A 221,420-nucleotide genomic window follows, 5' to 3' on the forward strand; every position below is an offset into this window, starting at 1 on the left:
CGTCAGAACCAATGGCGTATCGTCATCATTACCGGGGGTAGGTTTGGGATTGGGGTTGGGATTAGGATTGGTAATCCCGCCTTTGATGGTGAACACCGAGGCGAAAGCTTTGGGGTCCACCAGCTTCCAGGCGGCAGCAAACGCGCTGTGCTGTGTCAGCCACTGTGCCGCAGTAGCCGCGCCATTGTCGGTGGCGTAGGGAATGACGAGGTTTCCATTGGTGCCCACGATCGGCTTGAGCGCATTAAAGAACAGAGACGACAGGTTGTTCATCACGGAGAGGCCCGTGACGTTCGACGTCTGGATACCGGACTTGTGATCGGGGAAGCCCTGCACCACGTTGTTCGCGACCGTGCCGGTCTTGATGCCGTTCAATGCGATACCATTGTTGCGCGCGCCTTCGATCAGGTTATGGGTGATCGTCACGTTATTGAAGGGCAAAACACCGCTGACGTCTCGCATGAAAATACCCTGAATCTGGGTGCCGGTGCCGCGCGTGACCACATTCTGGTCAATGAGAATATTACTCGACGCCTGTGACGTGTTGGTTGTCCAGAGCTGGATCGCATCCGGATGATCGGCCGCCTGAGGATAAAAGTTCGTGAACATATTCGCACGGATGGTGAGATCGGAGTTGCCGCCGCCGCGCACTCCGTCGGTCCTCAAATCGTGGAAATAGTTATTCTCGATTTGGACCTGCTTGTTGTTCAACATGCTGATGCCGTGCCAGCCGTAAGAAAATTCGCTGTTCAGCACCTGCACGTTGCTGCTGCTGCGAATAATCATCAGCCGCGCGTTTGCAGTGGCCGCCAAACTGGCTACGCCATGCACATTGAGGTTATCGAGCATGATATTCGACGAGCCCAGCACCTGGAAGGCCAGGTCAACACTCTTGCTATTGAATAGTTCGAGATTCTGAATTTTGATGCCCTTGCTGCCCGTGATCATAAGATCGGTCAGCACGGCTTGCTTGTTGGGATCGGCGGAGGTGATCGTCACCCCGTTCTGGAAGTTCAGCCCTTTGAGGGTAACATTGCTATATGTTCCCGCTGCCAGCTTGATGACGTCCCCGTTAGCGGCTTTTGCCACTGCGCTCATCAATCCCTGGGAAGAATTAACCGTTATGATCGTCACACTTAACACTCCAGTTATGCTGAAGCCCCCCGGTCCGCTGCGCCCTGAGCAGGGCGCTGATGCAGACCATCAAGAACTGGCTTCCGCCTGAAAGCGCCGCCGTGCCCAGAGCTGCGCCAAAAAATATATGTGTGTGCCTGCCTGCCCGAATCAGTCGGATCTGCTGACTCACCCCGCTAACCCCAGAGGCCGGCCTTCCCTTAGCCAGCCCACAGATATTGCTTTGCCGAAAAACCGTTAACCATTTTCCGGTTCGCTCGCAATAAGCCGGGATTCCGTGACAAATGTGACGAAAGCGATGAACTGCCGGATTGACGCCATGAAACGAAAAAAATCGTGCAACCGTGCCAATTCGGTACGGTTTTCCTTGGGTTGAGCGTCGCAATCGTGCAGAAACAGGACAGTTGCCGAAAAATATTTTTGTGCGCTCTCCGAGAATCCATAATTGCTGTTTCTTGCCTATGCCCAGTATTGTCCAAAACAATTTCGACATATCGTTACATTTTGGAATGGCAGCCTGAGTTCCCTATCCATTGCCTAATAATGATATGGAAACTCGCGGAATTTCGATAACCGCTAGGCGATGCATCAGAGTGAGAACAGCGGTAATAAAAGGGGCCACACTGTGGTAACCCTATCCCGATAAATGTATCCATTGAGAATGAGAGATTTCTGGCAAGACTGAAGCTGATTGGAGCGGAGGATTTTGCTGATGAAGAAGTCGAAGTTGACGGGCGAGCAGATCGCCTTTGCCTTGCGTCAGGCTGAGGTTGGAACGCCTGTTGCCGAGGTGAGCCGGAAGATGGGTCTTTCGGAGGCGACCTATAACCACAGTGTCATTGGGCGTGCAAAACTCCCTGATTATGGGCTTTGAAAAATCCCTGGTTGTTGATCCTTTCTTCTCTTTCTGCCGGGGCTAGCCCCGGCAGAGAGAGAAGAGGCAAAATCAATGCCATAGCCTTCTCACGGGGAGGCGGCATCGATGGTCCGACTTGGAGAACTCATGATGATACTGGAACTGCATCGGCAAGGCGTGCCGATAATCGCGATTGCGCGCCGTACTGGGCGCGATCCCAAAACGATCCGCAAATATATCGAGCGCGGAATCGAAGCGCCGGTCTATGGCCCGCGCTCTGTAGGGCGGCCAAGCAAGCTGGCACCCTATCTCGACTATCTCCGCGAGCGTGTTGCGGCCTTTATCGATCTCACCGCCGTGCGGTTGACGCGGGAGATACGCGAGATGGGCTATGAAGGCGCCTATAACGCCGTGACGCGCTTCCTGGCCGCGATCCGCCCCGACCAGCAGCCCCGGCCGTTCGAGGTCCGCTTCGAGACACCAGCGGGCATGCAGGCGCAAGTGGACTTTGTCCGCTTCGTCCGACATACCGGTCGTAACAAAGGGAGCATAATTGGGGGCATTATTGCTTCGATATCCAAAATAGGCAGTTAAACCAGACTTCTATAATACAATTGCGGGAGACACCCTCTCCGCCACCAGCCCATTCCACAGGGGTCCGCAATAGGACCGTCGTAGCTGGTTCCTCTTGATTGCTGGCACTTACTGGACCGGCTCCGCCTCAACCATCGTTTGAACTCAGGTAAGTGCTGTCGACAATGAGGGGTTTTCGGAGGCCGGATCATGCTTTTGAAGACCGGTAACGCGGGCGCTGGTTCATGTTAGTCGCGATACTTCTCACCACAGTGTTGATCACCCGGCCCGGCATCGCGATAATCTGCAGCTTTGGCCAATGTCGCGATGCGGGGCCAATAGTTCGAACCAGCGCTCTGGGCACGAAAACAGATTGAGAAATTTTTCTGAAAGTCTAATCTGGTTTGGCGATAAGGCTGCTGACGGTTCGTCGAATGGACATCGCAGATGACGGGAATCGGCACGTGCATCAGCATGCAGTGGGCAGCGGTGAACGATCAGGTGAGGGAGTATCGACGCGTGGATGGCATCAGGGTAACTTTCCTTATCAAGATCAAACCAAGCGCGGCTGATGCTTTTTGCGATAATCTGCCGGAGATGATCAAGGAAACGGCAAAGCGACCCGGATTCGGCGATTTGCATATCGTTCGCCATTCGACTGAGCCCGGCACCATCTTGTTCATCGAGACGTGGGACAGCGAACAGTCTTATCACGACTATATCGCCTGGCGGACGAGCCGCGGCGACATGGACGGGATGAACGAAATTCTTGTCGAGCCTCCGCGTCTCGATTTCTGGCCGACGACCGTCGCCTTGGCATGACGCCGGTCAGCTCACGACCGGTTGTGTCCAGGTGTTTTACGGCGTGATCCGGCAGGCCTGCCGCACTGTGGCGGTGGCGGGCGTCTGGTGCATCATGCCGGACAGTCAGGGATGAAGCACAATGCGGCCGCTCAGCCCGCCGCCTTCCATCAGCCGGTGAGCCTCGGCCGCGTCGCTGAGAGCAAGCCGGTGTGCAACCGGCATCGTCACTTTGCCTGAAGCAACATCCTCGATGATGCGTGCCAGCCTCTCGCCATCAGCGTGATAGAACATGAATTCGGGCTCTGTCGGCAGGCCCTCTGGTGGAATGGGCAAGGTGGCCACAGTCCGAATCTTGCCGGCCCGCTGCATATGCCGCGCCGCGCGCGCGACCTCCGCACCGCCAACCGTGTCCGCAACGTGGTGAAAAGTCATTCCGGCAATCTCGTCGCCGTCTAGCGTCACGGCCGCCTCGGCACCCCATGCGCGCGCCTGCTCGAGATACTCGCGTCGGACTTCCGCAATCGTTGGCTTAGGCAGGTTGTAGATGCGCATGCAATAATCGAAATAATGTTCCTGCTCGTACTGCCAGCGTTCCTCAACAGAGAAGCGGGATCGCTTTTCCTGCGCTTCCTTGAGGTCGTGCCCGGCCGAAAAATGCTCGCCGTTCGCGGCAATCACCACGACGTTGACCGACGCGTCGGCCTGCGCAGCCTGCAGCGCGCGGTCTAGGCTTTGCAGTAGGGACTGGCTTTGCGCGTTGCGCTGTTTCGGCCGGTCAAGAATGATGCGACGGACGGATCCAATATCCTCGACAGCAATTAAATCCGTATTGGAATCCACGGCATAATACTCCCATGTCGTCCAGCAACATTAAGGGGGATAGTATAAAATGCAATAGATTTCTTATTTTTGTCGGCGAAGGGAGCTGGAGAGCCCGCGTGTCATTTTTGGCCGCTGCGTCTCGCCTTCGCCTTCTTCCCGGCCCCTGCCGTGGTCGTACCCTCTGGCGTAACTTCATCCTGTATGCCCTTCATAGTCAGGCGTTCCAGGGTGAGCTCCAGAACGGCGCTTTTCAACCTCGCATTTTCCTCCAGCAATGCCTTGTAATCCGTGTTTTCGGACCTGTCGGAGCCATTTGGCGCGGCAGCGTCTGGGCGGATGCCGGAAACGAAGATGCCGCAGAGATGTTCGGCCACCTCCGCCGGGGTTCGCCGACCGTCCGGCTTGAACCAGATCCGGGACCAGGTGATGCTCCCGAACAGCAGCATCCGGACGAGACCCGGGTCAAGGTCGCCGCGTATCTCGCCCAGCTGCTGTCCTTTGACGAGTATGTCGTGCATGCGATGCCCATATTCGCGGGCGGCTTTGAGCGTGCCCTGCCTCAGCTTTGGCGGCACCTCGTTGATGATGCGGTTGTAGGCCGGCAGGTAGGGGTCGTCAGACAGGACGACGGCGACATGCGCTGCAATGCCGATTTTCAGTTTTTCCAGCGATGGCACCCCCTCGCCGAGCGTGTCCAGTTCCTTGTAGACGCTTTCGCTGATCGTCGTCATCGATCGTTCCAGCACGGCGCTGGTGATCTCGTCGCGCGATTTGAAATGGTAATAGAGGCTGCCCGGATGTGTGCCGACGGCGGTTGCGATGTCTGTCAGCGTCGTGCCCGTATAGCCGTTTTCGGCAAAAAGTTTCGCGGCATTCCAGATGATTTTTTCCCGTTTTCTCGCGCCCTTGCGGCCTTTCGGTTCGTCCGCTTCATCTGGCATGAGATTGCCATCGTCCGCTAATGATTTGACGCGCGAGGCTTTCACCATGAAATGATTCCAAATAGGTTCTTGTTGCAACTCCTTGCGGTGGTAATCGTCAATTTGCCCTGACGCAACAATCGAACCCGTTTCCGGATGGCGGACGTTTGCGATGTCAGGGAATGATCTTGCCCGGATTGAGGATATGAGGCCGATCCGGATTTGCGCGTACTGGTTCTGACTGGCGCTGGCGATCAGGCCTTTTCATCGGGCGCCGATCTGGCCCTTATGAACAGCGACGAGAGCGCCCAGACCATTCCCGTTTGGGAGGCGCACGATTTATTCGGGCTGGGCCGCTGCCGCAAGGCGACGATTGCCGCCTTCAATGGGCTCGCCGTGGGGGGCGGCCTGGAGTTGGTGCTTTGCTGTGATATCCGGATATCGGTCGATGACGCCCGGTTCGGTCTCCCTGAGCCTGAACTCGGATTCAAGGCGGGCGTGGCATCGGTGCTGCTACCCCGGCTGATGCCGCTGGGGTAGTGATGGACATGATGCTGCGATCGTGCCGGCAGGCGAAGTCTGCGCTGCGGGCGGGACATTCGATGGTGGATAGGCTGAAGAATACAGCCGCATCTGACGGGCCTTGGCGATCCTGCAGAGCGCGCAGTCTAACTTGAAACATTCCAGGCACCAAGCTATCAGATGCTGCGGGCGCTAACTGTCCGACTGGAGACGTAATCCGACTGGAGACGTAAATGGATTCCCTGGGGGGAAGCGTCCGCATTCCCAAAACTTCCGAAGTGCTTGCCCGAAGAATTCGGCGCTGGATCATCAATGGTGAACTGCCGAAAGATTCCCGCCTTCCGCAAGAAGCCAAGTTGATGGAGCAGTTCGACGTGTCTCGTCCGACACTGCGCGAGGCGATACGGATTCTGGAATGGGAAGGCATGATCGAGGTCTCCCGCGGTGCGCGGGGCGGCGCGCGGGTTACATCCGGCTGGGGCGATCTGGTGTCCCGGGCGATGGGCATTGCGTTGCAGACGCGCCATGCAACGCTGGCGCACATCCATGAAGTGCGCAGCCTGATCGAGCCGCCGGCGGCTCGACTGGCGGCGGAGCGCAATTCTGAAGCGGCGGCCGATGCTTTGGGCGAGCTGATGCAGGAACAATGGTGGGCCTGGTCGGATGCACACGCCATCGCGGAAATCATTAGCGCCTTTCACCAGACCCTGCTTCAGCAATGTGGCAATCCCACGCTGGAGGTATTTGGCGTCGCTCTACAGGGAATCGTGGCCAAGAACATCGAGATGTCCGGGCGCGCGGACAATCGCGCCAGTCACGTCCTGCCAAAACCGAAAACGGCCTACCGGTCGCAGGAACGTCTCGTTTCGCTCATCCGGGCGGGTGACAGCGAGGGGGCCGAAAATCACTGGCGAAAACACATGGCCGCAACCCAGACATATCTGCTGGGGGGGTTCTCGGCGACCGAGGTTATCGACGTCCTCGATTGAGCAAGCTGGCGTCAGTAGATTGAGGGAGGAGCACGGCGCCATCTGTCGTGTGGCGGGCAAGGGCGAACGAAACGCCGGGTGCAAACTCAATCCGCGAACTGCTTGAGAGCAAGCCTGCCTGGCTGGTGAGCGTCGCCATGGCCAACAAAGCTGTCGGATCATCTGGGCAGTAATTACGCGGCTTCCGGGTTGCCATGCATTCCCGTCATTGAAACCATAGTGCAAGGTGATTTTTCTTCGCGGCCTCCTCGGGCGATAGCAGGACAATCGTTCCAACTGTCGAGGAGAATGCCATGCTCACCCGCCCCTTTGCCGCCGCGCTGATGCTTGCCGGTAGCCTCATTTCGCTCCAGCCAGCCTTCGCGGCACCAACACCCCAGCCTGTGGCCGCCGCCGATGGCATTGTCCGCCTCAAGAGCGCCAACAGTTTTGACGACACCGTCGTCCGGCTCAAGGCGGATGTCGCCGCGAAAGGCATCCGCTTGTTCGACCAGATCGACCAGAGCGGCCTTGGCGCGCAGGCCGATCTGAAGATTGGGCGGTCGACGCTGGTGATCTTCGGCAACCCGCCATTGGGCGTGCAGTTCCTCCAGTCCAATCCCTATGCCGGGCTGGACTGGCCGGTGCGCATGCTGGTGACGCAGGATGCCGATGGCGCGGTGTGGGTCGCGTGGTCCGAGTTCGATTTCATCGCAAAGCGGTACCGCATCGATGACAAGCCGGCGCAGTTCAAGATGGCCGGCGAAGTTGCAGCCTCCATAGCCTCTGCGGCCACGGGCAACTGATGTCACCGGCCGCCGCCTTCAGCCTGATCGTCGCCATCGCGTGCGCGGTGGTGATGGGCTTCGCCATAAACCGGGGTGCGACCTGCATGGTGTCTGCGGTTGATGAAGTGGTGCGCAAGCGCCGTTTTACTCGCTTCGTTGCCCTCGGTGAAGCGGCGCTCTGGGTCGCGGGCGGCATCGCGCTGGGGAGCATGGTCGGCCTGATGCCTGAAACCGCACCACATCCAGGCCTGTCCGCGCAAACGGTCGTTGGCGGCGCACTTCTGGGGCTTGGCGCCTATGTGAACAAGGCGTGCGTATTCGGCTCGGTCGCGCGCTTTGGGTCCGGCGAATGGCATTATGCGCTGACACCGCTCGGCTTTCTCGCCGGGTGCGTGGTGGCGTTGCCCTGGCTTGGTAACGCTGGGGTTCGCCCCAGCGCTCTGCACTATCCCAATTTTCCTCTTGCTGTCGGCATCGCGTTGACGCTGTTCGCGCTCTGGCGTGGCATCGGCGTTTTGCTCTCCGCCCGCGCGGGCATGCTGGCCCGCCACATCTGGGCGCCGCATCAGGCCACTGCCGTCATCGGCGTCACGTTCGTCATTCTGCTGTTGACCGCTGGCATGTGGACCTATCCCGAGGCACTGGCCCAGCTGGCACGAGGCATGACCATGGAGAGCAGTGCCCGGCTCACATTGTTCGTCGCGCTTCTTGCGGGCGCTGTGTGGAGCGGGGGCGGCATCCGGAGCGGCGCGGGCGGGTGGTCCGGCCGCAGGGCTATGCGCTGCGTGGCCGGCGGTGCCCTCATGGGCATGGGCAGTCTGATGATACCGGGCGGCAACGACAGCCTGATCCTGATCGGCCTTCCATTTCTTCAGCCCTATGCCTGGGCCGCGCTCGCCGCGATGGCAGGCACGATCGCGCTCTGCCTGATGGCGGAGGAGCGGGCGCAGAGGATGCTGGATTCTCTTCGACGTCCGCATTAAAAACATGCCGGTGGGGGTGCTGCCATGGAGATGCAACAGGTCCGATATTTCATCGCGGTTGCGAAAACGCTGAACTTCACCCGCGCAGCGGAGCAGTGCAACGTCACCCAGCCAGCGCTCACTCGCGCCATCAAGCAGCTTGAGGACGAACTGGGCGGCGAGTTGATCCGCCGCGAAGGCCGCCTCAGCCACCTGACCGATCTGGGCGCGCGAATGCTGCCGCTCCTTACCCAGTGTTATGAAAGCGCGATCAGCGCAAAGTCGCTCGCGGCGCAGGTGCGCAAGGGCGATGTCGCATGCCTCTCCATCGGCGTGTCGCGCACGCTGGATCTCGATCTTCTGATCGAGCCATTGGCGGAAATGCACCGCAGCTTCCCCGGCCTGCAACTCAAGCTCCGGCGCGGAACCGGCGCGCAGATCGGCGAGTGGCTCAAGAATGGGGATGTCGAAATCGCGCTGGGTGGGCAGATCGGCGAAAGCTGGGATCGGCTGGAGGCCTGGCCGATGTTCACCGAGGCTTTCAACTTCGTCGTGGCGAACGACCATGAGCTTGCGATGCGCAACGATCTGGAGCTGGACGTGGAGCTGGTGAAGGACCTGCGCTTCCTCGTCCATGCCGATGCTGATCCGGCGGAGCTGAATCGCGCGCGGCTGGATGCGGCCGGCATCAATCTGGACCTTGCGCATGAGGTGGACTCGATCCGTGATCTGGAGGCGCTGGTCGCAGCGCGGCTTGGCGTTGCGATACTTCCGGCAAGCGCGATGAAGGCACAGCGGGTCCGCCATCTGAGGTATCCGGCGCTGGATCAGCGGCGTACCGTGGCGGTGTATAGTGTCGCGGGTCGCGCGCGTTCGCGCGAGGCGAGCGCGCTGCTCAATCTGGTGCGTGCCGCCGACTGGTCAGGCCTTTCCACCCTTCCCGAGAAGATCGAGCGATTTCAGAACGTCTGACGGTTCCATCCGCCGCCGATAGTCCGGGTCGACGTGGCGCGCGACGATGGTTCCGCCCATGTCGACCACGAACACCGCCGGTACAGGCAGCAGCCACCCGGTTCCGCCCTGATAGTGCGGCACGTCCCAGCCTGCGCTTTCGATCAGCGATGCCATGAACTCATCGACCAAAATGGCGAGATTGATGGACAGCGTATAGCCACCTCCGACATCGCTGAGGAACGGAAACTTCGCGCCGGCTTCTGCCCGTAACGTTCGGGTATATTGCCGTGTCTCCTGCGTGATCGCGACGATCCTTGCTGGCGCAATCTTGTCCTGAATCTCGGCCATGCCGACCATGTTGAGGCGGCAATAGGGACACCAGTGGCCGCGATAGAAGGCGATGATGAGCGGCGCTTCGGCCAGCAGCTCGTCCATGTTCACCAGCCTGCCGTCCTGATCGGGCAGGGTGAAGGGCGGCATGCGGTCACCCACCTGCGGCGCACTGTGCCCCGCCTGAGCAGCTTCCAGCCGCCCGACAAAATCGTCGACAGCATCCGCAAACTCAGGGCTTTGTTCGCGCACCTTGTCGGCGATGGCTTTCAGCCGCGCGGCGAGGGGAGTGTCCATGTCACGCACCTGCTGAAACGTCTCTTCGAGCGCAGCTACCAGCGGATGTGTCATGCCGTTTCTCCCCGATCCCGCTCATAGCACAGCGATTTGCCGCTTCCATTGCGATTTATTCCGCCGCAAGCGGCTGATCCACCAGCTCGCCACCACATGCTTCATGCAGGATGAAGCCTTCGAGCGGATCGAAATCCCCCCGCCATGGCGCCTGGTTCAGCGTGTCCATCGTATGCCGGTATCCCGCCTGCCAGCGCTGGGCGATGCCATCGGGGCTGAAGTCGATATCCTTGGCGTGATCCTCATAATCCAGCGCGGGCGCGAGCAGACGGATGACGTGCATCCGCGTGGTGCAGCCATAGCTGGCCAGCTCGGTGAGGCGATTGTCGGCGGGATGCGCGGCTGCGAACTCCTCCGCCAGCTCGGCAATGATGTGGCGCAGCTTGTGGAGCTGCCGTTGCCGCTCGATATGCGCGGCTGCGCGCGAGCTGTATTGCAGGTCCTTCTGCCGGTTCATCACCTGCCAGATCGTCTCCGGCTCCGGTCCGTGCGGGTTCCACAGATGCACCGAGAAAACGACGCTGCTGCGGCGCTTGGGATCGTCGAACACCGTCTCCACCGGTGTGTTGGAAAGAATGCCTCCGTCCCAGAACAGGTCCTCGCCGATGCGCACCGCAGGGAAGGCCGGAGGCAACGCTCCCGAGGCGAGGATGTGCCGCACGTCGATCGCCGTGTCGCGGCTATCGAAATAGGTCATCTCGGCGGTTCGGACATTTGCCGCGCCGACGGTGAGGCGCATCGGGCCGTTGTTGATCTGATCGAAGTCGACGAGAGTCTTGAGCGTCTCGCTAAGCGGCGCGACCGAATAATATCCGGCGCCATCGCTGCCCAGCGGCGCATGGGGGCTGAAGAAGGCTGACGGGCGCGGCTGGAAGAATGCCGGTATGCCGGTGGTAATCGCCATCATGTTGCGCGCGGCGGAGGTGAACCAGTTGGGCAGTGGCACGCCCATGAACTTGTCCGTCTCCACCCGCTTCCAAAAGTCGCGCAGCCGCTCCATGCGTTCTGCATAGGGCGCACCGGCAATGATGCTCGCGTTGATGGCGCCGATCGAGGTGCCGACAACCCAGTCAGGCTCGATCCCGGCCTCGTGCAGCGCCTGATAGACGCCGACCTGATATGCCCCGAGCGCGCCGCCGCCCTGAAAAACCAGAACGATCTGGCCAAGGCGGGAAAGTTCATCCTGCAAGTTCGACATGTCTCTCTCCTGTTGTTGGGATGGCAAGGATTTTCACTGCGCCGTCCAGCCGCCATCGACTGCGATCGTCGTGCCGGTGATCGAGGCTGCGTGCGGACCGCACAGGAACGCGGCGATGCCGCACAGTTCCTCCACGGTGGTGAAGCGCTTACTCGGCTGTGCAGCGAGCAGCACATCGCTGATCACCGCCTCGCGGCTGATCCCTCGCGCTCTTGCCGTATCGTCGATCTGCTTTTCGACCAGCGGGGTCCAGACATAGCCGGGGCAGATGGCGTTGCAGGTGATGCCCAGGCGGGCCGTTTCGAGCGCGACCGTTTTGGTGAGGCCGATCAGCCCATGCTTCGCCGAGACATAGGCGCTCTTGTAGGGCGAGGCGATCAGGCCATGCACCGAGGCTAGGTTGATGATGCAGCCTGCGCCTTGCGCCTTCATATGGGGCAGGGCGGCGCGGATCGTGTGGAATGCGGCCGAGAGGTTGAGCGCGATGATCGCATCCCATCGCTCCGGCGGAAACTCCTCTACGGGACTGACATGCTGGATACCCGCATTGTTCACGAGAATGTCGATGCGGCCGTGGTTGGCGATGGTGTTTTCCACCAGCGCGGCCGCGCCTGCGGGGTCAAGCAGATTGGCGCCGTCATAGTCGACCTCTCGGCCGAAGCGGCGCAGCTCCGCGCAGGTCTGCTCGATCTCGTCCATCCGGCCGAGGCCATTGACAACAATATGCGCGCCCGCCTCCGCCAGCGCCTGGGCGATGCCAAGGCCGATCCCGCTGGTGGAACCGGTTACGAGCGCGACCTTGTTGGTCAGCGGGCGAACCGCAGCTTGCAGGCTTTGAGTATCGGATGTGGCTGATATGACGGTCATGACTGCGTTCCCTGAAAGAGCGATAAAGCTCGGTAGTGCGGCCATGATGCCCGCGCGGCAGGTGCAGCTGAAATGCCTTTAGATTCGGGTTTCCATGCGTTTCCGTTATGCGCGGCGCATCACCATGCGCTTTCGCTATGGATTTGATGCGGACATGCAATTGGGCAGGCCAGGCCCATCCCTCTAGCTTTGAACAGGTCGGAACAGCCCCCGCTGCCCGCACGGTTTCACAGCTTCAGGAAGGACCTGACATGACCCATTCTCGCAAACTTGCCGCGCTTGGCCTCGCCGCCGTCGCGGTCTTTTCTACCCCGGCATTCGCCGGTGATTGCCCCCAGGGCCAGGAAAAGGCGAACCCGCTCGCCAATGCCGCCACGATGCCGAAGGACGTGACTGATACGGTCATCGGCTCGATCGACCTCGGCAAGGAGATCGGCGTTGAAGGGCGCCAGTTGCGCACCCGCCGCCTCGTCATCCAGCCCGGCGGTATCGTGCCCATGCACAGCCACGCCGATCGTCCCGCCCTCATCTACACCGTGAGCGGCACGGTCACAGAGCATCGCAGCACCTGCGGCGTGCCGATCGTCCACAAGGCCGGCGACATCTCGCGCGAGGCAGAGGGCATTTCCCACTGGTGGCAAAACGAAGGCAAGGAGCCTGTCGTGCTGCTCTCTTCAGACGTGTTCCACGGCCAGTAATATTCGACGGTCCCACCCCGACCTGTCGACGTGGCGCTCTCCCCGGCCCCCAAGAGAGCGCCACCCCCCCCCCATCACCCACTGTAGAAGGAGAAGACCCATGAAGACCATCGTGACATCCAGCATCGGAGCCGTGCTTGCGGCATCGCTCGCCAGCGCGGCGCATGCCGGGCCAGCCAAGCCGCAGCCCAATATGGACAAGTGCTACGGCATCTCGCTCGCGGGCAAAAATGACTGCGCCGCCGGCGCGGGCACCAGCTGTGCCGGGACCAGCCACGCCAACTATCAGGGCAATGCCTGGAAATATGTGGCCAAGGGCACCTGCGAGAAGATCAAGACGCCCAAGGGCTTCGGCTCGCTGACGCCGAAGAAGGGCTGAACCATGAGCACGGGTCCGACCGCCGGAATCGCGCTCAAGGTGCAGCATTTCGAGGAGGCGCTCGCTTCCCCGGCGGCGGGCCTGTGGTTCGAGGTCCATGCCGAGAACTATATGGTCGAGGGCGGACCGCGCCTTGCGATGCTGGAGGAAATCCGGCGGGCGCGGCCGCTCTCGCTCCATGGCGTCGGCATGTCGCTAGCCAGCGACGAACTGCCCGATCCCGATCATCTTGCGGCCCTCAAGCGCCTCGTCGACCGGTTCGAGCCGTTCCTCGTTTCCGAGCATCTTGCATGGTCGCGGCTGGGCGCACGCTGCATGCCTGACCTGCTGCCCTTTCCCCGCACGGGCGAAGCGTTGCGCCATATCGTGCGCAATATCGACCATGTGCAGAGCGTGCTGGGTCGCCGGATCCTCATCGAGAATCCCTCCCACTACATGCGCCTTGCCGGGCATGACTGGGCCGAGCAGGATTTTCTGCGCGAGCTCGTGCGCCGAACGGGATGCGGCCTGCTGCTCGATCTCAACAATGTCGCGGTGAGCGCACATAATCTCGGCTTCGACGCCGCTCGCTGGCTCGAGGATTTTCCCTCTGATGCCGTTGGCGAAATCCATCTCGCAGGTTCGAGCGAGGATGTCGCGCTCGATCTGCTGATCGACAGCCATGACAGCCCGGTCGCCGCCGACGTGTGGACCTTGCATCGCGCCTTCATCCAAAGCCACGGCCCGCGCCCCACGCTGATCGAGCGTGACGCGCTGGTGCCCGATTTCCGCACGCTGATGGCCGAGCGCCTTCAGGCGGAGCGCCACATCGATGAACATATGAAGGAGATGGAACATGCCTGAACTGCGCGCTTTCCAACATCATTTCGTCACCGCGATCGACAGTGGCGCCGCGCTGCCGCTCTCGCCGCTCGCTATCTATCGCAACACGTCGCTTGCAGGAGCATGCCAGGCGCTGGCGGACAACTTCCCCGTCGTACGCGAGCTGGTGGGAGAGGCGCTGTTCGAGGCCCTGGCGGTCGATCATGCCCGTGAATGCCCGCCCACGTCGCCGGTGCTCGCTCTCTACGGCGCGGAATTCGCAATGTGGCTCGCGCGCCAGCCAATTGCTGCCGAAATCACCTATATTGCTGACGTTGCGCGGTGCGAACGCATGCATATCGAGGCGCTATTTGCTGCCGATGCCCCAGCCTTGACCATCTCCGACATAGCATTGATCGCTGGCGACCGGCTGGCTGCACTGCGCCTCAAGCCGCACCCAGCCACCCGCATCGACTGGCTGGCGACCCCCGCCATGCCGATCTGGCTCGCGCATCAGGATGATGTCACCGAAGAAATCGTCATAGAATGGGAGCCCGGCGGCGCGCTGTTCGCCCGCCCGCGCAACCACGTGCTTGCGCGTGTCCTCACCCGCCCGGCGCACCGCCTGCTTTCCGGCCTGCGCATGGGCGAGACGCTGGGCGAGGCGGCAGAAAGCGCCCGCTCGCTTTACCCCGAAACCGATATCGGCGCGGAGTTCGCGCAGCTCGTTGAAACCGGCGCGTTCGTCGCCATGCCTGAAAGGATGATCTGATGAGAGCCGTTCAAAAAACAGTGCCTGCCGGCGGACTCTATGACAGGGTAGTCGCTCTTGCCGAACGCCTGCTTCCCCCCTCGCTGCTGCTGCTCGTGGCGCGTCTTGGCATTGCCGCCATCTTCTTCCTTTCGGGTCGCACCAAGGTCGAAGGCCTGTTTACCCTGACCGACAGCACCTTTTACCTGTTCGAAACCGATTATGCGCTGCCGCTGCTGCCGCCTGTCGTTGCGGCCTATCTCGCCACAATCGCCGAGCATGTGTTTTCGATCCTGCTGGTACTCGGTCTTCTTACCCGCGCTTCGGCGGCAGCTTTGCTGGGCATGACCCTTGTGATCCAGATTTTCGTCTACCCAGACGCCTGGCCGACGCATCTGAGCTGGGCTGGCCTCATGCTGCCGCTGATTGCCTATGGCGGGGGCAGATGGTCCGTGGATAAGGCGATAGGTCTCAAATGATCGTCAAAGCAGAAGCATGGCATTCAAAAGGCACAAGCCGGGGGAGCTTATCGGCAAGCTGCGTGACACGGAGATCGTGCGGCCAACCGAGCTTGACACGCGCCCCAAAAATGGCGAAGGGACGGCATAAAATAGCGGGGTTGATCTCGCCAGGCAAATGGGCGCATGCGCTGCGGGGCCGTAGAATGGGAATGGGATCCTATGTCTGCGAGCTACCGACTTTCTTCTTGTATCGAATGGCAATTTACTGAAGCGGGCGAGCTCGATGACCGTCTGCGCGCCGCAAAAGCGGGCGGCTTCGACCTAGCCGAATTTCATTTATGGCGTGACAAGCCGATTGATGCGCTGGCGCAGGCACTGACCGAAACCGGCATGAAGCTGACCGGCGTCTGCGTCGACCCGCGCCGTTCGATCGTCGATCCCGTCGAGCGCGACGAGATGATCAACGCCGTGCGCGAAACAATCGCTGCGACGGCCAAGCTGGGTAAACCGGACCTCATCATCGCCTCAGGCTTCCGGGTGGAAGGAATGAGCGAGGAAGATCACTTCGCCAATGCCGTCGTCGCCCTGCGCGCCGCCGCCGATGATGCGGAAAAGGCGGGCGTCACCCTGCTGCTCGAGCCTCTCAACACCCGATTGTTTTCGGCCATGTACCTGGTCAGCACAAAGCTGGGCCTCGATCTAGTCGAGGCGGTGGGCAGCCCCAACCTGCGCCTGCTGTATGACGTGTGGCACAGCGCGGTGATGGGTGAGGACATGGCCGAAGTGCTTGCGGGCCGCGCACATCTCGTTGCCCATGTACAGGTCGCCGACATGGATGACCGCAACGAACCCGGTACCGGTAGCCTCGACTGGGCAAGGATCAGGCAATCGCTGGACGACCTCGGCTATTCCGGGGCAATCGGGCTGGAATACTTCCCGACCCTGCCGATGGATCAATCGCTCGCTCTGACCCGGCAAGAGCTGGGCTGCTGACAGCTCTATCGCGCGGAATGGGTAGAAGAATAGGAACTGTCATGAAAACCGAAAAGATCGCGATCAGCCTCGACCTGATCAACCGCCACAACCAGGAACCCAACCGTAACCGCTACGAAAGTCGGTATTTCTGGGAAGAGCTCTATCGGCTGATCGCCGCTGCGGGATTTTCGGCGATCGAAATCCCCTATGAGCCGGTATGGCAGTTCGGCGGCCGCAGCGGCGTGCCGATGAACCGCTACTGCGTGAACACCAAATACGGTGATGCCGCCGGATACCTTGCCCAATTGCAGGCCAGCGGGATCGACCGGGTAGCAGGGGTCACCTTCGATCCCAACCTGTTCATGCGCAACGACAGCCTCGATTTCTATTTCGGAGCAAGCGGCCACTTTGCTGGCGAGGGGCTGGACCACGCGGCGGATCTGGGTGCGGACTATTTCGCCATCAGCCCGTCCCCCTTCCATGGCCGGGTCGCGCAGTATCACCCGGATCTGACGGACAAGATGGAGACCTTCACGACGCGCACGGTCGAACTGCTTTCCGGCCTCGCTGCCAAGGCGGAAGCCCGCGGTGTGTCGCTCGTGCTGCGCAGCGAATACTGGAGCCTGTTCGGGGGTAAGCGCCTCGCCCCGTTCTACGATGCACTTCCCGCCAGCATCAAGCTTGATGTAGATACCGCGAACCTGTTCGTGAGCGGTATTTCGGCCCCGGATTTCATCGCAGCGCATTCCGGCAGGATCGGCTGCGTCCACCTCACCGACACCGATTTCGTCGATACGGGGGAAGTCTGGAAGACACCGAACCCGGAGCATCCCAGTGGCAGAGCGACACAGGTTTTCCGCGATCCGGGGTCGGGATCGGTCAACCTGGCGCAGATCGTGAGGCAGCTCGACAGTCTGGGCTATGAGGGTCCCGTCACTGCCAGTGCCCGCCAGACACGTGATCCCTTCCGCGCCGTGCTGCGTACGCGCGCTCTGCTGAACCAAATCACGAAATAGATCTGACGGAGATTCCGCGATGCCCAACATCCGCTATGCCAACATGTGCCACTGGAAGACGATCCCCTATCGGAAGATCGAGAATTTCCGGGAGTTCTACTATGAGGACAATACCAACTCGGCCTACTATTCCGATTGGGACAAGATCCTCAAATATCAGTCCGCGCTGGGCTTCGAGGGGATCGAGATCGCGCCCTGGGATCTGGCCGACATTCTGCCGCTGTTCGGCTCGCCAGAATCTTTCACGGCCTTTGCGAAGGAGCGAGGGGTGGAGGTTATCGGGATGTTCCACGGCGCCCACGCCAGCCACGATGCCGGACATTTCGACGAAGCCGTTCGCGCGGGCCGGGAGGCGGTTGACACCATCGTGCGCTTCGGTGGAACTTACATGAATACCTGCCCGACACAGAACTACTTCGGCACCGGACCGCTCAGCCGCGAGGAAGTGCAGCAGTGTGCCAAGGTGATGAACGAGATCGGCCGCTATGCCACGGACCGCGGGGTGAAGATCGGCCTGCATAACGAATTCTTCTGCGCCATCAACCTTTCGAACCACCGCGAACTGATCGAATCCACCGATCCAAAGCTGGTCCATTATTGCATCGACACAGCGCAGATCTCGATCATGGGCGAGGACCTGCTGACCTTCTACAACGATTATCACGACCGGATCAGTACGTTCCACCTGAAGGACACCGCTTCGTCGAAGCTGCCAGACAGCGTTCGCTTTTCGCAGGACCCCGAGATCACCGACGATGGCACGCGCTGGTTCTGGGAGCCGGGCATGGGCGAACTTGACCTCAAGGGCCTTTATAGCCTGCTGAAGCAGCACGGATTCAAGGGCTGGATGTCGATAGAGTATGACGGCTCTCCCGACCTGCTTGCCTCGATGGCGCTGACCCGCTATTTCCTCGATAATGAATTGCGGCCGATCTACGATTAGGCTCAGATCATGGTGTGATTCGAAGTAAGAGCCTGATTGACGCCTTTGATTGAACGCCTGCGGCGCTTCAATCAAAGGCAATCAGGCTCTATTGCTTGAGTCAGTTCACGAGCTTGCTGAACCACTTTAGCGCGTCGCCGGTCGGCGCCAGTGTGGGGCTGCATTCGATCCCGATAGGACCGGTATATCCCACAGAGTGCAGAAGGTTGAGGGCGGCCTCCCAGTCGATTTTGCCGGACCCTGGCTCTCCTCGGCCCGGCGCGTCGGCGACCTGTACATGTTCCAGCAGGTGCGCGACTGCGGGAAGCACCTCGGCTGGATCCTCGGCCTCGGTTACCGAGTGATACAGGTCATAGAGCAGGCGAACGCGCGGCGAGTTGACCATCTCGATCACCGCCACGGCGTCCTCCGTGTGGCTGAACAGCACACCGGGGTGATCGACCCGGGTGTTGACCGGCTCGAGCATGATCGTGACACCAAAGCGCTCGGCGATGGGCACGATCGAGCTGACAGCCTGCGCGACCGTGGCGAGCTGGACGGGGCGCTTCTGGTAGGGAACACCGGGACCCGAAGCGACGACGACCCGGCGGCAGCCAAGGAAAACGGCATCTTCGCAGGTTTTCTGAAAGATTGCGCGAAATTGCTCATGCGTGCTGGGGTCGACCAGCAAGGTGCGCGGATCGTTGACCATGCTGATCAGCTCCACGCCATGATTGGCAAGAGCTTGCTTTGCCGCGTCGGCATCGCGGCCTGCCATTGAGAATATCTCGACCTTGCGAAAGCCGTCTGCTGCTGCGGCAGCGATGCGGTCCTCAATCCGTTCCCCCGCTTCCTGATACATATACTCAAGATTTACGGAAAGTTCGTAGGCCATCGGTGTTCCTTTTGTCTGTGTGGCCGGTGCCGTCAGAAGCGGTTGATGAGGTTTTCGCACCATTCCTGGCGGCCGGAGCGTGCCTCGGGTTCGTGGTTGGCGGCGACGGCGTGGTCGGCAACCTGAGCCAGTGACGTGCCGTCGGCATGGATCATCCGGCCGAGCTCCCCCTGCCAGCCCGCATACCGATCGACGCGGAACCGTTCCAGCTGCCCGTCCTCGATGATGGCGGCCGCACGCAGCAGCGCACGGGCGATTGTGTCGACACCGCCGATATGGCCATGGAACAGGTCTGCCGCGTCGATCGACTGGCGGCGCACCTTGGCATCGAAATTGAAGCCGCCGTTGCCGAGACCCCCGGCGCGCAACACTTCGAGCATCGCCAGCGTCAGTTCCTCAACCGAGTTCGGAAACTGATCGGTATCCCACCCGTTCTGCGGGTCTCCGCGATTGGCATCGATCGATCCGAGAATACCGAGCGCGCGTGCCATTGCGATTTCGTGCTCGAACGTGTGGCCCGAGAGCGTGGCGTGATTCGCCTCGATGTTCACCTTGACCTCATTCTCCAGCCCGAAGCGTTTGAGGAAGGCGTAGACGGTCTGGGTGTCGAAATCATATTGATGCTTGGTCGGTTCATGCGGCTTGGGCTCGATCAGGATCGTGCCGGTAAAGCCGATGCGGTGCTTGTGATCGACGACGAGGTTCAGGAACCGGCCGAAATTCCGCTGCTCGACCCCGATCTCGGTGTTGAGGATGCTGTCATAGCCCTCGCGGCCACCCCACAGCACGTAATTTGCTCCACCCAGACGATGGGTAGCCTCCAGCGCATCGCGCACCTGGCTCGCCGCCCAGGCGAAAACTTCAGGGTCGGGGTTGGTGGCAGCGCCTGCCATGTAGCGCGGGTGCCCGAACAGGTTTGCCGTGCCCCAGAGCAACCGGCGGCCATGCTTGCCCTGCAGCTCTTCCAGATGATCGACAGCCTCGGCGAAGCTCTGGCGGAACTCGCCGATTGTCTCGGCGTCAGCCATCACGTCGACGTCATGAAAGCAGTAGAACGGCAGATCGAGTTTCTCGACGAAGGCAAGCGCCGCCTCACGCTTTTGCGCGGCGCGTACCCGATCGTTCGGCCCCGCGTGCCATGGGCGGGAAAAGGTGCCTGCGCCGAAGACGTCGCTGCCCGGCCAGCAGAAGCTGTGCCACATGCACACGGCGAACCGCAGATGATCCTCCATGCGCTTGCCCATGACGAGGCGATCCTTGTCGTACCACCGATAGGCAAGGTCGTTGGTGCTGTCCGGTCCTTCATATTTGACCGTGGCGAATGGTGCGAAATAGTCGGCAGACATTGGCTTTCCTCTCACAAAGTCTTGAGCGCGGGGTAAGCGCGGCGGTATTTCTCTCGTTTGTGGCTGAGTCGTTCCGCCAGCAGGAGATCGGGTTCGATGACATCGGTAACAGCGGGCGCGCCACATGCGTCTGACACAGCCGCACCGGTGACCGCGATCTGGGCAAGGCGCGCCGCGCCAAGCGCCGGGCCGACCTCGCCGCCGTCCAGATAAGCGAGCTTGACGCCGAGCGCGGCGGCGATGATCCGCCCCCAGTGCCTAGAGCGGGCGCCGCCGCCGATCACCGACACTTGTTCCACCCGCGTTCCAGCATTGCGAAGCGCGGCGAGGCCATCGGCCAAGGCAAAGGCCACGCCCTCCAGCATGGCAGTGGCGATACGGCCGGGATCGCTGTCCGCATCGAGACCGAGCAACGCGCCCCGCACATGCGGATCATTGTGTGGCGTGCGTTCGCCCGAAAGATAAGGCAGGAATATCTCCGGCCCTGTCCCGGGACCTGCCGTCTCAGCCAGCTTGAGAAAGGCGAGTACATCTACTCCCACCAACCGTGCCCCCCAGTCGAGGCAGGACGCGGCCGACAAATGGACGCTCATCTGATGCCACATGCCGGGGAGGCAGTGGCAGAAAGCATGAACAGCTTCCGCCGGGTTCGGGCGGAAAGCGTCGTTCGCTACGAAGATCACGCCCGATGTTCCGAGGGACAGCAGCGCATCCCCGTCCGCTATCACGCCAATACCGGCGGCCCCGGCGGCATTGTCGCCGGCTCCCGCCGCGACCGGAACACGCGCCATTCCCCAGCGGGCCGCGATGTCTGAGCGGAGGACGCCGGTCGCCTCGGTCCCTTCATAAAGCCGCGGCATGTGCGAGCGGGAAAGGCCGGTCGCGGCGAGCAGCGCATCGGACCAGTCGCGCGCGGCGACATCGAGCCACAAAGTCCCCGCGCTGTCGGACATGTCGGACGCTTTGTCGCCGGTCAGAACAAGCCGCACATAATCCTTGGGCAGGAGCACGCTGCGCACGCGGGCGAACAGGGCAGCCTCATGACGGCGTACCCAGGCGAGCTTGGGCGCGGTGAAACCAGGCATTGCGAGATTACCCGCAACCCTGTGCAGGGCAGGTTCGGCGGCTTCCAGCTCGGCACACTCGGCATAGGACCGACCGTCATTCCACAGGATAGCGGGACGCAGCACCTCATCCGCTGCGCCAAGGAGAGTGGCGCCGTGCATTTGGCCGGCAAGGCCAATGCCTTGCACTCGAGATCGCAGTTCCGCCGGGAGGGCAAGCACGGCCGCTTCGGTTGCCGCGATCCAGGCGGCGGGATCCTGCTCGGACCACAAGGGCTGCGGACGCGAGACGGAGAGCGGCGCCGTGGCCTGCGCGGCCAGTTTGCCGTCGGCAGATATGAGGATCGCCTTGACGCCAGAGGTGCCAATGTCGATTCCGAGAAACATAACAATACCTATGCGCGTGCGTCGTCGAGAATGAGTTCTGCGGCGCGTTCTGCCACAGCCATTGCCGGACCATTGGTATTGCCGGAAACCGGGGTTGGCATGATGGAGCAGTCGACCACGCGCAGGCCACCGACGCCATGAACCCGGCAACGGGCATCGGTAACCGAGTTGGTTTCATCCGTGCCCATCGCGCAGGTGCCGGTGCCATGGAGGCCGCCTTCGACCATCTTGGCAAGTTCCGAACCAATCGCTTCGTCGTCCGTCACACTTGCGCCGGGCATACGCTCTGCCCCGATAAAGGGCTTGAGCGGATCAGACGTGGCGATCGCGCGGAACAGCTTGAAGAGCTCGATAGCTTTCGCCCGGTCATAGGGGTCGGACCAGATGGCTGCATCGACAAGTGGCGGCTGGCGGAAGTCAGGCGAGGTGAGGGTGATCGACCCCCGGCTCTTTGGCCGCAGATGATAGCCCGAAAAAGTCAGTCCGGGGTTGGGGGTCAGCGGGCTGCCAGGCTTTTCCGCCATCTCGTTGACGGTGCGCATAGCGAATGGGGCGGCGGCGACCTGAAAGTCGGGCCACAGCGGATCGACACCTTTGCTCGCAACCAGACCCGTGAGTGGCATGCCGACCCGGGCAAGATGGCCGGTTCCCGTCAGGAAATATTGCAGCGCGTTGCGGTAGAGCCGCCAGCCGAAAAACTCGCGGTTGGTACCCGGATGATTGGTGAGGTCAAACGACACGCCGAACTTCTGATGATCTGCAAGCTGCTGCCCGACTGCGGCCAGTTCCTTGACCACATCGATGCCCAATACCTGCAAGGCCGCACCGGGGCCGATGCCCGAAAGCTGGAGAAGTTGCGGCGAGCCGTACACACCAGCCGAGAGGATCACTTCGTGATCGGCGCGGAAGGTTCGTTCCTCCCCATGTGCCTCACACAAGACGCCAGTCGCGCGTCCGCTTTCGATGATCACCCGCTTTACGGCGGTATGGGTGGCTATCGTAAGGTTCGGGCGCCCCCGGATCGGCATGATGAAAGCCTTGTAGCTGCTTTCCCGCACGCCCTTTCGGTCTACCGTGTACTGGCTCCGCCCGACGCCGCTGGAAAAAGGCGCGGTGATATCATCGAGCCAAGGCATTCCTTGCGTGGCAAAGCCTTGGGCAAGGGCGTCAAACACCGGAGACTGATAGGTCGACGCTGTAATTTGCAGTTCGCCGTCAGTGCCTCGGCCCGGATGTGCGCTGGGTTCGCGGTAGTTTTCGAACTTGCGATAGCAGCGCGCGATTTCGTCCCAGCTCCAGCCGACAAGGCCATGATCCGCCCAGCAGTTGAAATCCTGCGGCATTCCGGTGAGATACCATGTTCCGTTGATCGCCGAGGATCCGCCCAGTCCGCGCCCGTAGGTATGGATACCGGGACGCATGCCGGGATGCTGTTTCAACGGAAAGACCCGGAAGTAGGCTGGATTGCCCATGATCTTGACGAAGCCGCCGGCCATCTTGATGAAAGGGTGCTGATTGTCCCCGCCGTCCTCGATGAGGAGTACGCGCGTACGCGGATTTGCGCTCAGGCGATTAGCCAGAACGCAGCCTGCGGAACCGGCCCCCACGATAATGTAATCGAAGTTGCCACTCTCCACGGCTCCTGCTCTCCTGAAATAGAATTGTTGTTCGCATTTTTTGAGCACAGGGGTTGACCTTGTGTCAAGCTCAAATTAGAACTAAATTTCTAATTATGTCAATGGGAGAGTGCGATGTTGCCGGTGGAGCGGATAATTGGCGAGGAAGGTTTGACCTCGGGAGCGGGGGGCCTGCGCCTAGCCATGCGGCTGCCGTGGTACCGGTCTTTGCCATTTTCTACCGTAGAAGTCGGCGGAGTGACTATCGACGGTGAGCCAGTCGATCTTTCCGATGCGCAAGTGGAGCATGATGGCAAAAGCTGGCCGCTAGCAGAGCAGGGCGAGCAGGTCGACACATTCTGGTTCGTACGCGACAGCGCGTTCCTCTTACTGCCAGGTCGCGCCGCAGCTCCGGGGAGTGAGCACGTCGTTTCGCTGACCATCAACGTCAGTCCGCCGTATATCCCGGGCATGACCCGGTCCAACGTGCAAGTCGAAACCCTGCAAGTCGCCTGAGCGAACGAGAGAGGACTCCATCATGGTAACCACGACCGCACCTCAAATCGGTGTTACGCTCTATTCCTTTACCAACGAATGGCTCAGCCGCCAGTTCGATTTTCCCGACCTGATGCGCGAAGTGGCGCGGCGCGGGCTAGGGCCGAACATTGAAATCATCGGCTTCCAGAATTTCAAGGAATTCCCAGACGTTTCGGACGATTTCGCCGCCCGGTTCAAGGATATCGTCGCCGAGACCGGCCTTAATCCGGTATCGTGCGCGATCAATTCCGATCGCTTTCTGCGCCCCGGCCAGCAGCCGATCGACGACGCGTCGCTGGTCGAATATCACAAACGGCAGTTGCGCTCCGCCAAGAAGATGGGCTTCTCGCTGGTGCGCTATCAGTTCGCGCTACCGGTGCATCTGCTTCCCGAAGTCGCGCCCTACGCGGAAGAACTGGACATCCGCATGGGCGTCGAGGTTCATGCCCCGATGTGGGCAGGCCATCCGGCGGTTCAGGCCTATGCCGAGATGTATGACAAGCTCGATACCCCGGTGCTCGGTTGGATTCCCGACTTCGGTGGAACGGCCAGCCGCATTCCCGAATCGATGCTGGACGCGGCGCGCAGGGCAGGGGCGGCGGAGAGCCTGCTGGATCGGCTCAAGTTGGTCTGGCTCGAGCCGGGGATGAGCCATGAAAAGGCCGGCCGTCTGCGGGAATGGGCGCTGGCGCAAGGCCATGCTCCCGCGCACATCCAGGCTGCAAGCCTCGCCTTTTTCATCCTGTCCAACAATGATCCGCTAAGTTGGGCACAGCTGGTCGATCGCACCATTCACATCCATGGGAAATTCTACGGCGTGGACGAAAACCTGGTCGAAGAGGCGATCGACTATGCGGCGATCCTCCCCCTGTTCCGCGATGGCGGATTCACCGGCACGATCGTGTCGGAGTGGGAAGGCCATGCCTACGATACGCGCGATGCATTCGAGCAGGTCTCTCGCCACCAGGCGATGTGCAGGCAAATATTAGCGAGCTGATCCTGCCATGACGGCCGGGGTGCCTCAGTCTGCAGTCAGGTAAGCGAGGCACATCCGGCCCAGTTCCCGTTTCAACATCGTCCAGTCCCGGTTGCCGATGGATTCGCGGGTCGATCCCAGGCCGAGCTGGCGAGCCAGGGTTGAAAATATAACGAAATAGGCGGCGCGCGCGCGCATAGTAGGATCGTCCTGGCCGATTTCCTTGTCATAGGAAAGCATCGCCAGCGTCGATTTCGCTTCCGCTTCCAGCGCAGCCGCCTTGCCGGGCTCTGCTACCAGAGGGTCATATTCGGCGCGCACCATGGCGAGACGGAGCAGCGGCGAATATTCGCTCAATACCGTCGCATAGGCCTCCACGAACTGCGGCACGAAATCGGCCAGCGTCGGGCAGGTGGACGCGAGCTTGGCGATCATCCGGTCCTCGGCCTTCGCCATGTCCTGCATCGTCTCTGCAATGACAGCGCGTACGAGATTGTCCTTGCTCTCGAACCTCAGATAGATTGAGCCGATCGAGACGTTGCCGTGCTTGCTGACTTCGATAAGCGTGAAATCCTCGCTGCTGCGTTCGACCATCAGCGCGCGGGCTGCGGCCAGCATGCGTTGCAGCGAGGCCTTGCTGCGCCCCTGTTGGGGGATGCGGCTTACAGTTTCGACAGTAAATGGTTGAGACTTGGACTTTTTCTGGGCCTTGGGGGAAGTGGTCATACGTAAGACGTTTCTCAAACAGAAATATAGGAACTAGAATTCATCCGGATGCATATCCGTAAATGGCTGTTTCTCATATCCCTTCGCCGCATAATTTCTGGATTTTTGCCGGTTTTCCGCCCTAAAGCGCGTGCGTGTGGCGCGAAAAGACAAGTAGTATCAAGCAGGTTAACAGCCCCGCGACACCGGAAAGGATGAACGCCTGTTGCATGGTTCCAGCCAGCCCGGCGGTGTTCCCAACAATGATAGGGGAGAGCGCCTGACCGAGGAAAAAGGCGCTGGTCCAGACACCCATTCCGCGACCGCGATGTTCGAACGAAAACTTGCCTTGAGCCCAGGCGATGAGCGCGGGAACGGCCATGCCCGCGCCGGTCTGTTGCAGGATCAGCGCAAGCTGCATCTCCAAAATCGTCCTGGCCAGCCCAATGCCGATCAGCCCTGTACCGAGAAGCGCCAGGAAGGTTGCAATCTGCACCGCGTTGGAGAAGCGCGACACAATGCGGAAGACCACTGAGCCCGCCAAAATGAACATTGCGGGCAGGGCGGTCGCCTTGCTGACAGTCATCGGGTCAGTGACGCCGATTTCCTTCCAGGCGATGCTGCCGTTGACGATAAATACATAATACAGGATTGAAACGAAAAGCGTCATGCCTGCAACCACGATGGCAGCGCCTATCGGGAATGGTCCTCCTGCGGCCTGCAGGTCTGCTTTCGCCGGTTCCCTCTCGCGTTTCGGCTCGAACAGGAAGAAATACATCGCCACGAAAATCGGCACCGCGATGAGGTAGACAAGAAAACCGCCGTTCCACCGGACCGAGGCCACCGCAGCGACCAGTATGAACACCAGAGGTTGGAAAAGTGGGCCGACCAACCCCTGCAACATCAGCCAGTTGCGCCTTCCGGCGTCGTCCCAATAGTCGGCAATAAGTGTGTTCACGACAGTGAGGATCCCCGCCTCGCACACCCCCAGCAGAATGCGTGTGGCGATAATCGCGTCGAGATTTTCGAGGAAAAAGGGCGCCGTGCCAACGATTGCATAGAAAAATGTACATAAAAGCAGGAGTTTGCGCCGACCAAATCGGTCAACTGCGAGACCGGCAAAGGGTGCAAGCAGTGCAATGGCATAGCCGGGCGCCGTGACCATCGCCGGTACCTTTATTGCCGCATCAGGTTCGTCCTTGAAATGCTCGATGATGGCGGCGACGACCGGAAACATCGCGATGATCGCAAACACCGGCAGAAAGCCGGCCACGACCATGGTGAAGCCCTGCGGCTTCAGGGTCAGCGATTTATAGAAATGCAGCAGAAAGCGCATTCATCCTCTCCTGTGCGGAGGCGGTCAAAATTCGTCGGCCGCCGCCTTTATGCTTGACGATCATCTAGCTATCAAACTAGAATGAATATTACAAATCAAATTAGCAAAGAGAGGAAGTCATGCGGCGCTTGCGGATGGGCATGATCGGTGGAGGGCCGGGGGCGTTCATTGGCCCCGTACATCGGATTGCGGCCGAAATGGATGGCGAGATTGAGCTGGTTGCTGGTGTTTTCTCCAGCAATCCAGGCCGTAGCCGCCAGGCTGGAGAGGTCTATCGGATCGATCCCGAACGGGCCTATCCCGATCTCGGAACGATGGTCGCGGCAGAAAAGGCGCGGGCCGACGGCATTGATTTCGTCTCGATCGTCAGTCCGAACCACCACCATCTGCCCGCTGCCCGCGTTGCTCTTGGCGCAGGGCTGCCCGTGATCAGCGACAAGCCTGCGACTGCTACCCTGGCCGAGGCGCGGGAGCTTGCCGGTCATGTAGCCACCAGTGGGCTGAGCTATGCGCTGACTCATACCTATTCGGGCTATCCATTGGTACGCGAAGCTAGAGCTCGGGTCCTTGCAGGCGATCTGGGTGCGATCAGGAAAGTGGTAGTCGAGTATCCGCAGGGTTGGCTTGCTGGCGCGGCGGAAGGCAAACAAGCCGAATGGCGCGTCGATCCCGCTCGGTCGGGGCCGGGCGGCTGCATCGGCGATATCGGCACGCACGCTTTTCAGTTGGCCGAATTTGTCTCCGACCTTGAGGTGACTGAAGTTCTCGCGGATCTCGGCATCGTGGTGCCGGGTCGTCTGCTGGATGATGACTGCTCGGTGCTCCTGCGTTTCTCCAACGGCGCGCGCGGTGTATTGCTGGCGAGCCAGATCGAGGTCGGAGAGATGAACGGCCTGCGTATCCGGCTGTACGGCGAAAAGGGCGGGCTGCTGTGGCGGCAGGAGCAGCCCAACACCCTGACCATCCATACGCTCGATGGACGCACGGAGATCGTCCATGCGGGGGGAAGCCAGCTCGGCCCCGACGCCGCTGCGCGGACCCGCACTCCAACCGGCCATCCCGAGGGTTATCTCGAAGCCTTCGCCAACATCTATCGGGATTTCGCCGCCGTGCTGCGGGGTGAAAGCGCACCGCTGCTGCCGGGGATCGAAACCGCTCTGCGCGGGATGACCTTCATTGACACCGCCGTCCGGGCGAGCCGCGAAAATGCCGGCTGGGTCCGGCTTGCCGTCTGAGGAGAGGACATATGAAAACGATCAAGGGTCCGGGCATCTTTCTAGCCCAGTTCGCGGGCGACCAGGCGCCGTTCAACAGTCTGGAAGCCATTGCAGACTGGGTCGCCTCGCTCGGTTACAAGGGCATCCAGATCCCCTCGTGGGATGGGCGATTGTTCGATCTCGAGAAGGCCGCTACCAGTCAGACCTATTGCGAAGAAGTCATCGGAATGCTGGCCAGCAAAGGTCTGGCGATCACGGAGCTGTCCACCCATCTACAGGGCCAGCTGGTTGCCGTGCATCCGGCCTATGATTCGCAGTTCGACGCCTTCGCCCCGGCGCATGTGCATGGCAATCCGCGGGCGCGCCAGGAATGGGCCGTGAACCAGCTCAAATATGCCGCGAAAGCCAGCCGCAACCTGGGACTGACGGCACACGCAACCTTTTCAGGCGCGTTCGCGTGGCCCTATTTCTATCCCTGGCCTGCGCGGCCTGCGGGACTTGTCGAGGATGCATTCGACGAGCTCGCGCGGCGCTGGAAGCCGATATTGGATGTGTTTGACGAGAACGGAGTGGATGCCGCGTTTGAAATTCATCCCGGAGAAGACCTGCACGACGGCACGACCTTCGAGATGTTCCTCGACCGCGTGAACTATCACCCACGCGCGAACATTCTTTATGACCCCAGCCATTTTGTGTTGCAGTGTCTCGATTATCTCCAGTTCATCGACATCTATCATTCGCGTATCAAATGCTTCCACGTGAAGGATGCCGAGTTCCGGCCCAACGGTCGTTCGGGCGTCTATGGCGGCTATCAGTCATGGGTCGATCGCCCGGGTCGCTTCCGTTCGCTCGGTGACGGGCAGGTCGATTTTTCGGCAATCTTCAGCAAGATGGCCGCGAATGATTACGCTGGCTGGGCCGTGCTCGAATGGGAATGCGCGCTGAAACACCCGGAGGACGGTGCGGCGGAAGGGGCGCCCTTCATTGAGCGCCACATCATCCGCGTTACCGAGCATGCCTTCGATGATTTCGCGGCAGGCGGCGCCGATCGCGCGCTCAACGCCCGCCTGATGGGCATTGGCTGAGCGGATCGAGTAGGGGAGGGGCACCGGCAAAGCTGCGGCTCAACGCTCCTCCCATAGTTATGGTGTAAGAGAGGATATGGATCGTGGCCGAATTTATTCGCGATGCCTGGTATCTCGCGGCATGGAGCGATGAGGTCCCCCGTGAGGGCTGGTTGGCACGCCGGTTGCTCGACAGGCCGTGGTTGCTGCTGCGTGACAGTGAGGGGGTCGCCGCAATGGTCGAGGACCGCTGCCCCCATCGTTTCGTGCCGCTGAGCCGAGGCCAACGTGAGGGCGACACGATTATCTGCGGCTATCATGGGCTGGGCTTCGACTTTTCCGGGGCGTGTGTGCGCAATGCGTTCGGAAGTCCGCCCCCGGGGGCACAGATCGCCGCACCGCCAGTGATCGAACGTCACGGAGGGCTATGGTTCTGGCCTGGCGTGCGCGACAAGGCCGATCCAGCGCTGATCCCCGATTTCGACTTCATCGACCGCGCTGGCCCGGTGGGGCGTTCGGTGTACGTCATGAGCGTGAACTATGAGCTGATTGCCGATAATCTGCTGGACCTCAGCCACGCGGAGTTCCTTCATACCCAGAGCTTTGGCACCAATGGCTCGCTCTTCAGTCATGGTATGCAGACGGTCGAGACGGCGGAAGATGGCGCAGTGTGGAACAAGTGGGACATCCGGGATGCGGTGCCCCCCGGCTGGGCCGTTCCGATGCTTCCGGAAGGCGGGCGCATCGATCAATATCTGCATATCCGCTGGCATGCGCCATCCGCGCTTGCCCTCTTTATCGGGATCTCGCGGGCGGGCACGGAAGGGCACGAAATGGTGATTCCCCCGATGGCCAATCCCCACATTCTGACGCCGGAGACAGAGACGTCGACCCATTATTTCTTCACGCATGGTCCGACCGCAGAGGACGAGGCTATGGCGCGGCGGGTGTTTCTCGAGGAAGACGAGCCTATGATCGCGGCTCAGGCAGCGGCGATGCGCGGCACGGATTTCTGGGAGGAGCGGCCGTTGATCCTGCCCTCCGACCGCGCCGCGATTCTCGCGCGGCGCAGGCTGATGCAGCTGCGCAAGGCCGAAGCGGGCTGAAACGAAAAAGGGCGCCGGTGAATTCGGCGCCCCTTCATGGAAGGCTACACCGTCAGGCCGCGAGTGCGAGGTTCTTGCTGTCCTTCGTCGTCGGCACGAACGGCAGATAGGACACTCGGTTCCGCACGGCGAACTCGATCTTGTGCTCGCCCGGTGACAGGCCGTCATCCTTGAGGGCAATGATCAGCGCCTTTTCCCCGAAATTCCACCGGTCGTCATAGACGGTTTCCATCTGGTCGAGTGTATAGGTCTTGCCGCGCACCGAGAAGCGGATGTTCTCGCGCGGAATGGCGACGCCATCCACGCTGACCATGATATCCTCGATCATCGAAAGGCCAAGGCCGCGGTAATAGGGCAGGCGCCCGAGAAACGCGAAGCCGCCGTCGACTTTCTGGAGGCTGCCCTCGACGATCATTTTGTTGTCCATCATGATATTCTTCTCCTTATGCCGCGACCGGGGTGGCGAGCGTGGGCACCGTCTCTTCGCCCAGAAGCCTGGCAAGCATCACCTGCTGCCTGCGAACCTGCTCCACCGAATCCGGCTCTTCCGCGTCCTCGATCCAGCGGTTCCCTTCATATTCGGAGCAGATATAGCCCTGATAGCCACCCTGCTGCAGAACCTTGACGATCTCGTCATAGGGGATCGAAGGCTCCACATAGTCCTCATTCATGTGATAGAATTTTCCATGAATGTTGTGGATGCGGTGCATGTAATCGAGCATCCGCTTCGGCTCGAACGCCGCATTATGGCGCAGCGTCTCGGCCATCGCGATGGAAGGGCCGGTGCCTCCCATCTGCTGAACGTTGAGGATGACATATTCGGACAATACCCGGTCCTCATACGCCTTTTCGACATAGTCCGCGATGGTCTTGGGGACGCCCATCCGCATGAACTTTTCTTTCCACACGGTTGGAAAGGCGAAGACGAACATCCCCATGTCGGGCAGAAAGCCCAGTGCGTCCGAACCGAATTTTTCGAATGCCTCGGCGTGGCGGATGATCCACGGATGGTCGAAATGCAGCGGTGCGTGCACCTCTATCAGTATCTTGATGCCCTTTTCTTCTGCATAGGGCGCGGCGGCAACGAGAACCTCAGGGGCGATCGAGACCAGCGCGCGAATGTACTTCATGCCAAGGCGCGCGCCGAAGTCGATGTCTTTCCTCACGCTCGCCACCTGCTCGTCGAACGGCATTTCACGGCCCTTGTACCGCTTGTAGTCGAGCATGAAATCATGGCTAACCGGCGTGCAGCCGTATTTCTCGATGAGCCGGTGCCAGTTGTCCACGTCATCTTGCGCCACGCCGCATTCCGGCCAGCCCCAAAAGCTCTGCTCACCGATAATCTCGATGCCTTTCGCTCCAAGCTCTGCGCTGATGCGGATGCAATCCTCCAGGCTCATCTTGCCCTGGAATGTTTCGTTCTGATAGGAATAGAGGCTGACGCCCCGTTTGATTGTTCCGGCCATTACCTGCCCTTTCGCGTGTCTAGCGTTTTGTGGAGCGGGGTGGCGAGACAGGCCGGCCAGCGTTAAGCCGCCGGTTTTCAGACTCTCTCCCCTGGGGCCTTGGCCCTAATTAGAATTTATATTCATATATAAGAATGGTTTTGTCAAGCCGGATCACCACGCTTGATCTTATTTAGAACCAATATATTATTTCTATATGGAGAGGGAATCATGGCTTGAAACATCGGCGTCGTTCATCGCGCCGACCAGCGTCGGCATGACGATTGCTTGCCTGATGCCCGATCGACCGGCATGATCATCCGACGCATCATCCTCGCAATCCTGTCGCTGCCTCTGGCCTTGTTTTTTGCCTTTGTCGGCTGGCACAAGGTCTTCTCGCCGCTGGCGGAACTTGCCCGTCATCACTCGTGGACCATCTGGCTGCCAGAGTGGCTCGGTAAACTCGTTGGCTGGAGCGAAATGGCCTGTGCGTTCGCCCTGCTGCTCGGCCAGTTTCCCCGCTGGTATGCGGTGACGCGCGGGGCGGCTGTGGGCCTGATCGCCAACCAGACTGTCGCGGCTGCCTTTCACTTGACGCACGGCGAGGCCAACTCGCTGCCGCAAAACGCTGTGCTCGCTCTCATGCTGGCCATGGTGGCGCTGCTTGTCCCACCTTTCAAAGAACGCAAATAGCAGGAGGAAGCTTGATGAAATCGCACGTAAAAATCTGTCTCGCGGCAGCTTTGCTGGCCGGAGCATCCGCACCAGTAATCGCGGGCGATAAAGCGGCGCAGGGGGCGGACGTCTCTGCCTTGCGCGCGGAGGTCGCCACATTGCGTCATTCGCTGCAGCGGAGCGAGGATCGGGCTTCGGTCGAAAATCTCTTCTCGCGCTACATGTATCTGCACAACGCCTTCCGCGATACCGAGATCATCCCGCTTTGGGCGAAGAAGGGTACGCCGGGCGTCCGCTCGCAATATTCCAACCTTGGCGTCTACACGGACTGGGACAAGATCATATCCTATCACCAGGGTCGCCCTGCGCCGGCCGGCAAGCTGATATTCCACTATGTCACGACGCCCCTCATCGAGATTGCCGGTGACGGGCAGACTGCCAAGGGCCTGTGGATCGTCAACGGCCTCGAGTCGGGCCTTGTGGACCCGGAACTTGCCAAGAGCATGCCTGCGTGGATGTTTGAGAAGGAAATGGTCAACGGCAAGAAGGTCTGGATGCACAACGTCTATCTGAAATACGGCGTCGATTTCATCCGGCAGGACGGCGCGTGGAAGATATGGCACTTCCATTGTTTCGAGGTCGCTCGCGCGCCTTATGGCATGGGGTGAATCCCCTTCGCCGCCGCCGCTCAGGACGATGCATTCAACGTGGACCTCATGTATATCGGCGAGGATGGCAAGCCCGTGTTCATGCCGAAGGTCGACGGCCCGGCCAAGGTCACATCCAACATGTATCGCACGGACACGCCGCAACGGCTTGAGGCCCGGCCTCCGGAACCCTATCAGACTTTCAGCGAAACCTTCGAATACTGATTGGGGCAAGGCCGGGCCGCGCGACCGTCAACGCTTGCCGTCGTCGCGGGTGTCCTCGTGAAGCGGCAGCGTTACGGCGCCGGTGGCGGCCCATTCGGTCCCGCGCAGGATGAGGTCCTGCAAGCCGGGGAAGTGCAATGAAACCTCGTCGTGCCCAACAGTGATCGAGAAGACGCGGCCCTTGCCATAATCGGCGGTCCAGATCTGGGGGTGGTCCGCATCAATCCCCTTCATCTGCTTCAGCTTGTCCGGGCTGTAAACGGCGGGATCGTATTTGTTGCTCATGAGCTTTGGCGCATAATCCGACGCGGACTCCCGAGCGGTGGCCAACACATGGATCTTTGCGTCTTCTGCAAAGCTCATGTTCGTGTACATGTCGTCATTATAGGTCCAGATATAGTCGCGCATTCCGGCGGTGATCGGGTTGGACTTGTCGACGATATGAATCGGAAAGGAGCCCGACGGAGCGCGGCGGCTCTGGCCGGGGACCATGACCGCTCCGACCAGGCGCTTGTATTCCGGTATGTCGCGGCCCCAGGTGAACGAGGAATGATAAGCTACCAGCCCTCCGCCTTCGCGCACATATTGATAGAGTGCCGCGAAGGCCTCGGGTGACCAGATATGCTGCGTCGGATCGGAATAGTTCCAACGGCTCGAATAGTTGAGAAGCACCACGTCATAGGTTTTAAGGGTGTCGAGCGTACCGTGGTCGAAGTCCTCGGTGATACGCACGTCGAACCTCTTTGAATCGTGCATCATGGTACGCAGAGCGTTGTTCACCCCGGTCCAGTCGTGTTCATAGGAATTCTGACCGGAGATGATCAGCACCTTTAGCCGTTTCTCTTTGGGATTGACGGGGATCGCAACGCGCTGGACCGTCTCGGGCGGGCGGTAGTCGGTGGTGACGATCACCTGTGCCGCGAGTGGCGCGGCGCAAAGGGCGAGAACAGCTAAAGCGGCAGGTTTATACATGACTTTCTCCTCTGGATCGGATCAGGCGGTAACGGGAGTTCGCGCGGAGAGGTCAGCGCGGATGGTATTGCGGAGGCCGTCCACCGGCCAAAACAGAGCGACGACGGTCTGCATCGCAAGCAGCACCACTGCGCTGCCATAATAGGTCCAGCGGATTGCCTCTGTCGCGGTCTCACTGGGCGTACCGGGCGTGTAACCTGTCGCGCCCAGGATATAGGCGAAACCCGCCGTCCCGATCGCCATGCCGACCTTGGTGGCGAGGCTGACGCCGGCAGACAGCAAGCCTTCGCGGCGCACTCCGAACTTCCATTCGTGATAGTCCACCGTCTCCGCGATCATCGTGAAAGCGGCGGTGATGGTGATCGATGTCGCGAGGCAGGCGAGAATATAGATGGAGAGGAACAGCGCGCTGTTACCCTCCGCCAGCGGCAAGACGGCAAACAGCATAGCGGAGATCGCCAGCACAGCAACGCTTCCCCGGCGAATGCCCATACGCGCCAGTATCGGGGGCGCAACGAATGCGGACAACAGCAGCATGCCCGAAACGGCGGGCAGCAGGATCGAAATCATCCAGGGACGATGCAGCACCTCGATGGCGAAATAGGTCGTCGCGCTCATCATGATGCCGAAGCGGATGAAATAGATGAAGCAGAAGCCGAAGCAGACGAGCCATGCCCGGTTGCGCAGCATCTGGCCCGCCGCCGGAAGGATGGCGAAGCGCGGCGCGGACGGGTCCTGAAAGCGCTCACGGCAGTTGCGGAACAGCGCCAGCGTGGAGATCAGGCCGATCCCGGCAAACAGGATCGCCACCGCAGCAAAGCCTCGTTGCTGGTCCGTCCCGCCAAACAGGCCGACCAGCGGCATCGTTGCTGCGGTGCCGAGCACGACCGACACCGACGTTCCGATCGAGCGCATTCCGCTCAGCTTCAACCGCTCGCGCCTGTCCTGCGTCATCATCGGCATCAGCGCGGTATAGGGGATCGCCTGCAGCGACATGAGGATCCCGAGCGCCTTGAAGGTGACGAAGGCATAGGCGATTTGGGCGCCCTCACTCCATGCCGGTACGTTGAACAGCAGCACCGTTACCACCGCATAGGGCACGGCGTTGAAAAGGAACCACGGTCTTGTGCGGCCCCAGCGGCTTCGGGTGCGATCCACGAAGACGCCGACAACAACATCGATCACCGCATCGAGAAGCCGAGCGATCAGGAACACCGTGCCGACCGCAGCGGCCGGCAGGCGAACAACATCGGTATAATAATAGAGCAGGAACGCGCTGGCCATGTTGTAGGCCAGGCTGGTGCCCAGATCACCGAACCCGTAGCTCAGACGCTCCGAAAGGGACAGGCGCTCATCGGCCATGACGACTCTCCTGACAAAATGTGCACATGGGTTCAGAGACCCAGAGCTTGACGCGTTCTGGCAAGCGATTCCGCGATAGGAAGCGTCGGCCGGTATTCGAGCCCGATATCGCCGTCATAGCCCATGCGCTTGAGCGCAGAGAGCTTGGCGGGCCAGTCGATTGTCCCTGTGCCCGGTTCATTACGACCGGGAAAGTCGGCGACCTGCACGTGGCGGACCAGATGCATCCGCCCCTCAAGAACTGCTTCCATATCCTCGCCCATCACGGTCGAGTGATAGACGTCGTACAGCAGGCGCAATGCCGGGCTGCCGACGGCTTCTATCAGGTCGAGTCCCAGCGTCGTGCTGACGAGATACATGCCCGGATGATCGATGCGGTCATTGAGAGGCTCGAGTACCAGCGTCGCGCCTTCGGTCTCCGCCATCCTGGCCAGTCTGGAGAGGGCGGTGACGGCAGTATCGAAATGCTCCTGCAGGGAGATGCCTTCTCGCACGAAGCCCGACGCAATGATGATCGGCGGCTGGCCGATCCGCCCTGCTGCGGCAATGCTGTCTCGCACGGCGGCGAACAGTTCGTCGTGCTGCGCGGGATCGACAAGGCTACGCCGCGGGTCCGCGCAGAATCCGGTCAGCCGGACGCCGGTATCCGCTAGCGCAGCAGCTATCGAGGCAATATCCTTGTCGCGCCACAGATGGAACTCGGCCGCCTCGTATCCCGCCGCATGGGCCGCCCGGATACGCTCGCCGAGATCGGTATATTGATCGAAATGCCACTCAATGCAGGGTGCCAGGACCATATCGCTCTCCTCTGGCGGCCCCGTACGGTCCTTTTGGACCCGTTTGCCTGGCGGTGCTGCCCGCTACTTTATTAGAATCAATATTCTCATTGAATAATGCGTCCGTCAAGAGTGCTGTGGAGTGGCATCTCTGCTCAAGAGCCGGGCGATCTCGTCAAGCAACCAAAGCAGCCCGGCGTCGTCCGCCCGGGCACGGTGAAATTGTGCCATTTCCCGCATCGGAGGGAAGGCAAAGGGCAGCGGCGCAATGGCGATTTCAGTGCGCTGCGCCGCTAGGCGGGCGAGCCGCTCATGCATGATCGCGAGCCGTTGCGTGCCGACCAAGAGGTCGGGAACAATAGCGAATGACGGCACGATCACTTCTTCGCGACGCACGATCCCCAACGCCCGCAGCTGAGCCTCGGCAAATGTCAACCGCGTGATCTGGCCAAGCCGAACCGACACATGGCCCGCCGAAGCAAAGGAATCGGAGGTCAGAGGCTTCTGCATCAAGGGGTTGCCGCTCCAACCGACAATGACATGCTGCTCTTCGAACAACAGCCGGGCAGGGTTGCGCGGACTTATGAATTCCTGCGGAACCATAAGCAGGTCAATTTCCCCCCGATCCAGCAACTCGGACGAATTGTCGTCGGGCTGGACGATGTCGAGTTCGATCCACGGCGCGGTAAGGGCGATGGCGGCACAGAGCGGTCGCAGCACGACACTGGTCAAAAAATCCGACATCGCCAGACGGAAACGCCTGTGCGTGGTGGCGGGATCAAACTGCGCGGGTTGGCTGGCAAAAGCGTCAATTTCGGTCAGGAGCTGGGCCAGTTGAGGCTTCAGGCGCAGTGCGTACGGCGTGAGCATCAGCCGCTTGCCGCGCGCGGTAAGCAACGGATCCCCGAACCAGTCGCGCAGCCGTTTCAAAGCGGCGCTTGCCGCAGGCTGGCTGAGGTGCAGCCGGTCCGCAGCGCGGCTGACGCTGGCCTCGTCGAGCAGCGCCTCGAGAGCCACCAGCAGATTCAAGTCCAAGCCTTTGAAGCGCACTATCTATCACTCGAAATTATGGATTATCATGAAAACAAACAATTATATTAATTTCAAGCCTGATATTACAAGTGCCTGAGAAAGCTGGGCGAAAAGTCCCAGATACGGGGAGACCGCCGCCTGCGGGTGGCCGCTGAGAGGCGTTGATGAAAACTCTTGAAATATTGGTGGTTGGCGCGGGTATCGGCGGGTTATCGGCTGCGATCGCCCTGTGTCGCAAGGGGCATCATGTCACTTTGATCGAGCGCGATCCGCAGTGGTCCGTCTATGGCGTGGGCATCATTCAGCAGTCCAATGTCGTGCGGGCGATGGAGCAGCTTGGCGTGCTGGACGCATTTCTTGATGCGGCCTGCGGGTTTGATGCCGTCGAGATTTTCGCTCCCGATGGCACCAAGGTCGCAAGGATCCCGACACCCCGGCTGGTGGAAGGCAAGCCCGCCAATGTCGGCATCGGCCGGCAGGCGCTGCAGAAGGTCTTGGCCGACAAGGCTGAAGGCCTCGGCGCAAAAGTCCGGTTGGGTCTGACCGTCGAGACGCTGGATGATGACGGAACCAGAGTGACCGCCACTTTTTCAGACGGGACGAACGGTGTTTATGACGCTGTGATCGGTGCCGACGGCGTGTATTCCCAAATGCGCTCGCTCATTCTGCCCGACGCAGAGCGTCCGGAGTTCACCGGGCAGGCGGTATGGCGATACAATTTTCCTCGCGCGGAGGGGTTGGATGCCCTCCAGGTCTACAACGGACCGACCGGCGTGGGTCTGGTGCCGATGAGCCAAGACCTCATGTACATGTATGTGACCACGCCAGAACCGGGCAACCCCTGGTATCCCACGGAGGGCATCGCCGCGACGATGCGAGGCAAGCTGAAGGGCTGCGCCCCTGTGATCCGTGAATTGGGTGAAAGGATCACAGACGATGCCGCCGTGGTCTATCGCCCGCTCGAAGGAATGCTGGTGACCGGCGCATGGAGCAGGGGCCGGATCGGCCTGCTTGGTGATGCGGTCCACGCGACGACGCCACATCTCGGTCAGGGCGCCGGCATGGCGATCGAAGACGCGATCGTGCTGGCCGAGGAACTGGACCGGCACGACACTGTCGAAGCGGCGTTCAACGCCTATCGCGACCGCCGTTTCGAACGCTGCGCCTATATCGTGCGCGCCAGTCTGGCCATTTGTCACGGCCAACTCGGCATTGCCCCGCCGGTCGATAATCACAAGGCCACTGGCGAAATGTTTGCCGTGGTTTCGCAGCCAATCTGAAGGATATTGTCATGAGCCGTGTTACCGAAATCCGTTATGTGGGCTATGGCGTGGCCGACTTCGATGCGGAGAAAGCCTATTACGCTGACGTCTTCGGGCTTGAAGCGGTGCCCAGTGATGACGGTCTTGCCTGGTTCAAGGCACAGGGTAGCGACGAGCACCATGTCGTCAGGCTGCGCCCGGCGGAGAATAACCGGGTCGATGTAATCGCGCTCGCCACCGACAGCCGTAACGATGTTGATGCGCTCTGCGAGAAGGTTAAAGCCGCCGGGGCGAAGATCGTCCACGACCCGCGCGAACTGACGACACCCGGTGGGGGCTATGGGTTCCGCTTCTTTTCCCCTGACGGCATACAGATGGAAATCTCGGCCGACGTGGCCCGTTCAGGCAAGCGTGATCTGGCCAGATGGGAAGGCGTCCCCGTAAAGATCAGCCACATCGTCCTGCATTCGCCCGATCATCAGGCGCTGATCCGCTTCTTCACGGATGTCCTGGGCTTCAGGATTTCCGATTGGCTGGGTGATTTCATGTGCTTTTTGCGCTGCAATTCGGCGCATCACCGCTTTGCTATTCTTCCCGGGCCGCCCTGCCTCAATCACGTAGCATATGACATGTTGTCGGTGGACGACATGATGCGGGGTGCCCACCGGCTGAAACTGAAAGGCGTGGACATCGGCTGGGGACCCGGGCGGCATACAGCCGGCAACAATACGTTCAGCTATTTCGTAACGCCCGGCGGGTTCGTCACCGAATACACCTCGGAGCTGGAGGAAGTTGATTTCGATACGCGGGAGCCGACCGTCTATACGCCCGCGCCCATGGTCATGGACCAATGGGGCATAGGCGTGGGCGGGCCGCAAACCCTGCCGCACCCACAGCCTAACCCTGGGCTTTTCGTCACATCGGAAGCCTGAGGAATGGCGCTTTTAGAATATTTTCCGAATTATATCTGGAACCTCTCGGTTGCGATCGCGATCGAGAGCGGGGCGCAGATCGGCGAGATCGTCGATATGTGCCAGCCGATCCGCGATGCCGCCGCGAGCGGGGCCGATGCCGGCACGCCGCAGTTCATGGCGCAATGGGCGGCAATGGGCGAGAAGCTGATCGAACTTGCCGCGGAGGACGAAGCAAAGGGTAGGGACTTCAGCGCGTCCAACAAGCTCGAACGCGCGTCGCTGTATCTGATTACCGCCGAACGCATGCAAGGCCATGGGCATCCGGGCCGCGAGGCCACCTATGCGCGCGCACGGCAAGTATTTGACCGTTCCACCCTGTTGGGAAAGATCAATCGCGAGCGCGTGGAGATACCGCTCGAGACCGGCATGATGCCCGCCCTTTACACGCGCGCAGACGGGCCGGGGCCACATCCGGTCGTGGTCTATTGTAATGGTCTCGATAGCTGCAAGGAGCTGCTCTACTGGTCGCGGCTACCCGAGGCGCTGGCCCGGCGCGGAATCTCGACACTCTGTGTCGATCAGCCGGGAGCGGGCGAGGCACTGCGGCTTCAGGGACTGCCGGTCGATCCCCATTCCGAGAACTGGGCTTCAAAGGCGGTGGACTGGTTGGAAGTGCAGCCCGGTGTCGATCCCAAGCGGATCGGCATGACCGGAATCTCGCTCGGCGGCCACTTTGCTCCGCGCGCAGTTGCCTATGAGCCGCGCTTCGCCAGCGGGGCGGTATGGGGAGCCAATCACAACTGGCGCGAGGTGCAGGACAGGAGGCTCAAGCGCGAGGGGGAAAATCCGGTGCCGCATTACTGGGCGCACGTGATGTGGGCCTTCGGCGCGCGGGACATGGAAGAGTTTCTGGAAAAGTCCGGCGACATGAACCTCAACGGCCACATGGATCGAATACGGGTTCCTTTTCTGGTCACGCACGGCGCGCAGGACCGCCAGATCAACGTCAGCTATGCGGACGACCTCTACGACCAGCTCGTCAATTCTCCGCGGCGCGAGAAGGTGATCTTCACCGCGCGCGAGGGCGGAGTGGAGCATGTCGGGGCGGACAACATGGCTTTTGGCCGCGACTGCATTGCCGACTGGTTTGCGGAAACGCTCGGCGGCCGCACGAAACAGGCTTAAAAACGGAACTAGAATGATGATTCTTGACCGAAGCGGAATTGATAGATAGAATCAGGGTTCTAATTAGCTGCCCGCGAATCGAGGGGCGCAATTGTAAGGGAGGATGGATATGAGAAATCTCAACTATATTAACGTCCTGTTGGCAGGTGTTTGCGCCGTAGCATTCAATGCTCCTGCGATGGCTCAAGAGGCGTCGACAGCTGAGGCGGCTGGTGAAATGAACGAGATCATCGTCACCGCGCAAAATCGCGCGGAAAATGTTCAGGACGTCCCGATCGCGATCTCCGTCGTTACGGGTGAAAAGCTGCAGGAAAAGAACGTCACCGATTTTACATCGGTGATGCGCGTCGCGCCTTCGCTTCAGGTCACCCGAGATACCAATCTGGTAAAGGTATTTGTGCGCGGCGTGGGTTCTAGCGGGCACGGTGAAGCAAACGACCAGTCGATCGCCGTCAACATCGACGGAGAATATATCAACCGCCCGACCATCCTCAATGCCGCCACGTTCGACATTGATCGTGTGGAGGTTCTCCGGGGCCCGCAAGGTACCCTTTATGGCCGCAATTCCACTGGCGGCGCGGTCAACTTCGTCACGCGGAAGCCGGGCAAGGACTTCGGCGTCAATCTGTCGGGCACCTATGGCAATTATGACCAGATAACACTTGAAGGTGGCGTCGATGTGCCGTTTGGAGACGTCGGTGCCGTGCGCTTGTCGGGAATTTATACCGACCACGATGGATATGTGCGCCATCCCAACACCGTGCCCCCGAAACTCGGCGGGTATACGACACGTCAGGGCAATCGCAGCGGTGACGATCATCGTTGGGGCACGCGCGCCAGCCTGCGGCTCACCCCGGTGGATGATCTCACAGTCGAGGGCTCCTACGAGCACGTCGAAAGCGATCTTGTACTGGCAGGTCAGGCCTTCGTGGACCTTACACAGGCCGCAAACGGCCCCGGCGCGAACTGTCAGCTCAACGGCTGGAGCCAAGTGGGGCCATCCACGCCGGGCGTGCAGTGCGTTCCTTCGAACACCAATTTCCTGTCCAAGATAAAGCGCGGAGAATATAATCAGGTGCTGACCGGCCTGGGCAGCTACAAGCAAAGGACCGACGCAGTCCGCGGTCACCTGGCATATGATATGGACTTCGCTACCCTGTCATACACGGGTGGCTATCGCTCGACGCTTTCGAAGGGTGTAAATACGCTCAGCCCGGCCTACGCTTTCACCAATTTTGGCGAGAAGGTGAAAACGCAAAGCCACGAAATCCGCCTCAATGGTGATGCCGGCGGTATCGTTTGGCAGACCGGCGTGTTCTTCTTTAATGAGAAGCTGACCACCAATGGTGGTCTGTACATCCCCTTCATCGGCCCTCAAGGCAGCTATGTTAACTATTTCCGCCACCCCACCAAATCCAAGAACTGGTCGGTCTTCGGCCAGGTCGAGGTTCCGCTGGGCGAAACACTGACAGCGGTTGCGGGCGGGCGCTACACGGATGACAAACGCTCCGGCTCCTGGACCAATTATGCGTTCGCATTCAATTCCGGCCCAATCGAGTTGACCAATCAGGCCACGCTGCCTCTCGTCAATCTGACGTACAAGGGGCACAAGTTCAACTGGCTGGCAGGGCTGAACTACAAGCCGAATAGTGACACGCTCGTCTACGCCAAGGTCTCTACCGGCTACAAAGCTGGTGGCTTTGACGGCAGCGGCTCAACGTTCAAGCCTGAATCGAACACGGCTTACGAGATCGGCACCAAGCTGAATTTCGGAGAGACGAGCCAGCACACGTTCAATCTTTCGACCTTCTATTATGACTATAAGGACCTGCAGAACGACGTGCTGCTCAACCCCGCTGTCGGCGGGCAGACCTTCAACGCGGGCAAGGCGGAGATTTATGGCGTTGAAGCCGAAGCTGTCATCAAGCCTTCGCGCAACGATACCTTCACCGCTAGGGTCAGGACCCATTGATTATCGGGCTGCAATGTGATTCAGGCGCGCAGTAAGGAGCCTGAGAGATGCGTGATTTGTTTTGGCTGACGGACGAGCAGATGGCTCGGCTTCAGCCCTATTTTCCGAAAAGCCATGGTCGCCAGCGGGTTGATGATCGACGGGTGTTAAGCGGGATAATCTTCGTCAATCGCAATGGATTACGGTGGTGCGATGCGCCAAGGGAATATGGCCCGGCGAAGACGCTTTATAACCGCTGGAAGCGCTGGGGAGACAAGGGTGTCTTCGTCCGGATGATGGAAGGCCTAGCCGCACCGCAGGCTCCCGAACGCAAGACGGTCATGATCGATGCAACTTATCTCAAAGCCCACCGCACGGCGTCCAGCCTGGCGGTAAAAAGGGGGAAGCTGGACGCCTGATCGGGCGCACGAAGGGTGGCATGAATACCAAGCTGCATGCCGTCACCGATGCAAACGGTCGCCCAATCAGCCTCTTCATAACCGCAGGTCAGGTCAGCGATTATACAGGGGCCGCCGCCCTGCTCGACACCCTCCCCAAGGCACAGTGGCTGCTGGCTGATCGGGGTTATGATGCGGACTGGTTCCGTGATGCCTTGCGGGAAAAGGGCATCAAACCCTGCATTCCGGGCCGTAAATCCCGGAACAAAGCCGTCAAGTACGACAAGCGCAGATACAAACGCCGCAACCGCATCGAGATCATGTTCGGTCGCCTCAAGGACTGGCGGCGTATCGCAACACGCTATGACAGATGCCCAACCGTCTTTCTCTCGGCCATCGCCCTCGCTGCTACCGTCATCTTCTGGCTCTGATCAATGAGTCCTGACCCTAGCGTCAACTATCTCCATGCCCGCTACAAAAAGTTCACCGCGACCTACAATGTGTTCGATACTGCGGTGCCGAACCGTACGGGGCTGGACTTGGTCAATTTCCCGAGCGACATCGCCGACCTTGCCGGCAACCGCATTCCCCAGGCGCCAACCTGGGTGATCAGCGTTGGTTATGACCATGTCTTCGATCTGGGTACTGCGGGCACTGTCACCGCGAGTGCGAGCACGCGGTTGAAGAGCTTCTATTACACGGACCTCTTCAATTACCGTGACACGAGGCAGAGCGCGTTCACCCAATCGGACGCGAGCCTTACCTGGAAGCCGGAAAACAAGCAGTTTTCGGTTCAGGCCTATGTGCAGAATATCGAAAACTATCGTCCGCTGGTATATGCCGGTTATACCGCAGCCAATACCGATGACATTTTCAACTGGCAGTTTGGCGCTCCCCGCACATATGGTGTGCGCCTGTCTGCCAATTTCTGATGGTGATGCGGGACAGGCAGGAAGCGCCTGTCCCGCACACACGCAAAGGGTAGGGTCGCAAGTCGGACCCTGCTGCTTAAACAGACGTCATGGCCGCTAGTGCATGACAGTCGGGACAAGAACGATGGTGAAGCACGCAACCGATGGCTGGGAACGCAGGGATTTTCTCGGCGGAGCAGCGTTGCTGGCGCTTCTGATTGGCATTCCGGTTGCTGCCATAAAGCTTGACGACCTCCCTGCCGACGAAGCGCCGACCGACCGCCAACGGCTATTGATGAGCCACGTAGCCCAGCTTGTTATTCCCAGAACGGAAACGCCAGGCGCGGGGGATGTCGGTGCGGGAGATTTTGTACTGCTGGCATTGGCTCATGGGCTCTCGGGAAGCTCTGATCCGATCACGCCCGAAACCTTGCCCGGACTTTCCGGCCATCTTCGGCATGATGGTTCGCTGCGACACGCCGACTGGCTTGAGTCGGACCTCGACCGCCGCAGCAACGGCAACTTCCTGCGGAAGGGCATCGATCAGGCCAAGATCCTGGGCGGCCTCGATGCCGAAGCATATGCCGATGGAATGGACAAGCATCCCTGGCGCACGATCAAGACGCTGATCCTGACCGGATATTACACTAGCCAGGCCGGAGGTTCGCAAGAGCTGCGGTACGAGCCTGTGCCAGGGCGTTGGGAGCCGGACCTTCCGGTAACGCCTGATACGCGTGCTATATCGAACGATTGGACCGCGGTCGATTTCGGCTGAGCGGAGACGGAGCGAGACCATGGATTTTGACGCTATCGTCGTTGGCTCGGGCATTACCGGTGGCTGGGCGGCCAAGGAACTGACCGAGGCGGGCCTCAAGGTCCTGATGATCGAACGCGGGCGAGAAATACGCCATCAGCAGGATTATGACACGGAAATGAAGGCTCCGTGGGAGATGCCGTTCAGGGGCATCGGTGACACCGAGATGTACCTCAAGCAACATCCCGTGCAGATGTTGAACCGGCATTTCACCGAATACACCGAAAAGCATTTCGTCAACGATGCCGAAAATCCGTATTCCACCGCTCCGGGCACGGATTTCACCTGGTTCCGGAGTTACCAGCTTGGCGGCCGGTCTCTCACCTGGGGGCGGCAGTCCTATCGCTGGTCGGATTATGACTTCGGCGCCAATGCGCGAGACGGGCACGGAACCGACTGGCCGATCCGCTATGCCGACCTCGCGCCCTGGTATGACAAGGTGGAAGAATTTATCGGGGTGTCCGGTCAGTCGGAGGGCCTCAAGCAACTGCCCGACGGCAAGTTTCAGCCCGGTATGGCCCTGAACGCGGTTGAACAGCATGTGCGCTCGGCCATCCTCGAGCGCTGGCCCGAGCGCTGCCTTACCATTGGCCGGACGGCTAATATGACCCAGGCCAAGCCTGACGAAGGTCGTGCCGCTTGCCAGTATCGGTCGATCTGCGCGCGCGGATGCTCCTTCGGCGCTTATTTCTCGACACAGTCCAGCACACTGCCGGCGGCGAAAAAAACCGGTCGGCTTACGGTGATTACCGACGCCGTAGTCGAGGGCCTTGATTTTGACCCCGCCACCAGACGCGTCACCGCCGTGCGCTATAGCGACACGAAGACAAAGCAGACACATCGCGCCACCTCGCGCATCGTGTTCTTGAATGCCGGTGCGTTCAACTCGGTGCATGTCTTGCTCAATTCGGCCAGCGAGGCGGCGCCCAACGGGCTGGCCAACTCCAGCGGGGTGCTGGGCACGCACATCATGGACCATGCGAACACGCTGTCGGCTCTGGCGCTGATGCCGGGGTTCGAGAAGCATACCAGCTTCGGCAACCGGCCGACGGGTGTCGTCCTGGCGCGTTATCGCAACATGGACGCTTTGGACGGCGTTGGCCATTCCAGAGGATTTTCGTTCCAGGGCGGTGCGTTCCAATCCACCTGGACAGCGGGGCGGCGCGATGCGGGGATCGGCGAAGCCTACAAGGAAAAACTGCGCCATCCGGGCATGTGGCGGATGGTGCTTGTCGGTTTTGCCGACTGTCTGCCCCGGGCTACTAACCGGCTTACACTGGACCGATCGCGCCTTGACGCGAATGGCCTGCCCACGCTCAAGGTGCAGTTCGCGTTCGGTAAAGAGGAAGGCGCCGCATTGGCGCAGGCCAAGGCTGAGGCGACCGAGATGCTGACTGCTGCTGGTGGCGTCGTCATCGCGGGAGGCGACCAGCCTGGCGCTGGTGGAACTGCCATTCACGAAATGGGCGGCGCGCGTATGGGTCATGATCCCGCGACCTCGGTGCTGAACAAATGGAGCCAGGCCCATGATGTGGCGAATCTGTTCGTCACAGACGGTGCCCAGATGAGTTCGACCGCATGCCAGAACCCGTCCCTGACCTATATGGCGCTAACGGCGCGGGCCTGCGATGCCGCAGTATCGATGTTGCGCGAAAACCGTATCTGAAATGACACCTGAAGTGACATCGATGACGGCGCGGCAAAGGTCGCTGGCGCTGATCATACTGGTCATCGCGCTGGTGCTGGAGATTGTCGACCTGACAATCGTCAACACCGCGCTGCCGGCGATTCAGAGCGGGATTGGCGCTGACCCAAAGCATGTCCAGTGGATCGTGGCCGGCTATTCGCTCAGCTTTGCGCTGCTGCTCATGGCCGGAGGCAGGCTGGGCGACAGCATTGGTTACCGCCGGGTGTTCATTTGGGGCGTGGCGGGTTTCACCCTTGCCTCGGCCGCGTGCGGATTAGCCCGCAACGGCGATGAGCTTGTCGCCGCCCGCCTTCTTCAGGGAGCAACCGGCGCAATTATGGCGCCACAGGCGTTGGCGCTGCTGCAAGTCCTGTTCGACCCGCTGGAACGGGTGGCCAAGATGGCGCTGTTCGGTGTTATCGGCGGCTTGGCTGCCATCGCCGGGCCGATATTCGGGGGTTTGCTCATTGAATCCGATATCTTCGGTCTGGGTTGGCGGCTGGTCTTCCTTGTCAATCTGCCGGTGGGGATCATTGCGATCGCGGGCGCGCTGCGCTTCCTGCCGACCACGCACGCGATCCGGGGGGACGGGTTCGACATCATCGGCACCGCGCTGTTCGGCGCGGCGGTTGCGGCATTGTTATGGCCTTTGATCGGGGCGGAAGGCGGCGGCGGTGTCGGTGCGGCGAGCCTCGCCAGCCTGGTTGCGGTCATCCCGCTGTGCTGGCTCGGCTGGCGCCATGTCGTGAAGCGGGTTTCCCAAAGGCGCGTCGCGCTTTTTGATCCCTCGATCATGGCAATACCTACCTTTCGGATCGGCCTTGTGATGTCGGTTGCCTTTGCGGCAGCTAATGCCGGGTTTCTGCTTGTTTTCGCTTATGCTCTCCAGACAGAGCGGGGGCAGACACCTCTGATGACGGCCATGCTCCACATGCCGTTCGGCTTTGGTGCCATGTTCGGGATCGGGGTGCTGAGCCGCTCGTTCCTGCCGAGTTATGGGCGAACAGTACCTCTCATTGGCGCCATCACTATGGCGAGTGCAACGACACTGGTTTTGATCGCGATCGGCAGCGGTTGGTCGCTTGGTTTCGCCGCGCCAGCCATGATTTTTGCCGGCATCGGCATGGGTATGACGACCGGCTGCATCGGCCCGATCACCTTCGCTCAGATGGACCGGGATCATGCGGGGGCTGCGTCTGGCCTGCTCAAGACCTGTCAGCAGCTCGGCAGCGCGCTCGGCGTGGCGGTGTTGGGGAGCGCTTACTTCAGTTGGTCGGCATGGGTCGGGCGGGAACCCACCCTCGTTGCCGCAGCGGTCGAGGTCAGCATCCTCCTGTTCTGCGCGGTTGCGGCGACCCGCCTTCCCAAGACGATTTTTTTGCCGCAATCCACTCACCCCGTTGCTGCCTGAGGATGTGCTGATGAGTCGCCGGTTCGTTGACCTCTCAATTACTCTTTGCAACGATGTCGTGAGCGATCCGCCGTTCATGCGCCCGCACATCGACTATCAGGCGCATGGCGACACTGTGCATGAGTTGCAGCATTTCTTTCCCGGCGTAACGGCGCAGGATACACCTGACGGAGCGGGTTTCGCGGCTGCCGAGTGGGTGAAGCTCACCACGCATAATGGCACCCATCTCGATGCGCCATGGCATTATCATCCCACGATGGACGGCGGCGAACGCGCAATCACGATCGACGAAGTACCCCTCGAATGGTGCTTTCAGCCGGGAGTGAAACTCGACTTCCGGCATTTCCCTGACGGCTATGTCGTTACGGCGCAGGACGTAGAAGACGAGCTCGCGCGTATCGGCCATGAGCTGAAGCCGCTGGAGATCGTGCTCGTCAACACCGCCGCCGGTGCGGCGATGGGGGATCCGAACTTTGTGAACATCGGCTGCGGCATGGGATATGAGGCGACGATGTACCTGACTTCGCGTGGGATCCGGGTGACCGGGACCGACGCGTGGAGCTGGGACGCGCCCTTCAGCCACACGGCGCAGAAGGTGAAGGAGACGGGTGATACCTCGCTCATCTGGGAGGGGCATAAGGCGGGTCGCGACATCGGCTATTGCCACCTCGAGAAACTGCACAATCTCGAGGCACTTCCGGCGGACGGGTTCACCGTCTCCTGCTTTCCTCACAAGATAAAGGGCGCGTCGGCGGGCTGGACCCGCGCCGTCGCGATCTTTGAGGACTAGCGCGATGCGGCTGGCAACTCGCAGAAACGGCACCCCGGATGGGGAGCTGGTCCTGGTTTCATCCGACGGCAAGCGCTGCCTTCCTGGCGGACCGGATTGGATGAACCTGCTCACGGCGATCGCGTCCTGGGATGATGCACTCGGCGCCATGCGGTCGATCGCGGATCGGCTGAACGCGGGCGAGGGGGAGGCGCTCGATCAGGCCTCTTTGGGAGCGCCCATGCCGCGAAGCTGGCAATGGCTCGATGGATCTGCATTTTCCACGCATGGCGCGCTGATGCAGATAGCTTTCAACCTGCCCCCAATTGATACCGAACGACCACTTATGTATCAGGGCATGTCGGATCGCTTCTACGGCCCGAATGACGACATTCCCTTTCCGGACGCCGCGCACGGTATCGATTTCGAAGGCGAGTTTGGCGTCATTGTCGACACTGTGCCCATGGGTACCTCGGCGGCCGACGCACTGAGGTATATCCGGCTCGTCGTGCAGATCAACGACTGGTCCCTGCGCGCGATCGCCCCGATCGAGATGAAAACCGGCTTTGGCTGGGTCCAGGCCAAGCCTGCCTGCTCGATGGCGCCTTTTGCCGTCACACCTGACGAGCTGGGCGATGCATGGCGGGATGGCAGGGTCTGTCTGAATCTCGAAATCGACTGGAACGGCAGGAGGATCGGAGCGGCTAACGGTTCGGCGATGGATTTCGGCTTTCACGAACTTATCGCCCACGCAGCACTCACGCGTGATCTGGTCGCGGGAACTATCATCGGTTCGGGCACCGTTTCCAATCCCAATTATGGCGAAGTCGGCTCCAGCTGCATCTCTGAAATCCGTGCAATCGAGATGATCGAAAAGGGAGCCGCCGAGACACCATTCATGGCCTTTGGCGACACGATCCGGATGGAGGGGGTAGGGTCGGGCCGCAACGCGCCTTTCGGTGTAATCGAACAGACGGTGGTTCGGTCGTGAAAACGCAAGTCGTGATTGGCGGCGTGTGAGCTGACCTGCTCGTCGCTCCGCTTCGCGGATCGCCCTTTCCACGCCTGCCTTGCATCTACCGACGCGTTGTCATGGCGCAAAAACGACCGTCTTGTTGCCGTTGAGGAATACCCGGTCGTCGATGTGCAGCGCCACCGCCCGGGCGAGGACCCGCCGTTCAATGTCGCGTCCCCGGCAGACGAGATCCTCGGGCGAGTCGGCGTGGGTGACTGCCTCCACATTTTGGTGGATGATCGGCCCTTCGTCGAGGTCGGCGGTCACATAGTGTGCGGTCGCGCCGATCATCTTGACCCCGCGATGAAAAGCCTGGTGGTAGGGTTTGGCGCCCTTGAAACCCGGGAGGAACGAGTGATGGATGTTGATGCAACGCCCCGACAACTGGCGGGCCAGGTCGTCGGACAGGATTTGCATGTATCGGGCCAGCACGACCAGCTCGGCGCCGGAACTCGCGAGGATGGCTGATACTTGCGCTTCCTGTGCCGCCTTCGTGTCTTTTGTAATAGGGAGATGGTGAAAGGGGATGTCGCCCAGTAGCGAGATGTTGAGCGCGTCGGCTGGATGGTTGCTGACGATCGCGACCACATCCATCGGCAATTCCCCGATCCGGGTGCGATAGAGCAGGTCGCCCAGGCAATGGTCGAACTTGCTCACCATCAGCATAACCTTGCGGCGTTCTCCCGCCGGACGGACGGCCAAATCCATCGCATACGACCGCACGAGAGGCTCCATCGCATCCTTGATCGCGGCGCAGTCCGTGCCCTCGCAATCGAATTGGACCCGCTGAAAGAAGTAGCCGGAGTCGGTCGCGTTAAACTGTTGCGCCTCGCGGATATTGCCGCCCAGGCGGGCGATCTCGGCACTGACGGCGGCGACCAGGCCGGGCCGGTCGGGACACGACAGCTTGAGGACATATTGTGTGGGCATGATCCGTTTCTCTCCTAAAAATCGTTTGTGTCACATACAAAATAATATATCTGTCGCATAGTAATTATTAACAGGAGAGATTCGATCATGGCGTCCAACCTCGAACAAGTGCTGGCCAGCCAGTCCGATATCGTCGCGATGCTGCGTAATTCGCAGCTAGGGGCCTATGTTTATCCGGTGGTGGCGCCCGAGTTTTCGAATTGGCGCTCGGAACAGTGGGCTTGGCAGCATTCCGCGGTGCTGTTCGACCAGTCGCACCATATGGTGAATCTCTACCTGCGTGGCAGGGACGCGATGAAGCTCCTGTCCGATACGATGATCAACAGCCCCAAGGGGTGGGCGGTCAATCGTGCGAAGCAGTACGTCCCGACCACGCCCTACGGCCATGTCATAGGCGACGGGATCATTTTCTGGCAGGAAGAAGAGGAGTTCTGCTATGTCGGCCGCGCGCCGGCGAGCAACTGGCTGCGCTTCCAGGCGGAAAAGGGGGGCTACGACGTTGACGTCGAGCTCGATGACCGCAGCCCGATGCGTCCCATGGGCAAGCCTGTCACACGCAGCGTCTGGCGCTTTCAGATTCAGGGTCCAAACGCTTGGGATGTGATTGAGAAGCTGAACGGAGGCCCGCTCGAGAAACTCGCCTTCTTCCGCATGAGCACGATGAACATCGCCGGGCGTCAAGTGCGCACGCTGCGCCACGGCATGTCGGGCGCGCCCGGCCTCGAAATCTGGGGGCCGTACGAGGAGCAAGAGGAAATCCGCGCCGCGATCCTGGATGCGGGCAAGGAATTCGGCCTGATCGCGTGTGGCAGCCGCGCCTATCCTTCGAATACCCTCGAATCCGGCTGGATTCCGTCGCCGCTGCCCGCAATCTACACCGGCGACGAGTTGAAGGACTATCGCGAATGGCTTGGGGCTGACAGCTACGAGGCCACCGGCTCGATTGGCGGCTCGTTCGTCGGCAGCAGCATTGAGGATTACTACCTCAATCCCTGGGAGCTGGGTTACGGCCCGTTCGTGAAGTTCGACCATGATTTCATCGGCCGGGAGAGATTGGAGAAGATCGACCCCGCCAGCCAGCGCCGCAAGGTGACGCTGGCCTGGAATCCTGAGGACATGGCAAAGATTATGGCCAGCCTGTTTGATCCGGACGGCACGCAATACAAGTTTTTCGATGTTCCCCTCGCGAACTATGCCAGTTCGAACTACGATCGCGTGGTCGATGCGGGCGGCAGTACCGTGGGTCTCAGTATGTTTACTGGGTACTCATACAACGAGAAGCAGGCGCTCAGCCTTGCGACGATCGACCACGAGATCCCCGACGGCACCGAACTGCGTGTGGTCTGGGGCGAGGAGAACGGCGGCACGAAGAAGACCACTGTCGAGCCACACAAGCAGATCGAGGTCCGCGCAATCGTCTCTCCCGTGCCCTATAGCCGCGTCGCGCGCGAAACATATCAGGAAGGCTGGCGTACAGGGCGCTGAGCTGCCGAAGCGCTCATGTCGATACCTGATATCCATCCCAACTGGCATCGGCCGTTTGAGCGGATAACCGACGGTTACTCGCTTGAGATCACCGGCAAGGATGAGCGGGCGCTGCGCGATGCGGCCCCCGCAATCCCCGCCGAGACGCCGGTCGCGGTCACGTTCCTTCCGGGTGAGCCGCTGGAACTGAGAGTCGCGGCCGCAGTGGCGGTGCGCGACCTCGACCTTGAGCCGATGCCGCATTTTTCCGCCCGGCGCATCCGGTCGGAGGACGACTTTTCGGGTTACCTCAAGCGCACCGTTGCGGCAGCCGGGGTGCGCCGCGCCTTCGTGGTGGCGGGCGATCCACCCCAACCCGAAGGCCCCTACGCGGATACGTCAGCCTTGCTCGCGACCGGTGCGTTCGAGGAAGCGGGTATCACGGCGATCGGCATCGGCGGGCATCCCGAGGGGCACCCGGCGATGTCTCGCCAGCAGACCTGGGATGTGCTGCACTCCAAAATCGCCGACATCCAGGCGCGCGGCATGGCAGCGCTGATCGTGACGCAGTTCTGTTTCGATGCCGACATCGTGCTGGACTGGCTCGCAGAGACGCGCCGCCGGGGTATCGACGTGCCGGTGCGGATCGGCGTTCCGGGGCCAGCGGGCATCAAGACGCTCCTCCGCTTCGCGGCGCATTGCGGGGTTGGCGCGTCCACAACGGTGCTGCGCAAGTACGGCATCTCGCTCCGCGCACTCGTAGGGAGCGCGGGGCCGGACGAATTGGTCAGGCGGCTGGAGCAGGGCCTAGGGGCCGAACATGGCAAGGTTCGGCTGCACTTCTATCCTTTCGGCGGAGTACGCCGCACTGCGGACTGGATTGCGGATTACGCCGCCGCTCCCGCGCAGGGCTGAGAGGAGCGCGTGTGACCACCATTATCAACGTTGGCCCGGGTCGAACGGGCCGACGGCACCCGCGCGATGGTCGGCTATTGCCGTGCAGACGAAAAGGTGCCGCAGCAGCCGCCACGCCCGTGCCACGCCGGGTGGGACCGATGGCCATGGCCTGCCCAGTGGCCAACATGCTCCGGGCGTGCTTCCCAGAGATCACGGTTGAGCCGGAAATCAGGCGCGCTATGATCGCGCAATGAGCAACCGGGGGGAAGCATCGGGCGTGGGCCTCGCAGGCATAGACGACATCCTGGGATTTCACATTCGCCTCGCTCATGGCGCGGTCTACCGGCATTTCACCGAGTCATTCGCCGACCTTGGTCTGACCCAGAAGCAGGTCTCTACGCTATGGCTGATCGAAGACGGCGTGGGACTGAGCCAGGCCGATGTCGCAGCCCGCCTTCAGATGGACAGGGCCACCACGATGGGCATCATGCGACGCATGGAGAAGCGCGGCTATCTGGTGCGCGAACGGTCCGCCAAAGACGGACGGAAGGATGTTCTTGCACTGACCGATCATGGCCGAGCGGCGCTGGCGCGTGCAAAGGCGGCGGTCGAGGAGCACGAGAACTGGCTCAAGGCGCGCTTCACCGATCAGGAATTGCGCACTCTTCTTGCACTGCTCCGCCGCATTTACGACGACACTCGCATGTCCTAAAACGCTATTATTAATAGCTATATATCAGAGTATTCGGCCCCGGCCAGGCGGTGATGCCGGGCGTCGTCATCGCTTACCTCAAGCGTTGCATTGTCCGAAAAAATAACTATTGAGTATAGCAATCAGCTCTGATAGCAGGGCTGGATACCCGGTCGCCCGGAAGCAAGAGGAATTCGCGATGAGCAAGTCGTCCCAACCCGATCCACGGCCTGAGGAGGAGACCGTCCGCGTCGAGGTCGCTGACGGGATCGCGTGGGTTTACTTCAACCGCCCGGACAAGCGAAATTGCATGAGTCCTAAGCTCAATCGCCAGATGATGCGCGTGATCGAGCAGCTGGAATTTCGCGACGACGTTCAGGTCCTCGTGCTCACAGGCGAAGGAGCGGCGTGGTCGGCTGGGATGGACCTGCTGGAATATTTTCGCATGAGTGAGGAGGCGGGTCTCTCCACTGTCCGCCAATCCCAGCGCGAGGCCTACGGCTGGTGGGAGCGCCTGCGCTGGTATGAGAAGCCAACCGTGGCGATGATCAACGGCTGGTGTTTCGGTGGCGGCTACGGCCCGCTGTTCGCCTGCGACCTGGCGTTCTGCGCCGAGAGTGCGCAATTCGGCCTCAGCGAAATCAACTGGGCGATCCTGCCCGGCGGCGGCGCGAGCAAGGTTGCGGTGGAACTCCTTGGTTTCCGGGATGCGATGTACCACGCGATGATGGGCGAGCACCTGAGTGGCCCTGAGGCGGCGGCCAAGGGGCTTGTGAATGAATGTCTGCCTGACGACCAACTCCGTGCACGGGTAATCGAAGTCTGCGAGGTTCTGAAAAAGAAGGACAGCCATGCCCTGCGCGCCACCAAGTGGGCAATCCGCCGCGTACGCGAGATGACCTACGACAACGCACAGGACTACCTGATCCGCGCGCAGGAAGCGCTGAATGACTTTGGCGGCTGGAAGATGCGCAAGGAAGCGACCCGCCAGTTTCTCGACGAGAAGGCTTTCAAGCCGGGCCTTGGCGCGTTCGACAAGAGTAAGGTGAGCTGACGACCGACCCGGGAGAAAAAGCTTGAGCCGTATCGAGCGCAGCGCGATCGACCGCCTGTTGCGGCCCGCCTCGGTCGCGGTGATCGGCGCGTCAGACAAGCCGGGCGCGCTAGGGACGTCGGTTCTGAACAATCTTGACCGCAACGGTTTTGGTGGGGCGATTTATCCGGTCAATCCCAACCGCAGCGAACTCGGCGGGCGCGCGTGTTTCGCCTCTGCTGGCGATTTGCCGCACGGTGTCGATTGCGCGGTGCTGGCGGTGCCGCGTCCGTCGGTGGTCGAGACCCTGATTGCACTGGCCGCGCGCGACGTCGGCGCGACAATCATCTTTGCCGCTGGGTTTGCCGAAGACGGCGAAGCGGGCCTAGCCGACCAACGCCGGATCACCGAAATAGCAGTCGCCAGCGGCATGGTGGTCGAAGGGCCCAATTGTCTCGGGTCGGTAAATTATGTCGATCGGGTGCCCCTGACGTTCGTCGAGACCGATTGCGTGGCACCGACAGGGCCGGGGATAGCGGTCGTCTCGCAGAGCGGGGCGATGGCCGCCGTCCTCACCACGACCCTGCGCGCGCGCAATCTCGACGTGAGCTACTCCGTGTCTACCGGGAATGAGGCCGCGAGCGGCGTTGAGGACTACCTCGAGTGGCTGGTGGACGATCCGCACACCTGCGTCGTGGCCATGATCGTGGAGCAGTTCCGCCGCCCTGCCGCGTTCCTGAACGCCGTGGCGAAGCTGCGCAATGTGGGCAAGACGATCGTGCTTCTCCATCCGGGGCGCTCTGCCGCCGCCCGGCAAAGCGCGGCCACCCACACGGGTGCTCTGGCGGGCGACTATCCGCTGATGCGCGCTGTCGTCGGTCACGCCGGGGTGATCTTCGCCGAAACACTCGAGGAACTGGGCGACATCGTGGAAATCGTCCGGCGCTGCCCGCCTTTGGCTGGCAGGAGTGTCGCAGTGCTGGGCGAGTCGGGAACGTTCAAGGCCCTCACGCTTGACCTCGCGGAAGAGGTTGGCCTGTCTCTGACGCCGCTGAGCGATGCCGACAGTCCCGCCTTGCGTGAGGCGCTACCGCCCTTCGTGCCGGTCTCGAACCCGCTCGATATTACCGCGATGGGCCTGTCGCAGCCCAAGATCTATACTGACAGCATCGGCGCGCTGCTCTCGGACGACAGGGTGGGAGCTGTCCTGGCGGGTATCATCCAGACGGACGCCCAGACCTGTGCGCTGAAGTTTCCATCTATCCTGGCGGCGATTCAGGCGGGCGCACTCGTCAAACCGTTTGTCTATGCCGGGCTGGACGAGGGCGCCCCTGTGCCCGCCGAGTGGCTGGAGCGATTGCGACATGGCGGTGTTCCCTGTTTCCCGTCTGCCGATCGCGCGGTTCGTGCTCTTGCGCGCCTTGCCCGGGCATTGGGCCGCCGCCCGGGTGGCTCGATCGCAAAGAAACCCATCGCCGGGCTGGCGGACCTGTCTGGCTCGGTACCCGAGTATCGCGCCAAGGCCTTGTTGGCGGGTGCCGGGCTCTCGTTTCTGCCCTCGCGGCTGTGCCGGTCTCCGGATGAGGCGATCACTGCGGCGGAGGAGCTTGGCGGCGCGGTCGCTCTCAAGGCGCAGTCGACGCGACTGGGACACAAGAGCGATGCGGGCGGAGTGCGGCTCAATCTGACGGGGGCCGACGCTATCCGTACCGCGTGGAAAGAGATGATCGCATCGGTCCGGGCCTATGATCCTGCAGTGGAGCTAGACGGCATCCTGGTCGAAGCAATGGGCCGCAAGGGGATCGAGATGATCCTCGGCGGGCGGCGTGACCCAGAATGGGGGGCGGTCGTGATGTTGGGGTTCGGGGGCGTCGCGGCCGAAGTGTTGCGCGATGTGACGCTGGTGTTGCCGGGACAAGACCGCACCGCCATCTGCGCAGCTATCGACAGTCTCGCCCAAGCGCAACTCCTCAAAGGTTTTCGCGGCGCGCCGCCAGCCGACGTCGATGCGCTGATTGATCTGGTGGAAATTCTCGGCGCGGTGTTGGCGGGCAATCCGCGGATCGCCGAAATCGATCTCAACCCGGTGATGCTTTTGCCCGCCGGCGAGGGCGCGCAAATTCTCGATGCCCTGATTGAATTGACCGATTGACGTCGCGCCCGGGCGTCAGCTCTGCCGCCATATTGCAAGCAGGGCTGGCGCGAGGTGCTCGCGGTGCTCTGCCGGAACGCGGGCCATCAGATCCTGTTCGAACCGGGCGAGGATTGCTTCAGCCTCGCGGCAAACCTGCTTTCCCTTGTCGGTCAGGTGCAGCCCGTTCGACTTGCCGTCGATTGGCGTGCGTTCGATCAAGTCCCTGTCCTCTAGTTTGCGTATCAGGGGAACCATGTTGGCCCCGCGAATGTCGAGGATCTTGCCGATGCTGCTGCCGATGATGCCTGGCTTTTCGTCGATCAGGACGAGCGTCGAGGCGTCGACCTGTCGCAGATCGATCGCCGCGAGCCTTTCGCTCAGGTCGGCCATCGCACTGGCCGCAGCGCGTTTCAGAAGGTAGCCGGGTCGCTCGTTCAGCCGGTCGGCTGGACCGCTGCGGCTGCGTGATTTCGAATTCATGAACGATGCCAATTCCCTGACCGATTTCTCGGCACATGGAAGCCGCGCGCCGCGCCGCTGTCAACCCGTCACGCAAAATAGGTATATAACATTGCTATTGCCAATATGTTTTTTTGCGCTTAGCCTTGGTGTGAGTTGCCAAAGATGCAACAGCTAGGGGAGGTTGTATGATGATGGGTATACACACCGCGCGTCGAATCTGTTGGATGGTGTCGAGCTGCTTCGCGGCGGTTGCGTTGGCGAGCCCCGGCACCGTATCCGCGCAGGCCACAGAACCCGCTGCAGACGTCCAAAATCCCGATCTGGGCAGCGATGAGATCATCGTGACTGCGCGCCGCCGTGACGAGAGCATGCAGGAAACTCCGATCGCCGTCACTGCTTTCACGCCCGAAACCCTGGCCGACCGCTCGATTCAAACCACGCAGGATCTTGAGGCCTTTACGCCCAGTCTCCAGTTCAAGAGCGCCGGCCAGCTTTCCGGCAACAGCGCAGCGACGGTGGTATTCATCCGCGGCGTCGGCCAGCTCGATCCCACGGCGGCGGTCGATCCGGGCGTCGGCATTTACCTCGATGAAGTATATCTGGGACGTGCAGTCGGCGGAGCCATCGATTTCGGCGATATAGCAGGGGTTGAGATCCTGCGCGGTCCGCAAGGCACCTTGTTCGGTCGCAACACGATCGGCGGTGCGATCCTCGTGCGGACGCAGCAGCCTGTTCTGGGCGAGTTCAGCGGGAAGGTCCGTGGCCGTGTCGGCAGCGACAACCTCCATGAGGCGTTCGGAGTGGTCAACGTTCCGCTCGGCGATATAGTCGCCGCGCGCTTGTCGGGCGGTTTCAAAAAGCGCGACGGCTACGTCATTCGTGCGTTCGACGGGCTCGATCTCGGAAACGACAATTCATACAGCTTTGGCGGCTCGTTGAAGGTCGAGCCATCGAATGATTTCGACCTTTTCGTCCGCGGCGACTACAACAAGCGCGACGAGCACGGCGCGCCCTTCGTGTTCGCAGGGATCAACGAACAGGCGCCGGTGCCCGCCATCGTCTCGGTCGGCGCGGGGTGCCCGGGCGCGACGATCCCGTACGCCCCGCTGGCACCAGGCAATCCGCGTTTCGGTGCGCCCAACGTGCCGCTGATCAACGATGCGCGTTGCGCCAATGACCTCCAGGCACGCGGACCGTTCGTCAACGGCGGCACAGCCGCGGTGACCAGTACTTCGGAGACCTGGGGCTTGGCGGCTACGGCGCGCGCAAAGCTGAATGATTGGCTGACTTTCAAGTCGATCACATCGTATCGTTCGACCAAGTCGCGCGGCGTGCGTGATGCGGACAACACCCCGTTTACCATCCTCACCACTGATCTGACCACCGATAGCAAGCAGGTCAGCCAGGAAATGCAATTCCAGATCGACAAGGGCATTGTCCATGCCATCGTTGGCACGTTCTTCTACAACGAAAAGACGTTCGAACGCGCGACAGTCTATCTTGCCTTTCCGCCATCGCCGCCGCTGATCGGATCGATACTTGCGGGCGGGCCGGGATCGCGCGACTTGCAATTGTCGAAACTTGAAACGGATTCATTGGCGGTCTTCGGAGAGGCTTCGGTCGAGGCAGCTCCCGGCCTCGAGTTGACCGGTGGCCTACGCTACACCGTTGACGACAAAAGCTATCTCGGTAACGTGCGAAACCTGTTCCCTGGCACGCTGCCCGATCCGGATCCGATCGCTACAAAAGCGACATCGGAAGGTGGGCCGTTGTTCATATTCTACCGTCCGAACAAGCGCAAATTCACCGCACTGACCGGATCGGCCAGCGTGCGCTATGCGATCAACGACAACGTCAGCACCTATGTGTCTTATGCAAAGAGCTTCAAGTCGGGGGGCTTCAACACTCGTTACAACGCGCCGCCGCCGGGCAATCAGCCGGTGCCGTTCGACGAGGAGCAGGTGACAAGCTACGAGGTGGGTGCGAAATTCTCACTCGGGCGTGCGCGCCTGAACCTGGCGGCCTATCGCGCCAATTACGACGACATCCAGCTCATTTTCCGCCAAGGCGTTGTGCCTCTGCTGTTCAACGCGGGGAAGGCGCGGATTCAGGGTCTGGAGGCTGAGTTCGCCTATCACCCGGCCTCCGGTCTGCAGCTCGATGCTTCGGCCAGCTATCTCGACGACCGGATCAAGTCGGTTACCCTGATACCGGGGGCGACGGCAACAGTGGCGCCTGGCGAAGATCTTCCGCTGACGCCGACCTGGCAGACCAGTTTCGGCGTCGGCTACAAGCTGCCGATCGGAGAGTGGGAATTGACCCCGAGGTTTGACGGCAGCTATCAGTCATACACGCGCTTCATTACCGGCAGTGTGCCGTTGATCGAACAGTCCGGATATTTTGTGGGTAATGCATCAATCACGTTCGCCCAGGCAAAAGGCGGGTTGCGTGTCCAGGCCGGTGTCCAGAACGTCACGGACAAGCGCTACAAGATTCAGGGCAACGCCTCGCTTGCAACGCTAGGCTATGCCGAGGTAATCTACGCTCGACCACGGAACTGGTACCTGCAGATCGGATACCAGTTCTGACAGGAGAAGCATGACAGCATTTGTCCCAGACTGAAGCCCGGGTTCCGCTGTGCGGGGCCCGTGCCCATTTTTGCAGGCCAGGAAACACGCGATGGAATTCGTACGCATCAACCCGCTGACCAGTGAACCGGCCTCGACCTCGCGCGCTCTTCAGGCCAGCGACATGGCGGCCTTTGCTGCCCGTGCCGCCGCCGCTCAGATCGGATGGGGGGCTACCGGTCCGAACACGCGTCGCGCCGTGCTGACGAAGGCCGCCGCTGCGCTGGAAGCCAAGATGGCGGATTTCATCGTCGCGATGATGAACGAGATTGGCGCGACCGAGGCGTGGGCGCGTTTCAATGTGATGCTGGCGGCCGGTATGATGCGCGAAGCAGCAGCGCTGACCACGCAGATCTCGGGAGAGATCATTCCGTCCGACCAGGCGCGCATCGCGATGGCGGTGCGCGAGCCGGTGGGCGTGGTGTTGGGTATCGCGCCTTGGAACGCGCCGATCATTCTCGGCGTGCGCGCGCTCGCGGTTCCGCTCGCCTGCGGCAACGCGGTGATCCTGAAGGCCAGCGAGAGCTGCCCGCGAACGCATGAGCTGGTCGTCGAGGCCTGCCGGGAGGGCGGCGTCCCCGAAGATGTGCTGCAGATCGTCACCAACCGGCCGGAGGATGCCGCCGATGTCGTTGGGGCGCTGATTGACGCGCCGGAAGTGCGCCGTATCAACTTCACCGGATCAACTGCGGTCGGCAAGGTCATTGCCAAGCGCGCGGCAGAGCATCTTAAACCCTGCCTGCTCGAACTGGGCGGCAAGGCACCGCTGATCGTGTTGGCAGACGCTGATCTCGACGAGGCGGTCAAGGCCGCTGCCTTCGGCGCCTACATGAACCAGGGCCAGATCTGCATGTCGACCGAACGGATCATCGTGGTTGAGGAAGTGGCCGACGCCTTTGTCGATCAGCTGGCGGCCAAGGTGCGCACGCTTGCCGCTGGTGACCCGCGCGAGGGCGCCGCCCCGCTTGGTGCGGTTGTATCCCAAAACACGGTCGACCATGTCCGCTCGCTGGTGGAAGATGCGATCCGGCAAGGCGCCGAATTGCTCGTAGGCGGGGAGGCTGATCGCACCGTCATGCCCGCGCACCTCGTCGACAGGGTGGCGCCAGACATGAAGCTGTTTCGAGACGAGAGTTTCGGCCCTGTCTGCGGGATCGTCCGTGCGCGCGACACCGATCATGCGATCGAGTTGGCCAACGATTCCGACTATGGCCTGTCCGCCGCCATCTTCAGCCGCGACGTGGCGGGCGCCCTCGCGCTGGCGCGCAGGGTCCGTTCCGGCATTTGCCACATCAACGGCGCAACGGTCTCTGACGAACCGCAGATGCCTTTCGGCGGGGTGGGCGCGAGCGGCTACGGGCGGTTCGGCGGCAAGGCGGGGATCGATGCATTCACCGAATTGCGGTGGATCACGATCGCCACCGGCGCGGGGCATTTTCCGATATGATTACCGCCTGCAACGATCCGCGACTGTTGGTCGAGACAAGCCGAATGACTTGGCGGCAGTACGTCATCATCGGGTTGTGCGTGTTGCTGAACGGGCTCGACGGTTTCGATGTGCTGTCGATTAGCTTCGCCTCGCCCGGAATCGCCGCGGACTGGGGAGTCGATCGCGCGACGTTGGGCGTGATCCTTTCGATGGAACTGATCGGCATGTCGATCGGGTCGGTAATTCTCGGCCTCCTGGCGGATCGCATTGGCCGCCGCCCGATTGCGATTGGCAGCCTTTTCGTGATGGCTGGGGGAATGGCGCTCGCCGCGCAAGCAAGCGGCATCGGCGAACTCGCCGCGATCCGGTTCGCCACCGGCCTTGGCATCGGCGGTATGCTCGCTTGCGCAAACGCGATCGTCGCCGAAGCCGCCAACCGCAAAGCCAGGGCGGCAGCTGTGGCGCTCATGGCCTCCGGCTACCCGCTCGGCGCGATCATCGGCGGTACTATCGCGACTGACCTGTTGCAGCACGGAACCTGGCGTGACATTTTCACCTTCGGTGCTTGGGTAACCGTGGGCTTCCTGCCCTTCATTCTGCTCATCCTGCCAGAATCCATCAGCGTCACCGTGCGGCGGTTCGATGCGGCAGCCGCGTTGCCCCGGGTCAACCGCGCGCTCAACCGCCTGGGGCACAACGCCCTCTCGGTGATCGAGCTCGTCAAGCCGCACGAGGGGGCCGACGAGGGGGTGATGCGCGGTGCGCTGCGCCGTGTCACGCTGCTCCTCGTCTTCGCCTACTTCTTCCACATGACCACATTCTATTTCATGTTGAAGTGGATCCCGAAGATCGTCACCGACATGGGTTTCGAACCTTCGGCAGCAGGCGGTGTGCTGGTCTGGGCCAATATAGGCGGGTTCGCGGGATCGCTAGTGTTCAGCGTGCTGACTGCGCGCGCGCCGCTCCGCCCGCTGCTTCTGGCGACTTTCGCTGCCGCCTTCGCCGCTGTGTGCTGGTTCGGACTGACGGCGAGCGGGATAGAGCCGCTCTCGCGCTCTGCGGCGCTGGCGGGCTTCTTCACCAATGCGGGCGCCGTGGGCCTCTATGCGCTCATCGCGGCATCATATCCCTCGCACCTCACGGCGGGGGCGACGGGCATAGTGATCGGCTTCGGCCGGGGCGGGACAGCGCTGGGGCCGATCATCGCCGGGCTGCTGTTCGCCGGTGGGGCCGGGCTGCCGGTGACGGCCGCGGTGATGGCCTGCGGATCGCTGATCGCGCTGGCGGCGATCTTCTTTCTCCCGCGGCAGACCGTCAAGACGTGAACCGGAAGCGTGGCCGAAGGCCGTGCACTTCAGTATCAGGGGCATGATTGAAACGGAGGCCGATGGCTCATGACCGATAGGGACGACGATCATGCTGCACTCGCCGCCGCCTGCGCAAGCGGGGCCGGATTGTGCACGATCGTCGGGATAGACGGCAGCTTCTCCCGTCGGCTGGGGTCGCAGCTCGCTGTCATGCGCTCGGGCGACATCGTCGGCAGCCTCGCGGACGGATGCCTTGAGAAACAGTTGGCTGCGGATTTGGCGGGGTGCGATCGGCCGACCGTCAAGCGCTACGGCAAGGGCTCATCGAAAATCGATTTTCGCCTGCCCTGCGGCGGCGGGCTCGACATCCTGCTGGATCCGCAGCCTGACGCTGCGATGTGCCGGGCGGCAATCGAGAAGCTCGACGCGCGGGAGGAGGCCTCGCTGCCGCTCCCGATCAATGAGCGACTCCCTGTGCGGCACTATATCCCCAGATTGCGCGTGCGCGCCTTCGGCGAGGATCCGGAACTGGCGGTGCTGCAGGATCTGGCACGAGCCAGCAATATAGTGTTCGAGCGCTATGACAGGAGCGCGCTCTCGCTAGGCCGTGAGCCTGATCTGCCGCCCGCCGACCTATGGACTGCGCATATTCTCCTGTTCCACGATCACGAATGGGAAGCCTCAATCCTGCGCCAGGCGCTGGCTGGTCCGAGCTTTTACATCGGGGCGCAAGGGGGCGCGAAGGCGCGTGAAGGTCGCATCGAACGGCTTGCGAGCGATGGTGTCGGCTCTGAGGATCTGGCCCGCGTTCGTGGGCCTGTCGGGGTCATTCCTTCGTCGCGGACACCGCGCTCTCTCGCCTTGTCGATATTGAGCGAGATAGTCGGCGCGTATGAGCGGTTGCATCCGCATGCCTGAGCATGGGGTTGCGATTGCTCTTCTTGCTGCAGGGCGGGCTGAGCGCTTCGGAGGGGGCAAGCTGGACGCCCCTTGCGCAGGAAAGCCGCTCGGTGCGTGGGCGGCGCAGGCGGTAGAGGCTACGCATTGTAGCTTGCGTCTGGTCGTCGTGCCGGAAGTCTGCCCGGCCTTTGCAGAGAAGCTCGACGGATGGCGGCGTGTCGTCAATCATGAGCCACAGGAAGGTCTCGCCGCCTCTATCCGCATGGCCGCAAAAGCGGCGCAGGGGTGCTCGCGGCTTGTCATCGTGCTTGCAGATATGCCGCTTGTTGAAGCGTCCCATCTGCAGGCACTGGCGGCAACCGATGGCGTCGCCTTCACGGTCTATCCGGATGGCGGCCGAGGTGTTCCGGCTGTATTCCCCGCTCGTTGTTTCACTACGCTTGGCACGCTGATGGGCAGCGCCGCCCGGTTCGACTGGGGCGAGGAGGTAACGGTCTTGCCCCCGCCGAGGCCGGAGTCGCTGATGGATGTCGATACGGCCGAGGATCTGGCAGCGGTTCAGGCCTTGCTCGTCGGCCGTTAGAGCGATTTCCAGTCAGATGGCATCATCTGACGATTCAGAAATCGCGGTAAAACAATAGCCTAGAGCGGTTGATCTGATTCAATCAGATCGGAAGCCGCTCTAGCGCGCCGCCTGCAGTCCGAAGCTGTCGAGTGGCACAGCGTCGTTCAGGACAAGTTCTCCCCGTTCGACCCGGCCCTTGAGGTAGGCGAAGGTTTGGGCTGTCTGGTTGAAGAGGTGCTCGCCACCCTTGAGCGGGGCATAGCGGGCGGCTTCACCCCGCACAATCGGCGCAACCACATAATCATAATCGAAGGCGCAGAACATCGGGAAGGAATAGCGCTCTTCTGGAACTTGTTTCACCCGATGCCGGGTGGCGAGATAGCGGCCATTGGAGAGGATTTCCATCATATCGCCGATGTTCATGATCATCGTTCCATCCAGCAACGGCACGTCGATCCACTCACCCCGTTTGTTGATCACCTGAAGACCCGGCGCCGTCACGGCCAGCAGGGTGAAACATTCATAATCGGTGTGCGCGCCCATGCCGGGCCGATCCTCCGCGCTTGCGTTATGGGGGTAATGCATGAGGCGCAGTTGGCTTGGCGGATGGCGCAGATGTGCGTCGAAATGATGTTCCTCAAGGCCCAACGCAAGCGCGAAGGCGCGGAAGAGCTGACGACCTATCGCTGCTATATGATCATAATAGCCTGTCACATCCTTCTGAAATCCAGGCATGTCTGGCCAGATATTGGGGCCCAACAGCGGCCGGCGCCCTTGATCGGACGAGTATTCGCAGTTTATGTCGTAGGCTTCCTTGAGATCATGGGAGGTGCCGCCCAATTGTTCCTCACCCACCGGCACATAGCCGCTGTGATTCTCGGACAAGCCAATATAGCTCTTCATCTTGGCGTCGTGATCGAGCGCGAAATAGGCTTTGGCGCGCGCGAGGAGGCGGGAAAAGGGCGCGTCGTCAATCTGCGTGCCGGTGAGATAGAGAAATCCGGCTGCCATGCAGGCCCGGTTGAGACTGCGGGCGACGGCCAGCCGGTCTTCGCGGCGATCGCTGGCGAGTGGGGAGATGTCCACAACGGGTAGCACGGTCATCAGCCACTAGTAGGCGAAGCGGGTCATAACGCTAGGTCGGGAAATTTTATATTTTCCATTGATTTGGTCTATGGGGCCCCATTATACGAGGGACTTGCGAAAGACCGCCCCATGAACGACCGTGCTCCGTTGATCGACAAGAAATTCGCCAGCCGGGTCGACTGGAACCTGATGCGGACGTTCGTGGACATCGTGCGCGCGGGGGGAATCGGCGCGGCGGCGCGACAGCTCAACCGGCAGCAGCCCAGTATCAGCGCCGCGCTAAAGCGGCTTGAGGACCATGTCGGCACCACGCTGCTCCATCGCACTGCCACCGGTGTCGAGATGACCGCCGCAGGCAAGGCGATGATGGCGCTGTGCGAGGATATGCTCGAATCTGCGCGGATGGTGCCGCATCACATTGCCCAGGCAACAAAGCGGGTAGAAGGCATTGTCCGTATCCAGATTATCTCAGGCCTGTTCTCGGCGGAGTTCGACGAGGCTATCGCCAGCTTCCACCGCCGCAACCCCGCCATCCATATCGAAATTCGGGTTTCGCCATGGCGCCAGGTGCTGGATGCGCTGGAGCAGGGCGAGGTCGAGATCGGCGTCGGCTACGACAGCAGCGTGCGCGGCGGCCTGATGTATGAGCCGCTGCTGGTAGAGCGCCAGCAACTCTATTGCTCGCGCAGCAATCCCTTTTTCGGCCACCGCGTCAGTCGGCTCGGCGAGCTCAAGGATCAGGACTTCGTGCTGACCGGCGACGACGAGATCGAGCTTATCACCCATCTGCGGCGGCGCTATCGCCTGGGTACCCGGGTGAGCGGCTTGGCGGAAGATATCAACGAGGCGCGGCGGCTGATCGTCCACGGTGTCGGCATGGGCTTTCTGCCGGTGCTGGCTGCGGAAAACGAGGTCGCGAAAGGGCGGCTGTGGCCGATCCTTCATGCCGATACCGAGCCGACATATGACATCTTCCTGCTCGCGCGTGCCGAGGCCGCCCGAGATACGGCGACCCAGCTTTTTTGGGAGGAGGTCATCCGGCGCATACGCGCCCAGCGCAGGTCATAGCGCTGATCTATGCCTTTCATCATCAATTCGCCTCTCCTTTCATGACGCAGTGCAGTGCAGCATGCTGGCACTGAATGGAGCTACGTCATGGAAACGAGCCTCAAAAACCGGGTCTTCAACTATATTCCACCCGCGATGATCGCGGTTGTCCTGCTGTTCTGGGCCTATGGACCGGAGGCGCTGGTCGCAAACCCGTGGACGATGATCGTCGTCTCGCCGCTTATCGTCGTGGTCGTCTTGCTGCTTGAGCAGATCAACGAGCGACATGCCGGCTGGCGGATGAACAGGCAGGAATTCCTCGCCGACCTCTATTACAACATTCTGGGCGCGACGCTGATCGCCTGGCTGGTCAAGGCGCTGGCCGAAGACCCCCTTTTGTCGATCAAGGAGTCGCTGGGCATCACCACCCAATGGGCGGCCGGACTGCCGTGGCTGGTGCAGGTCATGCTCGTCGTGACCCTGATCGAGTTCGGCCAATACTGGATGCATCGGCTGATGCACAACGTCACGCCCTTCTGGCTGACCCACGCGCCGCACCATCACATCACCCAGCTCAACGGAAGCAAGGGATGGGTGGGCAACCCGATCGAGCTGTTCCTCATCAGCCTGAGCGTCGTTGCGCTGTTCGATCTGAAGGACACCGCAATCTTCGCGGCCTACAGCGTAACCGGGGTCATCTCGACCTTCGCCCATGCCAATGTCCGGGCCGATCCGCCGATCTGGTACTCCTACTTTTTCACCACCATCCGCCATCACAGCCTGCATCACTCGACGGATTATGAGAGCACGCGCTGCAACTATGGCAACTCTCTGATCCTGCTCGATCGCATCTTCGGCACCTATCGCGAGGGGGAGGGCGTTGTCGTGGGGCAGGATGACCGCAGGCGCCTGTCGATCTGGGAGCAGACCATGTTCCCGTTCCAGCCCCTGATCGATAGGTACAAGGCTCGAAGAGCGGGCGCTGGCTTCGCGGGTGATGACAACAACGGACCTGCGGCGACGGCATGAAAGGAATGCGCGCCGCGCGGGTTCAAACCAGCCATTGGGCTTCGCGGGGCACAAGTGCCTTTCATCCTCTGAACATCACGACGGCCTCCGCCGCAAACTCCGAGATCGCACGGCGCGCATTTTTGCGGGGTATGGCGGAGGCGAATGCGGGGCGCGTTCGCGCCGGCATCGAGCACGTGCGCCAGGCCATCGCGCTGGATCCACAGGGAGAGTATCGCGCTCAGCTTGCCAAGCTATACACCCTCGTCCGCCAGGACGGTGAAGCAGCGGCGACCCTGCGCGACGCCGAGGAGGCACCGCCTTCCGACGCGTTGAGCCGCGACACCATTGGTTGCGTCTATGCCCGCTTGGGGGATCACGAAGCGGCGCTCCCTCATTTTGCCGAGGCTGTTCGGCTGGAGCCTCGCAACACCGGGTTTCGCTATAACCTGGCAGCGACGCTCAATTTTCTCGGTCGGGCCGATGAGGCAGAAGCGGCGCTGGAAGCCTTGCTCGCGGTTGCTCCGCATCATGCACGCGCGCATTATCTGCTCGCCAGCCTGCGCAAACAGGACTCCGCGCAAAACCACATCGGCCGGCTGAAGCAGGTCTCCGCCAGGGCACAGGAACCGCGCGATCGCCTGCTGCTTGGCTATGCGCTGGCCAAGGAGCTAGAGGATATCGGAGAACCGGCCCAAGCGTTGGAAACGCTGTGTGCCGCAAATACCGAGCATCGCCGACGGCTGGATTACGACTTCTCGCGGGATGCCGCTGTGTTCGATGCCATCGAGGCGGCATGGCCGCTCGCCGCATCAACCGCGAAACCCCCTCTCGATGCTCCGATCTTCATCATCGGCATGCCGCGCACCGGCACGACGCTGGTGGACCGCATTATTTCCTCGCACCCCGAGGTCGAGAGCGCGGGCGAACTGCAGGCGATGCCGCTGGCGGTCAAAAGCGCCGCCGGGACGCGGTCTCGGGTTGTGCTCGATCCTGAAACCGTCGCTCAGGCAGCGCGCATGGACATAGGCGAAATCGGGACGGACTATATCAAGCGGGCCAGCCATCACCGGCGCGATCCCGCGCTGCGCTTCACGGACAAATTCCCCGGCAACTTCCTCTACGCCGGATTCATCGCCCATGCTTTGCCCAATGCCCGGATTGTCTGTCTGCGCCGTAATCCGATGGACACGGTGCTCAGCAATTTCCGCAATCTCTTCGCGGTCAGCTCGCGATATTATGACTATAGCTATGATCTGCTCGATATAGCCGCCTATCATGTCCGCTTTGACCGCCTGATGAGCGTCTGGCGTGAGCGGCTCCCCGGCCTGATCCTCGAGATCCGCTACGAGGATCTGGTGGCGGATCAGGAGCGCGAGACGCGGCGCCTGCTCGACCATTGCGGTCTGGCTTGGTCCGAAGGCTGCCTCGATTTCCATTCAAACAGTGCCCCCGTTTCTACCCCGAGCGCCGCGCAGGTGCGCCGGCCGATCTACCGCGACTCGGTCGCCCGATGGAAACAGCACGCGGACGTTCTGGAACCTGTGAGACGCTTTTTCGAGGAGGCCGGCATTGCCCTGGACTGATTGCTCTAAACTGTTGCGTCACCTCTTGCTGGGTGCTGCGGCCATCGGCACAGTGCTCGCTACTCCAGTATCAGCAGCGGATGGCTTGAACACGAAAATCGTCTCGTGTGGCGAGCAAAGCTGCCTGCTGGTCACAGGGCGGCGAGCCGATGCCAACGCACAGGTCGCTTTGAATGGTCGCGTCGTAACGGTCGAAGGCGATAGGAAATGGCGGGTTCGCGTGCCGGTCGATACCGTTCGCGCATGGTCCGCGCCGTTCGCGCAGGCTATCGTGGTTTCGATCGCCGGAGTGTCTCACAAGGCGAAACTACCCATCGGAATGCTCTTGGGTGATGAGCACCTTGCCATGCTGACTGTTACCGCCAAGTAATAACGGGAGACCTTCTTAGTAATAAACAGACAAATTCTGTTCCTGTATTGTTATTTTAATCTTCTGGCATTATAAGAATGGCAGTCGCCGGAGAGTGGCGCCCATTCGATATGCAGGAGATGGCAATGAAAATCGGCTTCGTGGCACTGGCCGCGCTCGCTTTCGCAACCCCCGCTTTGGCCGCTGAAGAAAATCCGTTTGCTCAGGACCAGGCAACCCTCAATCTGAAAGACCTCGATCTCGCTACCGCCGACGGGCAGCAGCGCCTTGCAATCCGTATGGATCAGGCAGCGCGCGCCGTGTGCGGTGATCAGGTTGCCAGCGTTCATCTGGCTCTGGAGGCCAAGGCGCGTGATTGCCGCGCAGCGGTCATCGCCGATGTCCGCTCGCAGATCGAAGCTCGCACCGCGATGACTTCGGGTTCGGCAAAGCTGGCCTACAACCGCTAAATATTTCGTCGAAACGAAATAAAACCGGGCCTTTTCATTGAAGGCCCGGTTTTTTATTTGTAGCTTTACTTTACGATTCTCTTTGGCTTCGGCCACCATGTGAGCGTGTGCACATCATGGGCCGATGTCCAGATGCCCTTGCCCGTATAGCGCAACGCGCCGCTGCCCTCGGCCTTGCCGACGCGTTTGCGCACCGTCATCGTCTTCGGGTCGATCACCACGAAGGTCTGATCTTCGGTAGTGCGCAGCCATACCATGCCACCGCCGGTGTCGATGTCGCCCCATTTCAGCACGTCGCCAACCTTGACCCGCCCGGATACCTCGCCCGTCGCGGGGGCGATGCGGGCAACCGTGCCGTCACCCTGTTCCTGAACCCATATCCCGCCTTCACCGGCGGCGAGAAAGCCGGGTGCGCGGCCGAGCTTCGTTGTTTTCACGACGCTGTTGGTTGCGGGGTCGATCCGCTGGATCGTCTGCCGTGGCAAGCAGACTGCCCAGACCGCGCCGTAGCCGTAGGTCAGATAGGATGTTTCCGGGTCGACGGCGATTGTGGCGGTGACCGTGTTGGTTGCCGTGTCGACCCGTGAGATCAGCCCCTTCGCATCGCTCGCGATCCAGATCGATCCCGCGCCCGCAGCAAGTTGAAGCTCCGCCTCCTTCAACTCTGCGATGCCGGTCGGAATGGAGGCGATCAGCTTGGCGGTTTTAAGGTCGATGCGGTTGAGCGTGCCGTTCTCGCAATTGTCGACCCAGAGGCTCCCGTCGGCGATCACCATGGCGCCGCAGGGTTTGGCGATGGCCACCTCCGCAAGTTTGCCTTTGCGGGACCAGCGTTCCACCCGTCCGGCATTGGTCACCCATACCGTGTCGCCGTCCACCGCCAGAAAGTCGGCAAACCCTTCGACCGGGATCACCTGCTCCTTGGGCGCCTGCGCGGCGGCGGGGAACGAGCCGCAGCATACGGCGGTGGCGATGGCAAGGGCACCAAGCTTCTGCATGACTAGTCCTTTCGGTTGATGAACGCGCGCCAGCCGCCCAGGCTGGTGATGTCCTCGGCACCGATCACCGCGCGTGGTTCGGCAACGAAGCCTTTGACGCTGCTGCCGTCCGCCAGCATCACGGTGCCGATGGCGAGCGGGGCGGGGACTTCGGCAACGAAGCTGCCGAATTCCGCAACGCCCAGTTCATAGACCTCGAGCGCAATGGCTGCGCCGTCTTCGCTGTGGACGAGCGCAGGCTTGGGCGGCACGCTGTCCGCCATCGCGTAGAGGCGGTAGGTGGGCGCCGTCTCAAAGGCGCCGACAAACTTCGCATCGCGCGAAGTAAGCTGCCAGTGCAGCGGCATGTCCTTCAGGTGAGCGCCGACAACGGCGAGTTTCACTGTCTGCATTCTGCCCTCCAGGTCGAGCGGTGGTGGGGATGGAAGATCGGCCGCCGCGAGATAGGCGTCGGCGGCATCAAGCAAGGCGCGGTCCGTGTCTGCCGGGCCGATGAGCGTGATCCCGAAGCCGGTGCCGTTGGGGCGGATGCCCGCAGGCACGGCGACAGCCGCCATGTCGAGCAGGTTCACGAAGTTGGTGTAGAAACCCAGCGCGCTGTTGAGCGCGATCGGCGCGGCCAGCATTTCACGTACGCGATAGGTTGTGCCGGCGGTGGGGAAGGCCAGAAGGTCGATAGTTTCCCATAGGGTGTCGGCCTGCCGTTTGAGTTCTGCCAACCGATAGATACCGTTGAACAGCGCGACGGCGCTTATGTCCCGGCCCGGCGCGACCACCGCGCGCACCGTGGGATCGATAGCATCCGGCGTGGTGGCAAGCAGGTCGGCCAAGGCGGCTGCGCGCTCGGCCACCCATGGGCCGCCATAGAGCAACTGCGCAGCTTCCTGTAATGGGGACAGATCGATCTCGACCACATCGGCCAATGTGCCAAGCGTCTCCAACGCGCGCTCATAGAGATGTTCCGACTCGCTGTCACCGAACCAGACCCGCTGGTCCCGGCGCGGCACGCCAATCGTCTTGCACCCGCGCGCCGCGTCCGCCAGCGGTTTGGAGAAGGGATCGGCAGCGTCGTATCCCGCGATCACACTATCGATCAGGCGTGCGTCCGCGGTGTCTTGGGTGAAGACCGATATACAGTCCAGCGTCCGGCAAGCAGGCACGAGTCCGCGATTGCTCCACCGGCCCTTGCTGGGCTTGAAGCCGATCAGGTGCTGGAATGCGGCAGGTACGCGGCCGGACCCGGCGGTATCGGTGCCAAGGGCGAAGGGCACCAGCCCCGCCGCCACCGCGACCGACGATCCAGAACTTGAGCCGCCACTTACGTAGGCGAGATTATAGGCGTTGAGAGGCGCGCCATAGGGGCTGCGCGTGCCGTTGAGGCCGGTGGCGAACTGATCGAGGTTGGTTTTGCCGACGCAGATCGCGCCTGCGGCCGTGAGGCGCTCGATGACGGTGGCGGAGCTTTGGGGCGAATAAGCGAAGGCAGGGCAGGCCGCCGTGGTGTCGAGGCCGGCCACATCGATGTTGTCCTTCGCAGCGAACGGTACTCCGGCGAGCGGCAACACTTCGCCCGCCGCCACGCGCGCATCGACCTCGCGCGCCGCAGCGAGAACTGCTTCCTTGCTGAAGCGACTGATCCACACTTGCGGCTGGATCGCGTCATAAGCGCTGATCCGGGTGAGCGCGTCATGCACAACCGCGACAGCGCTGATCTGCCTGGCATTGACGGCATCGGCGATGGCCACCGTGGTGCGGAGGTCGGGCATGCTCATGCCTCGGCCATCAGCGCAAGCATCGGCGCGCCGGGTTGCAGCGCCTGCCGCTCCTGCACATAGATCGCCGCGACGGTTCCCGCGCCCGGACTTTGCACGGCACATTCCATTTTCATGGCCTCTATGATCGCGATCGTATCGCCCGCCTTCACCGCGTCGCCCGCCGACACCAGCAGCTTCCAGACGCTCCCGCCGAAGGGGGCCTCCACAAGATTCGCGCCGTCTGGCAAATCGATCGTCGCAGCGCGCGGCGCATCGCTGTCAGTAAGGTCGGTGATCCGGTCGAATTCGCCGCTAGCCCTCCATTCCGCGCGCTCTGCTTCAAATGCGGTCTGTCGCTGGGTCTCAAACGCGGCAATGGAGTCTGCATTGTCAGCGAGGAACGCGCGATAGTCCGCCAGCCGGAATTCAGACTGCTCGATGCGGATCGATCGCCTGCCCGTTGGAAAGTCCCGCCGCCATTCAACCAGCTCTTCGGCGCTGACGGGGTAAAAGCGGATCTGATCGAAGAAGCGCAGCAGCCACGGCTTGCCTTCGATGAAGGCATCGGTCTGGCGGTGGGTATTCCACACCTGGATGGTGCGGCCGAACAGCTGATACCCGCCCGGACCCTCCATGCCATAGATGCACATATAGGCGCCGCCGATGCCCACAACATTGGGCGGGGTCCAGGTTCTCGCCGGATTGTATTTCGTGGTGACGAGCCGGTGGCGCGGATCGACCGGGGTGGCAACGGGCGCGCCGAGGTAGACGTCGCCCAGACCCAAGACGAGATAGTTGGCCTCGAAAATCAAATTCTCTACCGCCGCCGCGTCCGGCAGGCCGTTTACGCGTCGGATGAACTCGATGTTGTCCGGGCACCAGGGCGCGTCGTCCCGGACCGTCCCCATATATTTCTCGATCGTTTCGATCGTCGCCGGATCACGCCAGCTCAGCGGCAGGTGGACGATGCGCGAAGGAATCGTAAAGTCCTCAAGGTCGCCCAGCCGCTCTTCCGCCTCGATCAATGCGGCGAGGGCGGCACGCTGGTTTAGCCGCTCGCCATCGAAATGCAGCTGCAGCGAGCGGATGCCGGGCACGATGTCGACCACGCCGGGCAGGGCCAGCCGCTCAAGCTCGCACATCAGGGCATGAACCCGGATGCGCAGCTCGATGTCGAGCACTATCGGCCCATATTCGACGAGGATATTGCGGTCTCCTTGCTGCCGATACACGGTGCGAGGCCGTGCGCCTTGCGCCGCCATCTCGGCCAGGATGGGGTACAGCGCTTCGATAGGCCGCGCGGGGCTTGATGGAGAGGACACGCCGTCCCTCATGAGGAGGTTTTGCTGGCGGTCAGCCGCCGCCGCGTCGTCTATCGTCACGGGCAGGAAGCGCAGTTTGTCTCCCGGCGCAAGCTGGCCGATTTTCCAGCGGTCGGCTGCGATCACCACGAATGGGCAGACGAAGCCGCCGAGCGAGGGGCCATCAGGCCCGAGGATGATCGGCATGTCACCGGTGAAATCCACTGCGCCGATGGCGTAGGGGTTGTCGTGAATGTTGGACGGGTGCAGGCCAGCCTCGCCGCCGTCTGTCCGCGCCCATTGCGGCTTGGGGCCCACGAGGCGGACGCCGGTGCGGTTGGAATTATAATGCACCTGCCATTCGGAGGAGACGATCGCGTCGATATCTTCCGGGGTGAAAAACTCGGGTGCGCCATGCGGACCATAAAGGACGCGCAAGTTCCATTCCGTTGAGAGACGTGGCAGGGCGACCTGAGGCAGCGGAGCGGACGTTTCCTTGTCGCCCAGATGCAGCGTGTCTCCAGCCAGCAGGCGCCGCGCGGCATGGCCGCCAAACTGGCCCAGCTCGAACGTGCTGCAGCTACCGAGATAGGGCGCGATGTCCAGCCCACCCGCAAACAACAGATAACCGCGCATTCCGCCGCCAGATGCGCGGCCGAGCGTGAGCGTCTGGCCCGGCTCAATATCGATCGCCTTCCCGCGCTCGACTGGAACACCATCCACCATCGCGCCGAAGTCCGCACCCATCAGGCAGATGCGCGCTGGCGCCGTGAAGGCGAGGGTAGGGCCATTCAGCGTCATTTCCAGCCCGGCCATGCCCTCCGGATTGCCGAGCAGCCGGTTACCGAGGCGGAACGACTGGTCGTCCATCGGGCCGGATGGAGGAACGCCGACCGCCCACAAATTTTGTCGACCCGGCCAGTCCTGCACGGTCGTCGCCGTGCCTCCGCTGATCACCCTGACGCTGCGCGGATGGAATGCGATGCCATCCAGCAGTCGCGTTGACACCTCGCCGCTAACGAAGGGATCGCAGCGCACCACGTCCCGCAGCCAGCGCAGATTGGTCTCAATGCCGTCGAGCCTCGTCTGGTCGAGCGCCGCCTGCATCGTGGCGATCGCCTCGGCCCGTGTCTGCGCGTGAACGATCAGCTTGGCCAGCATCGGGTCGTACCAGATGGAGACCTCGGTTCCCCCTGTCACCCATGTCTCGGCGCGGACATCGGCGGGAAACTCCACCGTGGTCAGCATGCCTGAGGTCGGCCGGTAATCCAGCGCCGGGTCCTCTGCATAGAGGCGCACCTGCACCGAATGGCCAGCGGGGGAGGGCGGTGGTCCATCGAGGAAGGCAAAGTCACCCGCCCCGCCGCGGATCATCCATTCGACCAGGTCGATGCCCATCACCTCTTCGGTCACACCATGCTCGACCTGAAGGCGCGTGTTCATCTCGAGGAAGAAGAACTCCTCGCGCTCGGCGTCATAGAGAAACTCCACCGTCCCGGCGGAGCGATAACGGGCGGCTTGCCCCAGTCGGGTCGCGGCGGCGATTAGGTCTGCGCGAACTCTATCCGGCAGCAACGGCGCGGGTGCTTCCTCGACAACCTTCTGGTTGCGGCGCTGGAGCGAGCAGTCACGCTCGCCCAAGGCCATAACCCGGCCTGCGCCATCGCCGAAGATCTGCACTTCCACATGCCGGGCGCGGCGGATGTAGCGTTCAAGAAAAATCCCGGCGTCGCCGAAACTGCTCTGCCCTTGGCGCGCCACTGTCGCGAACCCCTCGCGCACTGCGGCCTCATCCTCGCAGACGCGCATGCCGATGCCCCCGCCGCCCGCCGTCGCCTTGAGGATCACGGGATAGCCGATTTCGCGCGCGGCGGCTGCCGCCTCCTCCTCATCGGTGAGCAATCCCGTGCCCGGCGCCAGCGGCAGGTCATGCGCAGTCGCCAGCGCGCGGGCACTATGCTTAAGGCCGAAGGTGCAGATGTTTTCGACCGTCGGGCCGATAAAGACGATTCCGGCCTGCTCGCAGGCTTGCGCGAACTCGACATTCTCGGCGAGGAAGCCATAGCCCGGATGGATTGCCCCCGCGCCGGTGGCCCTTGCGGCCTCCAATATGGCTTCGATGTTGAGATAGCTGTCCGACGCGCGCGCCGGGCCGATGCAAACGGCTTCATCGGCTTCGGACACATGGAGCGAGCCTTCGTCCGCTTCCGAATAGACCGCCACAGACCGGAGGCCCATGCGCCGCAGCGTGCGAATGATGCGCGTGGCAATGGCGCCCCGATTGGCGATGAGAACCGTGTCAAAGCTCATGCGGTGACGATCATGCGTACGGGCGTGGGGTTGAAGCCATTGCAGGGATTATTGATCTGCGGGCAGTTGGAGACGACGACGATGACGTCCATCTCGGCGCGTAGATCGACAGTGAGGCCGGGGGCTGAGATGCCGTCGACAATGCCGAGCGACCCGTCCGCCTCCACCGGCACGTTCATGAAGAAGTTGATGTTGGAAACGATGTCGCGCTTGCCGCGTCCCTCGCGCAGATTGGCCTCCAGGAAATTTTCGACGCAGGCATGCTCCGCTTTGGTGTGATGGCCATAGCGCAAGGTGTTGGACTCGCACGAGCAGGCACCGCCAATGGTGTCGTGATACTCCACCGAGGTGGCCGCTATGGTCATCATCGCTCGCCCCTCGTTGGAGCGCAGCACCGTGCCCTCGCGCAGAAACAGGTTGCCCTGCGCCGCCACAGTGTCCTGCGCGCTGTAACGCTCGGTGTCGTCCTCCGCCGCATAGAGCAGGAAATCCACCGCCTGGTTGCCTTCCAGGTCGACGATGCGCAGCGTCTGCCCTGCATGGACATGATGCAGCCACGGCGCGCGCGCAGGCACGATCTCGTCGTGGATCACGGCTCCGGCCAGACCGGAAAGATGGGGATCGACGCTCATGGTGGCCTGTTCCTTGTTACCGGCGGAAATAGTCTTCGACATTCTCGAAGGCACGCAGGCCCTCGGGCGTCGCATTGCGAATGGCATCGTCCAGCGGCGTGATCGCGCCGCGCCATGCCGTCGCGCGCAGCGGGGTCACGCTCCACTCCGCGCGCGGGTCGAGCACATGGGGGCAGTTGGCGATGACGACGATCACATCCATCTCGGCTCGGAGCATCACAGTCCGCCCCGGATTGAAGGGACCGATCTGGGGAGTGATCGCCCCGTCCTGCTCGATCGTCACGCCCTTGAACAGGGTCACGCAGGGGTGGACGTCGCGCCGCTGCAACCCATGCTTGGCCGCGCCCAGCAGGAAACGGTCCCGACCGTTGGGAAAAGGGCCACTGTTCGCGCCATTGCCATATTTGGCGGCGTTCGTGGCGGCGTTCGATGTGCCGCAAAAGCAATCATGGGTGCCGGCATTGTCCTCAAGAATGCTCATGAGCACCCGGCCCATGTCAGACAGCAACAGCTTGCCCGCGCCGAGATAGGCGTTCCACTGCACCTTCACCGTGTCGGCCACATTGAGCCGTTCGGTCGGCATCTCGGCATTGAACAGCAGGATCGAGGCGCACGCATCGCCCTTGAGATCGATCAGCCGCAGCCGCGAACCGCGCTTCAGCCGCCGCGTGGCATAGCCCCCCGCAGCAATCGTCTCCTCCCACAGCAGATCGTCAGGTGACACGCCGGTGGGCAGATCGTCCGCAACAGGGGGCAGCACCGGCATAGCCTCGACCACGGTACCCGCCATGGCGCGGGCGTGATCGCGCGCGGCGAGCGGATTGGCGAGCACTTCGGTCATGCCGCCGCCCCCTTGCCTTGCGCGTCCTGCTCGTAGAGCGGAGGCAACAGCGTGGTCGTGGTGGTGAGATGGAGTTGATGAACGCCGCGCACCCGCCGCAGCGCGTCGCACAGCTCCTTCAGCCGCAGCGCCGGACCCTGCACCAGCAGAACCTCCAGCGACTGGTCATCCTCAAGGAACACATGCTGTGAAGAGATCACCTCGCGCAGATAATCCGCCTGCGTCTGGGCAAGCTGGTGCCGCACCCGCCCTCGGTCGCCGCGATAGACCATGGTGATCGTGCCCGCGAGCATCTCGTCCGGACGGGTGAAGGCTTCATGCTCGGCGAGCGCGTGGCGGATCAGCTCGGCGATCAGTTGCGAGCGCGACGGCAGCTCGCGCTCTGACACCATCATATCGAGCTGCCGGAACAGCTCACCCGGAAGGCTGATGCTCAGCCTCGCGAGGCTGGCGATTTCGCTACCCATGTCCAATGCTCTCCTTGGTGTTCAGGTTGGCGTCGATTGCGGGAGCAAGCGTGTCCGCCAGCATCTGCTCGCCCTCAGCCCGATCCTTGTGGTTGCGCAGCGCGAGGTCGTAGATCGCGGTCGCGCCAAAGCGATGCGGCGCGTCGGGATCGTGGCGGCGCTTGTCCAGCGTCAACACCCGCGTGCCCAGCTTGAAGGCCTCGCGGATATCGTGCGTCACCATGATGATCGTCAGCGCATAGTCATTCCACAGCCGCGTGATAAGCGCGTGCATATCCGCGCGTATACCCGGGTCGAGCGCGCCGAACGGCTCGTCCAGCAGCAGGATGCGGGGGCGCTTGATCAGCGCCTGCGCGATGGCGAGCCGCTGCTGCATGCCGCCGGACATCTGGGCCGGATACAGGTGCCTTGAGTCTGCCAGGCCCACGGCGTCGAGCATGTCGGTTGCCTGCGCCATGGCTGCCTTGCGCGCGCTGCCAGTCAACCGCGCCAGCAGTGGCGCCTGCTCGCATTCAAGTCCAAACATGGTGTTGCGCAGCGCCGAGAGGTGCGGGAACACCGAATAACGCTGGAAAACGACGCCGCGATCCGGTCCGCATTCCCCGCCGAGGGGCGCACCGTCGAGCAGGATAGTACCACGCGTCGGCATTTCCTGACCCAGCACCACGCGAAGCAGGCTGCTCTTGCCTGCACCCGAAGGCCCGACGATGGAGACAAAGGACCGTTCCTCGATATCGAGGTTGACGCGCTCCAGCACGATCTTGTCGCCATATTCGACCCAGACGTTCCGGAGGCTGAGGAGTGCGCTCAATGGCTTGCTCCATGCGCCCATGGGAACGCCTGCTTGCTGAGAACTACCAGCACAGCATCCATGGCTATCGCCAGCAGGGCGATCCAGGCCACATAGGGGATGATCACATCCATGGAGAGATAGCGGCGGACGAGAAAGATGCGATAGCCAAGCCCGATGTCCGATGCGATGGCTTCTGCCGAGATCAGGAACACCCAGGCGGGACCGAGCGCCAGCCGGATTGCATGAAGCAGCCGCGGCATCGCCTGCGGCAGCGCGACGCGGATCATGATCTGCCAGGAGCTTGCGCCCAGCGTCTGTGCCTTGATGATCTGCTCGCGCGGCAGGCCGCTGACATGGGCGGTAATGTCGCGGATCATCACCGGCGCAATGCCGATCACGATGAGCGCGATCTTCGCCGTCTCGCCAAGGCCTAGCGCGATGAAGAGAATGGGCAGCAGCGCAATCGGCGGGATCACCGCTATCGTGGTCACCAGCGGACCGAATGTTGCGCGCAGGGGCGGGAGGACACCGAGTACAAGGCCGATGAGGAGGGTGGCGAGGGTTGCTATACCCAGCCCCAGACCGAGGCGCTGGAGGCTTGCCCATGTGTCTGCCCAGAAGATGATTTTCCCGGTCAGCTGATCTGTGTTGAACAGCAGGCTGGCCATCCCTTCGGCCATGCCGCCCGGCAGGGGGAGGATCTTGTCAAAGGGATTGGCCGCGTGGCGTTGCGCAGCCAGGAACAGGTAGAGCAGCACAAGGAGCACGATCGGTATGGCGCCGAACAGCGCGGCTTCCCTTCGGCGAACATGGCGGTTCACCCAGCGCATAATGTCACCTCACCTTCCAGTGGAGCGGGCCAGTGTGGATCAAAGTTTCCCGTCGGCAGCCATCTTCATGAAGCTCTCGTCGAACCTCAGCGTCACGCGCGCGGGGTCGCCGAGCGTCTTTGCTCCGGGAAAGGCCATGCCCACGGCGTCTGCCGAAGAAGCACCCTTGAACAACCCCTGGTTGAAGCTGAAATCGCGCACCAGTGTCATCGTCTTGATCAGCGCCGGGGAGGACGTCGCCGCGACCGCCGCCTTGGGATCGGTGTAAAGATAGGTTGTCGACAACTGGCTGTCGAAGCTTTCCGGCGTGGTCCCGGCGAGCTTCGCCATCGCCGCGCGCGCTTCCTTGCCTTGGGCATCTTGCCTTTGCATCAGGGCTACCGTTTCATACCATATGCCCGCCAATGCCTTGCCGAGATTGGGGTTGGCCTTCAGCGTCGCCGTATCAACGACCATGAGGTCGAGGATTTCACCCGGAATTTGCGAGGAGTTGAACACCTCCTTCGCGCCCGCCTGGCCCTTCATCACCGAGAGTTGCGGGTTCCAGGCCACCGCCGCGCGGGCATCGGGGCTACCGAAAGCGCCGACAATATCCGCGTCAGACGTGTTGATCGTCTTGATGTCGGTGGGTTTCAGGCCTGCCTTTTCGAGGCCGCGAGCGAGCAGATAGTGCGACACCGAAAGCTCGACCAGATAGACTTGACGGCCCTTGATATCGCCGAGCGTATTGGCGCCCTTGAGCAGAATCCCGTCATTGCCGTTCGAGTAATCGCCGACGATGATGGCGCTGGTGTCCTTGCCACCGGCGGCCGGGATGGTCAGCGCATCCATGTTGGTCACGGTTACGCCGTCAAACTTCCCGGCGGTGTACTGGTTGATGGATTCCACATAATCGTTCACCTGAACGACGTTGATCTTGATCCCGTATTTATCGGCCCATTTCTTTACGATCCCGGCCTGCTGGGCATAAGGCCACGGCATCCACCCGGCGTAAATCGTCCAGCCGATATTGAACTCCTTGCGGGCTTGGGCTTCGGGTTCCGGTGACTTGGAGCAGGATGCCAGCATGAGTGCCCCTGCCAGCGCTGCGATCTTTCCCGCCTTGCCAATCACCCTGATCATGATTCGGTCCCCTTTCGCAGTGCAGCATCACCTGACAGGCAACGCTTGTCCATAGAAAATATTACGATTCCAGAAGGCCGTAATAATTTTTTTGCAGGATGAGGCATTCGGCGTACGCGCAGCTCGCATGAAGCGGCCCATTTCCGCGTAGCCTCATCACATTCAACAAACCCCTGTATTACTGGATATATTCCATCGCTTGAAGAAAGAGCCGAATGATTCGCGAATCGATTCGCCGCTTGGAGGCCTGGCTCCGCCGGATGGAGGGTGTCTCAGTATTACTGCCGAAGGTTGCGACGTGAAAATTGGCCCGGATATCCGCCAATTTGTGCAGAGCAGTATGAAACACGTCGGCACTGAGCAACTGCAAAATTATTACGCTTGACGCGATCGGTAATATCCATACCGTATCGGTATTGCTTGCGAAAACAGCAACAGAACGAGGACCGGCGTGGGCACAGCCTGCGCGTTACAGGGGGTCAACATTTTGGGCTTTGGCCTGAGACCAGTTCTATCCTTTGCAATGTCGCCGGTGGCGACGGCTGGGCTCTGGAATTGCTCACTCAGCCACGCGGTTCGCGGACGAGGGGTCGGCACAGCGGGCCGAAGCAGAACGAGACACAATGGCGATGCCGCTTCTTTGCGGACAAGCCGTCCAATCAAGGCGCGGGCATAGCCACAGCGCCCATGGGAGGGATGTCACTTTAAGGCTCAACGAAAGGGGTCGGAGTGACTATGAAACTATTTCGCAACACGCTGCTGAGCGCGACCATATTGATGGGCGTTGGATCCACGCAGCTTTTCGCGCAGGAAGCGGCGCCAGCTGAAAGCGCCGATGCTGAAGACCCCAGCGTCATCGTGGTGACAGCCACTCGGCGCGCCACATCGATCCAGGATGTACCGATCAATATCACGGCGGTGGGCCAGGAGCAGATTGCCCGGCAACGCATCGACGACGTGCGTGACATTGCCGACTTCACGCCCGGCATGACCATTTCGGACACCGGGCCGGGTTCGACGGGAACGATCGTGTTGCGCGGCCTCAACGCGTCAGACGCGGATACGACCGGCAACTCCTATGACGACGCGCTCGGCGTCTATCTGGGCGAGGTCCCGCTCTATTACGATTTCAAAATGCTCGATATTGCCCGCGTTGAAACGCTGCTCGGGCCGCAGGGCACGCTTTACGGCCTTGGTACACTGGCGGGTGCTATCCGCAACATTCCGAACCGGCCGGGTCTGGACTCGTTCGGGGCCGAGGCCCATGGCCGTGCCTATGGCAAGGACCATGCCGGAAAGCTCGGCTATCAGCTCGATGGCGTCATCAACGTTCCAATAATCAGGGATCATGTGGCGTTTCGATCCGCGACCGGATATTTCTACGATCCCGGCTTCATTGACTATCCGCTGCTACTCCAGACACCCGGCGTGTCGCTGCCGCAGCCCGATGGGCCCGACTTCATAACACCGGCAGGTTATGCCGCGAACCTGCGGAAAGAAGAGGACCTCAATTTCGAAAAGACCTTCACCAGCCGCAACCAGCTGCTCGTCCAGTTCAGCGAGGATCTGAAGTTCAACTTCACCTATGCCTATCAGCAGACCAAGACCGACGGCGGCCAATACAACAGTCTCGGCGTGTTCGGCACGGGGAAATATGAGAGTGCGGGGCGCTTCATCGAACCAGTCAAGCGCCGCGCCCATCTTGGCAGCGTTGAAATCAATGCCAATCTGGCCGACATTGCCGATCTCGTCGCGACGACTGCGTACACGGATGTCAAGAACAAGACACAGTTCGACAATACCGATCTGTTGCTTGATCTCGACTATGACTATGAGGCGTTTCCGGCCTTTTCAAGCTGGAACGAGAATGAGAACACGCGCAAGCAATTCAATCAGGAGGTGCGGTTCGTGTCGCGCCACGGCGGGCCGTTCAGCTGGGTGATCGGCGGCTTCTACAACCAGCAAAAGCGCCAGCAGGATTATGTCGAACATGTGCCCAATCACCCGTGGGTGGCGTTCGGCACGCAACCCAACCCGGACGAGGTTGAATATGCCTCATTCGTCAAATCGAAGATAGTTGAGAAGGCGGTATTCGGCGAAGGCACGTTCAAGGTCACACCCAAATGGCAGGTCACCGCAGGTGCGCGCTATTTCGGATATACGTCGAACGTGGCGGGGATTTCGGTGCTGCCTCTGCTGGGGGATCCCGTGAGTCCCTATGATGTCACAGCCGCTGGCGGCAAATCGAAGAAAAGCGGCTGGGTGTGGAAGCTCAACAGCTCCTATAACTTCACGCCGGACGTGATGGTCTATGGCACCTATAGCAAAGGCTATCGTATCGGTGGACCAAACACTGTGGCGCCTTGTATCTTGCCGCTTGACCCCACCCAACAGAATGTGTGCGGTCTGCCTGATGAAATCCAATATGGTCCGGACAATACCAAGAATGCCGAACTTGGAATCCGTACCCAATTGTTCGACCGCAAGCTGACATTCAACTTCAACGTCTTCCACATCAAGTGGAACGGCATTCAAGTGGATTCAGCTACCGTCAACGGCATAGTCGGGATTACCGTGAACGGAGGCAAGGCCAAGTCCGAGGGCTTTGAGGCATCATTCCAGGCACGGCCTATCCCAAGGCTGTCGATCCAAGGAACCTATTCCTACGTCAATGCCAAGCTGACCGAGGACGTGACCGGAATCATTGCAGTCAACAGCCCGGCCGCGACCTATCCGAGCACTCCGATCCAGCTCGATGCGCTTTCGGGTGATCGGCTGCCGGGTTCGGCCAAGAACAGCGGCAGCCTTGGCGTTACGTACACAATGCCGTTCAAGGACGGTGACATCGTTGCCGACTGGACGGCCACCTATCGCGGTAATGTCGTCACCCGTCTGGGCTGGGATCGCGCCTATGGCGACAAGTTGCCCAGCTATGTGCTTCACCGCGCCTCGTTGATGTACGAGACAAAGCGCTACAGCATCGGCCTTTTCGCCAATAATATCTTCGACAATTTTGCAGTGAATTCGGTCAACCAGGACCGATCGCGCATAGGAACCAATGATGGCGTGCGGCTGCGCTACTACAAGCATTCGGTTATCAACCCGCGCACCTTTGGTATCGAGGCGCGGTTCAAATACTGATCTGAACTATGAAGCGCCGTCCTGCGGGATGGCGCTTCGCACATCCGAAGCCGGCATTGCATAGTCTGGTTCATACACATGTGGGGAGAGTGGAATGGCGACAAACCGGTCCTTCACCGGGCGGATAGCGCTTTTGAGTGCGGCTCTGCTATGGTCTTCGGGCATGGCTGAGGGTGTTGCCGTTGCCGCAGACGCCGGGAGTGGCGCCCCCTTGCCGCGCCTGTTCGCTGAAAAATGGATCGACGGGACCCAGCCCTCCGAACCCTCTACGCAGGTCCAGGCGCTCGATGCGGATACCTTCGTCATCCGCCAGTCGGTCAAGAGCAATTTCGAGGCACCGTTCCTCTACCTGTTCTTCGGGCGTGACAAGGCACTGCTGATCGATACCGGCGCGGAAGGGGGGCAGATCAGGCCCGCAATCGATGCTGTCATCTCCAATTGGGTGAAGGCGCGCGGGCGCAAAGACATCCCGCTTGTCGTCGCGCATAGCCACAGCCATGGCGATCATGTCGCAGCGGACGGCGCGTTTCGCGAGCGGGCCAACACGACCGTTGTCGGCCTCAAGCCGCAGGATGTCGCCGCGTTCTTCGGCATCGCACATTGGCCCGATCAGATCGTCCGGTTCGATCTCGGCAAGCGCCCGCTCAGCATAATCCCCACGCCGGGGCACCAGAAGGCGGCCATCATGGTCTATGATCCGCGCCTCAAGATCCTGCTCTCCGGAGACACGCTGTATCCGGGCCGCCTTTACGTGCCGGTAAACTTCATGGCGGAGGAGCGTGCGAGCATTGATCGGCTCGCCGCTTTTGCCGCCCGCCATCCCATCCGTGCGGTGCTCGGCGCGCATATCGAAATGACGCAGACGCCGGGGCGTGACTATGGGCACGAGGCCCCGACCCACCCGAATGAGCATCCGCTCGAATTGCCCGTGGAGAGCATCGCCGAGCTGCGCGCGGGTTTGAAGGCGCCGCTGGACGTTCCCGATCGGCCCCAGATCCACGATCGCTTCATCATCTTCCCGGTGGCAGCCAGAACAGAGTAGCGCGCATGCATTTTTTTCGCGACAAGGATATAACGATCTGGTTTGTGAGTTTTCCACACCATGCCATACGCAGTGGCTCTCCCGGGGAAGGGGCCTGAATGATGGATAGCGACAAGGAACTGGCGATATCGCGCCGAGGCATCCTCGCCGGAACCGCGATTTCTGCGGCGGCAGCGGCGACTTCGACCTTACCCAATTCGGCTGCTGCGGCTCGAGCTGGAGCAAATTCCGCAATGCCAATAATGCTGAAGGTAAATGGCCAGAGCCGGCCCCTGTCGCTCGACACGCGCACGACACTGCTCGATGCCCTGCGCGAACATCTTCACCTTACCGGTACCAAAAAAGGCTGCGACCATGGCCAGTGCGGGGCTTGCACGGTGCTGGTCAACGGCAGGAGGATCAATAGCTGCCTCAGCCTCGCGATCATGCACGACGGAGACGAGATTACCACGATCGAGGGGCTTGGCACGCCCGACAAGCTCCACCCGATGCAGGCGGCCTTCGTGAAGCATGATGGCTATCAGTGCGGTTATTGCACGCCGGGTCAGATCTGCTCCGCAGTAGCGGTGCTGGAAGAGATTGCGCGCGGCGTACCCAGCCATGTGCAGGAAGATCTCACAGCCGCCCCCCGCGCAACCAATCTGGAAATGCGCGAGCGGATGAGTGGCAACATCTGCCGCTGCGGAGCCTATTCCAACATAGCCGAGGCCATGGCCGAGGTGGCGGGAGTTGCGGGGTGAAGGCATTTACCTATGAACGCGCCAAGGACCCCCTCGCGGCAGCGCGCGCTGTGGCTGGCCGCCCCGGCGCAAAGTTCATCGCCGGGGGCACCAATCTTCTCGATCTGATGAAGATCGAGGTAGAGGTGCCTACTCATCTCGTCGATGTGCAGGATCTCCCGTTCGACAAGATAGAGCAGACCCCGCAGGGCGGCGTCAGGATCGGTGCGCTCGTAACCAATACTGATCTTGCGGCAGACCCACGGATACGCCGTGACTATGCCGTGCTGAGCCGCGCCATTGTGGCCGGCGCCTCGGGTCAGTTGCGCAACAAGGCATCAACTGCAGGCAACCTCCTCCAGCGCACGCGCTGCCCCTATTTTTACGATACCAACATGGCTTGCAACAAACGCAAGCCGGGGTCCGGGTGCGCCGCGATCGGTGGTTTTTCCCGGCAGCTCGGCGTTATCGGCGTGAGCAAGTCATGTATTGCCACCTTCCCGGGAGACATGCCGGTCGCACTCCGCTTGTTGGACGCTTTGGTGGAAACAGTCGACCCACAAGGCAAAACCCGCGCAATCCCGATTGCGGATTTCCATCGCTTGTGGGGCGATCATCCCGAAATGGAAACCGTGCTCGCCCCCGGCGAACTGATCACGGCGGTCACGCTGCCGGCTCCGATTGGCGGCAAGCATTATTACGAGAAGGTGCGGGATCGGGCGTCTTATGCCTTCGCGCTGGTCTCTGTCGCGGCCGTAATCCAGCCCGACGGCTCCGGTCGCGTCGCGTTCGGCGGTGTCGCGCCCAAGCCGTGGCGGGTGGAAGCCGCCGAGGCGCTGTTGCCACAGGGGGCGGCGGCTGTCACCGCAAAGGCCTTCGCAGGCGCCACGCCGAGCAAGGACAATGCGTTCAAACTCCCGCTCGCGACACGCGCGCTGGCTTCCGTCATCGCGCAATCCAAGGCATGAACCCATGAAGTTCGATACCCCAGCCCAGACCAATCCCATCGACAAAATGGTCGTTGTCGGCCGCGCAGTCGATCGGATCGATGGTCCGCTCAAGACCACGGGCACCGCGACATACGCCTATGAACATCGCGAGGCTGTAAACCCCGCTTATGGCTGGGTCATCGGATCGGCCATCGCGAAAGGCAGCTTTCGCTGGCTCAATCTGAATGAGGTCAGGGCCGCGCCCGGTGTGATAGCGGTTGTCACCGCACAGGAAGCAGGCCCTCTGGGTAAGGGCGACTTCAACACAGCCAAGCTCCTCGGCGGCCCGGATGTTGATCATTATCATCAGGCGATCGGCGTTGTCGTTGCCGAAACTCTGGAGCAGGCCAGGGCCGCAGCGGCGCTGGCACGCGTGGAATATGCGCGCGCAGAGGGGCAGTTCGATCTGGTAAAGGCATTGGACACCGCTGCTGTCGTGGGGGACAACGGCAAGCCCGCGAGCCCGGAGATCGTCGGTACCTTTGATGCAGCCTTCGCTGCCGCGCCGGTCAAGCTCGATGCCGAATACACGACACCGGATCACAGCCACGCAATGATGGAGCCGTTCGCCTCCATTGCAGTGTGGAATGGCGACGAGCTGACGGTGTGGACATCGCACCAGTTGATTGACTGGGGGCGCAGTGACCTGGCCAAGATGCTTAACATTCCGAAGGACAAGGTCCGGTTCCTGTCGCCCTATATCGGCGGTGGATTCGGAGGGAAATTGTGGGTTCGCGCCGATGCGGTACTCGCGGCGCTCGGCGCGAAGGCAGCGGGGCGCGCAGTCAAGGTGGCGCTGCCACGGCCGTTCATGATGAACAACTCCACGCATCGGCCTGCAACGCGCCAGCGCATCCGGATCGGTGCACGGCAGGACGGCACGATAACCGCGATCGGCCATGAAAGCGGATCCGGCGATTTGCCGGGCGGGAGCCCGGAGACGGCAACGGGCCAGACCAAGCTGCTCTATGCCGGTGCCAACAGGCTGACCGCGCTGAGGCTCGCAGTGCTGGACCTGCCCGAAGGCAATGCGATGCGCGCTCCCGGCGAGGCTCCCGGGATGATGGCGCTGGAAATCGCGATGGACGAGATGGCGGAAAAGCTGGGGATGGACCCGGTGGCGTTCCGCATCAAAAACGATACGCAGGTCGACCCGGCGAGGCCGGAGCGCCGCTTCTCTCAGCGGCAGCTTGTCCGCTGTTTGACGGAGGGCGCCGAGCGCTTTGTCTGGTCGCGCCGCAATCCGAAACCGGGGCAGACGCGCGATGGTCGCTGGCTGACCGGCTTAGGCGTGGCCGCCGCGTTTCGCAATCATATGAGCGGGACCAGCGCCGCGCGGGTGCATCTTGATGCCGATGGCAAGGTGGCTGTCGAAACGGACATGACCGATATCGGCACTGGCAGCTATACGATCATCGCACAGACGGCTGCGGAGATGATGGGCGTGCCTCTCGACGCTGTCACCGTCAAACTTGGCAGCTCGGAATTTCCGGTATCCGTAGGATCGGGCGGGCAGTGGGGCGCGGCCAACTCGACCGCGGGTGTTTATGCAGCCTGCGTCAGGCTGCGCGAGGCCATCGCGCAAAAGCTGGGCTTCGACCCGGCCAGCGCGCTCTTCGAGGGAGGTTTCGTTCGCAGTGGCAATCGTTCGGCCCGGCTGGGCGAGGCGGCGGCGCAAGGTCGGCTGACCGGCGAGGACAAGATCGAATATGGAACGCTGGGCAAGACATGGCAGCTGTCCACATTTGGCGCGCATTTCGTTGAGGTCGGCGTCGACGCCTACACAGGCGTCACGCGCCTCCGCCGGATGCTGGCGGTGTGTGCTGCCGGGCGGATCATCAACCCCAAGTCGGCGCGGAGCCAGGTGATCGGCGCGATGACCATGGGCGTGGGTAGCGCTCTGATGGAAGAGCTGGTGGTCGACAAGCGGTTCGGCTTCTTCGTCAACCACGATCTCGCCTCTTATGAGGTGCCGGTCCATGCCGATATCCCACATCAGGACGTGATTTTCCTCGATGAGGCAGACGACAAGGCGAATCCGATGAAGGCGAAGGGTGTCGGCGAGCTGGGCTTGTGCGGCGTTGGTGCGGCGGTTGCGAACGCGATCTACAACGCCACCGGCGTGCGCATCCGCGATTATCCCCTGACGCTCGACAAATATCTGGACAAGCTGCCGCCGCTGGTCTGAGCGGTGGCGGAGGGGAGGCCTTACACGCCCTGCAGGGTCTTTCGGAACAGCCTGCGTACCAGTCTTGCTTCCAGAATCCGGCCTATGATGTAGAGGATGGCGAACAAGCCAGCGAAGACATAGCTGGCGGTGGGCTTCAGCTTTTTATCCTCTTCCTTGGACTTGTCGTCCTTCTTCGGCTTCTCAGGGGCAGGTGCGCCGAGGAATTTGTCGATCGGGTGCTGGGGGAGGGCAGCCGGTTCCTTCTTTTCCTCTTTCGCAGCCGCGCCATTCTTCGGCTCTTCCCATTTGCTGATGAGGATCGTCACCTGCGCGAATGCCAGAAACATCAGCGGCGCAAGAAAACAGAACAGCAGCATCCGGCTCGCAAGCCGATAGTGGAGCATCATTCCGCTCTCGTCGCGCTCGATGCGCAATACGCCGTTTTCAAAGGTCGCCAGCCTGTCCTGCGCTACCGGGTCCTTTTTGTGGAAAGTCAATGCGCGGCCGTTGCGGTCGTGGCTCGTGCCCACCTGATGGAACAGCGGCTCGAGCCGGTCCAGCGCCTCATCGCCGGATTGCGCCGGGTCGATCGGCAGGCTCCCTTCAACGTGCCAGATCCGCTCGATCCACTGCCGGATTGTCACGCTTTTCTTCTCTGGTTGCGGAGGAAGGGTCGCGAGGCGATTCGGATGCGCCAGCTCGGTCATTCTGCGGGCACCAGTTCAGGCTGATCCGGTTGGCCTTTGCCGAACCGCGCTTTCATTGTCTTCCAGGCTTCGGTGAAGGGGTAGGTCATTTGCTCGCGGATCGACATGCGCCGCCCGCCCTCCATGCCCAGCAGCTCCGCCTCGCCGTCCACACAGGTGCCGAACATCCTGTCAATGAAGATGTAGGTGCCCGCATAATTGCTGCGTGTGGCCTCATAGTCCTGTGAGTGATGCAGGCTGTGGTGCTCGGTGGTGTTGAAGAGGTAGCGCCACCAGCGCGGTGTATCGAACCGGACATTGATATGCTGGTAGGTGGCGACAGCAAGGCCGATCGACCCGGCGAGCAAGGCCGCGCGGGGCAGAAAGTCGAAGAAGCCACCGATGCCGAGGCCTATCAGGAAGAGTTCCACCGGGTTGCCGACCGCGCCCTTGTTGATGTTGAGCTGGGTGATGTAATGGTGCACCGAATGGGTCAGCCACAGCGGATACCAGTTGTGCATGCCGCGATGCATCCAGTACTGCCCGAAATCGAAGATGAACGAGATCAGGAACGCCTGTACCAGCAGCGGCAGGCCGAGGAACCAGACGAGCTTGTCCCAATCGAACTGGTGCTGGATTGCATCGATCACCGCGTCACTGCCGATATATCGCTCGATGACCGCCAGAAACGTATAGCCGAGCGAGACATAGAACAGATCGACGACCAGCTCCTTCCACGTCAGCCGCCAGCTGTCATAGCGGGGGTTTACCCACTCCAAAGCCAGCAACAAAGCCTTGAAGCCGATGCCAATGCCGATTGCGGTCGATGCCGTGGCGATCGAATTGGGCGCGTAATACCAGAACGCGACCAGGGCGAACAGCATGGCGGGCTGAAACCATGTGAAGATGAACCGCTTGACGCGGCCACCCTGGACCCGCCCCACATTCTCCCACCCGATCGTTACCGGAGCGTCAGCGCCAATATTGCGCTTCCCTACACGGACTCCATCCATATCGCCCTCACGTCGTTGGCAACCCAAAAGCTGTCAGGGGCCGAAGGACGAGTCAGGTGTCGGGCGTCGGCCGCCTGGCGCATTGGCAACATTGTCAAAATGCCCCGCCATCGCCAGACGGCAATCTGCTATCTCGCTCATAGATGCTGTCTATGTGAAGCGCGTCGAGAGGGTGGAACCAAGCCGCCCAGTTGCATGTTCACCGCCCGCTCAACCCAGATCGTCATGGTCGTCGATGGCGGCCAGACGTAAAGAACGAACATCGGAAAGCGCGACCTGAACCCCGCAATATTTCAACGGAGCACGCCGCGCTTCAGCGTCAGAGGATATATTTGCTCAAATCCGTGTTGCGCGAGATGCTCGATAGCTGCGCATCCACATAGGCGCCGTCAATCGTCAGCGTCTCGCCCTTGCGGTCCTCGGCGTCGAAGCTCACATCCTCCAGCAGCTTCTCCATCACGGTCTGCAGCCTGCGCGCGCCGATATTCTCGACCTGGCTGTTCACCTCGGCGGCGATGCGCGCCACCGCGCGGATACCGCTTGTCGTCAGGTCGATCGTCACGCCCTCGGTGGCGAGCAGCGCCTTGTATTGCTCGGCAAGGCTCGCCTTGGTGTCCGAAAGGATCGCCACGAAATCTTCCTCGCTCAGTCCCTTGAGCTCAACCCGGATCGGCAGGCGTCCCTGCAACTCGGGCAGCAGGTCGCTCGGCTTTGCAACATGGAACGCGCCGGACGCGATGAACAGGATATGGTCGGTTTTCAGCGGGCCATATTTGGTCGATACGGTCGTGCCCTCGATCAGCGGCAGCAGATCACGCTGCACACCCTCGCGGCTGACCGAGCCACCGCGCACATCCGATACGGCGATCTTGTCGACCTCATCCAGGAACACAATGCCGTTCTGCTCCGCCTGAGCCAGGGCGACGCGGTTCAAATCGTCGGTGTCCAGGCGCTTGTCCTGTTCTTCCTCTACCAGCTTGTCCCATGCATCGGCCACGCGCAGCTTGCGCCGCTTCTTCGCCTGCTGGCCGAACGCCTTGCCCATCATGTCGGATAGGTTGATCATGCCGATCTGCCCGCCCATGCCGGGGATCTCCAGCGGCATGGAGGGCGCATCCGCCACCTCTATCTCGACCTCAGCGTCGTTCATCTGGCCGGATTCGACGCGGTCGCGATAGGCGAGGCGGGTGGCCTGGCTCGCTTCCTTGCCGGTGAGGGCATCCAGGAGCCGCTCCATCGCCGCCTCGGATGCCGCATGGCGCACGGATTCACGCCGCCGGTCCCGCTCCAGCCGCACCGCTTCCTCGACGAGATCGCGCACGATCTGCTCCACATCGCGGCCGACATAGCCGACCTCGGTGAACTTGGTCGCCTCTACCTTGACGAACGGCGCGTCCGCCAGCTTGGCGAGGCGGCGCGAAATCTCGGTCTTGCCGCAGCCGGTGGGGCCGATCATCAGGATGTTCTTGGGCGTCACCTCGTCGCGCAGCTCGGGGCTGAGCTGCTGCCGGCGCCAGCGGTTGCGCAGCGCGACGGCGACTGCGCGCTTGGCGTCTTTCTGGCCGATGATGTGCTCGTCGAGCGCGGCGACAATCGCCTTGGGGGTGAGGGCAGGGTTCATTGGGTATATCTCTTCGAATAAATAGATAGTGTCAGGCGGCGCTATCCAGCGCCTCCAGGGTCACGCTGTCATTGGTATAGACGCACAGCTCGGCAGCGATCTTCATCGCCTTGCGCGCCAGCGTTTCGGCGTCTTCCTCATAGTCCATCAGCGCCCGCGCGGCGGAGAGCGCGAAATTGCCGCCCGAGCCGATCGCGGCGATGCCGTCCACGGGTTCGAGCACGTCGCCATTGCCGGTCAGGATCAGCGTGACGTCCTTGTCCGCCACCGCCATCATCGCCTCAAGATTGCGAAGATATTTGTCCGTGCGCCAGTCCTTCGCCAGCTCCACCGCCGCGCGCATTAGCTGGCCGTTGTGGCGCTCAAGCTTCGACTCCAGCCGCTCGAACAGTGTGAAGGCGTCTGCCGTCGCGCCCGCGAACCCGCCGATGACGGAGCCGTCGTGCAGGCGGCGCACCTTGCGGGCGTTGGGCTTCATGATCGTCGGCCCCATGCTGACCTGGCCGTCTCCGGCGACGACGACCCGGCCATTTTTGCGTACGGAGAGGATGGTGGTGCCGTGCCATTGCGGCATCCCGGCGGAGGAGGAAGATGCGTTCATGCTCCGCCATATGGGCGGGCGCGGGCGCGTGTTCAAGATTGCGTCAACACGGACTGCGCGTGGCTTGACAGCCGCCCCGGCCAATGCCAATGCGCTGCTTCCCTTTCCGGGGCGCGTAGCTCAGTGGTAGAGCACACCCTTCACACGGGTGGGGTCGTAGGTTCAATCCCTACCGCGCCCACCAGTCTTTTCAATATGTTATAGGCTATTGAAAGACTGCTCCGGAATCCACCCCACCATATCCCCACTGAGCGGGATGATAAATCCCCACATTCTGCCGTCGATGAAGCGGCGAAGGGCGGCTCACTTTGCGGGTGGATTGCCGGACTGAGCGGTAGGAATTTCGGAATTTACCAGGGGTTGCCGGGGGAGGGGGCAAAATCGCCTATTCCGTTTCCGTTTTTGAAAAATTTATGGCGCAAGGCTTCTCTGCCTCCGGCCATCAAAGCGGCTGGTATCCATCGCCGGTACTGCCTGCGCCGGGGTGCAGTTATAATCTTTTGCGGATAGCTGGCCGCTGCCAATGCGCTGCACGATATATTCAACCACGACTTTAATGCTATCCGGAGTTGCGTTTCCGGCTTTGCGCAAGCCAAGTTTATCTCCGGGGACGATTGCACATTGCCGCTCTGTGGCCGCGCCATTTTGCATGGTGATGACCGAGAAGCGAAAGCGTTTATCCAGATAATTTGCCGAGGAAGCGTATTCCATCCCGGCATCAAACAGGAACAGCTCCAGATTTCTGTCGAGCCTCATCGACCATGTGGCCGAGCCACGAATGAAACGATACCGCTTGCCCCGAAACACGATTTTGTAATCGCATTCCTCCTCGGCTTCATCAGCGGTCAGGCTCATTTTGATGGGAAGTCCAGCCCTGCTCAGAGGCGCGTTATAAGTCTGGGTCGTGCTGCCGCTGTCGATGTCCACCGAAACCGCAATGCCCTCTCGATTATTATCTTCGGCATAGTCATTCTGAGGATGATAATAGTGAGGGGCAGCATGTCCGGTGCTAGGCACTGTCAGCACGGCGAGGCATGCAACAATCAACTCTGGGGCTGAAATCTTCACCTTAATGCCCCAATACCTACTGCGTCGGATCAATCGGCTTTGCGCCATTGGAAACCTTGCCCAAAGTATCGTTGCCGATATATTTTCGCACTTCGAAATGGAGATGCGTTCCGTGATTTACTGCATTTCCGCTGTTGCCGACAACGCCTACGGCATCACCTTTTGTAACAGGCCAGCCGACCTTGACATCCCCATAATTATCCAGATGTGCATACATGGACACGTTCCCATCTGGATGAAGTATGGCTACTGTCTTCCCATAGCCGGGAATTACTCCGACATAATACACCTTTCCGCTGCCTGCGGCTTGGACGGTATCGCCGGATGTAGCAGGCAAATCTATACCATAATGGGGTCGCCCATTGCGGTGTGTCCCGGATGGATCGTAGCGTCCGTCTGAATAAGGCTTCTTATTTGGACCAATGGCCCCGTGTTTGGCAGGTTTGCCATTTCCGGCTACCGGCCACACATGAGGGGTCGGACTTTTTGACGCCCGATTTTCGGCGGGCCGTTTACCGACAACCAGAATGTCATTGTTGCCTGCATCGCTTTGCGCCTTCGGAGGCCCTGGAGAATGATGAGCGGGGTGCGGCGGCTCGTGTGGCGGCTCATGCTGCGGAATGTGCAGTGTTTGCCCTGCCTGAATATGATCCGGGTGCTTGATGCCGTTCGCCCCTGCCAGTGCGTCGGTCCTTATGCCGTGCCGCCGCGCAATATGGGAGAGCGTGTCGCCTTTGCGGATGGTGTAGGTTCTTGGCTTTGCTGGTGCATGAGGACGGCCATGTCCCGGTGTGTGTCCTGAGCCTGTCCGGGCTCCACCCGGCGCGAAGGTAAACTGGCCATTACGCGGATCATGATAGGGATTGAACTTCAATTCAACGCCCTGCTCCTCGATAAACATTTCTTCGGGAAGGCGTCGGCCGGTCCTCAGATAGTGAGAGAATGCCCTCTGGCTGAGCGATTTAAAAGATGCATGGCTCGTGATCATCACCTCATAGTTGCGGTGAGGCATATGAAAAAAAGCAGGATGTAGGACAGCAGAAAATCGCCATCATCAAGCTGGATCGTTAATCCTCAACGGCTGACCCGGCGTTCACATTGCCGAGAAGCCGATCGGTGACGAAATCTGCCAGCCATGCGTATTTGCAATGTTCAATGGAAGGCAAGGAAAGGCGAAGGATGTAGAGATTGATCCCCTACCGCGCCCACCATTGCCCCGCGCTCGGCCGCCGGGCGTTCTTCTGACACGCTATGGATTTCTCGCGCGCCCTGCGGTAGCGTTGCTTGCCCGACTGGAGCCAACCGCGCCTGTGCCGAATATTCCCGAATCCCTGATTCTCAACAGCTCCGTCGCGGCGGTGGTGAGCAACCCGCGCCTGCCTGATAACCCGTTGATCGCGTGCAATGAAGCTTTTCTGCGGCTGAGCGGCTATGCGCGAGAGGAGGTGATCGGCCGCAACTGTCGCTTCATGCGCGGGCCGGGGACCGAGTGGGAGCAAACCGCCCTGTTGAGCGCCGCGATCGCGGAGGCGCGCCCGACTCTGGTGGAGCTGACGAACTATCGCAAGGACGGCGCGCCGTTTCGCAACGCCGTGATGATCGCGCCGCTGTTTGATGATCGGGGCGATCTCGAATATTTCCTGGGTTCCCAGATGGTGGTCGACGCGGGGAATGAGAGCCGCCAGGCGCAGGCGCTCGCGCTGATCAAACAGCTGAGCCGCAGGCAGCGCCAGATCCTGGAAGGCCTCACCCGCGGGCACCTCAACAAGCAGATCGCCTATGAGCTGTCGGTCACCGAACGCACGGTGAAGATGCACCGAGCGGCGATGTTGCGCGCGCTCAACGTGCGTACCGTGGCGGAGGCGATCCGCACCGCCATCGAGGCGGGCTTTTAACCGCGAGTCTGCCCCCGTCAGTGCATTCGGCGGACGGCGAAGCGGGCGAGGTCGTGCAGCGGCATCGCCTTTGGCCCCAATGCCTCAAGGGCATGGTGGCAGGCGTCTTCCAGCATGCTTGCCTTGCGCGCCGCGCCATCCAGGCCGAGTGTGTTGGTTGCGCTCTGGCGGCCGGCCGCCCCGTCTTTCCGCAGGGCCTTGCCGACGACCGACGGGTCACCCACGCTGTCGAGCATGTCGTCGCGGATCTGGAACACCAGCCCCAGATTTTCGGCGAACCGGAGCAGCTTCTCGCGCTCCTGCTCCGTGCAGGGGCCAAGCATTGCGCCCGCTTCGACCGCGAACCGGATCAGCGCGCCGGTCTTGCGCGCCTCGCATTCGAAAACATCCTGCGCGGTCGGGTGGGGCGGAGGATGGAGGTCCATCATCTGCCCACCCGCAAGCCCGTCTTGCCCTACAGCACGGGCAAGTGAGAGCACCAGACGCGCCCTCAGTGCGCCGTCGGGGTGGGTGGCCTCGTCCGCCAGAATTTCAAACGCGAGCGCGAGCAGCGCATCGCCGGCCAGCACCGCCGTAGCCTCGTCGAACTTGCGGTGCAGCGTCGGCTTGCCCCGGCGCAGATCGTCGTCATCCATGCAGGGCAGGTCATCGTGCACCAGCGATTGCGCGTGCACGCACTCGATGGCCGCGCCGATGCGCAGCGCGTGGGCATAGGATCCGCCGACCAGATCCGCGACGGAGGCGACGAGCAGCGCACGAAACCTTTTGCCCGCGCCGGTGACGGCATAGCGCATGGCGTCGGCCAGCCGGCGGTTGCGCGTGTCACTCTGGCCGATGGCGCTTTCGAGTACGGCATCGAGGTCGGCCCGCAGGCGCGAGAGCCGATCCTCCAGCGATCCCGAATCGCCCGGCGTGCTCAGCGGCTCGAGCCCGGCCGGGCGGAACCGCACCCGCTCGGGCGCGCCATCCGTTTCCTCCAGCGCGAAGCCTTGGTCGACCAGCGCATCGCACACCCCACGCACCGCTGTCTCGGGTGTCGAGGCGGCGGCAGTGAGGCCGATCACCCCGGCGCGTGCGATCAAATCCACCGGCAGGTCGCGTGCGGTGGCCACCAGCCGCGCTTGCGGGCAACCGGCGCTTAATGCCACCTCCACCAGCCGCCGCGCGTTGGAGGACATCGTGTCCCCCACCACCAGCACGAGGTCCGCCTGGGGCGCGATTGCGGAGATCGCGCGCTGGCGGTTCGTGGTGGCGTAGCAGATGTCGCTCGCGCGGGGGGCCGCGCAATCCGTGAAGCGCGCACGGATCGCGGCTATCATTTCCTCGGCGTCGCCCGCAGCGAAGGTCGTCTGCACTGCAAAAGCAACCGCGCTGTTGGGCGCGAGGTCGAGCACATCCAGATCCTGCGGATGGGTAACAAGGGAAATCGCGCCTGCGGGCAGCTGGCCCAGCGTGCCGACAATCTCGGGGTGCCCCTGATGGCCGATCAGCAGCACATGGCGCCCGGCGCGATACCATGCCTCCACCTCGGCATGCACCTTCGCCACGAGCGGGCAGACGGCGTCCACCACGCGCAGATTGCGGTTATGCGCCGCGTGCTTGACCGCACGGGCGCTGCCATGGGCGGAAAGGATCGCCATCGCTCCGGCAGGAATTTCGTCCACCTCCTGCACGAACACCGCGCCGAGCGCCTCCAGCCGGGATACGACCTCGCGGTTGTGGACGATCGCGCGCCGCACATAAACCGGCGCTCCGTGCAGCGACAGCGCCTGCTCGACCGCATCGATCGCGCGCTCCACGCCCGCGCAGAATCCGCGCGGGTTGGCGAGCAGCACGCGCCGCTGATCCTGAGTGCCGATACTCATATGCGCCTGCTTCCTGTCAAATATGCGCCTGCTTCCTGTCAAACTTCTGGCATCCTCTTTTTCAGGCGTTAGCATGCAACGCCCGATACCTGCGGAACACCCACCCCTAGGGGCAGGTTGCACAGGTGTGATCGATCCCTATCTGCCGGGGTCGGAGATGCCTGTGACGAAAGTGTATTGATCTTCATGCCCAGTCAAAAGTCAGCCGTCGTCATAGGATCCGGGTTCGGTGGGCTGGCGCTGGCCATCCGGCTCCAGAGCGCGGGAATCGCCACCACGATCGTCGAGGCGCGAGACCGTCCGGGCGGCCGCGCCTATGTCTGGAAGGAAGCGGGCTACACCTTCGATGCCGGGCCGACCGTGGTGACGGACCCGCCGTGCCTCGAGGAATTATGGGCACTATCCGGCAGCCGCATGGCTGATGATGTGACGCTGCTGCCCGTCCAGCCTTTTTATCGTCTGTTGTGGAACGACGGGACGGCCTTCGATTATTCCAACGACGCTACCCAGCTGAATGCCGAAATTGCGCGGCTCGACCCCGCCGATGTCGCCGGATACGCGCGGTTTCTCGACTATTCGCGAGCGGTGTATGAGGAAGGCTATGTCAAGCTCGGCGCCGTGCCGTTCCTCGATTTCGGGAGTATGCTGAAGGCCGCCCCCGCGCTCGCCCGGCGTCAGGCCTGGCGCTCGGTCTATTCCATGGTCTCCAGCTTCGTGAGCAACGAGAAACTGCGTCAGGCGCTGTCATTCCATACCCTCCTCGTGGGCGGCAACCCGATGCATACCAGCAGCATCTACGCGCTCATTCATACGCTGGAGAAGGACGGCGGCGTGTGGTTCGCCAAGGGCGGCACCAACGCGCTCGTGAATGGCATGGTCGCGCTGTTCAAGCGGCTGGGCGGTAAATTGCTGCTGGGCGAGGCGGCGACGCGCATCATCCATGCAGGCAAGCGCGTGACGGCTGTTCAAACCGCAGCCGGGCGTACGCTCAAAGCAGACATGATCGCCAGCAATGGTGATCTGGTTCACAGCTATGGGCTGATCGAGGGTTCATCCTATGCGCAAGGCAGGGTGCGCGCGCTGAAGCGCAAGCGTTTCTCGCCCAGCCTGTTCGTGGTTCACTTCGGGCTGAACGGCACCTTCCCGGATGTTGCTCATCATAGCATATTGTTTTCAGATCGTTACGGCCCGTTGCTCAACGATATTTACAAGAGTGGCATACTCCCCCCAGACCCGTCGCTCTACCTCCACAACCCCTGCGCCACCGACCCCTATATGGCGCCGCCCGGCAAATCCGCCCTCTATGCGCTCGCCCCGGTGCCGCATATGGGCCGCGCGCCGGTGGACTGGGCGCGCGAGGGGCCGCGCTATCGCGAGGTCGTGTTGAACCGGGTGCGAGACCTGCTGATCCCGGACCTGTACGAGCGTCTGGACCATTGTTTCCACTATACCCCGCAGGATTTCTCCGACGATCTCGGCGCGCATCTCGGCAGTGCGTTCAGCCTCGAACCGATACTGACGCAAAGCGCCTGGTTTCGCGGCCACAACCGCGATGATCATTTCGGCAATCTTTATTTCGTCGGCGCGGGGACCCATCCCGGCGCGGGGATACCCGGCGTCGTCGGCAGCGCCAAGGCGACCGCAAGCCTTATGGTGTGACGGGCGCTCCTCCGCTATAGTCTCGGCCATGCATACCGCCACCCTCATCCTGATCTTCCTTGGCACGGTCGCCGCCATGGAGCTGTTCGCCTATGCCATGCACCGCTGGGTGATGCATGGGCCGGGCTGGTTCCTGCACGCCAGCCACCACCGTGCACGCACCGGGCCGTTCGAGTGGAACGACTTTTACGCCGTCATCTTCGCTGTGCCCTCCATCCTATTGATATACTTGGGTGTTCGTGGCGGCTGGGGCGATGGTGCGACGGCGGTGGGCGCAGGCATTGCGGGCTATGGCATGATCTATTTCGGCTTTCACGACTGGATCGTGCACCAGCGCCTGCCGCACCGCATCGTGCCGCGCTCGCGCTATTTCAAGCGCATCGTGCAGGCCCACCGGCTGCATCATGCGGTCGAGAGCAAGCGCGGCACGGTGAGCTTCGGCTTCCTCTATGCCCCGCCGGTTGACGCCCTGAAAGCGGCGCTCAAACAGTCGGGTGAGGCGCGGCTGCGGGAGCCCGGCACCTAACCCGGCCGCGTCCAGAGGCCGGTGCGCAGGGTGTAGGCAGGCGTGAAGGGCGCGCGCATCAGGGCGCCAGCAAACAGCGCCAGCTTGGCGGCAGCGCCAGTGCGCACCCGCTCGTCCCACGCGCTCGTCTCCCGTTGCACCACGCGCTCGCCGATCGCGCCGTAAATCGCGTCCGCCGCCAGCACGGCGAGGCGCGAACGGGGCGCAAGATGCGCCGCGCCGATCCGCGCCGATGCACGATAGGGGCGAGACAGCTCCACCAGCCGTTGCGCCATCCGCGCCAGCCTGGGTCGATGCCGGGGCAGGTGGATGTCCGCCTCGGCCAGTCCCTCCGCCTCCAGCCATTGTGCCGGCAGATAACAGCGCCCGGCCAGCGCATCGGGCACGATGTCGCGCGCGATATTGGCAAGCTGAAACGCCAGCCCGAGGTCTGACGCGCGATCGAGCACCTCCCGCTCGGCCGGATCGACGCCCATCACCACCGCCATCATGCAGCCCACGCTGCCCGCGACATGATAGCAATAGCGCAGCAGGTCGTCCTCGCTCTCCGGCCGCCAGTCCGCCGCATCGAGCGCGAACCCGGCGATATGGTCGTCGATGAAGGCGCGGGGCATCTGTGTTTCGCGCGCAACGAGGCGCAGCGCCGCGAACGGTGTCGGAACCGCCGCATCGCTGGTGAGCGCGGCGTCGGTCAACGCCACCAGCCGCATATGAGCCTCGCCCGCGTCGTCCTGCACCGCCGCAGCAGCGCCGCCCAGTTCCTGCCCATCGGTCATGTCATCCGCCGCGCGGCACCAGGCATAGAGCAGCCATGCCCGCTCGCGCGTCATCGGCGCGAACAGCCTGCTCGCCGCCGCAAAGCTCTGAGATCCGCGCGCGATGCTCTGATAGGCGGCCTGCACCAGCGCGGCGCGATCGGCTTGCGTCATCTTCCGCTGCCCATCAGCGCCCGCACCGCCGCCGCTATCGAGACCGGCGGCTTGCCGGTCAGGATGGCGAGCTTGTCCGAGGCGGTGAGCGCACCCGCATAAAACCGCCCGATCCGTTCCGGAGAGAGGCGATAGAAATGCGCGAAGATGAGGTGGCGCTCCTCCGGTTTGGCGGCATGGAACAGCATGCGGTTCAACAGCCGGAAATAGCCGCTCTCCCGCCAGTGCGCCATGAAGCGCGCGCGCGTCCACCGCGCCAGCTGCGCGCCGTCGAGTGGGCCGGGCAGGACAGACAGCTCCTCCGCCAGCCGCAGCGCCAGCCCGAAGGAATAGCCCGTCGTCGCATGAAAAAATCCACCGCGCAGGCCCAGCCGCGCTATCGGGTCATTCTCCGGCCAAAACAGATCGGGATCGCCGCCGATCAGGATCGGCAGCACGCCCGTCTCCTGCCGCACTTCTTCGCCCGAAAGCCCGCGCGCATGCGCCAGCGCCCGTACGCGATCCGCCACTTGGCCCACATCAAGATCGGGCGTGTTGCTATAGTAAGTGTCCTCCACCAGCACCGTCTCGGCGCTCAGCGGCAGCACATAGACAAAGCGATAGCCGTCTATCTGCGGCAGCCGCGCGTCCATCACCGTGGCGCAGTCCGGCTCCGGCGCGCGCGCCGCGAATTCGATGCCGACGAACTTCTGCCACCCCAGCTCCAGCCCCGGCATCGGCCCGTCCGGCCCGCGCGCGTCGATCACCGCGCGCGCCGCAATCCGCTCGCCGGTGCCAAGCGTCACGGCGTCTGTCTCTACCCTCGTCACCTCTGTGTTCAGCCAGTAAGCCGCCTCGGGCAGCCGCGCCCGCACCAGCGCATCGAGCGCCGCCGCATTGGTCGCGTTATAAGCCATGGGAAGCATGCGCTCGCGCCCTTCAAAGGCCACGCGGTGGCGCGGCCAGCGTACCGGGGCGAGCGCCTCGACCAGATCGCCCGCGCCCGGCGGCACATCGCTGTCGAAGAACGACCAGACATGATTGCCGCCAAAGCTTGCCCCGCCCTCGATCAGCAACAGCGGAATGTCCGGCCGCCGCGCCGCCAGCCGCAGCGCCGCCAGCGCCCCCGCCAGCCCGCCGCCGACAATCACCAGAGGAAGCTCGCGCGTCATCAAGGGGGTCTTATCCTTTGCTGGCAAGCAAACCAAGCGGCAAGACATGTACTTTGGGGAGGAGGGGAGGTGCGTGCCCCGCAACCAGCACTCTTTCCTTGGGCCGCCGGGCATTGTAACGAGGCGCGATGCTTCCTGCCGCCCGCCTGCTCACAGTCTGCGCACTGCCCTTGATGGCGCTGGCGCTTTCCGGTTCCGCATCGCCTACGCCCGCGGGTTCCGGCGCGCTGGATATCGAGATCACGGGCATCCGCTCCGCGCAAGGCGTGGTGCGGCTCGCGCTATGTCCGCCGCGCTCGGGCTTTCCCGATTGCGGAGCGTCTGTCATCCGGTCCACTTCCGCTCCTGCGGGGCGCGGCCATCTGCGTTTTCATCTGGCGGATCTGCCGGAGGGGCCGCTCGCCGTCAGCGTCTTTCACGATGCCAACGGCAACGGGCGCATGGACAGCTTCGTCGGTATCCCGCGCGAAGGATATGGCTTTTCGGGCAATCCGCCTTTCCGCCCGCGCGCGCCGCGTTTCGAGGAAGCACAGCTCAACCTGTCCGGTCACAGCAGCATCACGATCAGCCTGCGCTATCTCCTCTGAGGGGTGGCGCGCAAGCCCCGGCGCGCCGCAACCGCCCCGATCATTTATTGCCTTTGTGTGTTAACCTTCTTCCTGTAGATTGGCAGCCATGGAGAGCGATATGCCGATTTGGCGGGAGTGTTATAGCCACCCCGTCGCTTGGGACACTGCTTTTGAGCCGATGTCCCTTCCCGATATGCTGCTGAAAAAGGCGGAAGAAACGCCGCTGGCGCCTGCGATAGATTTCATGGGTCGCAAGTTCAGTTATGCCGACGTGGCGCTGGGTGCCTGCAAGGTGGCCCGCGGACTGGTGGAGCTTGATGTCCGCCGGGGTGACCGTGTCGGGCTGTTCCTGCCCAATGTGCCGCATTATGTCGCCGCTTATTATGGCGCGATGATGATGGGCGCGATTGTGGTCAACTTCTCGCCGCTCTACACGGTGGAGGAGCTGAAATATCAGGCGGAGGACAGCGGCACCAAGCTGCTGTTCACCCTCTCGGCCAAGGCGTTGTTCCCCCGCGCGGTGGAGGTGTTGAATCAGAGTTGCCTTGAGCATCTGGTCGTCGGCTCCATCGCGGGCGCGTTGCCCGTCGGCAAGTCGCTGCTCTACCGGCTGTTCAAGAGCGAAGAAGAGGCCGAGGTGCCAGACGGTGACCGGCGCATCACCCGCTTTTCCAGCTTGATCGACAATGATGGCGATTGCCTGCCGGTGCCGATCGATGCGGTGAACGACATAGCTCTGCTGCAATATACCGGCGGCACCACCGGCACGCCCAAGGGCGCCATGCTGACGCACCAGAACCTCACTGCCAACGCGCGTCAGGTGGCTTTGTGCGATCCTGAGCCGCCAGAACATGACCGGGCCATCGGCGCGCTCCCGCTGTTTCATGTCTTTGCCAATACCTGCGTGTTGAACCGCACGGTTGCGCGCGGCGGGGAGATGGTGCTGCTGCCCCGGTTCAACCCCAAGCAGGTGATGGACGCGATAGAGCGCACCCACGCGCCGCTGATGTTCGGCGTGCCGACCATGTATCAGGCCATGCTCGACAGCCCGGCGCTGCATGGCGCGGATCTCTCTTCGCTCCAGGTCTGCATTTCCGGTGGCGCCCCCCTGCCGCAGGAGCTGAAACTGCGGTTCGAGGAGGCCACAGGCGCGCGCATTGTAGAAGGCTATGGCCTGACCGAGAGCAGCGGCGTGGTCAGCTCCAACCCTTATGAGGGCGGCACCAAATTCGGCACCATCGGTCACCCGATGCCGGGCACGCGCGTCAAGCTGCTCGACCGGGAGGACCCGACCCGCGATGCCTTGCCCGGGGAACCGGGCGAGCTCGCCTTTTCCGGCCCGCAGGTGATGAAGGGGTATTGGCGGCGGCCGGATGCGGACAAGGATGTTTTCGTCAATGGCTATCTCCGCACCGGAGATGTCGCGACAATAGACGAAGAGGGCTATATCCGCATCGTCGACCGGATCAAGGACATGATCACCGTCGGCGGCTTCAAGGTTTTCCCCAGCCAGGTCGAGGCGGTGCTTTACCGGCACCCGGCCGTGAAGGAGGCACTGGTCATCGGCATTCCCGATGCCTATCGCGGCGAAAGTCCTAAAGCGTTCGTTGCATTGCGCGAAGGGACCGAGGCGAGCGGTGAGGAGCTGCAGGCGTGGCTCAACCCTCAGGTTGGCAAGCACGAGAAGGTGGTGTCGGTGGAAATACGCGAGAGCCTGCCGAAAACGCTGGTCGGCAAGCTTTCACGCAAGGAACTGGTCGCCGAAGAGCGGGAGAAGTACCAAGCTATGAAGAACGGCAATGGCTGAGGAAGTCGCGACATTCGCAGGCGGCTGTTTCTGGTGCACGGAGGCCGTGTTCCTTCAGCTCGCGGGCGTCATTGGGGTCGAGAGCGGCTATATCGGCGGCACTACCGTCAACCCTAGCTATGAGGAGGTGTGCAGCGGTCGTACCGGCCACGCCGAGGCGATCCGCATCCGCTTCGATCCCGCTATCATCAGCTATGACGACCTGCTCGACATCTTTTTCGCCACGCATGACCCGACGCAGCTGAACCGCCAGGGCAACGACATCGGCACGCAATATCGCTCCGCCATCTTCCCGCATGACGCTGCGCAGGGGGAAGCGGCGCGGGCGGGGATAGAGCGTGCGCAAGCCGACTGGGCGATGCCGATCGTGACCACGATCGAGCCGCTGGCCGAGTGGTATCCTGCTGAGGGCTATCATCAGGATTACTGGAACCGATCGGGCGATCGGAACCCCTATTGCATGGCTGTTATCCCTCCCAAGCTTCAGAAACTACGTAAGAAATTCTCCGACAGGCTGGCGGGATGATGCCGCGCGCGCTGTTGGGCGCAGGCCTCGCCGTCGTGCTTGCAGGCTGTGTCAGCACGGTCGGCAAGGTCGTCACCGCGCCGGTCAAGGCTGGGGCCAAGGCGGCGGACTGGATGACGACGAGCCAGGACGAGGCAGACCGCAATCGCGGGCGGGAGATACGCCGTCAGGAAGAAGCCGCGCGCAAGGCCTGCCGTAAAGAAGGCAGGCGGGACTGCGGGGAAGACTGAAGCTCAGGCCGCCGCGCGCCTCAGCCGGTCGTTGATCGCCAGACCCACGCCCTCCATCGGTACGTTGGCGACCGCAATGCGCGGGGCCGAACTGGCGTCGGCAATGTGCAGCGCGGCGAACAATGCGGCGGCGGCTTCATCCAGATCTGCTGTCTCGGAAAGGCTGATGTCGCCCTTCACCGCGCCGAAGCCGATCAGATACTCGCCCGCCATCGCGTCAGTCGCGTTGAGCCGCACCGGCTTTGAGGGGGCATAATGGCTCTCCATCTGGCCGGGCGCTTCGATGCCATGATCGCTGCCTGACACGACCACCGGCAGGCCGCTCGCCTGCTCCAGCCTCTCTGCCGCGATCGGTCCGGGGCGCAGCAGGCGAATATGGTCTCCCGCGCATGCAGCAATCGTCGACTCGATCCCGCGCGCGGTTGGCCCGCCATCGAGCACCAGCGGGATGCGCCCGCCCAGGCTGCGCCTCACATGCTCGGCGTTCGTCGGGCTGATCGCGCCGGAGCGATTGGCCGAGGGGGCGGCAAGGGGCGCGCCGCTCGCCGCGATCAGCGCCTGCATCGCCGGGTGAGCGGGGCAGCGGATCGCAATGGTAGGCAGGCCCGCCATCACCAGCGGAGAAAGGCCCGCTTCGGCCCGCACCGGCAGTACAAGGGTCAGCGGACCAGGCCAAAAGGCCGCCGCAAGGCGTAGGGAGTTGTCATCCAACTCCGCCAGGTCCCGGGCCATCGCCACCCCCGCCACATGCACGATCAGCGGGTTGAACGCCGGTCGTCCCTTGGCTGCATAAATGCGCGCCACGGCGTCGCTGTCGCGCGCGTCGGCGGCGAGGCCATATACCGTTTCGGTCGGCACGGCCACGGTCTGCCCGGCGCGGATCAGCTCTGCCGCATAGGCAATGCCGTCCTCGTCACAGCGGCGCAATTCGGTGGTGAAATCAGGTTGCACGCGCCGCGCTATAGGGATTTGTACGGGCGGGGGGAAGGGCGAAGCCTTGCCGCCGCCATGCCCAGCCGATAGAGCATGCCGCCATGACCGAAGACCTGCTCTCCCGCATTGCCTCCGCGCTCGAACGGCTCGCACCCCCCGCACCGCCGCTGCCCGACCTGACCGCACACCCCGCCTATGTGTGGAATGGCCGCTACGCGCAGGCGATCGCGGCCTTCGCTCCGGCTGATTATGCGCTGCTCAACGGCATAGACGAACAGAAGGGCCGCCTGCTGGAAAACACGCGCCGCCATGCCGCCGGGCTGCCCGCGCACGATGCGTTGCTCTGGGGCTCGCGGGGCACCGGCAAGTCCGCCAGCGTCGGCGCGGTGATCGGGGCCTTGCAGGGCGAAGGGGCGGACATCGCGCTGATGCAATGCACCGCCGATCATCTCGAATCGCTGCCCGATCTGTTCGCCGTGCTGCGCCCGGTCGCGCGCCCCTTCATCCTCTTCATAGACGACCTCGGATTTGATGAGGCCAGCAGCGGCACCGATGCCCGCCTGCTGCGCTCCTTGCTCGATGGCGGGGCGAGCGCGCGCCCGGCCAATGTGCGGCTCTACGTCACGTCAAACCGGCGGCACATCCTGCCGCGCCAGATGTCGGAGCAGGAAGACCCCATCAACATGCGCGATGTCGTGGATGACAAGATGGCACTGTCAGACCGGTTCGGCCTGTCGCTTGGCTTTCACGCGATGGATCAGGACACCTATCTCGCGATCGTCGAAGGCTATGCCCGCCACTTCGCGCTCCCGTTCGACGGCGCGGATGCGGTGCAGTGGGCGACCCGGCGCGGCAGCCGCTCGGGCCGGGTGGCGTGGCAATATGTGACCGAGCTCGCCGGGCGCGAGGGCAAGCGGCTGGTTATTTCCTGATAACCCGCCAGATCACGCCGCCCACATCATCGCTCACCAGCAGCGCGCCGTCCTTCGCTACCAGTACATCGACCGGCCGGCCGCGCGCTTCCTCGGTGTCGGCGGAGAGGAAGCCGCTCAGCACGTCGATCGGTTTGCCGCTCTGCGAGGCGCGGCCATCCTTCTCGAACGGCACGAACACCACCTTGTAGCCGGACCTGGGCTTGCGGTTCCAGCTGCCGTGCAGCCCGATGAACGCGCCACCCTCAAACGGTGCGCCCAGCTTTGCCCCGGTGGAAAAGGTCAGGCCGAGCGGCGCGGTGTGGTTGCCCAGCGCGAAGTCGGGCCGCTTGGTATATTCGCGGATTTCCGGCCTGCCGGGCTCCACGCGACGGTCCTCATAGCCGCCCCAGTAATTCCATGGCCAGCCATAGAACCCGCCGAACTCCACGCGGGTGAGGTAATCGGGCACAAGATCGGACCCCAGCATGTCCCGCTCGTTCACTACGGTCCACAGCGTGCCGGAAACCGGCTCCCATGCCATGCCGATCGGGTTGCGCAGACCGCTGGCGAAAATGCGATTGTCGCCGGTCTTGGGATCGAGCTCGATGACCGCCGCGCGGTTGGTCTCCGTTTCCAACCCATTCTCGCCGATGTTGGAGTTGGCGCCGATGCCGATATAGAGCAGGCTGCCGTCCGGGCTGGCCAGCAGGCTGCGCGTCCAGTGCGGGTTGGGCGCGCCATGCGGCAGAGAGACGATCTTGCGGCCCTTTGCCGTGATGCGGGTATCGCCCTCCTTATAGGGGAAGGCCAGCACCGCGTCGGTGTTCGCGACATAGAGCGTGTCACCCACCAGCGCCATGCCATAGGGAGAGTTGAGGCCGGTGAGGAATGCTGTCTTCACCTCCGCCTTGCCGTCGCCATCCGCATCGCGCAACAGGGTGATCCGGTTAGCCGGCGCACCGCCCGCTCCGGCCTTGTTCATGTACCATAGGGTGATCCTGTCGACGATGCCGTCTGGCTCGCGCTTGGGCGCGCCTGTCTCGGCTACCAGCACATCACCATTGGGCAGCTTCAGCATCGAGCGCGGATGCGCCAGCCCCTCGGCAAAGCGGACTACGCCAAGTCCGTTGGCCGGGGTGGGGGCCTCTCCCGTCTTCCAGCCCACGGCCTCGGCAATATTGGGTACCGGGATCCACTGCGATCGCGGGTTGGTGATCTGCGGCACCCGGCCCATATCCGCACCATAGGCCAGCCGCGCCTCGTCCGGCCGCGTCAGGTAAAAGAGTCCCCCCAACAATACGGCGAGGAAAATCAGTCCCAAAGAAATTATATGTTTCATCATGATGTTATCGTCCGCGCTGCCGCAACCATATTCCCACCGCGATGGCGATGCCCAGGCCGAAGCCAACGAGCAGGCCTATGCTCGGCTGCCCCAGCAGCCCGCCGATTACCGCGCCCGCGGGAACCAGCGCCGCGATATAGCATCCGCCCGCGCTGCTCTTCTTGCTCTCTGTCGAGCCGTTCATGCCTTTGTCCGTTGCGCTGATTTGATCATCTTCGCTTCATATCGGGACAGTGCCCGTCCCGCCAGCGCACAATTGTCCCGATTTGGCATTTGCCTAACGGTGCATTGACGTTCGCACCCCGCGTAATTGCGTGGGCGTGCAATACTGGCACGGCCATTGGACATGGGAACCCATACAAGGTCGCAAACACACGGGGTATCATGCAAGTTCCAATATTGGGGGATCGCCAGAGTTTCGAAGACGCTTCGGAACTGATGAAGGCATTTGGCGCGCAGGCGGGGCGCGAAGCGGCCTCTCGCGCAGACAAGAGCCGCGACGTCGGTAATCATATCCGCTTCTGCCACTGGCGGCAGATCGAGCGGATGATATTCCTGCTGTCCATCGATCAGCCGGTGGGGACGATTCACTGAAAACTGATCGTCATTCCCGCGAAAGCGGGAATCCAGGGTCCAACACCGTTATTTTGACTGGATCCCCGCCTGCGCGGGGATGACGAAAGGTCGCGCGGCCAAGCGGCCGCTTTCACAATTTCAGGCCCGCCGCCTCGTCGAGCCCGCACAGCAGGTTGAGGTTCTGCACCGCCGCGCCCGATGCGCCCTTGCCGAGATTGTCGAGCGCGGCGACGAGGCGCACCTGCGCGCCATCGGGCGAGGCGAAGACGAACAGGTCCATGGCGTCCGTGCCGGCCAGCCGCTCGATCGGTAGTGTTGCGCCGTCATGGCCATCGACAAACCGCACGATGCGCGAACCCGCATAGGCTTGGGCCAGCACCTCGCGGACCGCATCCGGGGACGGTGCGCCCGGCAGCGCCGAAAGATGCACAGGCACCTCGACGATCATGCCGCGCAGTGTGTCCGCCACAGACGGCGCAAAGATCGGCGGCAGGGAAAGCCCCGCGTGCCGCGTCATCTCCGGCACATGCTTGTGCGCAAGGGTAAGGCCATAGCCATACCACGCCGCCGGGCGGCCGTTGGCGCCCTCGAAATCCGCGATCATGCTCTTGCCGCCACCCGAATAGCCGGAGACGGCATTGACGCTCAGCGGCGCGCTGGCAGGGATGACGCCTGCGCGCACCAGCGGCGCGACCAGCGCGAGGAAGCCGGTGGGATAGCAACCGGGGTTGCTGATCCGCTTCGATCCCGCCACCGCCTCGTGCCCGACCAGCTCCGGGAAGCCATAGGTCCAGCCCTGCGCAACACGGTGCGCGGTCGAGGCGTCGATCACCTTGGTACGGTCGTTGGCGATGAGCGAGACGGCCTCGCGCGCCGCATCGTCCGGCAGGCAGAGGATCACCACGTCGGCGTCGTTGATCGCCTGGCGCCGCGCGTTGGCGTCCTTGCGCTGCGCGTCATCGAGCAGGATCAGCAAGAACTCGCTCCGCCCCGCCAACCGCTCGCGGATCTCCAGCCCGGTCGTACCTGCCGCGCCGTCGATGAAGATGGAATGCGTCATAGCGATACCCTCTGCCGGGCCAGGACCGGCTGGTCATGATCGGGCTTCAGCCGCGCGATCACGTCGTCCAGCGGCTCTGTCATCGTACTCATCCAATAGGCATTGGCATGGAGCATATTCACCGCATCCACCATGATGCCGACATGTCCGGGAAAGAAGATCAGGTCGCCGCGCTGAAGCGGCGCGTCCGGCGCGATCGGGTCACCGATGCTCTCCCGCTGCAAATCGCTGTCGCGCGGCACCTTGACGCCGGCTTGCCCCAGCGCGAGCTGAACCAGCCCGGAACAGTCGATGCCGCCCGCGCCGCGCCCACCCCAGACATAGGGCTGGCCAATCTGCCGCTCCGCCGCCGCCACCCAGTCTTCTTCGAACTCGGTTACGGGCAGTACATGGCGCGCATGCACCGCGCCCGCCTCGGTGATAATGAAATCGCCCTCTGCCGCGCCAGCAATGCGCGCGCCCGTCGGCAGCGATCCCACCACCGGCGATTTTACGTCCGCTTGCGCAAACACCGGCGCGCAGCGCGCCGTCACATGATGCGTCGGGCCGAGCGCGCCCACGCCCAGCGCCGCGCGTTCGATATAGCCGACATAGCCGTCATGATCGCAAAAGCCCCAGGCCCAGCCGCCGGTCACGTCGAGCAGGTGAAAGGTCTCGCCCGGCAGCAGTTGCGACGCCGCACGGGCATCTGCCGCGCCCGCCTCGCGCACAAACGCGGCCTGCCCAAGGCAGTGCACCGGCTCCGCCTTGGCGTAATGCGGCGCAAACAGCACCCCGGCGAGGCTGAAATCCGCCAGATCGCCGCGCACGGCGTTCACCCGCCGGTCAAGCTTTACCGACCGGCCATCGAGGTGAAAACGGGTGCGCTCGGCCTTGCCCCGCGGGATGATGTTCTGATCGGCGTTCATCGGCTGCCCCCTGCGATGAATGGTGTTGCGCGTCAAGAGCTTGTGGATCTCACGACCTTGCGTAGCGCGCCTCGATCATCGCGAACGCGGCGCGCAGGCCCAGCGCGTCACCGCCCTTGGGCCGCCCCGGCTTGGCGGCACTGCGCCACGCGAACGTATCGAAATGCGCCCATTGCGCGCCGCTTCCGTTCACGAACTTCCTCAAAAACAGCGCGGCGGTGATCGCGCCCGCAAAGCCGCTGTCTCCCGCATTGGCGATGTCGGCGATGTCCGATTTCAGCATATCGTCATAGCCGTCCCACAAGGGCAGCCGCCAGACGGGGTCGTCCACCGCCTCGCCCGCTTTGGCCAGCCCTTCCGCCAGCGCGTCGTCATTGGCGAACAGCGCAGGCAGATCCGGGCCGAGAGCAACCCGCGCCGCGCCGGTCAGCGTGGCGAAATCGAGGATCAGTTCGGGCGCGTCCTCACACGCCTTGGTGATCGCATCGCCCAGCACCAGCCGCCCTTCGGCATCGGTATTGCCGATCTCCACCGTCATGCCATCGCGGGTAGCAAGCACATCGCCGGGGCGAAACGCATTGCCCGCCACCGCATTCTCCACCGCCGGGATCAGCATGTGCAGCCGCACCGGCAAGCGGCTCTCCATGATGAGCTGCGCCAGCGCCAGCGCATGGGCAGCGCCGCCCATGTCCTTCTTCATCAGGCGCATGGCCGAGCTGGGCTTGATGTCCAGCCCGCCGCTGTCAAAGCATACACCCTTGCCGATGATCGCCACTCTGGGGTGCGCAGAATTGCCCCATGTCAGCTCGATGAGGCGCGGCGCATGGCTGCGCGCCGCCGCGCGGCCCACCGCGTGGATCATCGGGTAGTGCTGCTCCAGCGTGTCGCCCTGCGTCACCACCAGCGTGGCGTCATGATCGCGCGCCACCGCTTCCGCCGCCGTCTCCAGCTCCGCCGGTCCCATGTCGGCGGCGGGGGTGTTGACGAGATCGCGCACCAGTTTCGTCGCGCGCGCAAGCCGCACCGCAGGCTCGATCCGCGCGATATCCTTGGTCAGCAGCACGCGCGCCCCCACAGGTGCGTCGTCCTTCTTGGTGCGATAGCGATCGAACCGATAGTGCGCGGCAAGCCAGCCGAACAGGGCAGGGCCGGTCTCCGCCTCGCCCTCGACCCGATAGCTCCCCTGAGGCAGGCCCTCCGCCAGCCTGGCGAGGCACCATGTCGAGAGTGTGCCCGCGTCGCCTACGCCCGCCACCACGGCCCAGTCGTCGGCGCGCTCGGCGGGGAGGATTGCAAAGCTGGCGGCCTTGCCGGTAAACTTCTGCGCCGCCACAGCCGCGCGGTCGCGCTCCGGCCGGGTCGCGAGCCAGGCGTCAAAGCCCTTGGTGTCGACGAGGTGGATGGAGCGGGCGTCCTGCCCGGTGTCTGGCAGGATGAGGTCGGAACTATCGGTCATGACATGGGGTTTAGGCCGAGCAGGCGGACGCGGCAAGCGCGGGAGACGGGGAAAATGCACCGATACTGGATAGCGGTTGCGCTGGGGGTACTGGTCCTGGCCGGATGTTCCGACGATAGAGCTCCGCAACAACCCCGGCAAAACGCCGCCCAGTCAAGCCAGCAGCCTGCCGCATCGCCTGCGCAGCCAACCGCGCCCGCATCGGCCGGCAAGGTCAACCGGGACGACGCCGCGCTGGATTTCAGCTATGAATGGCCCGCGCAGGCCGCCGCTGTTCCCCCGCTCGACGCTTGGCTGCGCGGCCATGCCGAGACGCAATATAAAGAGGCTCACGGCTCTGCCACGCGCGACGCCGCCGCCATGAAGGCAGATGGCTTCCCGTTCCGCAAGCACGCGCTTGAGCAAAAATGGGCGACGGTGGCGGATACGCCGCAGGTGCTGGTGCTACAGGCGGAGGGCTATGCCTATACCGGCGGCGCGCACGGTATGCCGTTCTACTCCTCGATCATCTGGGACAAGGCGCGCGAGCAACGCATCGGCATCGGCCAGTTCTTCGATCTGCCCCGCTTCAAAAATCTGGTCACGGGCGAGTTCTGCGACAAGCTCAACATAGAACGCCGCGAGAAGCGCGGCATCGTCGTGAAGCCGGACGCCAACGATCCGTTCAACGCCTGCCCGGATATCCTCAAGCAACAGATCATCCCGGTCTCGCAACGCGGCAAGGGGCTGGACACGGTGCGGGTCATCATCGGCCCCTACGAAGCCGGGCCATATGCGGAAGGGACTTATACGATCGAGATGCAGGCCGATGGCGAGCTGATGCGCGTGGTGAAGCGGCCCTACAACACGTGGTTCGCTGCGCCGTAAAGGTCGTGCTCGTCGGCATCCTCGATGGTCACATCGATGATGTCGCCAGGCGCGAGGGCAGGGTGGCTCAGCTGCACATCGCGCAGGAAGACATTGCCGTCGATCTCCGGCGCGTCGGCCTGACTGCGCCCGGTTGCGCCAACGCTGCCGTCCTCATCCGCTTCACCCACCTCGTCGATGATGACGGGTAGGGTGCGGCCGATCTTCGCCTGCAGCTTGGCGGCGGAAATGCGCGCGGTCGCCTCCATAATGCGGGCATAGCGCTCCTCCTTCACCGCTTCCGGCACCGCATCGGGCAGGGCATTGGCCGCCGCGCCCTCGACCGGCTCAAACCGGAACGCGCCGACCCGGTCGAGCTGCGCTTCCTCCAGCCAGTCCAGCAGATACTGGAAATCCGTCTCCGTCTCGCCGGGGAAGCCGACAACGAAGCTGGATCGGATCGCGATGTCCGGGCAGATCGCCCGCCAGCTCCGGATGCGCTCCAGCACCTTGGCTTCGTTCGCCGGGCGCTTCATGGCTTTCAGCACCGATGGCGCGGCATGCTGGAACGGGATGTCGAGATAGGGCGTCAACTTGCCCTCGGCCATCAGCGGGATGACCTGGTCGACATGGGGGTAGGGGTAGACATAGTGCAGGCGCGTCCAGACGCCCAGCTCGCCCAGCGCCGCCGCCAGATCGGTCATGTGCGCTCTAACAGGCCGCCCACGCCACTCGCGCGCCTCGTGCCGGATGTCCACGCCATAGGCGGACGTATCCTGGCTGATGACGAGCAGCTCCTTGGTCCCGGCCTGCACCAGCTTCTCCGCCTCGCGCAGCACCGCATCGACCCGGCGGCTCACCAGATCGCCCCTCAGCGAAGGGATGATGCAGAAGGCGCAGCGATGGTTGCAGCCCTCGGAGATTTTCAGATAGCTGTAATGCCGCGGCGTCAGCTTCAGCCCGCCCTCGGGCACCAGATCGACGAAGGCATTGGGCACAGGCGGGGCGGCCTCGTGCACCGCGTTCACCACCGCCTCATATTGATGCGCGCCGGTAACGGCGAGCACGTCGGGAAAGCGTGCGCGGATCAGCTCCGCCTCATTGCCCATGCAGCCGGTGACGATCACGCGGCCATTCTCGGCAATCGCCTCGCCGATCGCCTGCAGCGATTCCTCCTTGGCGCTGTCGAGGAAACCACAGGTGTTGACCAGCACCACGTCCGCCCCCGCATAATCGGGCGACATGGCATAGCCGTCCGCGCGCAGCTTGGTGAGGATGCGCTCGCTGTCCACCAGCGCCTTGGGGCAGCCAAGCGACACCATGCCGACTTTGGGCGCGGGAGGGATTTTCGTTGCCATGATCGCGCGGCGCATAGCTCTTTGCGCCGATAAAGTCACGTGCTCGTGCGTAACGGATAACACCTTGTCAACATTATGGGATTATTGAGTACGGAACATCCCGTAAAAGGGTCGCAGATGTTCAAAGCCCGTGAGCCGCGAGAACCAGTGATACTGCCGGTCCGCATCCGTATGGATTCGGGCTGGGTCGATGCGACCATTCGCAACATCTCCACCAAAGGCATGAAGCTCCATATGCCATCGCCCCCGCCGCGGGGCAGCTTCATAGAGATACGCCGGGGCAGCGCCGTCGTCGTCGGGCAGGTGCGCTGGGTCGATGAAGGCTGCTGCGGTCTCCTCGCCCAGGGGCGGGTGCCGGTCGCGCAGTTCAAGGGCGCGCCCGCACCGGGTGCCGTTCCGCGTTTGGGAACTGCGGGTGAGGAGGTCGAGCGCCGCACCAGCGCCCGCGTGCTGACGCCGGAGGAAGTGGCCGAGCGCAGCCGCATGAAGGCCATGCTGATGCAGCGGGTGATCATCGCGGCCGCTGGCATCGCAGGGGCATGCTTCATCGGCTCGCTGATGTTCGGCGTGCTGGAAAAGCCCATGGCCGTGATCGAAAAGCATCTTTGATCCGAAGCAGGCAGCTTCGCTGCGTTTCGGATAATCGGCACCAGCCCGCTCCCCCTCCCAACCTCCCGATATGGTATCCTATGGGAGGTTGGGAGGGGGAGCGGGCTGGTGCCGCCCTTCAAACAAAAAGCTTGCTCAGCCCCGCCATCGATCCGTCATGCGTCAGGTCATAATGCAGCGGTGTCACGCTGATGTACCCGGCGTTGATCGCCTCAAGGTCCGTGCCCGGCTGTTCGGCCTCGCTGGTGTCCAGCCCGAACCAGTAATAGCGGTATCCGCGCGGGTCCTTGCCCTCTATCACACGCGCGAGGCCCGTGTCGTGAAAGCCCTGCCGTGCCACGCGTATGCCCTGCACCTCTGAGGGGTCGATGGCGGGGAAGTTGACGTTGACGAGCATCTGTTCGCCCGGTGGCGCCTTGAGCAGCGCGCGCACCACCCGCTCGCCCCAGACTGCGGCACAGCCGAACGGCACCTCGTCGCCCATGCCTTCCTTGCGGTAAACCTGAGACAGCGCGATTGAGCGTATGCCCGAAATAGCGCCTTCCATCGCGGCGGAGACGGTGCCGGAATAGGTGACATGCTCGCCCAGATTCGCACCGCGGTTGACGCCGGAGAGCACGAGGTCCGGCTTGCAGTCCTTCATCAGGTGGCTCACCGCCATCATCACCGCGTCGGTAGGCGTGCCGGTGACGCTGTAATGCTGGTGTCCATGCTTGCGAATACGCAGGGGACGGGTGAGCGTCAGGCTGTGCCCGGTGCCCGATTGCTCTTCGGATGGTGCAACGATCCAGATGTCGTCGGAAATCGCCCGCGCGATTTTGAGCAGCACTTCAAGGCCGGGGGCGTGGACGCCGTCGTCATTGGTAAGCAGGATGCGCATTGGGCTTTCATTCCTTGATGGTGTCATTCCCGCGAAAGCGGGAATCCAGATGGGAGTCGTATCGGCCTCTGGATCCCCGTTTTCACGGGGATGACGGTGACTTTATCGTGGCGTCAGTTGCTTGATTCCACCCATATAGTGGTGCAATATTTCGGGAATGCGGACGCTGCCGTCCGCCTGCTGATAATTCTCCAGCACCGCCACCAACGTGCGGCCCACCGCGAGGCCGGAGCCGTTAAGCGTATGCAGGAAGCGCGTGCCCTTCTCGCCCTCGGGCCGATAGCGCGCGTTCATCCGCCGCGCCTGGAAGTCGCCACAGTTGGAGACGGAGCTGATCTCGCGATAGCAGTTCTGGCTCGGCAGCCACACCTCAAGGTCATATGTCTTGGCGGCGGAAAAGCCCATGTCGCCTGTGCAGAGCAGCATCTTGCGATAGGGCAGGCCGAGCGCCTGAAGAATCCCCTCGGCAGAGGCCAGCATATGCTCATGCTCCGCCGCGCTGTCCTCCGGGCGACAGATGCTGACCAGCTCGACCTTCTCGAACTGATGCTGGCGGATGAACCCGCGCGTATCGCGCCCGGCGCTGCCCGCCTCGGAGCGGAAGCAGGGGGTGAGCGCGGTGAAACGCAGTGGCAGGGTGGCGTCCGCCACGATCTGCTCGCGCACCAGATTGGTGAGCGACACTTCGGCGGTGGGGATGAGCCAGCGGCCCTCCGTCGTCTGAAACAGGTCTTCTGCAAACTTCGGCAACTGCCCGGTGCCATAAAGGGTGGCGTCCCTCACCAGCAGCGGAGGGTTCACCTCCTCATAGCCATTCTGCCCGGTCTGGGTGTCGAGCATGAACTGCGCCAGCGCCCGGTGCAGCCGCGCCATCCCACCGCGCAGCGCCGCAAAGCGCGCGCCAGACATCGCGGCCGCCGCCTCGAAGTCCAGCCCCAGCGCCGGACCGAAATCGGCATGATCCTGCGGCGTGAAATCGAACGCCTTCGGCTCGCCCCACCGGCTCACCTCGATATTGGCGTGCTCATCCGCCCCTTCGGGCACATCGGCGGCGGGCAGGTTGGGGATCGCGGCGAGCATCGCGTCCAGCGCCGCTCCGGTCTCCTTTTCCTTCTCCTCCAGCGCTGGAATGCTGTCCTTCAGCGCCGCGACCTCGGCCTTCAGCGCATCCGCCTTGGCAAAATCCTTCTGCCCCATCGCCGCGCCGATCGCCTTGCTCGCTTCATTGCGCTTGGCGAGCGCGTTTTGCAGCTCTGTCGAGACACCACGCCATGTTTCGTCAGCGCCCAGTATCTGCGCGCTCATGCTCTCCAGTCCGCGCCGTTTGAGCGCGGCGTCGAAGGCTTGCGGATTGTCGCGGATGGAGCGGATGTCGTGCATGGGCTTGGGTCCGGCATGGGGAGATATCCCGCGCCCTATGCCTTCCCCGCCAGCCTTAGGCAAGCCAAACACAAAAGAGGCGGCGCAGCCTTGGCCGCGCCGCCCCCGAATTCATCCCATGCAGGCGAATTACTGTGCTTCGGTCTCCGGCTCGGCGCGCTTGGCGAAGCGCTGGCGCGCGATCAGCGCCGCCGCCGCCGCGCCGAACAGCAATATCATCGGCGGCGCGGGCACATCGGTGCCGCCGCTGCTCGATGAGGTGGAGCTGCTGCTGGAAGAGGACGTGCTGGACGAGGTGGAGGAAGACGTCGACGTCGAGGTCGATGTGCTGGTCGATCCGCCGAAGCTCGATGAGCTGACATTGCCGGACGACGTGCTCGATGAGGTGGACGACGAGGTCGAGACATTGCCCGAAGAGGTGGATACCCCGCTGGACGTGGATACGCCGCCAGTGGATGTGCTCACGCCGCCCGTGGAAGTGCTCACGCCACCCGTTGAAGTCGAAACACCACCCGTCGAAGTGCTCACCCCGCCACTGGTGGAGCTGGAGGTCGAGGTCGACGAAATGCCGCCGCTCGATGTCGAGGAACCCCCGGTGGAGGTGGAGGATCCCCCGGTCGAGGTCGATGTGCTGCCGCCGGTCGAGGTCAGGCCGCCGGTCGAGGTCGAGGTGCTGCCGCCCGTGGACGTCAATCCGCCCGTCGAGCTGGAGGTGCTGCTCGACCCGCCGCTGGTGGTGGACGAGATGGTCACGACCACGCTGCCGCCGCCCCCGCCGCTGCCGCCAAAGAAGCCGCCGAAAAATCCGCCGCCGCCAAACCCGCCCCAGCCGCCGCTACCGCCGCCATAGACGACCGGCGTGCCGCCGCTGGTGCTGGTGCCGGTCGCGATCTCGGGCTGCGGGGCAATATAGGGGGCAGGGGCCGGAAGCGGGATCGGCGCGGGCTGCGCGATCACCGGGAATGCCTTGTCCGCCGGCTTGCGCTTGATCGGCTTGCGATGCACCACCTTTACGGGCTTCGCATATTTGGCGCCCTTGGTGGAATGGACGACTGCCGGGCGCGGGCGCTCGGCATAGTGCACGGCGCCGCCACCCAGCACCGCCCCACCCGCCGCGCAGGCGCATAATTTCGCAACAGCCGTCTTCACCGACATATCTTGTTCCCACATCATCGCATGGCCACGAGGCTGTAATCCCGTCGCGCGCACGCGGTTCTTTAAACCACAAACGCAAAATAGAGCGTTAACTGCAAGCCAATTAACCCCGTTTACCTGCCCATCGCGCGACATTTTACAAGCCGAATGTGCCTGCGTGCTCTTGATGTCCTGTATTGGTACGCTTTGGATAGAGCGGGGCAGCCTCCGCTTTTTCTGCGGCGCACATTGGCAGTGCCTTGTGTGGCGGCGGCGGCATGGCTATAGGCGCGGCAGCACGGCCTGCGCAAAGCGGCCCCACGGGCTGCCCGTGCGCGATCGGGAGAGAAAGATGGCGAGTAACCTTAGCCCCGGTGATCACGGAAAAGCGGTCGTTACCCTGCCCGATGGCTACCGGCCGTCGGCGGACGAAGAATTCATGAACCCGATGCAGCTTGAATATTTCCGGCAGCGCCTGCTCGACTGGAAGAAGCAGATCCTTGCCGAGGCGGAGGGCACGCTGGCCGTGTTGCAGAGCGAGCCGCTGCGCGAGCCGGATATGAACGACCGCGCCTCGAGCGAGACGGACTGGTCGATCGAGCTGCGCACCCGCGATCGCCAGCGCAAGCTCATCTCCAAGATCGATGCGGCGCTGCGCCGAATCGACGAGGGCGAATATGGCTATTGCGAGGTGACGGGCGAACCGATCTCGCTCGGGCGGCTCGAAGCGCGGCCCATCGCCACCATGACGCTGGAGGCGCAGGAGCGTCATGAACGGCAGGAAAAGGTCTCGCGCGACGACTGACCGATTTATACAACTTCCCTTTTGACTTTATTGACATTATCCCGATATTGACTGCTCCAGACCGCAAAAGCGGTTGCGAACGACATAAAAAACAATACGGGTTGCCGAGAAAATGACAGATAATCAGGGGGATAACCCCAGGGTCGGCAGCAGGGACAGCCTGTTTCTGCTCGCCCATTTGCGTGACGTCGAGGGCAAGGATCTAGGCAAGGCGGTGATCCGGAACCTCTCCGCCACCGGCATGCTGGTGGAAGGGCAATTTTCCCTCAAGCGTGGAGACATCGTGCGTTTCGCACTGGGTCAGGCAGGGGAGCTGAGCGGCGAGGTAATGCGCGTGGAGGAAGGACGCTACGGCATCCATTTCCATCGCGAGATCGACCCCGCCGCTGCGCGCAGGCGAATCGGCGGTAAGCCTGGCCGCTAAAGCGGACCCGCTTGTTCGGAAAACAGATAATGATCGGAGACAGGTCGGCGGGCCGGTTCCGGCCCGCTCCGTCACGCCCCGCGCAGCTCTTCCTTCAACCGCAGATTGCGCTTCTTGAGGTCGGCAAGCAACAGGGCATCCGGCAGGGGCCGGCTCATTTCAAGGCGAATCTTGGCCTTCAGCGCGTCGCGCTTGGCCTGCAGTGCGGTCATGTGGCTGTGTTCCATGACATTCTCCAAAATGAATGCGGTGGATGAGGGAATAAATCATGATTCGCGGCGCGAGTCTCGCGTGAATTTTTGAGGTATCGATAATGTGGCCGGGCACCGCGTCGAACGGAGCAATGATCTGGACGTCTTGGTCCAAATCGCGCTATTCGTCATTCCATGAACCCCGAAGACGTCATGCGCCGGATCGAACTCCTGCGGCAGGAGCATCGCGATCTCGATACCGCGATCTCGGCCCTGATCGAGAGCGGCGCGCGCGATCAGCTTCAGCTGGCCCGTCTCAAGAAACGCAAGCTGCTGCTGCGGGACGAAATTGCGATGCTGGAGGACCAGCTCATCCCTGATATCATCGCCTGAACAGGGCGTTTCGCGTATCGCCAGGGCCGACTCGCAAAGCTGATTTTCGTGCCCATACGGGACATTCATCATCCATCGGGCTGTTTACCATGTACCTGTGCTGACAAAGGCTGCGCGATATGCCACGCAGCAGCCATGCACACCGCCGAGTCTCTGCACCCAGCCTTGTTCTCCCGCCTGATCGACGGCCTTTATGTAGAGGCTTTGGTGATGGCCGATGAGGCGCGTGCCTATTTCGATCGCGCGGCCGAGGCCGACAAGACGCGGTATGATACGATGACGCGGCTGTCCTTCACCTGCGAATCGCTCAAGGTTACGACTCGGCTGATGCACGTGATCGCCTGGCTGATGACGCAGAAGGCGTGGCAACGCGGTGAAATCGCGACCGATGCGCTGGGGGACACCAAATATCGCCTCGGCCCGGCGAGCGAGACGGAAACGGCGGTCACCGCGATCATGCCGGTTGCCGCCCGCCAGCTGGTGGAGGGCAGCCAGGCGCTCTATCAGCGGGTTCTGCGCCTTCAGGGCCGGATGGAGTCGGCGCTGAACCGTCCGCGCGTAGAGCGCGAAGCGGCCTCGGCATCCGCCAGCCCGGCGCTCGAGTTGATCGGCCGTCTGGAAAAGAGCTTCTGACAGTTCACGCCCCAGCTTTCGCGCATTGCGGTGCCGCCAACCGTTGATTAGGGTTGAACGGCCGCTCGCCCATTGAATTTCGGGAACGCAAGGTGCGGCCAAAGGTTGTGCAAACGTGACGGCAAATTGGGCGGAATGGCGATATAAGTCGTTGTGGGCGCTACCCAGTGTCCTAGCTTTGACGCCCTGTGCCGTCATGGCCCAGGCCGGTTCACCGCCCGTCGCTGCACCCGCCGCGCCTGCTATGGATGACGGGGGCTTCACACTCGATCTCGACGACACGCTTGATGTCGGCGTGGAATGGCCAGATCTCAACGACAATATTCCCGAAGAGGTCGCGACGCTCCCGCCCGAGGCTCCGTCGGATTCCGGTGCTGGCGCACCGCCACCAGCAGATGTCGCGGCCACCCCGCCGCTGCTCATGGAGGACATCGCCGGGCGCGACGAGGATATCGCGCCCGCCTCGTCCGATACCGACTCCGATGCCATCGCTGATGACGGTTCCCAATATCGCTACAGCATCGTGCTTACCGGATTGAATGGCGTGGCCGATCCGTTGTTCCGCTCGCGCTTCAGCGGGCTATCGGTCCTGCAGGAACAGCGTGGCAAAGCGACCAACCTTGCGCAGATCAATCGGCGGATGCGGCTGGATGCAGAGCTGCTGGATCGCCTGTTGCGGGCACGGGGTTATTATGACGCGATCGTGCGTCCCGCCGTGCGCGCGCCGGAGGCGGGCAGCGCCAACAAGCGGCTTCGCGTGATCTTCGATGTCCGCCCCGGTGAGCGCTATGCCCTGTCGCGCGTGGCGCTTCCGGGCCTTTTTGTCGCGGCGGAGCGCGTCCCCTTACTGCGCAGCGCGTTTCCGGTCACGGTCGGGCAACCGGTCGATGCAGATGCGATCTTCGCCGGGCGCGATGCGCTGGCTATCGCGTTGGGCGAAAACGGTTTTCCCTTTGCGCAGGTGGAGGAACCTGTCGTCACCATCGATCATGAGACCCGCAAGGGTGATCTGGAGATGGTCGTGCGGGCGGGCGGCTATCGAAAATTCGGCGCAATCGTGGTGGATACGCTGCCCCGGCGGCTGTTTTCGGCGCGTCATTTGGAGCGCATGGCCCGCTTCGATCCCGGAGACGTTTATAACGCCTCTGATGTAGAGGATTTGCGCCGCGCGATCATTGCGACCAGTCTTGCCTCAAGCGTGACAGTCAAGCCGGTAGATGCAGGCGACGGGGAGCACGTCAACGTCGCTGTCTCGGCTACCCCCGGTCCGATGCGCAGTATCACCGGCGAAATCGGCTATGGCACCGGCGAAGGCTTCCGTTTGCAGGGAAGCTGGCAGCATCGCAATTTCTTCCCGCCAGAAGGCGCGATCACCGCCAGTGGCCTGCTGGGCACCAAGGAGCAGGCGGCAGGCCTCACTTTCCGGCGCAACAATTTCCCCAAGCGTGATCATGTGCTGTCGACCGGGCTCAACGCACGGCATCAGGACCTTGACGCGTTCGAGGCCCGCACCTTTGCATTCACCGCCGGGCTGGAGAGGCAGACCAACATCCTCTACCAAAAGAAATGGGTATGGAGCGTCGGCACTGAGCTCAGCTTTTCGCAGGAAAAAGCCGTCTTTGCCGGGTCGACAGCGCAAACGACGCGCAATTACTACACTGCCGCCCTGCCGCTTTCGCTCACCTATGACGCGAGCGACGATCTGCTTGATCCGCATCGCGGCTTCCGCCTGGGCGGCCGTCTCAGCCCGGAGCTGGTCAATCAGAACGGCTCTTTCAGCTACGCGCGCGCTCAGGTTGACGGCAGCATTTATCTCCCGGTGGGGCAGTCTGTGGTGGTGGCGTCGCGGGTTCGGCTTGGGTCGATCCTGGGCGGCGTGACGGCGGATCGCATTGCGCCCTCGCGGCGCTTCTACGCCGGCGGCGGGGCTTCGGTGCGCGGATATGCCTATCAGGCGATCGGCCCGCGTGACAGCAACAACGATCCGGTCGGCGGCAAGAGCCTTGCCGAATTTTCGCTGGAGGCTCGCGTGCGGTTCGGCACCTTCGGCGTCGTTCCGTTTGTCGACGCCGGCAATATATCGACCGGATTTTTGCCGAAACTGTCGCAGGTGCGCTACGGCGCGGGCGTGGGGTTGCGCTATTATTCCAACTTTGGGCCGATCCGCATCGATGTCGGCACGCCGCTCAACCGGCAACGTGGTGACGGCCGCATTGCCGTTGCCGTGTCGCTGGGCCAGGCGTTCTGATGGCGGCGGAGGAAGCGGAACCGCAAAGCGCTGCAACGCCGGGCGCGGCGCGTGGGGCGAGCCTGCGGCGCGCGCTTCGCGTCTCGCGCCGGGCTGTCACCCTCGCGCTGCTGGTGCTGTTGCTCGCGCTCGGCGGGACGCTGGCGTGGCTAGACAGCGCGCCGGGGCATCGCTTCGCCGCGCGCCAGATCGCGTCATGGGCGCCGCAATCGGGCCTGCGCATATCCGTGGGGCGGATAGAGGGCAGCCTCTATAAAAACGCAGTGCTGCACGATGTGCGCGTGTCGGATGCGCGGGGGCTTTTTCTTGAGGCGCCATCGGTGCGGCTGGATTGGTGGCCGCTCGGCTGGCTCTCCAACCGGCTTGAGATCGACACGCTGCATATCCCGCGTGCCCGGCTCTATCGCCTGCCAAAGCTGCGGCCGGGCAAGCCGGGCAAGATATTGCCGGATTTTGACATAAGAATCATGAGGTTAGCCGTGGATCGGCTGGAAATGAGCCGGGGTGTCACCGGCCATGCCGATGTGCTGAGCTTCGTTGGAGACGCCGACATCCGTGACGGCCACGCGCTGTTGGATCTGCGCCTCGCCTCCCTCACCGGGCGCGACAGCCTCGTCCTCGCGCTCGACAGCCGCCCAGACGAAAACCGTTTCAACGTGGAAATAGCCGTGGACGCCCCCGCCCGCGGCCTCCTCGCTACGCTCGCCGGACTCAAGCAAGACGCCAACCTGCGGCTGGAGGGGAAGGGCGATTGGGCGGCGTGGGACGGGCGCCTCGTCGCCACGCTCAACCGCCAGTCCGCCGCCGGCCTCGATATTCATCTGCGCAAGGGGGCGTTCCGCGTCGAGGGGGCAATATCCGGCGGGGCGATCGCCACACGCGGCCTCCTCGCCCGTCTGTCCTCGCCGCAGATGCAGCTTCGCGCAGACGGCCGCTATGCGGACAAGCTGCTCTCCGGCACGCTCTCGGCCCAGTCCGATGCGCTGGCGCTCAGCCTGAAGGGTGGCGTCCACCTCAACGGCTGGGGGTATGACAATCTGCTCGTCGATGTCGGCCTGCGCAAACCGAGCGCGCTGCTCCGCAACTTCGACGCCCGCGCCTTGGTCGCCCGCCTGCGGCTCAATGGTCCGTTCGATGGCGCGCGCTTCGATTATCTGCTGAAGGCCGATCAGCTCCGCTTCGGCAAGACGGTGCTGCACGGCGTGCGCGCCAGTGGCGATGGTCGCGTTGGTGCGGGAGGCAAACCCACTTTCGTGCCGCTCGATCTATCGGCCCAGCGCATAGACGGGCAAGGCGACATCATCGCCTCGGTCCTGCGCCGCATCAGCGTTCGAGGGATGTTGCAGAAGAGTGGTAACGTCATCACCTCTGCGCCGCTGAAGCTTCGTTCTGACAGGCTGAACGGCGAACTGGTGGCGCTGTTCGATCTTCGGTCCGGCCGATACGATCTGGCGCTTACCGGAAATGTGCGCGGCGTGGAGATCCGCGGTCTTGGCCTTGTCGATCTGCAATCCCGGCTGCGCGCGACGCCCGGCCCGCAGGGTTCGTTCGCGCTTTCGGGCAAGGTTGCTGCGGCTGTACGGCGACTGGACAACGCCTTTCTCCGTACCCTCGGTGGTGGGCTGCCCAGGGCGCAGGCCGATGTTGCGCTGGGAAGGGATGGTCGGCTGTTCCTGAACCGCCTCGTGCTGCGCGCCCCGCTGCTGGAACTGCATGGCTCGGGCGTGCGCAACCCCGACGGCAGCGTGCGCCTGAACGGAAGCGGGACGCATGCCCGATACGGCCCGGTGCGCCTCACCCTCAGTGGAAGGCTGGAGCGCCCGGCCGTCGAGGCCTTGCTTGCCCGACCGATGAGCGGGGCGGGGGGGCTTGCCGACGTCCGGCTGACGCTGGACCCGGACACGGCTGGCTATACATACAATGCCCAAGGCCGGTCGGCACTGGGCGATTTCGACAGCACCGGCGCGATTGAGCTGCCACCCGGCGGGCAGCAAAGCGCGATCCGGGTGGGCAGCCTGCGCGTCAGCGGGTCGGAAGGGTCAGGCCGCTTGCTGATTGTGCCGGGCGGTCTTTCCGGGCGCCTGTTGTTTGCCGGACCGGTGCATGGCGCGGTCGACCTCGCTGTCACGGGCGGGGTTCAGAAGGTATCTGCCTCGCTGCGGATCGACAGTGCCCGTTTCGATGGCGCGGTTCCTGTGGACCTGTACCGCGGCAGGCTGAAGGCCGAGTTGAGTCTTGATCCCGGCGGCGCCAATCTCGACGCCACGCTTTCGGGCAGCGGGGCGCAGGTGGGAGGGTTTCGCATCAATCGCTTCGCCATGGATGCGCACATGGTCGATGGCTTGGGCAAGGTGCGGGCGAACATTTTGGGCCAACGCGGCAGGCAATTCAACCTCAGGCTTGAGGCAGATGTCGCGCGGGACGAGATTGCAATGGTGCTTTCCGGCACGCTGGACGGGCGCGCGGTCTCGCTGGACCGGCGCGCGCTGCTGCGCCGGGTGGAGGGTGGCTGGGCGCTCGATCCGGTAACATTGCGCTATGATGGCGGCGCAGCGCAGATCAGGAACGCCCATTTTGGCGAGGAAACTCGCCTGGATCTGGGCCTCCGTCGCATGCCCCTCTCGCTGCTGGATCTGTCTAATAGTGACATGGGACTGGCTGGCCTTGCCAGTGGAACGCTCAGCTATGCCCAGCCGCGCGGAGGCTTGCCCAGCGGCAGCGCGCGCGTGACGGTGCGGGGCCTCAGTCGCTCCGGCCTTACACGCACTTCGCCTCCGGTGGACCTCGGCATCAATGCCGACCTCAGCACGACGCGGCTGGCCCTGCGCGCCGTCATCGCGCAAAAGGGAACCACCATCGGGCGGGGGCAGGCCCTGATGACCCCGCTGGCGGGGCAGGGCGGCCTTATGGAGAGGCTGCGCGCAGCTCCAGTGAAGGCGCAACTGCGTTATGTCGGACCGGCTGAAGCCGTTTGGCGCATGAGCCGGATCGAGATTGTCGACATAACCGGCAACATCGCGCTGCGGGCGGACGTTAGCGGCACTGGCGCGAACCCGGTCATCGTCGGCGCGCTTCTGACACGCGACGCAGGGTTGGAAAGCCCTGTCACCGGCATGCGCCTTTCCAAGCTCAACGCGCGCGCGCAGTTTGACGGCTCGCGGCTGGTGTTCTCGCAAATGGACGGCGTGGCATCCAATGGTGGGCGGGTGAGCGGCCGCGGCAGTTTTGACTTCTCGCTGGGGCAGGGAGTCGGCATCGATATGGCGCTGAACGCCGAGAACGCCGAGCTGCTGAATCGCGACGATATCGGCGCTACTGTGAGCGGCCCTATTGCCATCAAGTCCAACGGTGTCGGCGGAACGATCAGCGGCGAGTTCGACGTAGTGCGCAGCAGTTTCACGCTTGGGCGAGCGGCGGCGGTGGCGCAGATTCCACAACTTCAGGTCATTGAGCGCAACGGACGCCAGGGCGACTTCACGCCGGTTGATCGCGGCGCGGCGTGGACTCTTGATATAGACGCGCGTGCGCGCAATCGTCTGATGGTAAATGGTATGGGGCTTGCGAGCGAATGGCGCATGAATCTCGCCATCGAAGGCAATGTGACCAACCCGCGTTTGCTAGGCAGAGCGGAGATGATCCGCGGCACCTATGATTTCGCCGGGCGGCGTTTTGACCTTACCTCCGGCACCCTGCGCTTTGACGGGAGCGTGCCCGCGAACCCCGAGCTTGATATCACGGCCGAGGCGGTGCTGAGTGGCCTCAATGCCACCATCCACATCACAGGCAGTAGTGCGGCGCCGATCATCTCGTTCACCAGCGTGCCTGCCATGCCGCAGGACGAAGTTCTGTCCCGTTTGCTTTTCGGATCAGGCGTTACCCAGTTGTCGGCACCCGAGGCGTTGCAGCTAGCGGCCGCCGTCACATCGTTGAGAGGTGGCAAAGGCGGCCTCGACCCCATTAACGCCGTGCGCAAGGCAGCGGGCCTCGATCGGCTGCGAATCCTTCCCGCCGATCAGACAACAGGCCAGGGAACGGCAATCGGCGCAGGAAAATATATCACCCGCCGTATCTATGTTGAGCTTATCAGCGATGGTCAAGGATACTCGGCCACGCGGCTCGAATACCAGGTTACACGGTGGCTTTCTTTGCTTTCTAGCGTTTCTACACTCGGTCGGCAAAGTATTACGGCAAGAATTTCAAAAGATTATTAGGTTGTTAACCTTGGGCATGCATTATTGCCCCAACAAATAAAAATCAGAGCTGAGTATGGGGTGCGCTAGAGAGGAAGCACATGACCATAAGAGCCCTTGTTTCATACGCCACCGCGATTTTCTTTGTATTGATGCTGGCAATAATCGGTGTCGGCGGTGTTCGAATAGATGAAATCCGCATGGGCGGACCTATCCAGAAGAATACGCAACATGCGTCCGATCTGATAGCCGACATTTTGCCGCCCCCAGAATATGTCATCGAACCCTATCTCGAGGCGTCGCTGCTTGCGCGGGATCCCTCCAGCTATTCATTGCGGGCGCAGCGGCTACAGAAGCTTAGGGCCGAATATGACGCGCGCCACCGCTATTGGCTCGAGACACATTTCGATCCTACGCTGCAGAAGCTTGTCACCCAGGACACGCACGAACCCGCGATGAAATTCTGGTCCGTGCTTGACGCCGAGTTTTTGCCGGCCATGCAGACGGGAGACCGTCAGCGCATCGATATGGCATTTGCCGATCTTGCCGCCGCATATGAGATACATCGTGGCAAGGTCGATCAAACTGTCCAGATGGCGTTGGATTATCAGCGAAAACTCAAAAATCAGGCCGACAACCAGCTCGCCACGACGCTGACGATATTGTTCGCGCTGGCGGCGGCGATCGTCACCCTGCTTCTCCTGTTCTCCGGATTTATCCAGGGCCGCGTGGTCTCGCCAATACGGCGGCTCGGGCGCCAGATGCGTGCGATGTCAGAAGGTGAGATAGTTGACATCGGCCGCGATGCAGAGCGCCAGGATGAAATTGGTCACGCGGCTCGTGCGCTGGAGGGCATCGTCGCCTCCGTGGCGGAAAAGGCGGCGCGAGAGGCTCATGAGAGAGCAGAAACGCAAGGGATGATTGTCGATGCCCTGGGCGTGGCCATGGAAAAACTGCGCAGCGGCGTGCTTCATCACCGCATCAACGTGTCGTTTCCGGCAGAGTATGCGAGCTTGCGTGACGACTACAACAAAGCCGTAGATTCGATGCGGCAGGCGATCGAGGAGGTGACTGCTTCGGTGCATATGCTGAACTCCAGCGCGTCGGAGATCGACACCGCCACCCAGGATTTGTCCCAGCGAACAGAGCATCAGGCCGCCAACCTCCAGGAGACCGCCGCTGCCATGCAGCAGTTGACCGGCCGGGTTGCGGAAGCGGCGTCTGCTTCGAACACAGCACACAGCACCGTGACCGACGTACAAAAGCGGGCCGACGAAAATGGCGATACCGTGAAGCGCGCCATCGAAGCGATGACGGGGATCGAGGAAAGCGCCCATGCGATCGCGCAGATCACCAACGTCATCGATGGCATTGCATTTCAGACCAATCTGCTCGCGCTTAACGCGGGTGTTGAGGCGGCCCGCGCGGGAGATGCGGGGAAGGGGTTTGCCGTTGTGGCGAACGAAGTTCGTGCGCTTGCCCAGCGCTGCTCAGACGCCGCGCGGGACATCAAGGCCCTTATCCAAGACAGTAATGCGCATATCGATGGCGGCGTCGCCCTTGTGCGCGCGTCGGGAGAGGCCTTGCAGCAGATCATGGATCGAGTTGGCAATGTCTCCGGGCTTATTGAAATGATTGCTGAATCTGCCAGCGATCAGGCGGAAGGTGTGCAGCAGATCAACGCGACGATCGGCAGCATTGACCGCATGACGCAGCAGAATGCCGCCATGGGCGAAGAATGCAACGCGGCGGCTCGCATTTTGAAGAATGAGTCGGACAGGCTGCGCGATCTGGTGAACAGGTTTGACGTCGGACATTCCAATGCCGGACGCGCGAACTCCGTATCTCGGCCTGCAGTTTTGCGCGCCGCCTGATTTTTACCTACCCCACTGAAAGGCCCGGCGGCATCGCTGCCACCGGGCCTTCTTTTTTGCATAAATCCGGTAGGATCAGGAGCTATAGTACATGTCGAACTCGACCGGGCTGGGCGTCATTTCCCAGACAGCCACGTCCTCCCGCTTCAGCTCGATATAAGCCTCGATCTGATCCTTGGTGAACACGTCGCCCTTCAGCAGGAAGTCCATATCGGCTTCCAGGCTGTCCAGTGCCTCGCGAAGCGAGCCGCAGACGGTGGGAACGAGCGAAAGTTCTTCGGGCGGCAGGTCATACAGGTTCTTGTCCATCGGGTCGCCCGGGTGGATCTTGTTCTGAATGCCGTCCAGACCCGCCATCAGCAGCGATGCATAGCAGAGATAGGGGTTTGCAAGCGCATCGGGGAAGCGGAATTCCACGCGCTTCGCCTTGGAGCCGCTGCCATAGGGGATACGGCAGGAGGCCGAACGGTTGCGGCTGGAATAAGCCAGCAGCACCGGCGCCTCATAGCCCGGCACCAGGCGCTTGTAGCTGTTGGTGGTCGGGTTGGTGAAGGCGTTCAATGCCTTGGCGTGCTTGATGACGCCGCCGATGAAGTATAGGCACATGTCAGACAAACCGGCATAGCCGTCGCCCGCGAAAAGCGGATTCTTGCCGTCCCAGATCGACATATGCGTGTGCATGCCGGAGCCGTTGTCGAGCTTGATCGGCTTGGGCATGAAGGTCGCGGTCTTGCCATAGGCCTGCGCGACCTGATGCACGACATACTTATAGATCTGCATGCGGTCGGCGGTCGTGACCAGCGTGCCGAAGGTCATCCCCAGCTCGTGCTGCGCAGCGGCAACCTCGTGGTGGTGCTTGTCGCAAGGAAGGCCCATCTCCAGCATGGTCGAGACCATCTCGCCGCGGATGTCCATGCAGCTGTCGACCGGAGCGACCGGGAAATAGCCACCCTTGGCACGCGGACGATGGCCGAGGTTGCCGCCCTCATATTCGCGGCCGGTGTTGGTGGGCAGCTCGATGTCGTCAATCTTGAAGAAGCTGCCATCATAGCCGGTGGAAAAGCGGACGTCGTCGAACATGAAGAACTCGGCTTCTGGGCCGACATAGACGGTATCGCCGATGCCCGTGGTCTTCAGAAACGCCTCGGCGCGCTTGGCAGTGCTGCGCGGGTCGCGGGCATAGAGTTCGCCGTTCGAAGGCTCGACGATGTCGCAGAACAGGATCATCATCGGCGTTGCGCTGAACGGATCTATGTAGACCGCGTCCAGATCGGGCTTCAGGATCATGTCGGACTCATTGATCGCCTTCCAGCCCTCGATCGAGCTGCCGTCGAACATCAGGCCTTCGGACAGCTCATCCTCTCCCATCACGCCTGCGCACATGGTGAGGTGCTGCCATTTGCCCTTGGGATCGGTGAAGCGCAGATCGACCCACTCGATCTCCTTCTCTTCGATCATTTTCAGGATGTCTTTGGGCGAATTCGCCATTTCTGCATACCCTTTCTACAGTTTCGACCGGGTCCCTTCCCGGATCGGCAGTTCAAATCATGAGTTTTCCGCCCGGCTCATCGCAGCGGAAATGAGTGGTAGCGTTCAGATCGCGTCGTTATCGCGTTCCCCGGTGCGGATGCGCAGCGCGGATTCGATCGCCGATACGAAGATCTTGCCGTCGCCAATGCGGCCCGTCTGGGCAGCGGCCGCGATCGCTTCCACAACTCGGCTCGCCAACTCGTCTTCTACGACAACCTCGAGTTTCACCTTGGGGAGAAAATCGACCACATATTCGGCCCCGCGATATAGCTCCGTATGTCCCTTCTGACGGCCAAAGCCCTTGGCCTCGGTCACGGTAATGCCGGAAACCCCGACTTCGTGCAGTGCCTCCTTGACCTCATCCAGCTTGAACGGCTTGATGATCGCCTCAACCTTTTTCATGTGGTTTTCACCCCTCAAATCCCTCACGGGCACTAATTACGTGCCGCGTTCACGCCCCCTCTGCCGACGCCGGTGCGCAGCACAAAGGTCGCGCGGAACGCGACTCGCCAGCGACTTTCAGCGATGCGGCTGGAAATGTCTATAATGCCGTCAATTCAGGCAGGGCTGGCGATGCCTGCCTGTTTTTTAGGCAGGCCACGCGTCGCTATTCCCCGCGGATTTCCGTCAATTTACGCTCCCAAGCAAGAGCATGACCGATGATGGTGTCAAGGTCGGCAAAGCGCGGGTTCCAGGGAAAGGTCGCCAGGATCGCGCGATTGTCTGATACCAGCGATGCCGGGTCGCCGGCCCGGCGCCCCTCTATATGGCGTTCGATCTTGAGATTGGTTACGCGATCCACCGCATCGAGCACTTCGAGCACCGAAAATCCCCGCCCATAGCCGCAGTTCAGCAGATAGTTGCGAGAGGGTTCGGCGATCAGGGCTTCGAGCGCCAGGACATGCGCGGCGGCAAGGTCAGATACGTGGATATAATCGCGTACGCCGGTACCGTCGGGCGTGTCGAAATCCGTACCAAACACACCCACATGCCCGCGTTTGCCCAGTGCCGCCTCGACTGCCACCTTGATGAGATGGGTGGCTCCGGCTGTCGATTGACCCGAGCGCGCCTGCGGATCCGCGCCCGCGACGTTGAAATAGCGGAGCGCACAATAGTTTATCGGGTGCGCCGCCGAGATGTCGGCCAGCATATACTCCGTCATCAGCTTCGACATGCCATATGGGTTGATCGGGCGCTGCGGGCAGCTCTCCGAGATCGGGCTGACCTCGGGCATGCCATAGGTCGCCGCAGTCGAAGAGAAGATGAAATGTGGCACGCCGCAGCGCACCGCGCTTTCGATCAGAGCGCGACTGTTGACCGTATTGTTATGATAATATTTCAATGGATTATCGACGGATTCTGGGACAACAATCGAACCCGCGAAATGCATCACCGCCTTGACGCCGTGCTCGCGCATCGCGGCCTCAACTGCTGCCTGGTCACCGATGTTCGCCTCAACGAGAGGAACGTCGCCGGGAAGGGCAAAGCGAAAGCCGGTCGAAAGATTGTCCACCACCACGACCGGCCATCCGGAATCGCGCAAGGCCAGTACCGCGTGGCTGCCGATATAGCCGGCACCTCCGGTAACGAGCACAGTTGGCTTGGTCGACATCACTCATTTCTCCATCGCATTCGGACGCCCCGATTAGCGGGTCGGGGGCAGCAGATGCAATGCAATGCCGCAGAAAAACGAAATGCCGGTTAAGCCGCCGCCTTTTTTGTGCCGCCATGGAAAGTTGCGCCGCTTTTCGCCATGTCGCGCAACTGGGCGGTGGGGGCGAAGCGGTCACCTTGCTCCGCCGCAAGCCGATCGAGCGTCTCCACCACCTGGGCTATGCCCAGGGTGTCCATATGACTGAATGGCCCGCCGGTCCACGGCGCGAAGCCCCAACCAAAAATGGCGCCGATGTCGCCATCTTCTGGAGCCATCAATACACCTTCCTCGAAACAGCGCGCGCACTCTATGAGCTGGCGGAAGAGCAGGCGTTCGCGCACTTCCGCCGCAACCGGTTGACGAGCGGCACGTGGGAAATGCTCAGCAAGGCCGGGCCACAGGAACTTTGGCCCGCCCTCAGCGGGATATTCATAATAGCCTTTGCTGTTCTTGCGCCCCAGCCTCCCTAGCGTCACCACCATTGTTTCGATCACGTCGTCGGCCTTGCTGGGCTGATAGGCATCACCCAGCGCCTTTCGCGTGGCGGACATGATCTTGTAGCCCAGTTCGATCGACACCTCGTCTCCCACCGCGAGCGGGCCGACCGGCATGCCGAGCTGCCGTCCGACATTCTCGATAAGCGCGGGATTTATGCCCTCGGCGAGCATCTGCACACCCTCGCTGACATAGGTTGAAAAGCAGCGCGACGTGTAAAACCCGCGGCTGTCGTTGACGACGATCGGGGTCTTCCTGATCTGGCGCACATAGTCCAGCGCTTTGGCGATAGCCTGCTGGCCAGTCTTTTTGCCCAATATGATCTCTACTAATGGCATCTTCTCAACCGGAGAAAAGAAGTGGATGCCGATGAAGTTTTCCGGCTTGCTCCAGGCTTGCGCCAGCCCGGTGATGGGCAGGGTAGAAGTGTTGGAGCCGAAGATGGTGTCCGGCCCCAGCACAGCCTCGACGCGCTGGGTGATCTCCGCTTTGATCGCCGGATCCTCGAACACCGCCTCGATCACGAAGTCGCAACCCGCAAGCGATGCCGCATCTGTGACGGGGGTAACGCGGCCCAGCACCTCGGCCATCTTGTCCGCGCTCATCTTGCCGCGCGAAACGCGCTTTTGCAGTTCGGCCTCGACATGAGCCTTGCCTTTTTCGGCCGACGCCATGTCGCGATCCAGCAGCATCACCTGCATGCCTGCCTGTGCGGACACTGTGGCTATGCCCGCGCCCATCATGCCCGCACCTAACATCGCGAGCTTTCCAGTGGGGGCAGGGGGTATGCCTGCCGGTCGACGCGCCCCGCGCTCTGCCGCCTGCTTGTTGACGAACAGCGTCCGCACCATGTTGCGCGATTGCGGCTGCGCGATCACCTTGGCGAAATACTTGCTCTCGATCCGCAAGGCGCGGTCCATTGGCAGCTGAAGCCCCTCGTAGACGGCGGAGAGCAGGGCAACCGGCGCATTCATGTTGCGCTGTGCCTCTTTCTGCATCATCGGGATCGCGCCCATGAAGGTTTGCGCGAAATTGGGGTTCATCGATCCCGCGCCGCCGGGCACCTTATAACCTTTGACGTCCCATGGTTGCGCAGACGCGCTCGGATTGGCCTTCACCCAGGCCTTGGCGGCATCGAGCGTCGTTCCAGCGGGCACCAGCTCATCGATCAGCTTCAGCGCTGCGCCCTCTGCCGGTGTGAACAGCTTGCCCTGCAGCATATACATTAATGCCGTCTGTGCGCCGGTGATGCGCGGAAAGCGCTGGCTCCCGCCGCCGCCGGGGAACAGGCCCACCAGAATTTCGGGGAGGCCGAGCTGGGTCTTGGGATTGTCGCCGACGACACGGCGGTGGCAAGCGAGCGCCAGCTCGAACCCGCCGCCGACACAAGTGCCCTCGATAGCACACGCAACAGGCTTGCCGCAGGTTTCGAGGCGACGGAGCACCCTGTTCAGCTCGAATACACGGGTGAAAAGGGTAGCCATGTCGAGCGTCTGGCCCGGCGGCGGAAGCAGCATGTCCTCCATCGCCTTAAGGTCCATTCCGGCCATGAAACCGCTGTCTTTTCCCGATGCGATGACCGCGCCCTTGACGGCCTCGTCGGTGGAAAGCCGGTCAACGGCGGCCTCCAGATCGGCGATGAACTGCGCGCCGATCACATTCATGCTCTGGCCAGGGCAATCGATTAGCAGGGTGGCGATGCCGTCTGCGTCGACGTCAATACGGATGGTCTGGGTCATGTGCTCGCTCCTTCCGTTCTCAAACGCGCTCGATGATGGTGCCGGTGCCCATGCCAGCGCCTACGCACAGGTTCACGAGTGCGGTGCCCTTGCCGGTTCGTTCCAACTCGTCGAGCGCGGTGCCGAGCACCATCGCGCCTGTCGCGCCGAGCGGATGGCCCATGGCGATCGCGCCGCCGTTGACGTTGACCTGCGCGTGATCGAGGTTCAGCGCCTGCATATAGCGCAGGACCACGCTGGCGAACGCCTCGTTGAGTTCCCACAGATCGATGTCGGCCGTGGTCATGCCTGAGCGTTCCAACAGCTTTTGGGCGATGCTCTCCGGCCCGGTCAGCATGATCATCGGCTCTGAGCCGATCGAGGCGGCGGCGCGAATGCGTGCGCGCGGTTTTAGGCCGTATTTTTCGCCCATCGCCTTGCTGCCGATGAGGACGGCTGCCGCTCCATCGACGATACCGGAGCTGTTGCCGCCGTGATGCACGTGATCGATTTTCTCGATCTCCGGATAGCGCAAATACGCAATCGTGTCGAAACCCGGCATCTGTTCGCCGATGCCTTGAAAGCTTGGCTTGAGCCCGGCGAGCGACTGCATGTCCGTGTCGGGTCGCATATGTTCGTCATGGTCCAGGATCACCTCGCCGATGACGTCGCGGATCGGCAGGATAGATTGGGCAAAGCGGCGATCCTCCCACGCCAGCTTCGCACGGCGCTGACTCTCAACAGCATAGGCATCGACATCCGTGCGGGAAAATCCGAATTTCGTGGCGATCAGGTCTGCGCCAATGCCCTGTGGCGCGAAATAGGTCTTGTAGGCCACCGCTGGATCTGTCGCCCATGCCCCGCCGTCGGATGCCATCGGTATACGGCTCATGCTTTCCACCCCGCCGCCGATGGCAAACTGGGCTTCTCCCGAAGCCACCTTGGCTGCCGCCATGTTGACTGCTTCGAGACCGGAGGCGCAAAACCGGTTGATCTGAACGCCGGGCACGCATTCGGCATAGTCGGCGTTGAGCACCGCCACACGCGCGATGTCCGCGCCCTGCTCACCGACAGGGGTGACGCAGCCCAGGATAACATCATCCACGTCAACCGTGTCGATACCGGTGCGCTCGGGAATGGCGCGCAATACCTGCGTTGCGAGCTCTATCGGGGTAATTTCGTGGAGCGCGCCGTCAGACTTGCCCTTCCCTCGCGGGCTGCGCACCGCATCAAAGATATAGGCTTCCATCGCTCTCTCCTGTACGCTGCGGTCAGTCGTCCGTTTACCCGATAATGTGCGCGGATTATGTCCAAGTGCAAGAGGCTGTGAGCGCCTTCGCACTCCCTCTGCAATGCTTCGTCCATCTTCGTATTAGCGCGCCGTAACGTCGGTTCACTTCACACCCTACCAAATTTTTTTGCGTATAGCGGTTTATATATTCGGAGCCGCCGGAAAAATTGTCGAACACTCTGGTATTTTGGCTCGTGGGGTCCATATGGTGAGGGAATCAGGAGGGGACGGATGGACAACGATAACAACGGTCAGGGATCTCAGCAGGGGAAGGTGTTTGTTCCCGCTGAAGTGGAGGAGGCGGTGCGCACGCTCATCCGCTGGTCGGGCGACGATCCGCAGCGCGAGGGACTGGTCGACACGCCCCGCCGCGTCGCTCGCGCCTGGAAAGAATATTGCGAGGGCTATTCAGAAGATCCGGCCTATCATCTCTCGCGCATTTTCCACGAGGTTGGCGGCTATGATGAGATCGTGCTGCTGAAAGGGATTCCGTTCCAGTCACACTGCGAGCATCATATGGCGCCGATTACGGGCGTGGCGCACATCGGCTATCTGCCGGGCGATTATGTTGTGGGCATTTCAAAATTGGCGCGCGTGCTGCATGGTTTCGCACGCAGGCTTCAGGTCCAGGAGCGGCTGACCGCAGAGATTGCGGACTGTATCTGGCAACATCTGCATCCGCGCGGTGTGGCCGTGGTGATCGAAGCAACCCATGGTTGCATGACCGGTCGGGGCGTACGCACCCCGGATGTGGTCATGAAAACAAGCCGGATGATGGGCGTTTTCCGGGAAGAGGAAAAGAGTCGCAAGGAAGTGTTGCGCCTGATGGGAATGTGAGCGTGACGGACGACGCGCCCATCGCGCTGGTGACCGGGGGGCACAGGCGGCTCGGCGCGCATATTGCCCTGGCACTGGGGAAGGCGGGCTATCAGGTCGCCATGCACGGCAGCCACTACTACGAGTTGGAAGACTGGCTGGCTAAGGGCCTGGCCGATGGCGGTGTGAATTGGGCAGGATTTGTGGCCGACTTCGCGCATCCGGAAAGCGTGACCGCGCTTTTTCGCGAGGTGGCCGAACATTTCGGCCGCGCGCCCGACCTTCTGGTGAACAGCGCGGCGCTTTTCGGGCAGGATAGGTTGGAAGACACCACGGCCGAGGCGCTGATGCTGCATTTTGCTGTGAACAGCGCCGCGCCGGTGCTGCTGACGCAGGCATTCGCAGAGGCTACAAGCGGCGTGGAGGGGCGCTCCATCGTCAACATTCTCGATCAACGCCTGAGTCACCCGCATGGCGACCAGCTGGCCTACACCCTCTCCAAACAGGCGCTTGCGGGTTTCACCCAGATCGCCGCGCGGGAACTGGCCGGGCGGAACATCAGGGTGAACGCGGTTGCTCCTGGGCTGACCATTGCCACCAGGGATTATGATGCGGGCGGGATGGCACGCCTCGCCGATATCATGCCATTGAGGTGTTTGCCAGCCCCGGAAGACATCGCCGAAGCCGTGCTATATCTTGCCCGTGCCCGTGCCGTCACAGGCCAGGTTATTGCTGTGGACGGCGGCGCGCATATGCGCAGCTATCCGAGGGATTTCATGCACTTGTAGAATTAAAAAGCCCGCCGGATGACTCCGGCGGGCCTTGGAATTTGGTGGCAGGGGGGAGGCTTATGCTTCCGCCTGATCCTCGGTGGCTTCCGCGTCCTCGCGGGCGATCTCGCCCGGCTCGGCATTGGGATCGTAATCCTCGGTGAAGCCAGCCTCGTCCTTCTCGAACATCTGCGCCATCACATCGACACCATCCTTCTGAAGGTCGGCTTCTTCGGGCGAACGCGCGACGTTGACCGTGATAGTGACGGCGACCTCGGGGTGCAGGTTCACGCGCACATCGAATACGCCAAGCGTCTTGATCGGGCGTTCGAGCACGATCATTGCCTTGGTCACGATCTTGTGGCCATCGGCATGCAGCGCGTCGACGATGTCACGCACCGCGACCGAGCCGTAAAGATGCCCGGCATTGGACGCCTGACGAATCAGCACGATCTGCTGGCCGTCTACCGTTCCGGCTTCCTTCTCGGCGCCGGCGCGGCGGGCCGCGTTGTCCGCCTCGATCTTGGCACGGTTCGCTTCGAACACCTTGCGGTTGGCAGCGTTGGAGCGCAGCGCCTTCTTGTTGGGCAGCAGGTAGTTGCGCGCATAACCGTCCTTGACGGTGACGACGTCGCCGATGGCGCCCAGCTTCTCGATCCGTTCGAGCAGAATGATTTCCATGTCTTAGCTCCTCACTTCACGATGTAGGGCAGCAGGCCCAGATGGCGGGCGCGCTTGATGGCCTGAGCCAGCTCGCGCTGCTTCTTGGCGGACACCGCAGTGATGCGGCTGGGGACGATCTTGCCGCGCTCGGACACGAAGCCCTGCAGCAGACGGACGTCCTTGTAATCGATCTTCGGTGCATCCTTGGCGGCGAAGGGGCAGCTCTTGCGGCGGCGGAAAAATGGGCGTGCCATGTCTCTATATCTCCTTATTCGCCGTCAAATTCAGCGCGCTCGCGGCGCGGGCCGCGCTCACCACGCTCGGGGCGGTCGCCATCGCGGCCACCACGACGCTCACGGTCGCGGTCGCTCTTGCGCATCATCACTGACGGGCCGGCTTCCAGCGCATCGACGCGGACGGTCATGTAGCGGATGACGTCCTCGTTGATCTGTGTCTGGCGCTCCAGCTCGGCGACGACGCCTGCGGGCGCGTCGATGTTGAGCATCACATAATGCGCCTTGCGGTTCTTGGCGATCTTGTAGGCGAGCGAGCGCAGGCCCCAGGTCTCAACCTTGGTGACCTTGCCCTGATTCGCTTCGATGATGGCAGTGGCGTTTTCCGCCAGCGCGTCTACCTGGGCTTGGGCCAGGTCCTGACGCGCAAGAAAAACATGCTCGTATAGCGGCATGACAGCTTGCTTTCTTCGTTGGCCGATTGCTGACGGGCGCACCATGCGCACCGCCCCTCCGGCTGTCGTCTTGATATTCCTCGCGCGGCCTTCAGGCGTTGCGAAGGCGCGCCTATGGCGGAAATGCCCGGGAAATGCAAGGGGCTTCCATGGCGCGCGCAAATCGTTATGGGAGCGTGCGGCACATTTGAAACAAGGAGACGCGGATGCGCGCATTCATCTTTCCGGGGCAGGGCAGCCAGCAGGTCGGCATGGGCAAGGCGCTTGCGGAGGCCAGCACTGTCGCCCGCGAAGTGTTTCAGGAGGTGGACGAGGCGCTCTCGCAAAACCTGTTCCGCATCATGTGCGACGGACCGGAAAGCGACCTGACCCTCACCGAAAACGCGCAGCCGGCCATCATGGCGAACGCGATCGCAACGCTGCGGGTTCTCGAAAAGGAGGGTGGGCTGAAATTGGCCGACAAGGGCGATTACGTTGCTGGGCACAGCCTTGGCGAATACACCGCTCTGTGCGCCGCGCAGGCGTTTGATCTTGCCACCACAGCGCGGCTGCTGAAGCTGCGCGGTCAGGCGATGCAGGCCGCCGTGCCGGTGGGCGAGGGGGCTATGGCCGCGCTGTTGGGCGCAGACATCGAAAAGGCACAGGCGCTGGCCGATGCGGCGGCAGAGGGCGAGGTCTGCACCGTGGCCAACGACAATGACCCGACGCAGGTGGTTATCTCCGGACATCGCGGTGCGGTTGAGCGCGCGGTTGCTCTGGTGAAGGACCACGGCATCAAGCGCGGCGTGCTGCTGCCCGTGTCGGCTCCGTTTCACTGCCCGCTGATGCAATCGGCGGCCGATGCGATGGCTGAGGCACTGGGCAAGGCGACCATCCAGGCGCCGCTGCTCCCAGTTTATGCCAATGTGCTCGCCGCGCCAATCGCTGCGCCAGACGATATCCGAGCGCGTTTGGTGGAGCAGGTAACGGGCCGCGTGCGCTGGCGCGAGAGTGTTACCGCAATGTGGGAGGCGGGCGTCACCGACTTTGTCGAGCTGGGTGGCAAGGTTCTCGGCCCCATGGTCAAGCGCATCGCGCCGGACGCGAACGCGACGAGCGTGGTGAGCATGGACGACATCGAGGCGCTGCTGGCGAGAATTTGATTTCTCGCGCAGAGGCGCAGAGGACGCAGAGAGCGTGACAAAAAACATAGACGACATCACGAGTGACGTAATTGGCGTTGCGATGAGCATTCACCGGGAGCTTGGTCCCGGATTGCTGGAAAGCGTCTACGAAACGATACTCGCTGCAAAGCTCGCTGGGATGGGCTATAAGGTCGATCGGCAGAAGCCGATCGACATAAAATATGAAGACCTGCGCTTCGAAGCTGCTTTCAGGATAGATATTCTGGTCGATGATCGCCTTATTGTAGAGATTAAATCAGTTGAGCAGATCAACAAGGCGCATGCCAAGCAATTATTGACCTACTTGCGCCTGGCACAGCAGCCTGTAGGGCTGCTGCTTAACTTCAATCATGAAACGATGAAAGAAGGTGTGCGACGTCTCGTTAACAATCATAGGGACTCGGCGTCCTTTGCGCCTCTGCGCGAGCAATTATCAGATATCTGACGGAGAATAGCATGTTCGATCTTACAGGTATGACGGCGCTGGTGACCGGCGCTAGCGGTGGCATTGGGTCTGCCATTGCCAAGGGCCTCGCTGCGCAGGGGGCGCGGCTGGGGCTTTCGGGCAGCAATGTGGACAAGCTCGAGGCGTTCGCGGGTGAGCTTGGTGGCGATCACGTCTGCCTGCCCTGCAACCTGTCTGACGCTGCCGCCGTCGATGCACTCGTGCCGCAGGCGGTCGAGGCGCTGGGGGGCAAGCTCGACATTCTTGTGAACAATGCGGGCGTCACGCGCGACAATCTTATTCTGCGCATGAAGGATGAAGAGTGGGAGGATGTGATCCGCATTAACCTGGAGGCCGCGTTCCGCCTCATTCGCGCCGCTGCCAAGCCGATGATGAAGGCGCGCTTCGGCCGCATCATCTCGATCACGTCTGTCGTGGGCGTTACCGGCAATCCGGGGCAATCGAACTACGCGGCTTCCAAGGCGGGGCTCATCGGCATGTCCAAAGCGCTGGCGCAGGAACTGGCGAGCCGGAATGTGACGGTGAACTGCATCGCGCCCGGCTTCATCCGTTCCGCCATGACGGATGCGCTGACCGATGCGCAGAAGGACGCCATTCTAACCAAGATCCCGGCGGGCGCGCTAGGCGAGGGGGACGACATCGCCGCTGCGGCCGTTTACCTCGCCTCGCGCGATGCCGGGTATGTCACCGGGCAGACGCTTCACGTCAACGGCGGCATGGCGATGATTTGACCACTTGGGTCTTGCAACGCCGCCTCGGGGGTTCTAGGGCATGGGCGCAGCAACGGGTTAACATTCGTTCATATCGGACAGTACAAAGGGACCACTCATGAGTGAGACTGCGGATCGCGTAAAGAAAATCGTCATCGAGCATCTGGGCGTCGAGGCGGACAAGGTGACCGAGGATGCCAGCTTCATCGACGATCTGGGCGCGGACAGCCTCGACATCGTCGAACTGGTGATGGCGTTCGAGGAAGAGTTCGGTGTCGAGATTCCTGACGATGCGGCCGAGAAAATCGGCACCGTCAAGGATGCGATCGACTATATCGACAGCAAGCAGTAAGCGCGCTGTGTCTGCGGCCGGACGCACTCCGCCGGACCGCACAGGACGAGAAGATATGCGGTGGCGGCTTTCCGGCGCGGCTTTGCCCGTGTTAAGGAGGCCGCCATTTTTACTGTGAGGATGGAGCGGCCCGGCACTGATAGGGCCGTTCGCGCGGTTTTGGTGAGGAGCTGGATATGCGTCGTGTGGTCGTAACGGGCCTTGGTATGGTTTCCCCGCTGGGCGCGGATGTCGAGACCACCTGGAAGAACATTCTCGCCTCGAAAAGCGGCGCCGGGCGGATTACCAAGTTCGACACCAGCGATTATGCATGCCAGATAGCCTGCGAGGTAAAACCCGCCGACCACGAATATGGCTTCGATGCCGGAAAGCGCGTGGACCACAAAGTGCAGCGCCAGGTTGATCCGTTCATCGTCTTTGGCATTGACGCCGCCGGGCAGGCGCTCGAGGATGCGGGCCTCACCGAGATGTCGGACGCAGACAAGCTGCGCGCTGGCTGCTCCATCGGATCGGGTATCGGTGGGCTTCCGGGTATCGAGAGCGAATCGCTGGTGCTGGCGGAAAAAGGCCCGCGTCGCGTATCGCCGCATTTCGTTCATGGCCGCCTGATCAACCTCATCTCTGGCCAGGTATCCATCAAATATGGCTTGATGGGCCCGAACCATGCCGTCGTCACCGCATGCTCCACCGGCGCGCACTCTATCGGCGACGCTGCACGGATGATCGCGATGGACGACGCGGACATCATGCTGGCGGGCGGCGCTGAGAGCACCATCTGCCCCATCGGCATCGCCGGGTTCAGCCAGGCAAAGGCGCTTTCCACCAGCTTCAACGACGCGCCGGAAAAGGCTAGCCGCCCCTATGACCAGGCGCGCGACGGCTTCGTAATGGGCGAGGGCGCGGGCGTCGTCGTGCTTGAGGAATATGAGCACGCCAAGGCGCGCGGCGCCAAGATTTATGCCGAAGTGGTGGGCTATGGCCTTTCGGGTGACGCCTATCACGTGACTGCGCCGCATCCGGAAGGCTCGGGCGCCTACCGTTCGATGGAGATGGCACTGCGCAAATCGGGCCTGTCGATTAACGACATCGACTATGTCAACGCGCACGGGACCTCGACGCCGCTGGGCGACGAGCTAGAGCTGGGCGCGGTGCGCCGCCTCTTCGGCTCTGCCATCGACACCATGTCGATGAGTTCGACCAAGTCGGCCATCGGCCATCTGCTGGGCGGCGCGGGCGCAGTTGAGAGCATCTTCTGCATCCTCGCGCTGCGGGATCAGGTCGTGCCGCCTACCCTCAACCTCGATAACCCGAGCGAGAGCTGCGTCGGCGTCGACCTGGTGCCTCATGTCGCCAAGCAGCGCAGCGTCAAGGCGGTGCTGAACAACAGCTTCGGCTTCGGCGGCACGAATGCCAGCCTCATCATGAAGGCAATCTGACGCTTACCATGCGCCGCACTGTGCTGATCCTGCTTGGGCTGGTGCTAGGCGGTGTGATGATTGCCGGGGCGGTGTTGGTGGCGGGATGGACCTGGCCCGGCCCCGCGCGGGAGGACACTGCATTCACCCTGCAGAGCGGCGCAACTTTAAAGGGCGCGGCGGTGGAGCTGGAGCGGGCCGGTCTGGTTAGCTCCGCCGATCGATTCTATCTGCGCGCGCGGCTGCTTGGCAGCACATCGGCAATCAAGGCGGGCGAATATCTGGTGCCCGGAGGCGCGAGCGAGAAGGAAATTCTCGCAATTCTCGTCGGCGGTGTGGGAATCAACCGATTTATCACCATTCCCGAAGGGATGCCGTCTATCCTCGTCTACGAGCGGCTGATGGCGGCAGACCAGCTCACCGGTACGGTTGAAGTCCCCGCCGAGGGAAGCATACTTCCTGACACCTATGCGTATGACAAGGGCGACAGCCGCGCTGAGGTGCTGGCGCGAATGCAGGGGGCGATGGCGCGGGCGCTCGATGAAGCCTGGGCCAGCCGTTCCGCCCACACGGTCGTCAAGTCCAAGGCCGAGGCGGTGACGCTTGCCAGCATCGTTGAAAAGGAGACCTCGGTGCCGGCGGAGCGGCGCATGGTCGCGGGGGTTTATTCCAACCGCCTGCGTGTCGGCATGCGGCTACAGGCAGACCCTACGATCATCTATCCGCTCACCAAGGGCAAGCCGCTCGGAAGGCGGATCAAGCGGTCGGAAATCCTTGCCGTGAATGGGTACAACACCTATTCAATGGCTGGTCTGCCGAAGGGGCCGATTGCTAACCCCAGCAAGGCGTCGATCGAAGCGGTGCTGAACCCGGAGAAAACGAAGGCCCTCTATTTCGTCGCGGATGGCAGCGGAGGGCATGTCTTTGCCGATACGCTGGAACAGCACAACGCCAATGTCGCCAAGTGGTTTGCGATCAGGAAAGAGCGCGGTATTTGACCAGTTCGGTTTTTTTGCGCTTGAGGTGATCGCATGGGCGGTTCTAAGATGCGGGTATGACGACAGAGACTGACGAAACTTCTCCCCAGACCCCCGACGATTCAGCGCAGAACAAGGGTGCCAGCTGGACCAAGCCGGCCCTTATTGGGCTGGGCGGCGCGGTCGCTTCTGCGGCATTAGCGGCTGCGGTGATCTATGCCGGGCGATCAAAGCGCAAGAACGTCGACAAGCTCGCCGCTGCCGAGAAAACCCCGCCTACCGACTGAGGCTCTGGAGCCTGCCCCGCGTCAGGCTGCGCCATAGCCATTCGGCGGGGCCATAGCGGAAGCGGGCGAGCCAGAGCGGCGCCCAGAACAGCATCAGCGCCCATAGTGGCAGCACGAAGAGATAGACCTGCGCGCGGGGAACGGAAGCGAACAGGCCCAGTCCCCAGCCGTAAAATACTCCGGTCATTACCAAACTGCTGAGCAGATAATTGCTGAACGCCATGCGTCCCGCCGCCGCAACCCGGCCAAGGAACGCCCCGGGGGCCGCCATCGAAAAAGCGAGGATTAGAGCGGCATAGCCGACTGTGAGCGGGATACGGAAGGGGAACGACCAGGTCATTACCACCGCGAAAGTGGTGGCGGGATCGAAGCCGCGGGCCCACGCCCAGATGCCTAGTCCCAGCATGGGCGGCAGGCCGATGAGGAAGCAGTGGCGCGCGGTGCCGAGATATTGTTCGCGCGCCCATTTGCCGCTGAGGAATCCGCCCTTCAGCATCGCCATGCCGAGCAGCATGAAGCCGAGCGTATCGAAACTCATGTAGAGCAAACCCGCCAATCCCCAGTGCCAGATATCCGCGAGTTTGTGCGCGAAGATGCCGGCCCAGCTGCCTTTGTAGAGGGCTATTTCCACGTGGATAGCTGCTCTGTCCAACAGCTGGGGGTAGTAGGAGAGGGTGCCGTCCTGTTGGATTCCAACAGTGAGCACGATGAGCAGCGCCAGCTGGGCCGCGAAGGTGAGGAAGGCGAGCTTTACCAGCTCCATCGGCTGCCTGCCCGCAAAGCGCATCGCGACCAGCCCGATCAGCGCATACAGCGTCAGGATATCGCCCCACCATAGCAGCAGATAGTGCGCGATTCCGAACGCAAACAGCCAGAAGCTGCGCGAAATCATGTAAGATTGCCCGTTTTTCCCGGCCATTTCCGCGCGGTCCATCAGCAGGATCATCGACGCGCCAAAGAGCAGCGAGAACAGCCCGCGCATCTTGCCATCCACCGCAACGAACGACACCAGCCACGCCAGCCTGTCCGCCACGCTCTCCCCACCCCAGGCATTGGGGTTGATATAGGCCGCCTGCGGCATCGAAAAGGCGATGATGTTCATCAGCAATATGCCCATCACCGCGAAACCGCGGGTGATGTCGATCATCGGCAGGCGGTTTTCCTCGCGCGCGGGGGCCATGTTGGTCCTTCACCTTCTCATGATTTGCGCATAGGGCTTTGTCATGATCGAGCAGCGCGCGCAACGGATTGGCAGAGCTTTTGGCGCGGCCGCCCCGCATTATGACGCGCATGCGGGCATCCAGCGCGTGGTCGCGGCGACGCTGGCGCAGCTGTTGCGGCTTCAGCCGGTCAAGCCATCGGCCGATGGCGGCAGGCTGCGCATCCTCGAAATCGGCTGTGGCACCGGGCTGTTGACGCGCCATCTGCGCGGCCTGTTCCCGGATGCCGAGATCGTCGCGACCGACATATCGGCGGAGATGATCGCGCAAGCCGAGCGGGGCGGCGATCTGGCGGCGCGCTTCCTCGTTATGGATGGCGAGGCCCCCGCGTTTGACGGCCCGCATTTCGACCTCATCGCCTCAAGCCTGACCTTTCAATGGTTTGCCGACCTGCCGAGCGCGCTGGACCGGCTGACGGCGCTGTTGCGGCCCGGCGGCAGCCTGATGTTCGCAACGATGGCGGAGCGCAGCTTTCACGAATGGCGCGCCGCGCATGAGGCACTCGGCTTGCAGGCGGGGACGCCGCTCTACCCCGATGCGGATGCGCTGCGCGCGATGCTCGCCCGCCATGCCGACGCCTTTCTGTTCGAGGAGGAGTATGCGCATGACTTTGGGCAAGCGAGGGGGCTGCTCGCGCATCTCAAAGGGATCGGCGCGACGGTGCCGGTCGAGGGGCGCGAGCCGCTGGTCGCCGGGCAGATGCGCAAGGTCATGCGCGCGTTCGACAAGGCGGGCGGGATGTGCACCTATCATGTCGCCTATTGCCGCGTGACCCGGGTGGCGGAGCATCGGGCATGAGCGATGGCACCACGATCCGCCGCGCTGTGTCGGCTGACGCCTCCGCGCTGGCGGTGCTCAAGAGGCGCACGTTTCGCGAGACATTCGTGGATGGCCCGGTGCCCATTGAGTATAGCGCCGAGAATCTGGCGCTGTTCGAGCGCGAGTCCTACGGCGAAGATGTGGTGGCGGCGCAGTTGCACGATGCGCGCCGGGCGCATTGGGTTGCGCAGGCGGGCGACGGTAGTCTCGTCGGCTATGCTCATGTCGGCCCGTGCAAGCTTCCGCACGCGGAGGCGCGGCCAGAGCATGGGGAGCTGTATCAACTCTATGTGACCGAACACTGCCAGGGCACCGGGCTGGGCAGGGCGTTGCTGGACCATGCGCTCGATTGGCTGGCCGAACATATGCCGGGGCCGGTATGGCTCGGCGTGTTTTCAGGCAACCACCGCGCGCAACAGGTCTATGCCGCGCGCGGGTTCGCCAAGGTCGGCGATTATGGCTTCAAGGTCGGCGATCAGTTCGACCATGAGTTTATCTATCGCCGTGACGGGGATTAGGGGGGGGGTGGGATTTGGGTCGGTCTGAACCAGATTTTGGGGCTGTCACCACTACCGACGTCATGCTGAACTTGTTTGGCTTCGCCGCCCTGCGGGTCAGCATCCATTTCGCGGCAGGCTCTGATATGTGATCGAGAAGCAGCTCTGAATCAGAACCTAAACCAGTTCGGAATCCCTTTCGCCCAAACTGACATGATCAAGGCAGCGGCTAGTTCCGAATGCATTGATATAACATCAGCCGGGCATTTTGCGCTTCGGTAGCTTATTGGCCAAAAACTTGGTCAATGTCGTAACGAAACCATCCGCGATGATTTGCTTGGCCGTAACCACACTGTCAGCATCCTTGACCGATAGGTGAGCAGTTTGATCCCATAAAGTTGCGCCTTTTTGAGTTTGCGCGTCATCATAAAAGGTGCGTGCATAAAAGTCACTGAACAGGTGCGATTTGATTGCGCCGCCCTGGAACGTTTGGGTGCCGACGTAGAGTTCAATATAGCAAGAGTCCTGTGCTGTGCTATTACGCGCCATACTTGATTTCAAATCTTTGAGCTGGCTATCCGAAATGGCCTCGTGTTCGAATACCAAAGTATTTTTCTCGGCTCCGGTGTAACTGCCCCAAGACACCGACGCGATCGTGTCCGGTAGCACTTTAATGTTCAGAACGTCTTCCATTACTCCTTCGACGCTGGCCGCCGGATATTTTCGGTCATACTGATCTTGCAAAACGGCACCTACAAGGCCGAAAGCACCCAGGTTAGATGCGGACTTAGTTCTGTAAATACTACGCTGCCAGATATGAATGCTGCACGAATCCGACTTTGCCCCTTGGGGCGGCTCACCGCTGGCGAATGCGGCAACTGAAAGACAAAGCCCAACAACGCCCGAACCGAATGCAAGTCCAACCGGAGCACGTCTCATAGCTATCCTCCCGCAACATAACTACGTCTCGAAAAACGCGATTGAAGCAGAACCCCGCTCATTTGAAAATCCCTATCGTCAACAAGCTCTAGGACATAGACGCAGGGTTGCTTTTCGATCACATCGTGGAGCCTGCCGCGCAATGGATGCTGAAACAAGTTCAGCATGACGGGGAGGTGAGGTTGCTCCCCCTCAAACCTCTCCGTCCATCAGCCTCGGGAAGAAGCCCTCATGCGCGGTGCGCAAGTCGGTGAGGGAGACGGCGTGGTCGCTGTCGGCCAGTTCGAAGATCAGGCGGTTGGCGACGGTGCGGCCGATGGGTTGCACCGGCACGCCCGCGGCTTCGCCTGCGGCGAGAAAGTCCGCCAGCGCGGCGTCGCCGATGGTGACGATGTAGACCCCCTGATCCTCGGCGAAGAAGGCGCGGGGATCATCGAAGGCGTGGTCGGCCTCGTGGCTCTGGATCATCGCGCCGATATTGCCGGCGAGCGCCATTTCCGCGACCGTGACGGCGATGCCGCCGTCCGACACGTCATGGCAGGCGTTGATGGCGCCTGAGGCGATCTGCGCGCGGATGAAGTCTCCGGTCTTGCGCTCTGCGGCGAGATCGACCGGCGGGGGCGGGCCGTCTTCGCGACCGTGGCATTCGCGCAGCCAGATGCTCTGGCCGAGATGGCCCTGCCAATTGCCGACGGCGAGGATGATGTCGCCCACGCCCTTAAACGCAATGGTCGCGTTCTTCGTCCAGTCCTTCAGCAGGCCGATGGCGCCGATGGCAGGCGTGGGGAGAATGGCGGAGCCGCCCCCGGTCGCCTTGCTCTCGTTATAGAGGCTTACGTTGCCCGAGACGATCGGGAAATCCAGTGCGCGGCAGGCCTCACCCATGCCCTCGAGGCAGCCAACAAATTGGCCCATGATCTCCGGCCGCTGCGGATTGGCGAAGTTGAGGCAATTGGTGACGGCGAGCGGGGTGGCACCCACCGCCGTGATGTTGCGCCAGCATTCGGCGATGGCCTGTTTGCCGCCCTCAACCGGGTCGGCAAAGCAATAGCGCGGGGTGCAATCCGTGCTGATCGCGATGGCCTTGTCTGTGCCGTGGACGCGCACCAGCGCGGCGTCTCCGCCCGGCGCCTGCACCGTGTCTCCGCCGACCTTGTTGTCATATTGCTCCCAGATCCAGCGGCGCGAGGCGATGTCCGGGCTGCCCATCATCTTGAGCAGATCCGCGCCCATGTCTGGGCAGGCGGGAACGTCTGTGAGGGGTGGGCGCTTGGGCGTGGGGACGTGCGGCCGGTCATAGAGCGGCGCGTCGTCCGCCAGCGGGGCGAGCGGAATGTCGCACACCGTCTCGCCATGATGGACGAGGACCATGCGGCCGGTGTCGGTCACTTCACCGATCACCGCGAAGTCCAGCTCCCACTTGTGGAAGATGTCTTGCGCAAAGGCCTCCTTGCCGGGCTTCAGTACCATCAGCATGCGCTCCTGACTTTCGGAGAGCATCATCTCGTAAGCGGTCATGCCGGTTTCGCGCTGGGGCACCTTGTCCATATCGAGCCGGATGCCGACGCCGCCCTTGGAGGCCATCTCGACGCTGGAGCTGGTCAGCCCCGCCGCGCCCATGTCCTGTATCGCGACGATCGCGTCTGACGCCATCAGCTCAAGGCATGCCTCGATCAGCAGCTTTTCCGTGAAGGGATCGCCGACCTGCACGGTGGGGCGCTTTTCCTCGCTGTCCTCGCCGAAGTCCGCGCTCGCCATCGTCGCGCCGTGGATGCCGTCACGCCCGGTCTTGGAGCCGACATAGACGATGGGGTTGCCGACGCCGGAGGCTGCCGAATAGAAGATCTTGTCCGTCTCCGCGACGCCGACGGTCATGGCGTTGACGAGGATGTTGCCGTCATAGGCGGGGTGGAAGTTCACCTCGCCGCCCACGGTGGGTACGCCGACGCAATTGCCATAGCCGCCGATGCCGCGTACCACGCCGCTGATCAGGTGGCGCATCTTGGGGTGATCGGGCCGGCCGAAGCGCAGCGCGTTCATGTTGGCGATGGGGCGCGCGCCCATGGTGAACACGTCACGCAGGATGCCGCCCACGCCGGTCGCCGCGCCCTGATAAGGCTCGATGTAGGACGGGTGGTTGTGGCTCTCCATCTTGAAGATCGCTGCCTGTCCGTCGCCAATGTCAACCACGCCCGCATTTTCGCCGGGGCCGCAGATGACCTGCGGGCCTTGTGTGGGGAGTTTCTTCAGGTGGATGCGCGAGGATTTGTAGGAGCAGTGCTCCGACCACATCACCGAGAAGATGCCGAGCTCGGTAAGGTTCGGCTCACGCCCGAGCGCGTTCAGCACGCGGGCATATTCTTCCTCGCTGAGGCCGTGTTCGGCGACGATCTGGGGCGTGATAGCGGACTGGGCTGTGGCTGTGTCGGTCATGGCCCACGCCCTTAATCAACTTGCCGCACGGTTGGAACCGCTTTTGCTGTGCCAGGCGCAATAAAATGGGCCGGGTGATCGCTCACCCGGCCCTCATATTTGTCCGAAATTTGCCGCTGCGCTGAAATTTCGGGTTTCGGTGCCAGCCCGCTCCCCCTCCCAACCGCCCGATATGGTATCCTGTGGGCGGTTGGGAGGGGGAGCGGGCTGGCACCGCTCTATAGGATTACGCCTTGCAGCTCTGCGAGCCCTTGCCCGGCAGCTCGGCAGTGACGGCGTCGCCATTGCCGGTGAGCGAATAGCCAGGCGCGGTGTAGGGCTTGCCCGGCTCGGCCATCTGGAGCTTGGTGGCGGTGCCTTCCTTCTCGGTCTTCACCATCGCGGTCTTGTCGTCAGACATGAAGTCGACGAACAGCAGCGAGCCATCGCCGCAGCGGTAGGATTTGCTGACCTTCACGCTGGGCGGCAGCTCGACCGGAGCGGCGTTGTTGAGCTGATCGGCAAGGGGATCCTGCGGCGAGCGGTCGATCACCTCGGGCTGGTCGTTGTTGCACGCGGCGAGCGCGAACAGGGCTGAAAGAGTGGCAATGTGCAGGCTTTTCTTCATCATGGGCTTTCCGAGTCAATATGCAGCAGATGGTGGTAAAGCGAAAGCTGCCTAATGTGCAGGCGCAGCAATTCCGTCAATGGTTAACGGTATGGACGTCGCATTTTTTATGGAAAAAAGTCTCAGTACGTAAAAATAATCCTCAGGGGTGCACAGGTGGGCGAGACACGCGGCGCTTGACCGGGGGCGAGGGGGACGCCAAAGCTGCGTTATGGGACAGGATATGTTAACCCCGCCAGAACAGGACGCGCTGTCGTTCGAGGACGCGCTGCGCGAGCTGGAAGCCATCGTGCACAAGCTGGAGCGGGGCGATGTCGCGCTCGATGAGTCGATCGCGCTCTATGCGCGCGGCGAGGCGTTGCGCGCGCAGTGCCAGAAGCGGCTGGCCGATGCCGAGGCGCGGATCGAGAAGCTGACCCTGGGCGCGGGCGGGGTGCCGTCCGGCACGCAAGCCTTTCGTGCGGACTGAGATGACCCAACCGGGTGACGGAGATAAAGGCGCGGTTTTGCTGAAAAGCGCGCTCTCCGAAATCTGCGCTGATGTCGACGCCGCGCTGGGCCGCCTCTTGCCGGTGCCGGATGACCCACGCCAGCCGCTGTTCGAGGCGATGCGCCATGCGGCGATCGGTGGCGGCAAACGGATGCGGCCCCTGCTGGTGCGGGCGGCGGGCGCGCTCTTCTCGCTCGACCCGGAGCAGCTGCTGCGGGTCGGCGTCGCCGCGGAGTGCATCCATGTCTATAGCCTCGTGCATGACGACCTGCCCGCGATGGACAATGACGACATGCGCCGGGGCAAACCGACGGTGCACAAGGCGTTTGACGAGGCGACGGCGATCCTTGCCGGAGACAGCCTGCACGACCTCGCCTTCGAGATACTGGCGAGCGAGGAAACGCACCCCGATCCGTTCGTGCGCATCAACCTGGTGCGCGCGCTCGCGAAGGCGAGCGGCATCAACGGCATGGCGGGCGGGCAGATGATGGACATCGCGGCGGAAGGCGCGGTGTTCGACCTGCCGACGATCACAAGGCTGCAACAGCTGAAGACCGGCGCGCTGATCGGCTTTTGCCTGGAGGCGGCGGCGATCATGGCGCATTTGCCGCCCGAAGCGCGCACGGGCCTGCATGGCTATGCGCACGATCTTGGCCTTGCCTTCCAGATCGCCGACGACCTGCTCGATATCGAGGGTGACGCGGCGGTGACCGGCAAGGCGGTGGGCAAGGATGCGCAGGCGGGCAAGCAGACCTTCGTCTCTCTGCTGGGCGCAGATCGGGCGCGCGAACAGGCGCGGATGCTCGTGAATCAAGCCAAGGCGCATTTGCACGAGCATGACGAGCGGGCAGACCTGCTGCGCGCCATCGCGGACTATGTGATCGAAAGGGACCACTGACATGGGGGACAATAGAGGCAGGCGGATCGGGGTCTATCCGGGCACGTTCGATCCGATAACGCTGGGGCATATGGACATCATCCGCCGGGGAGCGAAGCTTGTGGACAAGCTCGTGATCGGCGTGACGACCAACGCCAGCAAATCTCCCATGTTCAACCTGGACGAGCGGCTGGAGATGGTTCAGCGCGAATGCGCCGGTCTGGAAACCGAGGTCGAAGTCGTCGCGTTCGACGCGTTGCTGATGGATTTCGCGGCGGCACAGGGGGCGGGCGTCATCATCCGGGGGCTGCGCGCGGTGGCGGACTTCGAATATGAATATCAGATGGCGGGGATGAACCAGCAGATCAACGACACGGTCGAGACGGTGTTCCTGATGGCCGACGTCTCGCTCCAGCCGATCGCCTCCAGGCTCGTAAAGGAAATTGCGCTCTATGGCGGCCCAATTCACCGTTTTGTGAGTGCCAGCGTATGCGAGGAAGTGGGTGAGCGGGTCCGCCAAATGGGGCGGAAAGGAGCATAACGCTCATTTTTGGTTCATCCGCATCTCATTATCGCGCATATGGTGCGCAGAATCGCAATCGGAGAGGCTATTTGATGAAGCCCAGCATGTTTGTTCGGATGGCCCTCGCGGCGTTGATGGCCTTCGGAGCCGTCGGCAGCACCGGCACCGCTTACGCCCAGAACAAGGCGCAGGCGGAGGAGATGGAAAAGGCCGAACGCTCCGCCAAGGCCGCGCGCCAGGCCGAGGAATTGCGCAAGGCGCCCAAGGCGGCGCTGCCTCCCGCGAGCGTGCCGCTCGACCCGGCGAATGTCTGGGTGCTTCAGCTCTCCAACGGCGGCACGGTGCGCATCCAGCTGCGGCCTGACGTTGCGCCCAACCATGTCGCGCGCATCAAGGAGCTGACGAACCGGGGCTTTTATAACGGCCTGATCTTCCACCGTGTGATCGATGGCTTCATGGCGCAGGGCGGGGACCCCAAGGGCGATGGCACCGGGGGATCTGACCTGCCTGATCTCAATGCCGAGTTCAGCTATCTGCCCCATGTGCGCGGTGTCGTCTCGATGGCGCGCGCGCAGGATGAAAACAGCGCCAACAGCCAGTTTTTCATCATGCTCTATCCGCGCATGCAGCTTGACCACAAATATACCGTGGTCGGCCGCGTGATAGACGGCATGGCTGCGGCGGATGCGATCGCCAAGGGCGAGCCGCCCGAGAACCCGACCAAGATCGTATCCGCGCGCATGGAAGCCGCCGCTCCGGCAAGCTGACAGGCGCAGTGCGGGGTATTCCGCAGACCCTATGGAAGTAAATCTTTTCGACTTCGTGCTGCCGCCGGAGCGCATTGCCCTGCGCCCCACCGAGCCGCGCGATGCCGCGCGCATGCTGGTGCTGGAGGGCGCGGGCGGCCTGCGCGATGCGCACGTGCGCGATCTGCCCGGCCTGCTGCGCGCGGGTGACTGCCTCGTGTTCAACGACACCCGCGTGATTCCGGCGCAGCTTGAGGGGCGGCGCGGAGAAGCGCGCATCGGCGCGACGCTGCACAAGCGCATCGACCTGCGGCGCTGGCAGGCATTTGTGCGCAACGCCAAGCGGTTGCGCGCGGGCGACCGGATTGACTTCGGTGCGGGCGTTTCCGCGATTGCCGAAAACAGGGATGACGAGGGCGGCTTTACTTTGCGCTTCGATGGTGACGAGCCGGTAGAGGTGCTGCTGGAGCGGGCAGGGCGGATGCCGCTGCCGCCTTACATCGCGGGAAAGCGCGCCGCCGACGAGCGCGACAAGGCGGATTACCAGACGATGTTCGCGCAAAAGGATGGCGCAGTCGCAGCGCCGACGGCCGCGCTGCATTTCACGCCAGCGCTGATCAAGGCGCTGGAGGAGGCGGGGATCGGCACCGAACGGGTGACGCTCCATGTCGGCGCGGGAACGTTCCTGCCGGTCAAGGCAATGGATACCGACGACCACCGAATGCACGCGGAATGGGGCAGCCTCGGCGCGGACGTGGCCGAGCGGCTGAACGCCGTGCGGGCGCGGGGCGGGCGGGTGATCGCGGTTGGCACGACTTCTCTGCGCGTGCTCGAAAGCGCGGCGGATGAGGCGGGGTTGCTGCAGGCATGGACGGGCGAAACGCGCATCTTCATCACGCCCGGCTATCGTTTCCGCGCGATTGACGGGCTGATGACAAATTTTCACCTGCCGCGCTCTACGCTGTTCATGCTGGTCAGTGCGCTGATGGGGCTGGAGCGGATGCAGGCGGCCTATGCCCATGCGATTGCGCGCAGCTATCGCTTTTACTCATATGGCGACGCGAGTCTGCTTATCCCCTGACCGGCTCCTTCTCTCGGCTGTGGCGGAACCATCGGCCATGCCATCTATTGTAACCGCCAAGGCGCAAATTTTATAAAAGGAGCAGCCAATGGCACTATTGAAATTAGCATTCGCATCGGCGCTGGGCTATGGCCTGTACCGCTATATGAAGAAGGGCCAGCACGATATGTCGCGTGCTGCATTTGCCACGGGAGAATCGACGCCCGGCACGGTCGATGTGCGCAACGCCGGCCAGGAAGCGATGGCGAGCGACATCAATGACTGGGACAAGCTGGATCAGGCAAGCGACGAGAGCTTCCCGGCGAGCGATCCACCGTCTAGCAACCGCTTCACCTGAGCTTTTAGCCGAAACTTTTTCGGGAAAGGTCGCCCAGCTCAGAGAAGAGCGCGGCGGCCTTTTTCGTGAGGGCCGGGTCGGTCTGTGGCGCGGCGCGCTCAGGCAGCGCGCGGATTTCCTGTAGGGAATTGGCCTGGATGCCGATGCGGGAGGCTATCGCCGGCCAGAGCGTGGGGTTGCCCGCCAAGTCATCTGAGGGCACAATCAAGACATTGGCGTGGGCTTGCGCCGTTTCGATCAACGCCTGATGAGCGGAAATCCAGCGGGCAAGCCAATAATCCGGCGTTTGCGGGGCACCCGAAATTTCCTCGCTTCCCCATGCAAACGGGCGGTGTGTTGCGCCGAACTCGTGATGGCCGAGCCATTGCATATAGCTCTGGGTAAAGCGGTCAGCTTCAGCAAAGCGGCGATGCTGTGAGAGCAGGCTCATCGCGTGACTGACGGGATCGCGCACCGGCACGAGGAAGGTCGAATCCGGCATCGCCTTTGCCAGCGTGGGCAGGCGCAGGATCATGTTGTTGTTCTTCGAGAGATAGCGCGTCTTGCCGGTGCGCAGCAGCACTAGGCGAATGAGCTCGCGATAGCCGGTGATCTGATCCCGGTCCGGCTTGTGCGGGGTCAAACGATCCTTGCGGATATAGTCCTTGCCCGCGAATACCCGCCAATAGACCTCGTCCAGCGCCTCCGGGCTATGCTGATCGACCGCGATGCCGTCGCCATGCGCGCGCTCCTTCTTTTCGCCAGCCTGCGCGCCGCGCGCCGAGACCTTACGCCACAGATTGGGTGCGAGCACGAACGGCATGTCTGCGTAGGTAAGCGAACCGAACGCGCCGGAGCCGTGGATTTCGCGCATCAGGATGGTCGTCCCCGCCCGCGCGAGACCGCAGACGAAAACGTGGCGGCCTAGGTCCGCTGGCGCCGCCTTGAGGAACATGCCTTTTTCGATGTCGTGGATCATCTCGGCGCGTATGGACGAGCCGAGCGCCAGATGATGCAGCAGCTTGTCGAGCGCGCCGTAGTCAGCCACGCATCACCTTGAGACGCAGCACCACATAGCCGATGGATACGGCGCACAGCAGGGCAAGAGCGGCGGGCTGCATCAGCAGATCGAGCCAGCGCGTCTCCCCGCCCGGCGCGACAAGGCCGACAAGCGCGACCGGCGCCACCGCGCAGCACAGCAACACGAAAAACAGCACCGAACACCGGGCCATGCGGGCCGAATAGACCGGCAATATCCGCTCTTTCCAGTGATCGGAAATGCGCTTGCTCGCAAGGACCGCGGCCGATTTGCGCGCGACCTCGCCCAGACCCTGCGCCTGGCGCAGCACCGGCAGGCGCAACAGCAACTCGCTCGCGACTATGGCGGCGATCACGAGCAGGACGATGTCGGTCAACGTCATACCGCTGGCGACTTAGTTGGCGCTGCCTTCGTCCTTGTCCTTCTTCTTGCGCAACCTGAGCATGCGCTTGACAGGATACCAGATGATCGCGAACAGACCGAGGAAGATCGAGCCGATCACGCCCAGCACGGCGCCGATCGCGCCGGCGCCGACCCCGGGGCCGATATAAGCCAGCGCTGGGGTTGGCAGCAGAAACAGCGTAAGCATCGCCGAAAGGGCGATGGCGGGCATCCGGCTCATCATGTCGTCACGCATTACAGTTCCCCGAAGATCAGCTTTGCCCCGCTTATGCGATATGGCGTGGCGGTTGTCACGGCCATCAACCATGAATTTGTTGCGAGAGCGAACACCATCGCGCGCTCAGTCGCTGTGCCGTTATGGGACAGTTGCTGAACCGCGGTTAACATTTTGTCAACGCCGCGCAGGCATAGCCAGCATGGGATTTGGAGAAGCCTTTGCGCAGACTGGGCACACGACTGCTGACTCTTCTCGCGCGGACGAGGGCGAGCGAGGCCGACATCAGGCGGCCGCTCGTGGAGAGCCTGTATGCCTCGCCGACATCGCTTGCTATCGGCGCGCTTTCGGGTTTCCTCCTCAGCGTCGCGATCGCCCATATCTCGCATGACCCGGTTATGACGGGATGCGCTGCGGTCATCTCGCTGATCGCGGTGGGACGGACGATTTCCGCCATTTTCTATTACCGTAAGCTCAAGAGCGGCGTCGCGCGGGCCTATCGCCGATGGGAGATGGCCTACGAGCTTGGTGCGTGGAGCTATGCCGCGATGCTCGGCATGCTGGCGCTGGTGACGCTGGTGCGCACGGACAACCCGGCGATACACATGCTCTCGGTCTCGCTGGCGACAGGCTATGGCGCGGGGATTGCCGGGCGCAATGCGGGTCGGGTCAAGATCGCGCTGGGGCAGACCAGCCTTGCGCTGCTACCCACGGTGGTGGGACTGTGGTTGAGCGGCGATTTCGGCTATCGCGCGCTCGCGGTCGTGCTGTTTATCATGATCTTCGCGATGCGCGACATCACCCGCACCACCCACAACATCGTTGTAGAGGCGCTGCGGGGCAAGCAGGAGAAATCGCTGCTCGCAGCCAAGTTCGAGCGGCTCGCCCGCTATGACAGCCTCACCGGCCTTGAAAACCGCATGGCGATGCAGATGCGCCTGCGTGATCTGTTTGCCGCCAATCGGTACACCCATGACGCCTTTGCAATCCTGTGGATGGATCTCGACAAGTTCAAGGAAGTCAACGACTCGCTCGGGCATCAGGTCGGCGATGGCCTGTTGCGCGCGGTGGCGGAGCGGCTGAGCAGCACGATCGGCGACCGTGGGCATGTGGCACGCTTTGGCGGTGACGAGTTCGTGATACTGTGTCCCGAAGCCAACCGCACCGTGGCGCAGGAACTGGCGGCAGACCTGCTGGCCGCGCTGGCGAAGGGCATGCGCGTCGGCCAGCATCTGCTCACCAATACCGCATCGATCGGCATTGCCGTCGGCCCGCAGGACGGGCGCGACGCCGAGGAGCTGATGCAGCATGCCGACCTTGCGCTCTATGAAGCGAAGAACATGGGTCGCAACCGGGTCGTCAGCTTCGTCTGGTCGATGAAAGAGCGTTTTCACCGCCTCCACGAGATCGAAACCGGGCTGCGCCGCGCGGTGGCGAACGGAGAGCTGGTGCTGAAATTCCAGCCGATTTTCGAGGTCAAGACGGGCCGGATCGCGGTTTGCGAGGCGCTGTTGCGCTGGAACCACCCCACGCTGGGCCAGATATCACCGTCAGAGTTCATCCCGGTAGCCGAGAGCACGGGTACGATCGAGGAAATCACGCACTGGACGATCGACAGTGCGTGCGAGGCAGCCGCGCTTTGGCCCGAGGACGTTCGCCTCGCGATCAATATCTCTCCCGCCGTGCTGCATTCGGGCGCGCTTCCCACTGCGGTGATCGAGGCGCTGGTCAAGACCGGGCTGTCTGCGCGCAGGCTGGAGCTGGAGATGACCGAGTCCGTGTTCCTCGACGATGACACGCACACCCAGCATATGCTCAAGGCGTTGCAACAGATCGGCCTCCGCATGGTGCTCGATGATTTCGGTACCGGCTATTCCTCGCTGAGCTATCTCCGTTCCTATCGTTTCGACGGCATCAAAATCGACCGCAGCTTCATGACCGGCATTACCACCAGCGTCGAGGATCAGGCGATCGTGCGCGCGGTCGGGCTGATGGCCGAGGCGCTGGACATGGAGGTGGTCGCCGAAGGGATCGAGACGCAGGAACAGCTCGACTATGCGAGAGAGGCGGGCATCCACACCGTCCAGGGGTTCCTGATGAGCGAGCCGCAATCGGTGGCGGCCATGACCGACATGGTGCTGCGCAGCGTCACCATCCCGACGGCGATCGCAGCAAAAGCAAGCCGAACAGGCGCGGCGATGAATGCCGTAGCGCTATCCAAGGAGCGCCGCCGCGCAAACGGGTAGGCGCGCTTTTGCTTTGAATCAGGGTCTAGCGCCGGTGCAACCGTGTCTGCGCTGCCGCCAGCCTGCGCATCATCCTTATGTCGCGCTCGGTCAGCTTCATCGCCGTATCGACCCAGCCGTCCACGATATCGCGCAGCTCCGCCAGTTCCAGCGGCATGACCCGCCGCCCGGCGCGATAGACGCCCAGTTGCCCGGCATGACGCTCCCGATTGGTGGCGATATATTCGCGCGCCACCTCTTCGCCCTTGCCCGGATCCGCGACGACCGTGATCACGCCCATCTCGTGCATTTCCTCTGCGGTATACACCCTGCCGGAAAGGATCATCCGCTCCGCCACCGCATGGCCCAACCTGCGCGCGAGTATCGAATATGCGCCCATGCCGGGGAAGAGGCCGAACAGCACTTCGGGCAGGCCAAAGCGGGCCTGCCGTTCGGCGATGATGACATCGAAGCACATCAATGCCTCGAAGCCGCCGCCGAGCGCGTCACCCTGCGCCAGCCCGATATTGATCACCGGCATGTCGTTGCAGTGCCAGACGCGATCGACGATATCGACGCACAGGTGGCTATATTGCCTCAGCGTTTCGCGATCCTGATTTTCGATGCAGCGGGCGAACATCTCCAGATCGCCGCCGAGATTGAAGACGCCGGGGAAGCGCGAGCCCAGCACCATGTAGCGCAGTTCATCCGGGTTGGCCGCGAAGACTTTCTTCGCTTCCATCTGCCATGCCATCGTGTCTCGCAGCAGGCCGATATTGTAATTGGGCCGGTCCAGCGGCGTGATGAACGCCCACAGCGTGCCGAATTCCGGCTCCCACTGCACGTCGATCTGGCCGAGATCGAACAGCTTAGACTGCCCCGGAAGATCGAAGTCTGTTTCGAGTGCGGCGGGCGAGGGAGGCTCCGCATGCACGATCTTGGAGCGATGCCCAGCCATCGTCGCTGACTGCTCCGCACGGGTGGGGATATCCTCGATAACGGCAAGGCCCCGTGTGCCGATGCTGATCTCGTCCATCATTCCCCCATTTTTGGCATAGCGTCCCTGTTGGGGGGACCGGAACATGGGAAAGGTGACCGCGCAACGACGAGACTCGAAGAATCGTGTCTCGTTAACCAAATAACTCGGCTCCCGTTGCTAAAAAACAACAATAAAATCCGTAGTCTGTTAATAATCATGGTAAATTTGCAACAGGGCTACACCGTTGCTGCGGTGAGCGTGAGGAACTTTTTACTAACCATATGCCCTTAGTCTGCTCTCATGATTCGCAGGCAACGTGACAAGACCCGGATGACCCTGATCCTCCATACGACGGAAGGGGTGGGTTGGCCGTTGCGCCTCTCCGCCGACTGTGCGCAGTTCATCGGGCGATATCGCCGCGTGGACAATTTCGGTCCCGCATCCGGCCTGCTGCATTTCCTTCCGGGGCATATCGCCTGACATAATCTTTGCTGACAGGCCGTTGGCTAGGTCCTAATGCGCGTGGCATGAGTGACCAACCGCCCCGTTTCCAGTTCAGCGTTCATGCAACCGAAGGCAAAGCGCGCACCGGCGTTATCCACATGATGCGCGGCGACATCCAAACGCCCGCCTTCATGCCGGTGGGGACTGCGGCCACCGTAAAGGCGATGCGTGCCGAGGAAGTTCGCGCGGCCGGTGCGGACATCATCCTGGGCAACACCTATCATCTGATGTTGCGACCCGGCGCGGAGCGGGTAGCGCGGCTGGGCGGGCTGCACCGCTTCATGGGGTGGCAGCGCCCGATCCTGACCGACAGCGGCGGCTATCAGGTGATGAGCCTCTCGGCGCTCACGAAGATGAGCGAGGAGGGGGTCGCTTTCGCCAGCCATATCGACGGGTCACGCCATATGCTCAGCCCGGAGCGATCGATGGAGATCCAGCGGCTTTTGGGTTCAGACATTGTGATGGCGTTCGACGAATGCACGAAGAACGGCGCGACCTATGATGAAGCGGCGTTCTCGATGGAGCGGTCCATGCGCTGGGCGGCCCGATCCCGCGCGGGGTTCGATATCGGCGAGGAGCATGCGCGCCGTTCGGCCCTTTTCGGTATTCAGCAGGGGGCTTTGGATCGGGACTTGCGGGCTATATCCGCGCAGAGATTGATCGACATCGGCTTCGATGGCTATGCGGTGGGCGGCCTCGCGGTAGGGGAGGGGCAGGAGGCGATGTTCGCCACGCTGGACTTCGCGCCTGACATGCTGCCGGTCGACAAGCCTCGCTATCTGATGGGGGTGGGCAAGCCGGATGATATCGTGGGCGCGGTCGAGCGCGGGATCGACATGTTCGATTGCGTGCTGCCGACGCGTTCGGGCCGCAATGGACAAGCCTTCACCTGGGACGGGCCGGTGAATATCCGCAACGCCCGCCATGCGGAGGACGACGCGCCCCTCGACCCCGCCTGTACGTGCCCGGTGTGCCAGCACCACGGCCGCGCCTATCTGCATCACCTCATCAAGGCCAAGGAGATATTGGGCGCGATGCTGATGACGCAGCACAACATATATTTCTATCAGTCGTTGATGGCGCAGATCCGTGGCGCGATATCTGAAGGGCGCTTTGCCTCCTTCGCTGCCGACTTTCGCAACAGGTACAGCGCGCGCGGCGGATAAGGGGGCGGCCTATCCCGCCACCGGAATGACAAGGCTGTAGCGCCCGGCCTCCCCATCATGGTCCAGCGGCGTACGCAGCTGACGGGCGAGGCCACCAAGCACCCGGCCGCACAACTCCGCACCGCGCTGCGAGGCGGCGCTGGACTCCTGCTGAGGCGGCAATTGCAGGGTCAGGCAGGCCTTGCTCCTGTCATCTTCCAGAAGTTTGAGACTTACATACAGTGTTCCTGTTGCTCCTTGGGAAATAGCGAGGTCGGCGAGCTCGGCAGTCATGAATGCCACCGGGGCCGCAACATCGTGGTGCAGCAGGATATCATCGGCCTCTACGCTGAAGTCGAGTTCGCCGTCTCCCTGGATCTGGGCCGAGGTCCGCAGGCTGGCGACGATTTCGTTGAGCACGACACGGGCGCGCACACCGTTCTGGTGCTCCAGCTCTGCATAATGGTTGCGCTGGACCACAGCGAGCGCGTCGACACGCCGCTGGATCGAAAGATAAGCAGCGGCTTTGCCGGGATCGTCTGTTGCGCGCCAGTGGAGGCTGATCAGGCTCGAAATAATCTGAAGGTTGTTTTTGACCCGATGGTGAACCTCACGCGTGAGGCGCGTCTGATCCGCGAGTGCGCGCTGCATTTCGTCCTCATGCCGCGCAACATCGCGAGTGAGGGCATGGAACGCCTCGCTCAACTCCGCTATTTCCTGCGCGGCGCTGGTTGCAGCAGCAGGCGGATTGAGGATCTTTCCCGGGCGATATGTCGCTAATTCGCGACGCAGAATGACCAGTGGACGTACGAGCAACCGGCGGGCGAGGTACCAGCTCACCATGGCCGCAACCACTGCGGCGAGCGCGAACAGCAGGGACATCAACACGCTGCTATGGTCCCACACAGACCGTCAACTCAGGCGTTTGAGCAGATCAAGCATTTCATCGGGTACGCTCTCTTCCACCGTTTTCTGGTAGATTGAGCGTAGGGCATTGCCCAAGGTGGCATTTTCATCTGCAATCGGGGCCAGGGGAGAACCATCGATCCTGTCTCTAGCGGTCTTACCAGGCTGAACGGCTGGGTCCACGGCCTCCCCCTCGGCCCGATCCGGCTCGTTATTGGTCATCCCTTCATCCCTTTTGCCCCAATGATGACGAAACATAATTCACTGTCCGTTCACAACGGCTATGGTCCATAGGCTATTGTAGGCGTGCCGCCAAGATTGCCGCCTTGAACAATTAAGACGACCGCAAGGAAACTATTTTGCGGTTGGTTGGTTCCATGGTTTTTGGGGCTTGCAAAAATTGTCGACGCCGCCAGAGCGAGAAGGGAGTGTATTCACTATGTCTTTGGGCCAACAGCTTTATCCCCATCTCCCGTTTCTTCGCCGCTATGCTCGTGCGCTGACGGGGAGTCAGATGCGGGGAGATGCCTATGTGCGTGCGACGCTGGAGGTCATCGTAGAAGCGCCGGACGAGTTTCCCAAGGACATCGACGTCAGGCTCGGCCTCTATCAGATGTTCAACAAGATCTGGGCGTCGTCTGATCTTGAGACTAACGATTTCGGCGGCGGAGACGAAAGCGAGCGGCAGGCGCTTGCGCGCGCGCGGCTGGCGCGGATGACACCGCTGCCCCGCCAGGCGCTGTTGCTCACCGCTATGGAAGGTTTCAGCCATGCCGAGGCAGGGCAGTTGATGGGGATCAGCGGCCAGGAGGTGGAGGCGCTTGTCAACGAAGCCATGAGCGAGATCGACCGCCAGACGCGTGCTTCCGTACTCGTCATCGAGGACGAGCCGATCATCGCGATGGATATCGAGACGATCGTGCGCGACATGGGCCATGACGTAACCGGCATCGCCGTGACGCGCGACGAGGCCGTGCAGATGGCGCTGTCCACCCGCCCGGGATTGGTGCTGGCAGATATTCAGCTCGCGGATGACTCCAGCGGTATCGACGCTGTGAAGGACATTTTGGCCGAGTTTTCGGTGCCGGTTATCTTCATCACCGCGTTTCCCGAGCGCCTGCTCACGGGCGAGCGTCCGGAGCCGACATTCCTCATCACGAAACCATTCCAGCGACAGACCGTTAAAGCTGCGATCGCGCAGGCGCTGTTTTTCGACGAAGCGACAAGTCCTGCGTGATCAATGATCTGCTTGGGTCTTGTCTCCAACGAGCGGCGGCCCATCTTTAACCCTCAAGGCGGGGCAGTGCAGGCTCGCGAAGGAATGGTATGACGGACGAGACGGGCCAACGAGAGGAAATGGCCGTTGCGCTGAGTGATGATGCTTTCAAGCAGGAGCTGGCGGCCGTGATACCCCACCTGCGTGCGTTCGGCCGGTCGCTTTCCGGCTCGCGCGACGTGGCGGACGATCTGGTGCAGGAAACGCTGATGAAGGCATGGGCCGCGCGCGGTCGCTTTCAGGCGGGCACCAACATGCGCGCCTGGACATTCATTATCCTGCGCAACCATTTCCTGTCGCAAAAGCGCCGTGCGCGCTTCACGGGGGAATGGGACGACCTGGCGGCGGACCGCCTGCTTGCTGCGCCTGCGGGGCAGGACAAGCAGCTGGAACTTGCTGATATGCAACGCGCGCTGCTGCAACTGCCCGAGAGCCAGCGCGAGGCGCTCATACTCGTGGGAGCGGGTGGCTTTGCCTATGAAGAAGCAGCGGAAATCTGCGCGGTCGCTGTCGGCACGATCAAGAGCCGGGTTGCGCGTGCGCGCGCAGCCCTGGAGCAGATCCTTGAGTCAGGTGCGCTTCCGCCGCGCGCGGGCGGGCCGCGCGACCGGGATGGCGCCGGGCCGCTCGCGGAAATCATGGCGGATGTGGATCGCTTAAGCGGCGGGACGCTTAACTGAAGCAATCCGAGGCGTCTTGATCCAGCCGCATCAGCAGTGCCTGCATATCCTTTGGCACTTCACCATATTTTCCAGCGGGATAAGCAGAGACCAGCGCCCTGCCAATCGCTTCCCGTTGAGCGGGCATATCCTGCCGCCGATCTCTTTCCATTTTCAAATCTCTAAGGCGCGTGTGGTCATTCATGCTAGGAAAGACGCAGGTCCTGCGGCATGGTTCCCCCCGGAATCGATAAACCGTGGGATACAGTCTCTATGTCCACCCCCTCATTGCAAAGAGGCAACACCGGCTGGGTGGCAGCGCTGAATCGCGCGCAGGATCATTCACCCTTCCTCATGCAGATGATGCGGCGGCACCCGCAAGTCGCGGCGTTGCTGGAGCGCGGCCAGGCGGATGACGCGCTTCAGGCGGCGCTGGCGATGGGGGGGGATGCGGCCGGCCCTGCCCAAGCCCTGCGCTGGCGGCGCGGCGCAGTGGCGCTGGTCACGGGTATCGCGGATCTTGCGGGCGCATGGGACCTTGAACGGGTTACGCAAACCCTGTCGGATTTTGCCGACTCCGCTGTCGAAGCGGCGCTCGCCGCAGCCTTTGCAGAGCGCTATCCCGATGAGGAGCAACGCGGCTTTGCCGTGATCGCGCTCGGCAAGCATGGCAGCCGGGAACTGAACTACAGCTCCGACATCGATCCTATCCTGCTGTTTGACCCCGCCACCCTGCCGTGCCGTGCCCGCGAAGAGCCGGTGGAGGCGGCGGTGCGGCTGGCCAAGCGCATGGTGGAGCTGCTCTCCGCGCGCGATGGCGATGGCTATGTGTTCCGGGTCGATCTGCGTCTGCGTCCTTCGCCAGAGGCCACGCCGATCGCCCTGCCGGTGGAGGCGGCGATCAGCTATTACGAGAGCATGGCGCTGGGGTGGGAGCAGGCGGCGTTCATTCGCGCTCGGGTGTGCGCCGGTGACAGGGCGTTGGGTGATTATTTCCTCCAGGCGATCCGCCCGTTTATCTGGCGGCGCTCGCTCGATTTCGGGGCGATAGACGCCATTCTCGACATCAGCCGCCGCATCCGCGACCATTATGCCAGCGGGCAGGCGTTCGGCCCCGGATATGACCTCAAGCGCGGGCGTGGGGGCATCCGCGAAGTTGAATTTTTCGCGCAGGTGCATCAGCTGATCCACGGTGGCCGCCAGCCTGCGCTCCGAGTCGGCGCGACGCGTCAGGCGGTGAGGCTGCTGGCGGAGGGGCGCGTCATCGAGCCCGACGTCGCTGCCCGGCTCGATGACGCCTATGCGCTGCTGCGCACGATCGAGCATCGCTTGCAGATGGTGGACGATCGACAGACACATGAAATCCCCGCGAAGGCCGAGGCGCTCGACAATGTGGCGCGCCTGCACGGCCTGGACGAGGGGGAAGACCTGCTCGCGCTGTTGCGCCCGCATATCCAATGGGTGGGCACCAACTACGACCGGCTCAACCCGTTTCAGGCGGAGGAACGCCTGTCGCATGACGAGCGCCTGCTCCCCGAGCAGATCCGCGCACTGGGTTTTGCCGATGTTGCCTCCGTGGCGGAGCGGGTGACGCGCTGGCGCAACGGCTCCGCGCGGGCGCTGCGCAGTGCGGCAGCGATGGAGGCCCTGGAAAAGCTGCTCCCCGACCTGTTGCGCGGTTTTGCAAAGGCGCCGGACCCGGTGCTTGCGATCACCCGGTTCGAGCAACTGGTCGAGCGGCTGCCGACCGCCATCAACTTTTTCAAGCTGCTCGCGGCCAACAAACCGATCGTGCGCCTGTTGGTCGAGGTGCTGAGCTATGCGCCGCCGCTGGCCGAGGCGCTGTCTTATCGTGTCGACCTGCTCGATGGGTTGATCGGCGCATCGGCGCTGGAACCGTTGCCGGACCGCCCGGCGCTGGAGGCGTTGCTGGGCAGGCTGGAGGCGGGCGACGATTATCAGATGCTGCTCGACAATGTGCGCCAGAAGGTGAGCGAGCGCCGCTTCGCACTGGGTGTGCAGGTGATCTGCGGCAAGGGTTCGGTGCTGGAGATTGGCGCGGGCTATGGTAGGCTGGCCGAGGCTGCGGTGCGGGTGCTGGCGCGGGCCACGGTCGAGGAATTCGAGCGCGCGCACGGGCGTGTACCGGGCGGGGAGCTGGTGATCGTAGCATTGGGGCGGCTGGGCGGAGGCGTGCTCACCTACGCGTCCGACCTTGATCTCATCTATCTGTTTACCGGTGATTTTTCAGCCGAGTCTGATGGGCCAAGGCCGCTCGGTGCGACGCAATATTTCAACCGCCTCGCCCAGCGTATCGGCAATGCGCTCAGCGTGCCGACTGCCTCCGGCCCGTTATATGAGATTGACACACGGTTGCGCCCTTTCGGCACGCAAGGGTTGCTCGCGGCGAGTGTCGACAGCTTCGCCCGCTATCAGCGCGAAAACGCCTGGGTGTGGGAGCATCTGGCGCTGACGCGGGCGCGAACGATCTTCGGATCCGAGGCGGCCGGTGCTGCGTTGACCGATGTGATCCACGGGGTGCTGGCCAGCAAGCGGGACGAGGGGGCATTGATCCGCGACGCGGTAAAAATGCGCCGCGACATGGCGAAGCACAAGCCCGCCGCCGGGCCGCTGGACGTCAAGCTGGCGGATGGCGGCCTGGTCGACCTCGAATTTCTGGTGCAGGTGACGCAGCTGCGCTTTGGTGCCGGGCTGCTGCCTGATCTGGGCGCCTCGGTGCGCGCGCTGATTGCGGAAGATCTGCTCCCTTCGGCGCTGGCCGACGCGCATGATCTGCTCACGCGCTATCTCATCGTTTCGCGCCTTGTTTCGCCCGCGTCCACCGAGCCGCCGGAAGCTGCCCGGGCACTGGTGGCCCGGCGCTGTGGCGCGCGAAGCTGGGACGATCTGCTTGCAAGGCTGGACAATGCGCGGCAAGGCGTGGCGGCAAGCTGGGGTGCGATTGTATCCGCCGCCGGACCATCAGACAAGGAGGACTGACGATGCTGCAAGCCGGAGATGTGCTGCCCGACGTGGCTCTGCTCGATGCCGATGGCGCCCCGCTGTCACTTTCACAGTTCCGGGGCAAGCCGGTCGTCGTATATTTTTATCCCAAGGCCGACACGCCCGGCTGCACCAACGAGGCCAAGGATTTCACGGCTCTGGCAGGCGAGTTTGCGGCCCAAGGCGTGCCTGTCGTGGGTATATCGAAGGACAAGCCAGCCAAGCTCGCCAAATTCCGCGACAAATACGGCCTTGGCGTTACGTTGGCGTCGGACGAAGCGGGCGGGGTGTGCGAGGCATTCGGCACCTGGATCGAGAAATCCATGTATGGTCGCAGCTATATGGGTATTGCCCGCGCGACCTTTCTCGTCGGCACGGATGGGGTGATCCTGCGCGTCTGGCCCGCCGTGAAGGTGAAGGGCCATGCCGAAGAGGTGTTGCAGGCGGTGAAGGCGCTTGGCTGAGACTAATCCGCCTCGTTCCGTCGGCGAGGCATGTCGTGACGTACTGTTGGCCGCTCAACCTTTCGCCAAGCTGATGCGGGCGCGGGCGGTAGCACGGGACTGGCGGCTCGGCAGGCTCGCGCATCGTTTTGACGTGGACATGCCGACGCGCCCGGCTCGACCCGCCGTGCCAGAACTCTTGCCGCCCAACCGCATGCCCAAGCGCGGCAAGATGGGGTCCGAGCGCTCCCGCATCGCCATGCTCCATGCGCTCGCCCATATCGAGTTCGTTGCGATCGACCTGGCGTTCGACCTCGTCGGGCGGTTTGGCGGAGGCTTCCCGCCGGAGTTTGTAGACGACTGGCTTCGTGTCGGCGCGGAGGAGGCGATGCACTTCGCGTTGCTGGACAGGAGGCTGCGGCAGATGGGTAGCCATTATGGCGCGCTGCCCGCGCATGACGGGCTTTGGGAGGCAGCGGAAGAGACGGCGCATGATGCGCTCGCGCGACTTGCGGTGGTGCCCATGGTGCTCGAAGCCCGCGCGCTCGATATCACGCCGGCCACGGTAAAGCGGTTCGCCGACGCTGGCGATGCCACTTCCGCGCGCGCGTTAACGCGAATCATGACGGATGAGATTCGTCATGTGGCGGCGGGGACGAGGTGGTTCAACTGGTCGACGAAGCGATTGGGCCTTGATGCCCCCAATCATTACCAAATGCTTGTAAACCGCCATTTTCGGGGTGCGCTCAAACCCCCATTCAACGACTCAGCGCGTCGACAGGCCGGTTTAACGCGAGATTATTACATACTGCTTGCCTATTAACTCTTGTCTGGCAGACATGGTTCCGGGGGCGGATCAAGAACCGCTGCACATTTTAAAACAAGGCGTCAGGCACCAAGCTTGGCGGGTATAGGGTCGCATGTCTGAATCATTTTTGAAGAGTGTCGTGACGAAGGCGACCCAATTTGACCGCGTGACGCGATGGGTGAAAGGGACGATGGCTCTGCTGGCCTTCGGCATCTGCACCGCCGCCATGCCCGCCCACGCCAGCACTCTTACCGACGCCGACGACGATCCCTATAGCGATGATCTTTCCGCCGCCTCCCAGAGCGGAGACGCAACCTTCGCCAACCTCTTTTCCAGCTGGAAGCAAATGGACAATGCCGGTGTCGTGACGCCGCGCTCCACCGTCTATGTGCCGGTCGGCCGCCCGGTCGATGATCTGGCGCTCACCAGTAACTATGGCGTACGTTCCGATCCGTTCACGGGCCATGCGCGCATGCACAAGGGCATCGACATTCCCGGCCCGGTGGGCACGCCGGTCTATGCGACGGCAGACGGCATCGTGAACCGCTCCGAATGGATGAACGGCTACGGCAATCTCGTCGAGATCGCGCATGGCAACGACACCCAGACGCGCTATGGCCACCTCTCCAAGCTGCTGGTGCAGCCCAATGAGCGCGTGCGCCGCGGCCAGCTGATCGGCCTGATGGGGTCCACCGGCCGCTCTACCGGCAGCCACCTGCATTATGAAATCCGCGTTGCCGGCGAGGCGATCAACCCGCTGCCGTTCGTGACCGGATCCGAGCGCGCCATGGCGGTCAACAGCCGTCGTCGCAACAATGTCGCGTTGGGCGGTCCAACGCCGCGTGACGAAAAGGCGGTCAAGTAACGGCGCAGGGACAGATGGGCGCCGCCATTGCGCCTGCCGCACTTGCCCCGATCCCTGCCGTGCCCTATCTTGATGGCATGACCGACATTGTCCTTACACCCTCTGCGGCCAAGCGCGTCGCCTTCATCGCCGACAAGCAAGCCAAGCCGGCGATTTTGCGCCTTGCGGTGGAGGGGGGAGGATGCTCCGGCTTTCAGTATCGCTTCGGGCTTGCGGATACGGTCGACGCCGAGGATTGCGCGGTCGAGACGGATGGCGTGACGCTGGTCGTAGATCCGGTAAGCCTTGATCTGGTGCGCGGCGCAGCGGTCGATTATGTCGAGGATCTGGGCGGGGCCGCGTTCAAGGTGACGAATCCCAACGCCGTCGCAGGTTGCGGCTGCGGCTCCAGCTTCTCCGTATAGCGCTTGCAGCTTCCGCCCTGTGCGCATCGCCACGTTCAACATCAACGGCATCAAGGCCCGCCTGCCACGGCTGATCGAATGGCTGGAGGAGACCCAGCCGGATGTTGCGTGCCTGCAGGAGATCAAGACCTCGGACGACACCTTTCCGGTGAAGGACATCGAGGCGGCGGGCTATGGCGCGATCTGGCACGGGCAGAAGGGCTTCAACGGGGTTGCGGTCCTCGCGCGCGGCACTGTTCCGGTGGAGGTACGGCGCGGGCTTGAGGGCGAAGCAGAGGACGAACATAGCCGCTATCTCGAGGCGGATGTGATGGGTATGCGCGTGGCATCGATCTATCTCCCCAACGGCAACCCGGTTCCCGGCCCGAAATTCGATTATAAGTTGCGTTGGATGAAGCGCCTGCGGGCCCGCGCGGCGGAGATTTGGGCTGAAGAGGTGCCGGCGGTGCTTGCGGGGGATTATAATGTGATCCCCTATGATCGCGATGTATTCTCCGTGTCGGCAATGGCCGACGATGCGTTGATGCAGCCCGAGAGCCGGGCCGCGTTTCGCGCGCTGACCGGCGATGGCTGGACCGATGCGCTGGCCGCGCGCCACCCCGGAGGCGGCGTGTGGACCTATTGGGATTATCAGGCCGCCGCCTGGCCGCGCAATGCGGGTTTTCGCATCGATCATCTGCTGCTTTCGCCCAGTGCTGCCGACCGCCTGACCGATGCGCAGGTCGACAAGGAGTATCGCGGACGCGAAAAGGCGAGCGATCACGCGCCGACCTGGGCTGAATTTGCTGATTAGCATGCATTAATTTGGTTAGCGGGGATGCCTTGGGCAAAGGAATTGGCTAGACCGTCCGCAATAGTTGTTCAGGGTCGCATTGATGGAAAAATTCCTCTTCTCCAAGGTTGAGAGGTGGCTGGTGCTCGCGCTGATGTTGCTCGGTGCGGTCTTTTGCATTGGCTTTGGCTATCTCGTCCTCGATTCCGGGCGTGACCCGGCCCATCATCCCACCGCTTCCGCCATCGCCCGCAATATTGCCGAGGTTCCGGACACGTTTCTAAGGCTGGTGGGCAAGGATACCGTGCTGTTGGCTCAGCCTGACCGCCTTGTTGCGGCCAAGCCGACGGGGTGGAGCTTCCCGCAGGGGCGCCCCACAGGTCCATCGGGCTATCTGCTGCTCAGCCGCTATGACGGCACGGCGCGGCGACATGCGATCGAGCTGGTATCGTTGCCGGATATGCGGACCCGGCACCGCTGGGTGCTCGACGCCGATACCTTGCTGCGCGATGTGCACCACATCTCGCGTTTTTCGGACAGTCAGAACTGGAACCAAACGCATTTCCGCCAGATCCACCCGTGGATGGCGGAAAACGGCGATCTGATCGTCAAGGATCATTACTCGCCGCTGGAGCGGGTGGATGCGTGCGGCAACCCGAAGTGGGTGATCGATTCGCAGATATTCCACCACTCGACGGAGCCTGATGCCGACGGCAATCTCTGGATACCCTCGCTGGCGGAGAAGCACAGTATCCCGAGGATCAAGGACAGCTTCCGCGAGGACGTGATCTCCAAGGTCTCTCCGCAAGGCAAGGTGCTCTATACCCATTCGGTTCCGCAGATGCTGATGCGCCACGGCTATACCAACTGGCTGTTCGCCACCGAGATGTACAACGACGACCCTACCCATCTCAACGACATCGAGCCGGTGTTGAGCGACGGGCCATACTGGAAGAAGGGCGACGTTTTCCTCAGTCTTCGCAACATTTCGACGATCCTGCTCTATCGCCCGTCGACCGGGCAGATCGTCTGGCTGAAGCGTGGGCCGTGGATGTCTCAGCATGACGTGGACATTCTCGATGACCACCGCATCAGCATCTACGACAATGAGGGGCAGGACCGGGGTAAGGTGTATTTCGTCGACGGCCATTCCAGCATCAAGGTGTATGACTTCGCCGACGACAGCGTGACCAACATTCACGAGGACGCGATGAAGGCGAACAACATTCGCACGACGACGGCGGGCCTCTATACGGCGCTGCCCGGCGGCTATGCGCTGATCGAGGATGTGACAAATGCCCGCATGTTTTTCCTGCGCCCCGATGGCCGCGTCAGCGCCGATTATGTGAATCGCGCCGAGGATGGCTCCGTCTATCATCTGGGGTGGAGCCGGTTCATCCCCAAGGTAGAAGGCGACCGCGCGCTTGCTGCTTTGACCAAGGCCAGGTGCGCGAGTTAAACCAGCCTAGGGGCTGTGGGGATTCAGCCCATATAGGCCTGCAAAGCGCTATTTTCTGCGCTTCGGTGCTCACGTACCTTTGAGTACGCTGCGCTCCGATGCTCGAAAATCCCCCTTTTGCCCTGCGGTCGCCTGCGGCCCCGGCTCCATCTGACCTGAATCCCCACAGCCCCTAGTGGGCCTTTTTGTGGCCCTGCTTGCCAGAAGTTGCCGGTGGCGCATTGATGATGGTCGCGCCCGTGGGCAAGGCGGTGCTGCCCATATCAAATTGAGCTATAGCGGGGTTCGTCCGCTTGGCAGGAGTGGCGTCCTGCGCGATCACCGCCCTGTCGTCCGATGACGTATCGTCCGCGTCGTCCAGATCCGGTAGGTCGGCGCCCGCGCTCCAGGCGAGGATGACGGACATGCGCCGGTTGCGCGGATCGTAGAGATCGCCGGGGATATAAGGCTCACGGTCCGCCACGCCCTCGATCTTCGCGAAGCGTGCATTGGGGATGCCGCGCTCGGCAAAGGCCTTGCGGGTCGCCTCCGCGCGGGAGGATGAGAGCATCCAGTTGTTCATGCTGCGCCCGCTGGAATAGGGCAGACCATCGGTGTGGCCGCGCACGATCACGTCGTTGGGAACGCCCGCGATCACCTGGGCAACCTCGGCGACCAGCGCGCGCGCCTGCGGCAGCAGCCGATCCGTGCCCATGCCGAACATCGCGAAGTCGGCTTCGTCGATCAGGTCAATGCGCAGCCCTTCGCGCGTTTCGGTGAAGCGCACATTCTTGAGCATTTTGCGCAGTGCCGGGTCATTCGCCAGCTTGGCCTCCAACTTTGCCTTGACCGCGCGGAATTGTGCCATGTCCTTGTCTCGCGCCTTCGCGCGATCCTTGGACTTGTCCGCCCCGCTCGTTTCCCTGGGGATGGTAATGGAAAGGCTGCCCTGGCCGCCGCTGGTGGGGTAGTTTTCCTTGCCCTCCATGCTGTCGCCGCCCAGCAGGCCGTTCGATCCGGCGCTGCCTTCCTTCATTTCGACGAGAGTGGGCGTGAAATAGTCGGCCAGCCCCTTGCGCTGTTGCTCGGTGGTGGCGCCGAGCAGCCACATCAGCAGGAAAAACGCCATCATCGCCGTCACGAAGTCCGCATAGGCGACCTTCCACGCGCCGCCATGATGGCCGCCGTGCCCGTCGACTATGATTTTCTTGACGATGATCGGCCGTGGTTCCGGCTCGTTCACCTGGCGCTTGTTGCCCCCAGCCATGGCTTACTTGCCCCGCATCCCGTCAAACACCTCGGCGAAGGCGGGCTGATTGGCGTGTGTGAGGCTGGAGCGAGCGGCTTCGATCACCAGCGGCTGCGGATGGCCGTGGAGCGAGGCGACGATGATCTGCTTCACCACATGATAGATGGCGGCATCCGCCTCGATCACCGCGCGGCAGCGATTGGCGAAGGGACCCACGAGGCCGTAGGCCAGCAACACGCCGAGAAACGTACCGACGAGCGCCGAACCGATCATCGCGCCGAGGATGGCGGGCGGCTGGTCAATCGAGCCCATGGTCTTGACCACGCCCAACACCGCCGCGACGATGCCCAGCGCCGGCAGCGCGTCTGCCAGACCCTGAAGATTGTCGGCCGGGCGCACGGCTTCGTGATGATGCGTCTTGAGGCCGTTATCCATCACTTCTTCGACCGCATGCGGATCGAGCGTGCCGGATGACACGACGACGAGGCGCAGCGTATCGCAAATGAGGTTGGTGAGGCCGTGATCCTTGGCCAGCCGGGGATATTCATTGAACACCGACGACGAGTGTGGATCCTCGATATGCGGCTCCAATGCCACCGGGCCTTCCACGCGCAGCATCTTCATCAGCTTTGACACGAGAAAGATGCAGTCGAGAAAATCCTGCTTCTTGTATTTCGGTCCCTTGAAAACCTTGGCGAGGCCGCCGCCCAGTGCCTTGAGGTCCGCGCCGCTGTTGCCGATGATGAGCGCGCCGACGGCAGCGCCGCCGATGATCAGCATTTCGTGGGGCAGGGCGTGCAGCACCGGGCCGATGTCGCCGCCGGTAAAGATGAACCCGCCGAATACCATGGCGAGCAGAACGACGATGCCGATGATGGCGAACATGCTTTACCCCGTGCAACAGATCTTTTGCTTGTCGGCGCCGACCGACGCGTAACATGCTATAGAACGGCGCGTTTCAGATATGGTTTAGCGGGATGGTTACTCAGGCGTTTACCAGCCGATACAGCAAGGGCGCGGGTGGCTCTCGAGCCTCCGCGCCCTCAAATCATGAGCCGGTGAGTGCTTCAGCTGATCAGATCGAACAGCGTCTGGCGGTTGATCCGCGCGAAGGCCGCCTGCGCCGCCTCCAGCGACAGCAGATTCGCGTTGATGCGGGCCAGCGTTTCGGTGAGATCCGTGTCTTCCAGCCCCGAACGGCGCTCCTTGAGGTCAAGCTGGATGCTCGTATTCTGGCCCTTCGCGGTGTCCAGCCGGTCGCTGCGAATGCCTTGAACCGATTGCTGGAGGATGACGTGGTTCAGCCCCGCGTCGGTGGAGGTCAGCGCGGCGTTGAGCGCGGTCTGGGTGCCAGCGTTGACGGCGTTGTAGGCCTCAAGCAGGATATCGTCGAGCGTGCGCGATACGCTGTTTACCATGATACCCGATTCGACGCTCTGGCGCGTGCCCACCGCCTCAAGCGTCAGCCCGCGCGAGACCGGAACCATTGTGGGGGTGGTATCGTCGAAGATAGCAACGCCCTGATAGTCTTTCTCGTTGAGCAGATCGTAGGTGCTGGTACGGATCGCCGAGAGCTCCGCCAGCACAGCCGCCTTGCCCGCGGCATCAAGCGTGGAGGTGGAAGCCCGGACCAGAAGTTCGCGCGCGCGGATGAACTGGGTGTTCATTTCGTGCAGGTTGGTCTCGGCCTTGTCCGACCGCCCGACGGCGTACGAGATATTGTCCGCCCATGCGCCATTTTGGGCCTGCGCCCGGCCTATGTCCGAGATCTGCACCCAGGCCTGAGGATCGTCCGACGGGCGATTGATTTTCTTGTGGCTCGACACCGCAGCCTGATCGGCCGCAATGGCCTGCGAAAGGCGCTGTTGGCGGCGGATTTCATCGGCCATCGCCTGTGTCGTCATCGCTACCATGGTTCAAACCCTTCTCATGCTCAGGACAACCGCAAAATGGTGTCCGCGATTTCCTTGGCGGCCTGAATTATCTTCGCGGCAGCCTGATAGGCCTGCTGTGTGCGCAATAGATCCGCCGCCTCGCGGTCGAGGTCGACGCCGCTCACGCGCTCTCGCGCAGACCGGGCGGTTTCATCGCGCAGTTCTGCTGCTTCCTGCTCGGCCTGGGCCGTGCTGAGGGTGGAGGCCTGGCTGGCGATCAGCGCGGTCCAGCCCTTTTCCACACTGCTGTTGCCGCGCGTGGTGCCGATGTTCAGCAGATTGCCGTTCGGGCGGCCGTCCGACGTCTTTGCAGCGATCTGGGTGATGTTGCCGATGGAGGTGGCGAGGCTCGCTGCCGTAGTGCCCACCGAAAACAGCGCGCCGCCGGCCGCGTTGGCATCGGTGAGGCCCTGTGCATGCCAGGCGTTCATGTCTGTCGAGAATTGCACGGCGAGCGTATCGAGGCTGTCCAGCCGCTGGCGCGCCAGTGTCGCGCTGGCGAATGCGCCGCCGAGCAGGCCGTCCGCAGGAGTAGCGGTAGCCACACCGTTGAGGCGGAAGGTGAGGGTGCCGTTGGCGTTTTGCAGCGTATCGAAGCTGCTGGCCGTGTTGCCTTGCAGGATCGTGCTGCCGTTATAGGTCAGGATCGCATCGTCATTGGGGCCGAAGCTGATGCCGACATTCAGGCGTTGCGTGATCTTGGTGAGTTCCGCGTCGCGATTGTCCATCAGCTGGGCGTAGTTGGCGGTGCCGGGTTGCGAGCGCAGCAAATCCTCATTGATGCGGGTCAGCGCCGTCAGGCTGTCGTTGACGATCGTGGTGTCGTTTTGCGCGGTGGTGAACGTGCCCTGCATCACCGTGGTCAGGCCGTCCGAGCTACGGTGGAAGGCGTTCACAACCTGGTCCATCGTGTAGATCATGTTGGTGCGCAGTGCGGTATCGGTGGGGCTGGCGGCGAGCTTGTCGATCGCGCCATACATGGTGTTGAGCGTGCCGCCTACGCCGAGCGCGTCGTCACCCAGCGCGGTTTCCATGTCCGAAAGCCAGCGCACGCGCGAATTGGCATAGCCCAATGCGGTGCCGGTCTGGCGCGCGGCGGCATCGAGATAGATATCATTGGCGCGGTCGACGCTGACGATCTCCGACCCGCCGAAGCTGGCGCGCGGCACATAGAGCGGTTCGCTCGACGCCGCCACGGAGGATTCCTGCAGCAGCACAGTGCGGCGGTTGTAGTTCTGGGTGTTCGCGTTGGCGATATTGTCTGCGATCGCGCCCATCTGCGCGCGCATGCTGCGCAGGCCAGAGGAGCCGATGGAAAAAAGGTCGGCTGAGCTCATGGCGCGCTATCCTGGGCTGCGGGCGCGGGTGCGCCGAGGGCGATTTCCGGCCGGGCGGTAAGGGCAGGGTCGCTCACGCGCGCTCCGAACTGGCGGATCAGCAGCTCGGCAATGCCGAACTTGCCGGTTTGCGCCATGTTCTCCGCCGTCTTGGCATCCGCCATGTCGCGAAACTGCTCGGTCGCCTGATTGTCGAAAATGCCTTCGCTGATGCTCGACGCGCGCATCGCACCGATCATCTGGCGCAGGAAGATGCTCTCGAACGCCTGCGCCGCCTTGACCAGCGCCGGATCGCGCGCGGGCGCGGCCTGCTGTGCCGTGGCGTTGAGGGCAATTCCTGTCGTCGTGCCGATATCCATCAGATCACCACCAGTTCCGCCTTCATCGCGCCCGCCTGCTTCAGGGCTTCGAGGATGGCGACCATGTCTGCAGGCGAAGCGCCGATTGCGTTCAGCCCTTTCACTATATCGGCAAGATTCGCGCCTCCTTTAAAATCTATTACCGGGCGCTTCTCTTCCTCGACCTTGATCGAGCTGGATGGCTCCACCGCCGTCTCGCCCTTGGAGAAGGGCGCGGGCTGCACGATGCGCGGTGCTTCCTGCACGCTGACCGTCAGCTTGCCGTGCGCGATGGCGGCAGGCGCGATCCGCACAGCGCCGTTGATGACGACGGTGCCGGTGCGCGCGTTGACGATCACCTTGGCGGGTGCATCAGCGGGCTTGACGACGATGTTCTCTATGAGTCCCATCATCATGATGCGGCCCTCCGCGCCCGGCTGCGCGTCGATCTGGATCGTCACGGCGTCCATCGCGCGGGCGCGCTTGTCACCGAAGGCGAGGTTGATTGCATCGGCCACGCGCAGGGCGGTGGTGAGGTCTGCCTCGGCGAGATTGAAATCGAGCTTGGGCGCGGTGTCGAACCCGGTAGCCACCGCCTGTTCAACCGTCGCGCCGCCGGGAATGCGCCCGGCAGACGGAATGTTGACCGAGACCTGGCTGCCGTCGGACCCCGAAACGCCCAAGCCGCCGACTTCGAGGTTGCCCTGCGCCATCGCGTAAATCTGGCCGTCCGCGCCGCGTAAAGGCATCATGACGAGCGTGCCGCCGCGCAGCGACTTGGCCTTGCCGAGCGCCGAGACGGTGATGTCGAGCCGCTGGCCGGGCTTGGCGAACGGGGGAAGCTCGGCCGTGACCATCACAGCCGCCGCGTTCTTGAGCGAAGGGTTGACGCCGGGCGGAAGTGTCAGGCCGAAGCGCGAGATCACGCCCTTCATGCCCTGCGACGAATATTCGAGGCTGTCGTCGCCCGTACCCGCGAGGCCGACGACGATGCCATAGCCCGTCAGCTGGTTGGGGCGCACCCCCTGGAATGTGCCCAGATCCTTGATGCGCTCCGCATGGGCAGGCGCGCTCGCAAGCGCGGCCAGAGCCATGAGGGGGAGCAGGAAGAGGCGGAGAAGCGTCATGGGGTTTCTATCCATCAGAAGGGGCTGAGCATGCTGAAGAAGCGCTGGAGCCAGCCCTGGCGGCTGGCGCGAGCGATCTCGCCCTTGCCGGTGTAGGTGATCTTTGCGTCCGCGACACGGGTGGAGAGTACCTTGTTATCAGGCGATATATCCGCCTGCCGTACCAGCCCCGCGATCTGGATGAATTCGTCGCCGCGGTTGAGCGTCAGCGCCTTCTGCCCGCGCACCAGCATGGTGCCGTTGGGGAACAGACGGGCGACCGTGACGGTGATCTCGCCGTTCAGGCTGTTGGACTGGCTTGCCGCGCCGGTGCCCTTGAAGCTCTGTGTACCGCTCGATGCAATGTCGGTCGACTTGAGGAGGCCCGACAGCGGCCCGGTGCTCGGCGGCGTCAGGCCGATGCTGCCGTCGCGCGCGGTATTGGCGGCGGTGCTCTTCGATGCCTGCGTGCTTTCGACGAGCTGGATGGTGATGATGTCGCCGACCATGGCCGCGCGCGCGCCGCTGGTGAGCGGGGCATAGCCGTTCACCGCCTGAAAGATGCTGCCGTTCGGGGCCATGCCTTCTGGCGCGGGCTGCGAATAGGTGGGGGTATAATCCAGCGCTTCCTTCTTCTTGCCCGCCAAAGCAGGCGAGGAAAGCAGAAGGGCGGAGCTGAACAGCAGTAATGCGGAAGGGCGCATGATACGGGCTATCCTCACAACTGCTGGTTCACATATTGCAGCATTTCATCGGTCGACTTGATCATCTTGCTGTTGACCTCATAGGCGCGCTGCGTCTCGATCATGTCGACCAGCTCCTCGACGATGTTGACGTTGGAGCCTTCGAGGCTGCCCTGCTTGATCGTGCCGCGCCCGTCGAGACCGGCCGCGCCGACCTGCGGCGCGCCGCTCGCTGCCGTCTCCAGCAACACGTTGCCGCCAACCGATTGCAGGCCCGCCGGGTTGGCGAAGCTGGCAAGCTCGATCTGCCCGAGTTCGGTGGGGGCGCTCTGGCCTGCAAGTACGGCGGAGACGGTGCCATCATTGCCGATGGAGATCGAGATGACGCCATCGGGCACCTGAATCTGCGGGATCAGGGGCAAGCCATCAGAGCTGACGAGCGTGCCTTCCGCCGTGCGGCTGAAATTGCCGTCGCGGGTGTAGCCGATCGCGCCGTCAGGCCGCTGAACCTGGAAATAGCCGCCGCCCTCGATCGCGAGATCGAGCGCGTTGCCGGTATTTTGCAGCGTGCCCTGCGTGTCGATGCGACTGGTGCCCGCAAGCGAGACGCCGGTGCCGAGCGAGAGGCCGGTCGCGAACTTGTTCTGGCTGTCCGACGCGGAGCCTGCGGCGATCAGCTGCTGATAGGCGAGCGTCTCAAAGTTCGCGCGGTCTTTCTTGAAGCCGGTGGTGTTCACGTTCGCGAGGTTGTTCGCGATCACCTGCATCTTGGTGTTCTGCGCATCAAGCCCGGTGCGGGCGACGTGGAGTGCGGCGTTGGTCATGGAATGGTAGTCCTTCGTTTCATTTCATGATCCCCTCACGGGGATGGTCGGTTCCGGCCCTCTCCCCCTCCCAACCTCCCGACAGGGTAAACTATTGGGAGGTTGGGAGGGGGAGAGGGCTGGCGCCGCTACATTAAGATCCAGGCAACTTCATGAGGCTGGCGCCGCCGTCGTCGATCTGTTTTGCTGTGTCGATCATCTTCACCTGCGTTTCCCAGGCGCGACTGGCCTCGATCATCTGCACGAGCATTTCGGTGGCGTTGACGTTCGATCCTTCGAGCGAACCGCCGGTTACGCGGGCAAGCGGATCGTCAGGCAGCACGCCGCCGTTCACCTCGCGGAACAGGCCGTCCAGCCCTTTGGCGATCTGGGACCCCTTGGGATTGGCGAGCTTGAGCCTGTCGATCTGCTGCGGCGATTTGGGGTCGCCGCCCTGCGGAACGATGGAGATACTGCCGTCCTTGGCAATCACGATGCTGTCATAAGGCGGGAGGGTGATCGGCCCGGAATTGCCGATCACGGGGAGTCCATCCCCCGTGGTCAGCAGGCCGCTGTCTGACAGCTGAAGGTCGCCCCGCCGCGTATAGGCCTCGCTGCCGTCGGTCGCCTGCACGGTGAGGAATGCCTCCCCGTTGACGGCGACGTCGAGCGGATTGCCGGTCGAGACGACGGAGCCTTCCTTCATGTCGGCGCCCAGCACCTGCTCGCCCGCCTGGGCGCGTGTCCGAAAGGTCTGGCCGTCGATCCACACCGTGTTGGCATTGGCGATTTCCGCGCGAAAGCCGGTGGTGTTGGCGTTGGCGAGATTGTTCGCGATCGTGCTCTGGCGCGAAAGCGCCGCGCGCATCGCCGTGAGAGCGGTATCGACCAATCTGTCCATGGTTCAGACCCTTCGGATGCTCAAGTCAGGTTTAGCTGCGCAGGTTCACGATCGCGTTCGAGATGGTCGACGCGGTTTCGATCGCCTTGGCGTTCGCCTGGAAGTTGCGCTGGGCGGAGATGAGCGCCACCAGCTCTTCCGTCAGGTCGACGTTGGAGCGTTCGAGCGCGCCCGAGCGGATCGCGCCGTAAAGACCGGCGTTCGCGGCGCCATAAACCGGCGCGCCCGATTGCAGCGTCGCTTCCCAGTGCGCGTCGCCTTTCTGGCGCAGACCCTCGTTGGACGGGAACGCCGCCATCGCGATCTGGCCCAGAACCTGGGTGGTCGAGTCCGCGAAGGTGGCCGTCACGGTGCCATCCACCGTCACGCCGACGGAAGAGAGCTGGATCGTCGGCGCACCGGGTTTGGTCAGCGGGATCTGGAGGTCGGTCTGCGTAGCCATGTTGATGCTGCTGGTTGCCGTGTTATAGGGAAACACCTGCAAGCGGCCACCGACCGTGTCCACCACGTTACGGTTGTCATCGAGCGAGAACGCACCGTTACGGGTATAGCTGACCTGCAGCGTCGGCGGCGGGGTCTTCACGGTGAAGAAGGCTTCACCGGTGATCGCGAGGTCGAGCGTCTTGTCGGTGGTTTCAACCGTACCCTGCGTGAACTGCTGCTGGATGCCGGTGATGCGCGTACCCTGACCCGCGACCTGCGTGGTCGTCTGCATCGGCGCGGCGGCGAAGATGTCACCGAAGTTGGTGCGGCTCTTCTTGAACGCGGTCGAGTTCACGTTGGCGACGTTGTTCGAAACGGTCGCGAGGTCAGACTGCGCCGCTTTGAGGCCGGTGAGTGAGGTATAAAAGGACATGGACTAGGCTCCTTAGGTTGAACTGGTGAGAAATCAGGTGAGTTTGAGCGCTTCTGCGGGCGAGAAGCTTCCCAACGGGGTAATGAGCTTGGCCTGGCTGCCATCGGCGGGGGATTGCACCGCCGCGATACTGGCCCAGGTGGCGACAGTGGTCGGGCTGGCGCCGCGCACCTTCACTTGCAGAGGCTGGCCGGCGACATAGTTGCCCGCGTCATCGCGCCCGTTCCAGTAGAAGGCGCTCTCGCCCGCTGGCCGCGCGCCGAGATCTATGGTCTTGACGGTATTGCCGCTGCCGTCGACGAGGTCGATGCTGAGCGCGTTGGCGTCTGCGTCAGTAGTGATCTGGCCCGCGTAACTGCCCTGTGCATCCGGCGCGGCGATGTTGCTCTTGACCAGCATAGATCGACCGATCCAGCTCGCCGCGTCGTTGATGCGGCTGCCCGATACGGCTGCCGATATGGCCGCCAGCGACTTGTTCATTTCCGCGATGCCGCTGGTGTTGCTGATCGTTGCCATCTGGGCGACGAGGTCTGCGTTATCCATCGGGTTGAACGGATCCTGCGACTTGAGCTGCGCCGTGAGCAGCGTCAGGAAATCGGTCTGCGCCATGCTCTTTTGCGTGACGCCCGTGGACTTCTGGTTGAGGGTGTCGGCGGAACCCGTGTAGGTCAGGGTACCGTTGTTATTGGTGGCGGTTACGGTCATTTGCCCATCCTAACTGTGTCTAGCATGAGGGATTTGGCGGTCTGCAAGACCTGCACGTTGTTCTGATACATGCGGGAGGCTTCGAGCATGTCGACCAGCTCGGTGCTGCTGTCGACCGCGGCCTCCCACACATTGCCGTCCTTGTCTGCGAGCGGATGATTGGGGTCATGACGCTTCACGGGCTTCGCGTCGGTCGTAACCACGCTCTCGACCTTGACGGTGGAGACGCCGGGGCTTTCGGTGACCGAACGGAAGATCGGGCGGATCGCGCGATAGGCCTGTTTTTCGCTGCCGGTGACGGCGCCTGCGTTCGCCATGTTCGACGCGGTGGCGTTGAGGCGCACCAGCTGGGCGGACATGGCGCGGCCGGCGATATCGAAGACGTTCATGGGCGTGTCAGCCATGCTCATTCTCCTTTCAGGGCGCGGGTGATCGTGTTGAGGCGGCTCTCCAGGAAGGAGAGGGTGGTCTGATATTTGACCGCGTTCTCTGCGAATAAAGTCTGCTCGGTCGACAGCTCGACCGTGTTGCCGTCAAGCGCGGGCTGCAGCGGAATACGATAGCCCATAGCGGCGGTCGCAGCCTGGCTTGCGCTCTCGCCCTTGTCGGTAGCGTCGCGCAGCGCGGCCTCGAAATCGATGTCCCGCGCCTTGTATCCGGGCGTGGAGGCATTGGCGATGTTGGAGGCGAGCAGGTTGAGACGCTGCGAGCGGAGCTCCAGCGCCTTGCCATGCAGGCCGAACAGTGCGTCATCCAGTCCCATTTTTCCGGTCAACCCTCTAAACTTCCATCCGAACCCGCCGTTCTACCCCTATGGAGTGCCGGGCAGGTTCATCCGACATGATATAAGCAAAGCCCGTGCCAGTTTTGCCTAAACGGCAGAAATGCGTGGGTTTCGGGTCAAGCCGGGTTTGCAGGAGCGGGTGCTCCGGCAAGCGCGGCATCATTTTGCCTCAGGGCGGCAAATTTTTGCCGGTCGTTAAGCATAACCCTATGCGCTTTGGTAAATTGTGCCCGGTATGATGCGCGCAAAGAGGCCGAACGATGCAAGTGCTGACCCACCTTCTCGATCCGATCACGCTTGGCGCAATGCTGTTGGGCTGCGCCCTGTTCGCGCTCATGCAGACCGGGGCGAAGGCCACCGCGCGCGGCTTTATGGCATTGCCCGCGCTGTGGCGCGCGGACCCGGAGCGGGATATGCTGCTCGCCCGCGCGACGATGACCCGCGTGGATCATGTGGCGCAGTTGCGCGGCCTTCAGTGCACGGACCGTGTGCGCGCCGCCAATCCGTTTCTCGCGCTGGCAATCCGCAAGCTCGCCGATACCGAAACTGTCGACCGGTTCGAGATGTGGGCGGAGCAGGCGTTGGCCGACCGGCGCGCACGGCACGAGACCGCGCATAAATTCTGGCTTTCCGTCGCCGATGTCGCGCCCGCGCTCGGCATGGCGGGGACGATCATCGGCCTTGTCGGCATGTTTGCCGGGATGGACGATCCCGCCAAGATCGGCCCGTCGATGGCACTTGCACTGCTGACCACTCTCTATGGCGTGGTGTTGGCGAACCTTGTCGCTGCGCCGATCGCGACGCGCCTTGCGGACCTTAGCGAGCGCGAGCTGGCCTGGCAGACCGAGCTGTGCCAGCGCATGCTGCGCGTGGCGCGGCGCGAGACAGCCCCTGTGCGCCGCGCCTCGATCCGCGAGGTCGCATGACCGCGCGGGCTGCGTCAGCGACCGGCCGCCGCAACCGCTGGGCGCTGAGCTTTGCTGACCTCGCCCTGCTTTTGCTCGGGTTTTTCGTGTTGCTACAAGCCAGCAACGGCCGCCAGCGTGAGGTTGTGAACGGAGTGGCGCAGCAGTTCGGCGCCCCGGCGGCGCAGATGGACCGGCTTGCCGCCCACAGTCTGTTCCAGCCCGGCGAGGCGTTGCTCACCCCCGCAGGCGAGCAGGCCATTGCGCAAGTGGCGAGTCGCTATAAGGCGGGCAAGCAGTCCATCGAGATTCGCTCGATCGGCCTCGATGCGGCAACAAACCGCTTCGACAATTGGGATCTGGCGGCCGCACGCCTTGGCGCGACGGCGCGAGCGCTGGCGGCGCATGGCATCGCGCGTGAGCGCATCCTCATTCGCGGGCTGGATCAGCAGTCCGAAAGCAAGGCCGGGCAGCAAATCCTGATCCGCGCCAAGTAAGCCGCCCGATCTGGCACGAACCTTGCTTAATTTCCTGACGAAGACTTGTCAGGAGATAATAGCGTGCCACGCATTGCCACCCAGTTCATGATCGCCTGTGCCGCCACCGGCCTAGGGGTCGGCCTCTGCGCCGCAGCCGCGCGCGCGCAGTCGTTCGAGAATCTCGACCGGCTCGACAGCATCGTGGCGATGACCGTTGGCGCGAACGTCGGCACGCCCGGCGGCGCGACCGCACCGGTTGATCGAAGGCTGAAACTCGCCGCCTGTCCGCAGGTGCCCGAAGTCTCAGGCCCGATTTTCGGCGCGGCGATGGTGGAATGCAAGCCGCTGGGCTGGCGCATCCGTGTGCCGCTCAACGCCGGCGGCGCGCAGCAGGCGCAGGCCAGCAGTGGCTATGCCCGCTCCGCCGCGATGCAGAAGCAGGTCGTCGTCAAGAAGGGCGATCCGGTGCAGCTCGTGGCGGGCGGCACCGCCTTCACCGTGTCTCGCATGATGATCGCCGACGAGGATGGCGCGGCGGGGGACATGATCCGCGTGCGCGAGGACAAGAAGTCTGACCCCGTTCTCGCGCGGGTGCAGGAAATGGGCGTCGTTCGAGCCCCGGATCGGTTCCAGTAAAAAGGCTTTGCGGATTTAAAGATTTCTGAAACTTGTCGTATCTAAGATGGCAAGTCGGAAAGGACAGAAACCGTGATCAAGTCTGTTGGCCCATCCTATGGAACGCCTGTCGGCCTCGGCTCCGTGCGCGAGAACGGCAAGAGCAAGGCCGCCGATAAGATCGGCCACGGCAATGCCGTCGCCTCTGTCGCATCCAGCAATGCCACGCCGATCCGCAACATGGCCGACGAAGGTGCGCCGGTGGACTTCGACAAGGTGCTGGCGATCAAGGAAGCCATCGCCAACGGCAAATATCCGGTCAATGCCGATGTTATTGCCGAGCGGATGATCGCCCTCGATCTGGGCGAATGATGCCCAACGGCATCGCCTCACTCGAAAAGCTCACTGACGCGTTCAACGAACTGCGCCGGGCGCTCGACAGCTATGATCCAGCCCAGATCAACGCCGCCGCCGCTATGGTGAAGGCCGCGACCGACGAGGTGCGCGCGCAAGGTGTCTGGGCGAAAGATCCTGCGTTGAAAGAAAAGATCGAGGCGCTCAAGCCGATGATCGAATCGGCGCGGGTGCGCGCCAATCTGGCATCTGACACGGTGCGCCAGCGCCTCGGGCTGCTCGCGCAGACCGGGGCGGAGAACGCATCGCTCACCTATCAGCGCTGAATAGCCTCTAAGTCCTTATACGGCGCATATTTATCAACGCGCGTTAACCATATCTTCGGCATCTCGGCTGTTTAATAGCCCTGCCTGCGGTCGGGACCCCCGCGGGCATGGGGACTGTTATTCATGGCAAATTTTCCCGCTATCGGATTTGATGGGGCAGGCTCGACCAAGAGCCGCGTCACCAACGCCATTGCCCTCGCCAGCCAGCGGACGGGCGTGGATTTCGGCTATCTGCTCGGCCAGGCGAAGCTGGAGAGCAGCCTAAATCCCACAGCCAAGGCGGGCACATCGTCTGCGACCGGCCTCTACCAGTTCATCGACCAGAGCTGGCTCGGCGTCATCAACAAGCACGGGAGCCAATATGGCCTCGGCTGGGCGGCGAACGCCATCGGCCAGACCCCGAGCGGCCAATATTATGTCGCAGACCCGGAGCTGCGTCAGCAGATACTCGACCTGCGCAACCACCCGGAAACCGCCTCTGTCATGGCCGCTCAGCACGCGGCGGACAACAAGGCGGCGCTGGAGGCGAGGCTGGGGCGCGAGGCGCAGCCGGTAGACCTTTATCTCGCGCATTTCCTCGGCGTAGGCGGCGCGGGCAAGTTTCTGGAAGTGCATGACCAGAACCCGTGGGCATCTGGTGCATCGCTGTTTCCTTCAGCGGCGCGGGCGAACCGCAATATCTTCTACGACAAGGCGGGCAATCCGCGCAGCCTTGCCGATATCCGCAACAGCTTTGCCGCGCGCCTGCAACGCGGCGCGGATGGGGCGCTCGACAGCGGCAATACGGTCGCGCCCTCGGACTGGCTCGCCGCGCGCGGACGCAATGTCGATCTTGCGGATGCCTCCGCAGCGCTGGAGGACGAGAACCCCGCCGATTACGCGCGCGAGCAGACGCAGCGCCTGCAAAACTCGATCGCGGCGGAAGACCTGATCCGCCCGCAGCCGCAGACGGCGCGGCTCGCCTATCTCATGCTCGCCACCCTCGGCCGATAACGCAAAAAGGTAATTACGGCTCATGACACGCAGCGAAGTGAACGGCAAAGTCTGGGTGCAGGCGGCGAGGGGGGCGGTGCTCCCCATAGCGACGCTGTTGCTGGTGATGTTCATGGTGGTGCCGGTGCCCGCCTTCATTCTCGACGTCGGGTTCATCGGCAATATCGTGATCTCGCTCGCGGTGCTGATGGTGGCGCTGAATGCCGCCAAACCGCTTGATTTTTCAAGCTTTCCCACCGTGCTGCTGTTCGCCACGTTGATGCGGCTTGCCCTGAACGTTGCGTCCACGCGCGTGGTGCTGGTTGACGGGCATACCGGCGCGGACGCGGCTGGCCATGTGATCGAGGCATTCGGCCATTTCCTGATCGGCGGCGACTATGTCGTCGGTCTGTTCGTGTTCGCGATCTTGATGATCATTAACCTTGTCGTCATCACCAAGGGCGCGGGCCGCGTGTCCGAGGTGTCTGCCCGCTTCACGCTGGATGCGTTGCCGGGCAAGCAGATGGCGATCGACGCGGACCTGAACGCAGGGTTGTTGACGCCGGAAGAGGCCAAGGCGCGCCGCGCCGAAGTCGCCACCGAGGCGGACTTCTACGGCTCGATGGACGGTGCCAGCAAGTTCGTGAAGGGCGATGCCATTGCGGGCGTGCTCATCCTCGTCATCAATATCGTCGGCGGCATCATATTGGGCATGGTGAGCCACGGGCTTTCCATCTCCGAAGCGGCGCAGACCTATATCATCCTTGCCATTGGCGACGCGCTGGTCGCGCAGATCCCGGCGCTGTTGCTCTCGATCGCGGCGGCAAGCATCGTCACCCGCGTCAACAGCGAGCATGACCTTTCGGGCCAGATCGCCAGCCAGTTCGGCAGCGCGAGGGCATGGACTCCGGTTGCCGCCATCCTCGGAATACTGGGCGTGCTGCCCGGAATGCCCCACTTCATGATCCTCTCCGCCGCCGGGGGGGCAGGCTATGTCGCTTGGCGCCTGAAGCAGAAGGCGAAGGAAGTCGCCGCCGCGCCTCCGCCCGCGCCGGAGCCTGAAAACCCCGCCAACATCGAGTGGGAAGATGTGTCCGAAGGTGCGGTGCTGGGCCTTGAGATCGGTTACGGCCTCATCGGCCTCGTCGACGATCGCAAGGGCGCGCCCCTGATGGGCCGCATCACCGGCATCCGCAAGCAGCTGTCCAAGGAGCTTGGCTTCGTCGTGCCGATGGTGCGGGTGAAAGACAATCTGGCGCTGGAGCCGAACAGCTATCGCATCAGCATCGGCGGCGTGATCGTGGGCGAGGATGAGATATTCCCGGACGATCTGCTGGCGCTCGATAGCGGGGCGCTGGAATCCACCGTGCCGGGCCGGGCGGCCAAAGACCCGACCTTTGGCCTCGATGCCGTGTGGATTACGCAGGACAAGCGCAGCGAGGCGGTGGTGGCGGGTTATACCGTCGTCGATCCTTCGACCGTGGTTGCAACCCACATGAACCAGCTCATCGCGATGAACGCGGCCGAGATGTTCGGCATGGACGAGGCGCGCAAGCTGCTCGATGCGCTGAAGGAAAACGCGCCGCAGCTCGTCGATGGGCTGACGCCCGCGTTGCTGAGCCTGGGGCAGGTAGCGGCTTTGTGCCGCGCGCTGCTCGCCGAAGGTATCCCCCTGAAGGATTTCCGCCGCATCTGCGAGGCAATGGTCGCGGCCTACAAGCCCGAGATGAGCCACGAGCAACTGGTGGAGGCGGTGCGCCAGCGCATTGGCTCGCTCATCATCCAGACGCTCGTGCCGGTGAAGATGCCGCTGCCCGTCATTACGCTCGACGGCGAGCTGGAAGGCTTGCTCGCGCAGGCGATGCGCGTGGCGGGAGACGCCAAGCATCCGATCGAGCCCGCCCTGAGCGAACGAATCACCGACGCGGTGGTCAATGCCGCGCGGCCGCTGATGGCCGAGGCGCGCAACTTCGCCATCGTCACCTCGCCGGTGGCACGCGCGGCGCTCGCCCGTTTGTTCAAGCCGCATCTGCCCGAAACGCCGGTGCTCTCGTTCCTCGAGATTCCGGACGGCAAGCCGGTCGAGGTGTTCGCGGTCGTCGGTGGTGCGGAAAAGCCACGGCACGATCCGGTGCCCGGCGCGCCGGGAATCTTGCGTGAAAGAATTGCCTAACCTTTTGTGTGTAAAACTGTTCTCAGGGATCGCGGGGACGATAAGCGCCTATGTATGTTAACAGGATCGGAGCGGACGGAGAGGCGCTGACCTATGGCCGCAAAGCCGGGGTGCAAAGCCCCGAGCGGCTGGCCCGTCAGTATATGCCGCTCGTCCGCAAGATCGCCTGGCATGTCCATGGCCGCGTTTCCAACGCCATCGAGATAGAAGATTTGCTCCAGATTGGCATGGTCGCGCTGGTCGAGGCCGCCAATGGCTATGAGGATCGCGGCTTCGGCTTTGCTACCTATGCGCAGATGCGCATCCGTGGGTCGATGATCGACCATCTGCGCCGCCACGCCACGCTCTGCCGCTCCGGCATGGCCAAGCGCAAGGAACTCGCGGCTGTCCGCGCCCGGCTGGAACAGAAGCTGGGCCGCGTGCCGCTGGAGGCGGAAATGTCCGCCGAGATGGGGCTTGCCCCTGCTGAATATCGTGAGCTGGCCGATGCCGCCGAGTTCGTGCAGGAACACAGCATCGACGAGGTCTATTCCGATCAGTCGATGTGGTTCGCCGATGTCGAGGACCGTGTCGACGATGTGATGGAGCGGGAGTCGCTCAAAAAGGCACTCGGTGCCTGCATCGGCAAGCTGCCCGAGCGCGAAGCCATGGTATTGCAGCTCTATTTCGTCGAGGAGATGAACCTTGAGGAAATCGGCGCGACGCTGGACATCGGCGCCGCGCGCGTTTGCCAGATCAAGAAGGCGGCGCTGGACAAGCTGCGCGCGTTGCTGAAAGATTGGGTTTCCTGACCTGATCGGGAATACCAATGGCAAAACGCACCGTCTCGAAAACCACTGCGCGCACTATCTTCATCGGCACGATGGCCGGTGCGATCCTGCTCGTGGTGGCTGTAGCGGGCAGCGGGCTGCTTCGCGGGCGGGGAGGGGCTGAGCCGGCCAGCGGACCAGCTGCAACCGCTCCGCCGCCACAAGCACCTGCGCCGAAGCCAGCGCAGCCGGCAGCACCGAAGGCTTCCCCCGCAGCGCAATCGCCGTTCACCGTCAAGCGCGTGCTTGATATCAGGGAGCCGCTCGATCATGGCGACTGGGTGTGGGACGATGCTGGCGTGCCCTCCGGCCCGATGGTCGTCACTATCGACATGCAGGCGCAGACGCTGTCCGTCTTTCGTGGCGGCTACGAGATCGGCGTTGCCGTCATCCTCTATGGCGCGACCGACAAACCGACGCCGGTTGGCAGCTATCCGATCATGGAGAAGGACATAGACCATGTCTCCAACATCTACGACAATGCGCCCATGCCCTACGGCCTGCGCCTCACCAACGACGGCGTGTTCATTCATGCCAGCGATGTCAAATGGGGCAATGCGACGCACGGATGCATCGGAGTGCCCAAGCCCTTTGCCAAGCGGCTGTTCGCCGCCGTGAAAGTCGGCGATCCCGTCGTTATCACCAACGGCAAGAAGATGGACCTGAGCCACCTTTGAGAGCGAGGGGCTTTGCGGCTACCGATCGGCCCGGTTTCGTTTGACAGCTCAGGGTCGGAAGTGACATAGGCCCGCACATGGCGAGCGCCCCGCGCCGCCAGCGCTGCGATTGATGACACGCAGACGGGGAGTAGCGCAGTCTGGTAGCGCATCTGCTTTGGGAGCAGAGGGTCGCAGGTTCGAATCCTGTCTCCCCGACCATTTTTCAGCGTTTCAGAAACAGCGCCCTTATTGCCCGCGGCCGCCGCCGCGATCGAAGTGTCCAAGCCCGTGATCGGTGCGGCACAGCCGATCCCACAGGCGGAAATAGAGGCCATAATTGCAGCGATAGCTGTCGTGGTGAAGCTGGTGGTGGGTCGCGGTGATCAGCCAGCGACCGGCCCGGCCGTGGACAAGGCGGGTGGGGAACAGCTCCCAGCCCATGTGGTTGGTCACGCCCATCAGTGTCATCGTCACAAGCACCGCGAGCACGACGCCGATATGCAGCGGTATCACGAACACCAGCGCCGGGATGACGAACGCTCCGGTCAGCGCTTCTCCGGGGTGAAAGCTCATGGCGGCCCATGCTGTCGGCGGTCTGCTGGCGTGATGGACGGCGTGCAGCGCGCGGAAAATCGCGGGGCGATGCATCAGGCGGTGGGTCCAGTAAAACCAGCTGTCGTGGATCAGCAGGCAGAGCAGGAAAGACACCGGCATCCACCAAAGCGGATAGGCCGTTGCGTCCTGGTAAATCAGGGTCCAGCCTCGCTCGTGCCAGCCCCATGCGACAATACCGGCGGGCAGGCCATATATGGCCGCGCTGAGCAGGGACCAGCCGATTTCCCGGCGTATCTGAGCGCCGAGCCCTGCATGCAGCCCGGGGCGCAGGCGCTCACCCCACAAGGCGAACAGGCCGCTGGTGACCAGATAGCGGACTGCGACGATGATAATCATCACCAGGCTTGACGCTGCCATCGCGATCAGTGCGGGTTGAGACATGCAGGGGGTTTATCAGCGCGCGCAGGCTAAAGCGAGCGGGCAAGCGATGACCCGATCCCTTCCGCATCGCTGGCCGATGCTTTCGGCGCTTGCGCGACGATCCCGTCCAGCCACTCAATGAAGGCCTGAACGCGCGGTTGCCCCGCCACATCGCGATGCACGGCAAGCCAGAAGGCGCGGCGGATCGATATGTCCGGCCGGATCGGCGTCAGCCGATCGTCCCGGCCCGCCATGAAGTGAGGCAGAACGCCAATGCCCGCGCCGCCGGCGATCAGCTCTTGCTGCGCCACGATGCTCGTCGAGCGCACCGAGGCTTCCAGGCCGCTTTCGATCTCGTCGAGATAGCGCAGCTCGGGCGCGTAGATGAAGTCCGGCACATAGCCCACGAACGGGATGCCGCATTCACGCAGGCTGCGCTGGCCCAGAGCGAGTGTCCAATCGTCGCGCTGGCTGGGGGCGTATAGTCCCAGCCCATAGTCGATGAGCTTGCGCACCTTCAGCAGCCCGCGCCGTGGTCGCGTTAGCAGAATCGCAAGGTCGGCTTCGCGCTTGGAGGGATTGAGAAACCCGCTCGATGCCACAAGATCAATGTCCAGCTGGGGATGCGCGCTCGAAAACTCGGCCAGGCGCGGTGCGATGAAACGGGCGCCGAAGCCCTCGGAAACGCTGACGCGCAGCTGCCCGGACAGGGTCTTTCGGCTCGCGCTTGCCAGTTCGATGCGGCTGGCAACCGCTTCCATCTCCTGAGCGTGCGAAAACAGCGAGCGCCCGTGGTTCGTCAGCACGAAACCCTCGTGGGTCCGCTCAAACAACGCCTGTTGCAGCACCCGCTCCAGCGCGCTGACCCGGCGGCTCACCGTCGTGGGGTCCATCTTGAGCGCGCGCCCGGCGGCAATCAGATTGCCATGGCGGGCGACGTTCAGGAAAATTCGCAACTCGTTCCAGTTCATGGTACTGCATTTATGCAGTTCGAAGCTGCGAGTCTATCCGTTGAGTTACACGGAAAGCCCCATATGATGCCGCATCATTTTTCGAGAGGTGCTCCCGTGAGGCAAACAGATCATTTCATCGTCGGCGGACCGGCCGGCGAGGCCAGCCGCTTCGGCGATATCTTTGACCCCAATAGCGGCGCGGTGCAGGGCCGCGTCGCGCTCGGCGATGCGGCGGTGCTCGATCGCGCGGTTGCGGCGGCGCAGGCCGCGCAGCCCGGCTGGGCCGCCACCAACCCCCAGCGCCGCGCCCGCGTGATGTTCGAGTTCAAGCGGCTGGTCGAGGCCAATATGGACGAGCTGGCGCATATGCTCAGCTCCGAGCATGGCAAGGTCATCGCGGACAGCAAGGGTGATATCCAGCGCGGACTGGAAGTGATCGAGTTCTGCTGCGGCATTCCCCATGTGCTCAAGGGTGAATATACGCAGGGCGCGGGGCCGGGGATCGACGTCTATTCGATGCGCCAGCCGATCGGCATCGGTGCGGGCATTACACCGTTCAACTTCCCGGCGATGATCCCGTTGTGGATGTCCGGCGTTGCGATCGCGGTCGGTAATGCGTTCATCATCAAGCCGTCCGAGCGCGATCCCTCCGTACCCGTGCGTCTGGCGGAGCTGTTCATCGAAGCCGGGCTGCCCGAGGGTATCTGTCAGGTCGTCCATGGCGACAAGGAGATGGTCGATGCCATCCTCGACCATCCGGCCATCGGCGCGGTGAGCTTCGTCGGCTCGTCAGACATCGCGCATTATGTCTACAACCGCGGTGTCGCGAACGGCAAGCGGGTGCAGGCGATGGGCGGCGCGAAGAATCATGGCATCGTCATGCCCGATGCCGATCTCGATCAGGTTGTGAATGACCTGACCGGTGCGGCCTTCGGCTCCGCTGGTGAGCGCTGCATGGCGCTGCCCGTGGTTGTGCCGGTGGGCGATGCCACGGCAGAAGCGCTGAAGGCCAAGCTGATCCCGGCGATCGAAAAGCTGAAAGTCGGCGTCTCGACCGATCCTGATGCGCATTACGGCCCGGTCGTTACCGCCGCGCACAAGGCGAAGGTGGAAGGCTGGATCCAGACCTGCATCGACGAGGGTGCGGAGCTGGTCGTCGATGGCCGCGGCTTCACGCTTCAAGGGCATGAGAACGGTTTCTTCGTCGGCCCGACGCTGTTCGATCATGTCACCACCGACATGCAGAGCTACAAGGAGGAGATCTTCGGCCCGGTGCTTCAGATGGTGCGCGCAGCCGATTTCGAGACCGCGCTCTCGCTGCCCACCAAGCACCAATATGGCAATGGTGTCGCGATCTTCACCCGCAACGGCCACGCCGCACGCGAATTCGCCGCGCGGGTCAACGTCGGCATGGTCGGCGTCAACGTGCCGATCCCGGTGCCAGTCGCCTATCACACGTTCGGCGGGTGGAAGCGCTCGGCGTTCGGAGACACAAACCAGCACGGCATGGAAGGCGTGAAGTTCTGGACCAAGGTCAAGACCGTGACGGCGCGCTGGCCGGATGGATCGCTCGACGGCGGAAATGCCTTCGTCATCCCGACCATGGGGTGATAGGCTGACCCTATGAGCCAGTTTGACCTCACCGACGACCAGCGCGCCATCCAGGATATGGCGCAGCGCTTCACCGCCGACGCCATCACCCCCTTTGCAGGGGAGTGGGACGAAAAGCACCATTTCCCGCGCGATGTGGTGAAGGCGGCGGCAGAGCTGGGCTTCGCCGGCATTTATGTGAGCGAGGAAGGCGGCGGCATTGGGCTGGGGCGGCTGGAAAGCGCGCTGATCATGGAGGCGATGGCCTATGGCTGCCCCTCCACCTCTGCGTTCATTTCTATCCACAACATGGCCGCGTGGATGATCGACCGCTTCGGTGGTGCGGCTGTGAAGGAAAAATATCTGCCCGCGCTGGTCTCCGCCGATCTGCTGGCAAGCTATTGCCTCACGGAGGCGGGCGCAGGCTCTGACGCGGCCAGCCTCAAGACCAAGGCGGTGCGCGAAGGTGACTATTATGTCGTCACCGGCTCCAAGCAGTTTATCTCCGGCGGCGGTGAAAACGACCTCTACGTCACGATGGTGCGCACAGGCGAAGACGGGCCCAAAGGCATCAGTTGCCTCGTGATCGAAAAGGACATGCCGGGCGTCAGTTTCGGCGCGCAAGAGCGCAAGCTGGGCTGGCATTCACAGCCCACGGCGCAGGTCAATTTCGACGGTGTGCGCGTGCCGATAGGCAATCTGGTCGGTGTGGAAGGGCAGGGCTTTTCCATCGCGATGGCGGGCCTGGATGGCGGGCGGCTCAACATCGGTGCCTGCTCGCTGGGCGGGGCGCAGCGATGCCTTGACGAGGCTGTGCGCTACACGAAAGACCGCAAGCAGTTCGGCCAGACGATCGCGGATTTCCAGAACACGCAGTTCACGCTGGCGGACATGGCGACGGAGCTGGAGGCCGCCCGCGCGCTGTTATATCTGGCCGCCGTCAAGGTGACGGAGGGCGCGGCCGACAAGACCCGCTTCGCCGCGATGGCCAAGCGTTTCGCGACGGACACAGGCAGCAGTGTGGTTGACCGCGCGCTGCAGCTGCATGGCGGCTATGGCTATCTGATGGACTATCCGATCGAGCGGATCTGGCGGGATTTGCGCGTCCACCGCATCCTTGAAGGGACCAACGAGGTCATGAAGCTGATCGTCGGCAGGGAGATGGTGCGGCAATGACCGATGAAGTGCTGACTTTCAAAGAAGGCGGGGCGGGGCGCATCCGCCTCAACCGGCCTAAGGCGATCCATTCGCTGACATTGGGCATGTGTGATGCGATCAACGCTGCGTTGTCGGGCTGGCGCGCCGACCCGGGCGTACAGGCGCTGATAATCGACCATGCCGAGGGCAGGGGCTTTTGCGCTGGCGGAGATGTCCTCGCCCTGCACCGGAGCGGGACCAGCGACGGCGTGGAGGCACGGGCTTTCTTCCATTCCGAATACCGCATGAATCACGCGCTGTTCACTTATGCCAAGCCGAGCATAGCCTTCATGGACGGGATCGTGATGGGTGGCGGCGTCGGCATTTCCCAGCCCTGCACATTTCGCGTCGCCACCGAGAACACCCGCTTTGCCATGCCGGAAGGGACGATCGGCCTGTTCCCCGATGTCGGCGGTGGCTGGTATCTTTCCCGTCTGCCTGGGCAGATCGGCAAATATCTCGCCCTCACCGCCGCGCGCATTGACGGGGCGGATTGCCGGGCCATAGGCCTTGCCACGCATTATATCGAGAGCGGAAAGCTGGACGATGTGAAGGCGCGGATCATGGCCGATCCGGCGAATGCGAAGGCCATTCTCGATGCAGCGGAAGAGGCACCGCCTCTGTCGCGCCTCGTTGAGAGCCAGGCCGAGATCGATCGGCTGTTCGCGGCCGATACGCTGGAAGCCATTCTGGCGGATCTTGCGGCAGATCCGTCAGACTGGGCGCGCGAGCAGCATCAGACCGTGCTGTCCAAATCACCGCAGACCGGCAAGGTCTCGCTCCGCCTGCTGCGGGAGGGCGCCGCCATGCCGAGCTTCGCTGACGAGATGCGCCAGGAATATGCCGTGGCCAGCAGGATCGTGATGACGGCTGATTTCGCCGAGGGCGTGCGCGCGCTGCTGATCGACAAGGACAATGCGCCCCGCTGGAACCCCGCTACCCCCGAGGGCGTGACGGACGCGTTGATCGACGCGATCTTCGCGCCGCTGCCTGCAGAAGAAGAATGGAGTCCGCTGTGAAAATAGCCTTTATCGGCCTTGGCAATATGGGCGGCGGCATGGCCGCCAATCTCGTGAAAGCAGGACACGAGGTTCGTGCGTTCGATCTTGCCGAGGCGGCGCTGGAGCGTGCGCGCGAGAACGGCTGCGCCACCTTCACCAGTGTCAAGGAGGCGGTAGAGGGAGTCGACGCGGTCGTATCGATGCTCCCCAATGGCAAGATCGTGGATGCGGTGTACGCCGGTGACGTTATCGGCCACGCGCCCGTCTCGGCATTGCTGATCGATTGCTCCACCATCGATGTCGCCACTGCGCGCAAGGTGGCGGCTGAGGCCGAGGCCAAGGGCTATGCGATGGTCGATGCCCCGGTTTCCGGCGGGATCGCGGCGGCAAACGGCGGTACGCTCACCTTCATGGTCGGCGGGTCGGGCGCCGACTTCGCGCGGGCGCAGCCGATCCTCGCGGCGATGGGCAAGGCGGTCATCCACGCCGGGGCCGTCGGCAACGGGCAGGCCGCCAAGATCTGCAACAACATGTTGCTGGGCGCGAGCATGATCGCCACGTGCGAAACATTCGCCATGGCGCAAAAGCTCGGCCTCGATCCGCAGACCTTCTATGATATTTCGAGCGTGTCCTCGGGCCAGTGCTGGTCGATGACAAGCTATTGCCCGCTGCCGGGCGTCGGCCCGACCAGCCCCGCCGACAACGGCTATCAGGGTGGGTTCGCCACCGCGCTGATGCTGAAGGACCTGAAGCTTGCGGTCGAGGCTGCTCATGCTGTGGGCGCACAAGTTCCCATGGGCGAGCGGGCAGAGGCGCTCTATCAGGCCCATGCCGACGCGGGGCAGGGTGGCACGGATTTCTCGTCGATCATCAAGACGCTGGGTTAAGGGCGCGGATTGGTTACGACGCGGGTGGCGGTGATGGCGAGGCGCGCCAGCGCCGGCATGTGCGCCATCAGGCCCAATAGCGGTCCGTGCGCGTACGGGCGCTCCGCAAGCCATTTCAGCCCGCCCGCGACCTGAAGCGGCAAGCGCGTTCGCGCGCTTAAACTGGACTGGAAGCGCGCGCTCGCTTCCGCGCCGCCTCTTTGCCACGCAGACGCCGCCATGCAGCCGCTGGCCAGCGCGATGCCGATGCCGTCTCCCGCAAGGCTGGCGATCACCGCGCCTTGATCCCCAAGCCGGAAGATGCCGGGTCGGTCCGGCTCCGCGCGCCAGCCATAAGGGATGTTGGCGATGCTCGCCCATGGTCCGGTTGCATGGGCCTGAGCCAGACGATCGCCGAGGAGCGGGTTGGTTCGGGCAAGTGCAGCAACCAGTGCGGCGGGAGAGCGTGCTGCGGCGAGATGCGAACGTGATACCGAAAGGCACAGGTTGGCCGCGCCGTCTTCGAGCAACAAAAGCCCGGCATATCCTCGTGGAAAAACATGCAGTTCAATTACATTATTGAGAATATATGAAAGATGGGTGGAGGGTGCGAGCCGCGCGCGAAGCCCAACCGCCGGATCGCTGCCGCGCGCGTCGGGTGGGCGGAGCGCGCCGCGCAGATCATGCTTGCCGGTGCCGAGCATGATCGTGTCGCCGGAAAGCGTCGAGCCATCATTGAGGTGAACACGGCGCTGTGTGCGGTCGAGCATTTTCAGCGTTACGCCGCGCTCGATCCCCGCGCCAGCATCGCCAGCCTGCGCCAGCAGGGCGGCGTCGAGCGTGCGGCGCGACAGGCCGAAGGCCATGAACGGCAGCGCCATTTCCTGAACCCGCTCGCCTGCAATGACGCGCAGTCGCGTGATCGGGTGCGCCCCCAGCGCGGACGCGGACAAGCCCACATGCTCCAGCAGGCCGACGGTATCGGCGCTGAGGAAGCCACCGCAGACAATGTCCTGCGGCGCGCGGGTACGCTCCAGCACCAGGGGTTTGGCGCCCGCGCGCGCCAGCAGCGTCGCGGCGGCGCATCCGGCGGGTCCACCACCGAGGATCAGCGGAGACGTTCGACGCACAGCCGAAACGGGAAGGTGCGCACGATCCGCACCGGAGAGCAGCTCAGACCGGCAGTATCCAGCTTGGCTCGCCATTCGGCCGGTCGAAATGAGCGGGCAATCGAGACCAGCCCATCATGACGGACTATCGGATGTGCGCGCAGCATCGTCGTCAGCACGGGAAACAGCGCGTAGGCCAGCCGGTGCCGGTGCAGATCGTTCACCAGCCAGCCGACGCGGCTGTGTTGCTCCATCGCGCGCAGAAATGCCGCTAGCTGTGGCTCGCTCATATGATGCGCCACGAGGCTGCTGATGATGACGTCATAGCCATCGCCCAGAAGATCCGCATAGTCGCCGGTGCGATAGTCTATGCCGAGTGCAGGGTCAGTGGCTGCGCGGGCGATGGCTTCGCTCATGGGGTTAAGGTCAACCCCCACGAGATGCGCCTCAATGCCGCGTTTTCGCGCCCAGCGCGCCACGGCGCGCAGCATGTCGCCCTGGCCGAAGCCGACATCGAGCAGCCGCAGCTTGGTGCGCCCCCGCATAGCGCGCGCGAGGAAAGACAGCGTCGGCCGCGCGGCGAACGTCCAGCGGTTCACGCGCGCGAGATCCTTCAGCACCGCAGCATATGTCGCGGGGTCCAGCCCCGGATCGTCCATCAGTTCCTCCTGAAGGACGGGAGCGGCGAGCGATGGCATCAGGCGGCCCGGCGGAATGAAAAGCCTTCGGCGGCGAGGCCGGGGCCGAAAGCCATGGCGACGCCATTCTCCTTGCGCCCGGTCATCAGCTTTTCGAGTACGAACATGAGCGTGGCCGAAGACATGTTGCCATTTTCCTCGAGCACCGCGCGTGCCTCGGCCAGCGCCCCCTGCGGGAGGCGCAGGCCCTTCTCCACCGCATCGAGGATTGACCGCCCGCCAGCGTGGACTGCCCATGCCTCGATGTCGATCGGATCCCGGCCTTGAAGAATGGCGGCGCGGAAGCTTTCATCGGTTAGTGCTTGCGCGATGCGGCCGGGCACCGCGCCGGAGAGATGCATCGCAAAGCCATGATCGCCAATCGTCCAGCGGATCAGCTCATGGGTGTCGGCAACGGTCTGGGCGAAGAAGCCCTCGATCGCCATGCCTTCGGACTGGGAACTTATCAGCGCTGCGGCCGCGCCATCCCCGAATTGCAGCATTGCCAGCAACGGCTCTACCGTGTCAGCATCTTGCAGATGCAGGGTCGAAAGCTCGACCGTCACCACGAGAATGCGGGCTTCGGTGTCTGAGCGGGCGATATGATGCGCGGTGCGCAGCGCGGCCACGGCGGCGTAGCACCCCATGAACCCCACCAGCGTGCGCTCTACCGATCCCGCAAGACCCAGTTCGCGCGCGATGATCTGGTCTATCCCCGGGGCGACGAAGCCGGTGCAGCTCGCCACCACCAGATGGGTCACGCCTGCCAGCGACGTTTTTTCCGAAAGCGAGGCAATGGCTTTGAGCGCAAGGTTCGGCGCCTCCCTGGCATAAGTCTCCATGCGCGCGGCGGTGCCGGGCTGGCCATCACCGTAAAAGCCGCCCTGATCGACTGGGGAACCGCCGTCCGCCGTGGCGGGCAGGACCGACCAGCGATGCCTGATCCCTGATCGTGCCGCCATGCGATCGAACAGCTTCCGGTCTGCTCCTGCCGCGATGCGCCTCTCCGCCCAGCCGATGAACGCGACATGGATATCATGATCCGGAATGGCTGTGCCGATGGCATGGATATGCGCCGTCATGTTCGCGTGTCCTTGTCCCGGAGAGGCGGGAGATGAGTGTCAGTCTGACGAATTGCCAGCGGTTGGCAAGCCTGTCCGTTGGGGCGGGATTGTCATGATAAACGCGCCAGTGCGCAAAAGGATCGGCGCGTTTGTTCGCTCCGCCTAGGCGAACAAATCCACCACATCTGCGTCAGGGAAGGCTGCCTCCACCAGCAGCGAGCGGTGGCACGCCGCCGGATCCCGCTCAAAACAAAGCAGCGCCGTCGGTTTCTCCTCGGCCAATGCCTTAAGCTGCGCCATTTGCGCCAATGCTTCGGGTAGTTCGAGTTGCCCGGCGTAGATGGTGCGGAGCAAGGCGTGGTCGCTCTTGCGCGCCGCCTCCCGTCCAGCCGGCGGGGTGCCCAGAGCCTTGAGGCCGACATAGTCGATCCCTGCCTCACGCAGCCCTGCCGCCAGAATGTTCTTGGAGAACCCGGGGCGGCGGGAGAGCGGCACCGCGCGAACATCGGCAAGTAGCTCCACGCCAGCATTGCCAAGGGCCGCGATTACGTCGGCCTGCGCCGCTCCTTCATAGCCAATGGTGTATAACCGCATAGGCTTTATGTAGCATGCTCAATGCGGGGTTTCCACACTGGCCGTGTCGATGCCGGTTCGCGCATCCCCGGAACCGCTGCTCCGGGCCGCCGTTTCTGACCCGTACCCCTCAGATGCTGGAGATTTCCCGTGGCTGGATATCGATTGTGTTGAAGCAGCTCATCGCCAGGCAAGTCCGCGCCATTTTTGACGAGGGGAAAGGAGAGACGCGACGTGTCGCGCGGCGGAGCGACGGGCTGTTCGGCCCGGCGTCGATGGCGTGGCGCGTCCATGGCGATGTGACCACGATGCTGGTGGGCGGTGTCGCGGCGCTGTTGATGCAGATGCTTCACCCCCGGGTGCTCGCAGGTGTGTGGGATCACTCCAGTTTCAGGGCCGATCTGCACGGACGGTTGCGGCGCACGGCCCGGTTCATCGCGGTAACGACCTATGGCAGCCGCGCCGAGGCCGAAGCGATGATCGCCAGGGTTTGCCGCGTCCACAGCGCGATCGAAGGAAGCACTGCGGACGGGCAGGCCTATCATGCTCAGGATCCCGAGCTGTTGCGCTGGGTTCATGCAACGGAGGCCTCGTGCTTCCTTGACGCATGGGTCCGCTATGCCGCGCCGTTTACGTCTCGCCCGGAGCAGGACCGTTATTTCCGCGAGGTCGCTGTTGTTGCCGGGAAGCTGGGTGCAGACGAGGTGCCGCTGTCCCACCGGGATACGCGGGATTATATCAACGGGATGCGTCCGCAGCTGCGCGCGGACGCGCGGACAGCGGAGATCGCCCGCCTCGTGCTGACGCCGCCGCAACACGCTGCGGCTATCCTGCCGTTCGAGATGATCACTCGCGCGGCGATCGACCTGTTGCCCGGCTGGGCGCGGAGGATGCACGGGCTTCCCGATGCTGGCCTCGCCGCGCCACTGCTGACGGCTGGCACGGCGACGGTGGCGCGGACAGTGCGCTGGGCGCTGGCCTGAGACCGAAGCGCGTCAGTCCTATTTCGGCGCCAGCCGCAGAAGGCGACCGCTTGCCTTGTCCTCTATCACCCAGATCGCTCCGTCCGGTGCGACCTCCACGTCCCTGATCCTGGCGCCCATCTCCCAGCGCTCTGCCTCGAAGGCGCCGCCCTTGCCATCGAAGCTGATGCGGATCAGCGCCTTGCTGGAAAGGCCGGCGGCGAAGGCAGACCCCTTCCAGCCAGAGAACAGGCTTGCTTCATAAAAGGCCAGCCCGCCAGGCGAAATCACCGGCGTCCACGAGATGGCAGGCTTTGCAAAATCAGGGCGTGTCTCATGCTTGGGAATGGGTACGCCATCATAGTTGATGCCGTTGGATACAAGCGGCCAGCCATAGTTGGCGCCGGGCTCGATACGGTTCAGCTCATCACCGCCGCGCGGGCCCATCTCGATTTCCCAGAGCGTGCCATTGGCGTCAAAGGCCATCCCGAGCGGATTGCGATGGCCCGTAGTCCAGGTTTCGGAAGGGGTCAGGTTGGGGCCGGGAAGCGTAGCCGTGCGCCCCTTTGTGGTCTTGGCGATTTCCGTGTTACGGGGAGGGTCGGTCACGGTGACGGTGGACGCACCAGTTTTGCCTGTCATCGGATTGCCGGGTGCGGGCTTGCCGTCGAGCGTCAGGCGCAGGATTTTGCCCGTGGCCTGATTGGGGTCCTGCGCGGGCGTGAAGCGCTGGCGCTCGCCAACCGCGAGAAACAAATATGCGCCGGTCGGGTCGAAGGTGACGATGCCGCCCAGCTGCCCGCCCTTGCCGAACGGCACCTGACGCCAGAGAACGCGCAGATCCTTCAGGCCGTCTTCCTCAAGCCGCGCACGGGCAAGCGCCAGTCCGGACCCTCCCTCGCCCGGCTCGGCATAAGTGAGATAGATCGACTTGTCGGTGGCGAAAGTTGGGGAGAGCACCACGTCGAGCAGCCCCTGCTGACCCTCATAAACCACCTTAGGCACGCCCGCCAGCTCGCGTTTGTCTCCGGCCTGCGTAACCAGAAACAAACGGCCGGGCTTTTCCGTGACGAGCATCCGGCCATCGGGAAGGAAGGCGATGCGCCAGGGGTATTTGAACGTGGCAACCGATTTGACCGCGAACGGCATGGCCGACGGCGCGGGCGCTTGCGCGGCGTTGTCCTGTGCCGAGGCGCAGGATGCGGCCAAGAGCCCTATTCCCGCAAAGACAGGCAGTTTCATCGTCCGTTCCTCCTGAGGCGTGTGCAGGCTTCAACACCCTGCGAGGGGCGCCGTTCCAACGACTATCGCTCCGGAACGTCCTGAAGGCAAAGGCTGGAACCGTCCATCTCCTGTCCCGTTCTACGTGTGAAGGAGATCAAGGTGGCAGCACGCGCATATTGGCAGGGGCAGATCAGGCTGGCGCTGGTATCGATTCCGGTGGAAATCTATCCGGCGGTCAAGAGCGGCGCCGCCATCAGCTTTCGCCAGATACACGAGCCGTCCGGCAAGCCCATTCAGTATGAGAAAGTCGTTCAGGGCGTCGGCCCGGTGGACCGGGACGAGATCCTTAAAGGCTATGAGGTCTCCAAGGGAAATTACGTTCTGCTCGAAGAAGACGAGATCGAGGCGGTGAAGCTGGAGAGCAAGCGCACGCTCGAGCTTGTCCAGTTTGTCGAAGCCGATGCGATCGACGTACTCTATTACGAGAAGCCCTATTATGTCGTTCCGGCGGACGAGCTGGCGGAGGAGGCCTATGTCGTGCTGCGCGAGGCACTGCGCCAGGCGCGCAAGGTTGGCATCGGCCAGCTTTCCGTGCGTGGGCGCGAGCAACTGGTGAGCCTCAAGCCTTGCGGCAATGGCCTGATCCTGGAAGTGCTGCGCTATGCCGACGAGGTGAACGCAGCCACCAGCTATTTCCGCTCCATCGGCAAGTCCAAGGCCGACCCCGAACTGCTCGACCTGGCCTCCAGCCTGATCGAGCGCAAGAGTGCACCCTTCGACGCATCGGAATTTCATGACCGCTATGTCGATGCGCTGCATCGGCTGATCGACAAGAAGGTGAAGGCGAAGGGCAAGCGCGTGATCGAGGAGGTCGACGAGCCGGGCGCGAAATCCGGAGCCAGCGTGATCGACCTGATGGCCGCGCTCAAGGCGTCGGTTGAGGGCAAGGCGTCTGCTCAATCGAAAACGCGAGCCGCGTCCCCCCGATACCGGACGAAAAAGACGCGCGCTGCCGCCGCACCGCCCGCCCGCCGCAAGAGAAGCGCGGGCTGATGGAGCTCAATCCGCCCATGCAGTTCGAATGGCCGGATGCGGAGATCGCGCTGCGCCTCGGCGTCGCCACTTTGGCGGGGCTGATTCTCGGGTTCGACCGGGAAGTGCGCGGCCATGCCGCCGGGCTGCGCACCCATGGCATGATCGCGCTGACGTCGGCGATGATGACGGTTTCCTCCATTCTGCTCTACCATCAGCTCGGCGGGGAAGAGTCTTCGATCGATCCGCTACGCATGTTCGAGGCGACTACGGCTGCAATCGGCATCATCGCCGCGGGTATCATCATCGTGCGAGGTGGAGACGTGCGGAACCTCACCTCGGCCACGCATGTCTGGCTGACGGCGATGGTGGGCATCGCCAGCGGGGCGGGCCAATATCCGCTGGTGCTGCTGGGCGGGCTGACGGCGCTTGTGCTGCTGGTGGTTGTGCGAGTGGCGGAGCGGTATCTCCCGCGCAAGAACGAGCCGGCTGACCATGGCTAAGGACCTTGCAGAATACAACGCCAAGCGCGACTTCACGCGCACGCGCGAGCCTGCGGGCCGCAAGGAGAAGGGCGGGGGCAACCGCTTCATCGTCCAGAAGCATGACGCGACGCGGCTGCATTACGATTTCCGGCTGGAGGTCGATGGCGTGCTCAAGAGCTGGGCGGTGACGCGCGGGCCAAGCCTCGATCCGGCTGACAAGCGTCTGGCCGTGCGTACCGAGGATCATCCGCTCTCCTACGCCGAGTTTGAGGGCAGCATCCCCAAGGGCGAATATGGTGGCGGCACCGTGATGCTGTGGGACAGGGGCACATGGGCGCCGGTTGCAGGCAAGAGCGCGAAGGATATCGAGAAGGGGCATCTTCACTTCACACTCGATGGTGAGCGGATGAAAGGCGAATGGCTGCTTGTCCGCATGAAGGGCCGCAAGGGCGAGAAGCGCGAAAACTGGCTGCTGCGCAAGGTTGAGGACGCCCATTCCGGAGGCGCTGACGATCTGGTGAATCAGCAGCTGACGAGCGTGCTGACCGGACGCACGATGAGCGAGATAGCGCATGACGACGGCGGGGTGAGTTCGCTCGCGGGCAAGAGCGGGGACGCTTTCGCAAAGGCAATGGCCACGACGGCGCGGCATAATCTTAAGGTCTCACGCCGCACCAAGGCCAAAGGAAGCGCCAAGCCGCCCGCATTCCGCGCAGTGCAGCTCGCGACGCTGGTGGACTCTGTGCCTTCGGGAAACGACTGGTTCCATGAGATCAAGTTCGATGGCTATCGCGCGCTGGTGGCGGCGAGCGGCGACGCCGTGACAATCTACACCCGCACCGGGCAGGACTGGACCGACAAATTCGTGCCGCTGCGCGATGCGATTGCCACCCTCGATCTGCCCTCCTGCCTCATCGACGGCGAGATCACCGCCCCCGGGGCGGACGGCAACCCGAGTTTTGCTGCCCTGCAGGATATGCTGAAGCGCGGCCATGGCGAGCAGGGCGAGGGCCAGCGGCTCGATTATCATGCGTTCGACCTGCTGGAATTGAACGGCGAGGATTTGAGCGGCCTTGGCAATCTTGAGCGCAAAGAGCGGTTGGCTTCGCTGCTCGCCGCCGCGCAGCCGCCGGTCCATGTCGCCGATCACGTCATCGGCGCGGGCGAAAAGCTGTATGCAGGGATGTGCAAGGCGGGGCAGGAGGGTATCATCGCCAAACGCGCCGCAGCGCCCTATCGCGGCAGGCGCACGCGCGAGTGGCTCAAGGTTAAATGCACGCTGCGGCAGGAGTTCGTCATCGTCGGCTGGCAGCCGAGCAAGGCGAAGGGCAGGGCTTTCGCCTCGTTGTTGCTCGCGCAGAACGAGGCGGGCGGTCTTGTGTACAAGGGCAAGGTCGGCACCGGTTTCGACGATGCGGCGATGAAAGAACTGGCTATCCAGCTCGGGCCTCTGGCTGCCGACGAAGCCGTTGTCGAGGCGCCGCGAGCGGAAATCCGCCACGCCCGCTGGGTCAGGCCGGAGCTGGTGGCCGAAGTCGCCTTCGCCACCTTTACGGCCGAGGGTAGGGTACGGCATGGTTCGTTTCTCGGCCTGCGTGCCGACAAGGAGGCAAAGGACGTGACACCGGAAACTCCGTCTCCCGCTCCGAAGGCGAAAGCGCCCGCCACGGCGATCACGATCACACACCCTGAGCGCCTTATCTTTCCCGACGGCAAGCTCACCAAGGGCGACCTCGCGCAATATTATCAGGCTGTCGCGCCGATCATGCTGCCCCATGTTGCCCGTCGCCCGATCAGCCTGATGCGCTGTCCGCAGGGGAGAGGGAAGAAATGCTTCTTCCAGAAGCACGACAGCGGCAGCTTCGGCGAGAGCGTGCGGCATGTGGCCATCACCGAGAAGGATGGCGGGGCAGAGGACTATCTCTATGTCGAGGAGGCAGACGGCATCCTCGCCTGCGTGCAGATGGGCACGATCGAGTTCCACGGCTGGGGCGCGCATGTTGCCGATGTAGAGCAGCCGGACCGGATGATCTTCGATCTCGATCCCGACGAGGGTCTAGGCTTTGAGGAAGTAAAAAGGGCCGCGTTCGATCTGCGCCAGCATCTGTCCGACATCGGCCTCGTCAGTTTCGCGCTGCTCTCCGGCGGCAAGGGCGTGCATGTCATCGTGCCACTCATCCCCGGCCATGGCTGGGAGGCGCACAAGGATTTCTCCCGTCGTTTCGCCGACGCGCTGAGCATGGCCGAGCCGGATCGCTTCGTCGCCACCATGAGCAAGGCGAAGAGGAAAGGGCGGATCTTTATCGACTGGCTACGCAACCAGCGCGGATCAACCGCGGTGGTGCCCTATTCGGCCCGCGCCCGCGCGGGTGCACCCGTGGCTGCGCCCGTGGGGTGGGAGGAGCTGCGCGATATCAAGAGCCCGGCGCGCTATACGAACAGGGACGCGGACGAACTGCTCCGCCGGGCGGGAAGCGCAACGTTGAAAGGCTGGGGGTTTATGGAACAGCAGCTGCCAGAGGTGTGAGACAACCGCATCACTGGACAGAACAGAAAATGGCGCACCCAAGAGGATTCGAACCTCTGGCCTCTGCCTTCGGAGGGCAGCGCTCTATCCAGCTGAGCTATGGGTGCTTGTAAGCCGGTGCTTGGGGGCGCTTAGCAAAGCGCGGGGCCAAGCGCCAGCCGCAACTGCGCCCCGCCCGCGCTTTTTATCGCTCAAGGATGAAAGCCGCTATTTCTTCGGCTTTTCCATCTTCTGGAACTTGCCGAGACCGCAGCTTGGCCCCTGGCTCAACCCACCGCCGAAGGATTGCAGCACGGTGATGATGTCGACCGAGCACAGCTGATTGGTGGAGAGCTTATAGGCGAAGCGTTCCTCGAAGCCGAGGCCGGAGCATTTATAAGGCAGGGTGTTGCGATAGATCGTGTTGCCGCTCATCTCGAAGTCGATCGTCTGGTCATCACGCACATGGGTGCTGCGGATGAGGCGCGGATTGATGCAGTCGATCGGCTCGCCGACGGCAACGAGATTGTCGGGCTTCTTTTCCCTGGCGATGGCGGGGCTGGCGAGCGTGGCGGCGATGAGCAGGGCCGCGGCTGATCGGGCATAGGCAGATTTTTGCATGGCAGGCTCCTTTCCTTGGCAGGCAGCTTATCATGTGCCGAATGAACGGCAGATGACAACTGAGTCAGGCTGGCGCGGGGGTCTTGGGCTTGAACCGACAAAGGTCCGCAACCGGGCAGCGCCAGCATTCGGGGCGCCGCGCCTTGCAGATATAGCGGCCGTGCAGGATCAGCCAGTGGTGCGCATCGCGGCGGAAGGGGGCGGGGGTGCTTTTCTCCAGGGCTTTTTCCACATGGAGAGGCGTTTTGCCCGGCGCCAGGCCGGTGCGGTTTCCAACACGGAAAATATGGGTGTCGACCGCGAAGGTCTCCGCGCCGTAGGCGGTGTTCATCACGACATTGGCGGTTTTCCGCCCGACTCCGGGCAGGGCGGTGAGCACGTCCCGGTCTTGCGGAACCTGCCCGCCGAAATCGCGCACGAGGATTTCCGAAAGCGTGATCACGTTCTTCGCCTTGGCGTTGAACAGGCCGATGGTCTTGATGTGCTGCTTCAACCCCTCCTCACCGAGCGCGACCATCTGCGCGGGGGTTTTGACGTCACGGAAGAGGGCGCGGGTGGCCTTGTTGACGCCGACGTCAGTCGCCTGCGCGGACAGCACCACGGCGACCAGCAGCTGATAGTCATTGCCATAGTCTAGTTCGGTGCGCGGATCGGGGTTCAGCTCCGCCAGCCTTCGGTAAAACTCGAATATATCAGCCTTTTTCATTGGGTTATATTACAAACCTAAAACATTTTTCATGTCATAGCGACCCGCGCCTTGCGCCCCAAGCCACAGCGCCGCCTTCACCGCTCCACGCGCGAAGATGGCGCGGTTTTCGGCGCGATGGCCGATCTCGATTCGCTCGTCGTCAGTCGCGAAGATCACCTGATGATCCCCCGCCACCGAGCCGCCGCGCAGCGCCGCAAAGCCGATCGCCCCGCGTGCCCGCGCGCCGATAATCCCGTCGCGCCCGCTTTCCTTATGCTCGGCCAGCGCGATCCCCCGACCGCGCGCCGCCGCCTCGCCCAGCAGGAGCGCGGTGCCGGACGGCGCATCGACCTTGTGGCGATGATGCATCTCGACAATCTCGATGTCCCAGTCGTCCCCCAGCCTGCGCGCGGCATCCTCCACCAAAGCGGCGAGCAGGTTGACGCCCAAAGACATATTGCCGGTCTGGAGTACGGGGATGGCGTGGGAGGCGGCGTCGATCAGGTGATGATGCGCCTCCTCCAGCCCGGTGGTGCCGATGACGACGGGCTTCTTCGCCAGCATGCAGTCCTCCAGCGTTTCCTTGAGCGCGGCGGGCGTGGAGAAATCGATCAGTACGTCGCTGTGCTGGATCAGCGCGGAAAGATCGCCTTCGCCCTTGTCCACACCGCCGGCATAAGGAAGGCCCTTCGCCTCCAGCTCCGCGCGGATGGCCCGGCCCATGCGTCCGTTGCACCCGATGATCCCGATGGCCGTCATGGCTTGCGTCCTTCCCCTTCGCGCTGCATCAGTTTCTGATCTGAAATTCCGTTGTTGCGGAATTTCAGGGGTCGGTCCCGGCCCTCTCCCCCTCCCAACCTCCCGATATGGTATCCTATGAGAGGTTGGGAGGGGGAGAGGGCTGGTGCGGCTCTCAAAATTCGCGGTAAAGCGAATTTTGAATCAGAAGTAGGACACGCGGATGCCAGACTATCGCTCGATTGTCATCCTCACAGGCGCGGGAATTTCCGCCGAGAGCGGGCTTGCCACCTTTCGCGGGCCGGATGGGCTGTGGGAGGGGCAGCGGGTAGAGGACGTGTGCACGCCAGAGGCGCTGGCGCGCAACCCGGCGCTGGTCCACCGCTTTTATGATGAGCGGCGGGCAAAGCTGGCCGAGGTAAAGCCCAACCCGGCGCATGCGGCGCTGGCCCGGCTGGAGCGGGAATGGAGCGGCGAGCTGTTGCTCGTCACGCAGAATGTCGATGATCTGCACGAGCGGGCAGGGTGCAGCCAGGTGCTGCACATGCATGGGGAGCTATTGTCCGCCCTGTGCGCGCACTGCGGCGAGAGCGGACGATGGGCGGAGAGCCTGCCGCCGGGTAGTGCCTGCCCCGCCTGTGGGTGTAGTGCGCTCCGGCCCGACATCGTGTTCTTCGGCGAAATGCCCTATCAGATGGAGCTGATCGACGCGGCGCTGCGCAATTGCGACCTGTTCGTCTCGATCGGCACCTCAGGCGCGGTCTATCCCGCCGCCGGTTTCGTCCAGACCGCCCGCTATGTTGGGGCCGACACGCTGGAGCTGAACCTCGATCCTTCGGCGGGCAGCGTGTATTTCAGCGAGAGCAGGATGGGCAGGGCGGGGGAACTGGTGCCGCAGTGGGTGGGGGAGGTTTTGGGGGGATAGTGAATGCGGACTGCTGGGGGGCGACGACATTGCGGACATCCCCTCCGTCGTCGCCCCGGGCTTGACCCGGGGTCCCGCTTTTTTGATGTTCCGACGATGCGGGACACGAAACAGGGCGGATGGGTCTATATGATGGCGGACCGCTATCGCGGCACTCTGTATGTGGGCGTCACATCCGATCTCCCGGCGCGCATTTACCAGCATCGAAGCGGCACCGGCTCCGACTTCTGCGCAAAATATGGCCTATCTCGGTTGGTATGGGCGGTGCATGGCGAAGATATCCTGAGTTGCATTGCGCAGGAGAAGCGTATCAAGCGCTGGCGGCGTCAGTGGAAGTTCGACCTGATCGAGCGCGGCAATCCGGAATGGCGCGATTTGTTCGATCTGCTGGCCTGAAAGAACAGCGGGACCCCGGGTCAAGCCCGGGGTGACGGTGAGGATTAGGCAGCTCACCTCTTACATATCAGCCCCTTCGGACCGACTTGTGACGACAATATTGCGGACATCCCCTCCTTCGTCACCCCGGGCTTGACCCGGGGTCCCGCTTTTTTGATGTTCCGACGATGCGTCACACGAAACAGGGCGGATGGGTCTATATGATGGCGGACCGCTATCGCGGCACTCTGTATGTGGGCGTCACATCCGATCTCCCGGCGCGCATTTACCAGCATCGAACCGGCACTGACTCCGACTTCTGCGTAAAATATGGACCAACTCGGTTGGTATGGGCGGAGCATGGCGATGATATCCTGAGTTGCATTGCGCAGGAGAAGCGTATCAAGCGCTGGCGGCGTCAGTGGAAGTTCGACCTGATCGAACGCGGTAATCCGGAATGGCGCGATCTGTTCGATCTGCTGGCCTGAAAGAACAGCGGGACCCCGGGTCAAGCCCGGGGTGACGGTGAGGATTAGGCAGCTCACCTCTTACATATCAGCCCCTTCGGACCGACTTGTGACGACAATATTGCGGACATCTCCTTCTTCGTCACCCCGGGCTTGACCCGGGGTCCCGCTTTTTTGATGTTCCGACGATGCGGGACACGAAACAGGGCGGATGGGTCTATATGATGGCGGACCGCTATCGCGGCACTCTGTATGTGGGTGTCACATCCGATCTCCCGGCGCGCATTTACCAGCATCGAAGCGGCACCGGCTCCTATTTCTGCGCAAAATATGGCCTATCTCGGTTGGTATGGGCGGCGCATGGCGAAGATATCGTGAGTTGCATTGCGCAGGAGAAGCGTATCAAGCGCTGGCGGCGTCAGTGGAAGTTCGACCTGATCGAACGCGGTAATCCGGAATGGCGCGATCTGTTCGATCTGCTGGCCTGAAAGAACAGCGGGACCCCGGGTCAAGCCCGGGGTGACGGAGAGGTAGGGTCGTTACCTTTCCCCCAAATCCCGATCAATCAGGCTCGCCACCTTCGTCTCGCTCATCAAAATGTAAGTGAGTAGCGATACGCCGCAAAGCGCCGAGACATACCAGTAAAACCAGCCCTCCACGCCCCATGTCTTGAGCTGGAGCGCGACATATTCGGCGCTGCCGCCGAACAGCGCGTTGGCGATGGCGTAGGGCAGGGCGACGCCGAGCGCGCGGATGTGGGCGGGGAACAGCTCTGCCTTCACCACCGCGTTGATCGAGGTGTAGCCGCTCACCGCAATGAGCGCCGCCATCACGAGGGCGAAGGCGCTGATCGGATCATGCGCCTGTTCGAGCGCGCGGAACAGAGGCACCGTGCCGATCGTGCCCGCGAGCCCGAAGCCGATCATCAGCGGTTTTCTGCCGATCCGGTCAGACAGTGCACCAAAAGCAGGTTGCAGCGCCATGAACAGGAACAGCGCCCCGGCCATGATCCAGCTCGCCTGCTGCCGGTCAAAACCCGCTGAATTGACGAGATATTTCTGCATATAGGTGGAGTAGGTATAGAAAGCGAGCGTGCCGCCTGCGGTCAATGCCACCACCAGCCCCGCCGCGCCGGGATGCTGTTTGAGCAGCACCAGCACGCCGGAGCGGGGCGCATCTTCCTTGGCGGCGGCAGTGAGATAGTTCTCCGTCTCCAGCAGGCGTCTACGCAGCACCAGCACGACGAGCGCCAGCACCGCGCCCACGCCAAAGGGTATGCGCCAGCCCCAGCTTTCGAGCGCCGCCTCGCTCATGCTCGCCTGAAGCAGCAGCAACAGCGCCAGCGCGACAAGCTGACCCATGATCAGCGTGACATATTGAAAGCTGGACCAGAAGCCGCGCCGCTGTGCCCCCGCCATTTCGGAGAGATAGGTCGCGCTCGCGCCATATTCGCCGCCGACGGAGAGGCCCTGGATCAGCCGCGCTACCACCAGCAGGGCGGGCGCAGCGACCCCTATCGCGTCATAGCCGGGCGTGATCGCGATCAGCAGCGAACCGGCGCTCATCATCAGGATCGAGAGGGTAAGCCCCGCCTTGCGGCCGCGCCGGTCGGCATAGACGCCCATGATCCACGCGCCGATGGGGCGCATCAGGAAGCCGACGGCGAAGATCGCGCCCGCACTCAGCAGCTGGGCGGTCTGATCCTGCGCGGGAAAGAAGACCGGCGCGAAGTAGAGGGTGAAGGCGGCGTAGGCGTACCAGTCATACCATTCGACAAGATTGCCCGCCGAGCCGCCGAGGATGGAGAGCAGGCGGGAGCGGGCGCTGGCGTCTCTGCCTGCCCGCGCGCCTGCCCCCGCCGCGCTCATGCGCTCAGCGCCCCTTCCAGACGCCGGGGCGCTTCTCGACAAAGGCGGCCATGCCTTCCTTCTTGTCCTCGGTCGCGGTGAGGATCTGGAAGCTGCGACGCTCGCTGAGTAGCCCCTGCGCCAGCGTCGTCTCGAACGCGAGGTTGACCATTTCCTTGTTAATCATCGCGGCCATCGGCGGCATGGCGGCGATGGTGGCGGCGGTCTTCAGCGCTTCATCCAGCAGATCGGCGGCGGGGACCACGCGCGCAACAAGGCCTGCGCTTTCCGCCTCGGTGGCGTCCATCATCCGCCCGGTGAGGCACATCTCCATCGCCTTTGCCTTGCCGACGGCGCGGGCCAGCCGCTGTGACCCGCCCATGCCGGGCGCGACGCCGAGCTTGATCTCGGGCTGACCGAACTTGGCTGTGTCGGCAGCAATGATGAAATCCGCCATCATCGCGAGCTCGCACCCGCCGCCGAGCGCAAAGCCCGCCACGGCGGCGATCCACGGCTTGCGTGTGGCGGCGACATGGCTGGTCCAGCCGGAGAAGAAATCCTCCAGGAAGAAGTCCGCAGCTTCCTTGTCCGCCATCTGCTTGATGTCCGCCCCGGCGGCAAAGGCCTTTTCGCTGCCGGTCACAACCGCGCAATGCTGGGTCGGGTCGGCATCATAGGCGGCGAGCGCGGCCTTCATATCCGCCAGAACCTGCGTATTCAGGGCATTCAATGCCTGCGGGCGATTGAGGGTGATGAGCGTGACGGCGCCACGCTGTTCGACGAGAAGGGTTTCGTAGGACATGAAAGCAGGCTCCTGCATTGAGACGTCAGATGGGCGCATCGGTAGCCACGCTTTGCCCCGTTTGGCAAGCGAAGGATGCGCGATCAGGCCTTGCAGCGTGCGTAGCGATAGGTGCCGGGCGGGCCGTCATCCGGGTCTTCCTGCCGGATCAGGGTCTGGCCGTTGTCCTGCACGGTGAGGGTGATCGTCGACTGCCAGGTCATGCCTTCGCCGTTGAACGTAAACCGGCCCTTGATCCGCGTCGGCTCGCGCTCTGTCAGCGCCTTGAGGGTGCCGCGCGATTCGTAAAACGTCAGGTCGGTGGCCGAGATTTCGAGCAGGCCCTTCGCGTCGCCATGCAGGCTGGTGCAGTCCTTCGGCACCATGCCCCAGCGCCCACGCAGGGCAGGGGGGATGGCGGTGGCGCTGTCCTGCGCGATGGCCGGCGGTGCGTCGGCGCGATCCGCTGCCCCGTTCGCGATGCCGTTTGCCGGGGCTTCGGGGACCTGCGCCATATTGTCTTCGAGGATCATATCGTTGTCTGCCTGCGCGTTCTGCTCCTTTTCGCCGGGCGAGCAGGCGCCGAGCGACATCAGCGTCGCCAAAGTGAGAAGGATGGGTATGCGCATCGGTATGCTCCTTGGTTGCGCGCCATGCTATCAATCGACCCGCGACGCCGCCAGCCGTCTTTCGCAGTAATTCGCGCAAGCATCTTGTGTTCCGCGCGCATCGCCGCCACAAGAACGCACATTATGACCGGCGCAAAGAGAACCGCACCCAGATGAACCCCGGACCCAAGCCCGCGCGCACACTTGCTCTGCCCAAGAGAGCCGATTTCGCCGAGGCGGCGCGCGAGAATATCGAATTTTTCAAGGGTTGGTTGCGCAAGCCGAGGCAGACGGCGGCAATCGTGCCCTCCAGTCGCTTCCTCGCGCGCGAAATGGTGCGCGGCATAGACCCCGAAGGCGGCCGCGTGCTGGAGCTGGGCGGGGGCACGGGCGCCTTCACCCGCGCTATCCTGTCCACCGGATTGCCCGCCGATCAGCTCGAGGTGGCGGAGATCAACCCGATGTTCGCTCATGCGCTGGAGCGGCAGTTTCCCGATGTCAGCATTTTGCGGCACCGCGCCGAGACGATCAGCGCGCATGTTGCGGGCGAGGCGGGCAGCTATCAGCGCGTCGTGAGCGGCCTGCCGATGCTCGCCTTCAACCAGCAGACGCAGCGCGCGATCCTGGAGGATGCGTTCCGCCTGCTGATGCCCGGCGGCGTTTTCGTGCAGTTCACCTATTCCGCCCTGTCGCCCGTGAGCCGCCCGGTGCTGGAGCAGGCCGGGCTGGAGGCGGTGCCGGCGGGCCGTGTGTTGCTCAATATTCCGCCGGCCACGGTGTTCCATTTTCACCGAAACGAGGAGTGACGCAACAGGGTTAACGCCCCATAAGGGGACAGTTGCATTTTAACCATCTATTTACCTTTTACACGAGTAAACAAAGCGTTAACCCAGGGGCATGAAGCGCCGTGCCCTTGTCCTCACCAGCGAATGCGCCCGGCATCCGTTCCGGCAGACCCTGCCGCCGGATGTGCTGAAGCCGCTGCCCGACCCGGCCAAGCGCAACAACGAGGACATCAAGCTGTTCGTGACCAGCTTCGCCGCGTTCTTCGTGGCGACCTACAGCTTTATTGTGTGACAATTTGATCCGGAACAGGTCGCTTTGCGGCGTTTCGGATTTCGGCAAGATCAATCACACGCCAGATGCAGCTTCTGCGCCAGCCAGGCGGAGAGCAAAGTCATCGAGGCGGTGAACAGCAGCTGGTTGACGACACCCACGCCGGCCGCGCTCATGCCCAGCGTGATGACCGCACCCACGACCATCGCGCCTGCATTGACGATATTGTTCGCGGCGACCGTGCGCGCGGCCTGAGACGTGTCGACCGTGGTGGTGAGGAAGGCATAGAGCGGCACAACGAACATGCCGCCGGAGACCGCGATGCCGAGCAGTGACAGCACCAGCGCGAACGCATATTCATGAGCGAGGAAATCGTGCATCGACATGAAATGGCCCGCGGGCACCCCGCTGTCCCACAGGCGGCAGATGATGTGGAACGCGATTACGAAGCCGCCCATCGCCAGCACCGATGACGGCGCATATTTTGCCGAGACCTTGCCCTGCAAGAGCCGGTTGATGATGATGGAGCCAATCGCGACGCCGACCGAGAAGATGCCGAGGAACAGGCTGGCGATTGCCTTGTCGGCGCTCAACACATTCTTCACCAGCGGCGGGAACTGGATGAACAGCACGGTGCCGATCGTCCAGAAAAAGCTGATCGATACGATGGCTAGGAACAGGCGCGGGATGTGCATGGTCGCGCTCACCAGCCGGATCGAGGCGCGCGCGATGTGAAAATCGAGCTTGGCGCACTCGCCAGTCGGCGGCGCAGGCGGGACCATGCGCCCGCTGATATAGCCCAGCACAGCCACGGCCAGCACCGCGACCGCCGCCACCTCCACCGCGATCAGCCCGGCGAGGATAGTGCCTGCGAGGATCGCGATATAGGTGCCCGCCTCGACGAGGCCGGTGCCGCCCAATATCTCGTCCGCCTCCAGATGCTGCGGCAAAATCGCGTATTTGATAGGCCCGAAGAAGGTGGAGTGGACGCCCATAGCCAGCATTGCCGCCATCATCAGCGGGATAGCCACCGCCTGCACGGCATAGCCCATCCATGCCATCGCCAGCCCCGCCGCGCCGACGAGCATGATCAGGATTTCCGCCAGCTTCACCAGCCGGATGATTGCCGCCTTGTCGCGCTGGTCGGCCAGCTGGCCCGCCAGCGCGGAGAGCAGGAAGAACGGCATCGTCGCCGCCGCCGTCGCCAGCGCGCTGAACCAGGTTTCCGCTTTGGGGTCGCTATAGACCGTGAACACCACGAACAGCACCATGGCATTCTTGAACAGATTGTCGTTGAAGGCGCCCAAGAGCTGGGTGACGAACAGCGGCGCGAAACGTCGCTTCGTCAGCAGGCGCAGCGAGGCTTTCATATGTGGCGGTTTGATCCCGTCGTTGTCATTGGTCCGCGCTTTAGCGGGTGCGCCGGGGCGTGTCCAACAGGGAAAATGAATGGACGTTAAAAGCTGCGTCACTTGGGGACAGCGGGCGCTGAACACTTGCCAGCGCATGTGGGCTATGGCAGGCGGGAGGCCATGTTGACGCTGCCCAATCTGCTGACGCTCTCGCGCATTTTTGCGGTGCCGATTTTGGTCGCGTTGCTTTGGCCGGCGGAGCAGGGGCATGAGTGGCGCACGGGCTATAGCCTGGCGTTTCTGCTGTATTGCCTGATGGGCATCACCGATTATTTCGACGGCTATCTGGCGCGGGCGCAAGGCGCGGTGTCGCGGCTGGGCGTGTTCCTCGATCCGATTGCCGACAAGATCATGGTCGGCGCCGTGATCCTGATGCTCACCGCCACGCACGACATCGAGGGCGTTCATATTATCGCCGCGATGGTGATATTGCTGCGCGAGATTGCGGTGTCCGGCCTGCGAGAGTTTCTGGCGGGGTTGCAGGTTTCGATGCCGGTGTCGCGCCTCGCCAAGTGGAAGACGACGTTTCAGCTTATCGCCTTGGGGGCGCTGATACTGGGTGGTGCATTGCCGCAATGGGCGTTCGTGCATCAGGTCGGGCTGCTAACCTTGTGGGCGGCGGCGATCTTGACGCTGTTAACCGGGTGGGATTATCTGCGGGTTGGCCTCAAGCATATGGATTAATGCATTGGTTACGCTGGATATTCTCTATTTCTCCTGGGTGCGCGAGGGCGTGGGGAAGGATGGTGAGACGATCGACCATCCGGGCGCCGAGGTGACGGTGAGCGAGTTGATCGCTCGGCTGGCGGAACGCGGTGAAGGCTATGCGCAAGCCTTTGCACAGACGGACCGAGTGCGCGCGGCGTTGGACCAGCAGTTCGTGCCGCTCGATACGCGGCTCGGCCAAGCCAAGGAGCTGGCGCTTTTCCCGCCGGTGACGGGCGGATGACAGACGTGCATATCGCGGTGGGCGAGGCGGATTTCGACCCTGCCGTCCAGCTCGCGCGGCTCGAAGCTTTGGGCGGCGGCGCGGTGGCGAGCTTCACTGGCATCGTGCGCGGTGGCGACGGGTTGCAGGCGATGCAGCTCGACCATTATCCGGCGATGACGGATGCGCAGATCGCGCGGATCGTCGATGAGGCGCAGGGCCGCTGGCCGCTGCTCGGTGTAGTGGTGATCCACAGGGTGGGCGAACTCAGGCCGGGAGAGCGCATCGTCTTCGTCGGTACCGCATCGGCGCACCGGGCCGCCTCGCTCGAAAGCTGTGCCTTCCTGATAGACTGGCTCAAGACCTCGGCGCCGTTCTGGAAGAAGGAGCGGTTTGACGACGGCCGCGCGGAATGGGTGGAGGCGCGGGCCGAGGACGACGCCGCGAGGGATCGCTGGGGCTGATCGGCCTGTCAGCTAAGACGCTACCCCCGTCATCCCGGACATAGCGTTGCCCGGAAAAGCATTTGCTTTTTCGCGGCAATGCTTGATCCGGGATCCAGCTGCACTATGCCGCGCCCGGATAGCTGGATCCCGGATAGCACGATTTCCTACTCAAATCCGTCCGGATTTGGAGGAAACCGGCTTCCGGGATGACATATTCCCCTAATTCCGCGCAGCGTTCAAGCGGCCCCGCCATTCTGTGACAGGTTCCGCAAAATATCCGACAACATATTGAATTCCTTGTCGCGCGGGCTGCCCTTGCGCCACACCAATGCGATTTCGCGCGCGGCGTTGGCGGCGGAGAGGGGACGGGCGCTGATTTGCGTGTGCTCCAATATTCCGCCGCTGATCGCCATTTCCGGCAGGATCGTGAGGCCCAGTCCATTGTCCACCATTTGCACGAGGGTGTGCAGCGAAGTGCCCATCATCGTCGCCTCGGCGCGCAGCTCCGGCCGGTTGCAGGCGGCGAGCGCGTGGTCCTTGAGGCAGTGCCCGTCCTCCAGCAGCAGCAGCCGCGTTTCGTCGATCATGTCCGGGCGGATGCTGGGCGGCGGATCGCGTGGATCGTCCTTGGGGAAGGCGACATAGAGCCGGTCGTCGAACAGGTGCGCGTGTTCCACTTCGCCGGTGGCATAGGGCAGGGCCATCAGCACGCAATCGACATGCCCGTGGCGCAGCGACTCCATCGCGGACTGGCTGGTCTCCTCGCGCAGATAGAGCTTCAGTTCCGGCTTTTCGCGCCGCAGATGGGGCAGCAGGCGCGGCAGCAGGAATGGCGCGATGGTGGGGATCACGCTCATGCGCAGATCACCGGTCAGCGGCTTGCCCGAGGCCTGGGCCAGTGCCGCTAGCTCCTCCGCCTCGCGCAGCACGCGATAGGCTTTCTCGACGATGCGGTCACCCAGCGCCGTGAAGCGGACTACGCGGCGGGTGCGCTCGACCAGCGTCACACCGATCAGGCTTTCGAGTTCGCGGATACCGGCAGAAAGCGTGGACTGCGTGACGTAGCAGCTGTCCGCCGCGCGGCCGAAATGGCCCTGCTCCTTGAGGCTGACGAGATAATGCAGTTGCTTGAGCGTGGGAATGTGGGCCGACACTTATCGCTCCTATAGATTACAGGGGCGACACTAATCGTTCTATTCTATCATTTCAATCGAACGACACTCTGCCGCGCCCCTGCTTCACCGAGGACCGCGCTTTCTTGGCGTCCACGCGCCGCGCTTTCGCCGCCTTGCCCGGCTTGGTGGGGATGCGCCGGGCGTCGCGCTGATGCGCCTTTTCGAGCAGGTCGAGGAGGCGGGCGCGGGCATCCTGCCGGTTGGCATCCTGCGTGCGATAATTCTGGGCGAGGATCAGCAGCACGCCGTCCGCCGTCATGCGCGATCCGGCGAGCGCGCGCAGCTTGCGATAGGCATGGAGCGGCAGGCCGAGGCGGGTGGCATGGACGCGGAGTTGCACTGCGGTCGCGACCTTGTTGACATTCTGCCCGCCCGGCCCGCTCGCGGTAATGAAGCGCTCTTCCAGCGCATCGGCCGGGATTACGTAGCTCTCTCGGTCAAAGCCCGGCATTATCTGTTCCGTCGGCGGCGGTTCCGGCCCACTCCCCCTCCCAACCTCCCGATATGGTATCCTATGGGAGGTTGGGAGGGGGAGTGGGCTGGTACCGCACATCCAAAACGCAGCGAAGCTGCCTGTTTTGGATCAGACATTGAGCAAGCTTTCCGTGAAATCCCCCGCAGCGAACCGTTCCGGCAGCGGCGCGGTCGCCTCCACCGGCGGTTTGCCGGTGCGGGGCATGGATATGCTCCGCGCATGGAGCAGCATCGGCACACCCGGCTCTATCGCCTCCGCGCCATAGATCGGATCGCCGATGATCCCCAACCCAAGCCCCTCGCGCAGATGAACGCGGATCTGATGCGTGCGCCCGGTTTCGGGGAAGCAGGCGATTAGCGAGCGGCCATGCTTCACCGCGATCAGCCGCCAGCGGGTGCGGGCCGCCTTGCCCTTGGGGTCGGCGACCATGCGCCAGCCCTGCTGTGCACTGCTGGTCTTGGCCAGCGGCAGGTCAATGAGTCCCTCTCGCGCCTGCGGTTCGCCCTCCACCACCGCGACATAGACCTTCTCGACCGTGCCGGCCTCGAACGCGGCGGCAAAGCGCTTGTGCGCCTTGGGGTTGCGCGCCAGCAGCAGGCAGCCGGACGTATCCCGATCCAGCCGGTGAACGGCGAGCGGCCAGCGCTGAAACCCGAATGTCAAAGAGGCAAGATGGTTCTCCAGGCTCAGCGATCCGTCGCGCGGGGCATCGACCGGCAGCCCGGCGGGCTTGTCCAGGACAATCGCCTCGCCGTCGATCATCAGCACGCGCTCGGTCAAAGGGGAAATGAGGGGAGTTTTCACAGATGTCTCTTGCGCGAGGGGCGGGGATGGCGATGCTATAAGAGGTTGAGACACGGGGGCAAGCACAATGGAGCACAAGGGGGCGCGCGGCAGGCTGGCGTGGCTGGATGCCGCCAAGGGCGTGGGCATCGTGCTGGTGGTGATCGGCCATGCGTGGACGAGCATAAAAGTACGCGATCCGATCTACGCGTTTCACATGCCGTTCTTCTTCATCGCGGCCGGTTATGTCGCGAAGCCAGCGCCGCTGTGGGATTTCGCGGTCAAGCAATGGCGCGCGCTGGGAGTGCCCTATATCGCGTTCCTCGTCTGCCTGATGGCGGCAGACCCGCTGATCGAATGGTCGCGCGGGTTCCGCCCGATGTTCCGGGACTTCGGCAGCGCCGTGCAGGCGGGGCTGATGGGCGGCACATCGCTGCACGGGCCGTTGACGGTGTTCTGGTTCGTGCCGTGCCTGATGATCGCGCGGCTGGCGCAGGTGATGCTCTACAAGCTGTGGCCCGATGCGCGCGACTGGCGCTGGGTCCTGAGCATGGCGGTGGTGGCGGCGCTGGGTGTGTGGTGGGGCAGGGAGAGCAATTTTTCGCCGCTGGGTATTATTGCCGCGCCGGTTGCGCTCGCCTTCCTGTGGCTCGGCGCGCTGTGGCGGACGGTGGAACGGGACAACTGGCTGCTGCTGCTCTGTGTTGCGGTGTCGGCCGCGGCGGTGCTGATCTATGGCCCGCTTGCGCCGCTCAACATGAAATATGGGGATTATGGCGCGCGGCCTTATGTCACCCTGCCGCTGGCGGTCGCGCTGTCATTGGCGTTGTGCTGGCTGATGCGGCTTGTCGCATGGCGGCCCTTCGTGGCGCTGGGGCGGATGTCGCTGGTCATCATGTTCCTGCATGTGCCGATGATCCACTATCTGCGCCCCTATTTCGGCGTATGGAACCTGACCATCCTCGCGGTGATCATCCCCGTTGCAGCTTTTTATCTGTTTGATCGCACCAGAATGGGACGGATTTTGTTCCTTGGCACCCGCTAAGTTCACCGCAAATTCGAGTCGATTCATCATGTTTTCCACTCCGTTAAGGCGTTGAAAACCGACTCAGTTCGTCGCGACTCGCGGGATTTAGCGGGTTAGGAGAAAATTAACCTTTTGCATTGATGATGTTTTTAGTTAATATCATCGTGCGTCGGCCGTTCTATGAGCAGAATGGGGCTGGCGTTTTTGTCAAGCCTTTTATTGGGCGATAAGGAACAAGGGGCTTCATATGCGCGTGCTGCTCATCGAGGACGAACCGACCACGGCAAAGGCCATCGAGCTGATGCTCACGACGGAAGGGTTCAACGTCTATACCACCGATCTGGGCGAGGAAGGCCTCGATCTCGGCAAGCTCTATGATTATGATATCATCTGCCTGGACCTCAACCTGCCGGACATGCATGGCTATGACGTGCTCAAGAAGCTGCGCAACGCCAAGGTGCAGACGCCGGTGCTCATCCTTTCCGGCATCTCGGAGATGGATAGTAAGGTCCGCTCCTTCGGTTTCGGCGCCGATGATTATGTGACCAAACCGTTCCACCGCGAGGAGCTGATCGCCCGCATCCACGCGGTCGTCCGTCGCTCCAAGGGCCATTCGCAAAGCGTTATCAAGACCGGCAAGCTTTCGGTCAATCTGGATGCCAAGACCGTGGAGGTCGATGGCAACCGCGTCCACCTCACCGGCAAGGAATATGCGATGCTGGAGCTGCTCTCGCTCCGCAAGGGCACCACGCTCACCAAGGAAATGTTCCTCAACCACCTTTATGGCGGCATGGACGAGCCGGAACTCAAGATCATCGACGTGTTCATCTGCAAGCTGCGCAAGAAGCTGGCGCTGGCCTGCGGCGGCGAAAATTATATCGAGACGGTCTGGGGCCGTGGCTATGTGCTGCGCGATCCGGAAGTGGAAGGCGGCGCCGTCCGCGCGGCCTGAGCCGCATCTCGATCACAGGTTTAGAGTGGGATTGGCCGGCGCAGCAATGCGTCGGCTTTTTTGTGGTGCAGGGTCTTGAGCCAACGCAGGTTCGTCCGTTTTGCTGATCATCTCACCCGCTCGAACCGCATCTCGCCCTCTTT

Annotated in this window: 228 protein-coding genes, 3 tRNA genes and 3 pseudogenes (2 of these 234 only partly in view); 133 read left to right on the forward strand and 101 right to left on the reverse strand. The window is 62.6% G+C overall.

All coding sequences use genetic code 11. The features are described 5' to 3' along the window. Positions 1-1,134, reverse strand: partial view of a right-handed parallel beta-helix repeat-containing protein gene (locus OOT33_RS02225; protein WP_307748346.1) — the 5' portion only. 699 nt of this gene lie to the left of the window's left edge; 1,134 of the gene's 1,833 nt are visible here — the first part of the coding sequence; the start codon lies at positions 1,132-1,134; its stop codon lies beyond the left edge, outside the window. A 712-nt stretch (positions 1,135-1,846) separates the two neighbouring features. On the opposite strand from OOT33_RS02225, the pseudogene OOT33_RS02230 reads away from it, so the two are divergent. The 3 genes and pseudogenes from OOT33_RS02230 to OOT33_RS02240 all read left to right on the forward strand — a co-directional run. Then, positions 1,847-1,960, forward strand: a pseudogene (locus OOT33_RS02230) (transposase); the annotation flags it as partial. Between the two features lie 156 nt (positions 1,961-2,116). After that, a pseudogene (locus OOT33_RS02235) lies at positions 2,117-2,512 on the forward strand (helix-turn-helix domain-containing protein); the annotation flags it as partial. 498 nt (positions 2,513-3,010) lie between these two features. Continuing rightward, on the forward strand, positions 3,011-3,385 hold the full coding sequence (locus OOT33_RS02240) for an antibiotic biosynthesis monooxygenase (protein WP_307748347.1): 375 nt from the start codon (positions 3,011-3,013) through the stop codon (positions 3,383-3,385). 105 nt (positions 3,386-3,490) lie between these two features. Here the strand turns inward: OOT33_RS02240 and OOT33_RS02245 are convergent, their stop codons facing one another. Both OOT33_RS02245 and OOT33_RS02250 read right to left on the reverse strand, forming a co-directional pair. Beyond that, positions 3,491-4,207, reverse strand: coding sequence for an enoyl-CoA hydratase-related protein (locus OOT33_RS02245; RefSeq protein WP_307748348.1), 717 nt, complete (start codon positions 4,205-4,207; stop codon positions 3,491-3,493). Positions 4,208-4,308: 101 nt separating this feature from the next. Then, positions 4,309-5,178: a TetR family transcriptional regulator gene (locus OOT33_RS02250; RefSeq protein ID WP_307748349.1), complete on the reverse strand. Its 870-nt coding sequence runs from the start codon at positions 5,176-5,178 to the stop codon at positions 4,309-4,311. A gap of 147 nt (positions 5,179-5,325) precedes the next feature. Between OOT33_RS02250 and OOT33_RS02255 the strand changes: the two are divergent. The 5 genes and pseudogenes from OOT33_RS02255 to OOT33_RS02275 all read left to right on the forward strand — a co-directional run. Then, positions 5,326-5,649 (forward strand): annotated as a pseudogene (locus OOT33_RS02255) (enoyl-CoA hydratase/isomerase family protein); the annotation flags it as partial. A 215-nt stretch (positions 5,650-5,864) separates the two neighbouring features. Then, positions 5,865-6,620 (forward strand): GntR family transcriptional regulator, encoded by a 756-nt coding sequence (locus tag OOT33_RS02260; protein WP_307748350.1) that lies wholly within the window; start codon positions 5,865-5,867, stop codon positions 6,618-6,620. Positions 6,621-6,913: 293 nt separating this feature from the next. Continuing rightward, entirely contained in the window at positions 6,914-7,405 is a 492-nt protein-coding gene (locus OOT33_RS02265; RefSeq protein WP_307748351.1) for a DUF302 domain-containing protein, read from the forward strand. After that, positions 7,405-8,370: a YeeE/YedE thiosulfate transporter family protein gene (locus OOT33_RS02270; protein WP_307748352.1), complete on the forward strand. Its 966-nt coding sequence runs from the start codon at positions 7,405-7,407 to the stop codon at positions 8,368-8,370. The genes OOT33_RS02265 and OOT33_RS02270 overlap by 1 nt, the downstream gene beginning before the upstream one ends. A 24-nt stretch (positions 8,371-8,394) precedes the next feature. After that, on the forward strand, positions 8,395-9,321 hold the full coding sequence (locus OOT33_RS02275; RefSeq protein ID WP_307748353.1) for a LysR substrate-binding domain-containing protein: 927 nt from the start codon (positions 8,395-8,397) through the stop codon (positions 9,319-9,321). Here the strand turns inward: OOT33_RS02275 and OOT33_RS02280 are convergent. The 3 genes from OOT33_RS02280 to OOT33_RS02290 are packed head-to-tail and all read right to left on the reverse strand — an operon-like array spanning position 9,271 to position 12,049. Further along, positions 9,271-9,984 carry a redoxin family protein gene (locus OOT33_RS02280; protein ID WP_307748354.1) on the reverse strand — a complete coding sequence of 238 codons (714 nt, stop codon included), beginning with the start codon at positions 9,982-9,984 and terminating at the stop codon, positions 9,271-9,273. The genes OOT33_RS02275 and OOT33_RS02280 overlap by 51 nt on opposite strands. A 55-nt stretch (positions 9,985-10,039) precedes the next feature. After that, the gene (locus OOT33_RS02285; protein ID WP_307748355.1) at positions 10,040-11,182 is read right to left on the reverse strand and encodes a patatin-like phospholipase family protein; all 1,143 of its coding nucleotides are present in this window, start codon (positions 11,180-11,182) and stop codon (positions 10,040-10,042) included. A 33-nt stretch (positions 11,183-11,215) separates the two neighbouring features. After that, a complete protein-coding gene (locus tag OOT33_RS02290; RefSeq protein WP_307748356.1) occupies positions 11,216-12,049 on the reverse strand; it encodes a 3-hydroxybutyrate dehydrogenase in 834 nt (277 codons plus the stop codon). A gap of 251 nt (positions 12,050-12,300) precedes the next feature. Between OOT33_RS02290 and OOT33_RS02295 the strand changes: the two genes are divergently transcribed. The 8 genes from OOT33_RS02295 (at position 12,301) to OOT33_RS02330 (ending at position 18,073) form a co-directional block, all read left to right on the forward strand. After that, positions 12,301-12,747 carry a cupin domain-containing protein gene (locus OOT33_RS02295; RefSeq protein WP_307748357.1) on the forward strand — a complete coding sequence of 149 codons (447 nt, stop codon included), beginning with the start codon at positions 12,301-12,303 and terminating at the stop codon, positions 12,745-12,747. A gap of 100 nt (positions 12,748-12,847) precedes the next feature. Next, on the forward strand, positions 12,848-13,126 hold the full coding sequence (locus OOT33_RS02300) for a DUF2282 domain-containing protein (protein WP_307748358.1): 279 nt from the start codon (positions 12,848-12,850) through the stop codon (positions 13,124-13,126). A gap of 3 nt (positions 13,127-13,129) precedes the next feature. After that, entirely contained in the window at positions 13,130-13,969 is an 840-nt protein-coding gene (locus tag OOT33_RS02305; RefSeq protein WP_307748359.1) for a DUF692 family multinuclear iron-containing protein, read from the forward strand. Beyond that, positions 13,962-14,699 carry a putative DNA-binding domain-containing protein gene (locus OOT33_RS02310; protein WP_307748360.1) on the forward strand — a complete coding sequence of 246 codons (738 nt, stop codon included), beginning with the start codon at positions 13,962-13,964 and terminating at the stop codon, positions 14,697-14,699. The genes OOT33_RS02305 and OOT33_RS02310 overlap by 8 nt, the downstream gene beginning before the upstream one ends. Further along, positions 14,699-15,157 carry a DoxX family membrane protein gene (locus OOT33_RS02315; protein WP_307748361.1) on the forward strand — a complete coding sequence of 153 codons (459 nt, stop codon included), beginning with the start codon at positions 14,699-14,701 and terminating at the stop codon, positions 15,155-15,157. The genes OOT33_RS02310 and OOT33_RS02315 overlap by 1 nt, the downstream gene beginning before the upstream one ends. Positions 15,158-15,358: 201 nt before the next feature. Continuing rightward, positions 15,359-16,132 (forward strand): TIM barrel protein, encoded by a 774-nt coding sequence (locus tag OOT33_RS02320; protein ID WP_307748362.1) that lies wholly within the window; start codon positions 15,359-15,361, stop codon positions 16,130-16,132. Between the two features lie 41 nt (positions 16,133-16,173). Further along, positions 16,174-17,130 (forward strand): TIM barrel protein, encoded by a 957-nt coding sequence (locus tag OOT33_RS02325; RefSeq protein WP_307748363.1) that lies wholly within the window; start codon positions 16,174-16,176, stop codon positions 17,128-17,130. Between the two features lie 19 nt (positions 17,131-17,149). Further along, positions 17,150-18,073 carry a TIM barrel protein gene (locus OOT33_RS02330; protein WP_307748364.1) on the forward strand — a complete coding sequence of 308 codons (924 nt, stop codon included), beginning with the start codon at positions 17,150-17,152 and terminating at the stop codon, positions 18,071-18,073. A 100-nt stretch (positions 18,074-18,173) separates the two neighbouring features. Here OOT33_RS02330 and OOT33_RS02335 read toward each other — a convergent pair whose 3' ends face one another. From OOT33_RS02335 to OOT33_RS02350, 4 genes are read right to left on the reverse strand one after another with little or no spacing between them, the layout of a single operon-like run. Further along, positions 18,174-18,947 (reverse strand): TIM barrel protein, encoded by a 774-nt coding sequence (locus tag OOT33_RS02335; protein ID WP_307748365.1) that lies wholly within the window; start codon positions 18,945-18,947, stop codon positions 18,174-18,176. A gap of 32 nt (positions 18,948-18,979) precedes the next feature. Further along, positions 18,980-20,293 (reverse strand): xylose isomerase, encoded by a 1,314-nt coding sequence (xylA, locus tag OOT33_RS02340; protein WP_307748366.1) that lies wholly within the window; start codon positions 20,291-20,293, stop codon positions 18,980-18,982. 11 nt (positions 20,294-20,304) lie between these two features. After that, a complete protein-coding gene (gene xylB / locus OOT33_RS02345) occupies positions 20,305-21,744 on the reverse strand; it encodes a xylulokinase (RefSeq protein WP_307748367.1) in 1,440 nt (479 codons plus the stop codon). Between the two features lie 8 nt (positions 21,745-21,752). Then, positions 21,753-23,381 carry a GMC family oxidoreductase N-terminal domain-containing protein gene (locus tag OOT33_RS02350; RefSeq protein WP_307748368.1) on the reverse strand — a complete coding sequence of 543 codons (1,629 nt, stop codon included), beginning with the start codon at positions 23,379-23,381 and terminating at the stop codon, positions 21,753-21,755. A gap of 114 nt (positions 23,382-23,495) precedes the next feature. Between OOT33_RS02350 and OOT33_RS02355 the strand changes: the two genes are divergently transcribed. Further along, positions 23,496-23,876: a DUF6379 domain-containing protein gene (locus tag OOT33_RS02355; RefSeq protein WP_307748369.1), complete on the forward strand. Its 381-nt coding sequence runs from the start codon at positions 23,496-23,498 to the stop codon at positions 23,874-23,876. Between the two features lie 22 nt (positions 23,877-23,898). Beyond that, complete coding sequence (locus OOT33_RS02360; protein WP_307748370.1) at positions 23,899-24,894, forward strand: sugar phosphate isomerase/epimerase; 996 nt, start codon at positions 23,899-23,901, stop codon at positions 24,892-24,894. A 24-nt stretch (positions 24,895-24,918) separates the two neighbouring features. On the opposite strand, the gene OOT33_RS02365 is transcribed toward OOT33_RS02360, so the two are convergent. Then, on the reverse strand, positions 24,919-25,599 hold the full coding sequence (locus OOT33_RS02365) for a TetR family transcriptional regulator (protein ID WP_307748371.1): 681 nt from the start codon (positions 25,597-25,599) through the stop codon (positions 24,919-24,921). Between the two features lie 121 nt (positions 25,600-25,720). Then, positions 25,721-26,914 carry an MFS transporter gene (locus OOT33_RS02370; RefSeq protein ID WP_307748372.1) on the reverse strand — a complete coding sequence of 398 codons (1,194 nt, stop codon included), beginning with the start codon at positions 26,912-26,914 and terminating at the stop codon, positions 25,721-25,723. A gap of 119 nt (positions 26,915-27,033) precedes the next feature. Here OOT33_RS02370 and OOT33_RS02375 point away from each other — a divergent pair, with 119 nt between their 5' ends. The 3 genes from OOT33_RS02375 to OOT33_RS02385 all read left to right on the forward strand — a co-directional run bounded on the left by OOT33_RS02375 (position 27,034) and on the right by OOT33_RS02385 (position 30,301). Beyond that, positions 27,034-28,149 (forward strand): Gfo/Idh/MocA family oxidoreductase, encoded by a 1,116-nt coding sequence (locus OOT33_RS02375; protein ID WP_307748373.1) that lies wholly within the window; start codon positions 27,034-27,036, stop codon positions 28,147-28,149. A gap of 11 nt (positions 28,150-28,160) precedes the next feature. Beyond that, positions 28,161-29,216 carry a TIM barrel protein gene (locus tag OOT33_RS02380; RefSeq protein ID WP_307748374.1) on the forward strand — a complete coding sequence of 352 codons (1,056 nt, stop codon included), beginning with the start codon at positions 28,161-28,163 and terminating at the stop codon, positions 29,214-29,216. An 83-nt stretch (positions 29,217-29,299) separates the two neighbouring features. Further along, positions 29,300-30,301, forward strand: coding sequence for a Rieske 2Fe-2S domain-containing protein (locus tag OOT33_RS02385; protein ID WP_307748375.1), 1,002 nt, complete (start codon positions 29,300-29,302; stop codon positions 30,299-30,301). Positions 30,302-30,353: 52 nt separating this feature from the next. On the opposite strand, the gene OOT33_RS02390 is transcribed toward OOT33_RS02385, so the two are convergent. Beyond that, positions 30,354-30,731: a DUF6379 domain-containing protein gene (locus tag OOT33_RS02390; RefSeq protein WP_307748376.1), complete on the reverse strand. Its 378-nt coding sequence runs from the start codon at positions 30,729-30,731 to the stop codon at positions 30,354-30,356. Between the two features lie 13 nt (positions 30,732-30,744). Further along, positions 30,745-31,767 (reverse strand): TIM barrel protein, encoded by a 1,023-nt coding sequence (locus tag OOT33_RS02395; RefSeq protein ID WP_307748378.1) that lies wholly within the window; start codon positions 31,765-31,767, stop codon positions 30,745-30,747. A gap of 291 nt (positions 31,768-32,058) precedes the next feature. Between OOT33_RS02395 and OOT33_RS02400 the strand changes: the two genes are divergently transcribed. Genes OOT33_RS02400 through OOT33_RS02410 form a run of 3 tightly spaced genes read left to right on the forward strand, consistent with a single transcriptional unit; the run spans position 32,059 to position 33,293 of the window. Beyond that, on the forward strand, positions 32,059-32,439 hold the full coding sequence (locus OOT33_RS02400) for a DoxX family protein (protein ID WP_307748380.1): 381 nt from the start codon (positions 32,059-32,061) through the stop codon (positions 32,437-32,439). Between the two features lie 14 nt (positions 32,440-32,453). Further along, the gene (locus OOT33_RS02405) at positions 32,454-33,089 is read left to right on the forward strand and encodes a nuclear transport factor 2 family protein (RefSeq protein ID WP_307748381.1); all 636 of its coding nucleotides are present in this window, start codon (positions 32,454-32,456) and stop codon (positions 33,087-33,089) included. A gap of 39 nt (positions 33,090-33,128) precedes the next feature. Next, complete coding sequence (locus tag OOT33_RS02410; protein ID WP_307748382.1) at positions 33,129-33,293, forward strand: hypothetical protein; 165 nt, start codon at positions 33,129-33,131, stop codon at positions 33,291-33,293. A 27-nt stretch (positions 33,294-33,320) separates the two neighbouring features. Here the strand turns inward: OOT33_RS02410 and OOT33_RS02415 are convergent, their stop codons facing one another. The 4 genes from OOT33_RS02415 to OOT33_RS02430 form a co-directional block, all read right to left on the reverse strand. Further along, positions 33,321-34,265, reverse strand: a complete 945-nt coding sequence (locus OOT33_RS02415) for a ThuA domain-containing protein (protein WP_307748383.1) — start codon at positions 34,263-34,265, stop codon at positions 33,321-33,323. Between the two features lie 21 nt (positions 34,266-34,286). Next, positions 34,287-35,627 carry a glycoside-pentoside-hexuronide (GPH):cation symporter gene (locus tag OOT33_RS02420; protein WP_307748384.1) on the reverse strand — a complete coding sequence of 447 codons (1,341 nt, stop codon included), beginning with the start codon at positions 35,625-35,627 and terminating at the stop codon, positions 34,287-34,289. Between the two features lie 32 nt (positions 35,628-35,659). Next, entirely contained in the window at positions 35,660-36,424 is a 765-nt protein-coding gene (locus OOT33_RS02425) for a TIM barrel protein (protein WP_307748385.1), read from the reverse strand. Between the two features lie 105 nt (positions 36,425-36,529). Beyond that, the gene (locus OOT33_RS02430) at positions 36,530-37,432 is read right to left on the reverse strand and encodes a LysR family transcriptional regulator (RefSeq protein ID WP_307748386.1); all 903 of its coding nucleotides are present in this window, start codon (positions 37,430-37,432) and stop codon (positions 36,530-36,532) included. Positions 37,433-37,599: 167 nt separating this feature from the next. Here OOT33_RS02430 and OOT33_RS02435 point away from each other — a divergent pair, with 167 nt between their 5' ends. From OOT33_RS02435 to OOT33_RS02485, 11 genes are all read left to right on the forward strand, one after another. Beyond that, on the forward strand, positions 37,600-38,715 hold the full coding sequence (locus tag OOT33_RS02435; RefSeq protein WP_307748387.1) for an FAD-dependent oxidoreductase: 1,116 nt from the start codon (positions 37,600-37,602) through the stop codon (positions 38,713-38,715). 11 nt (positions 38,716-38,726) lie between these two features. Continuing rightward, positions 38,727-39,629, forward strand: coding sequence for a VOC family protein (locus tag OOT33_RS02440; protein WP_307748388.1), 903 nt, complete (start codon positions 38,727-38,729; stop codon positions 39,627-39,629). A 3-nt stretch (positions 39,630-39,632) separates the two neighbouring features. Next, positions 39,633-40,796, forward strand: coding sequence for an alpha/beta fold hydrolase (locus tag OOT33_RS02445; protein ID WP_307748389.1), 1,164 nt, complete (start codon positions 39,633-39,635; stop codon positions 40,794-40,796). Between the two features lie 217 nt (positions 40,797-41,013). Continuing rightward, positions 41,014-42,768, forward strand: coding sequence for a TonB-dependent receptor domain-containing protein (locus OOT33_RS02450; protein ID WP_307748390.1), 1,755 nt, complete (start codon positions 41,014-41,016; stop codon positions 42,766-42,768). A 47-nt stretch (positions 42,769-42,815) separates the two neighbouring features. After that, a protein-coding gene (locus tag OOT33_RS02455; protein ID WP_307748392.1) for an IS5 family transposase occupies positions 42,816-43,576 on the forward strand; the annotation gives its coding sequence in 2 pieces (ribosomal slippage) (positions 42,816-43,152 and positions 43,152-43,576; 762 coding nt in all). 3 nt (positions 43,577-43,579) lie between these two features. Then, positions 43,580-44,077 (forward strand): TonB-dependent receptor domain-containing protein, encoded by a 498-nt coding sequence (locus OOT33_RS02460; RefSeq protein ID WP_307748393.1) that lies wholly within the window; start codon positions 43,580-43,582, stop codon positions 44,075-44,077. 124 nt (positions 44,078-44,201) lie between these two features. Next, on the forward strand, positions 44,202-44,831 hold the full coding sequence (locus OOT33_RS02465) for a gluconate 2-dehydrogenase subunit 3 family protein (protein ID WP_307748394.1): 630 nt from the start codon (positions 44,202-44,204) through the stop codon (positions 44,829-44,831). Positions 44,832-44,850: 19 nt separating this feature from the next. Beyond that, positions 44,851-46,536 carry a GMC oxidoreductase gene (locus OOT33_RS02470; RefSeq protein ID WP_307748395.1) on the forward strand — a complete coding sequence of 562 codons (1,686 nt, stop codon included), beginning with the start codon at positions 44,851-44,853 and terminating at the stop codon, positions 46,534-46,536. 22 nt (positions 46,537-46,558) lie between these two features. Next, positions 46,559-47,968, forward strand: coding sequence for an MFS transporter (locus tag OOT33_RS02475; protein ID WP_307749272.1), 1,410 nt, complete (start codon positions 46,559-46,561; stop codon positions 47,966-47,968). A 10-nt stretch (positions 47,969-47,978) separates the two neighbouring features. Continuing rightward, positions 47,979-48,758 carry a cyclase family protein gene (locus OOT33_RS02480; RefSeq protein WP_307748396.1) on the forward strand — a complete coding sequence of 260 codons (780 nt, stop codon included), beginning with the start codon at positions 47,979-47,981 and terminating at the stop codon, positions 48,756-48,758. Between the two features lie 4 nt (positions 48,759-48,762). After that, a complete protein-coding gene (locus tag OOT33_RS02485) occupies positions 48,763-49,728 on the forward strand; it encodes a fumarylacetoacetate hydrolase family protein (protein ID WP_307748397.1) in 966 nt (321 codons plus the stop codon). Positions 49,729-49,827: 99 nt separating this feature from the next. Here the strand turns inward: OOT33_RS02485 and purU are convergent, their stop codons facing one another. Next, positions 49,828-50,682: a formyltetrahydrofolate deformylase gene (purU, locus tag OOT33_RS02490; RefSeq protein ID WP_307748398.1), complete on the reverse strand. Its 855-nt coding sequence runs from the start codon at positions 50,680-50,682 to the stop codon at positions 49,828-49,830. 87 nt (positions 50,683-50,769) lie between these two features. On the opposite strand from purU, the gene OOT33_RS02495 reads away from it, so the two are divergent. From OOT33_RS02495 to OOT33_RS02515, 5 genes are all read left to right on the forward strand, one after another. Beyond that, positions 50,770-52,167, forward strand: coding sequence for an aminomethyl transferase family protein (locus tag OOT33_RS02495; RefSeq protein WP_307748399.1), 1,398 nt, complete (start codon positions 50,770-50,772; stop codon positions 52,165-52,167). Positions 52,168-52,182: 15 nt separating this feature from the next. After that, complete coding sequence (locus OOT33_RS02500) at positions 52,183-53,061, forward strand: methylenetetrahydrofolate reductase (protein WP_307748400.1); 879 nt, start codon at positions 52,183-52,185, stop codon at positions 53,059-53,061. A 232-nt stretch (positions 53,062-53,293) separates the two neighbouring features. Beyond that, positions 53,294-53,755, forward strand: a complete 462-nt coding sequence (locus tag OOT33_RS02505; RefSeq protein WP_307748402.1) for a MarR family transcriptional regulator — start codon at positions 53,294-53,296, stop codon at positions 53,753-53,755. Positions 53,756-53,933: 178 nt separating this feature from the next. Beyond that, positions 53,934-54,788, forward strand: a complete 855-nt coding sequence (locus tag OOT33_RS02510; protein WP_307748403.1) for a p-hydroxycinnamoyl CoA hydratase/lyase — start codon at positions 53,934-53,936, stop codon at positions 54,786-54,788. Positions 54,789-54,810: 22 nt separating this feature from the next. Further along, positions 54,811-56,919, forward strand: coding sequence for an acetate--CoA ligase family protein (locus OOT33_RS02515; protein WP_307748404.1), 2,109 nt, complete (start codon positions 54,811-54,813; stop codon positions 56,917-56,919). 15 nt (positions 56,920-56,934) lie between these two features. On the opposite strand, the gene OOT33_RS02520 is transcribed toward OOT33_RS02515, so the two are convergent. Then, positions 56,935-57,381, reverse strand: coding sequence for a MarR family transcriptional regulator (locus OOT33_RS02520; protein WP_307748405.1), 447 nt, complete (start codon positions 57,379-57,381; stop codon positions 56,935-56,937). 170 nt (positions 57,382-57,551) lie between these two features. Between OOT33_RS02520 and OOT33_RS02525 the strand changes: the two genes are divergently transcribed. The 5 genes from OOT33_RS02525 (at position 57,552) to OOT33_RS02545 (ending at position 64,209) form a co-directional block, all read left to right on the forward strand. Continuing rightward, entirely contained in the window at positions 57,552-59,951 is a 2,400-nt protein-coding gene (locus OOT33_RS02525; RefSeq protein ID WP_307748406.1) for a TonB-dependent receptor domain-containing protein, read from the forward strand. Between the two features lie 91 nt (positions 59,952-60,042). Continuing rightward, entirely contained in the window at positions 60,043-61,437 is a 1,395-nt protein-coding gene (locus OOT33_RS02530; protein ID WP_307748407.1) for an aldehyde dehydrogenase family protein, read from the forward strand. Continuing rightward, positions 61,434-62,744, forward strand: coding sequence for an MFS transporter (locus OOT33_RS02535; RefSeq protein WP_373690515.1), 1,311 nt, complete (start codon positions 61,434-61,436; stop codon positions 62,742-62,744). Before OOT33_RS02530 ends, OOT33_RS02535 begins: the two co-directional genes overlap by 4 nt. Positions 62,745-62,813: 69 nt before the next feature. Further along, a complete protein-coding gene (locus OOT33_RS02540) occupies positions 62,814-63,644 on the forward strand; it encodes an XdhC family protein (RefSeq protein ID WP_307748409.1) in 831 nt (276 codons plus the stop codon). Further along, positions 63,637-64,209, forward strand: coding sequence for an NTP transferase domain-containing protein (locus tag OOT33_RS02545; RefSeq protein WP_307748410.1), 573 nt, complete (start codon positions 63,637-63,639; stop codon positions 64,207-64,209). Before OOT33_RS02540 ends, OOT33_RS02545 begins: the two co-directional genes overlap by 8 nt. 99 nt (positions 64,210-64,308) lie before the next feature. Here OOT33_RS02545 and OOT33_RS02550 read toward each other — a convergent pair whose 3' ends face one another. Continuing rightward, a complete protein-coding gene (locus OOT33_RS02550) occupies positions 64,309-65,295 on the reverse strand; it encodes a 2-oxoglutarate and iron-dependent oxygenase domain-containing protein (RefSeq protein WP_307748411.1) in 987 nt (328 codons plus the stop codon). 111 nt (positions 65,296-65,406) lie between these two features. On the opposite strand from OOT33_RS02550, the gene OOT33_RS02555 reads away from it, so the two are divergent. The 5 genes from OOT33_RS02555 (at position 65,407) to OOT33_RS02575 (ending at position 69,737) form a co-directional block, all read left to right on the forward strand. After that, on the forward strand, positions 65,407-66,345 hold the full coding sequence (locus OOT33_RS02555) for a LysR substrate-binding domain-containing protein (RefSeq protein WP_307748412.1): 939 nt from the start codon (positions 65,407-65,409) through the stop codon (positions 66,343-66,345). Positions 66,346-66,432: 87 nt separating this feature from the next. Beyond that, positions 66,433-67,353 carry a sterol desaturase family protein gene (locus OOT33_RS02560; protein WP_307748413.1) on the forward strand — a complete coding sequence of 307 codons (921 nt, stop codon included), beginning with the start codon at positions 66,433-66,435 and terminating at the stop codon, positions 67,351-67,353. After that, entirely contained in the window at positions 67,350-68,918 is a 1,569-nt protein-coding gene (locus OOT33_RS02565) for a sulfotransferase (RefSeq protein ID WP_373690481.1), read from the forward strand. Before OOT33_RS02560 ends, OOT33_RS02565 begins: the two co-directional genes overlap by 4 nt. Before the next feature lie 85 nt (positions 68,919-69,003). Then, complete coding sequence (locus OOT33_RS02570) at positions 69,004-69,288, forward strand: hypothetical protein (RefSeq protein ID WP_307748414.1); 285 nt, start codon at positions 69,004-69,006, stop codon at positions 69,286-69,288. 125 nt (positions 69,289-69,413) lie between these two features. Continuing rightward, positions 69,414-69,737, forward strand: coding sequence for a UrcA family protein (locus OOT33_RS02575; RefSeq protein WP_307748415.1), 324 nt, complete (start codon positions 69,414-69,416; stop codon positions 69,735-69,737). Between the two features lie 65 nt (positions 69,738-69,802). Here the strand turns inward: OOT33_RS02575 and OOT33_RS02580 are convergent, their stop codons facing one another. Genes OOT33_RS02580 through OOT33_RS02620 form a run of 9 tightly spaced genes read right to left on the reverse strand, consistent with a single transcriptional unit; the run spans position 69,803 to position 80,785 of the window. Next, the gene (locus tag OOT33_RS02580; protein WP_307748416.1) at positions 69,803-70,735 is read right to left on the reverse strand and encodes a YncE family protein; all 933 of its coding nucleotides are present in this window, start codon (positions 70,733-70,735) and stop codon (positions 69,803-69,805) included. Between the two features lie 2 nt (positions 70,736-70,737). Further along, entirely contained in the window at positions 70,738-72,507 is a 1,770-nt protein-coding gene (gene atzF, locus OOT33_RS02585) for an allophanate hydrolase (protein WP_307748417.1), read from the reverse strand. After that, positions 72,504-76,100 carry an urea carboxylase gene (uca, locus tag OOT33_RS02590; RefSeq protein ID WP_307748418.1) on the reverse strand — a complete coding sequence of 1,199 codons (3,597 nt, stop codon included), beginning with the start codon at positions 76,098-76,100 and terminating at the stop codon, positions 72,504-72,506. The genes atzF and uca overlap by 4 nt, the downstream gene beginning before the upstream one ends. Then, entirely contained in the window at positions 76,097-76,732 is a 636-nt protein-coding gene (locus OOT33_RS02595) for an urea amidolyase associated protein UAAP2 (protein ID WP_307748419.1), read from the reverse strand. Before OOT33_RS02595 ends, uca begins: the two co-directional genes overlap by 4 nt. A gap of 16 nt (positions 76,733-76,748) precedes the next feature. Then, on the reverse strand, positions 76,749-77,573 hold the full coding sequence (locus OOT33_RS02600; protein ID WP_307748420.1) for an urea amidolyase associated protein UAAP1: 825 nt from the start codon (positions 77,571-77,573) through the stop codon (positions 76,749-76,751). Continuing rightward, complete coding sequence (locus OOT33_RS02605) at positions 77,570-78,040, reverse strand: ribbon-helix-helix protein, CopG family (protein WP_307748422.1); 471 nt, start codon at positions 78,038-78,040, stop codon at positions 77,570-77,572. The genes OOT33_RS02600 and OOT33_RS02605 overlap by 4 nt, the downstream gene beginning before the upstream one ends. After that, complete coding sequence (locus OOT33_RS02610; RefSeq protein ID WP_307748423.1) at positions 78,033-78,851, reverse strand: ATP-binding cassette domain-containing protein; 819 nt, start codon at positions 78,849-78,851, stop codon at positions 78,033-78,035. Before OOT33_RS02610 ends, OOT33_RS02605 begins: the two co-directional genes overlap by 8 nt. Continuing rightward, complete coding sequence (locus OOT33_RS02615; RefSeq protein ID WP_307748424.1) at positions 78,848-79,663, reverse strand: ABC transporter permease subunit; 816 nt, start codon at positions 79,661-79,663, stop codon at positions 78,848-78,850. Before OOT33_RS02615 ends, OOT33_RS02610 begins: the two co-directional genes overlap by 4 nt. A gap of 39 nt (positions 79,664-79,702) precedes the next feature. Continuing rightward, positions 79,703-80,785 (reverse strand): putative urea ABC transporter substrate-binding protein, encoded by a 1,083-nt coding sequence (locus OOT33_RS02620; protein ID WP_307748425.1) that lies wholly within the window; start codon positions 80,783-80,785, stop codon positions 79,703-79,705. Between the two features lie 735 nt (positions 80,786-81,520). On the opposite strand from OOT33_RS02620, the gene OOT33_RS02625 reads away from it, so the two are divergent. From OOT33_RS02625 to paoC, 5 genes are all read left to right on the forward strand, one after another. After that, positions 81,521-83,926 carry a TonB-dependent receptor domain-containing protein gene (locus OOT33_RS02625; protein WP_307748426.1) on the forward strand — a complete coding sequence of 802 codons (2,406 nt, stop codon included), beginning with the start codon at positions 81,521-81,523 and terminating at the stop codon, positions 83,924-83,926. A 163-nt stretch (positions 83,927-84,089) separates the two neighbouring features. Continuing rightward, positions 84,090-84,968, forward strand: a complete 879-nt coding sequence (locus OOT33_RS02630; RefSeq protein WP_307748427.1) for an MBL fold metallo-hydrolase — start codon at positions 84,090-84,092, stop codon at positions 84,966-84,968. A gap of 101 nt (positions 84,969-85,069) precedes the next feature. Further along, complete coding sequence (gene paoA / locus OOT33_RS02635; protein WP_307749274.1) at positions 85,070-85,708, forward strand: aldehyde dehydrogenase iron-sulfur subunit PaoA; 639 nt, start codon at positions 85,070-85,072, stop codon at positions 85,706-85,708. Further along, a complete protein-coding gene (locus OOT33_RS02640) occupies positions 85,705-86,655 on the forward strand; it encodes an FAD binding domain-containing protein (protein ID WP_307748428.1) in 951 nt (316 codons plus the stop codon). Before paoA ends, OOT33_RS02640 begins: the two co-directional genes overlap by 4 nt. Before the next feature lie 4 nt (positions 86,656-86,659). Continuing rightward, positions 86,660-88,864 (forward strand): aldehyde oxidoreductase molybdenum-binding subunit PaoC, encoded by a 2,205-nt coding sequence (gene paoC / locus OOT33_RS02645; RefSeq protein ID WP_307748429.1) that lies wholly within the window; start codon positions 86,660-86,662, stop codon positions 88,862-88,864. 20 nt (positions 88,865-88,884) lie between these two features. On the opposite strand, the gene OOT33_RS02650 is transcribed toward paoC, so the two are convergent. The 4 genes from OOT33_RS02650 to hslV all read right to left on the reverse strand — a co-directional run bounded on the left by OOT33_RS02650 (position 88,885) and on the right by hslV (position 92,740). Beyond that, positions 88,885-89,490, reverse strand: a complete 606-nt coding sequence (locus OOT33_RS02650; RefSeq protein ID WP_307748430.1) for a hypothetical protein — start codon at positions 89,488-89,490, stop codon at positions 88,885-88,887. A 59-nt stretch (positions 89,491-89,549) separates the two neighbouring features. Further along, complete coding sequence (locus OOT33_RS02655; protein WP_307748431.1) at positions 89,550-90,545, reverse strand: sterol desaturase family protein; 996 nt, start codon at positions 90,543-90,545, stop codon at positions 89,550-89,552. A 319-nt stretch (positions 90,546-90,864) separates the two neighbouring features. Further along, the gene (gene hslU, locus OOT33_RS02660) at positions 90,865-92,166 is read right to left on the reverse strand and encodes an ATP-dependent protease ATPase subunit HslU (RefSeq protein ID WP_307748432.1); all 1,302 of its coding nucleotides are present in this window, start codon (positions 92,164-92,166) and stop codon (positions 90,865-90,867) included. Between the two features lie 31 nt (positions 92,167-92,197). Next, a complete protein-coding gene (gene hslV, locus OOT33_RS02665) occupies positions 92,198-92,740 on the reverse strand; it encodes an ATP-dependent protease subunit HslV (RefSeq protein WP_373690516.1) in 543 nt (180 codons plus the stop codon). A gap of 136 nt (positions 92,741-92,876) precedes the next feature. Between hslV and OOT33_RS02670 the strand changes: the two genes are divergently transcribed. Continuing rightward, positions 92,877-92,951: transfer RNA gene (locus OOT33_RS02670), tRNA-Val, on the forward strand. A 227-nt stretch (positions 92,952-93,178) separates the two neighbouring features. Here the strand turns inward: OOT33_RS02670 and OOT33_RS02675 are convergent. From OOT33_RS02675 to OOT33_RS17850, 3 genes are all read right to left on the reverse strand, one after another. After that, on the reverse strand, positions 93,179-93,835 hold the full coding sequence (locus OOT33_RS02675) for a hypothetical protein (RefSeq protein ID WP_307748434.1): 657 nt from the start codon (positions 93,833-93,835) through the stop codon (positions 93,179-93,181). Positions 93,836-93,851: 16 nt separating this feature from the next. Next, the gene (locus OOT33_RS02680) at positions 93,852-94,823 is read right to left on the reverse strand and encodes a peptidoglycan DD-metalloendopeptidase family protein (protein WP_307748435.1); all 972 of its coding nucleotides are present in this window, start codon (positions 94,821-94,823) and stop codon (positions 93,852-93,854) included. 105 nt (positions 94,824-94,928) lie between these two features. Further along, positions 94,929-95,024 (reverse strand): DUF6065 family protein, encoded by a 96-nt coding sequence (locus OOT33_RS17850; RefSeq protein WP_373690517.1) that lies wholly within the window; start codon positions 95,022-95,024, stop codon positions 94,929-94,931. Between the two features lie 121 nt (positions 95,025-95,145). On the opposite strand from OOT33_RS17850, the gene OOT33_RS02685 reads away from it, so the two are divergent. After that, positions 95,146-95,730 (forward strand): LuxR C-terminal-related transcriptional regulator, encoded by a 585-nt coding sequence (locus OOT33_RS02685; RefSeq protein ID WP_307748436.1) that lies wholly within the window; start codon positions 95,146-95,148, stop codon positions 95,728-95,730. Between the two features lie 17 nt (positions 95,731-95,747). Here OOT33_RS02685 and ispH read toward each other — a convergent pair whose 3' ends face one another. Next, complete coding sequence (ispH, locus tag OOT33_RS02690; protein ID WP_307748437.1) at positions 95,748-97,595, reverse strand: 4-hydroxy-3-methylbut-2-enyl diphosphate reductase; 1,848 nt, start codon at positions 97,593-97,595, stop codon at positions 95,748-95,750. Positions 97,596-97,781: 186 nt separating this feature from the next. Between ispH and OOT33_RS02695 the strand changes: the two genes are divergently transcribed. Then, positions 97,782-99,254 carry a phytoene desaturase family protein gene (locus OOT33_RS02695; RefSeq protein WP_307748438.1) on the forward strand — a complete coding sequence of 491 codons (1,473 nt, stop codon included), beginning with the start codon at positions 97,782-97,784 and terminating at the stop codon, positions 99,252-99,254. Positions 99,255-99,282: 28 nt separating this feature from the next. Beyond that, entirely contained in the window at positions 99,283-99,780 is a 498-nt protein-coding gene (locus OOT33_RS02700) for a sterol desaturase family protein (RefSeq protein WP_307748439.1), read from the forward strand. On the opposite strand, the gene OOT33_RS02705 is transcribed toward OOT33_RS02700, so the two are convergent. Both OOT33_RS02705 and crtY read right to left on the reverse strand, forming a co-directional pair. After that, positions 99,777-100,709: a squalene/phytoene synthase family protein gene (locus tag OOT33_RS02705; RefSeq protein WP_307748440.1), complete on the reverse strand. Its 933-nt coding sequence runs from the start codon at positions 100,707-100,709 to the stop codon at positions 99,777-99,779. The genes OOT33_RS02700 and OOT33_RS02705 overlap by 4 nt on opposite strands. Next, the gene (crtY, locus tag OOT33_RS02710) at positions 100,706-101,860 is read right to left on the reverse strand and encodes a lycopene beta-cyclase CrtY (protein WP_307748441.1); all 1,155 of its coding nucleotides are present in this window, start codon (positions 101,858-101,860) and stop codon (positions 100,706-100,708) included. The genes OOT33_RS02705 and crtY overlap by 4 nt, the downstream gene beginning before the upstream one ends. Positions 101,861-101,988: 128 nt before the next feature. On the opposite strand from crtY, the gene OOT33_RS02715 reads away from it, so the two are divergent. The 4 genes from OOT33_RS02715 (at position 101,989) to OOT33_RS02730 (ending at position 104,992) form a co-directional block, all read left to right on the forward strand. Next, the gene (locus OOT33_RS02715) at positions 101,989-102,447 is read left to right on the forward strand and encodes a DUF2141 domain-containing protein (protein ID WP_307748442.1); all 459 of its coding nucleotides are present in this window, start codon (positions 101,989-101,991) and stop codon (positions 102,445-102,447) included. 88 nt (positions 102,448-102,535) lie between these two features. Further along, the gene (locus tag OOT33_RS02720; protein WP_307748443.1) at positions 102,536-104,236 is read left to right on the forward strand and encodes an AMP-binding protein; all 1,701 of its coding nucleotides are present in this window, start codon (positions 102,536-102,538) and stop codon (positions 104,234-104,236) included. Next, positions 104,229-104,762: a peptide-methionine (S)-S-oxide reductase MsrA gene (gene msrA / locus OOT33_RS02725; RefSeq protein WP_307748444.1), complete on the forward strand. Its 534-nt coding sequence runs from the start codon at positions 104,229-104,231 to the stop codon at positions 104,760-104,762. Before OOT33_RS02720 ends, msrA begins: the two co-directional genes overlap by 8 nt. Next, positions 104,759-104,992, forward strand: coding sequence for a hypothetical protein (locus OOT33_RS02730; protein WP_307748445.1), 234 nt, complete (start codon positions 104,759-104,761; stop codon positions 104,990-104,992). The genes msrA and OOT33_RS02730 overlap by 4 nt, the downstream gene beginning before the upstream one ends. A gap of 3 nt (positions 104,993-104,995) precedes the next feature. On the opposite strand, the gene OOT33_RS02735 is transcribed toward OOT33_RS02730, so the two are convergent. Beyond that, a complete protein-coding gene (locus OOT33_RS02735; RefSeq protein ID WP_307748448.1) occupies positions 104,996-105,943 on the reverse strand; it encodes an L-threonylcarbamoyladenylate synthase in 948 nt (315 codons plus the stop codon). An 83-nt stretch (positions 105,944-106,026) separates the two neighbouring features. Between OOT33_RS02735 and OOT33_RS02740 the strand changes: the two genes are divergently transcribed. Next, entirely contained in the window at positions 106,027-106,857 is an 831-nt protein-coding gene (locus tag OOT33_RS02740; RefSeq protein ID WP_307748449.1) for a DUF815 domain-containing protein, read from the forward strand. Here OOT33_RS02740 and OOT33_RS02745 read toward each other — a convergent pair. Further along, a complete protein-coding gene (locus tag OOT33_RS02745) occupies positions 106,847-108,181 on the reverse strand; it encodes a PQQ-dependent sugar dehydrogenase (protein WP_307748451.1) in 1,335 nt (444 codons plus the stop codon). The two genes, OOT33_RS02740 and OOT33_RS02745, sit on opposite strands and share 11 nt — an antisense overlap. A gap of 4 nt (positions 108,182-108,185) precedes the next feature. Further along, positions 108,186-108,365, reverse strand: coding sequence for a hypothetical protein (locus OOT33_RS02750; RefSeq protein WP_307748452.1), 180 nt, complete (start codon positions 108,363-108,365; stop codon positions 108,186-108,188). A 200-nt stretch (positions 108,366-108,565) separates the two neighbouring features. On the opposite strand from OOT33_RS02750, the gene OOT33_RS02755 reads away from it, so the two are divergent. Continuing rightward, complete coding sequence (locus tag OOT33_RS02755; protein WP_307748453.1) at positions 108,566-108,775, forward strand: hypothetical protein; 210 nt, start codon at positions 108,566-108,568, stop codon at positions 108,773-108,775. Between the two features lie 112 nt (positions 108,776-108,887). On the opposite strand, the gene argC is transcribed toward OOT33_RS02755, so the two are convergent. From argC to OOT33_RS02770, 3 genes are read right to left on the reverse strand one after another with little or no spacing between them, the layout of a single operon-like run. Then, positions 108,888-109,817 carry an N-acetyl-gamma-glutamyl-phosphate reductase gene (gene argC / locus OOT33_RS02760; protein WP_307748454.1) on the reverse strand — a complete coding sequence of 310 codons (930 nt, stop codon included), beginning with the start codon at positions 109,815-109,817 and terminating at the stop codon, positions 108,888-108,890. Next, positions 109,814-110,725, reverse strand: coding sequence for an NlpC/P60 family protein (locus OOT33_RS02765; protein ID WP_307748455.1), 912 nt, complete (start codon positions 110,723-110,725; stop codon positions 109,814-109,816). Before OOT33_RS02765 ends, argC begins: the two co-directional genes overlap by 4 nt. Positions 110,726-110,774: 49 nt before the next feature. Further along, positions 110,775-112,181: a leucyl aminopeptidase family protein gene (locus OOT33_RS02770; protein ID WP_307748456.1), complete on the reverse strand. Its 1,407-nt coding sequence runs from the start codon at positions 112,179-112,181 to the stop codon at positions 110,775-110,777. A 54-nt stretch (positions 112,182-112,235) separates the two neighbouring features. Between OOT33_RS02770 and OOT33_RS02775 the strand changes: the two genes are divergently transcribed. Further along, a complete protein-coding gene (locus OOT33_RS02775) occupies positions 112,236-113,048 on the forward strand; it encodes a DUF4163 domain-containing protein (RefSeq protein WP_307748457.1) in 813 nt (270 codons plus the stop codon). Here OOT33_RS02775 and rimO read toward each other — a convergent pair. Beyond that, on the reverse strand, positions 113,021-114,400 hold the full coding sequence (gene rimO, locus OOT33_RS02780) for a 30S ribosomal protein S12 methylthiotransferase RimO (RefSeq protein ID WP_307748459.1): 1,380 nt from the start codon (positions 114,398-114,400) through the stop codon (positions 113,021-113,023). The genes OOT33_RS02775 and rimO overlap by 28 nt on opposite strands. 102 nt (positions 114,401-114,502) lie before the next feature. On the opposite strand from rimO, the gene OOT33_RS02785 reads away from it, so the two are divergent. Then, positions 114,503-114,994, forward strand: a complete 492-nt coding sequence (locus OOT33_RS02785; protein WP_307748460.1) for a PilZ domain-containing protein — start codon at positions 114,503-114,505, stop codon at positions 114,992-114,994. Positions 114,995-115,112: 118 nt separating this feature from the next. On the opposite strand, the gene surE is transcribed toward OOT33_RS02785, so the two are convergent. Both surE and serS read right to left on the reverse strand, forming a co-directional pair. Further along, a complete protein-coding gene (gene surE, locus OOT33_RS02790) occupies positions 115,113-115,874 on the reverse strand; it encodes a 5'/3'-nucleotidase SurE (protein WP_307748461.1) in 762 nt (253 codons plus the stop codon). Positions 115,875-115,976: 102 nt separating this feature from the next. Further along, on the reverse strand, positions 115,977-117,254 hold the full coding sequence (gene serS / locus OOT33_RS02795; RefSeq protein WP_307748462.1) for a serine--tRNA ligase: 1,278 nt from the start codon (positions 117,252-117,254) through the stop codon (positions 115,977-115,979). A gap of 118 nt (positions 117,255-117,372) precedes the next feature. Here serS and OOT33_RS02800 point away from each other — a divergent pair, with 118 nt between their 5' ends. The 3 genes from OOT33_RS02800 to OOT33_RS02810 all read left to right on the forward strand — a co-directional run bounded on the left by OOT33_RS02800 (position 117,373) and on the right by OOT33_RS02810 (position 119,617). Beyond that, positions 117,373-118,104 (forward strand): hypothetical protein, encoded by a 732-nt coding sequence (locus OOT33_RS02800; RefSeq protein ID WP_307748463.1) that lies wholly within the window; start codon positions 117,373-117,375, stop codon positions 118,102-118,104. A gap of 636 nt (positions 118,105-118,740) precedes the next feature. Then, positions 118,741-119,193, forward strand: a complete 453-nt coding sequence (gene dksA, locus OOT33_RS02805; RefSeq protein ID WP_307748465.1) for an RNA polymerase-binding protein DksA — start codon at positions 118,741-118,743, stop codon at positions 119,191-119,193. A 112-nt stretch (positions 119,194-119,305) separates the two neighbouring features. Next, complete coding sequence (locus tag OOT33_RS02810; protein ID WP_307748466.1) at positions 119,306-119,617, forward strand: PilZ domain-containing protein; 312 nt, start codon at positions 119,306-119,308, stop codon at positions 119,615-119,617. Positions 119,618-119,688: 71 nt separating this feature from the next. Here the strand turns inward: OOT33_RS02810 and OOT33_RS02815 are convergent, their stop codons facing one another. After that, the gene (locus tag OOT33_RS02815; RefSeq protein WP_373690482.1) at positions 119,689-119,829 is read right to left on the reverse strand and encodes a DUF465 domain-containing protein; all 141 of its coding nucleotides are present in this window, start codon (positions 119,827-119,829) and stop codon (positions 119,689-119,691) included. A gap of 174 nt (positions 119,830-120,003) precedes the next feature. Here OOT33_RS02815 and OOT33_RS02820 point away from each other — a divergent pair, with 174 nt between their 5' ends. The 5 genes from OOT33_RS02820 to OOT33_RS02840 all read left to right on the forward strand — a co-directional run bounded on the left by OOT33_RS02820 (position 120,004) and on the right by OOT33_RS02840 (position 129,146). Next, complete coding sequence (locus OOT33_RS02820; RefSeq protein ID WP_307748469.1) at positions 120,004-120,201, forward strand: DUF465 domain-containing protein; 198 nt, start codon at positions 120,004-120,006, stop codon at positions 120,199-120,201. A 135-nt stretch (positions 120,202-120,336) separates the two neighbouring features. Beyond that, positions 120,337-120,834: a DUF1465 family protein gene (locus tag OOT33_RS02825; protein WP_307748470.1), complete on the forward strand. Its 498-nt coding sequence runs from the start codon at positions 120,337-120,339 to the stop codon at positions 120,832-120,834. 196 nt (positions 120,835-121,030) lie between these two features. Beyond that, a complete protein-coding gene (locus tag OOT33_RS02830) occupies positions 121,031-123,082 on the forward strand; it encodes a BamA/TamA family outer membrane protein (RefSeq protein WP_307748471.1) in 2,052 nt (683 codons plus the stop codon). Next, positions 123,082-127,293 carry a translocation/assembly module TamB domain-containing protein gene (locus tag OOT33_RS02835; protein ID WP_307748472.1) on the forward strand — a complete coding sequence of 1,404 codons (4,212 nt, stop codon included), beginning with the start codon at positions 123,082-123,084 and terminating at the stop codon, positions 127,291-127,293. The genes OOT33_RS02830 and OOT33_RS02835 overlap by 1 nt, the downstream gene beginning before the upstream one ends. A 449-nt stretch (positions 127,294-127,742) precedes the next feature. Continuing rightward, the gene (locus tag OOT33_RS02840; RefSeq protein ID WP_307748473.1) at positions 127,743-129,146 is read left to right on the forward strand and encodes a methyl-accepting chemotaxis protein; all 1,404 of its coding nucleotides are present in this window, start codon (positions 127,743-127,745) and stop codon (positions 129,144-129,146) included. A gap of 75 nt (positions 129,147-129,221) precedes the next feature. On the opposite strand, the gene glnA is transcribed toward OOT33_RS02840, so the two are convergent. From glnA to OOT33_RS02865, 5 genes are all read right to left on the reverse strand, one after another. Beyond that, a complete protein-coding gene (gene glnA, locus OOT33_RS02845) occupies positions 129,222-130,634 on the reverse strand; it encodes a type I glutamate--ammonia ligase (protein ID WP_307748474.1) in 1,413 nt (470 codons plus the stop codon). 105 nt (positions 130,635-130,739) lie between these two features. After that, positions 130,740-131,078 carry a P-II family nitrogen regulator gene (locus OOT33_RS02850; protein ID WP_307748476.1) on the reverse strand — a complete coding sequence of 113 codons (339 nt, stop codon included), beginning with the start codon at positions 131,076-131,078 and terminating at the stop codon, positions 130,740-130,742. A gap of 205 nt (positions 131,079-131,283) precedes the next feature. Beyond that, positions 131,284-132,288 (reverse strand): UDP-glucose 4-epimerase GalE, encoded by a 1,005-nt coding sequence (galE, locus tag OOT33_RS02855; protein WP_307748477.1) that lies wholly within the window; start codon positions 132,286-132,288, stop codon positions 131,284-131,286. Between the two features lie 89 nt (positions 132,289-132,377). Further along, positions 132,378-134,564: a 3-hydroxyacyl-CoA dehydrogenase NAD-binding domain-containing protein gene (locus tag OOT33_RS02860; protein WP_307748478.1), complete on the reverse strand. Its 2,187-nt coding sequence runs from the start codon at positions 134,562-134,564 to the stop codon at positions 132,378-132,380. 19 nt (positions 134,565-134,583) lie between these two features. Beyond that, on the reverse strand, positions 134,584-135,792 hold the full coding sequence (locus OOT33_RS02865) for an acetyl-CoA C-acetyltransferase (RefSeq protein WP_307748479.1): 1,209 nt from the start codon (positions 135,790-135,792) through the stop codon (positions 134,584-134,586). A 273-nt stretch (positions 135,793-136,065) separates the two neighbouring features. Between OOT33_RS02865 and folE the strand changes: the two genes are divergently transcribed. Then, a complete protein-coding gene (folE, locus tag OOT33_RS02870) occupies positions 136,066-136,671 on the forward strand; it encodes a GTP cyclohydrolase I FolE (RefSeq protein WP_307748480.1) in 606 nt (201 codons plus the stop codon). Between the two features lie 2 nt (positions 136,672-136,673). Continuing rightward, positions 136,674-137,438 (forward strand): SDR family oxidoreductase, encoded by a 765-nt coding sequence (locus tag OOT33_RS02875; protein WP_307748481.1) that lies wholly within the window; start codon positions 136,674-136,676, stop codon positions 137,436-137,438. Between the two features lie 60 nt (positions 137,439-137,498). Here OOT33_RS02875 and rplI read toward each other — a convergent pair whose 3' ends face one another. From rplI to rpsF, 3 genes are read right to left on the reverse strand one after another with little or no spacing between them, the layout of a single operon-like run. Beyond that, positions 137,499-138,101, reverse strand: coding sequence for a 50S ribosomal protein L9 (rplI, locus tag OOT33_RS02880; protein ID WP_307748482.1), 603 nt, complete (start codon positions 138,099-138,101; stop codon positions 137,499-137,501). 11 nt (positions 138,102-138,112) lie between these two features. Further along, a complete protein-coding gene (gene rpsR, locus OOT33_RS02885) occupies positions 138,113-138,337 on the reverse strand; it encodes a 30S ribosomal protein S18 (protein WP_004212076.1) in 225 nt (74 codons plus the stop codon). Between the two features lie 14 nt (positions 138,338-138,351). Continuing rightward, positions 138,352-138,771 (reverse strand): 30S ribosomal protein S6, encoded by a 420-nt coding sequence (rpsF, locus tag OOT33_RS02890; protein WP_307748496.1) that lies wholly within the window; start codon positions 138,769-138,771, stop codon positions 138,352-138,354. Between the two features lie 206 nt (positions 138,772-138,977). Here rpsF and fabD point away from each other — a divergent pair, with 206 nt between their 5' ends. The 7 genes from fabD to OOT33_RS02925 all read left to right on the forward strand — a co-directional run bounded on the left by fabD (position 138,978) and on the right by OOT33_RS02925 (position 144,141). Continuing rightward, positions 138,978-139,913: an ACP S-malonyltransferase gene (gene fabD / locus OOT33_RS02895; RefSeq protein ID WP_307748498.1), complete on the forward strand. Its 936-nt coding sequence runs from the start codon at positions 138,978-138,980 to the stop codon at positions 139,911-139,913. A 34-nt stretch (positions 139,914-139,947) separates the two neighbouring features. Next, on the forward strand, positions 139,948-140,379 hold the full coding sequence (locus OOT33_RS02900) for a GxxExxY protein (protein ID WP_307748499.1): 432 nt from the start codon (positions 139,948-139,950) through the stop codon (positions 140,377-140,379). A gap of 11 nt (positions 140,380-140,390) precedes the next feature. Beyond that, positions 140,391-141,131, forward strand: a complete 741-nt coding sequence (gene fabG / locus OOT33_RS02905; protein WP_307748500.1) for a 3-oxoacyl-[acyl-carrier-protein] reductase — start codon at positions 140,391-140,393, stop codon at positions 141,129-141,131. Between the two features lie 97 nt (positions 141,132-141,228). Further along, a complete protein-coding gene (locus OOT33_RS02910; protein WP_129403368.1) occupies positions 141,229-141,462 on the forward strand; it encodes an acyl carrier protein in 234 nt (77 codons plus the stop codon). Between the two features lie 176 nt (positions 141,463-141,638). Further along, positions 141,639-142,898 carry a beta-ketoacyl-ACP synthase II gene (gene fabF, locus OOT33_RS02915; protein WP_307748501.1) on the forward strand — a complete coding sequence of 420 codons (1,260 nt, stop codon included), beginning with the start codon at positions 141,639-141,641 and terminating at the stop codon, positions 142,896-142,898. Between the two features lie 8 nt (positions 142,899-142,906). Next, positions 142,907-143,875 carry an endolytic transglycosylase MltG gene (gene mltG / locus OOT33_RS02920; protein ID WP_307748502.1) on the forward strand — a complete coding sequence of 323 codons (969 nt, stop codon included), beginning with the start codon at positions 142,907-142,909 and terminating at the stop codon, positions 143,873-143,875. 56 nt (positions 143,876-143,931) lie between these two features. After that, positions 143,932-144,141 (forward strand): hypothetical protein, encoded by a 210-nt coding sequence (locus OOT33_RS02925; RefSeq protein ID WP_307748504.1) that lies wholly within the window; start codon positions 143,932-143,934, stop codon positions 144,139-144,141. On the opposite strand, the gene OOT33_RS02930 is transcribed toward OOT33_RS02925, so the two are convergent. After that, a complete protein-coding gene (locus OOT33_RS02930; protein ID WP_307748505.1) occupies positions 144,131-145,321 on the reverse strand; it encodes a DUF418 domain-containing protein in 1,191 nt (396 codons plus the stop codon). The two genes, OOT33_RS02925 and OOT33_RS02930, sit on opposite strands and share 11 nt — an antisense overlap. 43 nt (positions 145,322-145,364) lie before the next feature. Here OOT33_RS02930 and OOT33_RS02935 point away from each other — a divergent pair, with 43 nt between their 5' ends. Together OOT33_RS02935 and OOT33_RS02940 are read left to right on the forward strand one after the other, a co-directional pair. Further along, positions 145,365-146,159, forward strand: a complete 795-nt coding sequence (locus OOT33_RS02935; RefSeq protein ID WP_307748506.1) for a methyltransferase domain-containing protein — start codon at positions 145,365-145,367, stop codon at positions 146,157-146,159. Continuing rightward, entirely contained in the window at positions 146,156-146,698 is a 543-nt protein-coding gene (locus OOT33_RS02940) for a GNAT family N-acetyltransferase (protein WP_307748507.1), read from the forward strand. The genes OOT33_RS02935 and OOT33_RS02940 overlap by 4 nt, the downstream gene beginning before the upstream one ends. Before the next feature lie 234 nt (positions 146,699-146,932). Here the strand turns inward: OOT33_RS02940 and OOT33_RS02945 are convergent, their stop codons facing one another. From OOT33_RS02945 to OOT33_RS02955, 3 genes are all read right to left on the reverse strand, one after another. Further along, entirely contained in the window at positions 146,933-147,616 is a 684-nt protein-coding gene (locus OOT33_RS02945) for a hypothetical protein (RefSeq protein WP_307748508.1), read from the reverse strand. 192 nt (positions 147,617-147,808) lie between these two features. After that, complete coding sequence (gene purL, locus OOT33_RS02950) at positions 147,809-150,049, reverse strand: phosphoribosylformylglycinamidine synthase subunit PurL (protein WP_307748509.1); 2,241 nt, start codon at positions 150,047-150,049, stop codon at positions 147,809-147,811. Positions 150,050-150,275: 226 nt separating this feature from the next. Further along, entirely contained in the window at positions 150,276-150,659 is a 384-nt protein-coding gene (locus OOT33_RS02955; RefSeq protein ID WP_373690484.1) for a hypothetical protein, read from the reverse strand. Between the two features lie 220 nt (positions 150,660-150,879). On the opposite strand from OOT33_RS02955, the gene OOT33_RS02960 reads away from it, so the two are divergent. The 6 genes from OOT33_RS02960 to OOT33_RS02985 all read left to right on the forward strand — a co-directional run bounded on the left by OOT33_RS02960 (position 150,880) and on the right by OOT33_RS02985 (position 154,710). Beyond that, the gene (locus OOT33_RS02960) at positions 150,880-151,125 is read left to right on the forward strand and encodes an exodeoxyribonuclease VII small subunit (protein ID WP_307748510.1); all 246 of its coding nucleotides are present in this window, start codon (positions 150,880-150,882) and stop codon (positions 151,123-151,125) included. A 1-nt stretch (position 151,126) separates the two neighbouring features. Beyond that, positions 151,127-152,044, forward strand: a complete 918-nt coding sequence (locus OOT33_RS02965) for a farnesyl diphosphate synthase (protein WP_307748511.1) — start codon at positions 151,127-151,129, stop codon at positions 152,042-152,044. Position 152,045: 1 nt separating this feature from the next. Beyond that, positions 152,046-152,564, forward strand: coding sequence for a pantetheine-phosphate adenylyltransferase (coaD, locus tag OOT33_RS02970; protein WP_307748512.1), 519 nt, complete (start codon positions 152,046-152,048; stop codon positions 152,562-152,564). A gap of 86 nt (positions 152,565-152,650) precedes the next feature. After that, entirely contained in the window at positions 152,651-153,313 is a 663-nt protein-coding gene (locus OOT33_RS02975; protein WP_373690485.1) for a peptidylprolyl isomerase, read from the forward strand. Between the two features lie 31 nt (positions 153,314-153,344). Next, positions 153,345-154,373: a tRNA preQ1(34) S-adenosylmethionine ribosyltransferase-isomerase QueA gene (queA, locus tag OOT33_RS02980; RefSeq protein WP_307748513.1), complete on the forward strand. Its 1,029-nt coding sequence runs from the start codon at positions 153,345-153,347 to the stop codon at positions 154,371-154,373. An 88-nt stretch (positions 154,374-154,461) separates the two neighbouring features. Then, entirely contained in the window at positions 154,462-154,710 is a 249-nt protein-coding gene (locus tag OOT33_RS02985; RefSeq protein WP_307748514.1) for a hypothetical protein, read from the forward strand. 4 nt (positions 154,711-154,714) lie between these two features. Here OOT33_RS02985 and OOT33_RS02990 read toward each other — a convergent pair whose 3' ends face one another. From OOT33_RS02990 to OOT33_RS03000, 3 genes are read right to left on the reverse strand one after another with little or no spacing between them, the layout of a single operon-like run. Further along, entirely contained in the window at positions 154,715-155,737 is a 1,023-nt protein-coding gene (locus OOT33_RS02990; protein WP_307748515.1) for a sulfotransferase, read from the reverse strand. Further along, complete coding sequence (locus OOT33_RS02995) at positions 155,730-156,110, reverse strand: hypothetical protein (RefSeq protein WP_307748517.1); 381 nt, start codon at positions 156,108-156,110, stop codon at positions 155,730-155,732. Before OOT33_RS02995 ends, OOT33_RS02990 begins: the two co-directional genes overlap by 8 nt. Positions 156,111-156,122: 12 nt before the next feature. Then, complete coding sequence (locus tag OOT33_RS03000) at positions 156,123-156,341, reverse strand: hypothetical protein (protein ID WP_307748518.1); 219 nt, start codon at positions 156,339-156,341, stop codon at positions 156,123-156,125. A 224-nt stretch (positions 156,342-156,565) separates the two neighbouring features. Here OOT33_RS03000 and OOT33_RS03005 point away from each other — a divergent pair, with 224 nt between their 5' ends. After that, positions 156,566-158,590, forward strand: coding sequence for an EAL domain-containing protein (locus OOT33_RS03005; RefSeq protein ID WP_307748520.1), 2,025 nt, complete (start codon positions 156,566-156,568; stop codon positions 158,588-158,590). A 25-nt stretch (positions 158,591-158,615) separates the two neighbouring features. Here OOT33_RS03005 and OOT33_RS03010 read toward each other — a convergent pair whose 3' ends face one another. Further along, positions 158,616-159,605 (reverse strand): crotonase/enoyl-CoA hydratase family protein, encoded by a 990-nt coding sequence (locus OOT33_RS03010; protein ID WP_307748521.1) that lies wholly within the window; start codon positions 159,603-159,605, stop codon positions 158,616-158,618. Positions 159,606-159,878: 273 nt separating this feature from the next. Between OOT33_RS03010 and OOT33_RS03015 the strand changes: the two genes are divergently transcribed. After that, complete coding sequence (locus OOT33_RS03015) at positions 159,879-160,028, forward strand: hypothetical protein (RefSeq protein ID WP_307748522.1); 150 nt, start codon at positions 159,879-159,881, stop codon at positions 160,026-160,028. 47 nt (positions 160,029-160,075) lie between these two features. Then, positions 160,076-161,218, forward strand: coding sequence for a tRNA guanosine(34) transglycosylase Tgt (gene tgt, locus OOT33_RS03020; protein WP_307748523.1), 1,143 nt, complete (start codon positions 160,076-160,078; stop codon positions 161,216-161,218). A 9-nt stretch (positions 161,219-161,227) separates the two neighbouring features. On the opposite strand, the gene OOT33_RS03025 is transcribed toward tgt, so the two are convergent. Both OOT33_RS03025 and OOT33_RS03030 read right to left on the reverse strand, forming a co-directional pair. Next, complete coding sequence (locus OOT33_RS03025; RefSeq protein WP_307748524.1) at positions 161,228-162,079, reverse strand: histidine kinase dimerization/phosphoacceptor domain -containing protein; 852 nt, start codon at positions 162,077-162,079, stop codon at positions 161,228-161,230. Between the two features lie 30 nt (positions 162,080-162,109). Then, positions 162,110-162,325, reverse strand: a complete 216-nt coding sequence (locus OOT33_RS03030) for a NepR family anti-sigma factor (RefSeq protein WP_307748525.1) — start codon at positions 162,323-162,325, stop codon at positions 162,110-162,112. 217 nt (positions 162,326-162,542) lie between these two features. Between OOT33_RS03030 and OOT33_RS03035 the strand changes: the two genes are divergently transcribed. Together OOT33_RS03035 and OOT33_RS03040 are read left to right on the forward strand one after the other, a co-directional pair. Further along, positions 162,543-163,340, forward strand: coding sequence for a response regulator (locus tag OOT33_RS03035; RefSeq protein ID WP_307748527.1), 798 nt, complete (start codon positions 162,543-162,545; stop codon positions 163,338-163,340). 89 nt (positions 163,341-163,429) lie between these two features. Continuing rightward, positions 163,430-164,059 (forward strand): sigma-70 family RNA polymerase sigma factor, encoded by a 630-nt coding sequence (locus OOT33_RS03040; RefSeq protein ID WP_307748528.1) that lies wholly within the window; start codon positions 163,430-163,432, stop codon positions 164,057-164,059. Here the strand turns inward: OOT33_RS03040 and OOT33_RS03045 are convergent. Beyond that, on the reverse strand, positions 164,052-164,243 hold the full coding sequence (locus OOT33_RS03045; protein WP_307748529.1) for a hypothetical protein: 192 nt from the start codon (positions 164,241-164,243) through the stop codon (positions 164,052-164,054). The two genes, OOT33_RS03040 and OOT33_RS03045, sit on opposite strands and share 8 nt — an antisense overlap. A 68-nt stretch (positions 164,244-164,311) precedes the next feature. Between OOT33_RS03045 and OOT33_RS03050 the strand changes: the two genes are divergently transcribed. The 7 genes from OOT33_RS03050 (at position 164,312) to OOT33_RS03080 (ending at position 171,792) form a co-directional block, all read left to right on the forward strand. Beyond that, positions 164,312-167,038: a bifunctional [glutamine synthetase] adenylyltransferase/[glutamine synthetase]-adenylyl-L-tyrosine phosphorylase gene (locus tag OOT33_RS03050; RefSeq protein ID WP_373690486.1), complete on the forward strand. Its 2,727-nt coding sequence runs from the start codon at positions 164,312-164,314 to the stop codon at positions 167,036-167,038. Positions 167,039-167,040: 2 nt separating this feature from the next. Next, complete coding sequence (bcp, locus tag OOT33_RS03055) at positions 167,041-167,505, forward strand: thioredoxin-dependent thiol peroxidase (RefSeq protein WP_307748531.1); 465 nt, start codon at positions 167,041-167,043, stop codon at positions 167,503-167,505. After that, positions 167,498-168,307, forward strand: a complete 810-nt coding sequence (locus OOT33_RS03060; protein WP_307748532.1) for a DUF455 family protein — start codon at positions 167,498-167,500, stop codon at positions 168,305-168,307. Before bcp ends, OOT33_RS03060 begins: the two co-directional genes overlap by 8 nt. Positions 168,308-168,482: 175 nt before the next feature. Then, the gene (locus tag OOT33_RS03065) at positions 168,483-169,157 is read left to right on the forward strand and encodes a M23 family metallopeptidase (RefSeq protein ID WP_373690518.1); all 675 of its coding nucleotides are present in this window, start codon (positions 168,483-168,485) and stop codon (positions 169,155-169,157) included. Between the two features lie 77 nt (positions 169,158-169,234). Further along, positions 169,235-169,561, forward strand: a complete 327-nt coding sequence (erpA, locus tag OOT33_RS03070; protein WP_307749277.1) for an iron-sulfur cluster insertion protein ErpA — start codon at positions 169,235-169,237, stop codon at positions 169,559-169,561. Positions 169,562-169,580: 19 nt separating this feature from the next. Next, positions 169,581-170,354 carry an exodeoxyribonuclease III gene (gene xth / locus OOT33_RS03075; protein ID WP_307748534.1) on the forward strand — a complete coding sequence of 258 codons (774 nt, stop codon included), beginning with the start codon at positions 169,581-169,583 and terminating at the stop codon, positions 170,352-170,354. 82 nt (positions 170,355-170,436) lie between these two features. Then, positions 170,437-171,792 carry an arylsulfotransferase family protein gene (locus OOT33_RS03080; RefSeq protein WP_307748535.1) on the forward strand — a complete coding sequence of 452 codons (1,356 nt, stop codon included), beginning with the start codon at positions 170,437-170,439 and terminating at the stop codon, positions 171,790-171,792. Between the two features lie 172 nt (positions 171,793-171,964). Here OOT33_RS03080 and OOT33_RS03085 read toward each other — a convergent pair whose 3' ends face one another. From OOT33_RS03085 to flgB, 13 genes are all read right to left on the reverse strand, one after another. Then, positions 171,965-173,038: a flagellar motor protein MotB gene (locus OOT33_RS03085; RefSeq protein ID WP_307748537.1), complete on the reverse strand. Its 1,074-nt coding sequence runs from the start codon at positions 173,036-173,038 to the stop codon at positions 171,965-171,967. Between the two features lie 3 nt (positions 173,039-173,041). Next, positions 173,042-173,905: a flagellar motor stator protein MotA gene (gene motA, locus OOT33_RS03090; protein WP_307748538.1), complete on the reverse strand. Its 864-nt coding sequence runs from the start codon at positions 173,903-173,905 to the stop codon at positions 173,042-173,044. A 182-nt stretch (positions 173,906-174,087) separates the two neighbouring features. After that, a complete protein-coding gene (locus tag OOT33_RS03095) occupies positions 174,088-174,933 on the reverse strand; it encodes a flagellin (protein WP_307748539.1) in 846 nt (281 codons plus the stop codon). A gap of 20 nt (positions 174,934-174,953) precedes the next feature. Continuing rightward, positions 174,954-176,291 carry a flagellar hook-associated protein FlgK gene (gene flgK / locus OOT33_RS03100; protein ID WP_307748540.1) on the reverse strand — a complete coding sequence of 446 codons (1,338 nt, stop codon included), beginning with the start codon at positions 176,289-176,291 and terminating at the stop codon, positions 174,954-174,956. Further along, on the reverse strand, positions 176,288-176,650 hold the full coding sequence (locus OOT33_RS03105) for a rod-binding protein (protein ID WP_307748541.1): 363 nt from the start codon (positions 176,648-176,650) through the stop codon (positions 176,288-176,290). Before OOT33_RS03105 ends, flgK begins: the two co-directional genes overlap by 4 nt. Next, the gene (locus OOT33_RS03110; RefSeq protein ID WP_307748542.1) at positions 176,650-177,756 is read right to left on the reverse strand and encodes a flagellar basal body P-ring protein FlgI; all 1,107 of its coding nucleotides are present in this window, start codon (positions 177,754-177,756) and stop codon (positions 176,650-176,652) included. Before OOT33_RS03110 ends, OOT33_RS03105 begins: the two co-directional genes overlap by 1 nt. Positions 177,757-177,770: 14 nt before the next feature. Then, complete coding sequence (locus OOT33_RS03115; protein WP_307748543.1) at positions 177,771-178,439, reverse strand: flagellar basal body L-ring protein FlgH; 669 nt, start codon at positions 178,437-178,439, stop codon at positions 177,771-177,773. Between the two features lie 14 nt (positions 178,440-178,453). After that, a complete protein-coding gene (gene flgG, locus OOT33_RS03120) occupies positions 178,454-179,242 on the reverse strand; it encodes a flagellar basal-body rod protein FlgG (RefSeq protein ID WP_307748544.1) in 789 nt (262 codons plus the stop codon). A 133-nt stretch (positions 179,243-179,375) separates the two neighbouring features. Then, on the reverse strand, positions 179,376-180,122 hold the full coding sequence (locus tag OOT33_RS03125) for a flagellar basal body rod protein FlgF (protein ID WP_307748545.1): 747 nt from the start codon (positions 180,120-180,122) through the stop codon (positions 179,376-179,378). Positions 180,123-180,153: 31 nt separating this feature from the next. Then, a complete protein-coding gene (locus tag OOT33_RS03130; RefSeq protein ID WP_307748547.1) occupies positions 180,154-180,978 on the reverse strand; it encodes a flagellar hook-basal body complex protein in 825 nt (274 codons plus the stop codon). 33 nt (positions 180,979-181,011) lie between these two features. Continuing rightward, on the reverse strand, positions 181,012-181,683 hold the full coding sequence (locus OOT33_RS03135) for a flagellar hook capping FlgD N-terminal domain-containing protein (RefSeq protein ID WP_307748548.1): 672 nt from the start codon (positions 181,681-181,683) through the stop codon (positions 181,012-181,014). Continuing rightward, complete coding sequence (gene flgC / locus OOT33_RS03140; protein WP_373690519.1) at positions 181,680-182,072, reverse strand: flagellar basal body rod protein FlgC; 393 nt, start codon at positions 182,070-182,072, stop codon at positions 181,680-181,682. Before flgC ends, OOT33_RS03135 begins: the two co-directional genes overlap by 4 nt. Positions 182,073-182,089: 17 nt before the next feature. Beyond that, on the reverse strand, positions 182,090-182,446 hold the full coding sequence (gene flgB, locus OOT33_RS03145) for a flagellar basal body rod protein FlgB (protein ID WP_307748551.1): 357 nt from the start codon (positions 182,444-182,446) through the stop codon (positions 182,090-182,092). A gap of 281 nt (positions 182,447-182,727) precedes the next feature. On the opposite strand from flgB, the gene OOT33_RS03150 reads away from it, so the two are divergent. The 10 genes from OOT33_RS03150 to OOT33_RS03195 all read left to right on the forward strand — a co-directional run bounded on the left by OOT33_RS03150 (position 182,728) and on the right by OOT33_RS03195 (position 189,978). Next, positions 182,728-183,393, forward strand: coding sequence for a MotA/TolQ/ExbB proton channel family protein (locus OOT33_RS03150; protein WP_307748552.1), 666 nt, complete (start codon positions 182,728-182,730; stop codon positions 183,391-183,393). Beyond that, on the forward strand, positions 183,390-183,869 hold the full coding sequence (locus OOT33_RS03155) for an OmpA family protein (protein ID WP_307748553.1): 480 nt from the start codon (positions 183,390-183,392) through the stop codon (positions 183,867-183,869). The genes OOT33_RS03150 and OOT33_RS03155 overlap by 4 nt, the downstream gene beginning before the upstream one ends. Positions 183,870-183,956: 87 nt before the next feature. After that, positions 183,957-184,487 (forward strand): flagella basal body P-ring formation protein FlgA, encoded by a 531-nt coding sequence (locus OOT33_RS03160; RefSeq protein ID WP_307749278.1) that lies wholly within the window; start codon positions 183,957-183,959, stop codon positions 184,485-184,487. Between the two features lie 72 nt (positions 184,488-184,559). Next, positions 184,560-184,838, forward strand: a complete 279-nt coding sequence (gene flgM, locus OOT33_RS03165; protein WP_307748554.1) for a flagellar biosynthesis anti-sigma factor FlgM — start codon at positions 184,560-184,562, stop codon at positions 184,836-184,838. After that, entirely contained in the window at positions 184,835-185,146 is a 312-nt protein-coding gene (locus OOT33_RS03170; RefSeq protein ID WP_307748555.1) for a hypothetical protein, read from the forward strand. Before flgM ends, OOT33_RS03170 begins: the two co-directional genes overlap by 4 nt. 123 nt (positions 185,147-185,269) lie before the next feature. After that, positions 185,270-186,139, forward strand: a complete 870-nt coding sequence (locus OOT33_RS03175) for a lytic transglycosylase domain-containing protein (RefSeq protein WP_307748557.1) — start codon at positions 185,270-185,272, stop codon at positions 186,137-186,139. Between the two features lie 22 nt (positions 186,140-186,161). Continuing rightward, a complete protein-coding gene (gene flhA, locus OOT33_RS03180) occupies positions 186,162-188,291 on the forward strand; it encodes a flagellar biosynthesis protein FlhA (protein WP_307748558.1) in 2,130 nt (709 codons plus the stop codon). A 50-nt stretch (positions 188,292-188,341) separates the two neighbouring features. After that, positions 188,342-189,082, forward strand: coding sequence for a FliA/WhiG family RNA polymerase sigma factor (locus OOT33_RS03185; RefSeq protein WP_307748559.1), 741 nt, complete (start codon positions 188,342-188,344; stop codon positions 189,080-189,082). 17 nt (positions 189,083-189,099) lie between these two features. Next, positions 189,100-189,777, forward strand: a complete 678-nt coding sequence (locus OOT33_RS03190; RefSeq protein WP_307748560.1) for a L,D-transpeptidase family protein — start codon at positions 189,100-189,102, stop codon at positions 189,775-189,777. Positions 189,778-189,901: 124 nt separating this feature from the next. Next, a tRNA-Pro gene (locus OOT33_RS03195) sits at positions 189,902-189,978 on the forward strand. Between the two features lie 27 nt (positions 189,979-190,005). Here OOT33_RS03195 and OOT33_RS03200 read toward each other — a convergent pair. Continuing rightward, positions 190,006-190,755, reverse strand: a complete 750-nt coding sequence (locus OOT33_RS03200; RefSeq protein ID WP_307748561.1) for a sterol desaturase family protein — start codon at positions 190,753-190,755, stop codon at positions 190,006-190,008. 26 nt (positions 190,756-190,781) lie between these two features. Beyond that, positions 190,782-191,705, reverse strand: coding sequence for a LysR substrate-binding domain-containing protein (locus OOT33_RS03205; protein ID WP_307748562.1), 924 nt, complete (start codon positions 191,703-191,705; stop codon positions 190,782-190,784). 96 nt (positions 191,706-191,801) lie between these two features. On the opposite strand from OOT33_RS03205, the gene OOT33_RS03210 reads away from it, so the two are divergent. Genes OOT33_RS03210 through mmsB form a run of 4 tightly spaced genes read left to right on the forward strand, consistent with a single transcriptional unit; the run spans position 191,802 to position 196,362 of the window. After that, a complete protein-coding gene (locus OOT33_RS03210) occupies positions 191,802-193,298 on the forward strand; it encodes a CoA-acylating methylmalonate-semialdehyde dehydrogenase (RefSeq protein WP_307748563.1) in 1,497 nt (498 codons plus the stop codon). Positions 193,299-193,310: 12 nt separating this feature from the next. Continuing rightward, positions 193,311-194,453 carry an acyl-CoA dehydrogenase family protein gene (locus OOT33_RS03215; protein WP_307748564.1) on the forward strand — a complete coding sequence of 381 codons (1,143 nt, stop codon included), beginning with the start codon at positions 193,311-193,313 and terminating at the stop codon, positions 194,451-194,453. Beyond that, positions 194,450-195,493 carry a 3-hydroxyisobutyryl-CoA hydrolase gene (locus tag OOT33_RS03220; RefSeq protein WP_307748565.1) on the forward strand — a complete coding sequence of 348 codons (1,044 nt, stop codon included), beginning with the start codon at positions 194,450-194,452 and terminating at the stop codon, positions 195,491-195,493. Before OOT33_RS03215 ends, OOT33_RS03220 begins: the two co-directional genes overlap by 4 nt. Continuing rightward, positions 195,478-196,362, forward strand: a complete 885-nt coding sequence (mmsB, locus tag OOT33_RS03225) for a 3-hydroxyisobutyrate dehydrogenase (RefSeq protein ID WP_373690487.1) — start codon at positions 195,478-195,480, stop codon at positions 196,360-196,362. The genes OOT33_RS03220 and mmsB overlap by 16 nt, the downstream gene beginning before the upstream one ends. On the opposite strand, the gene OOT33_RS03230 is transcribed toward mmsB, so the two are convergent. The 4 genes from OOT33_RS03230 to OOT33_RS03245 all read right to left on the reverse strand — a co-directional run bounded on the left by OOT33_RS03230 (position 196,359) and on the right by OOT33_RS03245 (position 199,785). Further along, entirely contained in the window at positions 196,359-197,546 is a 1,188-nt protein-coding gene (locus tag OOT33_RS03230; protein ID WP_307748567.1) for an FAD-dependent monooxygenase, read from the reverse strand. The genes mmsB and OOT33_RS03230 overlap by 4 nt on opposite strands. Continuing rightward, positions 197,450-198,148: a methyltransferase domain-containing protein gene (locus OOT33_RS03235; protein ID WP_307748568.1), complete on the reverse strand. Its 699-nt coding sequence runs from the start codon at positions 198,146-198,148 to the stop codon at positions 197,450-197,452. The genes OOT33_RS03230 and OOT33_RS03235 overlap by 97 nt, the downstream gene beginning before the upstream one ends. Next, complete coding sequence (locus OOT33_RS03240; RefSeq protein WP_307748569.1) at positions 198,148-199,209, reverse strand: type III polyketide synthase; 1,062 nt, start codon at positions 199,207-199,209, stop codon at positions 198,148-198,150. Before OOT33_RS03240 ends, OOT33_RS03235 begins: the two co-directional genes overlap by 1 nt. Before the next feature lie 144 nt (positions 199,210-199,353). After that, on the reverse strand, positions 199,354-199,785 hold the full coding sequence (locus OOT33_RS03245) for a DUF488 family protein (protein WP_307748570.1): 432 nt from the start codon (positions 199,783-199,785) through the stop codon (positions 199,354-199,356). 146 nt (positions 199,786-199,931) lie between these two features. Between OOT33_RS03245 and OOT33_RS03250 the strand changes: the two genes are divergently transcribed. Then, positions 199,932-200,747 carry an oxygenase MpaB family protein gene (locus OOT33_RS03250; protein ID WP_307748572.1) on the forward strand — a complete coding sequence of 272 codons (816 nt, stop codon included), beginning with the start codon at positions 199,932-199,934 and terminating at the stop codon, positions 200,745-200,747. A gap of 18 nt (positions 200,748-200,765) precedes the next feature. Here OOT33_RS03250 and OOT33_RS03255 read toward each other — a convergent pair whose 3' ends face one another. After that, on the reverse strand, positions 200,766-201,968 hold the full coding sequence (locus OOT33_RS03255; protein WP_307748573.1) for a PQQ-dependent sugar dehydrogenase: 1,203 nt from the start codon (positions 201,966-201,968) through the stop codon (positions 200,766-200,768). Between the two features lie 141 nt (positions 201,969-202,109). On the opposite strand from OOT33_RS03255, the gene OOT33_RS03260 reads away from it, so the two are divergent. From OOT33_RS03260 to ligD, 3 genes are read left to right on the forward strand one after another with little or no spacing between them, the layout of a single operon-like run. Beyond that, positions 202,110-203,003: a Ku protein gene (locus OOT33_RS03260; protein ID WP_307748574.1), complete on the forward strand. Its 894-nt coding sequence runs from the start codon at positions 202,110-202,112 to the stop codon at positions 203,001-203,003. A gap of 17 nt (positions 203,004-203,020) precedes the next feature. Next, a complete protein-coding gene (locus OOT33_RS03265) occupies positions 203,021-203,485 on the forward strand; it encodes an MgtC/SapB family protein (protein ID WP_307748576.1) in 465 nt (154 codons plus the stop codon). Continuing rightward, the gene (gene ligD / locus OOT33_RS03270; RefSeq protein WP_307748577.1) at positions 203,478-205,994 is read left to right on the forward strand and encodes a DNA ligase D; all 2,517 of its coding nucleotides are present in this window, start codon (positions 203,478-203,480) and stop codon (positions 205,992-205,994) included. The genes OOT33_RS03265 and ligD overlap by 8 nt, the downstream gene beginning before the upstream one ends. A gap of 30 nt (positions 205,995-206,024) precedes the next feature. On the opposite strand, the gene OOT33_RS03275 is transcribed toward ligD, so the two are convergent. The 4 genes from OOT33_RS03275 to dapB all read right to left on the reverse strand — a co-directional run bounded on the left by OOT33_RS03275 (position 206,025) and on the right by dapB (position 208,041). Further along, a tRNA-Arg gene (locus tag OOT33_RS03275) sits at positions 206,025-206,101 on the reverse strand. A gap of 100 nt (positions 206,102-206,201) precedes the next feature. Beyond that, positions 206,202-206,594 (reverse strand): hypothetical protein, encoded by a 393-nt coding sequence (locus OOT33_RS03280; RefSeq protein ID WP_307748578.1) that lies wholly within the window; start codon positions 206,592-206,594, stop codon positions 206,202-206,204. A 64-nt stretch (positions 206,595-206,658) separates the two neighbouring features. After that, the gene (nth, locus tag OOT33_RS03285; protein ID WP_307748579.1) at positions 206,659-207,300 is read right to left on the reverse strand and encodes an endonuclease III; all 642 of its coding nucleotides are present in this window, start codon (positions 207,298-207,300) and stop codon (positions 206,659-206,661) included. Between the two features lie 9 nt (positions 207,301-207,309). Further along, positions 207,310-208,041, reverse strand: a complete 732-nt coding sequence (gene dapB, locus OOT33_RS03290) for a 4-hydroxy-tetrahydrodipicolinate reductase (protein WP_307748580.1) — start codon at positions 208,039-208,041, stop codon at positions 207,310-207,312. Positions 208,042-208,243: 202 nt separating this feature from the next. On the opposite strand from dapB, the gene OOT33_RS03295 reads away from it, so the two are divergent. From OOT33_RS03295 to OOT33_RS03310, 4 genes are all read left to right on the forward strand, one after another. After that, the gene (locus tag OOT33_RS03295; RefSeq protein WP_307748581.1) at positions 208,244-208,945 is read left to right on the forward strand and encodes a Sir2 family NAD-dependent protein deacetylase; all 702 of its coding nucleotides are present in this window, start codon (positions 208,244-208,246) and stop codon (positions 208,943-208,945) included. Positions 208,946-209,041: 96 nt separating this feature from the next. Further along, positions 209,042-209,341, forward strand: coding sequence for a GIY-YIG nuclease family protein (locus OOT33_RS03300; protein ID WP_307748582.1), 300 nt, complete (start codon positions 209,042-209,044; stop codon positions 209,339-209,341). 167 nt (positions 209,342-209,508) lie between these two features. Then, positions 209,509-209,808, forward strand: coding sequence for a GIY-YIG nuclease family protein (locus OOT33_RS03305; protein WP_307748583.1), 300 nt, complete (start codon positions 209,509-209,511; stop codon positions 209,806-209,808). A 167-nt stretch (positions 209,809-209,975) separates the two neighbouring features. Continuing rightward, entirely contained in the window at positions 209,976-210,275 is a 300-nt protein-coding gene (locus OOT33_RS03310) for a GIY-YIG nuclease family protein (protein ID WP_307748584.1), read from the forward strand. Positions 210,276-210,326: 51 nt separating this feature from the next. On the opposite strand, the gene OOT33_RS03315 is transcribed toward OOT33_RS03310, so the two are convergent. The 3 genes from OOT33_RS03315 to OOT33_RS03325 all read right to left on the reverse strand — a co-directional run bounded on the left by OOT33_RS03315 (position 210,327) and on the right by OOT33_RS03325 (position 213,044). Continuing rightward, the gene (locus OOT33_RS03315) at positions 210,327-211,655 is read right to left on the reverse strand and encodes an MFS transporter (RefSeq protein WP_307748585.1); all 1,329 of its coding nucleotides are present in this window, start codon (positions 211,653-211,655) and stop codon (positions 210,327-210,329) included. Positions 211,656-211,659: 4 nt separating this feature from the next. Then, entirely contained in the window at positions 211,660-212,436 is a 777-nt protein-coding gene (locus OOT33_RS03320) for an enoyl-CoA hydratase-related protein (RefSeq protein WP_307748587.1), read from the reverse strand. A gap of 83 nt (positions 212,437-212,519) precedes the next feature. Continuing rightward, positions 212,520-213,044: a hypothetical protein gene (locus OOT33_RS03325; RefSeq protein WP_307748588.1), complete on the reverse strand. Its 525-nt coding sequence runs from the start codon at positions 213,042-213,044 to the stop codon at positions 212,520-212,522. Positions 213,045-213,196: 152 nt separating this feature from the next. On the opposite strand from OOT33_RS03325, the gene OOT33_RS03330 reads away from it, so the two are divergent. Beyond that, complete coding sequence (locus OOT33_RS03330) at positions 213,197-213,829, forward strand: methyltransferase domain-containing protein (protein WP_307748589.1); 633 nt, start codon at positions 213,197-213,199, stop codon at positions 213,827-213,829. A gap of 91 nt (positions 213,830-213,920) precedes the next feature. Further along, a complete protein-coding gene (locus OOT33_RS03335; protein ID WP_307748590.1) occupies positions 213,921-214,100 on the forward strand; it encodes a hypothetical protein in 180 nt (59 codons plus the stop codon). A 50-nt stretch (positions 214,101-214,150) separates the two neighbouring features. On the opposite strand, the gene OOT33_RS03340 is transcribed toward OOT33_RS03335, so the two are convergent. Next, positions 214,151-215,449, reverse strand: coding sequence for an MFS transporter (locus OOT33_RS03340; RefSeq protein WP_307748592.1), 1,299 nt, complete (start codon positions 215,447-215,449; stop codon positions 214,151-214,153). A gap of 162 nt (positions 215,450-215,611) precedes the next feature. Between OOT33_RS03340 and pgsA the strand changes: the two genes are divergently transcribed. Genes pgsA through OOT33_RS03355 form a run of 3 tightly spaced genes read left to right on the forward strand, consistent with a single transcriptional unit; the run spans position 215,612 to position 216,883 of the window. Beyond that, the gene (gene pgsA / locus OOT33_RS03345) at positions 215,612-216,175 is read left to right on the forward strand and encodes a CDP-diacylglycerol--glycerol-3-phosphate 3-phosphatidyltransferase (protein WP_307748593.1); all 564 of its coding nucleotides are present in this window, start codon (positions 215,612-215,614) and stop codon (positions 216,173-216,175) included. A 4-nt stretch (positions 216,176-216,179) separates the two neighbouring features. Next, entirely contained in the window at positions 216,180-216,440 is a 261-nt protein-coding gene (locus tag OOT33_RS03350; protein ID WP_307748595.1) for a MoaD/ThiS family protein, read from the forward strand. Next, the gene (locus OOT33_RS03355; protein ID WP_307748597.1) at positions 216,437-216,883 is read left to right on the forward strand and encodes a molybdenum cofactor biosynthesis protein MoaE; all 447 of its coding nucleotides are present in this window, start codon (positions 216,437-216,439) and stop codon (positions 216,881-216,883) included. Before OOT33_RS03350 ends, OOT33_RS03355 begins: the two co-directional genes overlap by 4 nt. A gap of 218 nt (positions 216,884-217,101) precedes the next feature. Here the strand turns inward: OOT33_RS03355 and OOT33_RS03360 are convergent, their stop codons facing one another. From OOT33_RS03360 to OOT33_RS03370, 3 genes are all read right to left on the reverse strand, one after another. Then, a complete protein-coding gene (locus OOT33_RS03360) occupies positions 217,102-218,019 on the reverse strand; it encodes a LysR substrate-binding domain-containing protein (RefSeq protein ID WP_307748599.1) in 918 nt (305 codons plus the stop codon). Between the two features lie 52 nt (positions 218,020-218,071). Then, positions 218,072-218,491: an alternative ribosome rescue aminoacyl-tRNA hydrolase ArfB gene (arfB, locus tag OOT33_RS03365; RefSeq protein ID WP_307748600.1), complete on the reverse strand. Its 420-nt coding sequence runs from the start codon at positions 218,489-218,491 to the stop codon at positions 218,072-218,074. Between the two features lie 132 nt (positions 218,492-218,623). Continuing rightward, a complete protein-coding gene (locus OOT33_RS03370) occupies positions 218,624-219,304 on the reverse strand; it encodes a pseudouridine synthase (RefSeq protein ID WP_307749279.1) in 681 nt (226 codons plus the stop codon). An 82-nt stretch (positions 219,305-219,386) separates the two neighbouring features. On the opposite strand from OOT33_RS03370, the gene OOT33_RS03375 reads away from it, so the two are divergent. Continuing rightward, positions 219,387-220,343, forward strand: coding sequence for an acyltransferase family protein (locus OOT33_RS03375; protein ID WP_307748602.1), 957 nt, complete (start codon positions 219,387-219,389; stop codon positions 220,341-220,343). 229 nt (positions 220,344-220,572) lie between these two features. Then, entirely contained in the window at positions 220,573-221,277 is a 705-nt protein-coding gene (ctrA, locus tag OOT33_RS03380; protein WP_129402682.1) for a response regulator transcription factor CtrA, read from the forward strand. Positions 221,278-221,384: 107 nt separating this feature from the next. Here ctrA and OOT33_RS03385 read toward each other — a convergent pair whose 3' ends face one another. Continuing rightward, a protein-coding gene (locus OOT33_RS03385) for a hypothetical protein (RefSeq protein WP_307748606.1) crosses the window boundary here: on the reverse strand, positions 221,385-221,420 show its end. Its footprint extends 573 nt past the window's final position; only the last 36 of its 609 coding nucleotides appear in the window; the start codon falls outside the window, past its right edge — the gene reads right to left on this strand; the stop codon is at positions 221,385-221,387.

Source organism: Sphingobium sp. DEHP117, from assembly GCF_030867385.1.
Classification (GTDB): Bacteria; Pseudomonadota; Alphaproteobacteria; order Sphingomonadales; family Sphingomonadaceae; genus Sphingobium.

What these genes read in the sequence shown, in the direction of transcription:
- OOT33_RS02240 (WP_307748347.1), top strand. Translation starts at nt 3,011, where the DNA reads ATGACGGGAATCGGCACGTGCATCAGCATGCAGTGGGCAGCGGTGAAC.
- OOT33_RS02250 (WP_307748349.1), bottom strand. Translation starts at nt 5,178, where the DNA reads ATGGTGAAAGCCTCGCGCGTCAAATCATTAGCGGACGATGGCAATCTC.
- OOT33_RS02260 (WP_307748350.1), top strand. Translation starts at nt 5,865, where the DNA reads ATGGATTCCCTGGGGGGAAGCGTCCGCATTCCCAAAACTTCCGAAGTG.
- OOT33_RS02265 (WP_307748351.1), top strand. Translation starts at nt 6,914, where the DNA reads ATGCTCACCCGCCCCTTTGCCGCCGCGCTGATGCTTGCCGGTAGCCTC.
- OOT33_RS02270 (WP_307748352.1), top strand. Translation starts at nt 7,405, where the DNA reads ATGTCACCGGCCGCCGCCTTCAGCCTGATCGTCGCCATCGCGTGCGCG.
- OOT33_RS02275 (WP_307748353.1), top strand. Translation starts at nt 8,395, where the DNA reads ATGGAGATGCAACAGGTCCGATATTTCATCGCGGTTGCGAAAACGCTG.
- OOT33_RS02280 (WP_307748354.1), bottom strand. Translation starts at nt 9,984, where the DNA reads ATGACACATCCGCTGGTAGCTGCGCTCGAAGAGACGTTTCAGCAGGTG.
- OOT33_RS02285 (WP_307748355.1), bottom strand. Translation starts at nt 11,182, where the DNA reads ATGTCGAACTTGCAGGATGAACTTTCCCGCCTTGGCCAGATCGTTCTG.
- OOT33_RS02290 (WP_307748356.1), bottom strand. Translation starts at nt 12,049, where the DNA reads ATGACCGTCATATCAGCCACATCCGATACTCAAAGCCTGCAAGCTGCG.
- OOT33_RS02295 (WP_307748357.1), top strand. Translation starts at nt 12,301, where the DNA reads ATGACCCATTCTCGCAAACTTGCCGCGCTTGGCCTCGCCGCCGTCGCG.
- OOT33_RS02300 (WP_307748358.1), top strand. Translation starts at nt 12,848, where the DNA reads ATGAAGACCATCGTGACATCCAGCATCGGAGCCGTGCTTGCGGCATCG.
- OOT33_RS02305 (WP_307748359.1), top strand. Translation starts at nt 13,130, where the DNA reads ATGAGCACGGGTCCGACCGCCGGAATCGCGCTCAAGGTGCAGCATTTC.
- OOT33_RS02310 (WP_307748360.1), top strand. Translation starts at nt 13,962, where the DNA reads ATGCCTGAACTGCGCGCTTTCCAACATCATTTCGTCACCGCGATCGAC.
- OOT33_RS02315 (WP_307748361.1), top strand. Translation starts at nt 14,699, where the DNA reads ATGAGAGCCGTTCAAAAAACAGTGCCTGCCGGCGGACTCTATGACAGG.
- OOT33_RS02320 (WP_307748362.1), top strand. Translation starts at nt 15,359, where the DNA reads ATGTCTGCGAGCTACCGACTTTCTTCTTGTATCGAATGGCAATTTACT.
- OOT33_RS02325 (WP_307748363.1), top strand. Translation starts at nt 16,174, where the DNA reads ATGAAAACCGAAAAGATCGCGATCAGCCTCGACCTGATCAACCGCCAC.
- OOT33_RS02330 (WP_307748364.1), top strand. Translation starts at nt 17,150, where the DNA reads ATGCCCAACATCCGCTATGCCAACATGTGCCACTGGAAGACGATCCCC.
- OOT33_RS02335 (WP_307748365.1), bottom strand. Translation starts at nt 18,947, where the DNA reads ATGGCCTACGAACTTTCCGTAAATCTTGAGTATATGTATCAGGAAGCG.
- xylA (WP_307748366.1), bottom strand. Translation starts at nt 20,293, where the DNA reads ATGTCTGCCGACTATTTCGCACCATTCGCCACGGTCAAATATGAAGGA.
- xylB (WP_307748367.1), bottom strand. Translation starts at nt 21,744, where the DNA reads ATGTTTCTCGGAATCGACATTGGCACCTCTGGCGTCAAGGCGATCCTC.
- OOT33_RS02355 (WP_307748369.1), top strand. Translation starts at nt 23,496, where the DNA reads ATGTTGCCGGTGGAGCGGATAATTGGCGAGGAAGGTTTGACCTCGGGA.
- OOT33_RS02360 (WP_307748370.1), top strand. Translation starts at nt 23,899, where the DNA reads ATGGTAACCACGACCGCACCTCAAATCGGTGTTACGCTCTATTCCTTT.
- OOT33_RS02365 (WP_307748371.1), bottom strand. Translation starts at nt 25,599, where the DNA reads ATGACCACTTCCCCCAAGGCCCAGAAAAAGTCCAAGTCTCAACCATTT.
- OOT33_RS02370 (WP_307748372.1), bottom strand. Translation starts at nt 26,914, where the DNA reads ATGCGCTTTCTGCTGCATTTCTATAAATCGCTGACCCTGAAGCCGCAG.
- OOT33_RS02375 (WP_307748373.1), top strand. Translation starts at nt 27,034, where the DNA reads ATGCGGCGCTTGCGGATGGGCATGATCGGTGGAGGGCCGGGGGCGTTC.
- OOT33_RS02380 (WP_307748374.1), top strand. Translation starts at nt 28,161, where the DNA reads ATGAAAACGATCAAGGGTCCGGGCATCTTTCTAGCCCAGTTCGCGGGC.
- OOT33_RS02390 (WP_307748376.1), bottom strand. Translation starts at nt 30,731, where the DNA reads ATGATGGACAACAAAATGATCGTCGAGGGCAGCCTCCAGAAAGTCGAC.
- OOT33_RS02395 (WP_307748378.1), bottom strand. Translation starts at nt 31,767, where the DNA reads ATGGCCGGAACAATCAAACGGGGCGTCAGCCTCTATTCCTATCAGAAC.
- OOT33_RS02400 (WP_307748380.1), top strand. Translation starts at nt 32,059, where the DNA reads ATGATCATCCGACGCATCATCCTCGCAATCCTGTCGCTGCCTCTGGCC.
- OOT33_RS02405 (WP_307748381.1), top strand. Translation starts at nt 32,454, where the DNA reads ATGAAATCGCACGTAAAAATCTGTCTCGCGGCAGCTTTGCTGGCCGGA.
- OOT33_RS02415 (WP_307748383.1), bottom strand. Translation starts at nt 34,265, where the DNA reads ATGTATAAACCTGCCGCTTTAGCTGTTCTCGCCCTTTGCGCCGCGCCA.
- OOT33_RS02420 (WP_307748384.1), bottom strand. Translation starts at nt 35,627, where the DNA reads ATGGCCGATGAGCGCCTGTCCCTTTCGGAGCGTCTGAGCTACGGGTTC.
- OOT33_RS02425 (WP_307748385.1), bottom strand. Translation starts at nt 36,424, where the DNA reads ATGGTCCTGGCACCCTGCATTGAGTGGCATTTCGATCAATATACCGAT.
- OOT33_RS02435 (WP_307748387.1), top strand. Translation starts at nt 37,600, where the DNA reads ATGAAAACTCTTGAAATATTGGTGGTTGGCGCGGGTATCGGCGGGTTA.
- OOT33_RS02440 (WP_307748388.1), top strand. Translation starts at nt 38,727, where the DNA reads ATGAGCCGTGTTACCGAAATCCGTTATGTGGGCTATGGCGTGGCCGAC.
- OOT33_RS02445 (WP_307748389.1), top strand. Translation starts at nt 39,633, where the DNA reads ATGGCGCTTTTAGAATATTTTCCGAATTATATCTGGAACCTCTCGGTT.
- OOT33_RS02450 (WP_307748390.1), top strand. Translation starts at nt 41,014, where the DNA reads ATGAACGAGATCATCGTCACCGCGCAAAATCGCGCGGAAAATGTTCAG.
- OOT33_RS02460 (WP_307748393.1), top strand. Translation starts at nt 43,580, where the DNA reads ATGAGTCCTGACCCTAGCGTCAACTATCTCCATGCCCGCTACAAAAAG.
- OOT33_RS02465 (WP_307748394.1), top strand. Translation starts at nt 44,202, where the DNA reads ATGGTGAAGCACGCAACCGATGGCTGGGAACGCAGGGATTTTCTCGGC.
- OOT33_RS02470 (WP_307748395.1), top strand. Translation starts at nt 44,851, where the DNA reads ATGGATTTTGACGCTATCGTCGTTGGCTCGGGCATTACCGGTGGCTGG.
- OOT33_RS02475 (WP_307749272.1), top strand. Translation starts at nt 46,559, where the DNA reads ATGACGGCGCGGCAAAGGTCGCTGGCGCTGATCATACTGGTCATCGCG.
- OOT33_RS02480 (WP_307748396.1), top strand. Translation starts at nt 47,979, where the DNA reads ATGAGTCGCCGGTTCGTTGACCTCTCAATTACTCTTTGCAACGATGTC.
- OOT33_RS02485 (WP_307748397.1), top strand. Translation starts at nt 48,763, where the DNA reads ATGCGGCTGGCAACTCGCAGAAACGGCACCCCGGATGGGGAGCTGGTC.
- purU (WP_307748398.1), bottom strand. Translation starts at nt 50,682, where the DNA reads ATGCCCACACAATATGTCCTCAAGCTGTCGTGTCCCGACCGGCCCGGC.
- OOT33_RS02495 (WP_307748399.1), top strand. Translation starts at nt 50,770, where the DNA reads ATGGCGTCCAACCTCGAACAAGTGCTGGCCAGCCAGTCCGATATCGTC.
- OOT33_RS02500 (WP_307748400.1), top strand. Translation starts at nt 52,183, where the DNA reads ATGTCGATACCTGATATCCATCCCAACTGGCATCGGCCGTTTGAGCGG.
- OOT33_RS02505 (WP_307748402.1), top strand. Translation starts at nt 53,294, where the DNA reads ATGAGCAACCGGGGGGAAGCATCGGGCGTGGGCCTCGCAGGCATAGAC.
- OOT33_RS02510 (WP_307748403.1), top strand. Translation starts at nt 53,934, where the DNA reads ATGAGCAAGTCGTCCCAACCCGATCCACGGCCTGAGGAGGAGACCGTC.
- OOT33_RS02520 (WP_307748405.1), bottom strand. Translation starts at nt 57,381, where the DNA reads ATGAATTCGAAATCACGCAGCCGCAGCGGTCCAGCCGACCGGCTGAAC.
- OOT33_RS02525 (WP_307748406.1), top strand. Translation starts at nt 57,552, where the DNA reads ATGATGGGTATACACACCGCGCGTCGAATCTGTTGGATGGTGTCGAGC.
- OOT33_RS02530 (WP_307748407.1), top strand. Translation starts at nt 60,043, where the DNA reads ATGGAATTCGTACGCATCAACCCGCTGACCAGTGAACCGGCCTCGACC.
- OOT33_RS02535 (WP_373690515.1), top strand. Translation starts at nt 61,434, where the DNA reads ATGATTACCGCCTGCAACGATCCGCGACTGTTGGTCGAGACAAGCCGA.
- OOT33_RS02540 (WP_307748409.1), top strand. Translation starts at nt 62,814, where the DNA reads ATGACCGATAGGGACGACGATCATGCTGCACTCGCCGCCGCCTGCGCA.
- OOT33_RS02545 (WP_307748410.1), top strand. Translation starts at nt 63,637, where the DNA reads ATGCCTGAGCATGGGGTTGCGATTGCTCTTCTTGCTGCAGGGCGGGCT.
- OOT33_RS02550 (WP_307748411.1), bottom strand. Translation starts at nt 65,295, where the DNA reads ATGACCGTGCTACCCGTTGTGGACATCTCCCCACTCGCCAGCGATCGC.
- OOT33_RS02555 (WP_307748412.1), top strand. Translation starts at nt 65,407, where the DNA reads ATGAACGACCGTGCTCCGTTGATCGACAAGAAATTCGCCAGCCGGGTC.
- OOT33_RS02560 (WP_307748413.1), top strand. Translation starts at nt 66,433, where the DNA reads ATGGAAACGAGCCTCAAAAACCGGGTCTTCAACTATATTCCACCCGCG.
- OOT33_RS02565 (WP_373690481.1), top strand. Translation starts at nt 67,350, where the DNA reads ATGAAAGGAATGCGCGCCGCGCGGGTTCAAACCAGCCATTGGGCTTCG.
- OOT33_RS02575 (WP_307748415.1), top strand. Translation starts at nt 69,414, where the DNA reads ATGAAAATCGGCTTCGTGGCACTGGCCGCGCTCGCTTTCGCAACCCCC.
- OOT33_RS02580 (WP_307748416.1), bottom strand. Translation starts at nt 70,735, where the DNA reads ATGCAGAAGCTTGGTGCCCTTGCCATCGCCACCGCCGTATGCTGCGGC.
- atzF (WP_307748417.1), bottom strand. Translation starts at nt 72,507, where the DNA reads ATGAGCATGCCCGACCTCCGCACCACGGTGGCCATCGCCGATGCCGTC.
- uca (WP_307748418.1), bottom strand. Translation starts at nt 76,100, where the DNA reads ATGAGCTTTGACACGGTTCTCATCGCCAATCGGGGCGCCATTGCCACG.
- OOT33_RS02595 (WP_307748419.1), bottom strand. Translation starts at nt 76,732, where the DNA reads ATGAGCGTCGATCCCCATCTTTCCGGTCTGGCCGGAGCCGTGATCCAC.
- OOT33_RS02600 (WP_307748420.1), bottom strand. Translation starts at nt 77,573, where the DNA reads ATGACCGAAGTGCTCGCCAATCCGCTCGCCGCGCGCGATCACGCCCGC.
- OOT33_RS02605 (WP_307748422.1), bottom strand. Translation starts at nt 78,040, where the DNA reads ATGGGTAGCGAAATCGCCAGCCTCGCGAGGCTGAGCATCAGCCTTCCG.
- OOT33_RS02615 (WP_307748424.1), bottom strand. Translation starts at nt 79,663, where the DNA reads ATGCGCTGGGTGAACCGCCATGTTCGCCGAAGGGAAGCCGCGCTGTTC.
- OOT33_RS02620 (WP_307748425.1), bottom strand. Translation starts at nt 80,785, where the DNA reads ATGATCAGGGTGATTGGCAAGGCGGGAAAGATCGCAGCGCTGGCAGGG.
- OOT33_RS02625 (WP_307748426.1), top strand. Translation starts at nt 81,521, where the DNA reads ATGAAACTATTTCGCAACACGCTGCTGAGCGCGACCATATTGATGGGC.
- OOT33_RS02630 (WP_307748427.1), top strand. Translation starts at nt 84,090, where the DNA reads ATGGCTGAGGGTGTTGCCGTTGCCGCAGACGCCGGGAGTGGCGCCCCC.
- paoA (WP_307749274.1), top strand. Translation starts at nt 85,070, where the DNA reads ATGGATAGCGACAAGGAACTGGCGATATCGCGCCGAGGCATCCTCGCC.
- paoC (WP_307748429.1), top strand. Translation starts at nt 86,660, where the DNA reads ATGAAGTTCGATACCCCAGCCCAGACCAATCCCATCGACAAAATGGTC.
- OOT33_RS02655 (WP_307748431.1), bottom strand. Translation starts at nt 90,545, where the DNA reads ATGGATGGAGTCCGTGTAGGGAAGCGCAATATTGGCGCTGACGCTCCG.
- hslU (WP_307748432.1), bottom strand. Translation starts at nt 92,166, where the DNA reads ATGAACCCTGCCCTCACCCCCAAGGCGATTGTCGCCGCGCTCGACGAG.
- hslV (WP_373690516.1), bottom strand. Translation starts at nt 92,740, where the DNA reads ATGCCGCAATGGCACGGCACCACCATCCTCTCCGTACGCAAAAATGGC.
- OOT33_RS02680 (WP_307748435.1), bottom strand. Translation starts at nt 94,823, where the DNA reads ATGATCACGAGCCATGCATCTTTTAAATCGCTCAGCCAGAGGGCATTC.
- ispH (WP_307748437.1), bottom strand. Translation starts at nt 97,595, where the DNA reads ATGAGTATCGGCACTCAGGATCAGCGGCGCGTGCTGCTCGCCAACCCG.
- OOT33_RS02695 (WP_307748438.1), top strand. Translation starts at nt 97,782, where the DNA reads ATGCCCAGTCAAAAGTCAGCCGTCGTCATAGGATCCGGGTTCGGTGGG.
- OOT33_RS02700 (WP_307748439.1), top strand. Translation starts at nt 99,283, where the DNA reads ATGCATACCGCCACCCTCATCCTGATCTTCCTTGGCACGGTCGCCGCC.
- OOT33_RS02705 (WP_307748440.1), bottom strand. Translation starts at nt 100,709, where the DNA reads ATGACGCAAGCCGATCGCGCCGCGCTGGTGCAGGCCGCCTATCAGAGC.
- crtY (WP_307748441.1), bottom strand. Translation starts at nt 101,860, where the DNA reads ATGACGCGCGAGCTTCCTCTGGTGATTGTCGGCGGCGGGCTGGCGGGG.
- OOT33_RS02715 (WP_307748442.1), top strand. Translation starts at nt 101,989, where the DNA reads ATGCTTCCTGCCGCCCGCCTGCTCACAGTCTGCGCACTGCCCTTGATG.
- OOT33_RS02720 (WP_307748443.1), top strand. Translation starts at nt 102,536, where the DNA reads ATGGAGAGCGATATGCCGATTTGGCGGGAGTGTTATAGCCACCCCGTC.
- msrA (WP_307748444.1), top strand. Translation starts at nt 104,229, where the DNA reads ATGGCTGAGGAAGTCGCGACATTCGCAGGCGGCTGTTTCTGGTGCACG.
- OOT33_RS02730 (WP_307748445.1), top strand. Translation starts at nt 104,759, where the DNA reads ATGATGCCGCGCGCGCTGTTGGGCGCAGGCCTCGCCGTCGTGCTTGCA.
- OOT33_RS02740 (WP_307748449.1), top strand. Translation starts at nt 106,027, where the DNA reads ATGACCGAAGACCTGCTCTCCCGCATTGCCTCCGCGCTCGAACGGCTC.
- OOT33_RS02745 (WP_307748451.1), bottom strand. Translation starts at nt 108,181, where the DNA reads ATGATGAAACATATAATTTCTTTGGGACTGATTTTCCTCGCCGTATTG.
- OOT33_RS02750 (WP_307748452.1), bottom strand. Translation starts at nt 108,365, where the DNA reads ATGAACGGCTCGACAGAGAGCAAGAAGAGCAGCGCGGGCGGATGCTAT.
- OOT33_RS02755 (WP_307748453.1), top strand. Translation starts at nt 108,566, where the DNA reads ATGCAAGTTCCAATATTGGGGGATCGCCAGAGTTTCGAAGACGCTTCG.
- argC (WP_307748454.1), bottom strand. Translation starts at nt 109,817, where the DNA reads ATGACGCATTCCATCTTCATCGACGGCGCGGCAGGTACGACCGGGCTG.
- OOT33_RS02765 (WP_307748455.1), bottom strand. Translation starts at nt 110,725, where the DNA reads ATGAACGCCGATCAGAACATCATCCCGCGGGGCAAGGCCGAGCGCACC.
- OOT33_RS02770 (WP_307748456.1), bottom strand. Translation starts at nt 112,181, where the DNA reads ATGACCGATAGTTCCGACCTCATCCTGCCAGACACCGGGCAGGACGCC.
- OOT33_RS02775 (WP_307748457.1), top strand. Translation starts at nt 112,236, where the DNA reads ATGCACCGATACTGGATAGCGGTTGCGCTGGGGGTACTGGTCCTGGCC.
- rimO (WP_307748459.1), bottom strand. Translation starts at nt 114,400, where the DNA reads ATGCGCCGCGCGATCATGGCAACGAAAATCCCTCCCGCGCCCAAAGTC.
- OOT33_RS02785 (WP_307748460.1), top strand. Translation starts at nt 114,503, where the DNA reads ATGTTCAAAGCCCGTGAGCCGCGAGAACCAGTGATACTGCCGGTCCGC.
- surE (WP_307748461.1), bottom strand. Translation starts at nt 115,874, where the DNA reads ATGCGCATCCTGCTTACCAATGACGACGGCGTCCACGCCCCCGGCCTT.
- serS (WP_307748462.1), bottom strand. Translation starts at nt 117,254, where the DNA reads ATGCACGACATCCGCTCCATCCGCGACAATCCGCAAGCCTTCGACGCC.
- OOT33_RS02800 (WP_307748463.1), top strand. Translation starts at nt 117,373, where the DNA reads ATGCAGGCGAATTACTGTGCTTCGGTCTCCGGCTCGGCGCGCTTGGCG.
- dksA (WP_307748465.1), top strand. Translation starts at nt 118,741, where the DNA reads ATGGCGAGTAACCTTAGCCCCGGTGATCACGGAAAAGCGGTCGTTACC.
- OOT33_RS02810 (WP_307748466.1), top strand. Translation starts at nt 119,306, where the DNA reads ATGACAGATAATCAGGGGGATAACCCCAGGGTCGGCAGCAGGGACAGC.
- OOT33_RS02815 (WP_373690482.1), bottom strand. Translation starts at nt 119,829, where the DNA reads ATGACCGCACTGCAGGCCAAGCGCGACGCGCTGAAGGCCAAGATTCGC.
- OOT33_RS02820 (WP_307748469.1), top strand. Translation starts at nt 120,004, where the DNA reads ATGAACCCCGAAGACGTCATGCGCCGGATCGAACTCCTGCGGCAGGAG.
- OOT33_RS02825 (WP_307748470.1), top strand. Translation starts at nt 120,337, where the DNA reads ATGCACACCGCCGAGTCTCTGCACCCAGCCTTGTTCTCCCGCCTGATC.
- OOT33_RS02830 (WP_307748471.1), top strand. Translation starts at nt 121,031, where the DNA reads ATGGCCCAGGCCGGTTCACCGCCCGTCGCTGCACCCGCCGCGCCTGCT.
- OOT33_RS02835 (WP_307748472.1), top strand. Translation starts at nt 123,082, where the DNA reads ATGGCGGCGGAGGAAGCGGAACCGCAAAGCGCTGCAACGCCGGGCGCG.
- glnA (WP_307748474.1), bottom strand. Translation starts at nt 130,634, where the DNA reads ATGGCGAATTCGCCCAAAGACATCCTGAAAATGATCGAAGAGAAGGAG.
- OOT33_RS02850 (WP_307748476.1), bottom strand. Translation starts at nt 131,078, where the DNA reads ATGAAAAAGGTTGAGGCGATCATCAAGCCGTTCAAGCTGGATGAGGTC.
- galE (WP_307748477.1), bottom strand. Translation starts at nt 132,288, where the DNA reads ATGTCGACCAAGCCAACTGTGCTCGTTACCGGAGGTGCCGGCTATATC.
- OOT33_RS02860 (WP_307748478.1), bottom strand. Translation starts at nt 134,564, where the DNA reads ATGACCCAGACCATCCGTATTGACGTCGACGCAGACGGCATCGCCACC.
- OOT33_RS02865 (WP_307748479.1), bottom strand. Translation starts at nt 135,792, where the DNA reads ATGGAAGCCTATATCTTTGATGCGGTGCGCAGCCCGCGAGGGAAGGGC.
- folE (WP_307748480.1), top strand. Translation starts at nt 136,066, where the DNA reads ATGGACAACGATAACAACGGTCAGGGATCTCAGCAGGGGAAGGTGTTT.
- rplI (WP_307748482.1), bottom strand. Translation starts at nt 138,101, where the DNA reads ATGGAAATCATTCTGCTCGAACGGATCGAGAAGCTGGGCGCCATCGGC.
- rpsR (WP_004212076.1), bottom strand. Translation starts at nt 138,337, where the DNA reads ATGGCACGCCCATTTTTCCGCCGCCGCAAGAGCTGCCCCTTCGCCGCC.
- rpsF (WP_307748496.1), bottom strand. Translation starts at nt 138,771, where the DNA reads ATGCCGCTATACGAGCATGTTTTTCTTGCGCGTCAGGACCTGGCCCAA.
- fabD (WP_307748498.1), top strand. Translation starts at nt 138,978, where the DNA reads ATGCGCGCATTCATCTTTCCGGGGCAGGGCAGCCAGCAGGTCGGCATG.
- fabG (WP_307748500.1), top strand. Translation starts at nt 140,391, where the DNA reads ATGTTCGATCTTACAGGTATGACGGCGCTGGTGACCGGCGCTAGCGGT.
- OOT33_RS02910 (WP_129403368.1), top strand. Translation starts at nt 141,229, where the DNA reads ATGAGTGAGACTGCGGATCGCGTAAAGAAAATCGTCATCGAGCATCTG.
- fabF (WP_307748501.1), top strand. Translation starts at nt 141,639, where the DNA reads ATGCGTCGTGTGGTCGTAACGGGCCTTGGTATGGTTTCCCCGCTGGGC.
- mltG (WP_307748502.1), top strand. Translation starts at nt 142,907, where the DNA reads ATGCGCCGCACTGTGCTGATCCTGCTTGGGCTGGTGCTAGGCGGTGTG.
- OOT33_RS02925 (WP_307748504.1), top strand. Translation starts at nt 143,932, where the DNA reads ATGACGACAGAGACTGACGAAACTTCTCCCCAGACCCCCGACGATTCA.
- OOT33_RS02930 (WP_307748505.1), bottom strand. Translation starts at nt 145,321, where the DNA reads ATGGCCCCCGCGCGCGAGGAAAACCGCCTGCCGATGATCGACATCACC.
- OOT33_RS02935 (WP_307748506.1), top strand. Translation starts at nt 145,365, where the DNA reads ATGATCGAGCAGCGCGCGCAACGGATTGGCAGAGCTTTTGGCGCGGCC.
- OOT33_RS02940 (WP_307748507.1), top strand. Translation starts at nt 146,156, where the DNA reads ATGAGCGATGGCACCACGATCCGCCGCGCTGTGTCGGCTGACGCCTCC.
- OOT33_RS02945 (WP_307748508.1), bottom strand. Translation starts at nt 147,616, where the DNA reads ATGAGACGTGCTCCGGTTGGACTTGCATTCGGTTCGGGCGTTGTTGGG.
- purL (WP_307748509.1), bottom strand. Translation starts at nt 150,049, where the DNA reads ATGACCGACACAGCCACAGCCCAGTCCGCTATCACGCCCCAGATCGTC.
- OOT33_RS02955 (WP_373690484.1), bottom strand. Translation starts at nt 150,659, where the DNA reads ATGATGAAGAAAAGCCTGCACATTGCCACTCTTTCAGCCCTGTTCGCG.
- OOT33_RS02960 (WP_307748510.1), top strand. Translation starts at nt 150,880, where the DNA reads ATGTTAACCCCGCCAGAACAGGACGCGCTGTCGTTCGAGGACGCGCTG.
- OOT33_RS02965 (WP_307748511.1), top strand. Translation starts at nt 151,127, where the DNA reads ATGACCCAACCGGGTGACGGAGATAAAGGCGCGGTTTTGCTGAAAAGC.
- coaD (WP_307748512.1), top strand. Translation starts at nt 152,046, where the DNA reads ATGGGGGACAATAGAGGCAGGCGGATCGGGGTCTATCCGGGCACGTTC.
- OOT33_RS02975 (WP_373690485.1), top strand. Translation starts at nt 152,651, where the DNA reads ATGTTTGTTCGGATGGCCCTCGCGGCGTTGATGGCCTTCGGAGCCGTC.
- queA (WP_307748513.1), top strand. Translation starts at nt 153,345, where the DNA reads ATGGAAGTAAATCTTTTCGACTTCGTGCTGCCGCCGGAGCGCATTGCC.
- OOT33_RS02985 (WP_307748514.1), top strand. Translation starts at nt 154,462, where the DNA reads ATGGCACTATTGAAATTAGCATTCGCATCGGCGCTGGGCTATGGCCTG.
- OOT33_RS02995 (WP_307748517.1), bottom strand. Translation starts at nt 156,110, where the DNA reads ATGACGTTGACCGACATCGTCCTGCTCGTGATCGCCGCCATAGTCGCG.
- OOT33_RS03000 (WP_307748518.1), bottom strand. Translation starts at nt 156,341, where the DNA reads ATGCCCGCCATCGCCCTTTCGGCGATGCTTACGCTGTTTCTGCTGCCA.
- OOT33_RS03010 (WP_307748521.1), bottom strand. Translation starts at nt 159,605, where the DNA reads ATGGACGAGATCAGCATCGGCACACGGGGCCTTGCCGTTATCGAGGAT.
- OOT33_RS03015 (WP_307748522.1), top strand. Translation starts at nt 159,879, where the DNA reads ATGACCCTGATCCTCCATACGACGGAAGGGGTGGGTTGGCCGTTGCGC.
- tgt (WP_307748523.1), top strand. Translation starts at nt 160,076, where the DNA reads ATGAGTGACCAACCGCCCCGTTTCCAGTTCAGCGTTCATGCAACCGAA.
- OOT33_RS03025 (WP_307748524.1), bottom strand. Translation starts at nt 162,079, where the DNA reads ATGTCCCTGCTGTTCGCGCTCGCCGCAGTGGTTGCGGCCATGGTGAGC.
- OOT33_RS03030 (WP_307748525.1), bottom strand. Translation starts at nt 162,325, where the DNA reads ATGACCAATAACGAGCCGGATCGGGCCGAGGGGGAGGCCGTGGACCCA.
- OOT33_RS03035 (WP_307748527.1), top strand. Translation starts at nt 162,543, where the DNA reads ATGTCTTTGGGCCAACAGCTTTATCCCCATCTCCCGTTTCTTCGCCGC.
- OOT33_RS03040 (WP_307748528.1), top strand. Translation starts at nt 163,430, where the DNA reads ATGACGGACGAGACGGGCCAACGAGAGGAAATGGCCGTTGCGCTGAGT.
- OOT33_RS03045 (WP_307748529.1), bottom strand. Translation starts at nt 164,243, where the DNA reads ATGAATGACCACACGCGCCTTAGAGATTTGAAAATGGAAAGAGATCGG.
- OOT33_RS03050 (WP_373690486.1), top strand. Translation starts at nt 164,312, where the DNA reads ATGTCCACCCCCTCATTGCAAAGAGGCAACACCGGCTGGGTGGCAGCG.
- bcp (WP_307748531.1), top strand. Translation starts at nt 167,041, where the DNA reads ATGCTGCAAGCCGGAGATGTGCTGCCCGACGTGGCTCTGCTCGATGCC.
- OOT33_RS03065 (WP_373690518.1), top strand. Translation starts at nt 168,483, where the DNA reads ATGGCTCTGCTGGCCTTCGGCATCTGCACCGCCGCCATGCCCGCCCAC.
- erpA (WP_307749277.1), top strand. Translation starts at nt 169,235, where the DNA reads ATGACCGACATTGTCCTTACACCCTCTGCGGCCAAGCGCGTCGCCTTC.
- OOT33_RS03080 (WP_307748535.1), top strand. Translation starts at nt 170,437, where the DNA reads ATGGAAAAATTCCTCTTCTCCAAGGTTGAGAGGTGGCTGGTGCTCGCG.
- OOT33_RS03085 (WP_307748537.1), bottom strand. Translation starts at nt 173,038, where the DNA reads ATGGCTGGGGGCAACAAGCGCCAGGTGAACGAGCCGGAACCACGGCCG.
- motA (WP_307748538.1), bottom strand. Translation starts at nt 173,905, where the DNA reads ATGTTCGCCATCATCGGCATCGTCGTTCTGCTCGCCATGGTATTCGGC.
- OOT33_RS03095 (WP_307748539.1), bottom strand. Translation starts at nt 174,933, where the DNA reads ATGGTAGCGATGACGACACAGGCGATGGCCGATGAAATCCGCCGCCAA.
- flgK (WP_307748540.1), bottom strand. Translation starts at nt 176,291, where the DNA reads ATGAGCTCAGCCGACCTTTTTTCCATCGGCTCCTCTGGCCTGCGCAGC.
- OOT33_RS03105 (WP_307748541.1), bottom strand. Translation starts at nt 176,650, where the DNA reads ATGGATATCGGCACGACGACAGGAATTGCCCTCAACGCCACGGCACAG.
- OOT33_RS03110 (WP_307748542.1), bottom strand. Translation starts at nt 177,756, where the DNA reads ATGACGCTTCTCCGCCTCTTCCTGCTCCCCCTCATGGCTCTGGCCGCG.
- OOT33_RS03115 (WP_307748543.1), bottom strand. Translation starts at nt 178,439, where the DNA reads ATGCGCCCTTCCGCATTACTGCTGTTCAGCTCCGCCCTTCTGCTTTCC.
- flgG (WP_307748544.1), bottom strand. Translation starts at nt 179,242, where the DNA reads ATGACCAACGCCGCACTCCACGTCGCCCGCACCGGGCTTGATGCGCAG.
- OOT33_RS03125 (WP_307748545.1), bottom strand. Translation starts at nt 180,122, where the DNA reads ATGGACAGATTGGTCGATACCGCTCTCACGGCGATGCGCGCGGCGCTT.
- OOT33_RS03130 (WP_307748547.1), bottom strand. Translation starts at nt 180,978, where the DNA reads ATGTCCTTTTATACCTCACTCACCGGCCTCAAAGCGGCGCAGTCTGAC.
- OOT33_RS03135 (WP_307748548.1), bottom strand. Translation starts at nt 181,683, where the DNA reads ATGACCGTAACCGCCACCAATAACAACGGTACCCTGACCTACACGGGT.
- flgC (WP_373690519.1), bottom strand. Translation starts at nt 182,072, where the DNA reads ATGAACGTCTTCGATATCGCCGGCCGCGCCATGTCCGCCCAGCTGGTG.
- flgB (WP_307748551.1), bottom strand. Translation starts at nt 182,446, where the DNA reads ATGGGACTGGATGACGCACTGTTCGGCCTGCATGGCAAGGCGCTGGAG.
- OOT33_RS03150 (WP_307748552.1), top strand. Translation starts at nt 182,728, where the DNA reads ATGCAAGTGCTGACCCACCTTCTCGATCCGATCACGCTTGGCGCAATG.
- OOT33_RS03155 (WP_307748553.1), top strand. Translation starts at nt 183,390, where the DNA reads ATGACCGCGCGGGCTGCGTCAGCGACCGGCCGCCGCAACCGCTGGGCG.
- OOT33_RS03160 (WP_307749278.1), top strand. Translation starts at nt 183,957, where the DNA reads ATGATCGCCTGTGCCGCCACCGGCCTAGGGGTCGGCCTCTGCGCCGCA.
- OOT33_RS03170 (WP_307748555.1), top strand. Translation starts at nt 184,835, where the DNA reads ATGATGCCCAACGGCATCGCCTCACTCGAAAAGCTCACTGACGCGTTC.
- OOT33_RS03175 (WP_307748557.1), top strand. Translation starts at nt 185,270, where the DNA reads ATGGCAAATTTTCCCGCTATCGGATTTGATGGGGCAGGCTCGACCAAG.
- flhA (WP_307748558.1), top strand. Translation starts at nt 186,162, where the DNA reads ATGACACGCAGCGAAGTGAACGGCAAAGTCTGGGTGCAGGCGGCGAGG.
- OOT33_RS03185 (WP_307748559.1), top strand. Translation starts at nt 188,342, where the DNA reads ATGTATGTTAACAGGATCGGAGCGGACGGAGAGGCGCTGACCTATGGC.
- OOT33_RS03190 (WP_307748560.1), top strand. Translation starts at nt 189,100, where the DNA reads ATGGCAAAACGCACCGTCTCGAAAACCACTGCGCGCACTATCTTCATC.
- OOT33_RS03200 (WP_307748561.1), bottom strand. Translation starts at nt 190,755, where the DNA reads ATGTCTCAACCCGCACTGATCGCGATGGCAGCGTCAAGCCTGGTGATG.
- OOT33_RS03205 (WP_307748562.1), bottom strand. Translation starts at nt 191,705, where the DNA reads ATGAACTGGAACGAGTTGCGAATTTTCCTGAACGTCGCCCGCCATGGC.
- OOT33_RS03215 (WP_307748564.1), top strand. Translation starts at nt 193,311, where the DNA reads ATGAGCCAGTTTGACCTCACCGACGACCAGCGCGCCATCCAGGATATG.
- OOT33_RS03220 (WP_307748565.1), top strand. Translation starts at nt 194,450, where the DNA reads ATGACCGATGAAGTGCTGACTTTCAAAGAAGGCGGGGCGGGGCGCATC.
- mmsB (WP_373690487.1), top strand. Translation starts at nt 195,478, where the DNA reads ATGGAGTCCGCTGTGAAAATAGCCTTTATCGGCCTTGGCAATATGGGC.
- OOT33_RS03230 (WP_307748567.1), bottom strand. Translation starts at nt 197,546, where the DNA reads ATGGCGAGCCAAGCTGGATACTGCCGGTCTGAGCTGCTCTCCGGTGCG.
- OOT33_RS03235 (WP_307748568.1), bottom strand. Translation starts at nt 198,148, where the DNA reads ATGCCATCGCTCGCCGCTCCCGTCCTTCAGGAGGAACTGATGGACGAT.
- OOT33_RS03240 (WP_307748569.1), bottom strand. Translation starts at nt 199,209, where the DNA reads ATGACGGCGCATATCCATGCCATCGGCACAGCCATTCCGGATCATGAT.
- OOT33_RS03245 (WP_307748570.1), bottom strand. Translation starts at nt 199,785, where the DNA reads ATGCGGTTATACACCATTGGCTATGAAGGAGCGGCGCAGGCCGACGTA.
- OOT33_RS03255 (WP_307748573.1), bottom strand. Translation starts at nt 201,968, where the DNA reads ATGAAACTGCCTGTCTTTGCGGGAATAGGGCTCTTGGCCGCATCCTGC.
- OOT33_RS03265 (WP_307748576.1), top strand. Translation starts at nt 203,021, where the DNA reads ATGCAGTTCGAATGGCCGGATGCGGAGATCGCGCTGCGCCTCGGCGTC.
- ligD (WP_307748577.1), top strand. Translation starts at nt 203,478, where the DNA reads ATGGCTAAGGACCTTGCAGAATACAACGCCAAGCGCGACTTCACGCGC.
- OOT33_RS03280 (WP_307748578.1), bottom strand. Translation starts at nt 206,594, where the DNA reads ATGCAAAAATCTGCCTATGCCCGATCAGCCGCGGCCCTGCTCATCGCC.
- nth (WP_307748579.1), bottom strand. Translation starts at nt 207,300, where the DNA reads ATGAAAAAGGCTGATATATTCGAGTTTTACCGAAGGCTGGCGGAGCTG.
- dapB (WP_307748580.1), bottom strand. Translation starts at nt 208,041, where the DNA reads ATGACGGCCATCGGGATCATCGGGTGCAACGGACGCATGGGCCGGGCC.
- OOT33_RS03295 (WP_307748581.1), top strand. Translation starts at nt 208,244, where the DNA reads ATGCCAGACTATCGCTCGATTGTCATCCTCACAGGCGCGGGAATTTCC.
- OOT33_RS03300 (WP_307748582.1), top strand. Translation starts at nt 209,042, where the DNA reads ATGCGGGACACGAAACAGGGCGGATGGGTCTATATGATGGCGGACCGC.
- OOT33_RS03305 (WP_307748583.1), top strand. Translation starts at nt 209,509, where the DNA reads ATGCGTCACACGAAACAGGGCGGATGGGTCTATATGATGGCGGACCGC.
- OOT33_RS03310 (WP_307748584.1), top strand. Translation starts at nt 209,976, where the DNA reads ATGCGGGACACGAAACAGGGCGGATGGGTCTATATGATGGCGGACCGC.
- OOT33_RS03315 (WP_307748585.1), bottom strand. Translation starts at nt 211,655, where the DNA reads ATGAGCGCGGCGGGGGCAGGCGCGCGGGCAGGCAGAGACGCCAGCGCC.
- OOT33_RS03320 (WP_307748587.1), bottom strand. Translation starts at nt 212,436, where the DNA reads ATGTCCTACGAAACCCTTCTCGTCGAACAGCGTGGCGCCGTCACGCTC.
- OOT33_RS03325 (WP_307748588.1), bottom strand. Translation starts at nt 213,044, where the DNA reads ATGCGCATACCCATCCTTCTCACTTTGGCGACGCTGATGTCGCTCGGC.
- OOT33_RS03330 (WP_307748589.1), top strand. Translation starts at nt 213,197, where the DNA reads ATGAACCCCGGACCCAAGCCCGCGCGCACACTTGCTCTGCCCAAGAGA.
- OOT33_RS03335 (WP_307748590.1), top strand. Translation starts at nt 213,921, where the DNA reads ATGAAGCGCCGTGCCCTTGTCCTCACCAGCGAATGCGCCCGGCATCCG.
- OOT33_RS03340 (WP_307748592.1), bottom strand. Translation starts at nt 215,449, where the DNA reads ATGAAAGCCTCGCTGCGCCTGCTGACGAAGCGACGTTTCGCGCCGCTG.
- pgsA (WP_307748593.1), top strand. Translation starts at nt 215,612, where the DNA reads ATGTTGACGCTGCCCAATCTGCTGACGCTCTCGCGCATTTTTGCGGTG.
- OOT33_RS03355 (WP_307748597.1), top strand. Translation starts at nt 216,437, where the DNA reads ATGACAGACGTGCATATCGCGGTGGGCGAGGCGGATTTCGACCCTGCC.
- arfB (WP_307748600.1), bottom strand. Translation starts at nt 218,491, where the DNA reads ATGCCGGGCTTTGACCGAGAGAGCTACGTAATCCCGGCCGATGCGCTG.
- OOT33_RS03375 (WP_307748602.1), top strand. Translation starts at nt 219,387, where the DNA reads ATGGAGCACAAGGGGGCGCGCGGCAGGCTGGCGTGGCTGGATGCCGCC.
- ctrA (WP_129402682.1), top strand. Translation starts at nt 220,573, where the DNA reads ATGCGCGTGCTGCTCATCGAGGACGAACCGACCACGGCAAAGGCCATC.